The following is a 230,686-nucleotide window of genomic DNA, read 5'->3' as shown; positions in this document are numbered from 1 at the left end:
GGCTGGACCCGAGGTCCAGCGTGATCGACTGGGGCAGCGGCGCCGGCCGTACCCACTCGGTGTGCCAGATCGTGTCCGGGCTGCCGTCGACTGCCAGCGACGCGGGGTACTCGGCATTGGCACTGGTCGCCGTCGCCTTCATCAGCGCCTGCGCTACCAGCGACTCTGGTTGGTACACCACATGCAGTTCAGCCGCGGCCGCGAACCCGGCATGCCCGGCGGACGCGGTCAGTCGCACGTACCTGGCTTCGGTAACCGGCCACGTAGCGCGCTTGAGTGTTCGGTCGTCCGGCCACGTCCCGGTCGCCGCCGGCTGGAACGACGTACCGTCAAGGCTGGTCGCGACCGTGTACGCCGTCACCGTCCCGTTCTGAGTGTGATCGTTACGCGGTGCGTATACGAGCCCGCGTACGTCGTGGACCCGTTGCAGGTCCAGCGTCAGCGACTGCGGAAGGGGGGTCGCCGGCTGGAACTCGTTGTGCCACATCGTCCGGCAGTCCCCGTCGAGGGCGCGTGCGGCCCCGTTCTCGGCGTGGGCGCTGGTTGCCGAGGCGCGTACCAGCGCCTGGCGCACCAGCGGCTCTGAGGGCGCCGAGCCCGCCGGGAAGCTGATCCCGGAAAGGGTGAACTGATTCGCCGGGTCGGTCAATGAGGTACCGGTCTCCGGGTTGTATGTCCGCACCGAGAGGGTCGAGGCCCTCGGGTCGAACTCCAACACCCGCAGGTAGCCGTTCGGGTTCCGCTGAGACGGGTTCTGGTAGTCGGCCATGATCTCGTGAACCGTGTTGCCGTTCCGGCCCACCGACGATCTGCGGGCGACGCTGCGGTGCCCGGACAGGACCATCGCCACGTTCGGGTAGACGCCGGCGACCGCGTTCCAGACCTGCTGGCCGACCGCCGAGCGGGTCCCGTCGCCGAGAAGGTAGTCGTGGGTGACGATGATGACCTGGCGACCCGGGTTTGCGGCGACGAGCTGCGCCGCCCATGTCAATTCCGCGGCCACGGGCGCCCACTTCAGCGTTAGGACCATCCAGTCCGTGCCGCCGGCCGAGAACAGATGGTAGGTGTTGTCGTAGGTGCTGGGTGACTGCGAGCCGCCGAAGGACGGCATGCAGGCGAACTTCGCACGCGGGAACCTCAGGTTGAAGTTCGTCGCCGTGCGGTTGTTCGCGTCAACCCCGAACCCGTCCACATCGTGGTTCCCCACCGCCATCGCATACGGGACTTCCCCGTCGAGCAGGTTCATCGCGGTCTGGGCCTCGGTCCATTCGCCGATGTCGGCATGCCGGTCTACGACATCGCCGACGTGCAGCACGTACCGGATGTTGCGGGCGACCGCGTTGTCGGCCACCCATCCGGTCATCTTCGGGAGGAGTCCCTTGAACTGACGGACGGCGTTCTGGCTGTCGGCAAGCATCACGATGCCGAACTTTTCTCCCGCTGCGGCCGACACCCCCCTGGCCGACGGGGCCGGCAGGAACGGGCTCAGCAACGCGACCAGGGCGGTGCACAGCACTGCTTTCAAGGTGGCTTGCCGCAACAGAACCTCCGGGAACGACGAGGATTCAGGCAGCCTACGTAGACTGCGCACAAAATCCCTACATGCGTTTCCACGGTCCGGCGTCCACTGGCCTTCGGGCGTCCGGCCTCAGGACGCGGTTCAGGGGAATCTCGGGGTCACGTGCGTTCCGCCCGACGGGCCGGGCCCGGCATACTGGGCACCGATGCCTAGCGAAAGTGAGCCGTGGCCGCCGCGATAGACGGATACCTCGCCGAACTCGACCGTGCCCTGCGAGGGCCACGGCGGGTCAAGAGCGGTCTGCTCCGGGAGGCCCGGGACAGCCTGGTCGACGCGACCGAGGCGTACGCGGATCTCGGTCTGCCGCCCGAGACGGCCGCACGGCAGGCGATCGACGACTTCGGTGATGTCTCGCAGATCGCCCCCGGGTATCAGGCCGAGCTGGCGCTGGCCCAGGGTCGGCGGACGGCGCTGCTGGCCTTCGGCAGCCTCGTCGCGCAGCCGCCGATCTGGCACCTGGTCGCCTGGCAGGCGGCCGAACCGGACCCGCTGCCCGGGCTGGCCGGCGTCCTCGACCTGCTGGTGAGCTGGCTGGGAGCCCTGGCCGTGGCCGTCGCACTGCTCGGCGTCTGGGCCTTCGGCACCGGGGTACGCCGACTCGGCGTCAACCCCCGGCGCATCCGGCTGGCCGGGATCTTCGCCTTCACCATGGCGGCGGCCTTCAGCACGATCGGCCTGATGCTCGCGCTCGTGAGCCCGGTCACCGGCCCGGTGGCACTGGCCCGGTTGCCGATCGCGGTCGTCGTCCTGATGCTGCCGATGTTCCTGGTGGCGGTGAACGGGGCGCGCTGCCTCGCCACGGCGCGCGCGGCGACGACCTCCCACTGACCCAACACCCCGGCGGAGGAGTCCCGCTCGCAGCCGGCTGCCGCCCTGGTCGTCCACACCGGATGACCCCTACGGGTGTACCACCATCTCCCACCCCTTCGGCGCCTCGGGTCAAGCCGTCGCCGCTTATGTAGGTAGCCTACATGTAGATTCAGCACCTATCGAGAAGTGGGGCACCCGGCGACCAGCGGCCGGACCCGAGAACGCGAGGAGAGCTGACAATGCCGACCGAACCAACTCCTGCCGAGCGGCCCGACGGTGAGGTGCCGGACCGGACAGGCCGGGCCGGGCCGACCAGGGGCGGCTTCTTCGCCCGGCTGGCCGGCTGGGCATACCGGCGGCGCTGGGTCGCCCTGCTGACCTGGGTCGTCGTCCTGGTGGGCCTCGCCGTGGCCGCGCAGGCGGTCGGGACCGACTACCACAACGACCACTCCCTGCCCGGCACCGAGTCGCAGGCCGCCACCGACACGCTGCGCGAGCACGGCTCCCGGCAGACCGCCGGCAGCCTCCAGATCGTCCTGCACCACCCGGGCGGGATCGGCACCGCCGAGGCCCGGCAACAGGTCGAGCCGATGCTCGGCCAGGTGCGTCAGCTGGCCTCGGTGGCAGAGCTGACCAGCCCGTACGACGACCCGCACGCCGTCTCCACCGACGGCACCATCGGGTACGCGACGGTCACCCTGGACCGGCCCGGCGAGGAGGTGCCGGCCGAGGACGTACGGGCCGTCATCGAGACCGCCCGGGCGGCGGCCGGGGACGGGCTACGGGTGGAACTGGCCGGTGACCCGGTCCGGGCCGCCCAGGAGAGCGAGGGTGGCGCGGCGGAGGGCGCCGGCCTGCTGGCCGCCCTGGTCATCCTGGTGATCCTCTTCGGTTCCCTGCTCGCCGCCGCGCTGCCGATCGGGATCGCGATCTTCGCGGTGGGCAGCACGCTCAGCCTGGTCGCACTCGCCTCGCACGTGGCGACGGTCGCCGACTACACCGCCCCGCTGATGGCCCTGGTCGGGCTCGGCGTCGGCATCGACTACGCGCTGCTGGTCTTCTCCCGCTTCCGGTCGGAACTGCTGCACGGCGCCGATCGGGCCACCGCCACCCGGATCGCCCTGGACAGCGCCGGCCGTACGGTTTTCTTCGCCGCCTGCACGGTGGTGATCGCCCTGCTCGGCCTCGTCGTCCTCGGTCTCGGCTCGCTCCAGGGCGTGGCCGTGGCGGTGGCGCTGACGGTACTGGTCACGATGCTCGCCTCGCTGACCCTGCTCCCGGCGCTGCTGGCCATCGTCGGCGGCCGCGTCGAGCGCGCCATCCGCCGCCGCGCCCAGCGGGCGAAGCGGCCCGAGGGCGCGGGGTGGCGACGCTGGTCCGGGTTCGTGCAGCGGCGTCCCTGGCTGGCCCTGCTGCTGCCGACCGCGCTGCTGGTGCTGCTCGCGGTGCCGGCCCTGGACATGCGGCTGGGCTTCGCCGACGCCGGCAGCGACGCGCCGACCTCGACCAGTCGGCAGGCGTACGACCTGATCTCGACCGGGTTCGGCCCGGGGCAGAACGGTCCACTGGTGGTGGTCGTCGAGGGCGGCCAACCGGCCGCGACCGAGGTGGGCAGCGCACTGGCCGGCGCCGACGGGGTCGCCTCGGTGACGCCGCCGTTCCCGGCACCGGACGGGCAACTGCACACCCTGCTGCTCTTCCCCACCTCCGCCCCGCAGGACGCGGCCACGATGGACCTGGTGGAACGGCTCCGTACCGAGGTGTTGCCACCGGTGGAGCGGAACACCGGCGCACCGGTCTCGATCGGCGGCGGTACGGCGGCGGCGGTCGACTTCGCCGACGCGATCTCCGACCGGCTGCCGCTCTTCGTGGTCGTGGTGGTGGGCCTGTCGACCCTGCTGCTGGTGCTCGTCTTCCGTTCCCTGCTCATCCCGGTCAAGGCGGCGGTGCTCAACCTGCTCAGTGTGGCCACCGCGCTCGGCGTGATCACCTACGTCTTCCAGTACGGCAACCTGGGCGTCCAGCCCGGTCCCGTCGAGGCGTTCGTACCCGTCCTGATCTTCGCGATCGTCTTCGGGCTCTCGATGGACTACGAGGTCTTCCTGGTCTCCCGGATGCACGAGCACTGGGAGCGGCACCGCGACGCGCCGGGCGCGATCCGGGAGGGCCTGGCCACCACCGGGCGGGTGGTGACGGCCGCCGCCGCCATCATGATCGTGGTCTTCAGTGCCTTCCTCTTCGCCCCGGGCCGGATGCTGCAGCAGTTCGGGCTCGGCCTGGCGGTCGCGATCTTCGTGGACGGCTTCGTCATCCGCTGCCTGATCCTGCCCGCGGTGATGCGGCTGTTCGGCGCCCGCGCCTGGTGGCTGCCGTCCTGGTTGGACCGCTGGTTGCCCCGGGTCGCCCTCGAACGGCCCGCACCGGCCAGCCCGGTCGGCGCCGAAACCCCGAGGTCCACCCGGGTCTGATCGACACCGTCGTCCGGGCCGGACCGGCCCTGCACCCCCGGCCGGCCCGGACGACGCAGACCCGACGTGACCCGACGTGACATGACGAGCCGGGGCGGCGCGGGGCGGCGCGATTACGATCGGGCGCGTGCCAGAGCCGCTGACCGTTGCCGTCGCCCAGCCGCGCTGCCTGGCGTACGACGTGCTGGCGAACGCTCACGGCCACGCCGAGGCGGTCCGGTCGGCCCGGGCCCGGGTGGTGGTCTTTCCCGAGATGTCGCTGACCGGGTACGAGTTCGACGCCGCCCCGGTCGACGCCGACGACCCACGCCTCGGCCCGATCGTGGCGGCCTGCGCCGACACCGGCTCGCTGGCGCTGGTCGGCGCTCCGGTGCCCGGCCGAAGCGGACGACCGCACATCGGCGTCCTGGCTGTCGACGGCGGCGGCGCCCGGGTGGCGTACCGGAAGATGTGGCTGGGCGGAGCGGAGCCGGAGCACTTCGCCCCGGGCGACGCGCCGGCCGTGGTCGAGGTGGCCGGGTGGCGGCTCGGGCTCGCGGTCTGCAGGGACACCGGGGTACCCCGGCACGCGGCCGACACCGCCGCGCTCGGCATAGACGGGTACGTCGCGGGCGTGCTGGACTCGGCGGCGGACTGGGGTGTGCAGGACGAACGGGCCCGCCGGGTGGCCGCCGCGCACCGGGTCTGGGTGGCGATCGCCAGCTTCGCCGGCTCCACCGGTGGCGGCTACCCGGACGCCGCGGGACGGTCGAGGATCTGGGCTCAGGACGGCAGGGTGCTCGCCGAGGCGGGCCCCGAGCCGGGCGCGATGGCCCGGGCGACCCTTACCTGACCCGGCCGGTTGACCCTGACCCGGCGGGTTGACCCTGACCGGACCCCTTCACGTGACCCAGCGGTCCACCCTGACCCGGCCGTTCGCCCCGGCCGGCGGCGCGATTCGTCCCGGCTGACCGGTGCGGCTCACTCCGGGTCCGCCGGCGCCACCGGGTCCGCCAGGCCGCGCAGCACGATGTCGAGCCCCCCGTCGAACTCCTCGGCGGGTTCGATCCGCCGGGCGTACCGGGCGGTCTCGCCGAGGTGCGGGAACTCGTCGGGGGGCAGCCCGGCGATCACCCCGGTGCCGGGTCCGGCGAGCGCACCCAGGTGTTCGAGCTGGATCGCGCCGACGAGGTAACTGAGCAGGCCGCGCAGGGCGATCACCCGGCGCCCGCCGTCCAGGCCGGCCTCGGTCAGGATGCCCAGCACCGTCTCCGACCAGCGCAGCAGGCTCACCGAGGTGTGCCGGTGCGCGACGGTCAGCGGCACCACCGCCGGATGGGCGTCGACCGCCCGCCGAACCCGGTGCACCATGATCCGGATCCGGTCCCGCCAGTCGGCCTGGCCGGTCGGCGGGGTGGGGTCGACGGTGCCGAACACCAGCTCGACGACGAGCGCCTCCAGCTCGGCGCGGTCGGTCACGTACCGGTAGAGGCCCATGGTGCTCATCCGGAGCTGGGCCGCCACGGCTCGCATCGTCAGTCCGGCGAGACCGTCCCGATCGAGCACGGCCAGGGCGGCCGAGGCGAGCTGGTCGGGAGTGAGCGAGCGGGGACGCGGCATGGCACTTGACAGCGTACGACATACGCCTACGATTTTAGGAGTACGTTGTACGCCTACGAGGGGAGCGCCCGATGCCCACACCCCGGCCGGTCGGACCCGGCTCCGTCGTCCCCGTCCGCGAGCTCACCCCGGTCATCGGCGCGGCGCTTCCGGTCCCCGATCCCGACCGTCTGGTGCACCTGCAGTTCCGGCGGTTCGCCGGCTGTCCGGTCTGCAACCTGCACCTGCGCTCGATCGTCGTCCGGCACGGCGAGATCGACGCGGCCGGCGTGCGCGAGGTGGTCGTTTTCCACTCCCCCGCCGACGAGCTGCGGGAACACGTCGCGGAGCTTCCGTTCGCGGTGATCGCCGACCCGGACAAGCGGCTCTACGTGGAGTTCGGCGTCGAGTCGGCCCGCCGCGCCCTACTCGACCCGCGCGCCTGGCTGCCGATCCTCCGGGCCGTGCTGCGCAGCGTCTGGGCGATCGTCCGGCGCCGGGAACGCCCCCCGGCGACCGTGCCGCACGGCGGGCGGTTCGGGCTGCCGGCCGACTTCCTGATCGCCCCCGACGGCCGGGTGTTGGCCTCCCGACACGGCGAACACGTCTACGACCAGTGGAGCGTCGACGAACTCCTGGAGCTGGCAGCCCGGGCTCCCCGACCCGCACCCGGCACGCGGTGAGTGCTGATCCGCTGGCCTAACGGACCGGCGGATCAGCCGGACGGGTGGCGACGGGCCGCTTTCCGGCGCCCATGGCGGCGGGCGTAGCAGAGTCGAGCCCGGGGAGCCGTCCCCGGACGTCGCCTGCGACGCCCCTGCCGAAGGGAAGCGACACCATGGCCAAGACGTGGCTGATCACCGGAAGTTCCCGGGGCCTGGGCCGGGCGCTCAGCCAGGAGGTGCTGGACCGGGGCGACAACCTGCTCGCCACCGCCCGGCAGCCCGACCAGCTCGCCGACTTCGTCAGCCGGTACGGCGACCAGGTGCGGCCGTACGCCCTCGACGTCACCGACCCGGGCGCCGCACGGGCGGCGGTGCAGGCCGCGGTGGAGACCTTCGGCGGACTGGACGTGGTGGCCAACATCGCCGGCTACGCCAACAGCGCGCCGATCGAGGAGATGCCCGAGGAGGACTTCCGGGCGCAGGTCGAGACGAACCTGTTCGGCGTCGTCAACGTCACCCGGGCGGCCCTACCGGTGCTGCGGGCCCGTCGCGCGGGACACTTCCTCCAGTTCTCCTCGATCGGCGGCCGGGTCGGCGGCACGCCGGGGCTGGGCGCGTACCAGACCGCCAAGTTCGCCGTCGAGGGCTTCTCCGAGGTGCTGTACAACGAGGTGAAGCCATTCGGCATCCGGGTCACCATCATCGAGCCCGGCGCCTTCCGCACCGACTGGGGCGGCGCGTCGATGCGGATGGCCGAGGTGGGCGAGGACTACCAGCAGACCGTCGGGCGGCTGCACGCGCTGCGCCGCGACATGGACGGTCAGCAGGCCGGCGACCCGGAACGGGCCGCCCGGGTGATCGCCGACCTCGTGACGCTCGCCGTACCTCCGCTGCGGCTGCTGCTCGGCTCCGACGCGCTGCGGTTGGCCGAGGAGTCGGCGCGGTCCCGCTCCCAGGAGGCCACCGCCTGGGCGGATGTCAGCCGGAGCACCGACTACGACAGCGGCACCGAGTTCGCCAAGACGCCGGTCGCGGCGATGCTCGCGCCGCGCAGTCCCAACTGACGGCCGCGACCGACGGCCCCCACCGACACGCGGCTGACCACCGCGTCCGGCAACCGCAGTTCCACGACCGCGAGCGAGGACCGCGGAGGCGTCAGCCGGCCCGACCCGATCCGGCGTGGTCGGACCGGACCAGCGCCGCCGCCGCGTCGAGCCTGCCCTTCTCCTCCGCGCTCAGCGTGGGGTTGCTCCGGCGCATCGCCACCGCGGATTCGAGCAGCCGCACCGGATCGCCGGGCGCGAGGGCGATGAACGCGGTCAGCCCCACGCCGGCCAGGCTGCCCAACCCGAACATGTCACCGACCACCACCTCGGCGAGGATCAGCGCGCTCATCGCGACGTCCAGGTCGGGCTGGTCGTCCCGGGCGTTGCGCCAGTCGATGACGACCGGTCCCCGGCGGCCGAGCAGGATGTTCTCCGGGTGCAGGTCGAGATGCACGATCCGGGTGCCGGGCGCGCCACCCGGTCGGGCCGGTACGTCGCGCAGTCTCCGGTGCAGGTCGGCCAGGATCTCCGCCCCGGCCTGCGGGTCGAGGTCGCCACCGGCCATGGCCGCACTCAGGGTCGGGCCGTCGACCCGCTCCATCACCAGGTCGGCGCCGAGTGCGCGGTCTACCCGGGGTACCGGATATCCCCGCTCGGCCAGATAGCCCATGATCTCGGCCTCGCCGGTCGCGTCGTGACCGTCCCGGTAGCGGCGCAGCACCCGCCCCTCGTCGAGCGCGAAGACGTCCGCGTCCCGGCCCGTGCCGAGCAGCGCCTGCCCCACCGTGTGCGGCACCTGGTCAACCATGCGTGGACGATATCCGGCACGGTCCCGGGTCGGCGAGGACGGCGCGGGCGGCGACCCGACGGGGTCCTCGACGGTCAACCCGGGTGGCGGGGCCCACGCCGGCCGAGGCGGGCCAGGGCCAGCATCAGCAGCGCGACCGCGAACATCGCGGTACCGACCACGTTCACCTGGGGCGGGATGCCGCGCTGGCTGGTGCCCCAGACGTACATCGGAAAGGTGACCGTGGTGCCGGAGTTGAAGTTGGTGACCACGAAGTCGTCGAAGGAGAGCGAGAAGGCGAGCAGCGCGGCGGCCAGGATGCCGGGCAGCACCAGCGGCAGGGTGACCCGGCGGAACGCCTGCCACTCGCCGGCGTACAGGTCCATCGCCGCCTCCTCCAGGCTGCTGTCCATTCCGGACAGCCGAGCCCGGACGGTCACCACCACGAACGAGACGCAGAACATCACGTGCGCGATCGCCACGGTCCAGAAGCCCTGCGGTATCCCGGCGGCGACCAGCAGGGCGAGCAGTGAGGTGCCGAGCACCACCTCCGGGGTGGCGACCGGGGCCAGCACCAGTACGTTGACCGCGGTCCGCCCCCGGAACCGGTACCGGACCAGCGCGAACGCCATCAGCGTGCCGAGTACCGTGGAGACCGCCGTGGCCACGAACCCGATCTGTACGCTGCGCAGCACCGCCGCGCACATCCCGGGGCCGGCGCACGGGTCCCGCCAGTTGTCGAGGGTGAACTCGGCGAAGTCGTACGACAGCCGGCTGGACGGCCGGTTGAACGACAGCCCGGCCACCACGGCGACCGGCAGCAGCAGATAGCCGAGCACCAGTGCGGCGACGGCCAGCACCCAGTGGTCGGCGACGAACCGGCCGAACCTCCCGCCCACCGCTACCCCAGCTCCGCGCGCCCGGCCCGGCGCAGGTAGCCGACCACCAGCACCAGGATCGCCGCCATCAGCAGCACCGACAGGGCGGCGCCCTGCGGATAGTCCAGCCGGACCAGGAAGGCCGCGTCGATCACGTTGCCGATCATGTATTCGTTGGGGGTGCCGAGCAGTTCGGCGCTGATGAAGTCGCCGGCGGCCGGGATGAAGGTGAGCAGCGTGCCGGCCACCACCCCGGGCATCGACAGCGGCAGGGTGACCCGCCGGAACACCTGGGCCGGCCGGGCGAAGAGGTCGCCGGCCGCCTCCAGCAGCCGGCGATCGAGCCGCTGGAGGCTGGCGTAGAGCGGCAGCACCATGAATGGCAGGTAGCAGTAGGTCAGGCTGGTGACCACCGCGACCGGGGTGGCGAGCAGCCGGCCGTCCGGGGCGAGCAGGTGCGCCCCGCGCAGCAGACCGACCACGGCACCGCCGTCGGCGAGGATGGTCTTCCAGGCCAGGATCCGGACCAGGAAGCTGGTGAACATCGGGGCCACCACGCAGACCAGCAGCAGGTGCTGCCAGCGACCGGCGCGCAGCGCGATCACGTAGGCGAGTGGGTAGCCGAGCAGCAGCGCCAGCAGGGTAGCCAGGCCGGCGTACCCGAACGAGCGGCCGAGCTGTCCGCCGTACGCCGCCAGCGCATCCGGATAGTTGCGCCACGACCAGGTCATCGCGTACCCGGTGCTCAGTGAGCCGGCCGGGTCGTAGAGGCTGGTCGCCGCGAGCTGAACCGCCGGGGCGAGGAAGAAGAGCACCAGCCAGAGCAGCCCGGGCAGCACCAGGAGGTACGGCATCGCCCGGCCGCGCCGCCTCACTCGCGCCTCGCCGGTACCGATGCCGGTGCCGGTGACGTTGCCGCTGACGGTGCCGGTGCCGGTGACGGTGCCGGTGACGGTGCCGGTGACGGTGCCGGTGACGGACGGTCGGACGTGCCGGCGCCGGAGGCCGAGGTGCCGCCGTCGAGCAGGAAGGCGTGCCGGGGATGCCAGTGTGCGACCACCGGGGCACCGGTCGGGATCCGGCTCGACTCCCCGTCGGCGGCGGCGAAGACCGACAGCTCGACCCCGGCACCGGTCCGCACCGAGTAGTCGGTGCTGACCCCGAGGTAGCCGACGTCGCCGACGGTGCCGTCCAGCCACTGGTGCCCGGCCGGCACCTGCTCCGCCGTGCCGGCCAGGCGCACCTTCTCCGGCCGTACCCCGAGCAGCACCGCGCCGGAGTCGACCCTGGCCCGCGCCGACGGCACCGAGAAGCGCCGCCCGTACGCCTCGACCAGCAGGTCGTCACCGCTGCGCCCGCGTACGGTGCCGGCGAGCAGGTTGGACCGACCGAGGAAGGTGGCCACGAAGGCGGTGGCGGGGAACTCGTACAGCTCGGTCGGCGGGCCGAGTTGCTCGATCCGGCCGGCATCGCACACCGCCACCGTGTCGGCGAGGGTCATCGCCTCCTCCTGGTCGTGCGTGACGTGCACGAAGGTGCCGCCGAGTTCCGCCCGCAACCGCCTCAGCTCGCCCTGCATCCGGCGGCGCAACGACAGGTCGAGCGCACCGAGCGGCTCGTCCAGCAGCAGTACCCGGGGCCGGTTGACCAGGGCACGGGCCAGCGCCACCCGCTGCTGCTGCCCACCGGAGAGCTGGTGCGGCCGGTGCCGCTCGTACCCGTCCAGCTGCACCAGCGACAGCATCCGGCGCACCTGCCCGGCGACGTCCGGTACCCGCCGTCGCCGCAGTCCGAACGCGACATTGGCGAAGACGTCCAGGTGTGGGAAGAGGGCGTAACTCTGGAACACGGTGTTCACCGGCCGCCGGTACGGCCGCAGCCGGGTGATGTCCTCGTCGTCGAGCAGGATCCGGCCACCGGTCGGCTCGGTCAGCCCGGCCACCATCCGCAGCGTGGTGGTCTTGCCGCAGCCGGAGGGCCCGAGCAGGGCGAAGTACGAGCCGGCCGGCACGGTCAGGTCGAGCCGGTCCACCGCGGTCACGTCGCCGAACCGCTTGCTGAGCTCCACCAGCCGCAGCGCTCCGGACGGCTCCTCGGCGACCATCCGCGTCAACCCCCGATGACCTGCGCAAACTTCGACTCGTACTCGCGTTCCCGGGCCTCGTCCAGGGCCATGAAGACCCTCGACCGGGCAAGCAGCGCCGCATCCGGGAAGATCAGCGGGTTCGTCGCCAGCTCGGGATCGATCTTCTCCATCTCGGCCTGCGCGCCCTGCACCGGACAGATGTAGTTGACGTACGCGGCGAGCCGGGCCGCCACCGCCGGCTCGTAGTAGTAGTCCATCAGCGCCTCGGCGTTGGCCCGGTGGGTCGCCCGGTTCGGCACCAGCATGTTGTCGGAGTAGAGCATCACCCCGGAGTCCGGGGCGACGAACCGGATCCGGGCGTCGGAGGCGGCGAGCTGGATGACGTCGCCGGACCAGGCGACGCAGGCCGCGATGTCACCCCGGGCCAGTTCGGCGGCGTAGTCGTTGCCGGTGAACCGGCGGATCTGGCCGTCGCGTACCGCCCGGCGCAGCTTCTCCAGCGCCTCGTCGAACTGGGCCGGGGTGAAGTTGGCCGGGTCGTGCCCACCGGCGCAGAGCAGCAGCCCCATGGTGTCCCGCATCTCTGCCAGCGCGGTCACCCGGCCCTTCAGGTCCGGCCGGTTCAGCAGCTCGTCGACGGTACGCAGCTCGCCGGTGACCCGGCCGTTGTAGGCCAGCCCGGCCAGCCCGGACTGCCACGGGATGGCGAGCACGTTGTCGGGGTCGTAGGGGCGGTTCCGCAGCGAGGTCAGCAGGTTGCGGCCGATGTTCGGCAGCCGGGCGGCGTCGAGCCGCTGCACCCAGCCGAGGTTGATGACCCGGGCCGCCATCCAGTCGCTGAGTACGATGATGTCCCGGCCGATCGGCTCGCAGGCCGCGAGCTGGTTACGGATCTTGCCGAAGAACTCGTTGTTGTCGTTGATGTCCTCGGTGTACCTGACCTGGATGCCGGAGCGCCGCTCGAACGCCTCCAGGGTCGGCCGCCTCGTCTCGTCGCCCTCCGCCACGTCCAGATACTGTGGCCAGTTGGAGAAGACCAGCGTCTTCTCGGTGCCGGAGAGGTCCTCGCTGACGCAGCTCGACTCGGTCTGCCGGACGCCAGGAGTGCCGCAGCCGGCCAGCGTGGTCGACGCCAGCAGCGCCGCCGAGCCGGCCACGCCGCGCAGCACCGCCCGCCGGGGTAGCAGCCTCCGTCCGGCCAGCCCGGGCAGCGGGTGTGGTGGGCGCGGGCGGTCGGGCATGGGGCGGCTCCTCCGGTCGTGCCGACAGTGACGGGTGCGGTGGGTCGGCCCGCTGGCCGGAGGCGTCGCGGGAGATCCGATCAGGTGAAGATCCTGACATGCGACCGCACGGCCGCCCGCTCGGGATGCCGCTCGGCCGCTCACCGTCGGGCACGGCATCGCCCCCGCGCCGGCCGGGCACAGGGGCGTTTCCGGCGGCTCCGCGCCGCTCGGGGTCTTCGAATGCGGGTACGACGCGTCAGCCGCGCTTGGCCAGCCCGACGAACGCGCGCCACGCAGCCGGGCCGAGGCTCAGCCTGGCACCGTCGCGGTCCTTGCTGTCCCGCACCAGCACCCGGCCGGGCAGGTTGTCCGCCAACTCGAGTCGTCGTCGAGCCGGGCCAGCACGAACGGCCCGGCCAGTCCGGTGTGCCAGGGAACGTCCGCCGGGCGGCCTTTCGATAGGTCGGATCGGGGTGGCTCAAGATTCTTGACGAACTATGGCGTGGAGCTGACCACAGGTCGTCAAGAATCTTGGCGCGCCGGGACGTCGGGGGCGGGACGTCGGGGGCGGGTGGGGCGCCGGGACGTCGGGGGCGGGTGGGGCCGCGTGAGGTGGTGGCGGGGGGGCGGCCGGGGGGAATCCGGGGTCAGTAGCTGGGCGGGATGACCCGGAGGTGGCCGCGCCGTCCGGTCTGCTGGCCGGGCTGCTGATCACCCTCGATCTCGTCCGGGCGGGGTGGTGCCGGGCGAGCCGCCTCGCGTACCGCCTCGGCGAGCGCCACCAGATCGTCGGTGGTCGGCGGCGGCGGCTCGAACTCGCCCTCGTGCCGGACCACGTCCCAGCCGCGAGGTGCGGTCAGGCTCCGGGCGTGCGGCTCGCACAGGTCGTAGGTGTGCGGCTCGGCGAAGGCCGCCAGCGGGCCCACCACGGCCGTCGACTCGTTGTAGACATAGGTCAGCGTGGCTACGGCCTGTCGGGGGCAGCCGTTGCGGGAGCAACGCCGTGGTGACCTCACGGCGGCACGGTATCTCCCTTACCGGCTCCGCCACCACGCTTGGGCCTGCGACACGCCGGTAGTGGTGATCACATCCCGGACGGCCCCGTCCGACACGACCGAATCCCCGAGCCGATCTTGATCGGACCAGGTCTACCCTGTCGTCGTGGGCGGGCGTCCACGATGAGTGAAGCGGGGTGCGAATGACCAGTCCGGAGAACCGCCGGCCGGGATCCGGGCGCCGGTCGCGCCGGGACCGGCACGGGCGTGGGCTGCGCGGTCGGCTCGTTCCGGCCACCGTCCCGCTGGCCCGGACCAAGTCGGAGATCTTCGACGACCTGGTCCTGGACACCGTGGAGACCCTGGAGCGGCGATTCGCCAAGGAGCTGGCCGGTGTCGAGTTCGCGGTCGAGGACGTACCGCCGGACCTGAACGTCTACGACTCGGACGTACTCGAGGACGGCGAGGTGCCGCTGGCCCGGCTGCTGCCCGGGCGCCCCGGGCGGCAGGAGGTGCCGCCCCGGATCGTGCTCTACCGCCGTCCGCTGGAGTTCCGCGCGATCGACCGCGAGGATCTCGCCGACCTGGTACACGACGTGATCATCGAGCAGGTCGCGAACCTGCTCGGCGTCGACCCCGACGAGCTGGCCTGACCCGGGCGGCCCCCACCACCCGGGCTCGGCCGCTCAGGCGACGCGACGCTTCAACTTGCGCCGTTCGCGTTCCGACAACCCGCCCCAGATGCCGAACCGTTCGTCGTGCCCGAGTGCGTATTCCAGACACTCGGCCTTGACCTCACACCGGGAGCAGATCCGCTTCGCCTCGCGGGTCGAGCCGCCCTTTTCGGGAAAGAACGCCTCCGGATCGGTCTGTGAGCAGAGCGCCCGCTCTTGCCACTCCGGAGCATTCCCGAGCAGGTCGGCCACCTCGAGTCGGCCGTCCATCCAGTTGCCTCCTTATCGCGCACCGGCGCGGCAGCCGGCGCAACCCCCCACGCGGAAGGCGTGTTTGTCCGTCCGGTAGCGATTTGATGCGCTCCGTACGAACGACCCCACTGAAATTACACGTGTGTTATGCGTGCGTCGTCAAGCCGAACCTGCTAGGTGGAGTCACCCCTACCGCGTGCCCGGACGACCGTGAAGTCATCGGGTCTCGCAACACCTGCCCTATCGATTCAGACCCGGTGCGGGTAACGCCCGCACGGCGAGTTGCGTCGGATATCCGGCGTGGCGCGCCCGGCGCGCCCTGTCGAAGGCACCGGAGTGGACGGCCGGGCGGGGGGTCAGCCGGCGTACCCGTAGACGGTCGTCCGGGGCCGGGCCCGCCGGCCGGCGGCGGCCGCGATCCGCGTCAGCTGGGCCACGGTACGCGCCGAGCCGTGGTCGGAACCGGCCATCCGGGAGATCGTCTCCTCCATCAGCGTGCCGCCGAGATCGTTGCAGCCGCTCCGGAGCAGTTCGGCGCTGCCGGAGTCACCCAGCTTGACCCAGGAGCACTGGATGTTGCCGATCCGGCCGTGCAGCAGCAGCCGGGCCATCGCGTGCACCACGCGATTCTCCCGCCAGGTGGGACCGGGCCGGGCGATGCCGGCGAGGTAGATCGGCGCGTTGGTGTGCACGAACGGCAGCGCCACGAACTCGGTGAACCCGCCGGTCCGGTCCTGCAGCCCGGCCAGTACCCGGAAGTGGCCCAGCCACTGCCGGGGGTGGTCGACGTGGCCGTACATCATCGTGGAGCTGGATCGGATGCCCAGCTCGTGTGCGGTGCCGACCACCTCGACCCAGGTGGCGGCCGGCAGTTTGCCCTTGGTGAGCACCCAGCGCACCTCGTCGTCGAGGATCTCCGCGGCGGTGCCCGGGATGGTGTCCAGCCCCGCGTCGCGCAACTCGGTCAGCCACTCCCGCACCGACACCCCGGCCTTGGCCGCCCCGGTGACGATCTCCATCGGCGAGTACGCGTGCACGTGCATGCCCGGCACCCGGGCCTTGATCGCCCGCACCAGATCGGCGTAAGCGGTGACCGGCAGCTTCGGGTCGATGCCGCCCTGCATGCAGACCTCGGTGGCGCCGGCCGTCCACGCCTGCTCGGCCCGGTCGGCGACCTGATCCACCGAGAGCCGGTACGCGTCGGCGTCCCGCTCCCGCTGGGCGAACGCGCAGAACCGGCAGCCCACGTAGCAGACGTTGGAGAAGTTGATGTTGCGGTTCACCACGTACGTCACGTCGTCGCCGACGGCGTCCCGGCGTACGTCGTCGGCGATCCGGCACAGCTCGTCCAGGGCCGCCCCGTCGGCGGCGAACAGGGCCAGCGCCGCCGCCTCGTGTCGGGGCTCCAGCAGCGCGGCCGGATCGGCGGCGGCCAGCCGCAGCCCGGCCCGCAGTTCGGGATCGGCCGCCGTGGCCGCCTCGGCGGCGGACGCGGTGCGGCCAACGGGCGCGCCGGACGCGGGAGTCGGCACCCGGGCCTGCACCGCCGCCCAGTCGCCGTAGACGGAGTCGAAGTCGCCGCGCCGGTCGGCGCTCCGGCCGGTGGTGTCGATCGTGGAGTGCAGGTCGGTACGGCCGCCCGGTACGAAGGCGTCGTCCGGCTCCTGCCAGGCGCGGCCGACCGGCCGGGCCGACTCGACCGCCAGCCCGGTCGCCGGGTCGGCGAGCGCGGCGACGTGCGCGGCGAGCCGGGGATCAAGCCACGGGTCGGCCCGCCTCACGTACTCGGGGTAGACGGTCAACCGCTCCCGCAGGGTGAACCCGGCGGCGGCGGTACGCGCCGCCAGTTCGTCCAGGAGCGGCCAGGGGCGCTCCGGGTTGACATGGTCCGGGGTCACCGGCGACACACCGCCCCAGTCGTCGATGCCGGCCCGCAGCAGCAGGTCGTACTCCCCCTCGATCAGGTTCGGCGGCGCCTGGATCCGGGCGCCCGGCCCGAGCAGGATCCGGGCCACCGCCACGGTGGCGGCCAGCTCGTGCAGCTCGGCGTCGGGCATGCCGCGCATCGCGGTGTCCGGCTTGGCCCGGAAGTTCTGCACGATCACTTCCTGGATGTGACCGTACTCCCGGGCACTGCGCCGAATCGCGAAGAGCGAGTCCACCCGCTCGGCGGGTGTCTCGCCGATCCCGATCAGGATGCCGGTGGTGAACGGGACGGCGACCCGGCCGGCGTCGGCCAGCACCCGCAGCCGGACCGCCGGCTCCTTGTCCGGCGAACCGTAGTGTGGCCCGCCCGGGGAGGACCAGAGCCGGGTGGCGGTGGTCTCCAGCATCATCCCCATGCTCGGCGCCACCGGCTTGAGCCGTTGCAGCTCGGCCCAGGAGAGCACACCAGGGTTGAGGTGCGGTAGCAGGCCGGTCTCCTCCAGTACCGCGATCGCACAGGCCCGCAGGTAGTCCAGGGTCGAGTCGAAGCCCCGCTCGGTGAGCCACTGCCGGGCCTGCGGCCAGCGCTCCTCGGGCCGGTCGCCGAGGGTAAACAGGGCCTCCTTGCAGCCCTGCGCGGCCCCGGCCGCCGCGATCGCCAGCACCTCGTCCCGCTCCAGGTAGGCGGCGGGCAGCCGGTGCGGCACGGTGGCGAAGGTGCAGTAGTGGCAGCGGTCCCGGCAGAGCCGGGTCAGCGGGACGAAAACCTTCTTGGAGAAGGTGACGACGCCGGGCCGGCCGGCGTCGGCGAGTCCGGCGTCCCGGATCCGACCGGCGGTCGCGAGCAGTTCGTCGAGGTACTCGCCACGCGCGGCGAGCAGCGCGGTCGCCTCGTCCTGGTCGAGGGCCCGGCCGTCGCCCACCCGGCGCAGCGCCCGGCGCAGACTCGCGACCGTCGGTTGGTCAGTCCCATCAGCCACCCGTGCAGCCTAGGCGCAACGCCGGTGGGGCCGCGCCCGCCGGGACCCGCGCCGACGGCGGAACCGGCGTGGCAACTGTCACAGACCGCCGCCCACGGCGTCACCAGGCAACTCTGCTGCCGTCCCGGCCGGGGCCAGCGCGGCCGGGACGGCAACCGCCGCGGTCGGTCTCAGTGTGGCTGGGTCGGATCGTCGTCCCGGTCGGCCGGCGGTGGCTGGGCGCCCGCCGACGGCTGCTGACTGGCCGGGTTGATCCGCTGGGTACGGTCGGCGACCGCCGGCCGCTGCGGTATCACCTGGGTCCGCCCGCTCTCCTCCTCGTCCGGCTCCCCCGTGCTACCGGACGGGGTGTCGCCGACCGACGGGACCGCACCGACCGAGGGGGTGGACGACTCGGCGCGCGGCGCCGGCGGCACGGAGGTCGCGGGCGGGGCCGACGACTGCACGGGCGGGGCCGAGGACGGCGGGGCCGAGAACGGTGGCGTCGAGGACGGCGGGGCCGAGGACGGCGGGGCGGAGGACGGCACCGGCGGGGCGTACCCGGGCTGGTAGCCGGTCGGCTGGCCGTAGCCCGTCGACTGGCCGTAACCCGTCGGCTGGCCGTAGCCGGTCGGCTGGCCGTAGACGTGCGGCTCGGCCGGACCGGCCGGCGGGTACCCCTGGTAGGGAGCACCCGGCTGGCCGTGGCTGCCGGGCTGGCCGTACGTGCCGGGCTGGGGGTAACCGCCGGGCTGGCCGTACGGCTGGGGCTGGCCGTAGAGACCGGGCTGCGGCTTCGGCTTCGACACGTGGAAGAGCGCCCGCCACACCCGGAAGACCAGGAAGGCCGCCACCAGCAGGATCAGGTACGCGCCGACGAAGACCAGCGTCCGGGTGAACGCCTGCCGGAACTGGGTCTCGGCGAGCAGCCCGAAGATCCCGGCGAGCAGGGTGAGCCCACCGAACAGCACGGAGAAGGCGTACTCGACGAGTGCCACCAGGGTGATCGTCCGAGCCTGCCCGACCACCGGCTGGACGTGGGTGGCGAGCAGCACCGCGAGCACCGGCAGCGCCACCTGCTCCAGGCCCACGAACGCGTAGAAGGAACTCAGCGAGCGGTCGCCGAAGTCGGAGCCCTCCCAGCCGCCGAAGAACAGCTCGATCAGGCCACTGAACAGGAAGAAGGCGTTCGCCCCGAGGAGTACCAACGCGATCAGCTCGCGCAGCGGTTTGGTTACTGAACTGGCCTGCGGCGCGTCGCTCGGCGCGGGTCCGGGCTGGCTGGTCAACTCTCCCCCTCAGGCGGTGGCGAACTCGTCGCCTGAGCCTAGTCGGCCGGCCCGCTTACCGCCTGTCCCCGGTCGATGGGTGAGGATGGAAGCCATGCGCATCGTGGTGTTGACCGGGGGCATCGGCGGTGCCCGATTCCTCACCGGCGTCCGCGCGTACGCCCGTGAGATCGGCGCCGAGGTGACCGCGGTGGTCAACGTCGGCGACGACGTCGTCCTGCACGGCCTGAGGATCTGCCCCGACCTGGACAGCGTCATGTACACCCTCGGCGGCGGCGCGGACCGCGAACGGGGTTGGGGCCGGGCCGGCGAGACCTGGACCATCCGCGAGGAACTCGCCGCGTACGGCGCGGAGCCGACCTGGTTCGGCCTCGGTGACCGGGACGTGGCGACCCACCTGGTCCGGACCACCATGCTGAACGCCGGCTATCCCCTCTCGGCGGTCACCGAGGCGCTCTGCGCCCGCTGGCAGCCCGGGGTACGACTGCTGCCCGCCACCGACGACCGTCTGGAGACCCACGTGGTGGTGCGCGACCCGGACGGAGAGACCCCGGACGCCCAGCGGGCGATCCACTTCCAGGAGTGGTGGGTACGCCACCGTGGCGAGCTGCCCACCTCCCGGTTCGTCTTCGTCGGCGCGGAGGCGGCCAAGCCGGCGGTCGGGGTGCTCGACGCGCTGGCCGGAGCCGACGTGGTACTGCTCGCCCCGAGCAACCCGGTGGTGAGCATCGCACCGGTGCTCGCCGTACCCGAACTGCGGGACGCGTTGGTCGCCGGTTCCGCGCCGGTGGTCGGGGTGTCGCCGATCATCGGCGGCGCTCCGGTACGCGGGATGGCCGACCGCTGCCTGGCGGTGCTCGGGGTGCCCTGCACCGCGGCCGGGGTGGGTGGGCTCTACGGGGCCCGGTCGGCCGGTGGCATCCTGGATGCCTGGCTGGTGGACGAGACCGACGCCGGTACCGAGATCGAGGGGGTGACCGTGCGGGCGGCTCCGCTCTGGATGACCGACGAGGCGACGACCGCGACCATGGCCCGGACCGCCGTGGAGCTGGGATGAGACTTGAGGTGCTGCCGGTGCTCGGCATCGGCGACGTCACCGAGGGCGACGACCTGTCGGATCTGATCGCGACGGCCGCGCCCTGGCTACGCGACGGCGACGTGCTGGTGGTTACCAGCAAGATCGTTTCCAAGGCGGAGGGCCGGCTGGTCGACGTACCGGTCGACGGGCCGGAGCGGGAGGCGGCCCGTGCGGAGGTGCTGGCCGGCGAGACCGCCCGCCCGGTGGCCCGGCGTGGCACCACCCGGATCGTCCAGACCCATCATGGCTTCGTGATGGCCTCCGCCGGGATCGACGCCTCCAACGTGGACCGCTCCCGGCTGGTGCTGCTGCCGAAGGATCCGGACGCCTCCGCCCGGGCGCTGCGGGCCGCGATCCGCCAGCGGCACGGCGCCGACGTGGCGGTGATCATCTCGGACACCATGGGCCGGCCGTGGCGCAACGGCCTCACCGACGTCGCGCTCGGGGTCGCCGGGATGCCGGCGATCCGCGACCACCGGGGCGAGGTCGACCCGTACGGCAACAAGCTCAACATCACCCAGATGGCCGTGGTCGACGAGTTGGCCGGCGCGGGTGAGCTGGTCAAGGGGAAGTGTGACCAGGTGCCGGTCGCGGTGATCCGCGGCTATCTCGGCGCCGCCGACCCGGACGACGGGCTCGGCGCGGCGGCCCTGGTCCGGGACGCCGAGCACGACCTGTTCGCGCTCGGTACCGCCGAGGCGCGGGCCGACGGGCTGCGCGCCGCCGCCACCATGGCCGAGTCGACGGCCGACGGACCGGTCCCGGCCGTCGTCCCGGCCGTGGTCCGGGCCGTCGTGCCGGCGCCGTCAGACGGTGCCGACACCGGCCTGGACCGGACGGCAGTCGACCGGGCGGCAGTCGACCGGGCGCTGCGCGCGGTGGCCGGATCCGTCGCGTCCGGCACGGTCTGGACGCCGGTCACCGACGAACGGCGGCTACGCGACCGGCTCGGCGAGGCGGGCGCCGCCCACGACGGCAGCATCCTGCTCGACGGTACGCCACCCGGCCTTGACGGGCCGCCACCCGGCCCGGCCGGCGGCGATCCCGCGGTGCTGATCCGGTTCGGCGCCGACCTGCACCGGCTGCGGGCCGCGCTCGCCGCCGAGGGCCTCGGCTCCGCCGTACTGCCGGCGCCCGCCGGTGAGATCGGAGCGGCCCTGCTGGTCAGCGCCGCGTCGGGCGGCCCCGGGACCGGGCGCTGAGCACCCCGACCGGAGTCATCCGCGATACGGCCAGACCGGGCTCCATTCCTACCGGCAGCAAGGTCAGCCGGTCAGGATCGCCCGGCCCAGTGGGGTCAGGCTGTGCAGCACGGTGTTGCGGTCCCGGTGGCTCACCAGCAGTCCGGCGTTGCGCAACACCGTGGTGTGTTGGCTCGCGGCCGCCGCCGAGATGTTCAGCCGGCGGGCCACCTCGCCGGTCGAGCAGCCGTCACCGACCACCTCCAGTACCCGGGCCCGGGTCCTGCCGATCAGCGCGGCCAGCGCCGTTCGGCTCTCCTCCGCAGCGGTCGCCGGCACCGGCCCGGCGCCCTCGCCCGGTGCCGGCGTCAGCCCACCCAACCGGTCCACGGGATAGACCAGCACCGGCGGCAGCTCGGGGTCGAGCAGGGTCACCGGGACGCGGGCGCAGAAGAACGACGGCACCAACAGCAGACCACGCCCGTCGAGGTGCAGTTCCCGGTCGGCCGGATACTCCGGCACCTCCAGTACCCCCGCGTCCCAGCGCATCGCCGGGCGGAGGCTGGCCAGCAGCCCCTCGGTCCCGCCGTCGAGCAGGGCCCGGGCCCGCCGCGCCCGGTCCGCCTCCACGGCCGCCTGGATCCGCTCCCAGTACGGCTCGATCGCGGTCGCCTGGTAGAGCCGCATCGAGTCGGTAAGGTGCTCCAGCACCTCGATGTCACCCCGGGCCAGGGCGCTGGCCGTACTGGGCAGCGGCAGCGGGCTCTCCCCGGCCAGTACGGTCAGGTCGCGCTCCAGCGAGTCGACCGGAGTGGAGCGTACGGCGTCCAGCCCCGCCGCCAGGCCGTACGTGCTGTGGTAGGGGGTCAGGAAGTCGGGGAAGTAGCCGCGGGGCGGGTTGAGGGCGAGCAGCAGCCGCAACTGCCCCGGTACGGTGTCCCGGCGAAGCCTCGCGAAGACGCCCCGCCGCCAGCCCGCCATCATCGGAACCCGGCTCCGCCCCTGCAACAGGTGCAGGCTGAGGACCAACTCCCAGACCTGGTCGGCGGCCGGGGCGACCCGGGTCCGGGCGATGTCCTCGCCGGAGAAGAGGATTCGCAGCATGGCACGCACTCCCCGGATCGCCGGATGGGGTGGCCCGGCAACCAGTCGCACTCTACCGGGGGCCATCCATCAGCGTCTTTCAGCATGGGCTGAAATACCTCGACGGTCGGCGAAGCCGGCGGGCATGCTCACTAGGCCGATACCGGGGTCACCGGCGTCCTGGACGCCGGGTGGCCCCGCGGTACACCGGGGGCAGGAGAGGAACGCGGCACCCGGACGGTCGCCACGAGGGTTCGCGGACGGGCGTCCGCGGAGGGGTCCGTCCGGGCTGTCGCTTCCACGCCGCCCCTGTCGACGGACTCAGCCCTCCCGTCCCGACGCGATCAGCAGCGCGATCCGGTGGTCCTCGTCGGTCACGTAATAGTACGCACCGTCCAGTTCGGACAGCCCTTCCACGTTGTGCAGCGGAGCGAGGTCCGCCACCGGTTCACCGACCACCGTGGATCCGGCCGGATCGACCGGCCAGCGGAACCGCACGTGCCGGCTGGTCACGTCACCGCCGGTCGGGTGGTCGTCGAGCAGCACCGAGCGCTTACCCAACGCGTCGATCGAGCCGACCACCGCGTCGTACCCGCCGTCACCCCGGGCCGACAGCGCCCGGAAGCCGGTCAGCTCGCCTTGCCGGGTCACCCCGGTCAGGGCGTACGCCCCGACGACCCGGGGCCAGCTCCGCCGGTCGAACATCCCGGCCACCTCCGCCAGCTCCACGAAGATCGGCTCGCCCCGGCCGGTCACCGGGAACCGCAGCCCGAGCAGCACGGTGCCGACCGGGGTGAAGGCCGCCGCCTCCACGTTGACCGGCAGGTCGTCGTCGGTGAGCCGGTCGACCCAGCCTTTCGCCCGGGCGGTGCCGCGGGCCCGGGTCGCCGCGATGAAGAGGTGCCGCACCTGCTCCCCCGCCGGCAGTACGCCGATCCCGGCGGCCAGCAGCGCGTCGTTCACCGCCCGGTGCAGCCGGAACTGGTTGCGTACCACGTGCAGCCGGGGCAGCACAGTGGCGGCCTCGGCCTCCCGGAACCGGGCCACGAAGGCGCGACGGGGGCGCAACGGCCCCCGCTTGGAACCGAAGTGCGAGCCGAAGACGTAGATCCAGCCGTCGTGCCTGGCCAGCGCCTCGCCGTCCTCGGTGCGGCCGTTCTCGGCACCGGCGTCCATCGGCACGTGCGCGGTAAGCCAACCGCCGTCGTACCGCTCCAGCAGCAGGGCCAGGCAGTTTTCGACCGGCCCCTCGTCGAGTACGGTCCAGAACCCCCGCCGGGCGGCGTACGCGGCGAGCACCTCGGGCGCGCGTACCGGTAGCAGATCGCTCGCCTCGTTGCCGGCGACCGCCAGTTCGACGGTACGCGAAAGGCAGGTCATACCGATCATGGTACGAGCCTGGCACTAGGGTGGCGCTGTGCCTGATGCCCTCTACGCCGACACGTTGGCCCTGCTCACCCGCTGGCAGCCGCCCACCGCCGAGGCGGCCGACGCCCTGGACCGGACCCTGCGACTGCTCGACGAGGGCGGCCCGGCGGCGCTGACCCGGGCGTACCGGGCCGGCCACGTCACCGCCAGCGCCCTGGTGCTGGACGCCACCGGCAGCCGGGTGCTGCTCTGCCTGCACGGCCGGTTCCGCCGCTGGGTGCAGCTCGGCGGGCACTGCGAGCCGGTCGACCGGACACTGGCCGGGGCGGCGCTGCGGGAGGCGACCGAGGAGTCCGGCATCTCCGGACTCCGGCTCGACCCGACCCCGATCGACCTCGACATCCACCAGGTCTCCTGCCAGGGCGACTCGCTGCACCACGACGTACGCTTCGCCGCGGTCGCCCCGGCCGGCGCGGTCGAACGGGTCAGCGCCGAGTCGGTGGAACTCGGCTGGTTCGCGCCGGACGCGCTTCCCGAGCCGCTGGCCGGCGCCACCGCCCAACTGGTGGCACCGGCGCTCGCGGCCTACCGGCGGAGCCGTCCGCACCCGGTGCCCGGCGCCGCCGTGGAGGTCGCGCCGACCCGGTGAGCGCTACAGGTACGGGTGCGCCTCCTCCGCCTCCAGCGCGGCGACGATCTCCTTGACCTCCTGGGCCCTCGACCGGTCGCAGACGAAGAGCGCGTCCGGCATGTCGACCACCACGGTGTCCCGGACCCCGAGGGTCACCACCAGCCGGTCGGACTGGGTCACCACCACCGTGCGTTCGGTGTCCCGGAGCACGACCCGGCCGGCCGGGGGCGTGCCGTCGGGACCCTCCCGGAGCACCACGTTGCTGTCGTCGTCGCCGGTCAGCGCCTCGCCCAGGGTGTGGAAGTCGCCGACGTCGTTCCAGCGGAAGTCGGCCGGCACGGTGGCGACCAGGCCACGCTCCGCCGCCCCCTCCATCACGGCGAAGTCCACCGAGATCTTGGACAGCCCCGGCCAGACCCGGTCCAGCACCGCCGCCTCCTCCGGGGTGCCCCAGGCCGCGGCGATCTCGGTCAGCCCGGCGTGCAGCTCCGGCCGCTGCCGGGCCAGCTCGCCGAGGAAGACGTCGACCCGCCAGACGAACATCGAGGCGTTCCAGTAGAAGCGGCCGGACTCGACGTACTTGACCGCGAGGTCGTACTCCGGTTTCTCCTTGAACCGGACGACCTGCCGGGCCGGACCATCGCCGATCGGCTCGCCCGACTCCAGATATCCGTAGCCGGTCTCGGGGTGGGTCGGCGTGATGCCGACCGCGACCATCAGCCCGTCCTGCGCGGTCGCGATCGCGGCGCCGAGCACCTCCAGGAAGCGGGTCTGGTCGCCGACCACGTGGTCGGCGGAGAAGGCGCCCATCACCGCGTCCGGATCCCGACGCGCGATGATCGCCGCCGCCAGCCCGATCGCCGCGCACGAGTCCCGGCGGGAGGGTTCGACCAGGACGTTCTCCTCCGGTACGTCGGACAGTTGCCGGGCCACCGCGACCGCGTGGGCGGCACCGGTGACCACGTAGGTGTTCTCCGGGCCGGCGAGTGGGCGCACCCGGCGTACGGTCGCCTGGAGCAGCGACTCGTCCGAGCCGGTCAGCGGAAGGAGGAACTTGGGGCGGCCGGCACGCGAGAGTGGCCACAGACGGGTGCCACTGCCGCCGGCCGGAATCACGGCGTAGAACATCGCCACATCATGCCCGAGAGGTCCGGGGCGGGACGCACACACCGTCTGATAACACCCGAATTCCGCCCGAGACCACCACGTCACTCACCGTCACATCGCTGACCGTCACGGCGGATCCGGGCACGACGGCCGCGTCGACACCGCCCGCCGGCACACCACGGACCGTCATGTGCGGGCTCGGCCCCAGGCCGCCAGGTGCACCTCGGCGCTGGACTCCCAGGTGAACTCCTTGGCCCGGTCGAAGCCCGCCTTGGCCAGCGAGAGCCGCCGCGCCTCGTCGTCCAGCAGCGCGCCGAGGTCGGTCGCGATCTGCTGCGGATCCTCGCTGGTGTAGGCGACCGCGTCGCCGCCCACCTCCGGCAGCGACAGACGCGGGGTGGTGAGCACCGGAGCGGCGCAGGCCATCGCCTCCAGGATCGGCAGCCCGAAGCCCTCGCCGTACGACGGGTAGGCGGCGACCAGCGCACCGCCGAGGAAGCCCGGCAGGTCGGCGTAGCGCAGGTAGCCGGGGCGGAGCAGCCGCAGGTGCGCCGGCACGTCGGCGACGGCCTGGTCGATGTCGTCGTCGTGGCCCTGACCACCGGCGATCACCAGGGCGGGCGGCTCCGGCCGGTCCTTGACCGCCAGCACCCAGCCCCGGATCAGGTTCGGCACGTTCTTGCGCGGCTCCTTCGAGCCGAGGAACGCCACGTAGCTGTGCCCACCCAGGCCGAGCCGGGCACGCACCCGGGCCTTCTCCTCGTCGCTCGGCGCGTGGAACGCCGCCTGGTCGACCCCGTGGTAGGCCACGTCGATCCGGGTCGGATCGGCGTCCAGCAGCCGAATCAGCTCGTCCCGGGTCGCCTTGCTCGGCACGATCACCCGATCGGCCCGGCGCAGCGAGGTCTTTATCGCGCTGCGGAAGAAGGTTCGGCGCGACTTGTCGTAGTGCTCCGGCTCGGTGAAGAAGGTCGCGTCGTGCACGGTGACCGTCACCGGACAGCCGGCCCGGAGCGGACAGGTGTAGAACGGCGCGTGCAGCACGTGCGCGCCGACCTGCTGGGCCAGCAGCGGAAGGCCGGTCTGCTCCCACGCCAGCCGGGCGGGCCGGTGCGCCACCGCCGCCGGTGCCGGGATCACCTCGGCCGCCGGCAGCATCCGAGAGTATCGCTCGACGTCGGTGCGCAGTCCGACCACGGCGAGTTCCAGGTTCGGCCCGATCACCTTGCCCAGGGCGCCGAGCAGGCCGTCGACGTATCTGCCAACGCCGCCCCGGTCAGCGGGGACGCTGGTGGCGTCAATGAGCACGCGGGGCGGGCGACCGGCGGTCACTGGGCAACTCCTCGACTGAAATGTGATGTAGGGAACAACACTTCGCCAAGCCTACGCCGCGCCGCCCCCGGCGCGTCGACTGCGACCCGTCGGGCAACTGTCTTTCCGATGACTCAGACAACTACCCGACGGGCGACCCGGACGAGCTCACGACGAGACCGTCACCGTGGGTGCGAGCCCGACGGTCGGACCAGCACCGCGGCCCGGGCCGGAGCCCGCCGTGACCGGCCCGCCGGGTCGGTATCGTCGCGGGCGATGACCGAGAACATTTCCGGGCTGTTCGCCGCCGCCATCGCCGCCGACCCGACCCGACCGCTGCTGACCTGGTACGACGACGCGTCCGGGGACCGGACCGAACTTTCCGGGGCGACCCTGGCCAACTGGGTGGCGAAGACGGCCAACCTGCTGGTCGACTCGGCCGGGGTGGCTCCGGCCGATCCCGTCGGGGTGCTGCTGCCGCCACACTGGCAGACCGCCGCCGTGCTGCTCGGGTGCTGGTCGGTCGGGTCCGCCGTCGCCGGCGCCCGGCCCGGCGAGTCGGATCCGCGGCCGGTCGACGTGCTCTTCGCCGCCGTCGACCGGGTCGGCGAGGCGACGGCCTGGCCGGCGGGTGACCGGTACGTCCTCGCGCTCGCCCCGCTCGCCGCCCCGGTACGCGACCTGCCGACCAGCTGGGCCGACTACGTGCTGGAGGTACGCGGGCACGGCGACCACTTCACGCCGTACCCGGCGGCCGGACCGCAGGACCCGGTACTGGCTGACCTGGCGGCCCAGCGCGCCGCCGAGCTGGGGATCGGGGCCGGCGACCGGGTGCTGGTCGACGCGGCCCGGCACCCGGACCCGGTGGACTGGCTGCTCGCTCCGCTGGCCGCCGGGGCCAGTACGGTGCTCTGCGGAAACCTCGACCCGGACCGGCTGGCCGACCGGGCGACGGCGGAGAAGGTAACGGTTCGGTTGATGTAACCGACGTCACACCGTCCCGGGCCGGACGGTCCGCTGTCGGGCGAGCCGCTCGAAGGCGACCAGCGACTCCGGGTTGGCCAGCGCGCCGGTGGCGGCGGCCGAGTCCACCGCGGCGCCGGTGAGGATCTTCTTCACCGGTACCTCCAGCTTCTTCGCCGAGAGCGTCCTCGGCACCGCGCCGACCTGGTGGATCTCGTCCGGTACGTGCCGGGGTGAGAGCCCGGTGCGCAGCTCCCGGTTGATCCGGGCGATCAGCTCCGGGCCCAGCTCCGACCCCTCGGCGAGTACGACGAAGAGCAGCAGCTCGCCCGCCCCGCCCTCGTCGTCCTCCAGGTGCACCACCAGCGAGTCCGTCACCTCCGGCAGCCCCTCCACCACGGAATAGAACTCGGCGGTGCCCAGGCGTACGCCGCCCCGGTTGAGGGTGGCGTCGGAGCGGCCGGTGATCACACAACTGCCCCGCTCGGTCACGGTGATCCAGTCCCCGTGCCGCCACACCCCGGGATAGACGTCGAAGTACGCCTCCCGGTATCGGCGGCCGTCCGGGTCGTTCCAGAACCCGACCGGCATGCTCGGCATCGGTGCGGTGATCACCAACTCGCCGAGCTGGTCGAGCACCGGGGAACCGTCGGCCGAACGGGCCTCCACCCGGGCGCCGAGGCAGCGACAGGTGATCTCACCGGCGCGTACCGGCAGCAGTGGGACGCCGCCGACGAACCCGGTGCAGACGTCGGTGCCGCCGGAGATCGAGTCGAGCCGCAGGTCGGCGCCGACCTCGTCGTACACCCAGCGGAAGCCCTCGGCCGGCAGCGGCGCACCGGTCGAACCGACCCCGCGCACGGCGGAGAGGTCCGCCAGCCCGGCCGGGTGCAGCCCGGCCTTGCGACAGGCCAGCAGGAACGGCGCCGAGGTGCCGAAGTAGGTGGTGCCGGTCTCGGCGGCCAGCCGCCAGAGCGTGCCCAGGTCGGGCTCGGCCGGGCGGCCCGGCTCGGCCCGGACCGCCGGGTTGCCGTCGAAGAGCACGATCGCCGCCCCCACCGCCGGCCCTGAGACCAGGAAGTTCCACATCATCCAGCCGGTGGTGGTGAACCAGAAGAACCGGTCGCCGGGGCCGAGGTCGTGGTGCAGCGCCAGCATCTTCAGGTGTTCCAGCAGGATGCCGCCGTGCCCGTGCACGATCGGCTTCGGCAGCCCGGTGGTGCCGGAGGAGTAGAGCACGTAGAGCGGGTGGTCGAAGGGGACCGCCGTGAAGGTCAGCGGCTCGTCGGTCCCGGCCGCCAGATCCGCCCAGCTCAGCGCGGCGTCCGGCGGCGCGGCCTCCGGCTCCAGATAGGGCAGCACCACCGTGTGTACGACCGACGGCAGCTCGGCCCGGATCGTCGCCAACTCGGCGCGGCGGTCGACGGGCCGGTCGCCGTACCGGTAGCCGTCGACCGCCACCAGCACGGTCGGGGCGATCTGCCGCCAGCGGTCGAGCACGCTACGGGTGCCGAACTCCGGGGCGCAGGAGGAGAAGACGGCCCCGATGCTGGCGGTGGCGAGCATCAGCACGAACGTCTCGGGAATGTTGGGGGCGTACGCCGCCACCCGGTCGCCGGGGCCGATCCCCAGCCGGACCAGTCCGGCCCGGACCCGGCGTACCTGCTCGCGCAGTTCGGCGACGGTCAGCGTGACCGGGGCGCGGGTCTGGCTGTGCGCGATCACCGCCGGCTCGTCGTCGGCCATCCCGGGCATCCGGAGTACGTGCTCGGCGTAGTTGAGGGTGGCCCCGGGAAACCAGCGGGTGCCGGGCATGCCGACGTCGCGCAGCGTCGCGGTCGGCTCGGTGTACGCCCGGACCTCGAAATAGTCCCAGATCGAACGCCAGAAGCCGTCGAGGTCGGTGACCGACCAGCGCCACAGCGCGGCGTAGTCGTCGAAGTCCAGGCCCCGGTGCCGGCGCAGCCAGCGCAGGTAGTCGCCGATCCGGGACCGGTCGTCGCCGGGCGGTGGCGGCGTCCAGAGCACCTCGCCAACCATGGTCCTGCTCCTCCCTACGGCCCCGCACGCCGGTGTGCCGGGCCCGGTCGCCATACTGCCGTACCCCGACCCGCCATTCTCCGCCCGGAAGCCGGCACCGGTACGCGTGCCCGGCCCACATGTCCCGATCCCGGCTCATGTGGGCCCGCGCCGGGTGCGGCTGCCGGTGGGCCGCCCCCGCGTGCGGGTGTCGATGGACCGCCGGGTGCGGGTGCCGGATGGCTCAGCCGGCGACGGAGGGATCGGCGGCGCCCCGGTGCGCCTGGATCGCCTTGCGCTTGGCCAGCCGGTGCGCCCGGCGGATCTCCGCCTCGCGGAACCGGCGTTCGTCCTCGGGCGTCTCGGGCAACACCGGACGGACCGGGCGGGGGTTGCCGGCCACGTCCACCCCGACGAAGACCAGATAGGCGGTGGCCACCACGAGCGCGGCGTCGTCGGCGCTGTCCCAGCGCTCCGCGACCACCCGGACCCCCACCTCCATCGAGGTCTGCCCGGTCCAGTTGACCTGGGCGTGTGCGTGCACCAGGTCACCGACCCGGACCGGCTCGGCGAAGACGATCTCGTCGATCGCGGCGGTCACCGCCGTACCACCCGAGTGCCGGGCCGCCGACGCCCCGGCCACGTCGTCGACGAACTTCATCAGCACGCCGCCGTGCACCGTGCCGTAGAGGTTGACGTCGACCGCCGTCATGATCCGGCTCAGCGTCACCCGGGAGTACGAGGTCGGCTTGCCGGCCGGCGGCGACGAGGACTGCTCGGTCATGCGGCAACGGTACGGCGACCGGCCGTACCACCACCTCCGATGGTGACGCCGGTTACCCGGGTCACCCCGGTCACCTCACGGTGACAGTCAGCAAGATCGATGTCGGACGCGCCCGGGCAGGCTGCTCGACGGCCTCCGAGGCGGTACGGTGCGCGGATGCGACATCTCTGGAGCTTCCTCGCCGGAGTGGTGGCGGCGCCACTGACCTGGGCGATGATCGCGCTCGGTCAGGACGGGTCCGCCCGCACCGTCACCCGCTGGGTGGAAGTCGGTACCTTCAACACGGCCAACCTGATCCAGGGGGCCGTCTACCTCGGAGTCGCGGGCATCCTGCTCGGGCTGCTCGGCACGCTGCGGCTCTCCCCGGCCGGTCCACTCGCCGCCGGCCTGCTGCTGGTAGCCCCGTACGTCGGGCTGTTCGTCGACCCCTTCACCGTGCGGGACGCGGTGCCGGCGAGCTGGGAGGTCTTCAACGACCCGCTGCCGTTGGTGCAGGTGCTGGAGAACGGGACGACGTTCCTGATCGGAGTGCTGCTGCTGATGGCCACCTTCAGCATCCAGCGCTGGCGTCGCTGGCCCTGCCCGGCCGCCGCCGTCACTCCCGCGCCGACCTCATCCCATGTGGAGGAGCCGACCCCGACCGACTGGTCCCTGCTGAACAATCCGCCGGACAGCGACGTCAAGCCGCCGAACCTGGGTTACCCGGAGCCGGACACCGAACCGCTGCCGCCGCTGCCGCGTCGGGACGGCGGCTCGCCGTGGTCGGCACCGCCCCGGACCACGGCGAAGCGCGACGACGCGGCCGGCAGCCCGACAAGCTGACTGCGCCGGGGCGGGTCGTTCGGTCGACCCGCCCCGGCCCGACACGCGAGCCTGGGTTGCCCGGTGCGAGTACGGTGCCGTGAGGCAGGGGCTGGCTGAGGAGGTTGCGGTGCGACACCTTGGATCGCTGGTATTCGGGCTGCTCAGTGCGCCGGTCATCTGGGTGCTGTCCGGGGTCGGGTTGGTCCGGTTCAGCAGTGGAATGGCCCGGTTGGAGACCGGGGACACGATCCTCGGGTTCGTCGTGATCGCGGTCGTCGCCGGACTGCTCGCCGCGCTCTTGCTACCCCGGTGGTCCCCGATCGGCACGGCGGTCGCCGGCCTGTTCTTCATGATCATGGCGCTGTGGTCCCTGATCGACTACGGGTCGATGATCGACCTGCTGCCCCGATCCTTCCTCGGCGTCAGATACGCGCTCACCGCACCGGCCGGGGCCTTCGCCACGCTGATCGCCGTGCTGCTCGGCGCCACCGTCTTCGTGCCGCAGCGCTGGCGTTCGCCCCGCGTGGCGGCCCGCCTCCCCGGCGGCTCCAGCGGCCAGCCCGGCTTCCCGCCCTATCCAGCACCGCCCGGCCAGCAGTTCCCGTCGACCCCCGCGACGCCGCCCGGTGGGCAGTTCCCGCCGGGTCAGTTCCCGCCGGGTCAGTTCCCACCCGGTCCGCCCGGGTACCCGCCGAACTACGGTCCCTCGGTCACCCCGAGCTACGCCCAGTCCGCGCCGCCGAACCTCGGCCCCGCCGTCCCGCCGAACTACGGTCCCGCCGGGCCGACCCAGCAGACGCCCTCGGCACCGCCGGCGCCGCCCGTCTTCAGCCCGCTGACGCCGCCGGCCCCGGCACCCCGGTCCGGCCAGCCGGCCGGCGACGAGACCACCCAGTTCAGCGGGCGGTCGGACGAACCCACCCAGGTCAGCGCGGGCCCGGACGAGACCACACAGTTCACCGGCGGCCCGGACGACGACGATGCGGACGGGGTGACCCGCCGCCTCGGCAACCGCTGACGAAGCCGGCCGACGGATCAGCCGCCGATCTGGTGGTCGGCCGGGTCGGTCTGCAACAGCCAGTCCAGCGGCATCTTCGCCGCCACCTCGTACGCCCGATCCGGGCCGAGGACGTGCAGCGTGACCGTCTGCGCCGCGTCCCGCTCGACCATCCAGTACCGCCGGATTCCCGCCTGCGCGTACTCGCGGCGCTTCACGACCTCGTCCATAACCGCCGAACCGGGTGCCACGATCTCGATCACGAGAACCAGGTCGGCGAGGTTCAGCCAGACACTCCGTGACTGCGGCCGGGCCCAGACCGTAAGGTCCGGAATCCGGCCGCCGTCGCCGTCGGGACCGGGGATCCGGATGCCGGTGGCCTGTAGCACCTGCTCCGCCGGCCAGCCCGCCATGGCGAGCCAGACGAGGAGACGGCTAGCGATCGCGGCATGCTCGGAATCGGGCGGCGGCATGATCGACAGGGCTCCCTCGGGGCTCAGCTCATACCGATGGCCGTGCTGGTCAGCAGCGTTCATGGCCGCCAGGTCGTCGAGCGTGACGACGGCGGGCAGGGCCCTGCCGAACGCCTCCGCACTCACCCGGCCATCCTATCCGCAGGCCATCCACGCCGGTCAGCGTTGCGCGGCCCCGGCGTGCCCGCCGCCCGCGCCGGCACCCGCGGGTCAGTCCTTGAGGAGCTGCCGGGCCATCACGATCCGCTGGACCTGGTTGGTGCCCTCGTAGATCTGGGTGATCTTGGCGTCCCGCATCATCCGCTCGACCGGGTAGTCCCGGGTGTAGCCGTACCCGCCGAGCAGCTGCACCGCGTCAGTGGTGATCTCCATCGCGGCGTCCGAGGCGAAGCACTTCGCGGCGGCACCGAAGTAGGTCAGGTCGGCGTCGCCGCGCTCCGACTTCCCGGCCGCGGCGTAGGTCAACTGCCGGGCCGCCTCCAGCTTCATCCCCATGTCGGCGAGCATGAACTGGACGCCCTGGAACTCGGCGACCGCCTTGCCGAACTGCTTGCGCTCCCGCACGTACCCCTTGGCGTAGTCCAGCGCGCCCTGGGCGATCCCGAGCGCCTGGGCGGCGATGGTGACCCGGGTGTGGTCCAGGGTGCGCATCGCGGTGCCGAACCCGGTACCCGGTTCGCCGATCATGCGGTCCGCCGGGATCCGTACGTTGTCGAGGTAGACCTCGCGGGTCGGCGAACCCTTGATGCCGAGCTTCTTCTCCGGCGCCCCGAAGCTGACCCCGGGATCCGACTTCTCCACGACGAAGGCGGAGATGCCCCGCGAGCGGGCCGCCGGATCGGTCACCGCGAAGACGGTGTAGTACTCCGACACCCCTGCGTTGGTGATCCACCGCTTGACGCCGTTGAGCACGTAGTGGTCGCCGTCCCGGACCGCCCGGGTGGTCATCGAGGCGGCGTCGCTGCCCGCCTCCGGCTCGGAGAGGCAGTACGAGAACATCGCCTCGCCCCGGGCCACCGGCGGCAGGTAGCGCCGCTTCAGTGCCTCGGAGGCGGCCAGCAACAGCGGCATGGTGCCGAGCTTGTTCACGGCCGGGATCAACGAGGAGGCGGCACAGGCCCGGGCCACCTCCTCGATCACGATCGCGGTGGCCAGCGCGTCGGCACCGGCCCCGCCGTACTCCTCGGGGATGTGCGGGGCGTGGAAGTCGGCGGCCCGCAGCGCCTCGTACGACGCCTTCGGGAACTCGCCGGTCTCGTCCGCCTCGGCCGCGTTCGGCGCGACCTTGGCGTCGCAGACCTCCCGGACGGCTTCCCGGACCGCCTCGTGCTCCTCTGGCAGCAGGTATGCGTCGAACGACGGCTCACTGGTCACCGCGGCCCTCCCCGGCACTCGTCCCCGGCGGCCCCGCGCCCCGGATATCCGAACGATACCCGCCAGTAACCGGGCCCCGACAGCCCTCCCCGGCCGGTCGGCTCGACCAACAGCACCCGACCGGCCGGATCGGTGAAGAGCAGTCCCGCGCCCATCCGCCTGCGGCGCAGCGTCGCGGTCTAGTCGTCGTCCGGCGGTCCGGTCATCCCGGCAGGCCGATCGTCAGCGCGCGGCGACACCCCGGACGAAGGCCCGCCAGGCCGAGGACCCGAAGGTCAGCACCGGCCCCTGCCGATCCTTGCTGTCCCGCACCCCGACCACACCCGGCGCCAGCTCACCCGCGACCTCCACGCAGTCGCCGCCGTTGGAGTTCGAACGCGACGACTTCCGCCATTCGACATTGCTAGCGGTCATATCCGTTCACCAGCTTCGAGATCGCATCGTGGGTCAGGTTCCGGGGAAGTGCCACCGAGCGTACCCCGTCCCAGACCCGAGTCAGCGCGGCCACCTGCTCGGGATCGGTGATCACCCTGCCGGCCAACTGGTCCTCCATGAATCCCACGTCCGTGCCGTCTTCCAACGATGCCAGGGTGAATGGACCGCTCTGCCCGACATACAGTCCGGCGGCGAGCGGCACGACGTGCAGCGAGACCCGAGGGCGCGCCCCCAGGTCAAGCAGGTGTCGAAGTTGTTCCTTCATAATGCCCGGATCACCGCGCAGCAGTGCTGCCTCGTCCATCACGAAGGTCGTCAACGGTGGGCGGGGTCCATTTAGGATGGCGTCCTGCCGCTCAAACCTGACGGTCAGCAACTCCTCGGCCTTCTCCGCGTCGAGTAGGCCGGCCGCCAGCACCGCCCGGGCGTACGCCTCGGTTTGCAGCAGCCCAGGAATGTAGAGCGGTTCATATTTACGCAACGCCAGCGCTTCGCGTTCGTACTCATCAAACGAGCGGAACCAGTCCGGGGCGTAGCCCTTGCGGGCGTCCGACGCGAGCCTCTCGACAAGGTCACCCGTGCCGAAGAGTCCGTCCAGGCGCCGTGCGGTGTCCGGCTTGGGGATGCGGCGATCGGTTTCGAAGGCGGCGATCAACGATCCGGAGACCTTGATCGCACTGGCCGCCTGATCCTGCGTCAGACCCTTGGCCGATCGGAAGTGCCGCACTATCCGGGCCAGCGAGCTAGTCATGTCGGTTGCTCATTTCTACACGTCCTTACTTCGCTCGGTCGAATCCTTACTACTGAGAGTTACCCCTCCCGCATCTTTCCGGGCCGGGGCCGCACAGTCCAGGGTGGATTCAGCGGAACCGCTCGCAGCAGAAAGGCGCCGGGCGGAACTGCGCGGGAGGCGCCTGACGGCAATCGGTCGCTTCCCGCATCCATTCCCGAGGGAAGGAAAGATCAATGTCTCGCCGCCACCGATCAGGAGTACGGCATCGCCGTGCGTGGTACTTCCTGTGGTATTTCTGCGCCTGCGGACGCCGCTGGCCCGGCCCACGGTGCCAGCCCGGCTCGCGGTCCGCCGGCACCGGCGCCCCGCCGCCACATCCGGAGCCGAGTCGGTACCGGATGCCGCCGCCGGTGCCCGATCCGGTCCCCCACCCCGGTCGCGTCCGCCCGACGAACGGCCGCGCCCTCGGAAACGCGTCGAGTCGATCGATGACCAACCGCCGCACCGGGCAGTCGGTGCCGGGGCGGCCGGACCGCAGTCGTCGGAGCCAACGAGTATGACCGCCCCGGCGGGTGGCGACCCGATCTGGCGACCCCATGCCCGGTTCCGGGCGCACACGCCGACCCGTCCGGCGTTCCGGTGCCGCACCTGCGGCGCACCCTGGCCGTGCCAGTCGGCCCGGCTCGCGCTGCTGCTCGCGTACCGCGACAACCCGCTCGGGCTCTTCACCTACTTGGCCACTGCGCTGCACCGGGCGCGGCACGACCTGCCGAACCGGGATTCCGCCGAACTCGCCGTCCGCTTCCTCGGCTGGGTCCCGCGCACGCTGGAGGCTCGGGGCCGATGAGCAGGCATTTCCGACGGTCAAGATCTTCTGGGGATGATATTCGCCCAGCCGCACCAAACACGCCTACCAGCAGAAATCAGGGGAATAGCTCTGAGAAGGGGCAGCGTGGGCACCCGGGCGGCGGTGCACCGGACCGGCAGGCAGGCTGTGAAGATACCGACCGAAGGTGCACCGGGATGGGCAATCCGCGTAGGCTCAGCGCTTGTCGTCCCGGCGCGACGGCGACTCGCCGACCACGCATCCTCGACACCAGGTGAACAAGACCCACAATGTCCGACATCGGCGCTCTCCTCCGGCGCCGACCTCCCACCGCGACGCAATGAAGCGCCGCCACTGCGAGCGGAGAACACAGGCGTGACGATCCCGTACCCGAGCACCCAGCCCATGCCGGCGATTCCGGCGGTGACCCCGCCGTCCGGCGCCGCCCGTCCGCGTCTGACCTTCCTCGGCACCGGCTATCTGGGCGCGACGTACGCCATCTGTTTCGCCGAACTCGGCTACGAGGTGATCGGCTTCGACGTCGACGCCGAGAAGATCGCCAAGCTGGCCGGCGGCGAGGTGCCGTTCCACGAGCCCGGCCTGGACGAGCTGCTCAAGCGCAACCTGGCCGCCGGCCGGCTCCGGTTCTCGACCGACATCGCCGAGACCGCCGCCTTCGGCGACGTGCACTTCATCTGCGTCGGCACCCCGCAGCGGGCCGACGGCATGGGCGCCGACCTGTCGTACGTCGAGGCCGCCGTCACCGGGCTCTCCCAGCATCTGACCCGCAAGGCCCTGATCGTCGGCAAGTCCACCGTCCCGGTCGGCACCGCCGAGTGGATCGAGCAGCTCGTCGGCAAGCACGCCGAGGCCGACCTCGGGGTCGAGGTCGCCTGGAGCCCCGAGTTCCTCCAGGAGGGCTTCGCCGTCGAGGACGTGCTCCGGCCCAACCGGATCGTGGTCGGCGTCAAGAGCGAGTGGGCCAACGGCATGCTCTACTCCGCGCACAAGGGCGTCTTCGACCTGGCCGCCACCGAGGACCGGGAGGTTCCGCTGGTGGTGACCGACTTCGCCACCGCCGAACTGGTCAAGGTCGCCGCGAACGCCTTCCTGGCCACCAAGATCTCCTTCATCAACGCGATGGCCGAGGTCTGCGAGGTGGCCGGCGGCGACGTCACCCAGCTCGCCCGGGCGATCGGCTACGACCCCCGGATCGGCAACCGGTTCCTCCAGGCCGGTGTCGGCTTCGGCGGCGGCTGCCTGCCCAAGGACATCCGGGCGTTCCAGGCCCGGGCCCAGGAGCTGGGTGCCGGCGAGGCGCTGCGCTTCCTGCACGAGGTCGACCTGATCAACCTGCGCCGCCGCAGCCGGGTGATCCAGCTCGCCGCCGAGCTGCTCGACCGCCGGTACGGTCCGGCCGGGCCCGACCTCTCCGGCACCCGGATCGCGGTGCTCGGCGCCACCTTCAAACCGAACTCCGACGACGTCCGGGACGCCCCGTCGCTCGCCGTCGCCGCCGCACTGCACAAGGCCGGCGCCGACGTGCACGTCTACGACCCGGAGGGGATGGAGAACGCCCGCCGGGAGCGGCCCGACCTGACCTACGAGGCCAGCATGAACGACGCCGTGCGCGGGGCCGACCTGGTCTGCGTACTCACCGAGTGGGCCGACTTCCGCAACGCCGACCCGGTGGCGCTCGGCGAACTCGCCGGCGGACGGCGGGTCGTGGACGGTCGCAACTGCCTCGACTCCGGACTCTGGACCCAGGCCGGCTGGGAGTACCGGGGCATGGGCCGGCCGTAGCGCCTCCACACCACCGCCGCACCGTCGATAGCGCACCGACCGGACGGCGACAATCGTGAATTCGACGCCGACTTGCCGGCCGTGGACCCACCGAGGTCCGCGGCCGGCCTTTTAGGATCTCCTCAGCCGGGTCTCGCACGCGATCGGGGGCTGTTCAACGAAAGCCCCGCGCAGGCATGCTTCGGTGGAAGCCCGTGACGCGGCCCGCGCGCCGGCTGGAGGGGGTGCCGTGAGTACGACGTACCAGTGCTCCTCGTGCGGCCGGGAGATCGAGCCGGCGCCGCACTGCCCGCACTGCGGGACCGAACAGCTCCGGTGGGCCGACGACCTGGCCCGGATCGAGCGCTCGATCGCCGAGATGAAGATCCGCGAGGCGGCGATAGCCAAGGAGCAGAAGACGATCGCCTCGCAGATGCAGGCGGCGCTCTTCCAGCGGGACATCCTGTCGCACGCGGCGGACCAGCGTCGCAAGCAGAACACCAAGCCGCGCCGGGTGCTCCGGCGCAAGGCCGACCGGCGCCCACCGACCGCCGCGCCCGGCACCTCCCCGGGCGGACCACCACCCCGGGTACCCCGGCAGCCGAAGGGCGGCGGCACCGACCGGATGGCACCGCCTCCACCGCCGCCGCCCCCACCGCCCGACGCGGGGCCGACCTGGGACGACGGCGGGAAGGCCCGACCCGAGGCCTCCAGCCGGGAGGTGCAGAACATCCTGCTCGGACTCGGCGCCCTGCTGCTCGGCATCGCGGCGGTGGTCTTCGCCGCGGTCGCGCTCAGCTCGATGGACGACTTCAGCCGGGTGGCGATCCTGGTGCTGGCCACCGCGCTGATGCTGGCCGCACCGCCCCAGGTGGCCCGGCGCGGGCTCAGCGCCACCGCCGAGACCATCGCGGCGGTCGGACTGCTGCTGGTGCCGCTGACCGGGTACTCGCTCTGGACCGTCGACCGGTTCGGCGACAGCGGCCTGCCCGGATCCCTCTTCGCCGGGCTGACCTTCCTGGTCACCGCCGCCGTCGCGGCCGGCTACACCGTGGCGACCGGCCTGAACGCCCCCCGCTACGCCGCCGTACTCGCCGTGCAGCCGATCCTGCCGCTGCTCGCGTACGCCTGGGTCACCGGGCCGGCGGGCTGGGCCGTGGTGCTGGCGGCGGTGGCGATCGGGAACCTCTATCTCGGCCGGCTCTTCGGCGACGACGGGCGGCTGACCGGCTGGCCGGCCCGGTTCCGGTTCGGGCCCGAGCTGCCGGTGGACGCCCCGCCCGCCGCACCGAGGGGCCGCCCCGCCGGCCGGCCGGACCGGGTGGGCGGCGACCCGACAGATCCCGGCCGGGACCCTTCCGACGGGACCGGCCCGGAGCGGCCGGAGACCTTCCCCGAGGAGGCGGACGCGGTCGTCCAGGCCGATCCGGCCCTGGGCGGGTCGGCGAAGCGGGTCCGCACCCCGGGCGTACGGGCGTCGGCGGTCCACACCCCGTGGGTGCGGGAACTGGTCTGGACACTGCACGGCCTGGCCTTCGCCGTCGCCGTGGTCTGCGCGGTCCTCGCGCTGGTGAACGCCGACACCGTACCGGCCGCCGCCCGGGCCGGCCTGGCGCTGCTGCTCGCCGCCGGGGTCGGCATGGTCGGCGCGCTGACGCTGCGCCGGCCGCCCCTGCCGGATATCGCCGCCGGGATCCTCACCCTGGCCGTGATCGGTGCCGCCGGCCGGGTCGCCGCGGTGGCCCTGCCGGGGCGGGCACTGGTGGTGATCGCCGCCGTGATCGCGCTGACCGGACTCGGCGTACGCGCGGTCCCCGAGGCGGCCCGGCGCGGGCCGCAGCTGGCCTCCGCCGCCGCCCTGATCGTCATCGGCATCGTGGTGGCCGGCGGCGCTCTGCGGGCCGCCCTCGCCCCGATCCGGGCCGCCCTGCCGGTCTGGGAGGCCGACCTCGCCGGATACCCCGGAAAGCTCGCCGCCGAGGTCGGCGACACCTCCTGGCAGCTCGCCGTCACCGCGCTGCTGCTCACCATCGCCGCCGTGCTCTCCTCGCCGCCCGAGGTACGCCGCGAGTTCGCCGTGGTCGGCGCGGCGTTGACCGCACTCGCCACGCCCGCCTCGCTCGGGTTCGGCTGGGTCGCCGCCCCGTGGCCGCCGGTGCTGGTCGCCATCGGCATCGGACTGGTCGGGCTGACCGCCGAAACCCGACGGGCGGCGCTGACCCACGCCGTCGCCGCCGCCGTGGTCGGCCTCGCCGGGGCGGCCGCCTCGGTGGTCCGGCCCGGACTGACCGCCGCCGTCCTCTTCGCGCTCGCCGTCGGCGGGGCGCTGGTCGCACTCGCCCCGCTCGCCCGTACGGCACCGCTGGGCCGGTGGTCCGGCCTGCTCGGCGACTGGGCGGCCGGCGGGGCGGCATTCGCGTTCCCCGGTGCGGTGGCGGCCTTCGTCGCCTCGGCGGTACCCGTCGACCCCACCCCGACCGTCCTGTCGGTACGGGAGGCCAGCCAACCGGTGCTGGCCGCCAGCTTCCTGGCCGTCTGCGCGGTGCTCTGCTACGCGGCGGTCACCCAGGTGGCTCAGCGGCAGATCAGCGTGCCACTGGCCGTCGGCACCGGTCTCGGGGCGCTGGCGGTCACCGCGGCGGCCTTCGGCGCCCCCGGCGCCACCCTGCCGGACGCCCTGGTCGGCGGGCTGCTGCTGGTCAGCGCGATCCTGCTGGTGCTGGCCCCCTCGATCGACTCGGGCCGGCGGGCCGACCGACTGCTGGACGGCTCGGACATCGCCGCCGCGGCGGTCACCGCGGCCCTGGTGGGCACCCTCGCCCGGATCGCCGGCATCCTCACCGACGGCGCCGAACTCGCCGCCGCCGCCTTCCTCATCCTGGTGGTGGCCGCCGGGATCCGGGCGATGCCGGTCGAGTGGCGGCGCGGGCCGATCCTCGGGATCGCGCTGACCGGTGGCCTGGTCGCGCTGCTCGCCGGCTGGAGTGCGCTGAGCGGCGGCCTCCAGGTGCTGTCCACCCCCGGCCGGCTCTGGGCCGCCGACCTCGCGCAGTGGCACGTCAGCGAGACCGGCACCGGCGCTCAGGCCCCGGTCGCGCTGCTCCTGCTGGCCGGTGCCGCCGCGATCGCCCTGCCCCGGCCCTGGGCGTACGACGTCGCCGCGGCCTGCGTCGGACTCGCCACCATCGGCATCCCGGCGGCGTTCGGGCTGCCCTGGTGGTCCCCGATCGTGGTCGGCGGGGCCGTCGCCACCGTCTACGGGGTGAGTTCCGTCGTCGCCGCCGATCCCCGGGCCGGGCTGTCCCGGGCCACCGTCGCCGGGGCGGTCACCCTGCACGCGGTCGGGGCGAGCCTGGTCAGACCGTGGACCACTGCGGCCGCGCTCGGCATCGTCGCGCTGATCGGCGCGGTCGTCGCCACCCTCGCCCGGGTCGTCGGGACCCTCTCCGGACCGGCGGAGGAGGCCGAGTCCTGGTCGATGCCGCCGCAGACGGCCCAGATCGGCGGGCTCGCCACCGGTGGGGCGCTGTTCGCGCTCAGCGGCGCACTCGCCTCGCTCGCCGCCGCGCTGCGCTCACCCGCCGAGGTGGTGGTGCTGGCCACCCTCGCCGGGGCGAGCCTCGGGGTCGCGGTGGTCGGAGTGATCCGCCGGCAGGTACCGCAGTACCTGCCGTACGCCACGATGGGCATCGTCGGCGGGGCGACAGCGACCTCGGTGGCGGCGCTGCTCACCAACCTGCCCTGGGGCGTCTACGCCGCCGCGGCCGTCCTCCTCGGGGTGCTCGCCGAGCTGATCCGGGCGGTCACCCCGGCCCCGACTCCGCTCCGGGAACCGATCCGGCGCTGGTCGGTGATGCTCGGTGGCGCGCTCCGCCGGCTGCCCGAGCCGCCCCGGGGCGGTCGCTGGTCGGTCAGTCCCGCGGTCGGGGCGATGATCGCGGCCGCACTGCCGACCGCGCTGGCCGTGGCGGCGCTGGCTCCCGCCCTGGTGGTGGCGCTGGTCGAGCCGTACCAGACGCTCGGCCGGATCTGGAACGGTCCGCCGGTCGGGCTCACCGATCCGCAGCCCGATGCCGTGGACCCCGGCAACGTGCTGGCGGCCCTGCTGCTGACCATCGCCGCCGGGCTGGCCGCCACCGGGTTCAGCGGCGGCCGGCCGGCCCGGGCGGTGCCGGTGGTGCTGCCCGGTGCCGCGATCACTCTGCTGATCACCCCGATCTCGCTCGGCCTGGCCTGGCCGAACGGCACGCTGGCCGCGCTCGCGGTCTTCACCCTCGCGATGCTCGGCCTGGCCCTGACCCCGCCCCCGCCGGACGCCGAGGTCGCCCGCTCGCTGCGGCTGACCCGGATCCTGGTCTTCGGCATCGGACTCGCCGCCGGTGGGGCCGGACTGGCCGGCGCGCTCGCCACCCGGAACCTGACCCTGTTCACCCTGAGCGCGGCGGTGGGCGTCGGTGCCGTGGCCGCGCTGGGCGGCCGGACCCAGAACGCCCGCATCCTCGGCTGGCTCTTCGCCTCGGTGATGGCCCAGACCTTCGTCTTCACCGCGGGCCTGGTGCTCGGGCTCGATCCGGCCTGGTCCGCCTTCGGGGTACTCGCGGTGGGTGCGGTGCTGCTGCTGGTCGCGGCGATGCTACCCCGGCTGCGCCGCCCGGAGGCGATACGCGAGGCGACCACTGTGGAGTGGGCCGGGTACGCCGCCGCGCTCATCGCCGCCGCGCTCGCCTACGACTCGCCCCGGCACATCGCCGCGCTGCTCGCCGCCTGGGGCGCCGTACTCGGGATGGCCGCCGTTCGGCCGTACCGCCGTACCGTCGAGCGGCGCGTGCTCTTCTGGTCGGCCGTCGGCTGCGAGATCGTCGCCTGGTGGCTGCTGATGGCGCTCGCCGACGTCGCGCTGCCGGAGGCGTACACCCTGCCGTTCGCCGCCCTGGCCCTCCTGGTCGGCCTGCTGGAGCTGCGGCACCGCGCCGACCTGAGCAGCTGGCTCGCGTACGGGCCGGCGCTGGTCGCGGCGTTCCTGCCGACCCTGGTGATCGTGCTGTTCGACAACGACAGCGCTCTCCGGCAGGTGTTGCTGCTGCTCGGCGGGGTGGCGACGCTGATCTGGGGATCCAACCGGCGGCAGCAGGCTCCGGTGATCATCGGGGCGGTGGTCACCGCGCTGGCCGCGCTGCGCGCCCTGTTCGACTTCGGACCGTGGTTGGTGCTGATCCCGGTCGGTCTGTTGCTGCTGGCGTTCGGGGCCAACAACGAGAACCGGCGCCGCACCCAGGAGCGCCTCCGAGCGGTCCGCGGCATGCGCTGACCACCCGTGCGCGGGGTGCGACCCCCGTCGGCTATGCGCCGAGGCTGGCCCGCAGCGTGGCTTCCTTCTGGGCGACCAGCGCCGCCAGTTCGGCCTGGTACGCCAGCATCCGGTCCCGGAGTGCCCCGTCCGAGGCGGCCAGGATGCGTACGGCCAGCAGGCCGGCGTTGCGGCCGTTGCCGATCGACACCGTCGCCACCGGAACACCGGCCGGCATCTGGACGATGGAGAGCAGCGAGTCCAGCCCGTCGAGGTGCTTGAGCGGCACCGGCACCCCGACCACCGGCAGCGGGGTGGCCGAGGCCACCATGCCGGGCAGCGCGGCGGCCCCGCCCGCACCCGCGATGATGACCCGGATGCCCCGGCCGGCGGCGGCCTGGGCGTACTCGATCATTTTGACCGGGGTGCGGTGCGCCGACACGACCCCGACCTCGTAACCGACACCGAACTCGGCCAGCGCCTCGGCCGCCGCACCCATCACCGGCCAGTCCGAGTCGCTGCCCATGATCAAACCGACCGGCGGCGCCGACCCGGTCACGCCGCCGTCGGCGCCCCGCTCGCTCACTCGTGCCCCTCCCGTAGCCACCAGGCGGCCCGGACGGCCCGGGCGCGTACCTTCTCAAGATCGTCACCGAGCACCGTGACGTGCCCGATCTTGCGGCCGGGCCGGACCTGTTTGCCGTAGAGGTGCACCTTGGCGCCCGGATCCTCGGCGAAGAGGTGGTGCAGCCGCTCGTCAATCGAGATGCCGCCGTCCGGGCCGCCGAGCACGTTCGCCATCACCACCACCGGAGCGGTCAGCGCGGTGTCCCCCATCGGGTAGTCGAGCACCGCCCGAAGGTGCTGCTCGAACTGGGAGGTCCGGGAACCCTCGATCGTCCAGTGTCCGGAGTTGTGCGGCCGCATCGCCAACTCGTTGACGACCAGCGCCGGCTCGCCGTCCGGGCCGGTCACCTCGAACAGCTCGACCGCGAGCAGGCCGACCACGCCGAGCGCGGTGGCCAGGTCGATCGCGAGCTGCTGGGCCCGCAGCGCCACCTCCTCCGGCAACCGGGGCGCCGGCGCCAGCACCTGCACACAGATGCCGTCCCGCTGCACGGTCTCCACCACCGGGTACGCCGCCACCTGGCCGAACGGCGAGCGGGCGACCTGCACCGCCAGCTCCCGGCGCAGCGCGACCCGCTCCTCGGCGATCAGCTCGGTGCCGGCGGCCCGCAGCGTGCCGACCAGCTCGGCGGCCTCGGTCGGGTCGGCGACGACCCAGACGCCCCGACCGTCGTATCCGCCCCGGGACGCCTTGAGGATCACCGGCCAGCCCAGCTCGGCGCCGAAGTCGACCAGGTCGCCCGGCTCGGTGACCGGCCGCCAGCGCGGCACCGGGGCGTCCAGCTCGGTCAGCCGCTCTCGCATGACCCGCTTGTCCTGGGCGTGCAGCAGCGCGTCGGCGGGCGGGTAGACGGCCACCCCGGCCTCGGCGAGCGCCCGGACGTGCCCGGTCGGCACGTGCTCGTGGTCGAAGGTGACCACGTCACAGCCGTCGGCGAAGTCGCGCAGCGCGGCGAGGTCGGTGTGCTGGCCGTACCGGACGTCGGCGGCGACCAGCGCGGCTCCGTCCTCGGGAGTGTGCGCCAGCACGCGCAGCGACTGGCCGAGGGCGATCGCGGCCTGGTGGGTCATCCGGGCCAGTTGGCCGCCGCCCACCATGCCGACAACGGGCAGACCCGTGCGGGAATCCATAGCGGGCGCAAGCCTAACCGCCGCTGACGCCGAGCTGCGCCAGCAGGGCGTCCCCGGTGGTGACCGGGCGGTCGCAGACGAAGCCCCGGCAGACGTAGGCGGTCGGAACGCCGTCGATCATGGGTCGGTCGGCCAGCAGCGGTACGCCGGGACGGTCCGGCTCGCCGGCCACCACCACCGCGCCGGGCGGGGCGTGCCGGTGCGCCAGCGCCAGCAGCGGGTCGCCGGCCGGCTCGGCGGTGACCACCGCGATCTCGTACGGGCCGGAGAGCAGCGCCTCGCCGACCGTGGCCGCGTACCCGGTGAACCGGGCGTGCCGGCCGACGATCGGCGCGACGGTCTCCAGCGCGGCCACCGCCGCCTCCCGGTAGCGCACCTGCCCGCCCAGCGCCGAGTACGCCACCAGCGCCGCCGCCACCGCCGACAGTCCGGACGGGGTGGCGTTGTCGGTCGGGTCGGCCGGCCGGCTGACCAGCTGCTCGGCGTCGTCGGCGGTGTCGTAGAAGCCGCCCTGCCCGGTGCCGAACCGCTGCAGCGCGACGTCCAGCAGCAGCCCGGCCAGCTCCAGCCAGCGTCCCTCCCCGGTGAACTGGTGCACCGCGCAGAACGCCTCGGCGACGCAGCCGTAGTCCTCCAGCACCCCGGCCGGCTCGCCGACCCGACCGTCCCGGGAGACCCGGCGCAGCCGCCCGTCGACGATGTGCCGCTCCGCCAGCACCTCGGCGATCCGCACCGCCGCCGCCCCGGCGACCGGGTCGGCGGTGAGGGTGGCGTACTCGACCAGGGCGGTGACGGCGAGCCCGTTCCAGGCCGCCACGACCTTGTCGTCCCGGGCCGGCTGGGGCCGGCGGTCGCGTACCTCCCGGAGGGCGGTCCGGACCCGCTGCCAGTGTTCCTGGATCTTCGGCTCGGCGTCGTCGATGTCCCGGGCCAGCCGGAGCACCGAGGTGCCGTGCTCGAACGAGCCGGCCTCGGTGACCGCGAAGATGTCGGCGGCCCACCGGCCGTCCTCGTCGCCGAGCGCCTCGACGAGCTGCGCAGGGGTCCAGGCGTAGGTGGCACCCTCCACGCCCTCGGTGTCGGCGTCCAGCGCCGAGGCCAGCCCGCCGGCCGGGGTGTTCAGGTCGTCGAGCAGGAAGGCGACCGTCTCGGTGGCGATCCGGCCGGCGAGCGGGTCCCCGGTCAGCCGCCAGAGCTGGGTGTAGACCCGCAGCAGCAGCGCGTTGTCGTAGAGCATCTTCTCGAAGTGCGGCACCGTCCAGTGCCCGTCCACCGAATACCGGGCGAAGCCGCCGGCGAGCTGGTCGTAGATGCCACCCCGGGCCATCGCCTCGCAGGTGTGCCGGACGATCTCCAGATCGCGGGTCGCGCCGGTGCGCTGGTGGTGGCGGAGCAGGAAGAGCAGGTTCATCTGCGGCGGGAACTTGGGCGCGCCGCCGAAGCCGCCGTTGGTCTCGTCGTACTCCCGGGCGAGCTGCTCGGCGGCGGCGTCCAGCGTCTCGGCGGTGAGCGGGGCGCGCGGCCCGCCGACGGCCTGGGCGCCGGCCAGCGCCTCGACCACGGCCGCGCCCTGGCCGAGCACCGCCTCGCGCTGGTCGGTCCAGGCCTGTGTCACCGACTGGAGCAGCCGGACGAAGTTGGCCTTCGGGTAGTACGTACCGCAGAAGAAGGGGGTGCCGTCCGGGGTGGCGAAGACGGTCATCGGCCAGCCGCCCTGCCCGGTCATCGCCTGGGTGGCGGTCATGTAGACCGCGTCGACGTCCGGGCGCTCCTCCCGGTCCACCTTGATCGCGACGAAGTTGTCGTTCACCAGCTTGCCGACGGTCTCGTCCTCGAACGACTCGTGCGCCATCACGTGGCACCAGTGGCAGGCCGCGTAGCCGACCGAGATCAGCACCGGTACGTCCCGGCGGCGCGCCTCGGCGAACGCCTCGGCGGTCCACGGCCACCAGTCGACCGGGTTGTCCTTGTGCTGGAGTAGGTAGGGGCTGGTCGCGCCGGCCAGTCGATTCACCCGACGACCATATCCGCTGCGCCTGCACGGCGCTCGGCGTCCGGCACAGGCCGGCAAGCTCCTCCGGAGTCCCCATCGACGGCTGCGGTCCGCTGTTGGACGCCGGACGCCGCCGTCGACCGCCGTGGCCCGGCTAGGAGGCGCCGTCGGCGCGCAGCGGCAGGATTCGCGCCTGTGCGGAGTCGAGCAGCGACCGCAGTACCGCGACGATCTTGTCCGACGGCATCGGCCGGAAGAAGTGGTAGCCCTGGGCGGCCGTACAGCCCAGCTCGGCGAGGGCGGCCCGCTGGTCGGCGGTCTCCACCCCCTCGGCCACCACCCGCAGCCCCAACTCGCGGCCGAGGTCCACGGTGGTCCGGACGATCGCCGCCGCCTCCGGCGACTCCGCCATCTTCATCACGAACGACCGGTCGACCTTGAGTTCGTCCACCGAGATCCGGGTCAGGAAGGTCAGCGAGGAGAACCCGGTGCCGAAGTCGTCGACGGCCAACTGCACGCCCATCGCGCGCAGCGCGGAGAGCACCTCGTCGATGACCTCCAGCTCGCTCATCACCACCGTCTCGGTGATCTCCAACACGAGCCGGCGTGCCGGCACCTGGTGCCGGCGCAGCGACTCGGCCACCTCGGCCGGCAGCCGCGGGTCGAGCAGGCTGCGCGCCGACAGGTTGATCGAGATCGGTACGTCGAGACCGTGCCGGGCCCAGTCCGCGGCGACGCTGAGCGCCTTGTCCACGACATATCGGGTGAACGCGCCGAGCAGTTCGCTGCCCTCGATGGTCCGGACGAAGTCCGCCGGGGTGAGCCGGCCCCGCCTCGGGTGCCGCCACCGGATCAGCGCCTCCACCCCGGTCGGCCGTCCGGTGCAGAGGTCGACCGCCGGCTGGAGTGCGAGTTCGAGCTGGTCGTCGACGTCCAGCGCCTCCCGCAGCTCGGCCAGCAGGGCGAGCTTGTCGGTGCTGGCCGCGTCCCGGCCGCTGTCGTACGACGCGACGCTGCCGCCGCCCTGCTTCGCCTGGTACATCGCGATGTCGGCCCGACGCAGCAGCTCGGTCATGTCGGCCGTACCCGCGCCGGCCACCACCACCCCGACGGAGACCTCGACCGACATCCGTACCCCGGCAACCTCGATCGGGTTGGCGAGCAGTTCGACGATCTCGCGGGCCCGGCGCAGCACGTTCGGCATCGGCGACCGGTCGGTGGCCGGCTCGGCCAGTACCGCCGGGGACGGGATCAGCAGCGCGAACTCGTCCCCGCCGAGCCGGCCGAGCAGCTCACCGGGGCGGACCAGCGCGTCCAGCCGGTCCGCCGTCACCTGGAGCAGCTCGTCGCCGGCCGCGTGCCCGAGCGTGTCGTTGACCTCTTTGAAGTGGTTGATGTCCAGCAGCAGCAGGGCCACCGGATGGTCGTGGGCGAGCTGGTGCAGGGCGACGTCGCCCTTGCTGAGCAGCGCCGCCCGGTTGATCAGGTTGGTCAGCGCGTCGTGCACCGCCTCGTACGACGACTGGGCGGTCACCAACCGCAGCTGGCGGTGCGTCGCCGCGTCGTGCAGCGCCGCCGCCAGCGCGTCGCCGAAGGCCGACAGTGCGTCCTGCTCCCGCTGGCCGGGCGGGGCGGAGCGGGGCAACCGGACCCGCAGCTCACCGACCGGGCAGGCGCCGACCACCAGCGGTCGGACCAGTTCCTGCTCGGTCCGCCCGGTGACCGGCGGGCCCTGCCCGGTGCCGGCCCGACCGGCGGCCCTGCCGGCCGACAGGTCGCCGCCGACCTGGCTGGCCACCAGGTCCAGGCCAAACCGGCTGGCCAGCGGCAACCGGCCTTTCGCGTCGTTGGGCGGCCCCGACGGCCCGCCCGGTTCGCCGGGATGGGCCCGCTCGGCCGCGGTCAGGTCGCGGTGCCACACCGGCCGGCCCGGCTCGCCGCGGTAACGCCGCCAGCGGCCGTCGCCGCGCCGCACGTCCACCTCGACCCACTCGGCACCGAACAGGGCCAGCGGACCGGCCACCCCGGCCGTCGCGACACCGTGCTCGTCGAGCTGGTTGAGCGCGCCGGTGGCCTCGGCAAGGGCCCGCCAGGCGCGGCGTTCGTCGTCGGCCCGGAGCCGCTGACTGTACGTCTGCTGGAGCAGCCAGAGCACCGGCGGCAGGAAGAGCAGCCAGCGCGGGTCGTACCCGACCACCGCCACCACGGCCAGCCCGACGAAGACGTTGCCGACGAACATCAGCAGCTTGCCCTGGAGGGCGCGGAGCAGCGCCGGCCAGAGCCGTTCGCCGTGCCGCAGCGACAGGGTGAGCCCGACCAGGCCGGCGGCGGCCAGCAGATAGGCGAGCGCGCCGACGGCGAGGGCGGCGATCAGCGGCGGCGCCAGGTCGGTGACGAGGATCGTCCCCAGCACGCCCGGCACCGGCGTGCCGAGGGCTCCGGCGACGGCCAGCGTGACCGTGACGGCCCACGCGACGGAGAGGCCCAGTGCGGCGGCGGTGCGTACGACGTCCAGCGCGGAGCGCCGGTCCACGAAGATCGCCAGCAGCGTCCAACCCAGCACCGCACCGAGCAGGGCGGCGGCCGGCAGCCAGCCGGGCGGCACCAGGGAGAGCCCTATGATGAACGACGCCTCGCCCCAGGTGACGCTGACCCGACCCGACCCGACCCGGAGCCGCAGCCTGAAGAGCTGCGCGAGCGCCATCACACCGGTGGCGATGCCGAACCGGGCCAGCGCCGGCAGCGGGTCGTCGGTGGACAGGTCGGTGGGGATGAGCAGACCTGCCGCGGCGATGATCATCGCAACGGGCAGGGCGATGAAGGTGAGCACCCGCAGTCGACGGGGTGCCGACGCGATGCCGACCAGAGCGAGGATGCGCCCGGACCGACGGCCGGAGGTCACGGATCGCCGCCGTTCGTCGGCGACCGCCTGGCGACGTGGCCGTGCCACAACCGGCGCTGGGCGTCGGGTCTGGTTCTCATCGGCGCCCCCTCCCGCGCACGGTGCGGGGACTTTTGGTCCCCCGGCGGAAGGCTAAGCCAATCCGATTGAGCGCAACAGGGGGCGCCTGGCCGGATTAGCGTGAATCATGGCGCGGACTGACTGTTCCGGTCCTGCTGGGGGGCTTTGGGAGCGCTTCCACCAGATTCCTCGGCCGCCGAGGCGTCGGCGGACGTGCTCGCGGCGCCCGGCTCGTCCGCCGACGACTCGACCGCCGATGACTCGGCGGCCGGCGGCTCGTCGTCTCGTTGCTGAGGAAAGCGGTCGGGCAGCCGGCGCAACCGGGCGTTCATGTTGCGGATGAGCAGGACCGTGGCAATGGCGAGCACGGTGATCAGGAAAAGACCCATCGGTCCGGCCAGGCCGCCGGTCCGGGTGTCACCGAAGTTGTTCTCCGCGAGCACCTGCGCAGCGGTAAGCATGACTGGAAATCCTCCGATGTGGCGGCCTACCCCCTAACGGTACGCCTACCCGACTCACCGGACCTGCGCGGTCTCCCGTACCCCGGCGAAGAGATCCGACTCCGGCAGCGGGCTGTCGACCACCGAGCGGACCAGCTCGAAGTCCTCCGTCGGCCAGGCCTGCTGCTGCAGCTCCATCGGCACATGGAACCAGAAGCCGTCCGGGTCGACCTGGGTGGCGTGGGCGCGCAGCGCGTCGTCGCGGACCGGGAAGTAGTCGGCGCACTCGACCCGGGTGGTGATCCTCGGGCCCTTGTCCGGCCGGTCCTCCCAGCGCTCCAACCACTGCGCGTACGGCGACTCCGCGCCGTGGGCGAGCATCGCCTCGTGCAGCGCCATGATCTTGGCCTTCGAGAAACCGATGTCGTAGTAGAGCTTCAGCGGCTGCCACGGCTCGCCCAGCTCTGGAAAGCGCTCCGGGTCGCCGGCCGCGTCGAACGCCGCCACGCTGACCCGGTGGCACATGATGTGGTCGGGGTGCGGGTAGCCGCCCTCCTCGTCGTAGGTGGTGACGACGTGCGGGCGGAACTCGCGCATCAGCTTCACCAGCGGCGCCGCCGCGACCTCGACGTCCTGGAGCGCGAAGCAGCCCTCGGGCAGCGGAGGCAGTGGATCGCCCTCCGGCAGCCCCGAGTCGACGAAGCCGAGCCACGCCTGCTCGACGCCGAGGATCGCCCGGGCCGCGTCCATCTCGGCCCGGCGGATCTCGGCGATGTTGGCCCAGACGTCCGGCCGGTCCAGCTTCGGGTTGAGCACACTGCCCCGCTCGCCGCCCGTGCAGGTGACGACAAGGACCTGCACGCCTTCGGCGACGTATTTCGCCATGGTCGCCGCGCCCTTGCTCGACTCGTCGTCGGGATGGGCGTGCACGGCCATCAGACGTAGCTGTTCTGCCAACTCAGGTGCTCCCTCGTGATGCCCGGGCCGGGCTCGGCCCCCCGTTTCCCCCTCCAAGCGCCCACCCCTCCGCCGCCGCCGCGATCCGAGGACCGCCGGATCCGAGAACCGCTGGATCCGAGAACCGCTGGATCCGGTGGGTCGTGGACGACCTGCCAGACCCGGCCCGGTCGTCGACTGAGAGGATGGGCCTACCCATTCTTGCCGATGCCCCCGACAACCGTGCCAGGAGATGCCCGCCGGTGCCCGAGACGCCCGCCACACCCGTACCGAACGCCCCGGTGTTCCCACCCGGCCGGTACGGCCGCCGCCGCGCGCTCCGGCGCCGCCGGCCCTGGGTCTCGGCGCTGCTGGCGGTCGTCCTGCTGGCGGTGCTGGGCGCGGTCTCCTACCGCCTCTACCGGCAGTACGGGGACCCGAACTACGACGCCCAGGTGATCACCTACACCGAGATCACCGACAGTCAACTGATGCTCGAGTTCCGGGTTACCGTGCCGGAGGGCGGCTCGGCGACCTGCGTGCTCCGGGCCCGCTCCAGGGACGGTGCCGAGGTCGCCCGCGAGGAGGTACGGGTGACCGCCGAGCCCGGGCAGCGGCACCTGACCATTCGGCACCGACTGGCCACCACGGCCCGGCCGATCCTCGGCGAGGTACTCCGCTGCCGCCCGGCCGCCTGAACCTTTTCCAACCTCCCCTTGCGGTCCGCCGGACTGCAAGGTCGGACGCGGTGCATGAGCGCCGCGCGGTTCAGGTTGAAAAGGTTCACTGAGCATCCGGCCAGCAGGTACGCCGACAAATGACCTGGCGTCCGGTGCATAGCGCACTGGTAACTTGGTAATTCGTCCCTGTCCACGACTACCCGAGGAGATCGTCTGTGTCCAAGACCGACCGCGAGGCAGCCGCGTGGCTGTCGCAGGAGGCCTATGACCGGCTGCAGGCGGAGCTCAACGAGCTGATCGCCGGCCGTCCGGCGATCGCCGCGGAGATCAACGCCCGGCGTGAAGAGGGTGACCTCAGGGAGAACGGCGGTTATCACGCCGCCCGAGAGGAACAGGGCAAGCAGGAGGCCCGGATCCGACAACTGCAGGAACTGCTCCGTACCGCCCAGGTGGGCGAGGCGCCGGCCACGGACGTGGTGGCACCGGGCTGCGTCGTCACGATCCACTTCGACGACGACGCCGACGACACCGAGACCTTCCTGCTCGGTTCCCGGGAGATCGCCGCGACCACCGACCTGACCGTGTACAGCCCGGAGTCGGCGCTCGGCCAGTCCATCCTCGGCGCCCGGCCCGGCCAGACCGTCACCTACACGGCGCCCAGCGGCGCGGAGATCAAGGTGACCGTGGTCCGGTTCGAGGCGTACGGCGGCTGACCGGCGGAGCGACCGGCCAACCGCCGGTGGGAGCGACCGGCCACCCCTCGGAGGGAGCGACCGGCAAATCGACGTCCGACCCAGCCGGCTCAGCCCGGCTGGGCGACGTCGACCTGGTAACCGCAGCCGCGCAGCGCGCTGATCAGCCGGTCGGAATGCTCGGCGCCCCGGGTCTCCACCGAGAGCGCCACCTCGACCTCGCCGAGCCGCAGGTGCGGGTTCTGCCGCTGGTGCACCACGTCGACCACGTTGCCCCGGTGCTCGGCGATCAGGCCCAGCAGCGAGGCCAGTTGGCCGGGCCGGTCCGCGCAGCGCACGGTGATCCGCAGGAACCGACCCGCCGAGGCGAGCCCGTGCTCGATCACCCGCAGCATCAGCAGCGGGTCGATGTTGCCGCCGGAGAGCACCGCCACCACCGGCGGCTCCACGGCGGCGATCGCACCGGACATCAGCGCCGCCACCCCGGCCGCCCCGGCCGGCTCCACCACCTGCTTGCCCCGCTCCAGCAGCATCAGCAGGGCCCGGGAGATGTCCTCGTCCGAGACCGTCACGATTTCGTCCACCAGCTTGCTGACGTGGGCGAAGGTGACCTCACCGGGCCGGCCCACCGCGATGCCGTCGGCGATGGTGGCGAAGGCGGGCAGGCGTACCGGCTCGCCGGCCTTCAGCGAGGCGGGGAAGGCGGCGGCACCGGCGGCCTGCACCCCGATCACCCGGATATCCGGACGGAGCGCCTTGGCCGCCACCGCGATCCCGGAGACCAGTCCCCCGCCGCCGACCCCGGCGACGAGGGTCCGCACCTCCGGGCACTGCTCCAGGATCTCCAGCGCCACCGTGCCCTGCCCGGCGATCACGTCCCGGTGGTCGAACGGGTGGATGAAGATCGCTCCGGTGCGGTTCGCGAAGTCCTGCGCCGCGACGAGTGACTCGTCGACGGTGTTCCCGACGAACTCCACCCGGGCGCCGTACCTCTTGGTGGCCGCCACCTTCGGCAGCGGCGCGCCCACCGGCATGAAGACCGTCGCGGCGGCGCCGAGCAGCCCGGCGGCGAGCGCCACCCCCTGGGCGTGGTTGCCGGCGCTGGCCGCCACCACCCCCCGGTCGCGCTCCGCCGCCGAGAGCCGGGCGATCCGCACGTACGCGCCCCGGACCTTGTACGACCCGGCCCGCTGCACGTGCTCGCCCTTGAGCCAGACCGGTCCGCCCAGTGCTTCGGAAAGCGGTCGGGACGGCTCCAGCGGGGTGACCCGGGTGACCCCGGCGAGCAGTTTGCGGGCGGCGGTGACCTCGGCGAGTCCGACCAGCTCCGTCATGCCCCCGATCGTCGCATCCGGCCGGTGCGGCCCCAGCATCGGCAGCCCGGTCGTGCCGGAACTCACCCGGTCGCCCTGTCCCGCACCGCCCGGATCGCGACCCCCGCACCCGGTCGCGGGTGGTCGGACATGGGGTGCGGCGGGTCACCGACGCATTAACGCGACCGCGACCGGGAGACTACCCCGCCGGCTGTGCACCCGTGGTCGAGGTGGCACCCGGGCCCGATGACCGGCCCCTGGAGTAGAGGCGTACCTGGAAGGCGGTCCCGGCGGACACCACCTCGGCGTTGAACCGGGGAAGTTCCCGATTCGCGTAGACGTCGCGAGAGTAGTCCTGCGCGGTGAGCCAGGTGGACAGCATCGCCTTCTCCTCACCGCGCAGCGCGGGCGCGAGGCAGGAGTCCAGCACCGCCCGGATGAGTCGCTGGTCGACGGTGATGCGCTGCCCGGTGGTGATGCAGAACACGGTGGCCACCTCGGTACCGCCACGGGCCGTGCTCTTGATGACCCCGAACCGGATGTTGTAATTGGTCCCCGGCAGCACGGTCGTGGTGTCGTACCCCCTGGCGACAGCCTTCGGTGGCGTGTGCCACCACTTCGCCCAGCCTGCGGCGACGGCGTCGACCTTGGTCCCGGAGATGGGCGGCAGCGACGGGCTGGACCGGGGCGCGGCGGACCGAGACCCCTCGGGCGCGCTCGGACTTTCCACAGTCGATGCGCTCGGCCCGGTCGCGGGAATCTGCTCCGGCCCCTCCGCGACCGGATCCTTCCCCGGGGCACCGAACCACCAGGCGCTGCCGAGGGCGAGCGCGGCGGCCAGCACGAGCAACACGACGAGCAACGGTCCGCCGCCCCCCCATGATCGCCGTGGCCGTGCGTCCACTTCGGGCTCGATCTGACCAGTCATACATATCCCCCGTCGTCACAAGCCATGACCGCGTGGCCCTGCGGCGAGGCCCGGCAGCAGGGCCGAAACTAGCACTGGGTCACCAGGCGGTCAACATTGCGCTATGAATCGAAGCCTGCAAGAGTATCGATGTCCTATAGGCGCATTCACGCGGGGGAAACGTGATGGCATTCCGCACATCCCTGTCCCTGTCCATCACATCAGTCCTCGTCGGACTGTCGATCCTGGTTCCGGCTACGCCTGCCGCCGCAGCCTGCACCGGTGCGGGCTGCAACGGCAAGATGGCGGCCGCGGAGGGCTGCACGACCGGGGCCTACGCCATCGTGGGCTTCACACTCGCCGACGATGAGGTGTCGAGGCAGACGTCCGGCGACCTGTGGTACAGCCCGACCTGCCGGGCGATGTGGGGGGACTTCAACGCCCCCGAGGTGACCTCGGTGGTCTGGGGTCAGCTCTGGACACAGCCGGAGTACGGCGGCGTCAACCATCTGGCCGCCAGCAACCAGCTGTCACAGCCCGGAAACTGGACCACACCGATGGTCGATTGGCAGCAGTCGGTCAAGTTCTGCGGCACCCACAAAGGCACTGATCCTGACATGGACCTCCCTTCCCAGGGCTACAACGCCTGCACCGCATGGCGCTGACCCAACCTCTGCCATGGCCGATGAGATCGCGACGTGAGACTACGGGGGAATCGTGCGTTCACTGAAGAAAAGTTGGCGGCGCCGGATCGCGGTCGTGGCCGTCCTGTCGGCTGTCACGGCACATATCTCGGTGCCGCCGGCCGCTGCGGAGCCGGCCGCCACGAACCCGACTCAGCCGGGTGCGCAGGCCGGCTTCACCGCGCCGGAGCGGGCGCTGGGCAAGGCCTGGCGGAAGTCCACTGACGTCCTGGTCACCGGCGCCGGTGACACCGATGGCTACCACCTCTACGTGGCCCGGGAGTCCGATGCCTTCGGCTGGTCCACCCTCGCCACCCTGACATCGAGCTCGATCCTGGTCGGGCCGTGGACCGGCGCCGTCTGCGTCACCGGCTCCGGGCGCTACGCGGTCGCCGTCTTCGCGCCGAAGAAGGCCGCCAACGTACCGGCGCTCTCTCGCGCCGGGGCCTTGGCTGCCGTGGTGGAGATCGCCACCGGCAAGGCGAGCCATGTGGCGACCGGCGTCGAACTCGCCTACTTCAACCCTGCCTGTGGTCCCGGCGACCGGGCCCTGCTCACCCGGTCTCTCGGCGACGACTTCGCCCAGTCGACCGAACTGCTGACCGTCGACGCCGCCGCGGGCAGGGTGACCGCAACCCGCCAGGTCAAGGGGCAACTCACCACGCCCGCCCCCGCCCCAGACGGCGACTACGGCATCCTCGGTGGTCACCTGGTCCGAGTAGACGATCGCGGTCAGACGACCCGGCTGGCCAGACCGACGGGACAGCCCTTCGGTCTCCAGGCCACCGCGGGCAGTGGGATCGACATGGTCACAGTGCACGGTGAGCAGGCGCTCGCCCAGCGGTTCCACGACGGCAATCTGACCACCGTCGCGATCGGCCCTTGGGACAAGCTCCAGCTCTTCGGTCAGCGAGGTGGCCGCAACGTGCTGGTCGGGCAGGCGCAGATGCGCGGCACCGTGCCGGAACTCGGTGTCGTGCCTGCCGACCGCCAGGTGCGGGCGGTGTCCGAGGCGGGACATCTCGTCGCTGAGGAGGTCGTCACCCAGCAGAGCATGCGGTCGGTCGGCCAGCCGCTACAAGCGGCGAACCCGGCCGACGCGGGCGACGTGCGCATCGCCGTCCGGGCGACGGCCACCGGTACACGGGCCACCCGTACGCTCGACACGACCATCGCGCCCAAGCTCGACGTCGAGTTGAGTTCGGGCACGACCGCGCGGGCCGAAACGCTCGGGGTGAGCACCTCCGATGTCGAGACTCCTACCTGCGCCGTGCCACGCAACGATCCCAGAGTTCAGCCTCTGCAGCCCAGCCCGGACATGGTGGAATGGGCCGTCAACCAGGCGGTGCACGGCCGGCTCAACGTCACCCGCCCGGCGAACTACCTGAAGGCCGGCCTGCCGTCCTACCAGCCGCAGGGGCTGTTCGAGCGCGAGCACCTGCTCGGCAACGGGCGGGTTCCGGCCCAGGTCATGCTCGCCATCCTGGCCCAGGAGACCAACCTGTCCCAGGCGTCGTGGCACGTCGTGCCCGGTGACACCGGCAACCCGCTGATCGCCAGCTACTACGGGAACCAGGACAACCTCGACGTCATCGATTACAGCGAGGCCGACTGCGGGTACGGCATCGGCCAGGTGACCACCGGTATGCAGGTGGACAGCGGGGTCTACACCGACACGCAGCGTCGGGCGATCGCGGTGGACTACGCGGCCAATATCGCCGCTGGCCTGAACATCCTGATCGACAAGTGGAACCAGATGGCCCTCGAGCGTCCGGAACACCAGAGTTTCATGAACAACAACGACCCCACCTGGGTGGAGAACTGGTTCCTCGCGGCCTGGGCCTACAACAGCGGCTACTATCCGTGGGCGAACCGCAACAGCGAACTCCAGAAGGGGCGCTGGGGCGTCGGCTGGTTCAACAACCCGGCCAACCCACGGTACATCGCCAACCGGTCACCATTCCTGCGGGTGACGATGGCCGACGCGGAGCACCCCAACGACTGGGCGTACCCGGAACGGATCATGGGCTGGGCGGAGTCACCTCAGCTCAAGGGCTTCCCGGTGATGTCCCATGCATATGCGGAGCCGGAGTACAGCGCGAACTCGCCGCGTACCGGGCCGCACGGGCTGGAGCAGGTGCTGTCGATTCCGGACCGGTACGAGTTCTGTTCGGAGGTGAACAACTGTTCGGAGGCGAACAACGGCTGCCCAGCCGATTCGGAGCTGTGCTGGTGGCACGGGGTGGCGAACTCGGGCAACTGCCTGATGGAGGAGTGCGCCAGGGAAAAGCTGAGCTACGGTTCCGGTACGGCGGAGCCCGGGGTCAAGCGCATCTACGAGCGCAACTGCGAGACCTTCACCGGCAACAACGGCGGGAACCGCAATCCGAACAAGCGGGTGTCGGTCGTCTACTCGCTGAACGACACCCGGCAGTACAACCTCGGCTGTAGCGACGTGGGCCCCTCCGACGGCAAGTTCACGATCCGACGCGGTTCACCGGCCGGTGGCCCCACGGCGCCATTCGCCGATATCGACCTGCACCAGATCGGCGCCGGTTACAAGGGGCACATCTGGTACACGTACGTGAACCAGAGCAACCCGAAGCGTCGGATCGTCGGGTCGTGGACTCCGAATCTCGACCTGGCCCCGGGTGAGCGGCACCGGTACGACATCCTCGCGCACGTGCCCAGCCACGGCGCCGACTACGACGGCGCCGAGTACCTGATAACCAGGGGGGCGGTCCTCTCCCAGGCGACGTGCACGATCAACCTCGCCGAGGAGGCCGGCTGGGCGCTTGGGGGGGTTCCCAATCCCAATCCGGCCAACCTCGGTGAGGACAAGTGGGTCTACCTGGGCAATTACGAGCTGGGCCGTGGTGCACAGGTGCAGATCAACAACGTCGGCACTGAGATCGTCAACGGCTTCGACGCGGTCGCGTTCGACGCCATGGCGTTCGTTCCGATCGGCAACAACCCTGGTCACGCGTGCAAGGACGACTACTAGTAGCTACTCGTGGAGCGCTCGTAGCTCCCACTACGACATAACGATTCGTCCGGACACCGCTCCTGGGGTCCGGGCGAACCGGTCAGCCGGCCGGGGTCGCCGCCCGGGGCCAGTCCGGCGCGTGCCGCCGCCACGGGCCGGACATCTCGAACTGCCCGGCCACACCGAGCAGCAGCAGCTCCGAGCCAGGCGGGCCGACCAGTTGCACCCCGACCGGCAGCCCGTCCGGGCGCAGCCCGACCGGTACGACCAGCGATGGCAGCCCGGCGATGTTCCAGGGCGCGGCGTACGGGGCGTAGCGGATGCAGGTCAGCAGGTTGGACCGCCACGAGCGGGTGGCCCAGCCGACGGCCGGCGGCGGCACGCTGGCCAGGGCCGGGGTGAGCAGCAGGTCGACGGAGTGATCGCCGAAGAAGGCGACGCTGCGCTCCCGCCACCGGGTGCGGTCCTGCTCGCGTACCAGGCCGCGCCGCTGGGCCCAGCCGCCGAGCGCGGCGTGCCGGCGGCTGCGTCGTTGCAGGGTGCCCGGGTCCAGGCCGGCCGCCTCGACCTCGCCGGCCGCCGCCGCCAGCCAGGTGGCGATGCCGCGCAGCCCGAGCGAGGTGGGGTAGACCGGGTCGACCGAGACCGTGTCGTGTCCGGCCACCGCCAGCAGCTTGGCGGCGGCGCCCACCGCGTCCCGGTTGGGCTGGTCCGGGCGTACCCCGGCCACCGGTGAGCGGAGCGACACGGCGACCCGCAGCCGCTCCGGCGGTACCAGCTTGTCCGGGCGCCGCCCGGCGAGCACCGAGAAGCCCACCGCGGCGTCCGCCACGGTGGTGGCCAGGATGCCGTGCTCGGCGAGGCCGAACCAGTCGGTGGCACCGAGCTGGCACGGCACCACGCCCCGGCCCGGCTTGAGCCCGACCAGCCCGCAGCAGGCGGCCGGGATGCGGATCGAGCCGAGGCCGTCGTTGCCGTGCGCGATCGGCACCATCCCGGAGGCGACCGCCGCCGCCGCGCCGCCGGAGGAGCCGCCCGGGGTACGGTCGGGCGCCCACGGGTTGCGGGTCACCGCCGTCTCGTCGTCGGTGGTGCCGAAGAGTCCCAGCTCGGGCATCCGGGTCACCCCGACGATCACCGCACCGGCGCCGCGCAGCCGCCGGACCACCTCGTGGTCGGACTCGGCAACCGGGGTACGGGCGGCCGCCGACCCGTTCCAGGTCGGCAGCCCCGCGACGGCGGTGTTCTCCTTGACCGCCACCGGCACCCCGGCCAGCGGCAGGTTCGCCAGGTCGTCCTGCTCGTCGACCTTCTCCGCCTCGACGATCGCCTCGCCGGCCCGGATCACCCGGAACGCGGACAGGTCCCGGTCCGCCCGGTCGATGTGGTCGAGGTGATCCGCCACCACCTGGGTGGCGGAGGCGTCACCTCGGCGGACGGCCCGGGCGATCTGTTTCGCGGTCGCGCCCACCCAGTTCGGCGTGATGTCCTGCACGGCCAACTCCCCATCGGCTTGTCCGCACCGCTGTCCGGGCGGCCGGACGGCGGTCAGCCGAGCGCCTGCTCCAGGTCTGCGAGTAGGTCGTCGGCGGTCTCGATGCCGACAGACAGTCGCACGAGATCGGCGGGAACTTCAAGCGGCGAGCCGGCGGCACTTGCGTGTGTCATCCGACCCGGATGTTCGATCAGCGACTCGACCCCGCCCAGCGACTCGGCGAGCACGAAGAGTTTCGCCCGGTCACAGATCCGTACGGCATGCTCCTCGCCGCCGGCCGCCCGGAAGGAGATCATGCCGCCGAACCGGCGCATCTGCTTCGCCGCGATCTCGTGCCCGGGGTGTTCCGGCAGGCCCGGGTAGAGCACCTGGGCCACCGCCCGGTGCCCGCTCAGGTAGTCGGCGATCCGCTCGGCGTTGTCGCAGTGCCGGTCCATCCGTACCCCGAGGGTCTTGACCCCGCGCAGGGTCAGCCAGGCGTCGAAGGGCCCGTTCACCGCGCCCATCGCGTTCTGGTGGTAGCGCAGTTCCTCGCCGAGCGCGGCGCTGGCCGCGACGAGGGCGCCACCGACCACGTCGGAGTGCCCGCCGACGTACTTGGTCGTCGAGTGCACCACCACGTCGGCGCCGAGCGCGATCGGCTGTTGCAGGTAGGGCGAGGCGAACGTGTTGTCGACCACGAGCAGCGCGCCGACGTCGCCGGCCAGCCCGGCCAGCCCGGCGATGTCGGCGATCCCGAGCAGCGGGTTGGTGGGGGTCTCCACCCAGATCACCTTCGTCTGGCCGGGGCGGACCGCCGCCCGTACGGCGTCGACGTCGGAGATCCGGGCCGCCGTCCAGGTCAGCCCCCAGCGCTCGGCGACCCGGGCGAAGAGCCGGAACGTGCCGCCGTACGCGTCGTCCGGGATCACCACGTGGTCACCGGGGCGACAGACGGTGCGCAGCAGGGCGTCCTCGGCGGCCAGCCCGCTGGCGAAGGCCAGCCCGACCGGACCGCCCTCCAGCGCGGCCAGGCACTCCTGCAATGCGTCCCGGGTCGGGTTTCCCGACCTGCTGTACTCGTAGCCGAGTCGGGGCGCGCCGACGGCGTCCTGGGCGTAGGTGCTGGTCTGGTATATCGGCGGCACCACGGCACCGGTGCGGGGCTCCGGCTCCTGGCCGGCGTGGATGGCGAGTGTCTCGAAGCCGTGACTCATCTGCAGAAGGCTAGCCTGCCCTGGTGGCAGGGTGCGTGTTCTGCGGGATCGTGGCGGGTGCGGCGGCGTTCCGGGTGGCCGACCGCCCCGACGGGGTGGCCTTCCTCGACGTGCGGCCGGTCTTCAAGGGACACCTGCTGGTGGTGCCCCGGGCACACGTGGAGACGCTGGGCGAATTTCCGGAAGCCGCGCTGCCGGGCTACTTCCGGCTGGTCCAGCGGCTGGCGCTGGCCGTCGAGACCGGGCTCGGCGCGGGTGGGACGTTCGTGGCGATGAACAACCGGGTGTCGCAGTCCGTGCCGCACCTGCACACCCACGTCGTACCCCGGACCAAGGGCGACGGGCTGCGTGGCTTCTTCTGGCCCCGCACGAAGTACGCCTCGGACGAGGAGGCCGCCTGGTACGCCACCCGCATCACCGCCGCCCTCCCACCGACTGCCGGGGACCCCGGCACGGATCGGGGAAGCTGAGCGGGGTGGGGCGAAGCGGAGCGGGTAAGGATCCGGGTGGGTGCCTTGTTACACCCGGCAGAGGTACGAAAGGAGTCCCATCGTGTTCCTACGGCGTATCAATGCCGAGCTGCCCACCCCCGACCAGGCCCTGCCCGGCCGGCCGATCGCGATGCCGGTTTCCGACCGGCACGAGGTGCTCGGTACCCCACTGCGGGGGCCGTGGCCAGCAGGTGCCCAGGTCGCCGTCTTCGGGATGGGCTGTTTCTGGGGAGCCGAGCGGCTGTTCTGGACGCTGCCCGGGGTGATTTCCACCTCGGCGGGCTACGCGGGCGGTTACACCCAGAATCCGACGTACGAGGAGGTCTGCTCGGGCCGGACCGGGCACGCCGAGGTGGTCCAGGTGGTCTACGACCCCTCGAAGATCGACTACGCGGACCTGCTCAAGGTCTTCTGGGAGAACCACGACCCGACCCAGGGGATGCGGCAGGGCAACGACGTCGGCACGCAGTACCGGTCGACGATCTACACCACCACCGACGAGCAGTCGGCTGCCGCCCGCTCCTCCCGGGACGCGTTCGCGCCCATCGTGGCGGAGGCCGGGCGCGGCGAGATCACCACGGAGATCGCCGAGTTGGGCGACTACTACTACGCCGAGGACTACCACCAGCAGTACCTGGCGCCGACCAAGAACCCGAACGGCTACTGCAACCACGGCCCGAACGGGCTGACCTGCCCGGTCGGCGTGGCCAAGACTGCCTGACCCCGGCACAGCGCTGGCACGGGTCGGCAGATCCGTGCCAGCGCCAACAGCGCGGCGGACCAGGCGGCCAGTAGAACACCGTCCGCCAGGACCGAAGAACCGATCTCGTTCTGTACAGACTTCGCGCCAGTATGTGGCTATACTTCGAGCATGACTGTGCTTCCGTTCACTGAGGCCCGGAATCGCCTCTCCGAACTCATCGATGAGGTGACCAGGACACACGAGCGGATTGAGATCACTCGGCACGGCCACGCCGCCGCCGTGCTCATCTCCGCAGATGATCTGGCAGCCCTGGAGGAGAGCCTCGATGTGCTCTCCAGTCCGGAGGCCATGCGACAACTCGCGGATTCCCGGTCCGCCATTGAAGCGGGCGACGTGCTTGATGCCGATGAGCTTGCGGCGCTGCTGGCCAAGCGGTCGCGACGACCCCGGTGAGCCCACCCGCGTCCACCCGCTACGAACTGCGCATCACCGGTCCGGCGGCACGTGCCCTGGCCGGACGCATACCCGAGAAGATCGCCACCGCCATCTACGAGTTCGTCACCACCAGCCTCTGCGAGAAGCCGCATCGGGTGGGCAAGCAACCGCTCTTGCCACCGTACGCCGGAACATGGTCCGCTCGACGCGGCACCTACCGGGTGCTGTACGAGATCGACGAGGACAACCAGGTCGTGACGGTGACCGCCATCGAGCACCGAGCTGACGCGTACCGGTCGCGCTGATCAACCAAGCCCGACCTCCAGCGGCGCCACCCACGACCGGGACGTCAAGACTCCAGGTAGGCGGCGAGATTGGCCAGCGAGGAAGCGAGGCCCGAAGTTCACCTCCTGCACGACCCGCACGCCGGGGACGAGTTCGACGAACGTGGCTTCGACGATGTCGGAGTCCGCCGTCGCCTTGCCCGGTGCCGCCGAAGCGTCCGCGTAGGTCAGGATCATTCGATACGACCCGCCGGGTCGAGGCTCGAATCGCTCGAACCTGCCGCTCATTCCGTCAGGCGGCAGCCACACAGCAAGTACGTCCGGATCGACAAGGGCGTCGTAGACACGATCAGGCGGAGCGGCGATCACTCGGGTTGCTGTGTCTGTCCGTGACATTGCCGCACTCTACTGCCGAGACGCCATCGGCCAGCCGCGCCCGTCCGCCGCGGGCTGGCGACTGAGCGGGGACCAACGATCCCCGGTCGCCGGTGCAGGGAGGCGGCGGGTCGGGGGCTACTCGGCCACGTAGACGCCAGAGCCGGGTACGCCCACCACGGTGCCACGCGCCTTGAGCGCGTCCACGGCGCGGGCGACGGTCCGGCGGGCTGAGCCGTACTCCTCTGCCAGGGCGTCATACGTGGGCAGGCGCGAGCCCGGCGGGAACTCCCCGGCGGCGATGCGTCGGGTTAGGTCGCCCTCGATCTCTCGGGCCGTGTGCGGGATGGGCACGGGCGCCATGGTCCTGCCTACCCATTCGGACCCCACCCGCACCCATGGCACTACTTGCCTTACTGACACTATTGGCACTAATCTACGAAGGGCTCGGCGCGGCCGCAGATGCTTACGAGGACGGCGTCGGGACGAGCAACCATGGCGCGTCCCCGTCCTATTCCGCCGACGGGAGGCAGATGCTGTGAGACTGTTTCGCAGACCACGCCCGGTGCACCGCCGGGACTGGCGCCGGTTGTGGCGCTACTGTCGGTGCGGGTTCCGCTGGCGTTGCCCGGAGTCGTTCGAACTGGTGCCGCGCCCGTATCAACCGGCGCCCGTGCTGCCGGTCACCCGCGCAGAGTTTCTGGCGGCCGTTCGTGCTGGCAAGGATTCAGCAAAGATCGAGCGCGAGTCGAAGGCCGCGCCGCGCGATCCGGACGGTTGGCCTCCGCCAATGGCCCGCCACTCTCCGCGCAACGATCGGTTTACCGGCACCGTGCCCCGTCTCGCCAACGGCCGCGCCGGGAACCTCCCACCCGCACAGGCGCACCGGTCGCGGCACCCTACCCGGGTCTGAGCCGTGATCGGGCCACAGGAACGTTGGCACCGGCACGTCGCCCGACGACGTGCGGTGGCGGCACGCGCGCCCGGTGAGCACCAGCCCGATGCCGGGTATCAGTGCATGGCGTGCCGGCTGCCGTGGCCGTGCTCTGCAGCCCGCTTGTTGCTCGTGGCCGGATTCGGCCGGGACCGGATGGGCCTCGTGGTGTACCTCGGTGCTCACCTCGTGCGCGCGATGGATGCCCTGCCCGACCTGCACCCCTCCATGGTCAGCCGACAGGTTCTCACCTGGCTACCTCGGCGCCGCTACTAGACCGCCCATCACCCGGCAACCGTCCCGGACCGTCATGGTCCGGTTTGCGTGGCTCCAGAAAATGGCGACCGGAACTGAGCGCACTTGGAAGTTGCCGCCGGGCACGAGAACGCTCGGGCGAGCCGGCCCGGCGGTGTGGTCAAAAAGCCTTGCCGGTGCTGACTCGGCTGGATAGCGTGGCCGTACACGGGAAGGGAGGTGGTCCGAGCTTTGTATAGCGATAGGACTCGTGAGGTGGCTGTCCGCTAGCCGCTGTCCTTGACAGTTTCGGTGTCCGCCGCAGGCGGGCAGTTGCAAGTCGTCGAGACCGTGTGGCAGCGGTGCGGCGAATCCACGACAGCCACCCGACCCCCGGGGTGCCGGCCAAAGTCCAGCCGGCCTTCGCGTGACCACCGTCACGCGGAACCCCGGGGGTCGACCATTTCTCCGTCAACCGTTTCTCCCGTCGACCGGTGACCCGCCGTCGACCGGTACCCCCGGAGAGGCCACCGTGTCCGTACGTGAGCTGGCGGTGCTGGGCACGGCCAGCCAGGTGCCGACCCGGCACCGCAACCACAACGGGTACCTGCTGCGCTGGGACCGCGAGGTGATCCTCTTCGACCCCGGCGAGGGCACCCAGCGGCAGATGATGCTCGCCGGCATCCCGGCCGGTGACCTGACCCGGATCTGCGTCACACACTTCCACGGCGACCACTGCCTGGGCCTGCCCGGCGTGGTCCAGCGGCTCTCGCTGGACCGGGTACCCCGGCCGGTCGAGGCGCACTATCCGGGCGGCGACGCGCACTTCTTCGCCCGGCTGCGGCACGCCAGCTCGTTCTACGAGACCGCCGAGCTGCGCGAACTGCCGGTGCTGCGGGACGGTCAGACCTTCGAGACCTCCGCCGGCACCCTGCTCGCCCGCCGGCTGCGGCACCCGGTCGAGACGTACGGCTACCGGCTGGTCGAGCCGGACGAGCGCCGGATGCTGCCCGACCGGCTGGCCGCGTACGGCATCCGGGGGCCGGCGATCGGCGAACTGATCCGTACCGGCCACGTCGACATGCCGGGGCGGCGGGTGACACTCGCCGAGGTGAGCGTGCCGCGTCCCGGTCAGCGGTTCGGTTTCGTGATGGACACCGGGCTCTGCGACGGCGTCTTCGAGCTGGCCGACCGGGCCGACCTGCTGGTGATCGAGTCGACGTTCCTGACCGAGGACGCCGCGCTCGCCGCCGAGGTCGGGCACCTGACAGCGGCCCAGGCCGCGCGGGTGGCGGCCGAGTGCGGGGTACGCCGGCTCGTGCTGACCCACTTCTCCCAGCGGTACGGGCCGACGGCCCGGGCCGGGGTGCCGCCGGCTGCCGAGCGTTTCGCCGCCGAGGCGCGGGAGCACTTCGACGGTGACCTGGTGGTCGCCGAGGACCTGACCCGGGTGGCGGTGCCGCCCCGGGCACCGGTCAGCGCGACAGCGTCGCCGCCGGCTGCTTCGGCGCCCTGATCCGGCAGGAAACCTCGGGTAGCACCGGTAGGAAACGTCGGGTAGCCGCCAGGAAACGTGGGTAGCACCGGCACCGGACCACAAGCTCTGTCCCAGGTGACCGGATCGGTCACGTTATTACGATCAACCTCATGACCCTCACGCTGCGTCCGGCGGTAGCCGCCGACCTGATGGCGATCGGCGACCTCCAGCACAGATCGCGGGCGGTGGCCTACCGGAACATCGTCCCGGCGGAGGCGCTGGCCGTGGAGACCGGCGAGATGATGGGCCGGTACTGGCGGGAGCGCTGGGCGTACGAGCGGGACACCCACCTGATGACGGTGGCCGAGCGGGACGGCCGGCTGGTCGGCTTCACCTATCTCGGGCCGCACGATCCGGCCGAACCGGACTCGGCCGGCGCGGACGTCGGCGAGCTGTACGCGATCCACCTGGACCCGGCCGAGCAGGGTCGCGGGTCGGGCCGGGCCCTGATGGTCGACGCGCTGGCCAAGCTGCGCGCCCAGGGCTGGCGTCGCGCCGTGCTCTGGGTACTCGTCGACAACGCGCACGCCCGGCACTTCTACGCCCGGGGCGGCTGGCAGCCGGACGGCGCCGAGCGGCACGGCAGCATCGGCGCGGCGCTCACCCCGCAGATCCGCTACGCCCGCGCCCTGCCGTGAACAGAAGGGCCCCCTCTTGTCGCTTTTCGCAGATTTGGGGACCCTTCCTGACACCTCAGCGCGCGTGCGCTCCCAGGTGGGCCAGCAGGTCCTGCCGGGTGAGTACGCCCTTCGGCTTGCCGTCGACCAGCACCAGCGCGGCGTCGGACTTCTCCAGCAGCCCAACCGCCTCGCTCACCGGCTGTCCGCCGCCGATCATCGGCAGCGGCGGCCCCATGTGCCGCTCGATGGTGTCGTGCAGCTTCGCCTGGCCGGTGAAGAGCGCGTCGAGCAGGTCCCGTTCGGCGATCGAGCCGGCGACCTCGCCGGTCACCACCGGCGGCTCCGCCTTGAGCACCGGGAGCTGCGAGACGGCGTACTCGCGCATGTAGTCGACGGCGTCCCGGACCGTCTCGGTCGGGTGCACGTGCACCAGCTCGGGAATAGCGTTCGGCTTGCTGTTCAGCGCGTCGGCCACGGTCGGCTCGGTGGCGCTGGTGTCCATGAAGCCGTACCGGGCCATCCACTCGTCGTCGAAGATCTTGGAGAGGTAGCCCCGGCCGCCGTCCGGCAGCAGCACCACCACCACGTCGTCCGGGCCGGCCTGGCGGGCCACCTCCAGGGCGGCGGCCACCGCCATCCCGCAGGAGCCGCCGACCAGCAGTCCCTCCTCGCGGGCGAGGCGTCGGGTCAGCTCGAAGGAGGTCTTGTCGGAGATCTTCACGATCTCGTCGCAGATGCCCCGGTCGTACGTCTCCGGCCAGAAGTCCTCGCCGACCCCCTCGACCAGGTACGGCCGGCCGGTGCCGCCGGAGTAGACCGAGCCCTCCGGGTCGGCACCGATGATCCGTACCGCCCCGCCGGAGGCCTCCTTGAGGTAGCGGCCGGTGCCGGAGATGGTGCCGCCGGTGCCGACCCCGGCCACGAAGTGCGTGATCCGGCCGCCGGTCTGCTCCCACAGCTCCGGACCGGTTGTCTCGTAGTGCGAGCGCGGGTTCGCCGGGTTGGCGTACTGGTTGGGCTTCCACGCGCCCGGGATCTCCCGGGCCAGCCGGTCCGACACGTTGTAGTAGGAGCGGGGGTCCTCCGGGGCGACCGCCGTCGGGCAGACCACCACCTCGGCCCCGTACGCCCGGAGCACGTTCTGCTTGTCCTCGCTGACCTTGTCAGGGCAGACGAAGACGCACCGGTAGCCGCGCGTCTGGGCCACCAGGGCCAGCCCGACGCCGGTGTTTCCACTGGTCGGCTCGACGATGGTGCCGCCGGGCCGGAGCAACCCGGCCCGCTCGGCCTCCTCGACCATCCGCAGCGCGATGCGGTCCTTGACCGAACCGCCCGGGTTGAAGTACTCGACCTTGGCGAGCACGGTCGCCGAGATGCCGGCGGTCACCTGCCTGAGTCGGACCAGCGGGGTGTCACCGATCAGCTCGATGACGTTGTCGTAGTAGCGCACGACGTTGTGCCCTTCTCGGTGCTCGCCGGCCGAACGGCACTGGCCGGGCACAGGGTCGGTGCTGGTGGCGTGCGGTCGGGGCGAAGGATGGTGGGTTCTCCCGCCAGCGTACGTGCCGCCGCACCGGCCCGTGGGCGGGGATCCCGGCCCGGGCAGACGACGGGCCCTTCCGGGCGGGCCTTCAGTGCACCACCCGCCCGGGGATGACGGAGGCCCGCTGGGCTTCCCAGGCGAGGAAGCGCTCGGTCTCGGCGAGTACCGCACCGGCCAGCCAGGTCACCATGACCGCGTCGTCGGCCAGACCGAAGAGCAGCAGGGTGAGCTCCGGCAGCAGGTCGACCGGGGAGAGCACGTACGCGGTCGCGGCGGTCATCAGGGCGAGCCGCAGCCCGCCGTCGTACTCACCGCGGGCGGTGGCGGCGATCATGCGGGGCAGGGCGGCGATCCGCCGGCCCAGCGACGGTCCACCCCGGGAACCGGCGGTCAGTGCCCGGAACAGCGCCCTGAAGGCGGCGGTTCGGCGAAGTGTCTTGGTGGCCATGTCGGCACCCTCCTCTGGATTCATGATGCATCCGAACGCAACCGACCGCTCGTCGAGGAATGCCGGCCGGCCGAGAAATTCGGGCGGAGACGGAGATACGTCGAAAAATCGGCGATGAACCGGCGCTGGCCGGGTATCCCGGCCACCGCCGGTGCAGGCGGAACGCTGACAGCGCGGCGCCGGTGACCGGGTTAATCTCGAAGGTCGCGAGAGTACGGCGTGACAGGCGGGGGGCCTTGATGAGTCCGGCCGGATCGATACGGCGGCAGCGGTCGCGGCAGCGGAACCCGGTGTCGCGGTGGCAGCCGCGCGGATCGGCGTGGCGGCACCGAACGGTGTGGCAGCAGCCCGTGGTCTGGCCCGGGGAGTCCGCCGGGCGGGAGCGGCCGACCTGGTCGGTCGCCCGGCGGGTGGCGAAGGCGACGGCCCTGGGGGTGGGGCTGACCGCGCTCACCACCGCCGCCGGGTACGGGCTGCTGCTCGGGCAGGCCAGGCAGGCCCGTCGGGTGATCCCACTCGCCGAGGCCCCACCGCCGCGCGGCGACGGCGTCTACGGTGCCAAGTTCCCGGGCGAGCCGATCACGATGGTGGTCCTCGGTGACTCCTCCGCCGCCGGCTACGGGGTGCACCGGCCCCGGGAGACGCCCGGGGCGCTACTCGCCACCGGCACCTCCCGCCGGTTGCGCCGGCCGGTCCGGCTGTACCGGTTCGCCGTGGTCGGCTGCCTCTCCGCGGGGCTGCGCCCGCAGGTCGACGCGGCGCTGGAGCGCCAGCCGGACGTGGCGGTGATCCTGATCGGCGGCAACGACGTGACCAACCGCACCCCACCCGCGGTGGCGGTCCGCTATCTCGTCGAGGCGGTACGCGACCTGCGGGCGGCCGGCGCTCAGGTGGTGGTCGGCACCTGTCCCGACCTCGGCGCGATCCAGCCGATCAAGCCGCCGTTGCGCTGGCTGGCCCGGCGCTGGAGCCGGCAACTCGCCGCCGCGCAGACCGTGGCGGTGGTCGAGGCCGGTGGCCTGACGGTCTCCCTGGGCGACCTGCTCGGTCCCCGGTTCGCCGCCGAACCGACCCGGATGTTCGCCTGGGACCACTTCCATCCCTCCGCCGAGGGGTACGCGATCGCGGCGGCCGCCCTGCTGCCGACCGTACTGGCGGCGCTCGGTGCCGGTACCGAGCGTCGGCCGTCGCTCGTCGGCGACCAGGGCGTACGGTCGCTGCCGGCGGCGGCCCACGAGGCGGCCCGGCATGCCGGTACCGAGGTGCGGGGTGTCCGGGTCGGCGGTCGCGAGCACGGCCCGGGCGGGCGGTGGGCACAGCTGCGCCGTCGTGGGGCCTGGTTCGGCCACCCCCGGACGGGAGAGACTGGGGGCCCACCGGAGACACCGGCACCGCTGGACGAGGCGACGACCTCCACAGTAGAGGAACGGGCATGACGGGACTCGACGCGACGAGCGGCACGGCGACGTACGGGATGACGACCCGGATCGCCCGGGGGGCCGCGGTCACGCTGCTCGCCGGTGCGGTCGGCGGGATGGTGCTCCTGGCCGGTGAGGCGTTCGTGGCCCGCAACCGGCGGTACGCCCGTCCGGAGTTGGGCCTGGCGCTGCGCTCCACGGTCGGCCGGGCCGGCACGCCGCCGCTGCGCCTGGTCCTGATCGGCGACTCGGCCGCGCTGGGGGTGGGGGTGGACCGGGCCGAGGACACGGTCGGCGGCCAACTCGCCCGGCTGCTCTCGGAAGGGGCCGGGCAGGGCGGCGTCGGGCAGGGCGGCGTCGGTGAGCGCCAGGTCCGGCTCTCCAGCGTCGGTGTCTCCGGCTCCCGCTCCACCGACCTGGCGACCCAGGTGGCCCGGGCACTGCTCGGCGAGCGCCCGGACGTCGCGGTGATCCTGGTCGGCGCGAACGACGTGATGGGGTTGCGCCGGCCGGCCGAGGCGGCGGCGTACCTCGGCGCGGCGGTGCGCCGGCTGCGCGGCGCCGGGGTCCGGGTGGTGGTCGGCACCTGTCCCGATCTCGGCGCGGTCCGGGCCATCGCCCCGCCGCTGCGCCAGGTGGCCGGCTGGCTGGGCCGGCAGACCGCCCGGGCGCAGGCCGTCGCCGTGCTGGAGGCCGGCGGCACGGTGGTGGACCTCGCCGCCGAGACGGGTGCGGTGTTCCGGGCCGACGCCGGAACGCTCTGCCACGACGGTTACCACCCCTCGGCCGACGGCTACCGGGTCTGGGCGCACGCCCTGCTCCCCGCCGTGGCCCGGGCCGCCGCCGGGACCCGGCAGCGGTAGTCGCGCCCGCCGAGCGCGCTCCGGCGGCCGACAGTGGTCCGATCCGCCCGGGCCGGCGGTGGTCCGATCCGCCCGGGCCGGCGGTGCCGAACGGCTGCGGACCGCCGGTGAACTCAGGTGGCGACGGCGACCGCCTGCCGGATCGTCTCGGGCTGTTCGAGCGCTCGCAGCATGCAGTGCGCGACGTCGGCGCGCGGCACGGTGAGCCCGCCCCGCACGCTCCGCCCGTACGCGGTGCGGTAGACGCCGGTCAGCGGCTTGTCGGTGAGCCGGGGCGGCCGTACGACGGTCCAGTCCAGATCGCTGTTCCGAAGGAGTTCCTCCATCACCGCAAGGTCGGCGTAGGGCTTTCGAAGAACGGTCTTGAGGATCGGACTCAGCAGGTACCGCAGCAGGGGTGCCTCGCCCGGGTCCGGGGGCGGTTTCGGGCGACCCGGAGCGGCGATGGTGGAGAGCGGGGCGGCGCTCACCACGACGATCCGACGTACGCCCCGGGCCCGCATCGCGGTGACGATCTCCCCGGTGCCTTGGGAGGCGACCCCGCTCTCCGCCATCGACCGGGGGCCGAGGCCGGACAGCACGGCGTCCGCCCCGTCGACGGCGTCGGCCAGCGCGGCCGGATCGGGGTCGGTCAGGTCGGCCCGGACCAGCCGCGGCCCGGCGGGCTCGCCGACGAGACTCGCCGGACTCCGTACCACCGCTGTCACGTCGTGGCCGGCGGCGACGGCCTGCCGGAGCAGGTGTCGGCCGATTCCGCCGCTGGCCGCGAAGATCGTTAGTTTCATGTCGCTCCCGCTGTAAGTAAGTGTTCACTTACCAGTAGAGTAGTGAGTACTCGCCACCTGTCAAGCGAGTCGACCCACCACCTGCGAGCACCGACGGAACGAGGGCGATGACCAGCAGAGGCCGAGGCGAGGCGACCCGGGAGCGCATCCTGGCCGCCGCCTCCACGGTGATCCGGGAGCGCGGCCTGGCGCACACCACGACCAAGGAGATCGCCAGAGTCGCCGGCTACTCCGAGGCCACCCTCTACAAGCACTTCACCGGCAAGGAGGACCTCTTCCTCGCCGTACTGCGGATCCGACTCGCCCCGTTCATCGGGCTGATGGTCCAGTTGCCGGACCAGGCCGGCAGCGGCAGCGTTCCGGCCCGGCTGACCGAGCTCGGCCACGAGATGCTCCGGGTCTACGAGGAGTCGGCACAGCTCGCCATGGCACTCTTCGCCGAACCGGTGCTGCTCGACCGGCAGCGCGAACTGTTCCGGCAGACCGGCGCCGGCCCACAGCACGCGAACACCGTCCTCGCCGACTACCTCCGACGGGAGCGGGAGCGGGGCCGGATCGCGCCGACGGCGGACCCGGTCGCACTGGCCAATCTCTTCCTCGGGGCCTGCTTCTACCGGGCCTTCCTGGTCGCCTTCCTCGGCCCGGCCGGCGACCAGCTCCTCGACCACGATCCCGACCGGTTCGTCCGGGAACTGGTCGCGGCGATGCCGTACCCGGCCGCCGGTGCCTCCGGAGCCGCAGCGGGTTAACGTTGGTTCATGTCGACCGCGTCCCCCCGCGATGCCGTTATCGTCGCGACCGCCCGCTCCCCCATCGGCCGGGCCCACAAGGGTTCCCTGCGCGAGCTGCGCCCGGACGACCTGGCCGCGACCATCGTGCAGGCCGCCCTGAACAAGATCCCGCAGCTCGACCCGGCCCAGATCGACGATCTCTATCTCGGGTGCGGGCTGCCCGGCGGCGAGCAGGGCTTCAACCTGGCCCGGGTGGTGACCACGCTGCTCGGCCTGGACACGGTGCCCGGGGCCACCCTCACCCGGTACTGCGCCTCCTCGTTGCAGACCACCCGGATGGCGTTCCACGCCATCCGGGCCGGCGAGGGTGACGTCTTCGTCTCGGCCGGGGTGGAGTGCGTCTCCCGGTACGTCCGGGGCAACTCCGACGCCCTGCCGCCGGAGGCACAGGCGCTCGTCGGCGGCGGCTGGCAGAACCCGAGGTTCGACGCGGCCCGGGCCCGCTCCGCCGCCCGTGGCGAGGCCGGCGCACCGGTCTGGACCGACCCCCGGCTCGACGGTGGACTGCCGGACATCTACCTGGCGATGGGCCAGACCGCCGAGAACCTCGCCCAGGTGTACGACGTGACCCGGGCCGACATGGACGAGTTCGGCGTACGCAGCCAGAACCTCGCGGAGAAGGCCATCGCCGACGGCTTCTGGGCCCGGGAGATCACCCCGGTCACCCTGCCGTCCGGCGAGTGGGTCGACTCCGACGACGGACCCCGCCCGGGTGTGACCCTGGAGGGCGTGGCCGGCCTGAAGCCGGTCTTCCGCCCCGACGGCCGGATCACCGCCGGCAACTGCTGCCCGCTCAACGACGGCGCGGCGGCGGTGATCATCATGAGTGCGGAACGCGCCCGTGAACTGGAGATCACCCCGCTGGCCCGGATCGTCTCCACCGGGGTGACCGCGCTCTCTCCGGAGATCATGGGACTCGGTCCGGTCGAGGCGTCCCGGCAGGCGTTGCGACGTGCCGGGATGACCATCGACGACGTCGACCTGGTCGAGATCAACGAGGCGTTCGCCGCCCAGGTGATCCCGTCGTACCGACAGCTCGACATCCCGCTGGAGAAGCTCAACGTGATGGGCGGGGCGATCGCGGTCGGGCACCCGTTCGGGATGACCGGCGCCCGGATCACCGGAACGCTGCTCAACGCCCTGGACTGGCACGACCGGACCGTCGGGCTGGAGACCATGTGCGTCGGTGGCGGCCAGGGCATGGCGATGGTGCTGGAGCGGCTGAGCTGAGCCACCCGCCGGGCCCGGACTCGGCTACCGGTCCGGACTCGGCTACCGGCCCGGCAACGGCCCGGCAGGGCGGGGCGACGGCCGGCGCGGACCGGACGGCAGCCGGGGCAGGGCGACAGCCGGGGCAGGGCGACGGCCGGCGCGGGCAGGGCGGCAGCGGTCGACGATCAGAGCGCCCGTCGGGCGGTCGCCACCTCGTCGGCCGCGCCGGCCAGCACCGGCGCCGGCGGGCCCGCGGCCACCAGGTCCGCCACCACCACCCGGAGCTGGTCGGGCAGAGCCAGGTCGTTCTCCAACCGGGGTACCGGCCGCCGGGACTCCCCGGCCGCGTCTGCGGCCAGGTCGGCCAGGTGCTGGACGAGCCGGTGCACCAGGTCGGCCGGGATCGGCCCGCCGGACGGGCTCGGTGCCGCCCAGCGCGGCTGGGTCCAGTGCCCCACCTGGCGGACCAGCAGATCGAGCTGGTGGACCAGCGACTCGGCCGGGCTGGCGGGTTCGGCGGTGTTCACCTGCGATCACCTCCTTCCAGGGCCGGGCTCGGGGTGCGGTCCGGGCCACGGGTCCCCGGATCCCCGCCATGAGGCAGCGTTGACGCGGCGAGCTTACGGGTCGGCTCAGCGCCGTACGTAGCTGAGCAGCCGGAGGATCTGCCAGTAGAGGAAGACCAGGCCGACCAGGATCCCGAACGCGCAGAACCAGGCGTACCGGGCCGGCAGGCCGTCCCGGACTCCCCGCTCCACCAGGTCGAAGTCGAGGATGAAGGTGAGCGCGCCGACGGTGATGCATACCAGCGCGAAGACGTACGGCAACCAGCCGACCTCGCTGCCGGTGCTGTAGACCACCAGTGCCTCCCGGCCGGCGATCAGGTAGACGGCGAGGTTGACCAGGCTCAGCACCACCACCCCGATCAGCGCCCCGACCACCAGCCGGGCGAACCGGGGGGTGGCACGGAGCACGCCCAGCCCGTAGAGCACCGCCATCCCGGCGAAGACCCCGAAGGTGCCGACGACGGCCTGCACCACGATGCCGGGATAGACCGCCTCGAAGCCCCGGCTGGCGACGCCCAGCAGCACCCCCTGGAGCACCGCGTACCCGCCGACCAGGACCGGGTTGGTGACCCGACGGAACGAGATCACCAGGGCCAGTACCAGTCCGGCAAGCGCCGAGCCGAGCGCTGCCGGTGCGGCCCAGCCGTCGGTCACGTACGTCCAGGCGACCGCGCCGGTGGCGCCGGTGAGCAGCAGCAGACCGACGGTCCGCAGCACCACGTCGTCGACGGTCATCGGCCGGACGGCCGGGTCGGCGCCGAGGACCCGGTGTTCGACCCGGGCGGCGTCGTCCAGCCGGGTCAGTACCGGATTTCCACTTCGCACGCCCGATGCTAACAAAGCAGACATTTTCGTTCGCCGCGAACCGGCCCGGGTAACGACGGACGCCCGCCCCCGGAAGTCGGGAACGGGCGTCGCGAGATTGGCCGGCGCGCGGGCGCGCCGGTCAGGGACGAGGTCAGTCGTCGCCCTGGAAGTAGCTCAACAGCCGCAGGATCTCGATGTAGAGCCAGATCAGGCTGACCAGGATGCCGAAGGCGGCCGTCCAGGAGTAGCGGCGCGGCAGGCCCATCCGCACGCCCTCCTCGACCTCGTGGAAGCTGAGGATGAAGCTGAGCGAGGCGATCACGATGCAGATCAGGCTGAACCCGATGGCGATCGGGCCACCGTCGCGCAGCCCGGTGTTGACGCCGAAGAGCATCAGCACGAAGTTGATCAGCATGACCGCGAAGACGCCCATGATGGCCGCGATCACGCCCCGGACGAACTTCGGCGTCGCCCGGATGGCCTTGGCCTTGTAGAGCCCCGCCATCAGGAAGAAGACGCCGAAGGTGGCGATCACCGCCTGGAGGACGATGCCGTCGTAGCCGGCGATGGTCTCGAAGTACTTGCTGACCATGCCGACGAAGACGCCCTCGACGACGGCGTAGGTGACGACCAGCGCGGGATTGGCGATCCGGCTGAACGAGATCACCAGGCCGAGCACCAGCCCGACGACGGCGGCCCCGATCCAGGCCGCACCGATCGCCCTGTCCGGCACGAGCACCCAGGCCAGCGCGGCGGAGAGCCCGGTGATGCCGAGCAGAGTGACCGTCTTGACGACGACGTCATCGATGGACATCGGCGTCACGGCGGGTGGCGCGGCCGGGTAGCCCGCGTCCGTCGGGTAGGGCTGCCCGTAGCCGGGCTGTCCGTATGCGCCGGCCGGGGTGTAACCCGCGGCCCGCTCCCGCTCGGCCGCCTGACCGAGTCGGGCCAGCACCGGATTGGACGTCTTCACGTTGTCAAGCCTCCTGGAAAGGTCGGTGCACCATGCCCGTGCCCTGTCCAGGGTAATGGTCCCCGGCGACCTTGTGGAGATCCAGGTCACCCGGCCACCCGGTCGCGGGGGCGGTCGGTCGGCAGCACGGATGGTGCCCGGGGCGGGGGTCGAACCCGCACGCCTTGCGGCAGCCGCTTTTAAGGCGGCCGTGTCTGCCTTTCCACCACCCGGGCAGGCGTCGAACTTCCTCGGTCCTGGTGCCTGCCACGGTAGCGGGTGCAGCCCCGCCCGGCGCACCCCGTTCCGGGATCGGCACTAGAGTCAGGGCCGTGACTAGTACAGCCCGTGCGGCCCAGGACGCCGACCCCGGCCGGGCCACCCCCGGGTACGGGTCCGACCCGCCCCGGACCCGGGCCGCCCGGATGCGGGATGCACTCCGTCGCAGCTATCCGGATCTGGCCGTCAGTCTGTGCTTCGTGCTCGCGGCGGGCTGGCTCAGCTACGGACTCTGGCTGGACCCGGACACCCGGACCCTCGCACTCAACCCCGAGGACCAGATCCTCATCGAGTGGTTCATGGCCAACGACACCCGCATCCTGCTGGGCGATTTCACCCTGGTCAGCGACAGGCTCAACGCGCCGGATGGCTTCAACATGATGGCCAACGCCACCATGATCGTGCCGGGTCTGCTGCTGATGCCGGTCACCCTGCTGTTCGGTGCGGCCACCACGTTCGCGGTCCTCATCACCGGCAACCTGGCGGCCACCTCGATCGGCTGGTACTTCCTCTACACCCGCACGCTGCGGGCCCGCCGCGTCCCGGCGATCGTCGGCGCCGCGTTCTGCGGATTCGCCCCGGGGATGGTCTCCCAGTCCAACAGCCATCCGCACATGACGGCGCAGTGGCTCGTCCCGGCACTGGTCTGGTGCGTGGTGCGGATGGCCCAACTGGCCGATCCCGCTCGGCCGGAGGGTGCGGCACGGGACAACCGCCGGCTACTCGGCCTGGCGGTGCTGCTCGCCGCACTGGTCTGCACCCAGGTCTTCGTCGGCGAGGAGGTCCTGTTCCTGACCGCCGGGGCACTCGCGCTGACCACCGTCGGGTGGGCCGTCGCGGCACCCCGCCACGCATTGCCGGTACTCCCCCGTCTCGGCGGGGCTCTCCTGGTCAGCGCGGCTCTGTCGATCGTCGTGCTGGCGTACCCGCTCTGGGTGCAGTTCTACGGTCGGCAGAGCATCCCGAACGGCATCTTCAGCCCCGACTACTTCTCGGCCGACCTGGCCAGCTACCCGGCGATCTCTCCGCTCTCCCTGCTCGGCTCCTCCGAGGCGAGCCGGTTGAGCACCGGGCCGGCCGAATACAACACCTTCCTCGGGCTGCCCCTGCTGTTGGTCACCGTGGCGCTCGCCTGGTGGCTGCGGCGGCATCCGCTGGTCATCCCGATGATGTTCACCGGTCTGCTCTGCGCCTGGCTCTCCCTCGGCCCGCGGGTGGTGCTGGACGGCAGCCGTACGGGGATCTGGGCGCCGTACTCGCTGCTGCGGGACAAGCCGGTCATCGAGGGCGCGCTGCCGATGCGGTTCGCCCTGGTGCTGATACCGGTGATCGCCACCCTGCTGGTGCTGGCGCTGGACCGGGCCAGCACCGCCCCGCTCGGTGCGATCCGCATCGCCGTACCGGCGGCGGTGGCCGTCGCGCTGATCCCGACCGTGCCCGCGCCGCTGCCCACCGTCGACCGCGAGCCGGTGCCGACCTTCATCAGCGCCGGACACTGGCGCGACTGCGTACCACCCGACGGTGTGCTGGTGCCGGTGCCGCTGCCCACGCCGAAGGAGCCGGAGAAGATGCGCTGGGCCGCCGCCGCCAACGCGGAGTTCCGGTTGCCTGAGGGATTCTTCATCGCCCCGTACGCGGCCGGCGGGAAGGCGTCGATGGGCACGTTCAAACAGCCCACCTCGGCGCTGCTCAGCAAGGTCGCCGCATCCGGCCAGGTGCCCGCGGTCACCGAGGCCGAGCGCGCGCAGGCAGCCAGGGACGTGGCGTTCTGGGATGCGTCCTGCATCGTGCTGGCCCAGTCGGAGCCGAAGGCGTCAGCGCTGCACCAGACCCTTGAGATGCTCTACGGCCCGGCGACCTCTGCCGCCGACGTCTGGATCTGGCGGTTCTGACCTGGCCCACCGCTCTGACCCCGCCCACCGGCCGGCCCCCCGGACGGTGGGCGGCCGGTAAAGCACGAGCCGAGCCGTTCGACTACTCCGCCGGGGTCTCGGCGACGGCGAAGACGGACTGCCCGAACGGTACCCGGATCCGCCCCTCCACCCGGCGTAGCACCGGCACGCACCACCGGTCGTAGATCTTCAGCGGCAGGCCCTCCCGCGGCTCCCCGTTCAGCGCCTTGACCAGCAGCATCCAGCCGAGCAGCCCGATCGAGTTGACGTACGTCACCTTGACCGGCCGCAGCCCGGCCCGGCGCAGGGTCGCGGTCATGGTGGGAACCCGGTATCGCCGGAAGTGACCGATCTTCCGGTCGAAGTTGCTCATCGCCTGCTCGAAGGCCGGCACGATCAGGACGATGCGTCCGCCCGGCCGGACAAGCCGGGCGAAGTCACGCAGGGCCGCCACGTCGTCCTCGATGTGCTCCAGGACGTTGAGTGCGATGACGGCGGAGTGGTCCGCGCTCTCCCGGATCGGTACGGTGAGTTCCCGGACCCGCACCGTGGGATGTCCGTCGAACCGCTCCCGCAACCGCACCAGCCGCCCCGGGTCCGCCTCGGAGGCGGTCATCTTGCGGCCGTCGGCCGCCCAGATCGCGGCAGCCTCACCGAGGCCGGAACCGATCTCGAGGGGGTCGTCGCCGAGCCACGGCTCCGACAGCGCGAGAAGCCACCGGTTGTGGTTGACCGCGGACCGGAGGTCTTCGAGTACCGCCGACTGCAGGACCGTCGCCTCCGCCAGCGTCGCGGGTGCCCGCAGTTCGCCCGCGACGCTCACCTGACGGAACCGGCAGCGGGCCCGGTCACGACCACCGGGGCGATTGTTCCCTCCTGGAAGCTGACGAAGCGATTGGGCGGCACGGTCGACTCCTCGTCCTCACGCAGCAAGGAGGGACAGGATATCCACGTCCGGCGCATTCGACCACCCGAGGCCGGCCGGCCGCCGGTTACCGTCCCGGCCGACGGCCCGGACGTGGCCGGGCACAGCCTGACGTGCCGGGCTCAGACCCGGGGGTCGACCCTGGTCAAGCTGTCGCTCCGCGGCCGGACATCCCGGGCAGTCGCCGTGCTCGCCTCGACGAACTCCTCCCGGGGATCGTGCAACTGGCCCAGTGCGACCACCTCACGACGGAGGACGAAGGCCAGGGTCCAGTCCACGACCACCCGCACCTTGCGGTTCAGCGACGGGATCCGGCTCATGTGGTACGTCCGGTGCATGAACCAGGCCAGCAACCCCGTGAGCTTGATTCCGTAGACCTGGGCGACACCCTTGTGCAGGCCGAGACTTGCCACACTTCCGGCGTGCTTGTGCTTGTACTCGACCGGCTGCCGCCCCCGGATCACCGCCCGGATGTTGTCCGCCATCCGGACCGCCTGCCGCACCGCGTGCTGGGCACTCGGCGAGCAGTACGTTCCGGGCGGGCCGGTCAGGTCCGGCACCGCCGCGCAGTCACCGGCGCTCCACGCCCCGTCGACGACCCGGTCGCCGTCGACCACCTGGAGGGTGGGCAGGCAGGTGACCCGGCCCCGGTCGTCCCGGGGCAGGTCGGTCTGGGCCAACATCGGCGACGCCCTCACCCCGGCGGTCCAGACGATGGTGTCGGCCCGGAAGCTGTCCCCGTCGGAGAGCCGGACCAGACCGTCCACACAGGACTCCAGCCGGGTTTCCAGCCGGATGTCCATCTTCCGCTTCAGCAACTGCGCGACCGTGTACGCGCCCATGTCCCGGTCGACCTCGGGCAGCACCCGCAGGGTCGCCTCGACGAGTACCCAGCGCATGTCGTCGGGCTTCAGCTCCGGGTAGTACTTCATGGCGTCCCGGGCCATGTCCTCCATCTCGGCCAACGCCTCGATGCCGGCGTAGCCGCCGCCGACGAAGACGAAGGTCAGCGCGCAGCGCCGGACGTCCGGGTCGGTGGTGGCCGCCGCCACGTCCAACCGGTCCAGCACGTGGTTACGCAGGTAGATCGCCTCACCGATGGTCTTGAAACCGATGCCCTGCTCGGCCAGCCCGGGAATGGGCAGGGTACGGGAGACCGAGCCGGGCGCCACCACGATGTGGTCGTAGCCGATCTCCCTGGCCGGGCCGATGATCGGCTGCACCAGGGCGGTCTTCCGGTCGTGCTCGATCCGGGTGACGGTGCCGGAGACGACGGTGCAGCGACGCAGTTCGCGCCGGAGCGGCACCACGGCGTGTCGGGGGGAGATGTTGCCGGCCGCCGCCTCGGGCAGGAAGGGTTGGTACGTCATGTGGGGCTGAGGGTCGACGACGATGACCTCGGCCTCCCAGGACCGGAGCTTCTTCGACAGGCGCAGGGCCGCGTACAGGCCGACGTGACCGGCGCCCACCACAAGGATCCGCTGCGGATTCACGCCTCTATCCTTCCTCGGCCCGGCTCCGGATGCTGGCCAGATGCCCCTTCTGTGACTGACGACGCCAGGTGACCCCGGTTACCCCAGTTTGCGCCGCTCGTGCCGCCGGGGCTGGCCGAACGCCGGGAAACCGGCCGCCACCCACGGCGGACGCGCCGGGAAAACTGCCGCCACCCACGGCGGACGCGCCGGGAAAACTGCCGCTACCTCCGGCGGAACAGCCAGCCGAGCAGCGCGGCGGCACAGACGGCCAGGGCGAGCCCGCCGAGCAGCGCGACGACGAAACTCTGCTCGCCGAACCGGCCGTCCATCGCCAGCAGCGGCATCGAGAGCACCGCCGAGGCAAGCGCGACCCCGAGCGCCCTGGCCACCCAGCGGGCCAGCACCTCGGGGGCGACCACCGCGTCGTACGACAGCAGGGCGGCGAGCGCCGCGAGGGTGTGGGTGAGGTAGAGGAAGGTGGCCAGGGCGAGCAGCCGCCACAGCTCCACCCGCTGGTCGTACCAGCCGGTGGCCGCCACCCAGGCGCCGACCGCGGCCAGCAGCACCAGGGTGGGCCAGTTCCGCCGGGGCGCCACCGCGGGCGCCAGCGCCGCCACCGCCAGCAGGCCGAGCAGCCGGGGATCGGACGGCCGGGACGGGTACGCCAGCAGCAGCGTCAGCAGCGCGCAGCCGAAGACACCGACCCGGACCAGCAGCGGCACCAGGGTGATCCGGGCGATCGCGGCGTAGAGCTCCCTGATCCGGCTCACCACGGCGGCTCTCCGTTCGACATGCCGGCCCTCACCGCAGCGCCGGCCGGGGTGCGGAGGCGAGCCGGGCGACGTCCCGGAGCACCAGGTCGAGGCTGCCGGCACCGGCCCAGGTCACCACCGGCACCCCGTGCTCGCGGAGCTGCCCGATCGTGATGTCCCGATCCAACCGCCAGAGCCGGTGCGCCACCTCGGTCCACTGCCCCCGCTTCGGCGGCGCGGCCGCCTGCGGCAGGGTGTCCACCGCCACCACGAACCGGCCGGACCGGGCCAGCCGGGCCAGCATCGCCGCCGACCGGGGGTCCACCAGCGGGGTGAGCACCACCACCAGGGCGTTGGAGGAGAGCAGTTGCGGGCCGAAGACCTGGTCGTACGGCTCGTGCGGGGACTGTTCGACCCGGACGTCGAGCAACCACTCCAGCAGCGTCAGGTACTGCCGCCGGCCGGTCGCCGGACGGAGTCGACGGGCCGACGGGCCGTACTCCAGCAGCGAGACCCGGTCGCCACGGTGCAGGTAGTGCTCGGCGATCGCGGCGGCGGCCCGGACGCAGGTGTCCAGCACCGAGGCGCTGCCCCGGATCCCGCCGGACCGGCCGGCCTCGGCCAGCACGTCGAGCAGCAGCACCACCTCGGCGTCCCGGTCGGAGAGCATCGCCGCCACGTGCAGTTGCCGGGCCCGCAGCGAGACCCGCCAGTCGATCCGGCGCAGCCGGTCACCCGGCCCGAAGATGCGTACCCCGGCCAGCTCACCGCCCTCGCCCGGGCGCCGGGACCGGTGCCCGCCGACCAGGCCGGCGGCCCGGGGCATCGCCTCGTCCGCGTCGAACGGCTCGGTGACCGGATAGACCGGCACCGGGCGGGCCTCGCTGGGCACCGTCTGGCTGGCCAGCAGTCCGTCGCAGGCGATCGCCCGCACCGCCGCCGGCCCGAGCGAGTGCCGGCCCCAACGCAGCGTCGCGCCCCGCAGCTCCAGGTCGGCGACGGTGCCGGCCGGCACGGTGAAGCCGTAGGGGCGGTCGGTGGCGTCCCGCCGGCCGGGCCGGGGCGGGGCGTCGGAGGCGTCCTCGGAATCCTCCGGGCCGGCCCCGTCGGGCGCGAACCGGACCTCGTCGATCCGCAGCCAGGACGAGACCACGGTACGGACCAGCACCAGGTCGTAGCCGACGTCGTCGGGGTTGCCGACGCTGATCCCGCCGACCAGCGCGCCCCCCTCCACCAGGTTGGTGTCGTCGGCCTCGATCCCGATCTCCGGCGGCAGCACCGGGCGGCGGCGCAGCGCGTAGGCGGTGCCGAGCGCGAACGGTGCGGCCAACACCACCAAGTCGATCCGGCCGAGCAGCGCGCCGGCCACCAGGAAGAGCCCGGTGAGCAGCACCGCCCGGCCGAGTGCCCGGGTCGGGACCCAGTCCGCCGGGGCCTCCCCGGACGACGGCGCCGTGGCCGGGGCGGCCGCCCGCTGCCCGGGCACGGCGGGTCGCAGGGTCGGTCCGGAGGAACTCACGGCTAGCGCGCCCCGGCCGCGTAGCTGGGCAGCGCACCGCTGGCCGGTGCGGGCGTGGTTTCCAGCACCTCGTTGACCACGAATGACGGATCGACCCGGCGCAGCCACATCTCCGGCCGCAGTGTGATCCGGTGCGCCAGCACCGGCACCGCCACCGCCTTGACGTCCTCCGGGATCACGTAGTCGCGGCCGGCGAACGCGGCGATCGCCCGGGCCAGCAGCAGCAGCGCGAGCGAGCCGCGCGGCGAGGCGCCGACGAGTACCGAGGCGTGCTCCCGGGTCGCGGCGGTCAGCGAGACGATGTATCGGCCGATCGAGTCCTCCACCACCACGTTCTCCAGGGCCGCCTGCATCGCCCGGAGCACCTCGGCGTTCACCACCGGTTTCAGCTCCGCCTCCTCCTGGCGGCGGGCCATCCGGCGGCGGAGTACGTCCCACTCCTCCTCGTGGCCCGGATAGCCGAACGAGACCCGGAGCAGGAACCGGTCGAGCTGCGCCTCCGGCAGCGGATAGGTGCCCTCGTACTCGATCGGGTTGGCGGTGGCGATCACGTGGAACGGCGGGTCCAGCCGGTAGGTGACACCCTCCACCGAGACCTGCTTCTCCTGCATCGCCTCCAGCAGCGCCGCCTGGGTCTTCGGCGGCGTACGGTTGATCTCGTCCGCGAGCAGCAGGTTGGTGAAGACGGGCCCGGCCCGGAAGCTGAAGTCGGCGGTCCGCTGGTCGTACAGGAACGAACCGGTGACATCGGCGGGGAGCAGGTCGGGGGTGAACTGCAACCGCCGGAAGTCGAGCCCGAGCGCCTGGGCGAAGGAGCGGGCGGTCAGCGTCTTGCCGAGCCCCGGCAGGTCCTCCAGCAGTACGTGCCCGCCGGCCAGGATCCCGGCGAGCACCAGTTCCAGGGCGTCGCGCTTGCCCACCACCACCGTGCCGACCTGGTCCAGTACGGCCTGTGCCAGCCGACCGACGTCGAGGGTGCTGACCTGGTCCGCTTCTTTCATTGCTTCTCCAATTGGGCGACGATCGCCGCGAGGTCGCGCGGCGACGGGGTGCGCTTGGGAGGCGTGTCGAGAAAGTTCCACAGTGGCTCGCCGAGCAGCGCACGGGCCCGGTCCGGGTCGCTGGCCCGGGTGACGCCGTGCCGCTGCCGGAGCAGTTCGTCGACGAGTTCGCCCAGCACCGGCAGCACCGCCCGGGCGAACCGCTCCGGCTGCCCCTGCGACCAGGTGAGCTTGGCTTCCCAACGATGCACCGAGCTGCCCAGGGCGTCCCGGACGCTCCAGTCGTAGCTGCCGTCCTCCTCGCCCCGGTCGGCGGGGCGACGCAGCCGCACCGGGACCGGTGGTGGCGGGGCGAGGGCCCGGGCGAGCCGGCGCAGCAGCAGCACGGCGAGGAAGCCGGCGAAGACGGCGACGGCGGAGAGACCGACCCCGGCCATGCGCAGCCCGAGGACGACCGCCGCGGCAAGCCCGGCCGCGGCCAGTACGAGCCGCAGCCAGCCGCCTATGCCGGCGCGCGGGCGGGCGGTCGTCGGCCGCTGCTGCTCCTCCTCGTCCTGGAGCAGGTCGAAGATGCTGGTGCTGGAGCCGCTCACCGCTGCCCGCCCTCGGCCGTCGCCCGCTCGCCGTCCCCGCCCAGCCGGTCGCCTCCGGAGGTGAGTTCGGTACGCAGCCGGCGCAGCGCGGTCAGCGCCTGGGTCCGCATCCGCTCGTCGACGGTGTGCGTGGCGTACCGGGCCTCGCGGTAGACGTCGGCGAACGCGGCCAGCACGTCGGCGCTGACCGGCCGGCCGGCGCCGAGCAGCCGGGTCACCAGGTCGGTCGGGGTGTCCCCGGGCCGCCGTTGCACCCCGGCCACGGCGGCGGCCTGCTCCAGCCGTACCCAGCAGGCGATCACCGCCCGCCGCGGGTCGGCGTCGCTGTCGGAGAGGTCGACCAGGCCGGCGTCGAGCGCCGCGACCACCTCCTCCGCGGTCTGCTCGGCGCTGCGGAGCTTGCGGGCGCCGGGGCGGGCCAGCCCTCGGCGGCGGCGCAGCAGGTCCCGGGCCAGCGCCCAGACCAGCGCGGCCAGCACCGCCACCACCACGGCGCCGCAGAGCAGGGTGCCGAGATACGGCACCCAGTGCGGAAGGTAGTCGCCGGGCTGGCCGGGTGCGGCGCTGCGGGCCGGCTGCTCCGCGCCGGTGGGCGGGAGTGGCTGTTCGAACGTCGGCACGATGTCGGCCGGCGGTTGGACCCGGGTGAATCCGATCGACGAGTGCGCGGCGGCGAGCGCGGCCAGCGCCAGCAGCCCGGCGACCGCCGCCAGCGGCCACAGCGTCCGGAGCAGACCAGCGGTGAGGCCGGGCCGGGGCGGGTGCGGTGCCGGGCGGGCACGACCGGAGTGCCCGTCGGTCATCGCACCGCCTCCCTGAGCCGTCTAGCCGTCCTCGTCCAGCCCGGCCAGGCGCCGCGCCCGGGTGAACACCTCGTCCAGCATCGTCGGTGTGAGCCGCCCGGTAAAGGTGTTCTGCTGGCTGACGTGGTAACAGCCGAGCACCTGTGGAACGGCCTCGCCTCCGGACCAGTGTGCCCCATGCCCGAACGTCGGTCGCGGGGTGGGCGGTCGCACGCCGTACACCTGGCGGAGCACCGGCCACCACGCCGCCCAGGCGAACGCGCCGAGCGTGACCACGACGCGCAGGCTGGGTTTGATCAGGTCGAACTCCCGGTGCAGCCAGGGTGCGCAGGTGTCCCGCTCCGCCGGGGTGGGCTTGTTGTCCGGCGGCGCGCAGCGGACCGCGGCGGCGATCCGGGTGTGTCGCAGCGCGAGGCCGTCGTCGGCGGCGACGCTGGTCGGCTGGTTGGCCAGACCGGCCCGGTGCAGCGCGGCGAAGAGCACGTCGCCGGAGCGGTCACCGGTGAAGATCCGCCCGGTCCGGTTGCCGCCGTGCGCGGCGGGCGCCAGCCCGAGGATGGCGATCCGGGCGTCCGGGACGCCGAAGCCGGGGACCGGGCGACCCCAGTACTCCTGGTGCCGGAAGGCGGCCCGGCGGACGGCGGCGACCTCCTCCCGCCAGGCGACCAGCCGGGGACAGGCGAAGCAGTCGGCGACGGCGCCGTCCAGCTCGGCCAGGTCGCCCGCCCGAGGTGCGCGGGCGACCACGTCGCCGGGGGTACGCGACCGCAGGCTGGCCCGGTCGGGTCGGCGCGGTTCAGCCAAGTCGGGTCCGGAAGAGTTCGAGGGTACGGGCCCAGGCGCTGGACGCCGCCTGCTGGTCGAAGACCTCGGGCCGGTCGTCGTTGAAGAACGCGTGCCGGGTGCCGGGGTAGTCGTGGGCGGTGCATTCGCCACCGGCGGCCTCGATCGCCCGCCGGGCCGCCTTGACCCCGTCGGCGGCCGAGGTGCCGTCCTCCTCCGAGCAGTGGATCACGGCGGCCTTGCCGGTGTAGTTGGACCACTCCGGGCGCATCCGCTCCCAGGGCAGCACCGGGTAGAAGCCCACGGTCGCGACGATCCGGTCGGAGAGCGTCGCCGACCAGAGCGCGAGGCTGCCACCGGCGCAGAAGCCGACGGCACCGACCTTGTCCCCACCGGCCTCGGGCCGCTCTGCCAGGTAGTCGGCGGCGCCGGCGATGTCCCGGGCCGCCTGGTCCATGGCCAGCCCCATCAACAGCTTGCCGGCCTGGTCGGGCTCGGTGGTGGAGGCGCCGTGGTAGAGGTCGGGGGCGAGCGCCACGAAGCCGGCTTCGGCGAACCGGTCGGCGACGGATGTGATGTGCGGCACCAGTCCCCACCACTCCTGGATGACGATGACGGCCGGACCGGTCGCGCCGCCCGCCGGCAGCGCCAGGTAGCCCTCGCTGGTCCCCCCGTTACTCCGGTAACTCACCATCTCGCCCATCGGTGGCCCTCCTGTCGGTCAGTCATCGTTGGCTGGTCGCACAGTTTTACCCACCCAAAGTCCGGAGCTCCGGGTATTGCATTACGGGTGTTCGGGTAGCCTGCCACGCCCGGCACAGGGGACGGAAGCCAACAGCGACGTGGCGTACACCTCCTGTTGCACAGGTGTACGCCACGTCGTCGACCGCCTCCCGGGGGAGCGGGTTCGCGGCCTACTCGGTCTTCGCGGCCTAGTCGGTCTCCGCGGTCTAGTCGGTCGGAGTGGGCGTCGGCGACTGCCCGCCGCTCGGGGTGACCGACGGCGCGGCGCCGCCGGGGGTGGCCGACGGCTCCGCCGAAGCCGTCGGCTCTGCAGCCGTCGGCTCTGCAGCGGGCGGCTCCGGAGCGGGCGGCTCCGGAGCGGGCGAGGGGGTCGGTCCGAACCGGAACGGTGCACCCTGCGGGCAGTACGGGTACGGCTGCCGGATCGGGTCAACGTAGTCCGGGCCGGGCACGATCCGTTCCCGCGCCTCCGCACACCACGGGTGGCCCAGCCGGATCGGCTCACCGTTCTGGTCGAAGAGGCGTACCCCCTCCAGCAGCCGGCCCTGGCTGTCGTAGACGTAGACGTCCTGCACTCCGGAGTACTGGTCGGTGTAGACGTGCTCGTAGGGCATCGTGTTGCCGCCACTGCCGACCCGGCTGTCAAGCTCGGCGAAGCCGGCCAGACCGAAGAGGACCAGCAGGACCGCGCCCAGGTTGAGGACCAACCTCGGGCGCGGACCCATCCGGTCGGTACGCCGACCGAGCCAGACCGAGGCGGTGATGGTCGCGGCGAGCAGCAGCAGCGCGGCCAGGCTGCTGCCGCCGAGCCGGGGCAGCAGTCCGAACGAGGTTCCGGTCAGCAGCACGGTGATCAGCATCGCGGCGAGGTAGCCGCGCAGGATCCACCAGGCGGGGCGGAGCAGCCGGAGGAAGTCGCTGAGCCGGGCATAGCCGAGGACCGGGCCGAGCCGGGTGTCGGCGGCACGGATCCGCTCCCGGCCCCTGCGGACCGCCGCGCCGATCCGCTGGTCCAGGTTGGCGGCGCTGGCCGGCGGGCGGACCCCGGCGGCGGTACGCAGCTCCATCGCGTACGCCTCGGGCGGGCCGAGCCGCTCGTAGAGTGACCCCTCCGCCTCGGCGGCCACCTCGGTCAGGTGCTCGGGCAGGTCTTCGAGCAGCTCGTTGCGGACCGGCGGCGGCAGGTCGGCCAGCGCCTCGCGGACCTGCCCGACGTACCGGGCGATCTCCTGCTCGGTGCCGGTCATGCCGCCATCCCCTCGTCGTCGAGCAGCGTGTCCATCGTGGTGGCGAAGGAACGCCAGACCTTACCGGAGCGGCGGAGCTGGTCCCGCCCCGCCGGGTTGAGCGCGTAGTACTTGCGGTGCGGGCCCGATTCGCTGGGCACCACGTAGGTGGTGAGCAGGCCGGCCTGGAAGAGCCGGCGCAACGTGCCGTAGACCGAGGCGTCGCCGATCTCCTCGAGCCCTGCGGTGCGAAGCCGGCGCATGATGTCGTAGCCGTAGCCGTCCTCGTCCTTCAGCACGGCCAGGACCGCGAGATCCAGCACGCCTTTGAGCAACTGGGTCGTGTCCACGCGGCGATACTACTGTCCAATGCGCAGTACCGTCAACGCGGCAGTAGCGTGGCGGTGGCGCGGCCCGCCGGCGCGGGGCGACGCACCGGGCGCCAGGTGGCGACCAGGGCTGCGGCAAGCAGCAGTTCGGCGATGTCGCCGCCGTAGTACATGAGCTCCGCGCCGGTTCGCACCTCGGAGACGGGGGCGGCGATGTGGACCCAGTAGCCGCCGTAGATCAGTTGCGAGACGACGGCGTGCAGGGCGATTCCGCACCCCAGGTAGACCAGACGGGTACGGACGCCGGGCCGGGCGGGTGCGGGATCGGGCCCCGCGACGACATGGGCGAACAGGCAGCCGGCGAGCAGGAAGTGCAGATGCAGCAGCCGGTGCCCGGCCGGATGACTCGCCGTGGCGTTGTACAGCGGGGTGAAGTACAGCGGCACGAGACTGCCGGTGGAGAGCAGCCAGGCGATCGCCGGATGGCTCAACACCCGGGCCGGACGGCTGTGCAGGACGGCGGTCAGCCGCCTGCCGTGGCTCGCGGGCAGCGTACGCAGCAGCAGAGTGACCGGGGCACCGAGCACCAGGGCGAGCGGGGCGTACATGCCGACCAGCAGGTGCGCGACCATGTGACCACGGAAGTCGGTGTGCGCGAGCGAGGCGATCGGCGGCAGCAGCCCGGCCGCCAGCAGGAGCAGCCCGGCGCCGAAGCTGAGAGTGCGCCACCGGCTCCAGCCCCGTGCCGGGTTGCGCCGCCGTGCCCGGTGGGCCAGGTAGAGGTACAGGCCGGCACAGAGCAGCAGGGCGACGGCCGGCAGCACCACCCCGAGCGCACCGCTGCCCGCCCCATGCTCCGGCATGTGGTGGGTGTCATGGTCCATCAGGCGTTCCGGTCCGCCCGCCGGTCGCCGGGTACCGCGGGCTCGAAGGAACGTCCGCCGCGCTGGAGCAGCCATCCGCCGGCGACGAGCAGCGCGCCGAGGACGAGGAAGACGATGTCCCACCAGAGCTGGTCCGGGCCGGGATAGACGTGGTGGATGCCGAGGATGTGGTGGTCGAGGATGCCTTCGACGAGGTTGAACAGGCCCCAGCCGACCAGGATCCAGCCCCACAGGACGCGGGAGGTCCAGACCCGGCGGCGCTCACGCGTGACCCGGGAGTAGAGGATGGCCAGCCCGATCAGCACCGCCAGCCAGCACACGGCGTGGAAGATCCCGTCCCACACCGTGTTCATCTCCAGCCCGGGCACGGTCTTCGGGTCGTAGTACCGCACCCCGATGTTGTCGGTGTCGGTGCTGCTGAGCAGGTGGTGCCATTGCAGGATCTGGTGCAGCAGGATGCCGTCGACGAATCCGCCGAGCCCCACCCCGAGCACGATCCCCGGCAACCTGAGGCTGGCCGGCGCGGCACCGGCCCGTACGTCGTCCGCGGTGGTCGTCATCGATCCTCTCCTCCACTTTCCCCGCCCGGGTACCCGGACAAGGCGGAAGTAACCCTGTGGAAGACGCTGTTTCCCCCCGTTCAGGGGGTGCGCGGACGACGAAGCCCTCCCGCCGGTTCCGGCGGAAGGGCTTCGCGGTGCTCGGAGCGGTGCTCCGGGGTGCGGGTCAGTGCATGGCGACCGGGACGGGCATCTCGGCCTGCTCCGGCGAGGTGGGCTCGATCCGCTTGCGCGGCAGCAGCAGCGCCGGGATGACACAGAGGACGATCAACACCAGTGCGATGACGTACGTCTGGCCGAAGGCGTCGGCCAGCGACGCCTGCCCCTGGGCGAGCACCTCCGGCGGCACCGCCTCGCGCGGCACCTGCCCCTGGGTGACCGCGCTGTACGCGGTGGCCGCCTGGCTCTCCAGCACCCGGTTGGTGAGGATCACGGACATCACGGCGGTGCCGATCGACCCGGCGGTCTGCTGGACGATGTTCATCATCGTGGAGCCCCGGGCGACCTGCTGGTGGGTGAGGCTGGCCATCGCCGCCGACATCATCGGCATCATGGTCATGCCCATCCCCATGCCCATCACGAACAGACCCCCGAGGAGCAGCCAGTACGAGCTGTCGGCGGTGATCTGGGTGAACGGGGAGAGCCCGAGCGCGATCAGCACGATACCGCCGAGCACCAGCTTGCCCGGGCCGATCCGGTCGGTCAGCCGGCCGGCGATCGGCATGGTGAGCATCGCGCCGATGCCCTGCGGGGCCAGCAGCAGGCCGGCGTTGAGGGTGTCCTCGCCGCGTACCTGGAGGAAGTAGCTGGGCAGCAGCAGCATCGCACCCATGAACGCCACCGTGAACAGGGTCATCGTGACGACCGAGATGGTGAGGTTGCGGTTCTTGAACAGCCCGAGGTCGATCAGCGGGTGGTGCTTGCGCAGCGCGTGGAGGACGAACGCGAGGATCAGGACCAGGCCGATAATCGCCGGGACCAGCACCTTGGCGGCGGCCACGGTGCCGGCCTCCGGGATGGAGGAGACCCCGTAGAGGAACAGCGCGAGACCCGGCGAGAGCAGCAGCATGCCGAGGAAGTCGAACGACTCGGAGGGCTGCGGCTCGTCCTTGGGCAGCACCCGCAGCGCGAAGAGGAAGGCGACGATGCCGACCGGCACGTTGATCAGGAAGATCCAGTGCCAGGAGGCCGCGTCGATCAGCCAGCCGCCGAGGATCGGGCCGCCGATCGGACCGAGCAGCATCGGTACGCCGAGCACGGCCATCACCCGGCCGATCCGCTGCGGGCCGGCGGCCCGGGTCATGATCGTCATACCGAGCGGCATCAGCATGCCGCCGCCGAGACCCTGTAGAGCCCGGAAGAGGATCAGCGGCCCGATGTCCCAGGCCACGCTGCACAGTGCCGAACCACCGAGGAACAGCACCAGGGACATCAGGTAGAGGCGCTTGGTGCCGAACCGGTCGGCGGCCCAGCCGGTGATCGGGATCACGGTGGCCAGGGCCAGGGTGTACGCCGTCATCGTCCAGGCGACGGTGGCGTAGCTGGCGTCGAACTCGCGCTGGAAGGTGGGGAGCGCGACGCTGACGACGGTGACGTCGAGGATGGACATGATGGCGCCGAGCACCACCACCCCGGCGACCTTCAGGACGCCGGGATCGAGCTTGTCGCTCCCGGCGTCAGGTTGGACGGCCACGGACATGCGGCCAGCTCCTTTCCCCCGTAGACATAAAGTTCGGCCGACACTAACAGTTCGCCCACAGCGAAGTATTCTGGGGCCGGTACTTCCCTGATAGCCTCCGCTCACCGTGGAGGCGCGACCGCGTTGCGGCCGACCGGTGCTGCCGTCTCGTTGCTCTGGAGGAACCGATGGGTGCCCGGGACGATCTCATCGCCCAGATCATGGGCACGCAACGAGAAATGCAGCACCTGTTCGCCAACGACCCGGCGAACCCGCTGTTCACGCTGCATCTGACGTTGCCGCAGCTCAAGGCGCTGCTGGTGCTCTCGGCACACGGCAGCATCGCCGGCCAGGAACTCAGCACGGCGCTGGGCGTGAGTCTGGCCACCATGACCGGGATGGTGGACCGGCTGGTCGGGCAGGGCCTGGTCACCCGCCGCGAAGACCCGCACGACCGCCGGGTACGCCGAATCGCGCTGAGCGGGCAGGGCCGCGACCTGGTCGACCGGTTCGTCACGGCCGGTGCCGAGAAGATGCGCCGGGTCCTCGACCGGCTCACCGACGACGAGCTGCGCACCGTCGCACAGTGCGGCGAACTGTTGGTCAACGCCATCGCCAAGGACCCCGTCGGCAAGGACCCCGGGTCGCCCGGGGGCGGCTGCGTCGCGTTCCGGGTCGGTTAGGCATCACGGCCCTGCCAGGTCGTCACACAGACCTCGTTGCCCTCGACGTCGGCGAGGACCCAGAAAGCGGGAGCCGAGGCCGCGGAGACGAGCCGACCGCCGGCGGCCAGCGCGGCCTCGATCCGCCGGGCCGCCTCGTCGTGCGGGACGCAGACATCCAGGTGGATGCGATTGCGCTGCGGTCGCGGCTGATCCATCTGCTGGAACCAGACCGCCGGGCCCTGCCCGACCGGATCGACGACCGCATCCTCCGGGCCACCGGCACCGGCCTCGTCGGTGTAGCCCAGCACCGCTTTCCAGAACGGCCGCACCGCCGTGATGTCCAGCGCGTCGATCGCGATCTCCAGAAGCTGGACGGATCGCACCGCACCGCTGGCGATCCCGGGCTCCGTCCGCAGCCCGACCTCGCGAACGGCGGCGGAGACCCGACCCGCGAGGTCGACGTCGCGAGCGGTCACCGCCTCCCGGGCCCGCGACTGCAGACCGAGGACGACCCGCTCGGGCCGGATGTCAACGCGCAGGTGCCCGTCGGCGTCGCTGCCGCACACCGCGATCACCCGCGCGGCCACCTCGGCCGCCTGGGCCAGCGACCCGACCACGACCGACGTCTGCAACGTGCCCAGCAGGAACCGCCACCCCCGGTCACCGACCGCGTCCGAGGCCTGCTGTCGAGTCAAGATCCGGTCCATGCCCACATGCTCGCAGCCACCACCGACAATCCCGCACGGCACCGGCCGGGCGGTCACGTTCCGTACTCCTGTCGGAACTCCTGTCGGAAACGTTCGGTACTCCTACCGGAAACGGTCGGTACTCCTGCTGGGAAATGGTCTCACTGCCGGAGAATGGCCGCACCGTTCGACAGGCAATGCTCCGGCCTGATCCCGGGCGGGACCCGGCCGAGGTGGCGGCTCGAACAGCCGCCGGCCCCGAGTGGCCATCGGAGGTAACCGTCGGCAGTCCCGCGCCGCGAGATCCCCCACGGACGTCGGATCACCCTCGATACTGATCGGATGCCGCATCGCACGCCCGACATCGACGTACCGGATCTCACCGGCAGGCTCGCGGTGGTGACCGGGGCGAACAGTGGGATCGGGTTCGGCGTCACCCATCGGCTCGCCCGGGCCGGCGCCGAGGTGGTCCTCGCGGTACGCGACCAGGCCAAGGGCGACCGGGCCATCGCCGAGATCCGCACCGACGTGCCGGAGGCGACGCTGCGGCTACAGCATCTCGACCTGGCCTCGCTGGCCAGCGTGGCGGCGCTCGGCGCGGAGCTGACCGGGCAGGGGCGGCCGGTCGACATCCTGGTCAACAACGCCGGGATCATGGCGCCGCGCCGCCGGGCGCTCACCGAGGACGGGTACGAACTCCAGTTCGCCACCAACTATCTCGGACACTTCGCCCTGACCGGTCACCTGCTCCCGCTGCTGCGTGCCGCCGGTGCCGGCCGGGTGGTGTCGATCAGCAGCCTGATGAGCCGGATCGGGCGGTTCGACTTCGACAATCTCCAGGGTGAGCGCCACTACCAGCCGGTGCGCGCGTACGGGCTCTCCAAGCTCGCCATGCTGGTCTTCGCCCGGGAGCTCCAACGACGCACCGACGCCGCCGGGTGGGGCATCCTCAGCAACGCGGCGCATCCGGGCGCCACCATCACCAACCTTCAGGTGACCGGGCCGACCCACGGCGGGCGCTCGCTGCGGCTCAACCGGGTCCGGAACCGGCTGCTCTACCTGGCACCCCTGGTGTGGCAGGAGATCCCGGCCGGCGCCCTGCCCGCGGTCTATGCCGCGACCAGCCCGGCCGCCGAGGGTGCCGGATACTACGGCCCGGACGGCTTCGCGGAACTACGCGGCGGCCCCGCCCTCGCCAGGCTCCCCGCCAGCGCCCTGGACGACGCGGCTGCCGCCCACCTCTGGACGCTGTCGGAACAACTCACCGGCGTGCACTACCCCAACCCCTGATGACGGGCACTATTTCCGGGAAAGAGTGCCTTCCGACGGCTTGGAAACCACTCTTTCCCGGAAGTTGTGTCGACCTTGCGGTCAGCGGGTGGGACTGCGGCGGCGGAGCGCGGCGCGCAGCTCGGTGACGATGCCGTCGAAGTCGTCGCGCAGGCGCTGGGCGGTGACGTGCAGGACCAGCCAGTCGCTGCCGAGGAGGCGGTTGAGTCGCTGCCGGTCGCGGTGGAACTGTGCCGAGTCGTTGTGCCAGAGTCCGTCGTACTCGACCGCGACCCTGACGTCCGGCCAGGCCAGGTCGACCCGGGCCACGAACCCTCGCCGGTCCTGGACGACGTACTGGGTCTCCGGCCGGGGTACTCCGGCGAGAACCAGCCGGACCCGGAGCCGGGACTCCTGCGGGGACTCGCTACCGGGATCGACCAGGTCGACGACGCGGAGCATGAGTCGCCACCCTCGGTCGCCGGTGCGGCGCAGGGCATGGTCCCGCAGTTCCGGGGTGGTGACGATCCGGCGGGCGAGAAACTGGTCGACCAGCGCGACGGCCTCGACGAGATCGACCCAGCGTGCCAGGTCCCAGCAGGTGCGCTTCGGGGTCGTCACCGGAATCCCCTGTCTGGCGAGGACGTCGTCGGGCGCCAGGTCCACGGTGTGCACCCGGAGCCCGGCCATCGGACCGAACCGGATATTGGACGGCACCACCACCTCGACCGGCGTGTCCTGCTCGGTGAGGTTCGTGACGCCGTACAGCACGGCCATGGGCGACGGCCTGCGAGCCACGAAAGATGCGCCCGCGCAGCTGCGGCGGGCGTCGAGCCGCTCTGGACATCCCGACAGGCTGACCAATCCCACCCACCCCCGCGACCCCCACCCAACCCCCTGTGCACAACCCCCTCCCCTGTGGACAAGCGAAGAGCCCGCCCTACTTCTGGGAAAGAGTGGCCTCGCCAGCGGTGAAGGGCACTACTTCCGGGAAATAGCCTCGTTCCGAAGCGTTACAGGGTCTCCACGAGGGAGTATGCGATGCCGTCGAGGATGTCCCGCTCGCTGGCGATCACCGAGGTCATCCCGGCCCGCTCCATGATGATCCTGAGCACCAGGGCACCGGCCCCGATCACGTCGGCCCGGCCCGGGTGCATCACCGGGATGGTCAACCGCTCCGCCGACGACCGGGCCAGCAGGTCGGCGGTCACCTTCACCACGTCGTCGTACGGGACACGGGCGTGGTGGATCCGGTCGGGGCGGTACTCCGGCAGGCCCAGCGCGATCCCGGCGACCGTGGTCACCGAGCCGGCCAGCCCGATCAGGGTGGCCGCGGCCCGACCCGGCACCGCCGCCAGCGCCCGGTCCACCACCTCGGTGATATCCGCCTCGGCCGCCGCCAACTGCTCCGGCGTCGGCGGATCGTCGTGCAGGTGCCGCTCGGTCATCCGGACGCAGCCGATGTCCACCGACACCGCCGCGTCCACCGCTGCCGAACCGCCACCGGCCGGCCGCCCGCCGACGACGAACTCGGTCGAGCCGCCGCCGATGTCGACCACCAGGTACGGCCCCCGGACGTCGTCGCCGAGTCCGCGTACGGCGCCGGTGAAGGAGAGCCGGGCCTCCTCCTCGCCGGTCACCACCTCCGGCTCGACGCCGAGCGTGTCCACCACCATCGACCGGAACTCGCCCGCGTTGGAGGCGTCCCGGGAGGCGGAGGTGGCGCACATGCGGATCCGGGACACACCCAGTGACTCGATCCGGGTGGAGAACCGGACCAGCGCCTGCCGGGTCCGGTCCAGCGCCTCCGCCGACAGCCGGCCGGTCCGGTCGAGATCCTGGCCGAGCCGGACGATCTCCATCCGCCGGACCACCTCGGCCAGCTCGGCCTCCGGCCCGGCGGACGGGTCCGGCAGGTCGGCCACGAGCAGCCGGATCGAGTTCGTGCCGCAGTCGATCGCAGCCACCCGGTTCGTCACGATCTTCACCCTACGTCGTCCTTCACCCTACGTCGTCGCCAGTCGCGGCGACACGGCGTCCGCGCCGGAGTCGTCCACGCCTGATCGGAGTGGTCAGAGTCTGAGCAGCATCCGGCTGTTGCCGAGGGTGTTCGGCTTGACCCGTTCCAGGCCGAGGAACTCGGCGACACCCTCGTCGTAGGAGCGGAGCAACTGCTCGTAGACCACCTGCGGCACCGGCGCCCCGTCGATCTCGACGAAACCGAAGGCGGCGAAGAACCGGGTCTCGAAGGTGAGTACGAAGACCCGGGTGACGCCCAGTTCCCGGGCGGTGGTCAGCAGCTCCGCCACGATCCGCTGGCCGATCTTGCGCCCCCGGTGTTCCGGGTGCACCGCCACCGTCCGAATCTCGGCGAGGTCCTCCCACATCACGTGCAGGGCACCGCAGCCGATCACCCTTTCGTCCGCCGGATCGACCGCGACCCAGAACTCCTGGACATCCTCGTAGAGCGTGACGGTGGCCTTGCTGAGCAGCCGCCGCTCCGGGCTGTAGGTGTCGATCAGCTCCCGGATCCCGCGAATGTCGGCGGTCCGGGCCCGCCGGATGACCAGCTCGGCCGGGACCGGCGCCGCTTCGCCGCCGGTCATCCGGGCGGCTCCGCCGAGCGGGCCGAGGGCACCGGTTCGACGCACGGGCCGTCGGCCCACCACTGTTCGAGCAGCTCCAGCACCTCGTCGCCGAACGGGTTGACGCCGGGGCCGGCGGCCAGCGCGTGCCCGAGGTGCACGTGCAGGCACTTCACCCGGCCCGGCATGCCGCCGGCCGAGGTCCCGTCGATCTCCGGCACGGTGCCGATCGCCTCCCGCCGGGCCAGGTAGTCCCGGTGCGCCGCCAGATAGCGCTCGGCCAGCTCAGGGTCGGTGCCCAGCCGCTCCTGCATCTGACGCATCAGCCCGGCGGACTCCAGCCGGCTGCACCCGGCCACCGCCCGGGGACAGGTCAGGTAGAAGAGGGTGGGGAAGGGCGTGCCGTCGGCGAGCCGTGGGGTGGTCTCCACCACGTCGGGCTGGCCGCACGGGCAGCGGTGCGCGATCGCCCGGGTGCCGCGCGGCGTCCGGCCGAGCTGGGCGGCGACGGCTGCCAGGTCCGCCTCGGTGGCCGGCTCCCGCACGGGTGCCGGCACACCGGCCACCGCCGGCTCCGCGCCGGCACGACCGGCCACCGCCGGCTCCGCGCCGGCACGACCAGCCACCGCCGGCTCCGCGCCGGCACGACCGACCGCACCGGGTACGCCGGCCGGTGGGGAACCGCTCACCGGCCCGCCCTGTCCGGCTCGTTGGCGGCCTGGACGCTGGACCAGAGGGTGTCGTACCACGGCTCGGGGGCCCGTTCGGTCGTCTTCGGGTCGACTCCGGCGTCCCGGGCGGCCCCCCGGTGGTCGGTGAGCACCACCAGCGGCGCCTCTCCGGGCACCACCATGAAGAACCGCTCCCTCGCCTGGATCTTCACGTACTCCGGGTCGTCCCAGAGCGCCGCCTCCTCGGTCAGGTCACCGATGAGTTCCCGCTGCGCCTGCTGGGCCGCCTCGATCCGGGCGATGTCGGACTGCTGGTTGAGGTAGACCCGCACCGGATAGGTGTACGCGAGCGCCAGCGCCACCAGCACCCCGGCGAGGACGGTCGCCCGACCGGTGTAGCGCCGGGGGTGCTGGGCGTACGTCCGCTTCACGGCCCGGGCCGCGACGGTCCGGCGGGCCGCCGCGGGCCGGCTGCCCGAGCGGGAGCCGTCGGCGGCCCGGCCGGTGCCGGAGGACCGGGTCGAGGCGGATCGGCTGGCTCCGGAGGCCCTGGCCTGGCCCTGGCGTGGCTCGACTCGGGACCCCGGATCCCGACCCGAGCCACGGCTGGTCCTGGGCGTACCGGACCGGCCGGCACGATCCGGTCGTCGAGCCGGGCCCTGCCCGCTCGGCGTACGGCGTTGCGTCATCGCCGTCGCACCCCTCCCCCGAAGGCTGACCCGTCAGTTCGAACGGTAGCGCGGGAACGCGCCGGTGCCGGCGTACCGCGCCGCGTCGGCCAGCTCTTCCTCGATCCGGAGCAGCTGGTTGTACTTCGCGACCCGGTCGGAGCGGGCCGGCGCACCGGTCTTGATCTGGCCACAGCCGGTGGCCACCGCCAGGTCGGCGATGGTGGTGTCCTCGGTCTCACCGGAGCGGTGGCTCATCATGCACTTGAAGCCGGCCCGGTGCGCCATGTCGACCGCTTCGAAGGTCTCGGTCAGCGAACCGATCTGGTTCACCTTTACCAGTACGGCGTTCGCGGTCCGCTCCGCGATGCCCCGGGCGATCCGCTGCGGGTTGGTGACGAAGAGGTCGTCGCCGACGATCTGGATCCGGTCGCCGAGCGAGGCGGTCAGCCCGGCCCAGCCGGACCAGTCGTCCTCGGAGAGCGGGTCCTCGATGGAGACGATCGGGTACTCGTCGGCCAGCTTGTGGTAATAGGCGGTCATCTCGTCCGCCGTCTTGGTGCCGCCCTCGAAGGTGTAGACCCCGTCGGAGAAGAACTCGGTGGCGGCCACGTCGAGCGCGAAGACGATGTCGGTGCCGAGCCGGTAGCCGGCCTTCTCGACCGCCTCGGCGATCAGGTCGAGCGCGGTGGAGTTGGTCGGCAGGTCGGGGGCGAAGCCGCCCTCGTCGCCGAGGCCGGTGGCCAGGCCCTTCTTCTTCAGCACCGACTTGAGCGCGTGGTAGACCTCGGCGCCCGAGCGCAGCGCCTCGCGGAAGGAGGGCGCGCCGATCGGGGCGATCATGAACTCCTGGACGTCGACGTTGGAGTCGGCGTGCGCGCCACCGTTGAGGATGTTCATCATCGGCACCGGCAGCAGGTGCGCGTGCGGTCCGCCCAGGTAGCGGAAGAGGCTCAGCTCGGCGCTGTTCGCCGCCGCCTTCGCCACCGCCAGCGAGACGCCGAGGATGGCGTTGGCGCCCAGCTCGGACTTGTCGTCGGTGCCGTCGATGTCGAGCATCTTCTGGTCGATCAGCCGCTGCTCGCTGGCCTCGTAGCCGATGAGCTGGTCGACGATCCGGTCCTCGATGTTGGCGACGGCCTTCTCCACGCCCTTGCCGTTGTAGCGGTCGGAGTCGCCGTCGCGCAGCTCGATCGCCTCGAAGGCTCCGGTGGACGCGCCGGACGGCACCGCGGCGCGGGCGACCGTACCGTCGTCCAGCCCGACCTCGACCTCGACGGTCGGGTTGCCGCGCGAGTCGAGAATCTCCCGGGCGACGATTCCCTCGATGGTGGCCACTGTCCTGCTCCTCAAGAATTGAAGTCGATCCATCGATAGTCGATGGATCGACTATCGATGGCGGTCCGTCCCCGTCGCGGCGGTGCGGCGCAGGCTTCCGCAGGGAGCCTATCGGTCGGGCCCGGGGCGCCGGGCGCTGGCTCCGCCCCCGGCGCCGACCGCGAACCACTGCGACATTTGCGGATTTCCTTCACAGTACGTGGGAACCGGTTTGCGCGCGCTTGACCCGATCGTGAAGGCTGTGGGCCATGCCGGCTGTGTCGATCTCACTCCGGGTGCTCGCGGGGGCGATCATCTCCGTACTGGCGGTCTCCGGGTGCCAGGCCCTGGACGACGCCGGGCGGGTGATCGGGCGAGCTGACCTGGTCAACGACCTGGCCGCCCGGCTGGATCGGTCCACCGAGTTGACCTACTCGGCCGATTACCAGCTCACGGGCGGCCGGAGCGCCTCGATCTCGCAGTCGCAGGACCCGTTGCGCGCGGCGTACACCTATCCCGGCGGCAAGCTGACGGTCACCACCGACGCCACCACGGCCTGCGACACCAGCACGAAGAAGCCGACGTGCACCCTGACCGCGCCTCCACCGGCGAACGCCAAGCCGTCGATCACGATCTTCACGGACATGAACAAACGCGGTCTGGTCACCCCGCCGGTGGTGATCGGCCTGCTCACCGCCGCCGCGCTCGACCCGGACGCGACGATCCGGCAGTACGACACCACCGTCGCCGGCCGGCACGCCACCTGTGTGGAGGTGGGCCAGCTCAGCGACGCCCCGGCGACCGGCTTCGACGCGTGCATCACCGACGAGGGCGCGTTGGGCAGCTTCACCGGCACGGTCGACGACACCGATGTCGAGGTGGCGCTGAGCCGCTACCGCGAGGCGGTGGAGAGCAGCGCCTTCGACCTGCCCGCCGGTGCCGGGGTCGTCGACCGGCGCCCGGAGGCGGGCCAGTCGCCCACCTGACGAGGACTCCGGTCGAGGTCGGGCGAGGGCTCCGGTCGAGGTCGGGCGGGGGCTCCTGCGGAGAGTCGAGGTCGGGCGAGGGCTCCGGTGGAGGTCAGGCGAGGTCGTACTCGTCCAGGCCGAGCAGCGCGGGCAGGTGGCGCGGCGCCGGGGAGCCGTGCGCAAGCATCGCGTCGTGCCACTGCCGTACCGGCACCCCGGCCGGCCGGCGCGCGGCGACCCCGGCGACCTGGTGGTAGCCGACGAAATAGGTGGAGAGCTGGGTCGAGGTGAGCAGGGCACGGCGCCACTTGCCGGCCGCCTCGCCCTCCTCCTGGAAGCCCCGCCCGGTCATCAGCGCCAGCGCGTCGGACTCGGAGAGCTCCTCGCAGTGCGTCAACTGGTCCAGGATCGCGTTGATCGTCATCCGTAGCTGCATCTTGAGCTGCTGCAACCGCACCGCCAGGCCACCGAAGCCGCGCGCGACCATCGCCTCCTCGGCGTAGACCGCCCAGCCCTCGATGAACGTCCCCGAACGGCCGAGCGCCCTGGCGCGGCTGCTGCCCCGGTAGCGCCGGGCGTGCGCCAGCTGGAGGAAGTGCCCCGGCACCGCCTCGTGGGCGGTGAGGTTGCGGATCATGTGGTCGTTGTACTCCCGGAAGAACGACTCCACCCGGGCCGCCGACCAGTCCGACGGGGTCGGCGCGATGCAGTAGTACGTCGGCATCGTGGCGGACTCCAGCGGCCCGGGCGCGTCGCAGTAGGCGACCGCGACCCCCCGGTCGTGCTCCGGCATCTCCCTGATCACGCAGGGGTCGTCGACCAGCGACACCAGGTCGGTGTCGGCGACGAAGTCGCGCGCCTCCTGCAGGGTCGTCCGGGCCAGCGGCACCACCGAGGAGTTGTCCGGGCGCTCGTCGCCGAGCAGGGCCAGCGCCTGGCGTACCGTCTCGTCCGAGGCCGGGCCGCCGACCAGTTCGACCGCGGCCGCCCGGATCTGCTCGGTGACCCGCTCCAGGTTGGCCCAGGCCGAGTCGAGCACCTGCCGGGCACCGAGCTCGGTGTCCAGGGTGTGCCAGAGCCGGGCCTCCCAGAGCCGCCGCCCCAGCCGGGGGTCCCGGCCCGGCCCGGGGTCGTCGCGCAGCCCGGAGCGGAGCCGGTCCGCGAAGCCGGCCAGCTCGCGGGCTGCCGCCCGGGCGACCGGCTCGACCGTGCCGCGCAACCCGGGCACCTCGGCCAGCAGTGCCGGCACCTGGGCCCGGACCAGGGCCGCCGCGCCCTCGAACTGCCCGGCGGCGGTCTCGGCGTGGATCCGGGGCACGTCCCGGAGCACGGCCCGCGCCGTGGCCAGCGCGTCCGGTACGGCGGCCAGCCGCCCGGCCAGGCTGCCCAGCCGTACGTCGGCCGGGGCGAACGGGCGGGCGACCAGCGCGTACAGCAGCGGTCCGGGGTTGTGCACCAGGGGGTTCCACTCGTGCGACCGCACCTCGGTCAGCTCGAAGATCCCCCGGTCGACCAGTGCGGTGAGTACGGCGTGGTCGACCCGTTCCGGAACGTCCAGCTCTTCGGCGTCGACCTCGGAGAGCGCGTGCGCGGCGTCCCGCAGCATCGCCACCCGGCCGGCCACCGCGTCGGCGGAGCGGTCCGGCAACCGGTCGTCGAGACCGTGCACGCCGACCGAGAGGGCCAGTTCGGGATCGCTCGCCAGGAGCGCGTCGACGATCCGTTCGGCGAGCGGGACAAATGGTGGCATGGGGAAAACCTAGACGGCCGACGTTCCGCCCGTCGGCCGGCATATCGGCAGCCCGCTCCCGGAACCGGCGGCCCCGACCCTAATGGTCCTGTCACAACGCCTCGGTTTGGCCCTGCCTCATGGACCAATCACGCCGTAGCGTTGCTCCGGTGCAGGTCTCGAACCCCGTCGCGGTGCTGCTCTGCGTCGGCGGGATGGTGCTGGTCGGCAGCTCCGTCTCGCTCAGTCAACTGGTCCTCGACTATCCACACCTGACCGGCCAGGCCGCCCGGTACGGGCTGGCCGCCGCCGTACTGTTCGCCCTGGTCCACCGCTTTCCCGGACTGCTGGCCGGCGGCACGCCCCCGCCCGGCCGGCCGAACCGGCGGGAGCTGGTCGTGCTGACCACCCTCGCGCTGACCGGGATGGCCGGGTTCAACGCCTGCATCCTGGTCGCGCTGCCGCACGCCGACCCGGCCGTGGTGGGGACCTTCATCGGCGCCGCACCGCTCGGGCTCGCCCTGCTCGGCCCGCTCACCGCCGGCCGGCGACCGACGCTCCGGCTGGTCGGGGCGGCCGGGATCGTGGTCGCCGGTACCGCACTGGTCCAGGGCAGCGGCCGGGCCGACGCGGTCGGCATCCTCGCCTCGCTCGGTGCGTTCGGCGGCGAGATCGCGTTCTCGCTGCTCGCCGCCGCCGTACTCCCCCGACTCGGGCCGGTACGGGTCGCGGCGTACAGCTGCGCACTGGCCGTACCGCTGCTGCTGGCGGCGGCGATCCCGGCGGGTGAACTGGCCCGGTGGCGGGCGCCCACCGCGACCGAGACCGCGACGTTCGGCTATCTGGCGGCGATGATGACCGTGGTGGCCTTCCTCGCCTGGTTCACCGGGCTGCGCCAGCTCGGGGTGGACCGGGCCGGGGTGCTCGTCGGGCTGATGCCGGTCGCCACCCTGCTCACCGCCGCCGTCCAGGCCGGTCGACCGCCCGACCCGGGGCAGACCGTCGGGGTGCTGGTGGCAGGGGTCGGGATCGCCGTCGGCCTGGGCGCGGGCAGGTCCCGGCGGGACCGCGCTGCTCCGCGCGATCCCGAGCCTGCCGGTGGCCGGGATCGACCAATCAACACCTCATCGCACACCGGTTCGCGATGAACGCCCGCCGGTCGGTCCGGGCCGGGTCTCCCGGTCGCCGTCCCGCCGGTGCGCCGTGCCACGACCTCAGGACGGCGCGGCGGAGTCCCCCTCGGCGGCCCGGACCGTCGCCGCATAGTCCAGGGTCGCCCGGCGCAGCGCCGACTCCGCATCCAGGCCCGCCGCCCGGGCCCGGGCCACCGCGTGCAGCAGGCTCGCGCCCAGCCGGGCCGACTCGTCGGCCCCGGCCGTGGGCACCGGCAGCGGCACCTCCAGCCCGGCCCGGTCGACCCGGTGCAGCACCTTCGCCGCCAGTGCCAGCGCCGGCTGGGAGAGCGCGACGCCCTCCAGCACCGAGGCCCGGGGCTTCTCGGCCCGCTTGATCCGCTCCCAGTTCTCGATGATCTCGTCGATGTCGTCGACCTCGGCCCCGCCGAAGACGTGCGGGTTGCGTCGGACCATCTTCGCCACCAGGCCGCCGGCCACGTCGTCGATCGACCAGCACTCGTCCTCGGGCAGGTTCTCGGCGAGCCGGGCGTGCAGCACCACCTGCAACAGCACGTCCCCCAGCTCCTCGCGGAGCGCGACGAGATCGTTCGCTGCGATGGCGTCGTACGCCTCGTAGCTCTCCTCGAGCAGGTACTGCGCCAGCGAGGCGTGGGTCTGCGCCTGCTTCCACGGGTCACCGCCGGGCGAGACCAGCCGGTCCATCACCGCGACCACGTCGAGCAGCCGAGCACCGGGCGGATCCCAGGAGCCGTACATCAGCTCCAGCTCGGCGAGCCCGGGTTGGCGGGCCAGCCGCAGCCCCAGCTCCCGGGCCAGCTCCTCGTCACCGGCCGGGCCGGCCAACCAGACCGCCGTACCGTGCGAGGAGACCGTGGCCAGCAGGTCAGGCACGGGCGACCGGGTGACGGTCACCTCGGCACCGGCCGCGCGTACCGCCGCGCTCAACTCGCTCTCCGCGCCGGCCAGCACCGGGAAGCCGCGTACGACGTCCCAGGCGGGCGCGGTCAGCAGCCCGGCCGGTAGCCGGGGCGAGGTGACCAGCAGCACGATCCGACCAGCCGGGCCGGGCAGTGTGCCGGTCATCGGGCGGTGGGACTGGTCGACGGCAGGGTCATCGGGCACGGCCGGTGCTGCGGGCCGGGTGTCGCCGCGCCGCTCAGCGGGGATCGATCACGGTGTCGGAGCCGGCCTGGCCGATCGGCACGACCACCGCCGGGCTGCTGTCCGAGAAGGTCAGCACCGGGTACTCCAGCGGCCGGTAGCGCGGGTTGACCGTGACGTCGGTGCTCTCCAGCGCCTCGACCAGCGCGTTGCGCATGGTAAGTGCGCGGCGCAGCACGTCACCGTCGAGCTGTTGCCCGGCCTCGCCGTCCTTGGCGTCCGGCGGGATCACCCCGGCGACCCGGCCCCGGGCCACAACGTCCATCAGTTCCTCCTGGGTCGGCGCGACCGGCTGGGTCACCGGAATGCCGGCCCGGCAGGCGTCCACCTCGGAGAAGAGCCGCGCGTAGCGGGAATCCGCCGGCAGGCCGGTCACCCGGGCGATCTCCTCGATCGGGGCCTGCTCCGACGGCTTGAAGCCCTTGTCGGCGGCGAGCTTGAGGCAGACCTCCCGCATCACCAGGGTGGTGACCACCTCGCGCCGGGTCGGCGCCTTCGACTCGGGAGCGCCCGGCTCGGGCGTCGCGCCCGGCTGCCCGCTCGGTGACACCTTGCTCCGGGCATCGTCGAGCACCGAGGTCACCTCCTCCTCGGTGATCTGCTTGTCCCCGAGGTAGACGGCGACGCTGGAGTCGGACCGGCAGGCGGACAGCGCGGTGGTGCCGAGAACGGCAATGACCGCGATCGAAGCCAGACGACGGACACGCTGCATGCTCGACACTCTCTCACGCAGCCCCGCCGGCCGCGGCACGGGGTCGGAACCGCCCGCCCCGCTCACCTCGCCGACACCGCTGACACCGCCGGGGCCGCCGTCGCCGACGCCGGTTCGCCGAGCACGTCGCGGAGGAGTTGGGCGCACCAGTCCAGCAGGGCCTGGTCGCGCAGCGGCTCGCCGCCGATCCGCCGGGTCGTCGGCCGCGGCACGCTGACCTGGTCGGTCGCCGACTTGTAGACCGCGTCCGGGTGGTAGCGCTTGAGGCGGAGCTGTTTCGAGTCCGGCAGCGGCAGCGGGGAGAACCGCAGGTGCCGGCCCTGGGCCGAGACGTCGCTGAGCCCGTACGCCCGGGCCAGCAGCCGGAACCGGGCCACCGCCACCAGGTTCGCCACCTGCTCGGGCGGCTCGCCGTACCGGTCGGTCATCTCGGCGACCACCTCGGCCAGCCGATCGGCGTCCCGGGCCTCGGCGAGCTTGCGGTACATCTCCAGGCGCAGCCGCTCCACCCCGATGTAGTCGTGCGGCAGGTGCGCGTCGACCGGCAGGTCGATCTTGATGTCGCCCTCCTCCTCCGGCCGCTCGCCCTTGAACGCCTGTACCGCCTCGCCGACCATCCGGACGTAGAGGTCGAAGCCGACCCCCTCGATGTGCCCGGACTGCTCGCCGCCGAGCAGGTTGCCGGCGCCCCGGATCTCCAGGTCCTTCATCGCCACGTACATGCCGGCGCCCAGCTCGGTGTGCTGGGCGATGGTGGCCAGCCGCTCGTGCGCGTGCTCGGTCAGCGGCTTCTCCGGCGGGTAGAGGAAGTAGGCGTACGCCCGCTCCCGGCCCCGACCGACCCGGCCGCGGATCTGGTGCAACTGGGCCAGCCCCAACAGGTCGGCCCGCTCCACGATCAGCGTGTTGGCGTTCGGGATGTCGATGCCGGACTCGACGATCGTGGTGCAGACCAGGACGTCGTACTCCTTCTCCCAGAAGCCGACCATGACCTTCTCCAGGGCGTCCTCGCCCATCTGGCCGTGCGCGACCGCGACCCGGGCCTCCGGGACCAGCTCCCGGATCCGCCGGGCCGCCCGGTCGATCGACTCGACCCGGTTGTGCAGGTAGAAGACCTGGCCGTCGCGGAGCATCTCGCGGTGGATCGCCGCCGCGACCTGCTTGTCGTCGTACGCCCCGACGAAGGTCAGCACCGGGTGCCGCTCCTCCGGCGGGGTGGCGATTGTCGACATCTCCCGGATGCCGGTGATCGCCATCTCCAGGGTCCGCGGGATCGGCGTCGCCGACATGGTCAACACGTCCACGGCGGTACGCAGGGTCTTCAGGTGCTCCTTGTGCTCCACCCCGAACCGCTGCTCCTCGTCCACCACCACCATGCCGAGCGACTTGAACCGGGTCGCCGACTGGAGCAGCCGGTGGGTGCCGATCACGATGTCGGCGCTGCCGTCGGCGGCGGCGGCGAGGGTCGCCTCGGCCTCCTTCGGCGTCTGGAACCGGGACAGCTGCCTGATCGAGATCGGAAACTGCCCCATCCGCTCGGCGAAGGTGTTGTAGTGCTGCTGCGCCAGCAGCGTGGTCGGGACCAGTACGGCGACCTGCTTGCCGTCCTGCACCGCCTTGAACGCGGCCCGGACCGCGATCTCGGTCTTGCCGTACCCGACGTCGCCACAGATCAGCCGGTCCATCGGGGTCGGCTGCTCCATGTCCCGCTTCACCTCCTCGATCGCCCCGAGCTGGTCCGGCGTCTCGGTGTACGGGAAGGCGTCCTCCAGCTCCCGCTGCCACGGGGTGTCCGGGGCGAACGCGTGCCCCTTGGAGGCCTTGCGGGCGGCGTAGAGCTGGACCAGCTGGGCGGCGATCTCCCGTACCGCCTTGCGGGCCCGGGCCTTGGCCTTCTGCCACTCGGCGCCGCCCATCCGGTGCAGGGTCGGCTGCTCGCCTCCGACGTACCGGGAGAGCTGGTCGAGCTGGTCGGTCGGGACGAAGAGCCGGTCGCCGGGCTGGCCGCGCTTGGATGCCGCGTACTCGATGACCAGGTACTCCCGGTCGGCACCGTTGACGGTGCGCTGGACCAGCTCGACGTACCGGCCGATGCCGTGCTGCTCGTGCACGACGTGGTCGCCGGCCCGCAGCTCCAGCGGGTCGATGGTGTTTCGCCGCCGGCTCGGCATCTTGCGCATGTCCCGGGTCGACGAACCCCGGCCACCGGTGATGTCGTTGCCGGTGACCACCGCGAACCGGGCCTGCTCGTCCAGGAAGCCGTGGTTGAGCGCGCCGCAGGCCACGACCAGCTCCCCGGCACCGGGCGGGGTCGGCACGGTCTCGGTCAGCGCGGCGCCGAGCCCGGCGTCCCGGAGCACCTCGACGGCGCGCTGCGCCGGCCCGTGCCCCTCGAAGACCAGCGCCACCCCCCAGCCGTCGCCGACCCAGCGCAACAGGTCGTCGACCACCCGGGCCGTCTCGCCGTGGTAGAGCGGCACCGGCTGGGCGTGCAGCGCCAGCGACTCGCCGGTGTCCGGCACCACCGTCACCTCGGGCTCCGGCTCCACCGCCCACGGCTCGACCGTGGCGGCCGGGCCGGGTGCCGCCGCGCCGAACCCGAACGGGGACGCCGACCACCAGGGCTGGCCGAGGGCGGCGGCGGTGGCGCGTACCTCCGCCAGGGTCTTGAAGGCGGCGGCGCCGAGGTCGATCGGGGCCTGGCCACCGCTGGCCGCCGCGGCCCAGCTCGCCTCCAGGAACTCCGCCGAGGTACGCACCAGGTCGTGCGCCCGGGTCCGGATCCGCTCCGGGTCGCAGAGCAGTACGTGACTGCCGGCCGGCATGCAGTGCAGCAGCAGTTCGAGCGAGTCCGCGCCGATCAGGGCCGGGGCGAGCGACTCCATTCCCTCTACCGGGATCCCCTCGGCGAGCTTGTCCAGGATCTCGGCCAGCTCCGGATGCTCGACCGCCAGCTCGGCGGCGCGGTGCCGGACCGGCCCGGTGAGCAGCAGCTCCCGGCAGGGCGGCGCCCAGAGCGCCGGTACCGCCTGGATGGTCCGCTGGTCGGCGACGGCGAAGGTGCGGATCTCCTCCACCTCGTCGCCCCAGAACTCGACCCGGGACGGGTGCTCGTCGGTGGGCGGGAAGACGTCCAGGATGCCGCCCCGCACGGCGTACTCCCCGCGCTTGGTGACCAGGTCCACCCGGGCGTACGCGAGGTCGGTCAGGCGCCGGGCGGTCTCGGCCAACCCGGCCTCGGCACCGGCGGCCAGCCGGACCGGTTCCAGGTCGCCCAGCCCTTTGAGCTGTGGCTGCAACACCGAGCGGATCGGGGCGACGACCACCCGGACCGGCCCGGCGTGCTCGGCGAGGTCGGGGTGGGCCAGCCGGCGGAGCACGCCGAGCCGCCGGCCGACGGTGTCGGACCGGGGCGAGAGTCGCTCGTGCGGCAGGGTCTCCCAGGCCGGATAGACCACGACCCGCTCCGGCGGCAGCAGGCTGCCCAGCGCGGCGGCCAGGTCGTCGGCCTCCCGGGTGGTGGCGGTCACGGCGAGCACCGGCCGCCCGGCGCCGCCCGCCTCCGCGTCGGCGGCCACGGCGGCGACCAGGAACGGGCGCAGCGTGGGCGGGGCGGTGATGTCGAGCCCGTCGGCGTCGGGGCCACCGGTGCGGGCCAGCGAGCGGGCCCGGGCCAGCGCGGGATCGCGGAGCGCGGCGGTGAGCAGACCGGTGAGCACGCAGATCACAACCTTGCCTTTGGGCGCACTTGCATTCGGGCACGCGGAAAGTGCCCCGCGCCCGGTGCGGACGGGGGGTGTCGGGTCCAGCGTAGTCCCTACGACCGGACCTACCCCCGTTGCCGTTCGCCCTGGCCCCTTGGCCGGAACCGCCGTTCCGTGATCGACTGAAGGTCATGGTGGAGCAGTGGCGGGTCCGGTTCGACGCGGAGGTTCGGTTCGTCAACGGCGGTGGGCTGACCGTGCACGGCTTCCGGCTGGACATCCCGGGCACCGGGATCACCGACGAGGAGTTGGCCGCGCTCCTCGTCCGGCATCTCGGCCTGCTGATGGTCGGCGAGGTGCGGATCACCGGCAAGGAGCTGATCCGCGAGCCGCACAAGGGCGGGCGCGGGGTCGCCACCGCCGCCGAGCCCGGCCGGCGGTCCCGGCTGATCGAGCTGAGCCACGTGATCCGGGACGGCGTGGTCAGCTACCCCGGGCTGCCCGGGCCCCGGATCGTCGAGTGGCTGAGCCGGGAGGCGTCCCGGCAGCGGTACGCCGCCGGCACCGAGTTCCAGATCGGTGAGATCACGATGATCGGCAACACCGGGACGTACGTCGACGCGCCGTCGCACCGCTTCGCCGACGGGGCCGACCTGGCCGGCGTACCGCTGGATCGGCTCGCCGACCTGCCCGGTGTCGTGGTGCGGGTGCCACCCGGCGTCCGGGCGGTCGACCGGCTGCTGCTGGCCCCCTACGAGGTGGCCGGTCGGGCCGTGCTGCTGCACACCGGCTGGGACACCCGGTTCGGCTCGCCCGGCTACGGCGCCCCGGAGCATCCCCACCTGACCGGGGACGGGGCGTCCTGGCTGGTCGAGGGCGGTGCGGCGCTGGTCGGCATCGACTCGGTGAACATCGACGACACCTCCGCGGCCGCCGGCGGCGCCCGGCCGGCGCACACCGCCCTGCTCGCCGCCGGCATCCCGATCGTGGAACACCTGCGCGGGCTGGACTCGCTCCCCCCGGAGGGGTTCCGGTTCACCGCCGTGCCGCCACTGGTCGAGGGGATGGCCAGCTTCCCGGTTCGCGCGTACGCCCGGTTGGACGGCTGACGGTACGCCAGTTCACGCAAGGTACGCCTATTCACGTACATTGTACGGAAAGCGGTGTCCGGACCGTACCCGAGCGGAGGCGACGATGGCGGTGGAGCGCAGTGGCGGCGGGGATCCGGCCCGGACCCTGGCGCTGCTCTGGACCGCCCAGCCGTCGCCCGGAACGACCGGAACCACCGGCAGACCGACCCGGGGCCGCCCGCCCCGGCTGACCGTGCGGCAGATCCGGCAGGGCGCTATCGCGTTCGCCGACCGGGAGGGGCTGGCCACCATGTCGATGGCCCGGGTCGCCGAGGAACTGGGCGTCGGCACGATGTCCCTCTACACCTACGTCCCGGGCAAGGCCGAGCTGATCGACCTGATGGTCGACGGGGTGATGGCCGAACGCGACCTGCCCGGCCCGGACGACGTAGGCCCGGCGGGCTGGCGGGCCCGGATCGAGCTGTACGCGGAGCGGACCCGGGCGATGTACCAGCGCCACCCGTGGCTCCGGGAGGTCTCCACCGTCCGCCCGCCGCTCGGGCCGGGACTGCTCGCCCAGCAGGAGTACCTGCTGGCCGCCCTCGCCGACCTCGGCCTGCCGGCCCGGCAGGCGGTCGCCGCCGCGGACGCGATCGTCACCTTCGTCGACGCCGCCGCCCGGCAGCAGGCCGAGACCGACCAGCTGGAACGGGCCACCGGCCAGTCGACCGACGAGTGGTGGTCGGACCGGGACTCGTTCTGGGCGGAGCACTTCGACGTCGAGCGCTATCCGGCGATGAACCGCACCTGGGAGGCGGGCGGCTTCGTCGACACCCCCGACGCGATGGCCGACGCCTACCGGCTCGGGCTGCGCCTGCTCCTCGACGGCATCCAGCGCACCGACGCCTAACGGCGGGCAGGAGCGTGAGCAAACTAACGATCATGGGCGGCTTCGCCCGGGACTCGACATAACGTACGTTTTGTCGGCGCCGGTTAGGCTCTACCAGTACCCGTGGCCGGCAGCACGGCACAGGGCTCGTTAGCGTTCCGCGACCGGCCGCCGATAGCATCCACTGTGTCGGACAACGCTGTCCTCCGTACTCGATCAAGGAGCGCACGGTGACCGACCAGCATGATCACGACGGGCCCGACGCCGCGCTGCGGGCCGACATCCGCCGGCTCGGCAAGCTCCTCGGCCAGACCCTCGCCCGCCAGGAGGGCCCACCCCTGCTCGACCTGGTCGAGGAGGTCCGCGCGCTGGTCCGGCACGACGCGGAGGCGGCCGCCCAGCGGCTCGGCGCGATGGACGTGACCACCGGCACCAAGCTGGCCCGCGCCTTCTCCACCTACTTCCACCTGGCCAACATCACCGAACAGGTGCACCGCTCCCGCGACCTGCGCCGGCAGCGGGCCGCGCACGGCGGCTGGCTCGACCAGGCCGCCCGGCTGATCCGGGAGCGCGGCGTGCCTCCCGAGGAGATCGCCTCGGTGGCCCGCCGCCTCTCCGTCCGGCCGGTCTTCACCGCCCACCCGACCGAGGCCGCCCGCCGGTCGATCCTCTCCAAGCTGCGCGCCGTCGCCGACGAACTCGACGCCGAGGCCGCCGCCGCGATCCTCTACGGGGCCAGTGACGAGGGCCCGGCCAACCGGCGGCTGGCCGAACTGCTCGACCTGCTCTGGCAGACCGACGAGCTGCGACTCGACCGGCCGGACCCGACCGACGAGGCCCGCAACGCCATCTACTACCTGCGTGACCTCTACGCCGAGGCGGCGCCGCAGGTCCTCGACGACCTCGCCGACACGCTGCGCGGGCTGGGCGTGGAGACCGCGCCGACCGCCCGGCCGCTGACCTTCGGCACCTGGATCGGCGGCGACCGGGACGGCAACCCCTTCGTCACCCCGCAGGTCACCCGGGACGTGCTGCTGATCCAGTACGAGCACGGCATCCAGGCGACCGAGGCGGCGATGGAGGCACTGATCAACGAGATCTCGGTCTCCCGCCGGCTGCGCGGGGTCAGCCTCGACCTGAGCGCCAGCCTCGCCAAGGACCTGGACGCGCTCCCCGAGGTCGCCCCCCGGTTCCGCCGGGTCAACGCCGAGGAGCCCTACCGGCTCAAGGCCCGGTGTGTCCGGGCCAAGCTGGCCAACACCCGCCGCCGGCTCAACCAGGGCACCGCGCACGTGCCGGGGCGGGACTACCGGGGCTCCGCCGACCTCCTCGCCGACCTGGAGCTGATGCGCGCCTCGCTGGCCCGCAACTCCGGCCAGCTCACCGCGGTCGGCCGGCTCGCCTCGGCGATCCGCACCGTCGCCGCCTTCGGCCCGCACCTGGCGACGATGGACATCCGGGAGCACGCCGAGGCGCACCACGTGGTGGTCTCCCAGTTCTACACCCAGGTCGGCGAGGTGCCGGACTACGCGACGCTGAGCCGGAACGAGCGGACCAAACTGCTCGCCGAGGAGCTGGCCGGCCGCCGTCCTCTCTCCACCATGGACACCCCGCTGACCGAGTCGGCCCGGAAGACCTTCGACGTCTTCGGCGCCATCCGGGAGGTGCAGGAACGGTTCGGCGTCGAGGTGATCGAGTCGTACGTGATCTCGATGACGCTCGGCGTGGACGACGTACTCGCCGCCGTGGTGCTGGCCCGGGAGGCCGGGCTGGTCGACGTGCACACCGGCCGGGCCCGGATCGGCTTCGTGCCGCTGCTGGAGACCCCGGCCGAGCTGGACGCCGGGGGCGAACTCCTCGACGAGATGCTGTCGCTGCCGGCGTACCGGGCGATCGTGGCGGCCCGGGGCGACGTGCAGGAGGTGATGCTCGGCTACTCCGACTCCAACAAGGAGGCCGGGATCACCACCTCGCAGTGGTCCATCCACCGGGCCCAGCGCGCGCTGCGGGACGTGGCCGCCCGGCACAACGTACGGCTGCGGCTCTTCCACGGCCGGGGCGGTACGGTCGGCCGCGGCGGCGGACCCACCCACGAGGCGATCCTCGCCCAGCCGTACGGCACGCTGGACGGCGAGATCAAGGTGACCGAGCAGGGCGAGGTCATCTCCGACAAGTACACCCTGCCCTCGCTGGCCCGGGAGAACCTGGAGCTCACCCTGGCGGCGGTGTTGCAGAGCACCCTGCTGCACACCACCCCCCGGCAGCCCGCCGAGGCGCTGGACCGCTGGGACGCCACCATGGACGTGGTCTCCGGCGCGGCATACCGGCGCTACCGGTCGCTGGTGGAGAATCCGGACCTGCCGGCGTACTTCTGGGCCTCCACCCCGACCGAGCTGCTCGGCGCGCTCAACATCGGCTCCAGGCCGGCGAAGCGACCGAACACCGGTGCCGGGCTGGCCGGGCTGCGGGCCATCCCGTGGGTCTTCGGCTGGACCCAGACCCGGCAGATCGTCCCCGGCTGGTTCGGAGTCGGCTCGGGGCTGGCCGCCGCCCGCGAGGCCGGGATGTCCGACATCCTGGCCGAGATGCACCGGGCCTGGCACTTCTTCGGCACGTTCCTGTCGAACGTCGAGATGATGCTCTCCAAGACCGACCTGAACATCGCCCGCCGGTACGTCGAGACCCTGGTCCCGGAGCCGCTGCACCCGATCTTCCACATGATCGAGGCGGAGTACGAGCTGACCAAGCAGGAGGTGCTGGCCATCACCGCCTCCCCCGCGCTGCTGGAGAACTCCCCCGTGCTGCAACGCACCCTCGCCGTCCGGGACACCTACCTGGAGCCGCTGCACCACCTCCAGGTGGCGCTGCTGCGGCAGTACCGCGACTCCGGCGCCGCCGGTCGGGCCATGGCGACCGCGCCGGGCGGCCGGCGCGCCCCCGGCGACGGTACGGCGCTGGAGCGGGCCCTGCTCACCACCGTCAACGGGATCGCCGCCGGGATGCGCAACACCGGCTGAACCGGACGAGGTCTACTGTTTCCGGGAAAGAGTGCCTCCAGCCGACGCCGGAAGGCACTCTTTCCCGGAACTAGCCCGATCGCCGGACCGGTCAGGCCAGCCCGAAGTAACGGGCGATGCCCTGGGCATGTCCGACGGCGAGCGCCTGCCGGAACGCGGCCTGGCCGAGCAGGTTGGCGTCGGCGGCCCGGTCGATGAAGAGGTTCTCGGTGAGCACGGCCGACATCGCGGTCTCGCGCAGCACGTGGAAGTTGGCCGTCTTCTGGCCACGGTCGGTGACCGAGGCGACGCCGCGGGCGTTGCTCAACACCGCCGCGTGCACGTAGTCCTGGAGGCGCTGGGTCGCCGAACCGGCCGACGGATAGACGTAGCTCTCGAAGCCGGTGCCGCCACCGGCGTTGATGTGGATGCTCACGAAGATGTTGGCGCCCCAGGAGTTCGCGTCGCTGGTCCGCCAGGACAGGCTCCGGGTGATGTCCGAGGTGCGGGACATGCGGACCGAGACGGTCCAGTTGTTCTCCAGATAGGTGCGGGTGCGCAGCGCGATGTCGAGGGTCAGCGCCTTCTCCTGGAGGCCGTTTCCGACCGCGCCGGAGTCGGTGCCGCCGTGGCCGGGGTCGAGATAGATCTTGGGCGTCGCGGCCTGGGCCGGGCTGGCGAGCAGGGGCGCGGCGACCAGACCGGCAGCCGCGGCGAGCAGGACCCGCCTGCGTACGAGGGGTGCGTCGGGCATGGGTTCCTCCCAGGGGATGTGGACGGGTGGTGCCGTCCACGGGTGGATGTGACAGCCGAGACCGGGGGTGGCGTGACAGCTGGATCACGGATGAACTCGACGGTGCGGGCAGCGCGGTGAGCCGCACGCCCACGGTGAACGCCGCGCCCCCACACCGGCGGCGTTTGGCCGGTAATTTTCACCGCCTGCGGCGCTGGCGTAAATTTTCGACATGACGGCCGTCGATGTCAAGACCGAGCGGTCACGGGGGGAGCCGCTGTCCCGGTCGGGACAGCGGCTCCGGTGATGCGCGAGGGTCGGCCGTCATCGGCCGAGGATGGGCGGCGGGTCGCCGTCGGGCCGTGGCGCCGTCAGCTCGTCTCGCCGGCCACGCTGAACCTACCCAGGCGGCGGACCGCCAGCATCGTGAAGCCGACCGTGAAGAGCGCGCTCATCACGATCGCCACCGGCAGCGACACCGACCCGTCCAGCAGCGCCGTCGGCGCGATCCGGTCGGTCAGGGTCACCACGTAGTGCTGCACCGACAGCACCCGGGTACCGCTGACGATGCTGTTCAGCAGCCCCTCCCAGATCAGCACGTAGACCAGGCCGAGCAACACCGGGCGCCGGGTCAGCAGGCTCAGGGCCAGGAAGAACGCCGAGTACGCCAGCGCGCCGACCACGCTCGCGGCGGCCAGCCCGAGCCCGAAGCGTACGGAGTCGACCAGCACCCCGGCGACGTAGAGGGGTACGGCGACGGTCAGCGCGGTGACCCCGGTCGCCACGGCCAGCTTCGGCAGCACGACCTGCCAGCGGGGCAGCGGCTTGGTCAGGATGTGCAGCAGCGTCCCGTCGTCGATCTCGGAACCGAGCACCCCGGTACCGACGATCAGCGCGGTGACCGGCAACAGCACGCCCAGTCCCAGCCCGTACACGATCGGTTCGCCCCACTGGGTCGGGTCGACGCCGGCCGACCGGGCCAGTACGGCGAGCCCGACGAGCAGGACCGGCAGCGGGAAGAGCAGCAGGAACCGGCGACGGCCGAAGAGGCCACGGGCGGTGATCCAGGCAACGGTCGACATGGTCACTCCTTCGTTCGCGACTGCGGGGCTCGCAAAACCGGCTCACTCCTCGCACTCACGGCCACTCCTTCGTTCGCGACTGCGGGGCTCGCAAAACCGGCTCACTCCTCGCGCTCACGGCCACTCCTTCGTTCGCGACTGCGGGGCTCGCAAAACCGGCTCACTCCTCGCACTCACGGCCCTACGCCTCCACCAGGTAGGAGAACACGCTCTCCAGGGACTCGTCCGACGGCAGCAGCCGGCGGACCCGGATGCCGGAGGCCAGCGCGATCTTCGGCAGCGTCCGGGTGAAGCTGCCGTAGTCGCTGGCCCGGACGGTCAGCCCGTCCCGGGTCACGTCCACCCCGTTCACCGAGGGCTGGCCGATCAGCTCCACCGCCAGCCGCCGGTCGTCGCTGGACTGGACCGCGAAGACGTGCGGCCGGTTGGTCATCAGCCGGCGGATGGTCCGGAAGTCGCCGGAGGCGGCCAGCCGGCCCGAGACGATCACCTGGACCGTGCCGGAGACCTGCTCGACCTCCTCCAGGATGTGCGAGCTGAACAGGATCGTCCGGCCCTGCCCGCCGAGCGAGTGCAGCAGCTCCATCATGTGCAGCCGCTGCCTCGGGTCCATGCCGTTGAACGGCTCGTCCAGCAGCAGCACCTCCGGGTCGTGCACCAGGGCGGCGGCGACCCGGGCCCGCTGGCGCATGCCCTTGGAGTACGTGCCGATCCGGCGGTCCTGCGCGTCGGTCAGCTCGACGAGTTCGAGCGCCCGCCGGGCCGCCGCCTCCGGCTGGGCCAGCCGGTGCAGCCGGGCACTGGCCAGCGCGAACTCGTACGCGCTGAGAAAGTCGTAGACCGACTCGCGCTCGGTCACCAGGCCGAGCCGCCGGTAGACCGCCGGGTTGCCCCAGGTGGGTTCGCCGTCCAGCGTCACCGTGCCCTTCGAGGGGGCCAGGAACCCGGCCATCATGTGCAGCACGGTGGTCTTGCCGGCACCGTTCGGCCCGAGCAGCCCGGTCACGCCGGCGCCGAGGCGCATCGACACGTCGTTGACGGCCACCACGTTGCCGTACCAGCGGGAGACCCCGGCCAGTTCCACGTCACTCATTTTGCGGCGACCTTCCGGTAGCGGGCGAGCAGCAGCAGGGTTCCGGCGACGACCATGGCGACCCCGACCAGGCCGTACAGCGGGCCGTACGGGTCGACGTCGAAATCACTGCTCGCCTCGAACGCCCAGTCCCCGATCCCGCCGACCAGGGTGACCGGACTGGCCAGCCAGGCGAGCTGGGTCGCGGCCTCGTACGGCAGCACCGACAGCACCACGACCACCGGAGTGGTCAGCAGGAACGCCCCGACGATCGCCCCGGCCGCGACGGCCCGGCGCCGGACCAGGGAGGCGACCAGCAGCGCCAGCACGGAGTAGACGACCGCGTGCACGGCGACGTAGCCGAGCGCCGGCAGGAAGTCACCGAGCTCGTCCCAGACCGCCCCGATGCCGTCGACCATGAAGGCGGCGCCGGCGAACATCACCGTCAGCGGCACGCCGACCGTCAGGAACGTGGCCGAGATCAGCGCGGCCAGCTTGACCAGCGCGTAGTCCGAGCGGTGCAGCGGGCGGGCGAAGTAGAGCGGCAGCACCCCGCTGTGCAGGTCCCGGGAGACGAGTTCCGGCGCGACGATGGCGCAGAAGAAGATGATCAGCACGCTGAGCGCCTCGGGAAACTCGGCGTAATCCAGCGGCGCCTCGCCGATCTGGGCCCGGACCGCGATCAGCACCGCGGCGACCACCCCGACCACCCCGACGATCAGCCACGGGAAGATCTTCGCCTTGAAGGTGCGACCGAGCCCGAAGGCGGTACGCAGGCTGTGCAGGTAGAGCCCGCCGAGCAGGTGTCGCCGGCCGAGCCGGGGACCGTCGTACCGCTGGTATCCGATGTCGTGGATGACCCCGGCCGGGCGGTCGGTCTGCGGGACGTCGAGCGTGGTCATCGTGCGCCCTCCAGGGCCGTGCCGGCACCGGTCGACTCGGGAACCCGGGCCGGGTCGGTGGCGAAGAGTTCGACGACCCGGTGCCGCCGCTGGTCGAGCCGGTGCAGCGGCAGGTCCAGCTCGGCGACCGCGGTCAGGATCAGGTCGTACGTCTTGTCGAGTGCCGAGTCCCGCGCCTGCGCGCCGACCGGCACCGTCCCCGCGTCGAGCAGCGGTACGAGCAGCAGCCGGCCGTCGCGCCGGATCGGGAGGCCGGCGGCGGTGAGCCGGGCGGCCAGTTCGTCGCTGCCCTCGCTCACCTCGACCGAGAGCACCTCGGTCACCGCGGTCATGTCGGCCAGTTGTGCGGAGCGGAGCAGCCGGCCGCCCTCGATCGCGACGAGCGCGTCGCAGATCCGTTCGACCTCGCCGAGCAGGTGCGAGCAGACCAGGACCGAGATGCCGAACTCGGTGCCGATCCGCTCGATCAGGGTGAGCATGGCGTCGCGGCCGGCCGGGTCCAGCCCGTTGGTCGGCTCGTCGAGCAGCAGCAGGTCGGGGTCGTGCACCAGTGCCTGGGCCAGCTTGACCCGCTGTTTCATGCCGGTGGAGTAGCCGCCGACCTGGCGGTAGCGCTCCTCGTAGAGACCGACGTGCCGCAGCGTCTCGGAGGCCCGCTCCCGGGCGGTCGTCTTGGGCAGCCCGCTCATCCGTCCCATGTGCGTGACGAACTCCGCGGCCGACAGGTCCGGCGGCAGGCAGTCGTGCTCGGGCATGTAGCCGACCCGGGCCCGGACCTGGTGCCCGTCCGTCATCGGGTCGAGGCCGAGCACCCGGGCCTGTCCGCCGGTCGGCTCCAACAGGCCGAGCATGATCTTGATGAAGGTCGACTTGCCCGCACCGTTGGCTCCGACCAGACCGACGATGCCCGGCTCGACGGTGACCGTCAGGTCGGACAACGCGGTCACCCGATTGCCGTACGTCTTGGTCAGCGACTGGGTCGCGATCAGTGTCACGCTGCCAGCCTAGGGCCGGTGGCCCGACCGGGAGGTCCGGAAACCACCCTGGAACTACCCCGAATCGGCGAGCGTCGGAGCCGGGCCTCCCCTAGGGGCCGGGGTAGGACTTTCGGCACGACCCGGCGCCGGGTTGGGTAACCTCCTGAAAGCCGAAGACCGAACCCGGCGCTGCCGGACGCGTGGTGCTGTCGATCCGGGCGTCCAAACGGGAGTGGCGGTCTCGACCGATCGGCGGCCGGCTGCGAAACTGTGTGCCGGCTGGCCGGGTAGTTGGGGAGTGCGGATGAGCAACGGGTGGGTGCTGCCCGATGAGTTGCTGCGTGACGCTCCGGCGTACACGCCGCGCCCGTATGAGCTGGCCGACCTGGAGTTGCTGCTCTCCGGAGCGTACGCCCCGCTCGCCGGTTTCATGGGCCGGGCCGACCTCGGCTCGGTGGCCCGGCGCGGCCGGCTCGCCGACGGCTCCTCCTGGCCGGTTCCGGTGACCCTCCAGGTCCCGGCCGACCTGGTCAGCGGCATCGACCTGAACAATCCGGTCGAGCGCGGCCTGGTCCTCACCGACCCGGAGGGGGCACCGACCGCGCTGCTGGAGGTCACCGACCTCTGGCCGACCACCCAGGGCTGGTGCGGTGTCGGCGGCCCGGTGCGCCGGATCGGCGACGGCGGCCACGGCCCGTTCCAGCGGCTCCGCCGGTCTCCGGCCGAGGTCCGGGAGCTGCTGCCACCGGGCCGGGTGCTCGGGGTGATCGCCGACCGGCCGCTGCACCGGCCGCAACTCGCACAGATCGCCCACGCGGTACGGACGCTCGCCGCCCACCTGCTCATCCTGGTGCCGGTCGCCAACACCGGCCCGGACGGGCTGCCGCCGGAGGCGCTGGTCCGGAGCATATTCGGGGCCCGCGACCGGATGCCCCCGGCCACCATCGTCGCGGTACCGATCGCCCGGCGCGGCGACGACATCTGGGACGCGCTGCTCCGGGCCCGGGTGGCCCGGGCCTACGGGGTGACCCACGTCCTCTCCACCACCGAGATGCTCACCGGTGGCGGGCTGCGCATGCTGGTCCCCCGCGAGCTGGCCTACGACAACCGGGACGGCCAGTGGCGGTGGCGGGACGACATCCCGCCGCGTAACCGGCGACTGCCGCTGGGGCAGGAGGAGATCGAGGACCTGCTCGACCGTGGCTTCCCGCTGCCGGAGTGGCACACCCCGCCGGCGGTCGCCAAGGAGCTGACCCGGGCCCGGCCGCCCCGCCGGCACCGGGGACTGGTGGTCTTCCTCACCGGGCTCTCCGGCTCGGGCAAGTCGACCATCGCCCGGGGCCTGGCCGACGTGCTGCGGGAGAGCGGGGACCGCACGATCACCCTGCTCGACGGTGACGTGGTCCGCCGGGAACTCTCCGCCGGGTTGGGCTTCAGCCGGGCGGACCGCGACCTGAACGTACGCCGGATCGGCTGGGTCGCCGCCGAGGTCGCCCGGCACCGGGGCCTCGCCATCTGCTGCCCGATCGCCCCGTACGCCCGGGCGCGGGCGACCGCCCGGGAGATGGCCCGGGCCGCCGGGGCCGGTTTCGTACTGGTGCACGTCGCCACCCCGCTGGAGGTCTGCGAGCGGCGGGACCGCAAGGGCCTGTACGCGCGCGCCCGGGCCGGCCAGCTCACCGGGATGACCGGCATCGACGACCCGTACGAGGAGCCGACCGACGCCGAGCTGGTGCTCGACACCACCGACCTGACGGTGCAGGAGTGCGTGCACCTGCTCTTCGCGCACCTGACCGAGACCGGCTGGGTCGAGCCCCGCCTCCAACAACTGTAAGGAAGGGCCCCCTCTCATCGCATTCTGATCCAGAAGGGCCCCCTCCTGACACCTCACGCACACCCACGCGCGCTAGTGTTCGTATCTGTTGGATCACGTGCGAGCGCGTTGGAGGCGGTGTGGGCGGTCTGGTGCCGAACGTCGAGGGTCTGAGCTACGGCGGGGACTACAACCCGGAGCAGTGGCCCGAGGAGGTCTGGCCGCGGGACGTGGCGCTGATGCGGGAGGCCGGGGTCAACCTGGTCACCGTCGGCGTCTTCGCCTGGGCCTGGCTCGAACCGGCCCCCGAGCGGTACGACTTCGACCGGCTGGACCGGATCATGGACATGCTGCACGCCGGAGGGATCGGGGTCTGCCTGGCCACCGCCACCGCCTCCCCGCCGCCATGGTTCTCCCACACCCACCCGGAGACGCTGCCGGTGGACGCGGACGGGCGGCGGCTGACCTACGGCAGCCGGCAGGCGATCTGCGCCAGCTCACCGGTCTACCGCCGGGCCGCCCTGGCGCTGACCGAGCAACTCGCCCGACGCTACGCCACGCACCCGGCGCTGGCCGCCTGGCACGTGCACAACGAGTACGCCTGCCACAACGCGCACTGCTACTGCGACACCTCCGCCGATGCGTTCCGCGACTGGCTGCGGCAGCGGTACGGCGACCTCGACGCGCTGAACGCGGCCTGGGGTACGGCGTTCTGGTCGCAGACCTACACCGACTGGGCACAGGTGCAGCCGCCCCGGGCCACCCCGACCTCCTCGAACCCCGCACAGGTGCTGGACTTCCGGCGGTTCAGCTCCGACGAGCACCTGGCCTGCTTCACGGCCGAACGGGACGCACTGCACCGGCTCTCCCCCGGCGTACCGGTCACCACCAACCTGATGACGGCGAGCTGCGTCAACCTGGACTACTGGGCCTGGGGTCGGGAGCTGACCGGCCCGGACCGGCTGCTCTCCAACGATCACTACCTGCTCGGCGAGCACCCGCTGGAACCGCCGGCCCAGATCGCCTTCGCCGCCGACCTGAGCCGGTCGCTGGCCGGTGGCCCGTGGCTGCTGATGGAGCACTCCACCAGCGCGGTCAACTGGCAGCCGCGCAACCTGGCCAAGCCGGCCGGGCAGCTCGTCCGGGACGCGCTGGCACACGTCGCCCGGGGCTCGGAGGGTGCGCTCTTCTTCCAGTGGCGGGCCAGCCGGGCCGGTTCGGAGAAGTGGCACTCGGCGATGCTGCCGCACGCCGGCACCGACTCGAAGATCTGGCGCGAGGTGGTCCAGCTCGGCCGGCACCTGCGGGCGCTCGCCGAGATCGAGGGCTCCCGCACCGAGGCGGAGGTCGCGGTACTGCTGGACTACTCCTCCGTCTGGGCCCAGGAGGCGGCGAACCAGCCGAGTACCGACATGGTCGCCTTCGACGAAATCCGCCGCTGGCACAGCGCGCTCTGGCGGGCCGGGATCACCGCCGACCTGGCCGCGCCCGGCGCCGACCTGACCGGCTACAAACTGGTACTCGCGCCGGCGCTCTACCTGGTCGACGACGCCGCGATCGGCAACCTGACCGGGTACGTCCGCTCCGGCGGCACCCTGGTGGTCGGCCCGTACAGCGGGCTGGTGGACGAGTGCGACCGGGTCCGTCCCGCCCCGCTGCCGGGCGCCTTCGCCGAGCTGCTCGGCATCCGGGTCGAGGAGTTCTTCCCGCTCCCCGCCGGCGGCACGGTACGCCTCGACGACGGCACCTCGGCGGCGGTCTGGACCGAGGCGCTCGCCGCCCCCGACGCCGAGGTGCTGGTCAGGTACGACAACGGGCCGGTCCCCGGCGGTCCGGCGATCACCCGCCGGGCCGGCGCCGCGCACGCTGCGGACCCCTCGGCCGGGGAGGGCGGGGCGGCCTGGTATCTCGGTACCCGGTTGGAGCAGACCGCGCTGGGCCGGCTGCTGGCCCGGATCGCGGACGACGCCGGTGCCGCCGCGGCCGCGCCGGCGGTACCCGGGGTGGAGCAGATCCGGCGTCGGCATCCGGACGGCCGGTCGTACCTCTTCCTGCTCAACCGCTCCGACCGGCCGGCCGAGGTCGACGCGGCCGGTACCGACCTGCTGACCGGCGTCCGGTGGGCCGGGCCGACCCGGGTCGAGCCGTACGGCGTCGCGGTGCTGGCGCAGCGGCCGGAACCGGCCGGGACCGCGTGATGCTGGCCCAGCAGCGCCAGGCGGCCATCCTCGACCGGGTCCGCACGGCCGGCGGGGTCCGGGTCACCGAGCTGGCCGGCGAGTTCGGCGTCTCCGACATGACGATCCGGCGCGACCTGGAGGCGCTGGCCGAACGCGGCCTGCTGGCCAAGGTGCACGGCGGGGCGACCACCGCCCGGCCCGGTTCGACCGACGAGCCGGGCTTCGCGGCCAAGTCGGTGCGGCAGCGGGCCGAGAAGGCCGCCATCGCGGCCGAGGCCGCCCGGCTGGTCACCCCCGGGATGGCGGTCGCGCTCTCCGCGGGTACGACCACCGCCGAACTCGCCCGCCGGCTGGTCGGGGTGCCGGCGCTGACCGTGGTCACCAACTCGATCCCGGTCGCCGAGATCCTGTACCGGTCCGGCCGGCCGGACCAGACCGTGGTGCTCACCGGCGGGGAACGCACCCCGTCCGACGCGCTGGTCGGGCCGGTGGCGGTGGCCACCATCCGCTCGCTCCACCTGGACCTGGTCTTCCTCGGCGTGCACGGGATGAGCGAGCGGGCCGGGTTCAGCACCCCGAACCTGCTGGAGGCGGAGACCAACCGGGCGCTGCTGGCCGCGACGGACCGGCTGGTGGTGCTGGCCGACTCCACCAAGTGGGCCACGGTGGGGATCTCGTCCTTCGCCGAACTCGGCGAGGCGCACACCCTGGTCTGCGACACCGGCCTGCCCGAACCGGTCCGGGAGATCCTCCGGGCGCACGTGCCGGAACTACTGCTCTGCGAGGTGACGTCGTGAGGCGGATGGCGGTCAAACTGGCCGACGGGCGCGAGCTGATCTACTTCGACGAGCACCCGGACGCGGTCCGGGAGGGGCCGGACCGCCGCGACCTGCCGCTGCCGCCGCCGGCCTCGCAGCTCCGCTACGACCCGCTGGTCGACGAGTGGGTCGCGGTCGCCGCGCACCGGCAGGGCCGGATCTTCCTGCCGCCGAGCGACCAGTGCCCGCTGTGTCCGTCCACTCCGGAGCGGTCCAGCGAGATCCCGGCGTACGACTACGACGTGGTGGTCTTCGAGAACCGCTTCCCCTCCTTCAGCGACCGGCCCGGTGACCCGCCCGGCCAGCTCACCCCGTACACGGCGGTCCGGCCGGGGACGGGACGGTGCGAGGTGGTCTGCTTCACCGCCGACCACTCCGCGTCGTTCGCCACCCTGGCGCCGGCCCGGGTGCGTACCGTGCTGGAGGCGCTCGCCGACCGTACCGCCGCGCTGGCCGGACTGCCCGGGGTGGAGCAGGTCTTCTGCTTCGAGAACCGGGGGGTGGAGATCGGGGTGACCCTGCACCACCCGCACGGCCAGATCTACGCGTACCCGTTCCTGCCGCCACGCGGCCGGGCGATGCTGGCGGCCGCGCGGCGGCACGCGGAACGCACCGGCGGACGCAACCTCTACGCCGACGTACTCGCCGCCGAGCGGGACGCCGGGCAGCGGGTGGTACTGGCCAACGAGCACTGGACGGCGTACGTGCCGGCGGCGGCCCGCTGGCCGTTCGAGGTGCACGTCGCGCCGCACCGGCCGGTACCGGACATCCCGGCGCTGGACGACGCCGAGCGGGACGCCTTCGGCCCGCTCTACCTGGACCTGCTGCGCCGGTTCGACCGGCTCTTCGACCGGCCGCTGCCGTACATCGCGGCCTGGCACCAGGCGCCGGTACACGCCGACTCCGGTCTGGCGCACCTGCACCTGCAGGTGTTCAGCATCCGGCGGGCGGCCGACAAGCTGAAATACCTGGCCGGCTCGGAGTCGGCGATGGGGGTCTTCATCAACGACATCCCACCGGAGCGGGCCGCCCAACTCCTGCGCGACGCCGGATGAGGCCGGTATGTCCGACCCGAGTTTGTCGGTGCCGGGCCGTAGGCTCCCCGCCATGACCGACTCGCCCGAACCGGACCGGCTGCACGAGGCGATGGCCACCAGGGTCGCCAGGGCCAACCTGCCCGGCCTGGTCACCGTGCTGGCCCGGGGCGATAAGGTGCGGATCGACCCGATCGGCACGCTGTCGGTCGACGGCACCGCCCCGATGCGCCCCGACACCATCTTCCGAATCACCTCGATGACCAAGCCGGTGCTCGGGGTCGCCACCATGATGCTGGTCGAGGAGGGTCGGCTGAGGCTGGACGAGCCGGTCGACCGGCTGCTGCCCGAGCTGGCCGGGCGCGGCGTGCTGCGCCGGCTCGACGGCCCGCTCGACGACACCGTCCCGGCGGCACGCCCGAGCACCGTCGAGGACCTGCTGACCTTCCGGATGGGACACGGCCTGCTCTTCGAGCCGACCTTCCAGCCGGCTTACCCGGTCGTCACCGCCACCGACGAGCTGGGGCTGGCGATCGGGCCGCCCGATCCGCGCACCCCGCACGACCCGGACGAGTGGATCCGGCGCTTCGGCACCCTGCCGCTGATGCACTCCCCGGGCGAACGCTGGCAGTACGACACCGCCGCCGAGGTGCTGGGCGTGCTGGTCGCCCGGGCCGCCGGCCGGCCGTTGCCGGAGTTCCTCCGGGACCGGATCTTCGCGCCGTTGGGCATGGTCGACACCGGTTTCACCGTGCCCGCCGCGCACGCCGACCGGTTGGCCGCGTTCTGCGCGGCCGATCCGGAGACCGGCGCCCTGACCGAGCGGGACGTCTCCGGTCCGGGCGCCTGGACGGCACCGCCGACCTTCCCATCCGGCGCGAGCGGGCTGGTCTCGACCGGGCCGGACTACCTGGCCTTCGCTCGCCTGCTGCTACACAGGGGGGTGCACCAGGGCCGGCGACTGCTGTCGGAGAAGTCGGTCGAGCTGATCACCACCAACCACCTGACGCCGGAGCAGATCGCCACCGCCGGCCCGATACTCGACGGCTACGGCTGGGGCTACTGCGTCTCGGTCGCTGTCACCCCCGACGAGACGTCCCCGGCCCCCGGCAGCTACGGCTGGACCGGCGGCTACGGCACCGCCTGGTTCACCGACCCGCACCGGGACCTGATCGCGATCGTGTTGACCCAGACCGCCGACTTCCTCTTCGACGGCGGGCTGGCCGAATTCCGGAAACTGGCCTGACCGGGAGCATGGCGGGGCGGTCTACCGACCGAGATCCCGGGCCGCCGAGCCGGGTTCGTGGCTCGGCGGGGCAGCTGCCCTCGATGCCTAGTCGGCGGCGGGCAGGACGACGGTGACCACCAGGCCGCCGCCGGATCGGGGTTCGGCCTCCACCGTGCCGCCGTGTGCCCGGGCGATCGCCCGGACGATCGACAGTCCCAGCCCGGCCCCGGGCGGGTTGCCGGCGAGCCGATCGCCGCCGAGCCGCCGGAATGGCTCGAACAGGCTCGATATCTCGTACGGCGCCACCACCGGCCCGGTGTTCTCCACCCGTACCCGCGCGGTGCCGTCCGGGCCGGTACCGCTGTTGACCCGTACCCAGCCGTGCTCGGGGACGTTGTGCCGGACGCCGTTCTCGACCAGGTTCTGCACCAGCCGTTCGAGCAGCACCGAACTGCCGGTGGTGGGCGCCTCGGCCGCCTCGGTGTTCACGGTCACCGGACCGGGCGGCACCTGCGTGACGACGTGCTCCAGCACGTCCGCTAGGTCCACATAGGAGCGTTCGGCCACCTCGTGCTCCGATCGGGCCAGCAGCAGGAGCCCGTCGATCAGCCGTTCGTGCCGGGCGTTGACCGCCAGCAGCGTACTGCCGAGCTGGCGCAGCTCGGGCGAGGTCGAGCCGGGGACCATCACCTCCAGCAGGGTCCGGTTCAGCGTGAGCGGGGTACGCAGCTCGTGCGACGCGTTGCCGATGAACCGCCGCTGGCTGTCGAAGGCGTCGTCCAGCCGGGCCAGCATCAGGTCGAAGGTGTCGGCGAGTTCCCTGATCTCGTCCGGCGGACCGGTCAACGCGATCCGTTCGTGCAGGCCGCGGTCGGCGTCCGGCGCGCTGGCGATCCGCCGGGCCGTCTCGGTGACCCGGTGCAGCGGCTGGAGCAGCCGGCCGGCGATCAGCCAACCGAACGCGGTCGCGGCGGCACCGACCACGACCAGCGCGATCCCGCCCTGGGTGAGCAGCGCCTCCAGGGCGTCCTGTCGGGCCTGGCCGACCATCCGGGTTACCTGCTCCATCTCGTCCGACCACGGCAGCCCGACGTCGTCGCCGCGTACCGAGACGCCGTCGCCGTCGTACCCCGCCGGTGGTGGCGTCGTCTCCCCGGGCGCCGGCCCGACCCGGTTCACCGTGAAGGTGGAGTTCTCCGGCAGCCGCTGCGACATCAGGGCGTACGTCACGCCGAGCAGCAGCAGGCCGGCGAGGAGGAAAAGCCCGCCGTAGACCAGGGTGAGCCGGGCCCGGATGGTCAGCCTGGCCGGCGAGAGACGTCTCACGGGATCCGGTACCCCACCCCGGGCTCGGTGAGCACGATCGGCGGGTCGCCGAGCTTGCGACGCAGCTTGAGGATCGCCATCCGTACCGCGTGGGTGAACGGGTCGGCGTGCTCGTCCCAGGCCTTCTCCAGCAACCGCTCGGCGGAGACCGCGGCACCGTCGGCGCGGAGCAGCTCGGCGAGGACCGCGAACTCCTTACGGGAGAGCGGGACGTACCGGCCGTCCCGGTGGACCTCCCGGCGGTGCGGGTCGAGGCGTACCCCGGCCCGCTCCAGCACCGGCGGTGCGGCCGACCGGGACCGGCGCCCGAGTGCGGCCACCCGGGCGGCCAGTTCCCGGAACGCGAAGGGCTTCGGCAGGTAGTCGTCGGCGCCCAGGGCCAGCCCGCCGACCCGGTCGTCGACTCCGGCGGCGGCGGTCAGCATCAGTACCCGGACCGGGGACTCGTGCCGGACGATCGCCCGGCAGACCTCGTCGCCGTGCACCACCGGCAGGTCACGGTCGAGCACCACCACGTCGTAGTCGTGTACGCCGACCCGCTCCAGCGCGGCACCGCCGTCGTGCACGACGTCGACCGCGTGGGCGTCCCGGCGCAGCCCCTGGGCCACCGTGTCGGCGAGCAGCCGTTCGTCCTCCACCACCAGGATCCGCATCCGCCCATGGTGCACGGGGTCGGGTAACCCGGGTGTCAACGCATTCCGTGACGCCCGGGAAAGGTGCCTCCGGCTCTACTGGGCACGGCCGGCGACCGCCGGTCGGAACGGAGGTGGTACGACGATGCGCACCAGAACCGGTCTGCTGCTCGGTCTGCTGCTGCTGGTCGGCGTGGCCGGATGCGGCGGGACCGACCGGGACCCGGGGATCGCCACGGCCGGCGGTCCCACCGCCAGTGCCAGCGATGGCGGCGGTGGGAAGGAACCGGTGGACGAGGAGGACCGGGCTCGCCGGTTCGGCCAGTGCATGCGGGAGAACGGGATACCGGACTTCCCCGATCCGGAGGTCGAGGGCGGGGCGGTCCGGCTGCGGGCGCCGGAGGGCACCGACCGGGCGAAGATGGATGCCGCGCAGCGGAAGTGCCAGGAGTATCTGCCGAACGGGGGTGAGCCGCCGAAACTCGACCCGCAGGCGCAACAGCGGATCCGGGAGTACTCCCGGTGCATGCGGGAGAACGGCGTACCGAAGTTCCCGGACCCGGAGCCGGACGGCGGGATCCGGATCGAGGGCGGACCCGACCTCGATCCACAGTCGGAAACCTTCAGGTCCGCCGAACGGGCCTGTGCGGGGCACCGCCCGAAGCCGCCCGGCGGCGGCCCGGAGGAGGGCCCGCGGACCGACAGCCGGGACTGACCGCGGACCATCCGGGCCGGTGGGCCGGGTTCGGCGGGCCCGCTCCGGGCAACTCGACGATCCCGGCACCGCCGGCCCCGGACGGGTCGGACAATGACTGGTCATGGAGCAGCGCGTGCACTTCCTCACGGTGGCCACCCGGGACCTGGACCGGGCCCGGGACTTCTACGTCGACGGGCTGGGCTGGACGCCGACCCTGGACGTACCGGACGAGATCCTCTTTTTCCAGGTGGCCCCGGGGGTGGTGCTCGGGCTCTTCGAGGCGGAGGCGTTCGCCGCCGACCTCGGTGCCGGGACGCCGCTGCTGCCCGCACCGACCGGCTTCACCCTGTCGCACAACGTCGAGAGTCCGGCGGAGGTCGACCGGGTACTGGCCCGGGCGGCCGCCGCCGGGGCGACGGTGGTCAAGTCCGGGCAGCGCGCCGCCTTCGGCGGCTACCACGGTTACTTCTCGGACCCGAACGACCTGCTCTGGGAGGTCGCGCACAACCCGGGCTGGCAGGTGGCCGAGGACGGTCGGGTGACGCTGGCCCCGGTCGAGGAGTGACCGTGCGGTACTCGGTCGAGGAGTGACCGCGCGGAACTCGTTGGCGGACCGGAGATGAGGGCGCGGGGGGCCCGGGACAGGGCCCCCCGCAGGGAAGGGACGGCCGGCTGTGCGCAACAGCCGGGAAGACCGTTCCATCCGGTACGGGCCTCTCGCGGCGGCCGTGACCGGGCCGGTCTTCCTGGACGCGACTGGCATCACGTCCACCCTGTGCAACGACGTCACCCCCTGGGCGGTAACGGCGCAAAAGGGACGATCTTGGACGTTCGTCGCTTCACGCGCCGGCCCACGTGAGGTCAGGCGGCGAGCCTGCGGGCCAGGTTGCCGTCCAGGGCGGCCATGAACTCGTCGGTGGTCAGCCACGGGGCGTCCCGGGAGATGAGCAGCGCCAGGTCCTTGGTCATCTGGCCGCCCTCGACGGTCTGCACGCAGACCTGCTCCAGGGTCTCGGCGAACCGGGTCACCTCGGGGGTGCCGTCCAGCTTGCCCCGGTGCGCCAGCCCCCGGGTCCAGGCGAAGATCGACGCGATCGGGTTGGTCGAGGTCTTCTCGCCCTTCTGCCACTGCCGGTAGTGCCGGGTGACCGTGCCGTGCGCCGCCTCGGCCTCGACAGTACGGCCGTCCGGGGTCATCAGCACCGAGGTCATCAGGCCCAGCGAGCCGAAGCCCTGCGCCACGGTGTCGGACTGCACGTCACCGTCGTAGTTCTTACAGGCCCAGACGAAGCCACCCTCCCACTTCAGCGCGGCGGCGACCATGTCGTCGATCAGCCGGTGCTCGTAGGTGATGCCGGCGGCGGCGAACTCCGCGGCGAACTCGGCCTCGAAGACCTCGGCGAAGAGGTCCTTGAACCGGCCGTCGTACGCCTTGAGGATGGTGTTCTTGGTGGAGAGGTAGACCGGGTAGCCGCGGTCGAGCCCGTACCGGAAGGATGCGCGGGCGAAGTCCCGGATCGAGTCGTCGAAGTTGTACATCCCCATCGTGACGCCGCCACCCGGGAAGTTCGCCACCTCCATCTCGATCGGGGCGCCGCCGTCGGTCGGCGTGTAGGTGATGGTCACCGTGCCCGGGCCCGGCACCACGAAGTCGGTCGCCTTGTACTGGTCGCCGTGCGCGTGCCGGCCGATGATGATCGGCTTGGTCCAGCCCGGTACCAGCCGGGGGACGTTGGACATGATGATCGGCTCGCGGAAGACCACGCCGCCGAGGATGTTCCGGATCGTGCCGTTCGGCGAACGCCACATCTTCTTGAGGCCGAACTCCTCCACCCGGGCCTCGTCCGGGGTGATGGTGGCGCACTTGACGCCCACGCCGTGTTGCTTGATCGCGTTCGCCGCGTCGACCGTCACCTGGTCGTCGGTCTCGTCGCGGTACTGGATCGACAGGTCGTAATAGTGCAGGTCGACGTCGAGGTACGGCAGGATCAACTGATCGCGAATCTGCTTCCAGATGATCCGGGTCATCTCGTCGCCGTCGATTTCCACAACCGGGTTCGTAACCTTGATCTTCGCCATCGGCCGGCGCTCCTCTCCGGGTCATCTGCTCTAGCAGTACGAGCGTACTGGATGGCGTCGGGAGGCAATACACTGCCTGCCATGATCAGCTGTTCCGTAGGTCCGATCACCGTCATCGCGCTACCGGACGCCGAGGGGTTGTTCTTCCAACCCCGTACCGAGGCATTCCCGACCGCAACCGCCGCACACTGGCAACTTGCCGACGAACGCGACCCGGGCGCGGTGACCGCCGACGGGCAGTGGCAGCTGCCGTTCCGGTGCTTCGCGCTCCGCTTCGACGACGGTCCGGCGGCCGGCCGGGTGATCCTGGTCGACGCCGGCATCGGCCCCGCCGACGCCCCCGCCCGAAGGTGGGCACCGACCCCCGGGCGACTGCCGGCCGAACTCGCCGCCGCCGGCATCACGCCGGAGCAGGTCGACACGGTGGTACTCACCCACCTGCACACCGACCACATCGGCTGGGCGGTCACCGGCGCGGCCGGTACGCCGTACTTCGGCAACGCCCGCTACCTGCTGCAACGGGCCGAGATCGCGGCCGTTGGCCGGCACGACCCGGCCGGGATCACCGGCTACCTGCTCGACCCGCTCACCGCCACCGGCCAGCTGGACGCGCTCGACGGCGACCTCCGGCTCGCCCCTGAGGTACGGGTACTGGCCACCCCCGGGCACACCCCCGGGCACCAGTCGGTACTGGTCGAGTACGCCGACCAGACCCTGCTACTCACCGGCGACCTGCTGGTACACGCGTTGCAACTGGTCGCCCCCGAGCTGCCGTACGCGCACGAGGTCGATCCGGTCACCGCCCGGGGCTCGCGGGAGCGGCTGCTCACCGAGCTGGCCGCCCGGCCGGCCGCCACGCTCGGCACCCCGCACCTGAGTACGCCCTTCGTCCCGCTGTAGGACGGTAAGGAAGGGCCCCCGCACAGCGCCTTCTGCTGTAGCGGGGGCCCTTCCTCACCGACTCACATGTTGGCGACGTCGGCCTGCTTGGCCCGGACCGCCTCGGCAGCGGCCTTCAGACTGGCGATCTCGTCGGCGTCCAGCGGCGTCTCCACGACGCGGCGTACGCCCTCCCGGCCGATCTCCGCCTCCACACCCAGGTAGACCCCGGAGATGCCGAACTGCCCGTCGACCCAGGCACAGACCGGCAGGACCTCGCCGGAGTCGGTCGCCACGGCCCGGGCCATCCGGGCGGCGGCGGCCGACGGCGCGTAGTACGCCGAACCGGTCTTGAGCAGCGCGACCACCTCGGCCCCGCCGTTGCGGGTGCGTACCACCAGCTCCTCGATCTGCTCCGCCGGCATCACGTCGCGCAGCGGCTTGCCGTCGACGGTGCTGCGGGACGGCACCGGCACCATGGTGTCGCCGTGCGAGCCGAGGGTGAGAGTACGGACCGAGCCGATCTTGACGCCGAGCGCCTCGGCGACGAAGTTGGTGAACCGGGCGGTGTCGAGCATGCCGGCCTGGCCGAGTACCCGGTTGCGCGGGAACTGGGTGGCGATCTGGGCCAGCGCGGTCATCTCGTCCAGCGGGTTGGAGACGACGATGACGACGGCGTTCGGGGCGTACTTGGCAACGTTCTCGGCGACCTGGCGGACGATCCGGGCGTTGGTCTCCAGCAGGTCCATCCGGCTCATGCCCGGCTTGCGGGGCAGCCCGGCGGTGATCACGACGACGTCGGAGCCCTCGATCGCCTCGTAGCCCTCGCCGCCCTTCCCGGTCGTCACGCCGACGACCTTGGTCTCGAAGCCCTCGACCGGGCGCGACTGGTTGAGGTCCAGCGCGATGCCCTCGGGCTTGCCCTCGATGATGTCGGTGATCACCACCGTGTCGAAGACGTCGTACTCCGCCAGGCGCTGCGCGGTCGTCGAGCCGTAGAAGCCGGCACCGACTACGGTGACCTTTTTGCCCATGGTCGTCCCACTCCCTGATACCCGTCTGGTTATTTCCGGACGGTATCAGTCAGGAGTGTTCGGTTTTGGTCAGGGGCGGAATTGCCTGCCGTCGCTCACATCCGCGTCCGTCGGCGAGCGCCACCGCCGGAGGCCGCCCGGGCCGGCGCCCGTCAGCCCTGCTCGGTTGGCTCCAGCCCGGCCTCGGCCCGCTCCACCACATTGGTCAGCAACATCGCCCGGGTCATCGGGCCGACTCCGCCGGGCATCGGCACCACCTTGCCGGCCACCTCGGCGACCTCGGGCCCGACGTCGCCGGTGTAGCGGCCCTTGCCGTCCGCACCGAGCACCCGGGTGATGCCGACGTCGACCACCACCGCGCCCGGCCGGACCATGTCGGCGGTGAGCAGGCCCGGCACCCCGGCCGCCACGATCACGATGTCGGCGGCCCGGGTGTGCGCGGCCAGGTCGAGGGTGCCGGTGTGGCAGAGCGTCACGGTGGCGTTCTCGCTGCGCCGGGTCAGCAGCAGCCCGAGCGGCCGACCGACCGTGTTGCCCCGGCCGACCACCGCCACCTCGGCGCCGCGCAGCGGTACGTCGTGCCGACGGAGCAGCTCGACGATGCCGCGCGGGGTGCAGGGCAGCGGACCGGGGTAGCCGAGCACCAGCCGGCCCAGGTTGACCGGGTGCAGCCCGTCGGCGTCCTTGTCCGGGTCGATCATCTCCAACACCCGCTGGGTGTCCAGCTGGACCGGGAGCGGGAGCTGCACGATGTAGCCGTGGCAGGCCGGGTCGGCGTTCAGCTCGGCGATCGTGGCGTCGACCTGCTCCTGGGTGGCGTCGGCCGGCAGTTCGCGGCGGATCGAGGCGATGCCCACCTCGGCGCAGTCCCGGTGCTTGCCGTTGACGTACGCCTGGGAGCCGGGATCCTCGCCGACCAGCACCGTGCCCAGCCCGGGGACGACGCCCCGCTCGGCCAGCGCCTTGACCCGGTCGCGGAGTTCGTCCTTGATGCGTGCCGCGGTTGCTTTGCCGTCGAGAAGGGTGGCCGTCACAGGCAGATCGTCTCACGCGGTACGCCCGGCCGAGCCGGCACCCGGCCGGTCGGTACCGGGATCGGTCACTCGGCCAACATCCGGTCGGCCGCGTGGCCGGCACCAGATTCTTACTATAAGTAACCGTGTTGTTAGTCACGCTCAGTGAGATTTTGTGGAGTTGTCCACATTATGGAAGACCCCATCCGGGTGAATCCGGACGAACTCCTGAGTCGGACGCCCGCGACCGGATGCCGATCATCCGCCCGGTTTGCCCCCTCCTGCGCTGGCAAACCGAATTCATCCGACACCTGCCGTGGAGCTGCAATAGCAGCTCAGAGTGGACGTCCGCAAGTCCTCCCCCGGCCTTGTGTTACTGACCCGTAACCATCTAGTTTGGCCAGGCGTCCTGCCTCGACCTACCTTTGCCGAGCGTTGCACAGCGTTACCTCTGTGTGGTGGCGACTGCTCAGCGTAAGGAGACGAGGAGGCTCAATGCAGGTTCGTAGGCTCGCTGCCTGGACCGCCATCCCCCTTGCCGCGACCCTCGGCCTCGCGGCCTGTGGTGGGGGCGGGGACTCGGGGGAGAGCGACCCGAATGCGACGGTTTCGATCCAGATCGCGGAACCGCAGCACCTGATTCCCACCAACACCAACGAGTCGAGCGGTAACCAGGTGCTCTCGGCCCTGTTCACCCCGCTGGTCGGCTACGACGAGCAGAACAGGCCGTTCGAGGTCGCCGCGGAGTCCGTGGACTCGACCGACAACGTGACCTGGACGATCAAGCTGAAGGACGGCTACACCTTCCACAACGGCGAGAAGGTGACCTCCGACAGCTACATCAACGCCTGGAACTACGGCGCCTACGCGCCGAACGGCCAGGGCAACAGCTACTTCTTCGAGAAGATCGCCGGCTACGACGACCTCCAGTCGGTGGACCCGGACGGCGACGGCCCGCAGAAGGCGCCGGAGCCGAAGGCCACCACCATGAGCGGGCTGAAGAAGGTCGACGACCTCAGCTTCACGGTGACGCTGGCCAAGCCGTACGCCGAGTTCAAGACCGTGCTCGGCTACACCGCGTTCTACCCGCTGCCGGCGGCCGCCTTCTCGGCACCCGGAGTGATCAAGGACGACTTCGAGGACGCCCCGATCGGTAACGGCCCCTTCAAGATGAAGGGCACCTGGCAGCACGACGCCAAGGTCGAGGTCGAGCGCTACGACGCGTACCCGGGCGAGAAGCCGAAGATCGCCGGTGCCGAGTTCCGGATCTACCAGCAGCTCACCGCGGCGTACGCGGACGTGCTCTCGGACAACCTCGACGTGAACGTGACCGTCCCGACCGAGAGCCTGAGCACGGCGCCGACGGACCTGGGCGACCGGTTCCAGCAGAGCCCCGCCTCGGCCTTCCAGTTCGTGGCGTTCCCCACGTTCCAGGAGGAGTTCAGCAGGCCGGACGTGCGCAAGGCGATCTCCATGGCGATCGACCGGGACGAGATCAGCAAGTCGATCTTCAAGGAGTCGCAGATCTCGGCGCGCTCGTTCGTCTCCCCGGTGGTCTCCGGCTACCGCGACGACACCTGCGGCGAGGCCTGCGAGTTCAACCCGGCCAAGGCCAAGGAGCTCTACCAGGCCGCCGGTGGACCCGCCGAGCTGAAGATCACCTACAACGGTGACGGCGGGCACAAGGACTGGGTCGACGCCACCTGCAACCAGCTCAAGGCCAACCTGGGCGTCGACTGCGTCGGTACGGCCGAGCCGAAGTTCTCCGACCTGCTGACCAAGGTGGAGAAGAAGCAGCCGGTCGGCCTGATCCGGCTGGGCTGGCTGATGGACTACCCGTCGATGGAGAACTACCTCGGCCCGCTGTTCACCACCAACGGCTCGTCGAACTACTACGGGTACAGCAACCCCGACTTCGACCGCCTGGTGCAGGAGGGCACGGCCGCCGCGACCGCGGACGAGGCGGTCAAGAAGTACCAGCAGGCCGAAGAGATCCTGGCCGCCGAGATGCCGGTGATCCCGCTCCGGTTCGGCCAGAACGTCTACGCGCACTCGTCCCGGGTCAAGAACGTCGAGGTCGACCTCTTCCAGGTCGTCGACATGACCAAGATCGAGGTCGTCAGCTGAGCTGACCGACAGGCCGGTCCGGGCCACCCGGTAATCGGGTGGCCCGGACCGCTTCCCGCGTTCCGACCGCGCGGCGCTTCCCGCGCACCGGACCGCTTCCCGCGCACCGCGCCCCAGCCACCTCACCTCACGGAGAAGGCAAGGATGTTCCGCTACATCGTGCGTCGCCTGCTTCAGATGGTCCTGGCCTTCTTCGGGACCACTCTGATCGTGTACGCGCTGATGTTCGCCGGACAGGGTGATCCCATCCAGGCACTCGCCGGGGAGCGCCCGGTCAGCGAGGCGCAGCGGGCGTACCTGACCGAGAAGTTCCACCTCGACCAGACCGGGGTCGGCGGGTTCTTCTACCGCTACTTCGACTACGTCGGCAACCTGCTCCGCGGCGACCTCGGCGACTCGCTCACCGGCCGGAAGATCACCGACATGCTCGCCCAGGCCTGGCCGGTCACCGTGAAGCTCGCGGTCATCGGGCTGCTGGTGGCGATCCTGGTCGGGGTCACCGCCGGAGTCGTCGCCGGGCTCCGCCGGGGCGGCGTCTTCGACAACGCCACCCTGGCGCTGACCCTGCTGGTCCTTGGCATCCCCACCATCGTGCTGGCGCCGCTCGCCCAGTACTTCCTCGGCGTCAAGCTGCCGCTCTTCCCGCCGACCGCCGGCGCCGACCCCAGCTTCCACGCCCTGCTGCTTCCCGGCATCGTGCTCGGCTCCCTCTCGCTGGCCACCGCGCTGCGGCTGACCCGGACCTCGGTCGCCGAGAACCTCCGCTCCGACTACGTCCGGACCGCGAAGGCCAAGGGCCTGCCGACCCGCCGCATCGTCAGCGTGCACGTGCTGCGGAACTCGCTGATCCCAGTGATCACCTTCCTCGGCGTCGAACTCGGCAACCTGATGAGCGGCGCGATCATCACCGAGGGCGTCTTCAACATCCCGGGCGTCGGGTTCAACCTCTTCCGCGGCATCAGGACCGAGGACGGCCCCCTGGTGGTCGGCCTGGTCAGCGTGCTGGTCGTGGTCTATCTGGTGTCGAACCTCGTGGTGGACGTCCTCTACGCCGTCCTCGACCCCCGCATCCGGTACGAGTGAGGGACCTACAGGCATGAGTGAGTTGGAGACCGTCGCCGCGGCCGGGTCGTCCGGTGGCAGGGCCGGGTCGGGCGACGCTGCGGCCCGGCCGCGCAGCCTGGCCGGCGACGCCTGGCGCGACCTGCGCGGCAACCCGATCTTCTGGATCTCGCTGGTACTGGTCCTGCTGGTCACCACGATGGCGGCCTTCCCCGGCCTGTTCACCACGAACGACCCGCACGACTGCACGCTGGCCCGGCAGCACGCCGGCCCCGGCGGCGGCGCCCCCTTCGGGTACGACTTCCAGGGCTGCGACACCTACGCCCGCGCCGTCTACGGCGCCCGGGCGTCCCTGCTGGTCGGCGCGTTCTCGGCGCTGGTCACCGGGCTGATCGCGATCACCGTCGGCATGCTCGCCGGCTACTTCGGCCGATGGATCGACGCGGCACTGTCCCGGATCGTCGACGTGGTCCTCGGCGTACCGCTGCTGCTCGCCGCGATCGTGATGCTGAAGCGGATCAGCAGCGACAACCCGAACATCCGGATCATGGCAGTGATCTTCGTACTCGCGATCCTCGGCTGGACCACCGCCGCCCGGGTGATCCGGTCCTCGGTGATCAGCGCCAAGCAGCAGGACTACGTGGCGGCGGCCCGAATGCTCGGCGCCGGCAACGGCCGGACCATGTGGCGGCACATCCTGCCCAACTCGCTGGCCCCGGTGATCGTGGTGCTGACCATCGCGCTCGGCTCGTTCATCGCCGCCGAGGCGACCCTCTCGTTCCTCGGCATCGGCCTGCGGGCTCCGACCATCTCCTGGGGAATCGACATCGACGCCGGCCGGGCACACATGCGCGAGTCGGCGATCCCCCTGGTGGTGCCCTCGACCTTCCTGGCGCTGACCGTACTGGCCTTCATCATGCTCGGCGACGCGATCCGCGACGCCTTCGACCCCAAGCTGCGGTGATCACATGGCGGTGCATCCGAACGAACGCGACCCGCTGCCCGGCCGGCAGAACGCCGGTGCCGACGGCGGGCACCTGCTCGAGGTACGGAACCTGTTCGTCGAGTTCCACACCCGGGACGGCGTGGCCAAGGTGATCAACGGCGTCTCGTACCACCTGGACGCCGGGGAGGCCCTCGCGGTACTGGGCGAGTCGGGCTCCGGCAAGTCGGTGACCGCCCAGGCGATCATGGGCATCCTGGACATGCCCCCGGCGGTCATTCCGGCCGGCCAGATCCGCTACCGCGGTACCGACCTGCTGAAGCTCCCCGAGGAGGAGCGCCGGAAGGTACGCGGCAAGCAGATCTCGATGATCTTCCAGGACGCGCTCTCCGCGCTGAACCCGGTCTTCCCGGTCGGCTGGCAGATCGGCGAAGTACTGCGGCTGCGTGAGGGACTGTCCCGGGCCCAGGCCAAGCGCCGGGCGATCGAGCTGATGGAACTGGTCAAGATCCCGGCGGCCCGGCAGCGGGTCGGCGACTACCCACACCAGTTCTCCGGCGGTATGCGGCAGCGGGTCATGATCGCGATGTCGCTGGCGCTGGACCCGGCGGTACTGATCGCCGACGAACCCACCACCGCGCTGGACGTGACGGTGCAGGCCCAGATCATGGACCTGCTCGGCGAACTGCGCCGGGACCTGAACATGGCGATGATCCTGATCACCCACGACCTCGGGGTCGTCGCCGACGTGGCCGACCGGATCGCCGTGATGTACGCCGGCCGGATCGTCGAACACGCCGACGTGCACTCACTGTACGAGGCACCGGGGCACCCGTACACCAAGGGTCTGCTGGAGTCGATCCCCCGGCTCGACCTCAAGGGTCAGCGGCTGACCACCATCAGGGGCCTGCCGCCCAACCTGATGCGCATCCCCAGCGGATGCCCGTTCCACCCGCGCTGCCCGTACGCCCGGCAGGAGTGCGTCGACGTCGTGCCGGCCGTCCGGTCGCTCGGCGACGGCCGAACCAGCGCCTGCCACTTCGCCCAGGAGGTCCTCGATGGCCGACTCTGACCAGACGCGCCCACCGCTCGACCCCGGCGGCACCCGGCCGGCGACACCCGGCAAGCCGCGCGGCGAGACCGTGCTGCGGGTCGAGAACGTCGTCAAGCACTTCCCGATCACCCAGGGCATCGTGTTCAAGCGGCAGATCGGCGCCGTCAAGGCGGTCGACGGGGTCAGCTTCGACCTGAACCGGGGCGAGACCCTCGGCATCGTCGGCGAGTCCGGCTGCGGCAAGTCGACCCTGGCCAAGCTGCTGATGCGGCTGGAGACGCCGACCTCGGGCCGGGCCATCCTGGAGGGCCGGGACATGTTCAAGCTCTCCGGCGCCGAGCTGCGCCGGATGCGCCGCAACGTGCAGATGGTCATGCAGGATCCGTACACCTCGCTGAACCCGCGGATGACCGTCGGCGACCTCATCGGCGAACCCTTCGACATCCACCCGGACGCGGCACCGCGCGGCTCCCGCCGGCAGCGGGTGCAGGAGCTGCTGGACCTGGTCGGATTGAACCCGGAGCACATCAACCGGTATCCGCACCAGTTCTCGGGTGGGCAGCGGCAGCGGATCGGGATCGCCCGGGCACTCGCGCTCAAGCCGGAGATCATCGTCTGTGACGAGCCGGTGTCGGCGTTGGACGTGTCGATCCAGGCCCAGGTGATCAACCTGCTGGAAAGCCTCCAGGACGAGTTGGGGCTGTCGTACATCTTCATCGCGCACGACCTGTCGGTGGTGCGGCACATCGCCGACCGGGTCGCCGTGATGTACCTGGGCAAGATCGTAGAGATCGGCGTCGAGGACGAGATCTACGAGCGGCCGACCCACCCGTACACCCAGGCGCTGCTCTCGGCCGTGCCGGTACCGGACCCGAAGGCCCGGGCGCACCGCGAGGTCATCCGGCTCGACGGCGACGTACCGTCGCCGGCCAACCCGCCGTCGGGCTGCCGGTTCCGCACCCGGTGCTGGAAGGCGCAGGAGATCTGCGCCACCCAGGAGCCACAGCTCGTGCTCCGGGCCGTCGAGCCGCACCCGTCGGCCTGCCACTTCGCCGAACTCAGGCAGCACGTCGTCTCCTGAGCCGACCGGCCGCCGAACGCGAGGCCGGGCCGTGCGGACGGCGGGGACGGAGGGCCCGGGAACCTCACAGTGGTTTCCGGGCTCTCGCCTACATGGTGCGAAGACTGCTCGTGACGCTGGCCCTGCTGGTCTCGGCGACGCCGCTGCTCGGCTGCGCCGAGGATGGCCCGGATGCCATCGGACCGACCGCCGGGGCGTTGTCGTCCCCGACCGGCCCGGTGACCACGACCGGACCCGCCGCCGAGCCGGCCGCCAGCTGCGCGGCCGCCTCCCGATCGGCCGACGGTCTGCCCGAGGTGCAGGGCGTCGCGGACACCGGGAACTCCTTCTGGGGACTGCTCTTTCCACGCGGCGGTCCGAGTCTGCGCAGCGGCGTGGAAGAGAAGATCGTCTGGCGGATGACCGGCTCCGGCACCTTCAGCATCCGGGCCACCGGTCCGGGCGGGACCACCATCGAACCGGTCTGGGGACCGATCGGGCACGGCGGCAGCAGCTGGACCAGGCCTGGCGACGAGTGGGGCACCGGCTGGAACTTCCCGGTCGCCGGCTGCTGGACCGTACGGGCCAGCCGGTCCGGCGGCGCGACCGGCGTTCTCACCCTCAAAATCAGTTGACCGGCAGCCACACGTTAGTGGCGCGTGGCTGCCGGTCGCAGAGGACGAAGGCACCGCGAAACCAGATCGGTCGACGTACGTCTCCGGCCAGTTCGGCTATCGAATCGACGTCACGAAGCGCCGCCAGACGGTTGGGGTGAAAATCAGGATGGGGCCGGACGTGTCCTTGCTGTCGCGTACGCCGACGACGCCGGGCAGGTTGTCGACGACCTCGACGCACTGTCCACCCGATCCGTTGCTCCGGCTGCTCTTGCGCCACTGGGCGCCGGTCAGGTTAGTCATCGCTGCACTCCTTGGCGATCATCGCGATCAGGTCGGCTGACCGGGAGGGGTCGAGCGCCAACGCTTCGAGCGCTCTCCATGCCTTAGCGTACGCCGCCACCTCAGTCGGCCGGTCCAGATAGATCGCGCCGGTCAGCGACTCGCTGTAGATCGTGGTCGGCTCCGGGGTGCGCAGGCCGGTCGACGGAAAGTCGAGGATCACGAAGTTGCTGCCGGCGAGGGCCCAGTTCGGCTCGACGGTCAGTGGCACTACACGGATGGTCGCGGTCTCGCTGCTCGCCACCGAGTGTAGGTGCGCGAGTTGACCCGCCATTCCGGGTGCCCGGCGGCGCAGCACCACCTCATCGAGAATGATCTCCAACTGCGGCGCCGCGGGCTTCCTCCGGCGGAGGATATGTTGGCGTTCCATCCGAACCTCTACCCGACGCTCAACCTCCTGGCCGGGGAGGTCGGGGTGAGATCGCAGGAGATGCGTGGCGTACTCCCGGGTTTGGAGGAGTCCGGGGAAGGACGCCGGTTCCCAGTGGCGGAGGCGGGAAGCGGCTGCCTCCAGGCCGACGTACAGCTCGAACCAGGAGGGGATGGCGTCGCCGTACGCGTGCCACCAGCCCTTCGTCTTTGTCTGTGTGGCCAGGCCGATCAGTGCCTCGGTCATCTCGTCCGACACCCCGTAGACCTTGCACATGGCGAGGACGTCGGCCTTGCGGACGGCCGCACCGCCGGTCTCAATCCGGTACATGGTGGTCCGGGAGACTTCCAACTCATGGGCGGCGGCCTCCAGTCCGAGCCCTGCCTGTTCGCGGGCGATCCGCAGGTGACGTCCAAGCTGCCGGCGTGGCACCGAAGATCCGGTGTCGGTCATGTGGTCCCCCTGTTTCAAATCGGCACGGAAAATCATCCATGATGAAACAGTCGACCAGTCGTTATACGGAATAGCGGCCGGTCGATCCGCTTTTCCGACCTTAGACAGTTCTAATAGCTAATTCCAGTGGCGAAAGCAAGGAAAGGACGTCCTGTTCGGAACTATTGATCCGGCCTGCTACGGCCGCGACGGACATCGCCTCTGGTCGGCCTGCTGGTGCGGACGATGGCGCCGGTCGCGCCTCTGGCGAGGGCGGTCCACTCTGCTTTCCAGACGATTCCGCCACCCGGTCTGCCGCGATAGTCAGCGATTGCGAATATTCCTCAGGACTATCGGCTGCGCCTGGTCCCTGCCCGTTGCCGGGCAGGGACCGTGAGCCATGTCGGCGCTCAGCGAGGCGGTCAGTAAACCTTTCCAACCCTCCTTGCGGTCCGCCGGACCGCAAGGTCGGACGCGGTGCGTGAGCGCCACGCGGTTCAGGTTGGAGAGGTGGTTCAGGTTGAAGAGGTTCAGTGGAAGAAGTGCCGGGTCCCGGTGAGGTACATCGTGATCCCGGCCGCGCTCGCCGCTGCCACGACCTCCTCGTCGCGCAGCGAGCCGCCGGGCTGGACGACCGCCCGGACCCCGGCGTCGATCAGCACCTGGAGCCCGTCCGGGAACGGGAAGAACGCGTCCGAGGCGGCGACCGCGCCCCTGGCCCGCTCGGCACCGGCCCGGGAGACCGCCAGGTGCGCCGAGTCGACCCGGTTGACCTGCCCCATCCCGACCCCGACGGTCGCACCGTCCGCGGCGAGCAGGATGGCGTTGCTCTTCACCGCCCGGACGGCCCGCCAGGCGAAGGCGAGATCGGCCAGGGTCGACTCGTCGGCGGGCTCGCCGGTGACCAGCCGCCAACCGGCCGGATCGTCACCGGGCGCGTCCACCCGGTCGGCCATCTGCACCAACGCGCCGCCGCTGACCAGGCGCCACTCGGCCGGGTACGGCGCGAAGGCGGGTGCCCGGAGCAACCGGATGTTCTTCTTGCCGGAGAGCACGTCCACCGCACCCGGCTCGAAATCGGGTGCCACCAGCACCTCGGTGAAGACCTCGGCGACCTGCTGCGCCATCTCGACCGAGACCGGTCGGTTGACCGCGATCACCCCGCCGAACGCGGAGACCGGATCGCAGGCGTGCGCCCGGCGGTGCGCCTCGGCCACGTCGGCGCCGACCGCGATGCCGCACGGGTTGGCGTGCTTGATGACCGCCACCGCCGGCTGGTCGGTGAAGTCGTTCGCCGCCCGCCAGGCCGCGTCCGCGTCGACGTAGTTGTTGTACGACATCTCCTTGCCGTGCAACTGCTCCGCCTGGGCCAGCCCGGGCGGGGACGCCGGGTCGACGTAGAGCACCGCGGCCTGGTGCGGGTTCTCGCCGTACCGCAGCGGCGTGGGCGCGGTCAGCACCTGACCGGCGAAGGCCGGCCACTGCTGCTCCTCCGGCCCGGTCCGCACCGCGAACCAGTTCGCCACCGCCACGTCGTACTCGGCGATGTCGGCGAAGGCCCGGGCCGCGAGCTGCCGGCGCTGCCCTGCGCTGAAGCCGCCGTCGGCCAGGGCGGCGAGCACCGACGGGTACGCCGACACCGACGTCACCACCGCGACCGAGGCGTGGTTCTTCGCCGCCGCCCGGACCATCGCCGGCCCGCCGATGTCGATCTGCTCGACGCACTCGTCGAAGTCCGCGCCGGACGCCACGGTCTCGGTGAACGGGTAGAGATTCGACACCAGCAGGTCGAACGGGGCGATACCCAGCTCACCGAGCTGCGCCGCATGCCGCTGCGACCGCAGGTCGGCCAGGAGCCCGGCGTGCACCTTCGGGTGCAGCGTCTTGACCCGGCCGTCGAGCACCTCGGGGAAACCGGTCAGCGAGTCGACCGGAGTGACCGGGACCCCGGCCCCCTCGATGGTCGCCGCCGTGCTGCCGGTGGAGACGATCTCCACTCCGGCGCCGTGCAGCGCCCGGGCCAGCTCGACCAGCCCGGTCTTGTCGTAGACGCTGACCAGCGCGCGCCTGATCGGCCGCCGGCCGTCCGCGCCGGAACTCGTGTCGCTCACTCCGATCGTGACCTTCCTTCCAGTGATCGTCCAACCCTCCCGGAGCAACCGGCCGACCTGCGTGACGAGCTGCCGCCGCTCGGCCACCTTGATCCGCTCGGTGAGGGTCTCCTCGTCATCGTCGTCGAGCACCGGCACCGCCACCTGGGCGACGATCGGCCCGGTGTCGACACCGGCGTCGACGAAGAAGAGCGTGGCCCCGGCGAGTTTGACTCCGTAGCCGAGGGCGTCGCGCGGGCCGTGCATGCCGGGGAACGCGGGCAGCAGCGAGTTGTGCGTGTTGACGTACCGGTCGCCGAAGGCCGCCAGGAAGTGCGGACCGACCAGTTTGAGGAAGCCGGCCGAGACGACCAGGTCGGGCTCGTACCCGGCGACGTGCGCGGTGAGCGCCCGGTCCCAGTCCTCGCGCGTCGGGTACGCCTTCACCGGGTCGACGAAGGTCGGCACCCCGGCCGCGGCGGCCCGGTCGAGCCCGGCGATGCCGTCCCGGTCGGCGCCGACCGCGACCACCCGGGCGCCGTACGCCGGGTCGGCACCGGCGTCGAGCAGGGCCTGGAGATTGCTCCCGGAGCCGGAGACGAGGACGACGATGCGGGCTGCCGAGGCGGGCTCAGTCACCCCAGCACCCTACCGGGCAGGTCCGGCCGGCCTCCCGGCGGCGCGATCCGTGCACCTCACCCATCAGGTCGAGGAACCCGCCCGCCGGGTCGGGCCGGGAGAGCGGTGTCGATCACTATCGGCATGTCGGGCGGCGAGCGGGCCACCAAAGTGGCGCTGATTAGGTACGCTGCCGGACGCTCGGGGCAGTGACCTGGCCCCGGAAGATAGCCCCTCGCAATTTCATACGTGCGCTGAGTGCCGGCCCAAGGAGCCCAACACACATGCAACCCGGTTACCCCTCACACCCGCCGCAAGAGATCAACAACAACATGACGATGTCCATCGTCGCGATCTTCCTGTTCTGGCCGTTGGCCATCCCGGCCATCATGAACGCCTCCAAGGTGAACCCCCTGCTCCAGCAGGGGAACTACCCGGCGGCCCAGGCCGCCGCCGCCGAGTCCCGCAAGTGGTCGAAGCTCGCCCTGATCATCGGCATCTGCCTCTGGGTGGTCTCGCTGCTCTGCTGCGTCGTCAGCTTCATCATCAGCGCCAACTCGGCGTCGAGCATCTAGTCTGAGAGACCTGTCGAAGGAGTTCCGTCATGCAGCCCGGCAACCCAGGCCAGGACCCGTACGGACAGCAGCCGTCGGATCCGAACGCAGCCCAGCGCCAGGATCCGTACGCGCAGCCGCCGCAGCCCACCTCGGGCCAGCCGTACGGGCAACCGACCTCGGGTCAGCCGTACGGGCAACCGACCTCGGGTCAGCCGTACGGGCAGCCGCAGTACCAGGACGCACCGCAGCCGTACCAGGATCCGTACGGTCAGCAGCCGATGCCGGGCCAGCCCTACGGTGCGGCACCCGGTTACCAGACCCCGGGATATGGACCGGTCGGCGGGCAGAACAACACCCTCGGCCTGGTCGCGATGATCGTCGGCATCATCTCGATTCCGGCGGCGTGCTGTGCCGCGCTCGGCATCCTCGCCGGCATCGCCGGTGTCGTGCTCGGCATCCTCGGCCGGGGCAAGGTGAGCCGGGGCGAGGCCAGCAACGGTGGCCAGGCCCTGGCCGGTCTGATCTGCGGTGCCATCGGCCTGCTGCTGGGCGTGGTCAACCTGATCCTCGCGGTCGTGATGAACGCAAACGGTTTCACCTACATGCCGTAACGACCGGCCGGGCGGCCGTGCGGCCGCCCGGAGTCGGGACAACCGCGTTGGGGCGCTCCGGACTTCCCGGGGCGCCCCAAGCGCGTTCCGGCCAACGCCAGCCCGCCGGCCAGCCGCCAGTCCGCCGGCCAGCCGGCCAGCCTCCGACCCCGCCGGCCAGCCTCCGACCCCGCCGGGCAGCGCCAGCCCCGCCGGCCAGCCTCAAACCGCGCCGGCCAGCGTCAGGCCCGCCGGTCGGCGCGGGCCACGGCCCGGGTCGCGGCGGCGCCGATCAGGGTGCCGATCAGCACGACGAGGGTCGCCCCGGCGCCGACCTGCCAGTAGGCCGGCCCCACCTCGGCGAGCCGGCCGCCGCCGAGCGGGCCGCCGGAGAGCAGGGCCGCCACCCCGAGTACCACCCCGGCGACCGGGCCGCCGACCGCCGCCGCGCAGAGCAGTGCGGCCCAGCTGGGCGGTGCCGCGTTCCGCTCCGCGGCGGAGCGCATCCGGCGACGGGCGAGCAGCCAGCCGGCGGCCATGCCGGCCAGCACCGGAACGGCCAGCACGACGCCACCGACCCCGCCGAGCGGCCCCTGCGGCAGTCCGGCCAGCAGGGGTACGGCCGGCAGCGCTCCGATGGAGACCTCGGAGGTCCGGACCACCGTGTCGGTGCCGATCGCGAACCCGGGCCCAAGCAGGTAGCTGGCGGCCCAGACCGCGGCATTCGGCGCGTAGCCGAGGCTGACCAGGGTGATGCCCGCCTGGCCCAGCACGCCGGTGCGGTAGGCCCCGATCATGTCGCCGGCCTCGCCGCCTCCGGTGGCCACCGCCAGTCCGGCCACTCCGGCCCCGGCCCCCAGCAGCAGCAGGGCGGCGACGATCCCGGTACGCAGCCCGTCCCGGAGCATCAGCGGGGTACGCCGGGCCACCGCCACCAGTACGCCGCTGGCCCGGGCCGCCCCGAACAGCGCCGCGAGGATGCCGAAGCCGGCCAGCGTCACCGCGGCCCGTACGGGTTCGGCGGTCGGGCCGTCCCCGCCGAGCAGCAGCGCGGCCAGCCCGCCGAGTACGCCGTACCCGACGCCGACCGCCACCGCGACGGCGAGGGCTCGGCCCATCGTCGGCCGCTCCCGGACCCGGGCCGCCCGGCTGACGTGCACACCTGCCCGGTTCAGCCGCCAGGCCGCCAGCATGGCGATGGCGAGCGGCGGCAGGCCGAACGGCCCGGCATCGGTCTGTAGCGGTACCCCGTGCCCGAGCAGCCATCCGGCCAGGCCCAGCCGGGCGGCGTCGACGGTCTCACCGCTGCCCTCGGCGAACCGGGCCACCCCCAGCACCACGGCGACCGGCAGGTAGCCGAGCAGGGCGGCCCAGCCGGCGGCCACCGCCGCCGCGACCGCCAGCGGAGCCCGGCCGGGACGTACCGCCGCGCCCGGCCTCGGGCGGGGTACCCGGTGGTCTCTGGCCGGGGCGCTCCGGCGCCGCTCCCGGTCGCCCGCCGGCCCGGGGCGCCCGGCCGGTCGCGGGGCGGCTCCGGCGGTGGCCGCCGGCTCGACCGGTTCGGTCTCCGGCGGGTCCGGCCGGCGCGGCCGGTCGGGGACGGTGGGTGGTGGCATCAGCGCCTACTCTGGCACGGCAGTGGGTCGGCCCGGTTCACAACACAACGGTACGGATGGCCGAAGCCACCACGACATCCGCTCCGCCCTCGCGTCGGCGCCGCGACGCCCGCTCCACCCTCACCACACCTCGGCCGGCGCGACCGGGCCACGGACACCGGGCGCTCAACGGCAACCGGGGTGGCCGGCGCTCGCCGACCACCCCGGAAGCAGACGTGGACGGCTCAGTTGCCGGACATCAGCTCCCGCATCAGCCTCGCGGTCTCACTCGGCGTCTTGCCGACCTTGACCCCGACCGCCTCCAGCGCGGCCTTCTTCGCGTCGGCGGTGCCGGCCGAACCGGAGATGATGGCCCCGGCGTGTCCCATGGTCTTGCCGGGCGGCGCGGTGAAGCCGGCGATGTACCCGACCACCGGCTTGGTGACGTTCGCCTTGATGAACTCGGCCGCCCGCTCCTCGGCGTCGCCGCCGATCTCGCCGATCATCACGATGGCGTCGGTCTCCGGGTCGGCCTGGAACGCGGCGAGCGCGTCGATGTGGGTGGTGCCGATGATCGGGTCGCCGCCGATGCCGACGCAGGTGGAGAAGCCGATGTCGCGCAGCTCGTACATCATCTGGTACGTCAGGGTGCCGCTCTTGCTGACCAGTCCGATCCGGCCCGCTCCGGTGATGTCGGCCGGGATGATGCCTGCGTTGGAGGCACCCGGCGAGGCGATGCCGGGGCAGTTCGGCCCGACGATCCGGGTCCGCTCCCCCTGCGCCAGGTTGTACGCCCAGAACGCCGCGGTGTCGTGCACCGGTACGCCCTCGGTGATCACCACGGCGAGCGGGATGCCGGCGTCGATCGCCTCGACCACGGCGCCCCGGGTGAACTGCGGTGGCACGAAGATGACCGTGACGTCGGCGCCGGTGGCCGCCATCGCCTCGGCGACGTTCGCGAAGACCGGCAGCTCGATCCGGTCGTTGACACCCTCGAAGGCCACCTTCTGGCCGGCCTTGCGCGGGTTGACCCCACCCACCACGTTGGTGCCGGCGGCCAGCATCCGCCGGGTGTGCTTCATCCCCTCGGAGCCGGTCATCCCCTGCACGACGACCTTGGAACCCTTGGTCAGCCAGATTGCCATCTCAGACCCCCGCAGCCGCGAGCTCGGCGGCCCGCTGGGCCGCGCCGTCCATGGTGTCCACCCGCTGGACCAGCGGGTTCGCGGCGCCGTCGAGAATGGCCCGCCCGGCCTCCGCGTTGTTGCCGTCGAGGCGTACGACGAGGGGCTTCTCGACCGCCTCGCCGCGCTCGGCGAGCAGGGCCAGCGCCTGGATGATGCCGTTGGCGATCTCGTCGCAGGCGGTGATGCCGCCGAAGACGTTGACGAAGACGCTGCGCACCGACGGGTCGGAGAGTACGATCTCCAGCCCGTTCGCCATCACCGCCGCGCTCGCGCCACCGCCGATGTCGAGGAAGTTCGCCGGCTTGACGCCGTGCGGCTCGCCCGCGTACGCCACCACGTCGAGGGTGGACATCACCAGGCCGGCGCCGTTGCCGATGATGCCGACCTCGCCGTCCAGCTTGACGTAGTTGAGGTCCTTCTCCTTGGCCCGCTGCTCCAGCGGGTCCACCGCGGCCTGGTCGACCAGCGCCTCGTGGTCGGGGTGCCGGAAGCCGGCGTTCTCGTCGAGCGAGACCTTCGCGTCGAGGCAGAGCACCTTGCCGTCGACCGTCCGGGCCAGCGGGTTTACCTCGACCAGGGTGGCGTCCTCGGCCACGAAGGCCTGCCACAGGCGTACGGCGATCGGCACGATCTGCTCGGTCAGCTCGGTCGGAAAACCGGCGGCCTCGACGATCTCGCGCGCCCTGGCCTCGTCGACCCCGACGTTGGCGTCGATGGCGACCTTCGCGACCCGCTCCGGCGTCTCGGCGGCCACCTGCTCGATGTCCATCCCGCCGGCCACGCTGGCGATGCAGAGGAAGGTGCGGTTCGCGCGGTCGAGCAGGTAGGAGAAGTAGTACTCCTCGGCGATGTCGGCGGTCACAGTGATCATGACCTTGTTGACCGTGTGGCCCTTGATGTCCATGCCGAGGATGTCGGTGGAGCGGGCCACCGCCTCGTCCGGCCCCTCGGCGAGCTTGACGCCGCCTGCCTTGCCCCGGCCGCCGACCTTGACCTGAGCCTTGACGACCACCCGGCCGCCGAGGCGCTCGGCGATCGCGCGGGCCTCCTCCGGGGTCGTCGCGACGCCGCCGGCCAGCACGGGCAGCCCGTGCCGTTCGAACAGCTCACGCCCCTGGTATTCGTACAGGTCCACGATTGCGCGCCCCGTCCCGTCTCCGCGGCGCGCCGTCGCACCGCCGCCAGCGTGTGAATGAGTTTGAGCCTGCTGTAGGCACGAACAGGCCATCGGCCGCAGCCTAGCGAGGTGACCACGCCCGGCATTCACGTGGGTGCTCGATGTGCGATAACGCACAGCAAGGTGCCCGTGTGCGATAACGCGACAGCCAGGTGTCCCGTGTGCGATAACGCGACAGTAGAACGCCCGGGTGGGATAAGGCGGCAGCGGGGCGCCGGTTGGCCCGGCCCGACTGGTCGGGCGTGGCCGGGAAAAGATTCCCCGGTCGGCGTAACCCCGGGTAAGGGACCTCGTTGAGTCTGATGTCGGAGCGCTGGGGGGCGCGATGACGGAAGCGGCCGATGCCCTGTCGGTCGAGGGGTGGCGGCGGGGCATCGCGCATAGAGAGGCCGGACGTGTGAGGGGTGCGTCCGGCCTCTCCCCCATTTCCGGTGCGCCCGGGCTACGGTGCGACGAACGGTCCGGCGACGAGGGTGGGCGGACAGCCGGCGATCAGCCGACGACCGGTTGACCCACGTTGGTCCGGACCCACTCCACGATCGCGCCGGTGGTGGCGCCCGGGGTGAAGATCTTCGCCACCCCGAGCCGCTCCAGTTCGGGGATGTCCGCGTCCGGGATGATCCCGCCGCCGAAGACGACCAGGTCGGCCGCGTCCCGCTCGGCGAGCAGTTCCAGCACCCGGCGGAAGAGCGTCATGTGGGCCCCGGAGAGCACCGACAGGCCGATCGCGTCGGCGTCCTCCTGGATCGCCGTCTCGACGATCTGCTCGGGCGTCTGGTGCAGTCCGGTGTAGATGACCTCCATACCGGCATCTCGCAGGGCCCGGGCGACCACCTTCGCCCCCCGGTCGTGCCCATCCAGGCCAGGCTTGGCAACGACCACCCGGATCCGAGAACTCATCAGCGCAACACCTTTCCTGGACACCGGCCAGAGTTACCTTAACGAACGGTAACCCGGCGGACGGCTGCCCGGGAACTCACCCGGGCAACGAGCCGGGCGACAGGGTGGGTGACGGCCGACCGGGCGACAAGGTGGGTGACGGCCGACCGGGTGACGAGGTGGGGACGAGCCGGGTGACGAGCCCAGGCAGTCGCCCGGGCCATACCCCTAGGGGTCCGCCCGCGCAGGTTCCGCCACGAGTCGGATCGATGACACGTTGCTAGCCCGAAAGTTACTGAGCGCTACTAACGAGAGCGATCGCAAAAGGTTACGAGATATGGCATTCCATGACGCACAACCGCACAGTGCGCCGGCAATCTGGCGCTGCGACTTGTGGCGCGCCTAGGGGTTGGTTACCGTGGCCCACGGTTGTCATCAGGTCCATGACCGGGCGACAACGCGGTCAACCGGAGTTCATCCCGATGGTCGAACATCGGTCACGGTCGCAACACTGACCCGACAACGGAGGGTGTGCGTGCGCCAGCGCCTGTCGTCTGAGCCCGATCGCTATCGAGGGCGACGTCGCGTCCCCACACCCCCGCGCAGTCGCTACGCCGCCGTCGTCACCACCGCGTTCGTCGGAGCCGGCGTCGTCGCGCTCGGCGCGGGAGCACTGCCGGACGCCAAGGCGGTCAGCCCCTCCGCGCTGGCGGACCTGGAGAAGGCCGCCGCCACCAGCGAGGACCTGAGCGCGCGGGCCGCCGACGCCCAGCAGCCGCCCGCGTCCCGCAGCGACCAGGGGGACGGGCTCGCCTCCACCCTGGCCGCCGCCCCCGACGTCTGGCTGCTTCCGCTCGAAAACTACAGCTTCACCTCGCCCTACGGGATGAAGTGGAACAAGCTGCACGCCGGCATCGACCTGGCCGCCCCCGAGGGGACCCCGTTCAACGCGGTGCACGCGGGCACGGTGACCAAGGCCGGCTGGTTCGGCGGGTACGGCTACTGCGTGATCGTCCAGCACGCCGACGGCACCGAGTCCATCTACGGGCACTCGTCGAAGCTTCTGGTCAGCGAGGGGCAGGAGGTCAAGGCCGGCGATCAGCTCGGCCTGGTCGGCAACACCGGCCACGCCTACGGCTCGCACCTGCACCTCGAGCTTCATGTCAATGGCAAGCCGACCGACCCGATCCCCTACCTCCGGGACCGGAAAGTGGACATCCAACTCAAGGTGGACGACCCATATGCTGGCGTGGCCGCCTCCTGACCACGCGTAACGCCGCTTTGCCGCCCGATCGATGCCGGTCGGGCGGTTTTCTTTTCTCCGACGTACGACAAAGTTTCCTGCGCCACATCCACGGATGTGATCGACGGCACAGCCGAGTCGTGCGTGTCCGGCGCCATCCAGGTGGATTTCCGGCATAACGCCGCTGCAGGCGTCCGCCCGCCGTCGGTGTCGGCAACCCGCTGCCAGCCCGGCGGCACCACTCCGGCCACCATCTCCGGGTCCGTACCCCAGCCAGAAGGGATCCGTCGTGCCGGAGACCGAGCCGAACCAGCCCGAGACGACCGAGGACCGGGCCGCCGGGCCCGCCCCGAGCCGGCGTACCGGAGGCTCCGGCGTCGCCCGGCACCGGATCGCCGGCCGGAGCCGGTACCTCGTACCCGGGCTCGTCGCACTGCTCGGCCTCGCCGTGGCCGGCACGGTGACGGCGGTGGCCGTCGGCGGCGACCGCTCCACCGACCGGGTGTCGGTGGCCGCCGAGGAGTCGGCCCGGGCCGCCGCCGGGCAGCGTGCCGACCGGTCCGCCCGGGAACCGGTCGCCACCCCGACGACCTCCCCGACGCCGACCGCGACACCCACGCCGGGCGCCACCGCGACCACCCGACCGCCGACCGCGGCGCCGAACCGGAGCAGCACCTCCGCGAAGGCGGCCAGCCCGACCGCGAGCCGGAAGGCGGCCGCCTGGGTCCACCCGATGCCGGCCGCCGCCGTCACGTCCTGCTACGGGATGCGCTGGGGAACGATGCACGCCGGCATCGATCTGGCGATGCCGGCCGAGACCCCGATCCGGGCCGCCGGGGCCGGCACGGTGGTCGACGCCGGCTGGGCCTTCGCCGGGTACGGCATCTCGGTGGTCGTCGACCACGGCGACGGCTGGCTCACCCACTACGCCCACCAGAGTCGGACCGTGGTCAGCGTCGGGCAGCGGGTCAAGCCCGGCCAGGTGATCGGGTACGAGGGTTCCACCGGTGACTCCACCGGCCCACACCTGCACTTCGAGGTGCACGACGGGCTGTGGAACCAGGTCGACCCGGCACCGTGGATGCGGGCCCGCGGGGTGGATCTGGGCTGCTGAGCCGGCAGCCGGCGGCGCTCAGAGCTTGTCGAGCGGCGCGTGCCGGAGCACCAGCCAGAGCGTCTGGTCACCGAAGTCGATCTGTGCCCGGGCAGCGGAGCCGTGTCCCTCGACCGCCAGCACCCGGCCGAGACCGTAGCGCTGGTGGTTGACCCGGTCCCCGACCGCGACCTTGGGCGGCTGCTTCAACTCGCTCGCGGTGCTGAGCCGGCTGCCGTCGATGCCGAGCCGGGAGGCGAGCTGGGCCGCCTTCGGCGTACCCCCGGAGAAGCCGCCGCCCCGATAGGCGCCGGACCGTTCCTCGGCGCCGGACCTGCCGCCCACCCCGCCGCCGCTCCCGGACCAGGAGGTGTAGGCGGCCCCGGTGCGCTCCCAGCGGACCAGGTCGCCCGGCAACTCGTCGACGAACCGGGACGGCGGGTTGTAGGACGGCTGCCCCCAGGCCGACCGGGTCACCGCCCGGGACAGGTAGAGCCGCTTGCGGGCCCGGGTGATCCCGACGTACGCCAGCCGGCGCTCCTCCTCCAGCTCCCGGTTGTCGCCCAGCGCCCGCAGGTGCGGGAAGACGCCGTCCTCCAGCCCGGTCAGGAAGACCACCGGGAACTCCAGCCCCTTGGCGGTGTGCAGGGTCATCAGGGTCACCACGCCCTGGTGGTCGGGGTCGTCCGACGGCACCTGGTCGGCGTCGGCGACCAGCGCGACCTGCTCCAGGAAGCCGGCCAGGGTGGCACCGGTGCCGCCCTCGTCGGCCAGCGCCTCCACCCGTTCGGTGTACTCCCGGGCGACGCTGACCAGTTCCTGGAGGTTCTCCACCCGGCCGGCGTCCTGCGGGTCGAGGCTCTCCTCCAGCTCGCCGAGGTAGCCCGAGCGGGTCAGCACCGCCTCCAGCACCTCCTCCGGCAGGGCGGTGCCGGCCAGCTCCCGCAGCCCGTCGAGCAGGCTGACGAACTCGGCGATCGCGTTGGCCGACCGGGTGGAGATGCCGGGCGCCTCGGCGGCCCGGCGCAGCGCGGCGCCGAACGAGATCCGGTCCCGGGTGGCGAGTGCCTCCACACAGGCCTCGGCCCGGTCGCCGATGCCCCGCCGCGGGGTGTTGAGGATCCGCCGGATGCTCACCGTGTCGTCGTCGTTGACCACGGCGCGGAGGTAGGCCAGGGCGTCCCGGACCTCCTTGCGCTCGTAGAACCGGACCCCGCCGACCACCTTGTAGGGGAGCCCGACCCGGATGAAGACCTCTTCGAAGACCCGGGACTGCGCGTTGGTGCGGTAGAAGACCGCCACGTCGCCGGGGCGGGCCGCACCGGCGTCACAGAGCCGGTCGATCTCCCTGCCCACCCAGTCCGCCTCGGCGTGCTCGGTGTCGGCGACGTAACCGACGATCTGCTCCCCCGCCCCCTCCTCGCTCCACAGCCGCTTCGGCTTGCGGGAGCTGTTGCGCTCGATCACCGCGTTGGCGGCGTTGAGGATCGTCTGGGTGGAGCGGTAGTTCTGTTCGAGCAGGATGGTCCGGGCGTCGGTGAAGTCCCGCTCGAACTCGAGGATGTTCCGGATGGTGGCGCCGCGGAACGCGTAGATCGACTGGTCGGCGTCGCCGACGACGCAGAGCTCGGCCGGCTCGACCCCGGGTGTGCCGCCGACCAGCTCCTTGACCAGCGTGTACTGCGCGGCGTTGGTGTCCTGGTATTCGTCGACCAGGACGTGCCGGAACCGGCGGCGGTAGCTCTCCGCGACGTGCGGATGCGACTGGAGCAGGTGCACAGTCGTCATGATCAGATCGTCGAAGTCGAGCGCGTGCGCCTCGGTCAGCCGCCGCTGGTAGAGCGTGTACGCCTCGGCCAGCGCCCGCTCGTTCGGCCCCTTCGCCCGGGCGGCGAAGGTCTCCGGGTCGACCAGCTCGTTCTTCAGGTTCGAGACCTGCGTGGTCAGCCCTCGGGCCGGATAGCGCTTCGGGTCGAGGTCCAGTTCCCGGGTGACCAACTGCATCAGCCGGCGCGAGTCGTCGGCGTCGTAGATCGAGAACGTCGACTTCAGGCCGGCGTGCTCGTGCTCGGCCCGCAGGATGCGTACGCAGGCGGAGTGGAACGTCGACACCCACATCAGCCGGGCTCTCGGCCCGACCAGCGCGGCGACCCGGTCCTTCATCTCCCCGGCCGCCTTGTTGGTGAAGGTGATCGCGATGATCTGCCCCGGGTGCACGTCCCGGGCGGCGAGCAGGTAGGCGATCCGGTGGGTCAGCACCCGGGTCTTGCCCGAGCCGGCACCGGCGACGATCAGCAGCGGTGCCCCGGAGTGGGTCACCGCGTCCCGCTGTGGCCCGTTCAGCCCGGCCAGCAGGGCCTGCGGATCGGGACCGGACGGCCGGTGCCGGGGTGTGCCCTGGGACGGCGGGACGGAGGGCGGCGGGGGTTCGAAGAGAGCATGCATCGCCTGGCGAGTCTATGCCGGCGGGGAGACAACCTCTGCCTCCGCCGGGCACTACCCGCCTCGACCGGATTGTTCCCGAAGGTCACCTTCCCCGGCATCGCCGATCCGCTTGCCAAGACACCGGTGGCTGGGCATACTCAACCCGTGATCCATCGGGCGCAGGCCTACTTCTTTTACTACGGCTCCGGGAGTCCGGCAGCCGTGGGTCGCGCCTGAACATGACCTACGAAAGCCCCGGGCTCCTGAAGCCCGGGGCCTTTTCGCGTCGGGATGCAGGCACCGGGGACCTGGCTGGCAAGGAGGACCCCATGGCGGCAGAGGTGGCGGCAGAGGTGGCAGAGCTTCCCGCGAACGGCGCCGATCCCGAGACCGGGACGAGCGCGCCGGACGCCTCGCAACACATCCTCGGGCTGCGGGACCGGATCGACGAGATCGACCGTGAGCTGATCGCCCTCTGGCAGGAGCGCGCCGCGCTCTCCCAGCAGGTCGGCCGGACCCGGATGGCCTCCGGGGGCACCCGGCTCGTCCTCTCCCGGGAGCGGGAGATCCTGGACCGGTTCCGGGATGCGCTCGGCGCCGACGGGACCCAGCTCGCCCTGCTGCTGCTGCGGGCCGGCCGCGGCCCGCTCTGAGCCGTACTCCCCTGCCGGCCCGCTCCGCCGGCCGGTCGCGGCGGGGACGGCCACCTGCAGCCCGTCGTCGGTCAAGGCTGGCCTGGACAGACGCGAGCCCGGGACGCGGCCGCATGGATGGCGGCCCGCGCCCCGGGCACTGAGGAGGCGTTCTTCTAGCATCGGTGGCCGGCCGGGTCAGGCAAACCACCGCGTCTGACCGGTCTACTCGACCGCGTGCACCACGTTCCGCTCCTCGGCGAAATGGCACGCGCTCGGGTGCGCCGAATGCTCCCGCCGCACCAGCGGCGGCTCCTCGCTGGCGCAGATCTCCTGCGCCTTCCAGCACCGGGTGCGGAACCGGCAGCCCGACGGCGGGTCGGCCGGCGAGGGCACGTCGCCCTCCAGGACGATCTGGTCCCGTTGGCCACGCAGCGTCGGGTCCGGCACCGGTACCGCCGAGAGCAGCGCCTGGGTGTACGGGTGGGTCGGCCGCTCGTAGATCTCGTCCTCGACGCCGATCTCCACGATCTTGCCCAGGTACATCACGGCGACCCGGTCGGCGATGTGCCGCACCACCGACAGGTCGTGCGCGATGAAGATGTACGACAGCCCCAACTCGTCCTGGAGGCTTTCCAGCAGGTTGATCACCTGGGCCTGGATCGACACGTCCAACGCCGACACCGGCTCGTCACAGACGATGATCTCCGGCTTGAGCGCGAGTGCCCGGGCGATCCCGATCCGCTGCCGCTGCCCACCCGAGAACTGGTGCGGATACCGGTTGATGTGCTCCGGGTTCAACCCGACCAGATCCAGCAGCTCCCGAACCCGCTGCTTCCGCTCGGCGGCCGGGGCGACCTCCGGGTGGATGTCGAAGGGTTCGCCGATGATGTCGCCGACGGTCATCCGCGGGTTCAGCGAGGTGTACGGATCCTGCAACACCATCTGGATGTTGCGCCGGGCCCTCCGCAGCGCACCGCCGGTCAGCCGGGTCATGTCCTGGCCCCGGACGTTGATCGCACCGCTGGTCGGCTTCTCCAGGCCCACCAGCAGCTTCGCCAGGGTCGACTTGCCGCAGCCGGACTCGCCCACCACGCCGAGGGTCTCGCCCCGACGCAACTGCAGGTCGATCCCATCCACCGCGCGTACCGCACCGACCTTCTTCTGGAAGACGATGCCGCGGGTGATCGGGAAGTGCTTGATCAACCCTTGGGTCTCCAGCACGACCTCGTCACTTGACGGCTGGCTCATTGCCGATCACCTCCGTCCAGAAATGGCACCGCGCCGTCCGGACCGGATCCACCTGGTACTGCGGCGGGGGCGGGTCGGCCAGGCACGCGTCGCGGGCGTACCCGCACCGCGGGTGGAACGGGCAGCCGCCCGGAATCCGGGTCAGGTTGGGCGGCAGGCCCTTGATCACGTTGAGCTGCCGGCCCTTGAGGTCCAGCCGCGGAATCGACTCCAGCAGGGCCTTGGTGTACGGGTGCGCCGGCCGGGCGTAGATATCCAGCACCGGCGCCTCCTCGACCACCTTCCCGGCGTACATCACCGAGATTCGGTCGGCCACGTCGGCGACCACACCCATGTCGTGGGTGATCAGGATCAGCCCCATGTTCCGTTCCCGCCGCAACTCGGCGAGGAGGTTCATGATCTGGGCCTGCACCGTCACGTCCAGCGCGGTGGTCGGCTCGTCCGCGATCAGCACCTTCGGGTCGAGCGCCAGCGCCATCGCGATCATGACGCGCTGCCGCATGCCGCCGGAGAACTGGTGCGGATAGTCGTTGACCCGCTGCCGGGCGGCCGGGATCTTGACCAGGTCGAGCAGTTCGATCGACCGCTTCCGGGCATCCTGCCGGGACATTCCACGATGCACCCGGAACAGCTCGCCGAGCTGGAACCCGACCGAGAAGACCGGGTTCAGCGCGGAGAGCGCGTCCTGGAAGATCATCGCGATGTGGTTGGCCCGCACCTTGCGGCGCTGCTCCTCGGGAAGCTTGAGCAGGTCGACACCGCGGTAGCGGATCGCACCTCCGGTGATGAACCCGGGTGGCGAGTCCAGGATGCCCATGATCGCCTGGGCGGTCACCGACTTGCCGCAGCCGGACTCGCCCAGGATGGCCAGCGTCTCGCCGGGATCCAGGTGCAGGTCCACCCCGTTGATCGCGCGGGCGATCCCGACCTGGGTATGGAACTCGACCTGGAGCTTCTCGACCTCCAGCAGCCGGGCGGACGAGTCCAGCCCGGGTAGGACGTCGATCTCTGCCTTGATATCGGTCATGGGTCAGCTCACCGCAGCCTCGGGTCGAAGGCGTCGCGGATCGCGTCGCCGAGCATGATGAACGCCAGCACGGTCATCGCCAGGAAGATCGACGGCCAGACCAGTGGAGTGGCCGTCTCCCGGACGTACGGCGCCGCTGTCGAGATGTCGACCCCCCAGGAGATCTCGTTGCCCCGCAGACCGACGCCGAGGAAGGTCAGGGTGGCCTCGGTGGAGATGTTGATGCCGAGCAGGATGGTCAGCACCACCACGAACGGCGCCGCCGCGTTCGGCAGGATGTGCCGGAACATCAACCGGCCGGAGCCGGCACCGAGCATCCGGGCCGCCGCAACGTAGTCCTGGCTCTTGGCCGCGATGACCGACGATCGCATGATCCGGGCGCCGGTGGTCCAGGTCAGCACGCCGAGGGTGACGACCACCGCCCAGAAACCCGAGTTCTGCGGGTCCGAGGAGAGGCGCCGGGCCAGCACGATCGCCGCGAGCAGACTGGGGATGCCCAGCACGATGTCGATGCCCCGGGCCAGCAGGGCGTCGATCCAGCCGCCGAAGTAGCCGGCCGTCATGCCCACGAGCAGGCCGATCACTCCGGCGATGGCGGTCGCGAGGAGCCCGATCAACACCGAGTTGCGGGCGCCGTAGACCGTCCGGGCGTAGACGTCGCAGCCCTGGAAGTTGTAGCCGAAGATGGCCGAGCCGGTCGGGCCCTGGTGCTGCCGGGACAGCGCGCACGCCTCGGGGTTGGCCGAGGTGAACAGGCTCGGGAAAGCCGCCATCACGACGACCAGCACCACCAGCACGGCGGCGAACCAGAAGACCCAGTTGTGCCGCAGGTCATCCCAGGCGTCTCCGGTCAGACTGCGCGACTTCTCGGGGCCGCCGTCCGACGACACCGGCACACCGGCGGCGTCGGGTACCTCCGCCTGGGTGACGGATTCCACGTTACTCATCGGACGCCTCGCTTACTCGTGCCGTCGCCTCGCCGGCCCGGCGCCGCCCCGAGGACACCTTCACACCGAGCAGGTTGATTCGTTCGCTTCGCTCACTCGTACCGCCGCCTCGCTGCGCTCGGCGCCGGCCCGAGGAGACATACACACCGAGCAGGTTGATTCGTTCGCTTCGCTCACTCATAGCGGATCCTCGGGTCGAGTACCGCGTACAACAGATCGACGACCAGGTTGACCACCAGGAAGACGATCACCAGGATGCTGACGAAGCCGACCACCAGCGGGCCGTCCTCGGTCCGGATCCCGCGGAACAGGTTGAAACCGACGCCCGGGATGTTGAACACACCCTCGGTGACGATCGCTCCGGCCATCAGGTTGCCCAGGTCGACACCGATCAGCGTGATGACCGGGATCAGCGAGTTGCGCAAGACGTGTACGCCGATCACCCGGCGGTTCGCCAGTCCCTTGGCCCGGGCGGTACGGACGTAGTCCGAGCGGAGGTTCTCCGCCACCGCGGCACGGGTCACCCGGATCTGGGTGGCGATCACCAGAGCGCTCAGCACGAGCGCCGGCAGGAGGAGTTGATAGAACCCGGGTTCGCCGCCGGCTGTCGCCGGGAACCACTTCAACTGCACCCCGAAGACGAGCTGGGCCAGCGGGGCCAGCACCACGATCGGCAGCGAGAGCAGGACCAGCGTGATCATCAGCGTGCTGGTGTCGAAGATCCCGCCACGGCGGATCCCGGAGATGACACCGGCGGTGACGGCGACCAGGGCCGAGATGATGATCGCGTAGACCGCCAGCCGGATGGTGACCGGCCAGGCCTGCTGCATCATCTCGCTGATCGGCCGGTTGGTGAGCGAGATGCCGAAGTCCCCGGTCAGCAGGCCACGGATGTAGTGGCCATATTGGACGAGGAGCGGGTCGTCCAGATGGTACCTTTCGGTGAGCGCCTGCCGGACGTTCTCCGGCACCGGCCGCTCACCCACCAGAGCCTGGAGCGGGTCGTCCTGGTTGGCGAACATCAGCGCGTACACGATGAAGGTGGCCCCGAAGAACGTCAGGACCCCTTGCAGCACGCGCCGCACGAAGTAGCGGAACATATCTCAAGTCCTTAGAGACGAGCATCGGTGACTGCCTGCTGGGCAGCAGACCGTGATGCGCACGGTAGCGCGACCGCAGCCTCACCGGTCCCCGGTCACCGGGCCGGTGAGGCTGCGACGGACGGTCCGGTCCGACCCAGGCTGGGTGGGACCGGACCGTCCGGTCGCTGGAGCAGTCAGGTCAGCTCGTCGCCTCGATCTTGAGGAGCTCGACCTTCTGGAACTTGTCAAGTTCGACGTTCTTGACCCGCTCGGAGTGGCCGTAGACGTTCTGGCCGAACCGCAGCGGGATCACCGGCATGTCGCGGACGAGGATGTCCTCGGCCTGCTGCCAGAGCTTGATGGCCTCTTCCTCGGTCGGCGCGGCCGAACCCTGCTTGACCAGGTTGTCGAACTCCGGGTTGCTGTAACCGTAGTAGTTCGACGAGCCGTTGGTGCTGAACAGCGGGCCGAGGTAGTTCTCCATCAGCGGGTAGTCCATGATCCAGCCGAGCCGGATCAGGCCGACGTCTTCCTTCTTCTCGACCTTGGTGAGCAGGTCGGCGAACTTCGGCTCGCCGACGCCGACGCAGTCGACGCCCAGGTTGGCCTTGAGCTGGTTGCAGGTCGCGTCGACCCAGGCCTTGTGGCCACCGTCAGCGTTGTACGTGATCTTGATCTGCTTCGGGCCGCCCGCGGCCTCGTAGGCCGCCTTGGCCTTGGCCGGGTCGTAGGTGCAGGCCTCGCCGCAGCTGTTCTCGCGGTAGCCGGCCACCGCCGGGGAGACGAACGCCGCCGCCGGGCTCTGCGCGCCGCGGAAGATGTTGTCGGTGATCTCCTTGCGGTTGATCGCCATCGAGATCGCCTTGCGGACCTCGACCTTCGAGTACTGCGGGAGGAAGGTCGGGAAGCCGACGAACTGGAACACCGAGTTCGGGCCGGTCTTGAAGCGGTCACCGAGGTCGGCCGGGGCGGTGGCCAGGTTCTCGATCGGAATCTGGGTCACCACGTCCAGGGCGCCACCCATCAGGTCGGCGTACTGGGCGGTCTGCTCCTGGTAGATCTTGTAGGTGACCCCGCCGACCTTCGGCTTGTCGCCCGGGTAGGCGTCGTAGCGCTCGACCTCGATCTTCGAGTCGTGCTGCCAGGTGCCCTTCATCTTGAACGGACCGTTGCCGATCGGAGCCTGCTCGTACTCCTCCTTGAGCACGCCCTCCGAGGCGAACGCGGCGTTCGGCAGCGGGTAGAAGACGGTGTAGCCCATGACCGAGCGCCAGCCGGAGAAAGGCTCGCTCAGCGTGACCGTGAAGGTCTGGTCGTCGACCTTCTTCAGGCCGGACATGGTCTTCGCCGCCGGGTCCGGAGCCTTCTTCGGGCCGTCGCCGTCCGGGTCCTCGGACTGCAGGTCCTTGTAGCCCTCGATCCGCTCGAAGAAGTAGGAGCCGCCGTTGCCGTTCGGGCCGTAGGCGCCGTGGTTCCAGGCGTTGATGTAGCTGTCGGCGGTCACCTTCTCACCGTTGTGGAAGGTGTAGCCGTCCTTCAGCTTGACCGTCCAGACCTTGTTGTCGGTCGACTCGACCGACTCGGCGGCAACCAGGTACGGCTTGTTGTCGGCGTCGAAGTCCACCAGCGGGCTGAAGAGTGCTGCGAGCACCTCGGCACCGTTGGACTCGGTCGTGTTGGAGGGGATCAGGTGCTGGGGCTCGCCGATGCCGATCGAGACCACGGCGTCCGCCGCCGAACTCTCGTCATCGCCGCCACTACCGCAGCCTGCCGCCAACAACATTATGGCGGTCGCTCCGACCGCCATCTTTAACGGGAAATGCCCGCGCATGAGTGATGCCTCCTCAGGGCGCTCACGAGGGACTGTGAGGTGACTGACACTGTGACACTGAGCCGCCTAGCGCGGAAAGGTGCCGTTATCAACCCGTTAGTTGCCGGCAATGTTTCAGACATGCCCCAGACCGACGGGCACCCGCTCTGAACATGGGCCCTGAGCAGGCAAAACGTCACCGGGACGGGTTGCTTTGGCGACCGATCACACGGTTCGCTGTGACCTTTCCCGCCCACCGTAGGCGCTCTCCGATGTCAAGCGCATACCGACCGTGCTCATCCGTTTGGAGGATACGGAGTCGTGCGCCCGGGAACCCGACAGGCAGCAAGGTAGCGAAACCCATCGATGTATGGTACCTGGTCGTCATCCTTCGGACACCCACCGCTCGGGCGATGTCACACCGGCGGATCCGCCGATGCCCGGACCTCCGCCCGGGGTCCGGGCATCGGCGATCAGACCAGACGGCGGTCGGCAGCCCACCGGGACAGCTCGTAGCGGTTCGACATCTGGAGCTTGCGCAGCACGTTCGAGACGTGCGTCTCCACGGTCTTGATGGAGATGAAGAGCTCCTTGGCGATCTCCTTGTACGCGTAGCCCCGGGCCAGCAGCCGCAGCACCTCCCGCTCGCGGTTGGTGAGCTGGTCCAGCTCGGGATCGGCGACCGGCGCGTCCGGCCGGGAGGCGAAGGAGTCCAGCACGAACCCGGCCAGCCGGGGACTGAACACCGCGTCACCGTCGGCGACCCGACGGATCGCGGCGGTCAACTCGTCCGGCGAGATGGTCTTGGTGACGTATCCCCGGGCACCGGCCCGGATCAGCCCGATCACGTCCTCGGCGGCGTCGGAGACACTGAGCGCCAGGAACCGCACCTCCGGCCGGGTACGCCGGACCGCCTCCAGCACCGCCCGGCCACCTCCGTCCGGCATGTGCACGTCGAGCAGCACCACATCGGGCTCGGTGGCGGCGATCCGGCTGATCGCCTCGGCCACCGTGCTGGCCTCGCCGACCACCTCGACGTGCGTCCCCAGCTCGGCGCGAACGCCGGCCCGGAACATCGCGTGATCGTCGACGAGAAACACCCGCAGCGGCCGCGGCTCGGGCGTCGCCTCCCGCACCGGCTCCGTCGGCTCGACCATGATCTTTACCTGTCCTTCCCTGGTGCCGCGCCCTCCCGAGGAATCGGGAGGAAAAGTCTCACCTCGGTGCCGTCCCCCGGCGTACTGCGGATCTCCGCCCGCCCGCCGTGCCGCTTCATCCGCCCGATGATCGAGCCGCGTACGCCGTGCCGGTGTCCCTCAACGGTAGTCGGGTCGAACCCCGCGCCGCGATCGCGGACGAAGACGCTCACCTGCTCCGGCTCGACCTCGGCATAGAGCGAGACGGTCTGCACCTTGGCATGCCGGGCCGCGTTGACCAGCGCCTCCCGGGCGGCGGCCACCAGCGCGCCGACCCGTTCGTCGGTCTCCCTGTCGCCGACCACCACCGTCTCCACGGTGATCGCGAAGGTGTCCTCCACCTCGGCCGCGGCCTGCTCCAGCGCTGCGGCGAACCGCTCGGTCGGCGAGCCGGTCGGCTTGTAGAGCCAGCTCCGCAACGAGCGCTCCTGCCCCCGGGCGAGCCGCTGCACCGTCTTGACGTCTGCCGCGTTGCGCTGGATCAGGGCGAGGGTATGCAGCACCTGGTCGTGGATCATCGCGGCCAGCTCGGCCCGCTCCTGCTCGCGGATCCGCCCCTCCCGCTCGGCCCGCAACTGGTTGTAGGTCCGCCAGAGCACCGGTGCGGCCACCACGCCGACCCCGGCGAGCGCGACCAGGGCGAAGATCACCCCGTTGATCACCGCATCGAAGTTGCCCTGCGGGCGGTAGACCGCCACGACCCCGATCAGGCCGATCGCGACCAGTATCCCGCCACCGATGAACCGCAGCACGAAGGCCCGGCGGTCGCTCTCCGCCACCACCGCCCCGAGCCACGGCACCGGCAGCGACCGGTCCCACTGCCAGCGGCGCTCGGGCGCGGACTGGTGCCAGATCACCCCGGCGCCGACCGCGATGATCGAGACCAGCCAGCCCGCGGTCCCGGCCACCCCGTCGGACTTGAAGGCAAGCACCTCGATCAGGATCACGGCGAGCCCGATGGCCACGAACGGCAGCAGCTGGAAGACGTTGCGCCGGGGCGGGGTGCCACCTGGCAACGGCGGCACCACCGCCCAGAACGCCGCGTAGAGCAGCAGGCCGAGCCCGCTGAACCCGAGCAGCAGGAGGAACGCCACGCGTACCCACACCGCCCGGATGCCCAGGTGCAGGGCGATCCCGGCGGCCACGCCGGCGACCATCCGGTGGTCGCGGGCCCGGTAGAGGCGGGGTGGCTCGGTCGTGGCGCGGATCTTCGATCTCCTCGTCGTCTCGGGCGGTGGGGTGGGCGTGCGCTGAGCTGCCGCATCACGTCCCGTTCCACCGACGCTCCGATCGTCACACGCTGGCCGGCCCGACAGCCATGGGGACTCCCCGGACTTCGCCCGTGGGATATCTCAGGGTGGGCTCAGGGTTGTCGCCTGAGGCCGGCCGGACCGGCGACGGCGGAGGATCGAACCATGACCGACGAAGCCGCCGCCGCCCGCGGAACGCCCGGCCCGGCGGGCGGCCCCGACCCAGCGGACAACCCCGGCCCGAGCCAGGGGACGCTGGGCACGCCAGACCCCGGCGCCGCCGGCCCGGAGCGGGCCGCGCCACAGGACGCACCGCCACCGGGTACCGGCTGGCCAACGCCACCCGGCGCGCCACCGCCACCCGGAGCCGGCGCGCCACCGCCACCCGGAGCCGGCGCGCCACCGCCACCCGGAGCCGGCGCGCCACCGCCGCCCGGAGCGCCGCCACCGGGAGCCGGCGGGCCGCCGCCGGAGTTCGGGTTCGCCTACCGGTACGGACTCGTCCGGCCGACCGAGGGACGCTACCTGGCCGGGGTCTGCGCCGCCCTCGGCCGGGCCACGAACAGCGACCCGATCCTCTGGCGGGTACTCCTCGCCGTGCTCGGATTCTTCGGTGGGATCGGCCTTCTGGTATACCTCGCGGCCTGGCTGATCATCCCCTCCGAGGGGGACACCGCCTCGCCGGTGGAGTCGATGCTCGGCCGGGGCCGGTCGAGCATGTCCCCGGTCACCGTGCTGGTGCTCGGCATCGTCGCGGCGGTGATGTTCGGCTTCATCGTGACCGACACCTACCGGGCCGTCCTGCTCGGCGCGGCCGTGCTGATCGGCGGCGCGCTGCTGCTCAACCGGGACCGGAACCGGAACCAGCCGTACTGGCAGCCGGATGCCGGGCCGCCGCCACCGGGGCAGCCGTACCCCGGACCGGGCCAGCAGCACCCCGGACCGGGCCAGCAGCACCCCGGACCGGGCCAGCAGTACCCGGGACCGGGCCAGCAGTACCCCGGACCGGGCCAGCAGTACCCCGGACCGGGCCAGCAGTACCCCGGACCGGGCCAGCAGTACCCCGGACCGGGCCAGCAGTACCCCGGACCGGGCCAGCAGTACCCGGGACCTGGTCAGGCGGTTCCTCCGCCGGCTGCGCCCGGACACCCGGGGTGGTACCCGCCACAGCCGACCGCCGCACCGGGCCACCTGGGCGGACCCGCGACGGCCCCCTCGGCCCCACCGCCGGCCCCCGCCTGGCCGGCCAGTTCCCCATCGGTGGCCGTACCGACCGGGCATCACCCCGCCGCCGTACCCCCGGTGCCTCCCCTACCACCGGGCGGCTACCGGGCACCGTTCGCGCCACACGGTCCGTACGCCACCCGGCCGGCACCGGTTCCGCCACCGCCGCCGCCGACCAAGACGAAGCCCCCGAAACGGCCTCGTGAACGGTCCGCGCTGGGTCCCGCCACCTTCTCGCTGATCTTCGTGGCGATCGGCCTGGTCGCGATCCTGGACCTGACCAACGCGATCCCGGTGCAGCCCTCCACCTACTTCGCCGCCGTGCTGGTGACCATCGCCCTCGGGCTGCTGGTCGGGGCCTGGTTCGGCCGGGCCCGCTGGCTGATCGCCCTCGGGCTGGTCGCCGCCTGCGCGCTCGGCATCTCCACGGTCGCCGAGTCCTACACCCGACTACGCGGTGAGGAGAACGTGTTCTGGACGCCGGCCAGCTACGACGTGATGGCCGACCGCTACGAGACCCGGCTGGGCAACGCCACGCTCGACCTGACCCGGATCGACTTCATCGACCGGGACGCCCGGGTGAGCGTCGACGTCAGCCTCGGCGAGGTGAGGGTGATCCTGCCACCCACCGTCGACCTGACCGTCCGACTGGACGTCAACGCGGGCGACGCCCTGATCATGGACCGCAGGTACAGCAACTTCGACGGCAGTCAACGGGTGGTGACCGACCTCGGCGAGGACGGTCCCGGTGGCGGCAAGCTGCTGCTCGACCTGACGGTCAACGCCGCCAGCGCGGAGGTGACTCGTTAACGCTTCGTCACGGCAGCCGGAAGGTGTACCGCACCGTCTCGTCCACGTCCGCAAGCACCCCAGCCGCACCCGACAGTTCCGCCGACACGGAGGAGTCGACGCCATGCCGACAGCAACCACCGCGCCCGACCGCCGTTCCCTCCCCGTGGCTGATGCCAGGGGCCTTCCGGGCGGCTTCCGATGAAGGCGCACCGGACCGACGGGGTGTCACTGACGTTCGCCCTGATCTTCCTAGGCATCACCGCCTGGTGGTTGTTCGCGCAGCTCACGCGCCTCACGCTGCCGGCGATCGGCTGGCTGGTGGCCGCGGGTCTGATCGGGGTCGGCGCGCTGGGCCTGATCGGTGCGCTCCGGGCCAACCGGTCCGGGCGGCAGCCGGCGGCGGTGCCGGACGCGGCCGGTCCCGGATCCCCGGCCGCACCGACCGGCACCTCGACCGCCGATACCGGATCGGCCGACGCGTCCCTCGGTTCGCTCTTCGAGCAGAACCCGGCCGGGTCGCCCCACGGGCACCCGACCGAGCTGTTCGACCACGACACCACCGAGTCGTTCCACCGGGACACCGAGTCGTTCGACCGCGACACCACCGAACCGATCGACCGGGACGCCAGCGGGCACAGCACGGAACCGATCGACCGGGACGCCAGCGGGCACAGCACGGAACCGATCGACCGGGACGCCGCCGAACCGTTGTACGGGGACACGACCGAGCGAATCGACGGGGGCGCTGCCGGGCCGGCCCACCCACCACCGCAGTCGTCGGCCGGGGAGGCCACCGCGACGGACCGGCGCGACGAGCGGCCGGCGTGACGTCACAAGCCACCGGCGCGATCAGTGCGACTCGGTCAGGCGGTGCCTAAACTGGCCGGCGGAGGTTGGCGCCTCTGCCGGCCGGTCCGCACCGGCCGCCGGAACCGCCCCACCTCGTAGCCCGCGCCGCTATCGGCCGCCGCCCGTCCTTACCTCGCGAGGAGCCCGCCCGAGATGACCCAGTCCCCCGCCGTACGCGCCACCGGTCCAGGCCGTCCGGTCCGCGTCGGCGAGCGCGCCGCCCGCGTCCTCACCACCGAGATGTCCCGGCACCACGGTCCCAAGACCACCCTGCTGGTCGGGGTCAGCACCGACTCGTCCGTACTCGCCGCAGCGGTCGACGCGCTGCTGCCCGGCGACGTACTCACCGTGGTGCCGGTGGACACACTCGCCGCCGATCAGCTCCGGGAGCACGTTCCGGCCCTCGGTCGGTGGATCGCCCAACGCGTACGGGTCGCGGACTCGCTGGCCGAGGCGGACGCGGCGGACGTGGTGATCGCCGCGGAACCGCTGACCGGCAGCGCCGAGGAGACCCGGACGACGCTGGACGGGCTCGCCAAGTACCTGACCGACGGTGGCGTACTCAGCGTGCTGGTCCCCGCGCTGCCGGGCCGGGCGGCGGGCGCGGTCGGCGAACTGGAACGGCAGAGCGCGCTCTTCGGCGTCGGTGCCGACCTCGTCCTGGTCAACCAGCCCCCGCTCCGCGTGCACCGCCTCCGGTTCACCCCGGCCGACGTCTCGGTGGCGGCCCGGTTGGCGCCGGCCCATCGTACGTCGAGCATTCGGCTGACCCGCGGGCTGCACATCGACTCGAACGGAGTGGCGGCGGCCGGCATCGCGCTGGGGATCGCCGCGCTCACCCGGGTCACCCGGCCCAAGTCCCGGCTCTGGCTGGTGCCGGCGCTGGCCGCCGGCCCGGTGGCCGCGTTCTTCCGCGACCCGGAGCGGGACATTCCGGACGACGAGTCCGCGGTGGTCGCCGCCGCCGACGGTCAGGTGCTCTCGGTGCAGCGGCTCCGGGACGAGCGCTTCGGCGACGGGGAGTTCCTCCGGATCGCCGTCTTCCTCTCCGTGTTGGACGTGCACGTCAACCGCTCACCGGTGGCCGGCAAGGTGGTCGACTACTTCGTCGCGGACGGTGGCTTCGCGGCCGCGATGAAACCGGACGCCGAGCACAACGTGGCCGCGTACACGGTGCTGGACACCGACCACGGCACGGTGGTGGTGGCCCAGCGGACCGGGCTGATCGCCCGGCGGATCGTGCAGCGGGCGCCGATCGGGGCGCTGCTGGCCCGGGGCGAGCGGTTCGGTCTGATCCGGTTCGGTTCGCGTACCGACGTCTACCTGCCCGCCGACGCGGCCGAGCCGGTGGTCGGTCCGGGCGAACGGGTCATCGGCGGATCATCCGTGATCGCCCGCTGGCGCTGACCGGACCTGTGGCTTCCGTCCGCCGCCGGGCCGGACCTGTGGCTTCCGTCCGCCGCCGGGCCGGACCTGTGGCTTCCGTCCGCCGCCGGGCCGGACCTGTGGCTTCCGTCCGCCGCCGGGCTCGCCGGCGGCGGACTCTCGCTCACCGCAGCCGCTCGGGCGGCGACGTTCTCCGGGCGCGGCTCTCCAACGGCGGCGGGATGGTAGCGGTGGGCCGGGTCAGGCCGTGCGGCGCTGACGCCACCAGAGCAACGGCCCGCTGACCAGGTAACCGACCACCAGAATCGCGAAGGTGAGCCGGATGTCGATCAGGGCACCGATCACCGGGGCCAGCCAGAGCCACGGCGGCAGCTTGATCAGGCGGGCGAGCTTGGCGTACGGGAAGCTGGAGACCATCGCGAAGGCGAGCAGGCCCACGCCGGCCACCTGCACCTCGCCGGAGACCGGCAGCCCGATCAGCACCGCCAGGGCGAGCACCGCCGCGGCCATCGTGGTCGGCACCCCGCAGAAGAACCGCCCGTCCTTCGGCGAGACGTTGAACCGGGCGAGCCGGATCGCCGCGCAGGCCGCGACAAGCGCGCAGGCCACCCCGGCGGCGGCGGTCGAGACCGAACCCACCAGGGAGGCGTAGACCACCACCGGGGCGGCCAGGCCGAACGAGCACATGTCGGCCAGCGAGTCCATCTGGGCACCGAACGGGCTGGCCACGCCCATCTTGCGAGCCAGCGCCCCGTCGAGGCCGTCGAACGCCACGCAGGCGATCAGGCAGTACGCCGCGACCCGCACATCGCCCTGCATCGCCTGGAAGATGGCGAGCAGCCCGAGCGTCAGGCTGGCCAGGGTGCAGGCGTTGACCACGGCGAACTTGATCCGGCGGGCCATGCTCCGCTCGCCGGGCAGCAGCGGGATCGCCATCGCCGGGCCGGGGGCGTCGACCGGGTCGGCGGGACCGACGACCGGACTCACCGGGACGGAGGCCTCGATCTCGGCGGCGGTCAGCCGACCGACACCGTACGGGTCGAGTGGGACGGAGTCCTCGGGGAAGCGGCGGTCGGCCCGGATGAGTGTGCTGGCGCCGGCGGCGTCCAGCTCGTGCTCCCGGCGTCCCACCCGGACCAGCAACACCTGCCGGGCGAACGTGCCGCTGCGGCGCAGCGGCCCCGCCCAGCGACGCCCTGCCGGGCGCGGGCTGTCCGACGTACGACGCCGACGCCAAGGGGCTCTCGGCACGATTCCTCCATCACCGGGTTACTGGTCCGCCACCGTGGCGGCACCCGCCCAAGCGCCATCGGGCGCCGGGACTCCTTGGCCGGCAACCAATTGCGGCCTACACCATCGCACAGACGACAGGGATTGGCGATAGCTGTATGAGGGATCTTTCTCCCAAACCACCCGAGGTGCTCAGACCTCTCATCCGGGAAGCTATCCCCGGATGTGGCCCGGTTTCGGGCCTGTCCGCAACTCTAGCCGAACCAGTCACGGACATCGTTTCACGAGGGGTTCTCGCGTTCTGCGTCCCGGCTCGATCCTCCCCTACAGCCGGGACAACGCCGCGTCGACCACCTCGGTACGCGGCAGCTCCGCCAGCTCCGCCCGAGAGAACCAGCCGGCCGTCTCGGTCGAGCCACCCGCCGCCTCGGTCACCTTCGCCTCGGTGGGCGCGTCGACCTCGACCCGGTAGATCACCCGGACCCCGTGCCAGTCCAGCGGCCGGCCCTCGGGGCCGAACTCGGCGGTGTTGTGCCGGTGCGACACGTGCAGCAGGCCCGTCACCCGGCCGAGCTGTCCGGTCTCCTCGACCAGCTCCCGCAGCAGCGCGCTGACCGGCTGCTCGCCATGGTCGGTACCTCCGCCGGGCAGATGCCACCGGCCGGCTCCGGGGAACCCGGTCGCGATCCGGGTCAGCAGGATCCGGCCGGCGGGATCGGTGGCCAGCCCGTACGCCGCGAAACGCTGATACCGGTCGACCGCTGCCGGACGCATCGCCCCCTCCGTCGGCGCCGACCCACCGGTCACGGGGCCGTCCGTCACGGGCACGTCGGTCACGGGTACGTCCGTCACGGGGACGGTGCTCTCCGGCAGCGGCTCTGCCGGGCGGCCGAGCAGTTCGGCGGTGAACGGCATCAGGGTCAGCCCGGCCAGCTCCGCCGGGGTGACCCAGGCGACCTCGTCGGTGCTCCCGCGCGCCTCGGCGCAGAGCGTGCCGCCGGTCGGTACGACGTCGTAGACGATCCGGTCGGTGTGCTCGGCCACCGGCCCTTCGACGCCGGCCAGCCGGACGACGTCGGCGAGCACCAGCCGTACCCCGGTCACCTCGACGGTCAGTCCGGTCTCCTCGACGAACTCACGGCACACCGCCGCCGTCGGATGCTCCCCATGCTCGACGCCGCCGCCGGGCAGTTGCCAGACGCCGGGAAAGCGTGCGGTCGCGGACCCGCGGGCGAGCAGCACCCGCTCGCCGTCCCGACACAGCCCGTACGCCCCGATCCGCCGCCATCTCCGCACTGCCGCCACCTTCCCGCACGCCGCACCGATCATGCCGGTCGGGGCGACCGCCGGCACGGGCGGGTCGGGAACCGGCGGCGGTCAGCCGAGCCGGGCCGCGTGGACGGCCTCGGCGGTCACCTCGGTGAGCCGGTCCACCGGCAGCGCCTCCAACTCCTCGCGGCCGAACCAGCGGGCCTCGGAGGTGGAGCCGCCGACGTCACCCACGGTGGGCGGGGCGGGCGAGTCGACGACCACCCGGTAGAAGGCGCGAACACCGTGCCAGTCGATCGGATAGCCCTCGGGGCCGAGCGAGGCGGCGTCCCGGTGGCTCGCCACCCCGATCAGCTCGACCAGCCGGCCGCGCTGTCCGGTCTCCTCGACCAGTTCCCGGATCAGTGCCGCGCCCGGCTGCTCCCCGTAGTCGGTTCCGCCGCCGGGCAGATGCCAGCAGCCCGCCCCCGGATAACCGTCGGCAACCCGGGTCAGCAGCACCCGGCCGTCCGGATCGGTGGCGACCGCGTACGCGGCGAAGCGCTGCGCCCGGTGCAGCCCGTCCGGCCCGGGTACGGCGTGGAAGGACGGGAACTCCGGCGCCTCCTCCGGCCGCAGGTCGACGGGCCCGCCGGGCAGGCCCAGGGCGCGTGCGGTGAACGGCCGCAGCAGCAGCTTCTCCGCCTCTTCCAGGGTGTGCCAGCGGGCGAGGTCGGTGGGCTGACCGACCCGGTCGCAGAGCGTGCCACCGCGCACGGAGACCTGGTAGAGCAGGCGGTCGGTGTGGATCGTCACACCGCGGTGCGGCAGCGATCTCATGTCGGCGAGGACGTCCCGCAGGCCGACGACGGAGACGGAGAGCCCGGTCTCGGCGGCGGTCTCGCGCACCACCGTGTGGTTCGGGTCCTCCCCGTGGTCGACGGCACCGCCGGGCAGCGACCAGACACCGGGCGTTCCGGACCGGGAGGAGGCCCGGACCAGGAGCACCCGGTCGGTTGAATCGGTGCAAATCGCGTACGCAGCGATCTTGCGGATCGGTTCCAGCGCGGGGGTCACAGGGCCGAATTCTCCCTTGACGGCCCGACCCGGCCACAAAAAGAGTCGGATTCCTGACAGTTCACCGGGCATCGGGCTGCTGGGCCGGCCGTGATGAGCGCCGGTGGCACCGGTCAGGGAAGCGTCAGGGTCGCTATCCGGGCGGTCACCGAGGACGCGGCGGCCGTCTCGGCGGACCGTGGAGACATGACGCAGATACCACTCAACCAACCTCCGTACAAGCAGCTCCGTCGACCGACCACGGACCGCATGATCGCCGGTGTGGCCAGCGGCCTCGGTCGCTACTTCAACGTCGACCCCACCCTGGTCCGGGTGGTCTTCGCCGCGGTGGCGGTTTTCACCGGCGGGCTCGGCCTGCTGGCGTACCCGGTGCTCTGGTTCCTGATGCCCGAGGAGCCGGCCAACGCGCCCGCCTGGCCGCACCCGCCCGGCACCGGCCCGGTCTGGCCACCGACCTGGCCGGGCGGCCCGCGGACCGATCAGCCCGCCCCGCCGACCACGCCGGGCACGCCGCCGACCTCGTCGGCGGCCCCAACGGCCCCGCCAACCGCTCCGCCGACCCCGCCGACGGCTCCGCCCGCTCCTGACGGAGAGGCTGGCGCCGAGGGGCCGACCGAGGCGTTCGGCGAGAGCGCGTCAAACCCGCGCCATCCCGGGTGAGCCGCGGTCACTCCCACTCGATGGTGCCCGGCGGCTTGCTCGTCACGTCGAGCACCACCCGGTTGACCTCGGCGACCTCGTTGGTGATCCGGGTGGAGATCCGGGCGACGACGTCGTACGGCAGGCGGGACCAGTCCGCCGTCATGGCGTCGGAGCTCGACACCGGCCGGAGTACCACCGGGTGCCCGTAACTGCGTCCGTCACCCTGCACCCCGACGCTGCGTACGTCGGCGAGCAGCACCACCGGGAACTGCCACACATCCCGGTCGAGACCGGCGGCGGTGAGTTCCTCCCGGGCGATCAGGTCCGCCGCCCGGAGCAGGTCGAGCCGCTGCCGGTCCACCGCCCCGATGATCCGGATCGCCAGCCCCGGGCCGGGGAACGGGTGCCGCCAGACCATCGCCTCGGGCAGCCCCAGCGCCACGCCGAGCTGGCGTACCTCGTCCTTGAAGAGCGTCCGCAACGGCTCGACCAGCGAGAACCTCAGGTCCTCCGGCAGACCGCCGACGTTGTGGTGCGACTTGATGTTGGCGGTACCGGAGCCGCCACCGGACTCCACCACGTCGGGATAGAGGGTGCCCTGCACCAGGAACTCGACGTCGCCGCCGGCCGCCACCTCCCGGGCCGCCGCCTCGAAGACCCGGATGAACTCCCGGCCGATGATCTTGCGCTTCTGCTCCGGGTCGGTGACCCCGGCGAGCGCGCCGAGGAACCGGTCGGCCGCGTCGACCACCTTCAGCCGGATCCCGGTCGCCGCCACATAGTCCTTCTCGACCTGCTCGGCCTCGCCGGCCCTGAGCAGGCCGTGGTCGACGAAGACGCAGGTGAGCTGGTCGCCGACGGCCCGGTGCACCAGCGCGGCGGCCACCGCCGAGTCGACCCCGCCGGAGAGGCCGCAGATGACCTCCCTGTCGCCGACCCGGGCGCGGATCTCGGCGACCTGCTCCGAGATGATGTTCTCCGGGGTCCAGGTCGGCTCGATCCCCGCCACCTCGTAGAGGAAGCGTTCCAGCATCCGCTGGCCATGCTCGGTGTGCCCCACCTCGGGGTGGAACTGGGTGCCGACCCGGCGGCCGGCAAGATCCTCGAAGGCCGCCACCGGTGCCCCGGGTGACTCGGCGGTCACGGTGAACCCGTCCGGCGCCTCCGTCACGCAGTCACCGTGGCTCATCCAGACCGACAGCTCGGCCGGAAGATCCCGGAGCAGGGCGGTCGCGTCGGACCGGGCCCGCAGGGTGGTGCCGCCGTACTCCCGGCCGCCGGTGCGGGCCACCGTGCCGCCGAGGGCCCGGGCCATCGCCTGGAAGCCGTAACAGATGCCGAAGACCGGCACCCCGGCGTCGAAGAGCTTCGGGTCGACCTGCGGGGCGCCGGGCGCGTAGACACTGGCCGGGCCGCCGGAGAGGATGATCGCCGCCGGATCCCTGGCCAGGATCTCGGCCACCGGCGTCGAGTGCGGGACGATCTCGGAGTAGACCCGGGCCTCCCGGACACGGCGGGCGATGAGCTGGGCGTACTGGGCTCCGAAGTCCACCACCAGGACCGGGCGCGGCGTGTTCATGTGTACGAAGCCTACTCAGCGCGGCCGCCGTCCCGGAAACCGCCGCACGGGGTGGCTCACCAGCGGAGTGCGGCCGGGGCGTCCGCCGGGACCGCGGGGTGGCGCGGCGGGACGGGCGGGATCCGGGCGTACGCCGTGCCGAGCCGGGGCCGGGGGTCCGGATCCCCCTGGTTGGGCCAGAACGAGATCGCCCGCTCCGCCTGGGCGGCGATGGTCAGCGACGGGTTCACCCCGAGGTTTGCCGATACCGCCGCCCCGTCCACCACGTGCAGTCCCGGGTGCCCGAAGACCCGGTGGTACGGGTCGACCACCCCGTCGGCGGCGGTGGCCCCGATCACCGCCCCGCCGAGCAGGTGCGCGGTGACCGGCATGTCGAACGGTTCGGTCACCGACCCGCCCGGAACGCCGCCGATCCGCTCGGCGAGCAGCCGGGCGGCCCGGTTGCCGGCCGGGATCCAGGTGGGGTTCGCGGCCCCGTGGCCGGGCACGGTGACCAGCCGGCCACGGCGGTAGTGCACGGTCAGCGAGTTGTCCAGTGACTGCATCACCAGCGCGATGACGGTACGCCGGGACCAGTCCCGGACCGAGAGCAGTGGCAGGTAGGTCCGGGGCCGTCGGGCCAGGGTGCCGAGCCAGCGCCGGACGCGGTGCGGGCCGCCGTCGACCAGGGCCGACTGGAGCAGCCCCATCAGGTTGGCACCGTGGCCGTACCGGACCGGCTCGACGTGGGTCTGCGGGTCGGGGTGGAACGAGCTGGTGATCGCCACGCCGTCGGTGAAGTCGACGCCGTCGCGCCGGGCGGCCCGCAACGGCACCGTGGCGCCGAGGATCGCCTCCGAGTTCGTCCTGGTCAGCGCGCCGAGCCGGGACGAGAGGTGCGGCAGCACGCCGGCGGCGCGCATCCGGTGCAGCAGGCGCTGGGTCTGCAGCGCGCCGGCCGCGAAGACCACCTGACCGGCCCGGATCCGTCGACGGTGCCGGACGGGCCAGGCTCCGGTGCGTACCGTCTCGATCTCGTAGCCGGCGCCCGACGGTGCCGGCCGGACCGCGGTCACCGTGGTCAGCGGGCGGACCTGCGCGCCGAGCCGCTCGGCCAACCAGAGGTAGTTCTTGACCAGGCTGTTCTTGGCACCGTGCCGGCAGCCGGTCATGCAGGCCCCGCAGTGCAGGCAGCCGGTCCGTTCCGGCCCGATCCCGCCGAAGTAGGGATCGGCCGCCCGCTGTCCCGGCCGCCCCAGGTAGACCCCGACGGGGGTGGCGGTGAAGGTGTGCCCGACCCCCATCCGGTCGGCCACCGCCCGCATCGCCCGGTCCGCCGAGGTCTCCCTCGGGTACGTCGTCACGCCGAGCATCCGCTTCGCCTGGTCGTAGTGGGGGGCGAGTTCGGCCCGCCAGTCGGTGATCGAAATCCACTGTGGATCCGTGTAGAACGCGGGCAGCGGCTCGTAGAGCGTGTTGGCGTAGACCAGCGAGCCGCCGCCGACGCCGGCACCGGAGAGGACCAGCACCTTCGCCGGCGCGGTGCCGCCACCCCGTGCCCCGGTGAACCGCCGGCCGGCGGAACGGAGCAGGGTGATCCGCTGGATGCCGTAGCAGCGCAGCGCGGGGGCCCAGAGGAAGCTGCGGACCCGCCAGGAGGTCTCCGGCAACTCGTGGTCGGCGAACCGCCGTCCCGCCTCCAGGACGGCGACCGAGTAGCCCTTCTCGACCAGCCGCAGCGCGGCCACACTGCCGCCGAAGCCCGACCCGATGACGACGACGTCGACATCGGCGACGGCATCGGCGTTGACATCGGCGTCGGCGTCGGCGGCATCGGCGACGGCGTTGACATCGGCGACGGCGTCAGGGGGTGGATCTGCGCTGTCGGTGGGATCAGCCCCGGCGGTTCGCCCCATGTCGGCCATCATTACCGACCGGTAGCTACCGCGCCAGGCCGCAACTGCGCCAAGATTCCTGCTGCCGCGCTTTCGGCGGTGCAACGTCGGCGGGCCGACGATGCGTCTATTGGAGTACGGCCGGTCCTGGCAGACCGCATGGCCGAGGGGAAGTGGACGCGTGGCAGACAACGGGGAGAACGCCACCGGCGTACCCGCGAACGGCGCCGGGCCGGCGGCCGGAAGCGGCCGGAAGCGGCGGCGCCGGAGGGTCTGGCTCGCCGCGACCGTCGCGGTCGCGGTGCTGCTGGCCGGTACGGCATACGCGGCCAGCCGCTTCTGGGGCGGCTCCGCTCCGGCGCAGACGGCCCGGCCCGGTACGCCGGCACCGACCACCCCGACCCCGTCGCCCACCCCGAGCCCGACCCCGGAGCCCGGTGCCGACATCAAGGGGCCGCTCAACCTGCTGCTGGTCGGCGTCGACACCCGGATCAGCAAACCGGGCTGGGAGCCGCACGCCGACGCGGTGCTGATCCTGCACGTCACGAAGGACCTCGATCGGGCCTACCTGTTCGCGCTCCCCCGCGACCTGGTCGTCCAGATCCCCCGCTTTCCCAAGGCGAACTTCCCCGGCGAACGCACCAAACTGACCCACGCGATGAGCTACGGCAGCCGGGTACCCGGCAGGAACAAGCGCCCGGACACGGCGCAGGGCTTCCAACTGCTCTCCGCGACGGTGAGCGCGTACACCGGGATCAAGCGGTTCGACGCGGGCGCGGTCCTCACCTTCGGCGGCTTCGACGAACTGGTCGACGCCCTCGGCGGGGTGGAGCTCTACATCGACCAGCGGGTGGTCTCCCGGCACCGGGAACCGGACGGTACGCACCGTGCGCTCCGCGGTGGTGGTTACGTCGGGCCGCAGATGGTCTACGAGAAGGGTCGCCGGACACTGACCGGCTGGCAGGCGCTGGACTACGCCCGGCAGCGCTACACGGCCGGTGGCGCCTACACCCGGCAACGACACCAGCAGCAACTCATCAAGGCGATGCTGGTGAAGATCCTCAGCCAGGACCTGGCCCGGGACGCCGACCGGGTACGCCAGGTGGTCCGCTCGCTCGGCGACGCGCTGACCTTCACCAGCGGCAGCGGCTCGGACATCGTCGACTTCGGATACGCGCTCAGCCGGCTCCGCCCCGAAACGATGACCCTGGTGGCGCTCCCCGGCAGCGGCGTCGGCCGGGGCAGCGGCTACCGGGGCGAACAGCTCACCCCGGTCAGCCGGAAGTTCATCGCCGAGCTGCGGGCCGGCCGGGCCGACGCGTACCTGGCGGCCAATCCGAAACTGGTGGTGCGGAACTGACCGCGTCGTCGTCGCCTTGACCGCCCTACCGCCGCCCAATAGCCTGCCCTCGATGATCCCGAGGCACCCGGCCCCGGGTCGTCGAACAACGGGGAGGACGGCATGCGATTCGGTAAACGACTGGCAACTCTGGTCGTGATGGTTCTAGGTTTTGCGATCCTGCCTGCTAATGCGGCTCAAGCTGCCTATTACAACACGTACACCACCATAGCCAGCACGCCCAACACGAGCTGCTGCACCGGCGTACAGGGCTTCGTCGCCGGATCCACCTACCTCTACTCCATCAAGAACCGCACCAATCACGACGACACCTCCGTCATCTACCGCGTGCACAAGACCACCGGTGCGCGGGTGCTGATGACGAACGGCACGAACAACACGTCGACCAACCCGTGGCTCGGGCACGGGAACGACATGACGATCGTCGACATCGACGGGCAGCACCACATGTTCGTCGTCACCATGAAGGCGACCGGCGCGCAGCTCGTACGGCTCCGTTACCAGGGCACCACCTACTACCACGCCGGGTCGTACCAGCTACGTCTCAACGGGGCAGTGGCGACGCCGTCCGGGGTCCACCGGGTCTCGGTCACCAGCACCACCATCACGTTCATGTTCAAGAGTGGCCGGACGATCTACAACGGCAGTCTCCCGCTGCGCGCCTCCTCCGGGACCATAGAGCTGACCAACGCGTTCAAGCTGCAGGTCGACGGCGCCCTCGTCAACGGCGCGACGGTGCCGGACCTGGGAACCTTCACCAACCAGGGATTCTTCTACGACGCGCCCAAGAAGGTCCTCTACTATCCGCTGACCAAGGAGAACCGCAGCATCGTGCTCGTCTACCGGAACGTCTCGCCGACGACGACGGGAACGGCGCCCGCAGCCACCGACCTCTCCTTCCGGATCACGTCCTCGGCATACACGCTGTTCGAGATCGAAGGCGTGGGAATCAGCGACGGCAAGCTGTACTTCAACACGAACCGGGCGAACTCCAGCGGTGCCCACGACGGAGTCCACGTGTTCAACGGCTACGTCGCGGCCTGAGCACAGGGGACGGTGGGGACTCGCTGTGTTCGGCGATTGAGTCACGGCGAGTCCCACGCCACCATTGCCGCGTACCTCAGCGCATGGTGCGTCAGGGCAGGGGTGGCGCGGTGGTGCCGGAGAGCCAGGCGTCGAAGAGCGGACGCAACTGCCTCCCGGCGACCCGCTCGGCATGCGCCACCAACTCGTCGGTGGTCGCGTTGCCGTCCCGCTTCTCCGCCGCCCAGCTCCTCAGGATCCGGAAGAACGACTCGTCGCCGACCGTCCGCCGCAGCGCGTGCACGGCCAGCGCGCCGCGCTGGTAGACCGCCCGGCTGAAGATCTCCGAAGGGCCCGGGTCCAGCGCCGGCTCCGCCCAGTCGGTGCGGGCGTACTCCTGCTCGAACCTGGCCTGCGCGCTCGGCCCGCCGTCGTGTTCGGTCCAGAGCCACTCGGCGTAGCTGGCGAAGCCCTCGTTGAGCCAGAGGTCGCTCCAGCGCTCGATCGAGACGCTGTCGCCGAACCACTGGTGCGCCAGCTCGTGCACCACCACCTCCAGGTTCGGGCCCTCGGTGAAGAACGCCGGGCCGTACACCGGGCGGGACTGGGTCTCCAGCGCGTACCCGATCCGGCTGTCGGCGAGCGCGATCCCGCCGTACGCGTCGAACGGGTACGGGCCGAACCTGGTGGCCAGAAAGTCGGCGATCTCGCCGGTACGGGCCAGCGACCGCTCCGCCGGCCCGCCAGCGGGCAGGTCCGCCGCGATCGCGGTGACCAGCGGCTTGCCGGCGTGCGTGCCGGTGCTGACCCGGTAACTCCCGATCACCAGCGTGACCAGATAGCTGGCCATCGGGGCCAGCTCCGCCCAGCGCCAGGTGGTCCAGCCGGCGTCGGTGCTGCTGCCGCCCGGAACCCCGTTGCTCAACGCCGCCAACCCCTCCGGCACGGTCGCCTCGACCTGGTACGTCGCCTTGTCCAGCGGATGGTCGTTGACCGGGAACCAGGTGCTCGCCGACTCCGGCTGGCCGAGCGCGATCGCACCGTCCGAGGTGTGCAGCAGCCCACCGCTACCCAGCTCGGCGTTGGTGATCGGGACCGGCTTGCCGGAGTAGCGCACCCGTACGCCGAACCGGTCACCTCGGCCGAGGCCGGTGACGGGGGTGATCACCAGCTCGTTTCCGGTCCGGGCGTGCGCGGCGTCGGTGCCGTCGACCTGGACCGACGAGACGGTCAGCCCGGCCAGGTCGAGGTTGAACCGGGACAGATCCTGGGTCGCGGTCGCCTCGATGCTGGCGTCACCGGTCAGCTCGTCGGTCGCCGGGTCGTACCTGACCTGGAGGCGGTAGCTGGCGACGTCGTAGCCGCCGTTGCCGTAGGTCGGGAAGTAAGGGTCACCGATCCCGGGCGCCCCGGGTCGGAAGCCCTCGGGCGCCGACTCGTCCCGGCGACCGGTGCAGCCGCCGGCCGAGAGCGCCACCAGCAGCGCCACCAGCACGCCGGCCAGCGCCGACCGCCCCGACCTGACCACCACGTCTGGAGGATAGCGGCGATGGTCACCGGTCGAGGACAAGCCCGACCTTCTGGAACTCCTTCAGGTCCCGGTAACCGCACTTGGCCATCGCCCGGCGCAGCCCGCCGAACAGGTTCAGTTGGCCCAACGGGTCGTCGGACGGTCCGTAGAGCAGCTTCTCCATCGAGCCGAGCGGCTCGTCGGCCACCCCGTACGCGCCGCGCGGCAGCTTCGGGTGGCTGGCCGCCGGATGCCACCAGGCACCGCCGGCCGGCGCCTCGGCGCAGAGCGAGAGCGGCTCGCCGAGCATCACCGCGTCGGCGCCGCAGCCGAGCGCCTTGGCGATGTCGCCGGAGGTCTGCAGGTCGCCGTCGGCGATCAGGTGCACGTACCGGCCACCGGTCTCGTCGAGGTAGTCCCGCCGGGCCGCCGCCGCGTCGGCGATCGCGGTGGCCATCGGCACCCGGATGCCGAGCACCGACTCGGTGGTCGACCACTCGTCACCGCCGAGCCCGACGATCACCCCGGCCGCACCGGTCCGCATCAGGTGCAGCGCCGTCTTGTAGTCGGTGCAGCCACCGGCGACGACCGGCAGGTCGAGGTCGGCGATGAACTCCTTGAGGTTCAGCGGCTCGTCGGTGGTGGAGACGTGCTCGGCCGAGACGATGGTGCCCTGGATGACCAGGATGTCGACCCCGGCGTCCAGGATCACCGGGGCCAGCGCCAGGGTGTGCTGCGGGGAGACCCGGACGGCGACCGTGCCGCCACCCTCGCGCATCTGCCGGACCCGTTCGGCGATCAGTTCGGGCCGGATCGGCTCGGCGTACACCTCCTGGAGCCGGCGGGTCGCCCCGGAGCCCTCCTCCAGCCGGGACAGCTCCTCCAGCACCTTGGTCGGGTCCTCGTACCGGGTCCACAGGCCCTCGACGTTCAGCACCCCGAGCCCGCCGAGCCGGCCCAGGGCGACCGCCGACTCGGGGCTCATCGTCGCGTCCGACGGGCGCCCGACGCAGGGAATCCCGAACTGGTACGCGTCGAGCTGCCAGGCGGTCGAGACGTCGTCCACGTCCCGGGTACGCCGGCTCGGCACGATCGCGATGTCGTCCAGGTGGTAGCCGCGCTGTGCGGTCTTGCCCAGCCCGATCTCGACCACGTCACGCATGGGTCACTCCAGGTTAGAAGGGGGTGGTGGCGGGGAGGCCGCGACCGTCAGCGGGTGTGGTAGTTCGGTGCCTCGACCGTCATCTGGATGTCGTGCGGGTGGCTCTCCTTCAGACCGGCGGCGGTGATCCGGATGAGCTGCCCCCGGCGGTGCAGCTCGGGAATGGTCTCCGCGCCGACGTAGCCCATCGCCAGCCGCAGCCCGCCGACGAGCTGGTGCGCGACCCGGGCCAGCGGGCCGCGGTAGGGCACCTGGCCCTCGACCCCCTCCGGCACCAGCTTCTCCTCGCTGGCCACGTCGTCCTGGAAGTAGCGGTCCTTGGAGTACGACCGGGCCTGCCCGCGCGACTGCATCGCGCCCAGCGACCCCATCCCCCGGTAGGCCTTGAACTGCTTGCCGTTGATGAACATCAGCTCGCCCGGGCTCTCCTCGGAGCCGGCCAGCAGGCTGCCGAGCATCACGGTGTCGCCGCCGGCCACCAGCGCCTTGGCGATGTCGCCCGAGTACTGGATGCCGCCGTCGGCGATCACCGGCACCCCGGCCGGGCGGGCGGCCCGGGCCGCCTCCATGATCGCGGTGATCTGCGGTACGCCCACCCCGGCGACTATCCTGGTGGTGCAGATGGCGCCTGGCCCGACCCCGACCTTGACCGCGTCGGCACCCGCCTCGACCAGCGCCTTCGCCCCCGCGTAGGTCGCCACGTTGCCGCCGATCACGTCGGCGGCGGTGTCCTTCTTGAGCCGGCCGACCATGTCGAGCACGGCTCGCTGGTGCCCGTGCGCGGTGTCCACGATGAGTACGTCCACCCCGGCCTCGACCAGCGCCCGGGCCCGCTTGTAGGCGTCCTCGCCGACCCCCACCGCGGCGGCGACCCGGAGCCGGCCGGCGTCGTCCTTGGTGGCGAGCGGGTACTGCTCGCTCTTGGCGAAGTCCTTGACGGTGATCAGGCCGCGCAGCCGCCCGTCCGGGTCGACGATCGGCAGCTTCTCGACCTTGTGCCGGCGCAGCAGGTCGAGCGCCTCCTCCTTGGTGACCCCGACCTGCCCGGTGATCAGCGGCATCGGGGTCATGATCTGGCGGACCGGGGTGTCGCCGTCGGTGACGAACCGCATGTCCCGGTTGGTCACGATGCCGACCAGGGTGCCCTGGGCGTCGGTCACCGGTACGCCGGAGATCCGGTAACGCCCGCAGAGCGCGTCGACGTCCCGCAGGGTGTCGTCCGGGCCGCAGGTGACCGGGTTGGTGACCATGCCCGCCTCGGAGCGCTTCACCAGGTCGACCTGGAGCGCCTGGTCCTCGATCGAGAGGTTGCGGTGCAGTACGCCGATGCCGCCCTGCCGGGCCATCGCGATCGCCATCCGCGCCTCGGTCACCGTGTCCATCGGGCTGGAGACCAGCGGGATGGCGAGGTTGACGTTGCGGCTGAGCCGGGTCAGGGTGTTCACCCGACTCGGGATGATCTCCGACTCGCCCGGTTGCAGCAGCACGTCGTCGAAGGTCAGCCCGAGCGGCACCACCCGGGCCGAACCGGCCGGCAGTTCGGGCAGGTGCCCGGCGAGCTGGTCGGCGTCGGTGGCCAGCGGAAGGTCGTTGGTGGGCCGGTTCTCCACGATGTGTCCCCTGCTGCTGTTGTGACGGTCGATAACGATCACCGCCGACGCGGCTGCGGCCATCGCCCACGCGACTGCGGCCATCGCCGACGAGGGTCGGTCGGCGCTGAGCTGGTCGGACAGGTTGCCCGGCGGCAGGGCGGTGTCCGGGGTTCGCCCCGGGTACGGCGCGATGGTTCATCGTACCCATCCGGCGGGGCGGGCGTCGCGGGCGCGGGTACAGCGGCGGTACAGGCCACAAGGGGTGACCACGCCGGGCGGTGTTGGGACTACGGTGGAGGGGTGCACGAGGAGCCGATCGACCCGTTCAACGGTGACCCCGCCGATCCCTCCGCCGGCCTTGACGACCCGGGCGAGGAGGCCGAACTCGACCCGCTCAGCGAGGTCGAGCGACAGGACGTGCTGGAGGACCTCGCCGACCTGGAGATCTACCAGGCGCTGCTGGGTCCGGTCGGGGTGCGCGGCCTCGTGATCGAGTGCGAGGACTGCCGGGAACCGCACTATTTCGACTGGGACCTGCTCCGGGGCAACCTGCGGCACCTGCTCAGCTCCGGCCGGCCCCGGGTGCACGAGCCGGCCTACGACCCCGACCCGGACCACTACGTCACCTGGGAATACGCCCGTGGCTACGCGGACGGGGTGCACGACACCCTGACCGAGACCGCCGAGGAGAGCGAGGGCGAGGCCGAGACCCCGCGCTGATCCCGCCGGGCCGACCGCCCAACGACCCGACCGCCCGGCCGGTCTGCCGAACAGGCACTCTCCGGCCGCCGGGCCGGCGCGGAACCCGTCAGGCCACCAGGCCGGCGCGGAACCCGGCCGCCACCGCGTGCGCCCGGTCCCGGGCTCCGAGCTTGCGGAACAACCGGCGGGCGTGGGTCTTCACCGTGTCCTCGGAGACGAAGAGCTCCCGGCCGATCTCCGCGTTGCTCTTCCCGTCCGCCATTCCGACCAGCACCTGCATCTCGCGCTCGGTCAGCACCGGGCGGCGGGGCGGGACCGGGCGTGCCGCACCGCCGGAGCCCTCGGCGCCGGCCGGCTCCTGCCCCGACGCGCCGGGCCCGCCCGGGCCGGCCTTCTCCGCCGGGTACCCCGGACCGGCGCCGGGCGCCGTCGCCGGGTCGGTGGGCGCGTTCGGGTCGTCCGCACGCTGGGCCGGTACCACCGCCGGTCCGGTCGGCTGCTCGCCGGTCGTCTCACCCGCACCGGTACGCGGCTGCGGGTCGTCCCGCCGGCGTACCGTCGACTCGTCCCCCGGCGGGCGCCCCGCGCCCGGTCCGTCCGCGCCCGGTCCCTCCCGGCCGGGTCCGGTCGGCGCCCGCACCGCGCTGCCCAGCCGCTGGCCGGCCGCCGGCTGGCCGGCACCGTCACCGGGCCGGCCCGCACCGGCCGGGCCACCCGCCTGGCCACCGCCGGCCAGCGCGCCGCCGGCCAGCGCGGCACCGCCCCGACCGGACCGGCCGCCGAGCAGCAGGATCGCCTTCGCCACCACGCTCACCAGGTCGTGGTCGCTGCCCTGGATCAGCCCGCGGGCGCCGGCCGCGATCGTCGCCGCGGCGACCCCCGGATCCTCGGCGCCGAGCAGCAGGATCGCCGCTCCGGGCGACCGGGCCAGTACCCGCCGGGTGAAGCCGACGCTGTCCGGGCGGGTGAGCGCGGTGTCCGCGAGCACCACGTCCGCCGGCCGCTCGGCGAGCCGGAGCATGGCCTCGGGGTCGGACACCGCGGTACGGACCGCGGCGGCCAAACCGAGCCGGGCCGCCGCTGCCGCGACGTTCTGGGCCGCGAGCGGGGTCCGGACGCAGACAAGAACGGTGCGCACGGTGCTCTCCTCTCCGCAACGAGGAGACCACGCCAGTGAGTGATCATGATGAGTTTCCACGGATGAACCACAAACTTTTTGGACGATTCGCCCCGGGGAACGGCTTCGGGGCCAGAAGTGCGCGATCAAGTACGTGTGAGTCGTCCACGCCCGGGGTACCGGGACCCGTGGTCGGATCGGTGCGCCTGCGCGGCCCGCCGCCCGGATTCCGACCCGAGCAGGTCATCGCGGTGCCGCGCGGAGGGAGGGTGCTGATGTCGAACGTACGCAGACTGCCTGGACCCATCGTCGATCTGTGGGAGTGGCAGCGGCTTGGCGCCTGCCGGGGCCGAGACAGCGCCCAGTTCTTCCACCCGGATGGTGAGCGGGGTTCGTCCCGCAACCGCCGCGAGGCCAACGCGAAGGCGGTCTGCGGTGCCTGCCCGGTACGTGCCGAATGCGCCGCCCACGCCCTCGCCGTACGCGAGCCGTACGGGGTGTGGGGCGGCTTCAGCGAGTCCGAGCGGCTCCGGCTGCTCGCCGTCGGCTGGGAGGACCTGGCCGACCGCCGACAGAGCCGGGTGGACATCGCCCGGCTGGAGGCCCGACTCGGCCGGCCGTTCCGGTCGACGGTGCCGGCGCAGCGCTCCGCCTGACCCGGCCGGTACTCAGGTCACCGTGACCGTGATGGTGTGCCAGCCGGTGGCGCCGTCGGGGTCGACCGGACGCGATTCGCCGGTCTGTACCGCCCCGGTGGCGTCGGTCGCACGTACTCGGAGGGTGTGCTCGCCGGGGGTGGCGAGCCAGCGCCAGGACCACTGCGTCCAGGTGTCGGTGGAGACCGTCGCGGCCAGCGTCGCCGGCTGCCAGTCGCCGTCGTCGACGCGTACCTCCACCTGCCGGATCCCGACGTGCTGTGCCCAGGCCACCCCGGCGACGGTGACCGGGCCGGTCGACAACGTCCGGCGCCGGCGTGGGGTGTCGATCCGCGACTGGGTCTTGATCGGCCCCTGCGCCGACCAGCCCCGGGGCACCCAGTACGCGTCGAAGTCGGCGAAACTGGTCAACTCCAGTTCCACCAGCCACTTGCAGGCCGAGACGTAGCCGTACAGGCCGGGCACCACCACCCGGACCGGGAAGCCGTGCTCGATCGGCAGCGGTTCGCCGTTCATCCCGACGGCCAGCATCGCGTCCCGGCCGTCGGTGAGCAGCCCGGTCGGGCTGCCGCAGGTCCAGCCATCGGCCGAGCGCCCCACCACCTGGTCCGCCCCGGGCAGCGGTCCGGCCTCGGCGAGCAGCGGCCCGAGCGGCACGCCGAGCCAGCGGGCGTTGCCGATCAGGTCGCCACCGACCTCGTTGGAGACGCAGGCCAGGGTGATGTGCCGTTCGATCATCGGCCGGGCGAGCAGGTCGGCGTAGCGCAGCGTGATCGGGTTGCGGACCCGGCCGTGGATCCGCAACCGCCACTGCGCCGGGTCCACCCGGGGCACCACCAGTGCGGTGTCGATCCGGTAGAAGTCCCGGTTCGGCGTCACGTACGACGAGAGCCCCGGCACCCGCAGGTCGGCGTCCGCCGGTACCGGCACCGCCGGGCTGGTCGGCGCCGGCAGCTCGATCGCCGCGCGGGCGGCCGAGACACCCCGCCGGGTCGACAGCCAGCGCCCGCCGAAGCCGCCCACCGCCGCCGCGCCGACGGCGAGCCCGACACCGGTCAGGAACCGCCGCCGGGCGTTCTCGTCCGGGTACGCCGACACGGACGGCGGCAGCGGAGTCCCCTCCGTTCCGCCCGCCGGGCCGGCCGGTGGCCCCGGATCAGCACGGCCGCCCAGGGCAGGCGGGGTCGCCGCGACCGGCCCTGTCCGGTCCGCTGCCGGCGTGGCGGCGGTCAGGGTCCGGCCGGGCGGGCCGGCGACGAAGAGCCGGAGCACGCCGGCCGCCAGTACGGCGCCGAGCAGCGACGGCAGTGCGGCGACCGGGCCGGCACCGGGGCGGGTCAGCGCCGCCAGTACGCCGACCGCGCCGAAGAGGGCGATCCCGGCGTACCCGAGGGGCAGCGAGCGGACCGCGACCAGCCCGACCAGGGCGGCGAACCCGGCCAGCAGTACGGCGGTGCCGACCAGGAGAGCGATCTTGTCGTAGACGTAGAAGACGTCGACGGCGAACTGTTTGAGCGGTGCGGGCGCCAGGTCCACCAGTACGCCGCCGACCGCGACCAGCGGTGCCGAGCGCGCGCCGGTGAGCACCGCCACGACCTCGGCCGCACCGAGCGCGACGGCCGCGGCCGCCAACCCGGCCAGCGCACCGAACCGGCGCGGCAGGTGGCCAGGACCGACCCCGACCATCGCCGCCCCGGCACCGCCCGGATCCGGGAACATCCTCATCCGACCAGTGTCGCGGGCCGTACCCGGGTGCGGGAAGGGTGGGTCAGGGGATTCGCCGGTGGTGTGACCGGCGGGTCCGGTACCCCAGAAACGAAGATCCGCGTGAGCGGGGGCCGGACGCGGAAGACTTCTCCACGCCGGACCGCTCACGCGGATCCCGGTGTCACGACCGGGCGGTGCGGATCAGCGCGATCCGGGCCCGGAGCCGGTTCAGAAGCCCGGACCGTGCTGGTGGCCGTGCCCGTGACCGTGGCCGTGCCCGCCGGCGGCGGCCGGCTCGGCCTTCTCCGGCTTCTCCACGACCAGGCTCTCGGTGGTCAGCAGCAGCCCGGCGATCGACGCCGCGTTGGTGACCGCGTTGCGGGTCACCTTCACCGGGTCGATGATGCCGGCCTTGGCCAGGTCCTTGTACTCGCCTGCGGCGGCGTCGAGGCCGTTGCCCCAACCCTGCTCGGCGACCTTCTGCACCACCACGTAGCCGTCGTGGCCGGCGTTCTGGGCGATCCACCGCAGCGGCTCGACCAGCGCCTTGCGGACGATCGAGACGCCCACCTTCTCGTCACCGGTCAGGCCGAGGTCGCCGTCGAGTGCCGAGACGATCTGCACCAGTGCGGCGCCGCCGCCCGGCACGGTGCCCTCCTCGACCGCAGCCTTGGTCGCGGCGATGGCGTCCTCGATGCGGTGCTTGCGCTCCTTCATCTCGACCTCGGTCGCCGCACCAGCCTTGATCACCGCGATGCCGCCGGAGAGCTTGGCCAGCCGCTCCTGGAGCTTCTCGCGGTCCCAGTCGGAGTCGGACGCCTCGATCTCCTTGCGGATCTGCGTGATCCGCTCGGCGACGTCGTTGTCCCGGCCCCGGCCGTCGATCACGGTGGTGTTCTCCTTGTCGACCACCACCCGACGGGCGGTGCCGAGCACCTCCAGGCCGACCGAGTCGAGCTTGTAGCCCAGCTCGGGGGCGACCACCTCGCCGCCGGTGAGGATCGCCATGTCCTGGAGCATCGCCTTGCGCCGGTCACCGAAGCCGGGCGCCTTCACGGCGCAGACCTTGACGGTCTTGCGGATCGCGTTGACGACCAGGGTGGAGAGCGCCTGCCCCTCCACGTCCTCGGCGATGATCAGCAGCGGCTTCGCGGTCTGGAGAACCTTCTCCAGCAGCGGCAGCAGCTCCTCGATCGAGGAGATCTTCTGGGTGGTGATCAGGATGTACGGCTCGTCGAGCACCGCCTCCTGCGACTCGGTGTCGGTGACGAAGTTCGGCGAGATGAAGCCCTTGTCGAACTGGAGGCCCTCGGTGACCTCCAGCTCGGTGGCCAGGGTCGAGCCCTCCTCGACGGTGATCACACCGTCCCGGCCGACCTTCTCCATCGCCTCGGCGATCAGGTCGCCGATGGTGGCGTCCTGGGCCGAGATCGTCGCCACGTTGGCGACCGACTCCCGGCTGGCCACCTCGACGGCCTTCTCCAGCAGGGCCGCGGAGACCTTCTCGGCCGCCGCGTCGATGCCCCGCTTGAGCGCGGCCGGTCCGGCCCCGGCCGCCACGTTGCGCAGGCCCTCCCGGACCATGGCCTGGGCCAGCACGGTGGCGGTGGTGGTCCCGTCGCCAGCGATGTCGTTGGTCTTGGTCGCCACCTCCTTGACCAGCTGCGCGCCGAGGTTCTCGTACGGGTTGGTGAGCTCGATCTCCTTGGCGATGGTCACGCCGTCGTTGGTGATCGTCGGGGCACCGAACTTCTTGTCCAGGACGACGTTGCGCCCGCGTGGGCCGAGAGTGACCTTGACCGTGTCCGCGAGCGTGTTGACACCGTGCTCCAGCAGGTGCCGGGCGTCATCCGAGAAGCTCAGAATCTTCGCCATTGTGTTAACAGGGTCCCTTCACGAGCGCTGCCCCGGCCCGGCAGGGCCGGTCCGGGGCAGCGTCACTGGATCAGTCAGATCACTTCTCGATGACGGCGAGGACGTCGCGGGCGGAGAGCACCAGGTACTCCTCGCCGGCGTACTTGACCTCGGTGCCGCCGTACTTCGAGTAGATGACCGTGTCGCCGACCTTCACGTCAACCGGGATCCGGTTGCCGTCGTCGTCGAAACGGCCGGGGCCGACAGCGAGGACGGTGCCCTCCTGCGGCTTCTCCTTTGCGGTGTCGGGAATCACGATGCCCGACGCCGTGGTCGTCTCAGCCTCGTTCGCCTGGACCAGGATCCGGTCCTCGAGCGGCTTGATCGCAACCTTGGTCGCGGTAGTCACGGGCATACCCTCCTGGGGTACTGGTTTCTATGCCGGCCGGCGAGCCGACCAGCGTCAATCTGCCACATGCCACCGGGCGGGTCCGTCGTCGCGGGTGCCGGTCCGCCTGGCGTTCAGCCCCCGGACAGCGGCCCGGAAGCTGGCACCCTCGGTTTGAGAGTGCTAACGGCAGGTTATGCCGACGGCTAGCACTCCGTCAAGGAGAGTGCCAACCCGACACGCCCGCCGGAGGCCCGGCCGGCACAATGCTCCGGTGGACTCCGAGCAGCTCGCCGCGCTGCGTACCCCGGACGGGGGAACCGCGCTGGCCACCGCCGCCGAACTGGCCGACGGCGACCCGCTGGCCGCGGCGGCCGCGCTGCGCCGCGCCGGGGTGCCCGCCGGGCTGGCCGCCGCCGCGCTGACCCAGACCGAGCTGCGGCGCCGGGCGGCCGCCAAGTTCGGCCCGGATGCGGCCCGGATGTTCTTCACCCGGGCCGGGTTGGAGCAGGCCACCCGGGCCGGGGTCGCGGCCCGCCGGGCCGCCCGGCTGCGCACCGCCGGGGTGCGCACCCTTGTCGACCTCGGCTGCGGCCTCGGCGCCGACGCGCTCGCCGCCGCCCGGGCCGGCATCCGGGTGTACGGCGTGGAGGCCGATCCGGTCACCGCGGCGATGGCCGCCGCCAATGCCGAGGCGGCCGGGGTGGCCGACCGGTTCACCGTGACCGTCGGTGACGCGACCCGGTTCGACCTCACCGCGCTCGACGACCCGGTCGACGCGGTCTTCTGCGACCCGGCCCGGCGCAGCACCGGCACCGGCCGGCGGATCTTCGACCCGGCGGCCTACTCCCCGCCCTGGAACTTCCTGCTCGGTTTGACCGACCGGGTCCCCCGGACGGTCTTCAAGGTCGCGCCCGGGATCGCGCACCGGCTGCTGCCGACGGGTGCCGAGGGCGAGTGGGTAAGCGTCGACGGCGACCTGGTCGAGGCGACGGTCTGGTCCGGTCCGCTCGCCACCGCGCCGCGCCGGGCCACCCTGCTGGCCGGGGCGGTGGTGCACGAGCTGACCGGCGACGGAACCCGCCGGGCCCCGGTCGGACCGGTCCGGCGCTACCTCTACGACCCGGACCCGGCGGTGGTCCGCGCGCACCTGGTCGCCGAGTTCGCCGGTACGGTCGACGGCACCCTCGCCGACCCCGAGATCGCGTACGTCTACGCCGACGCCGCCCGGCCCACCCCGTACGCCCGGTGCCTGGAGGTGCTCGAGTCGCTGCCGTTCTCGCTGAAGCGGCTGCGGGCCCGGCTGCGGGACCTCGACGTCGGGCGGGCGGAGATCCTGAAGCGGGGTTCGGCGCTGGACCCGGAGCGGCTCCGCCGCGACCTGCGGCTGGCCGGCGGCGAGCCGATCAGTCTGGTGCTGACCCGGATCGCCAGCGCCCCGACGGTGCTGCTCTGCCGTCCGGTGCCGGCTCCGGAGCCTCGACGGGCCGTCGAGGGCTGCGACTCGAACTCGCCCCGGCGGACCTGATCCGGCTCACCCGCGCCACCACCGCGCCGGTCGCCGCGCCCCGATCCCGGCCGGGCCGGGACCGGGGCGGTCGGCACGGGTGGTCCGGAGAGGATCATTTCCGGCGTATCGCCGCTGTCCGATCCCGGGATGTCCCGCACGTTGCTGAATTGTTACCCGGAACAACAAACTCGTGACCTCGGTGACCTTGCCCTGAAGAGTCTTCGCGCAATACGTTGCCGGACACAACAAAAGTAATGCGGGCGGTCGCCACAGCCCATCAGAGACTCCGGCGGAGCGCGACCCGGCGGAGCCGCTGGCGAGGCAGCCCAACGGGGGGAGGCCACCGGGCAACACCGCGACCCGCTCGGCGCACCACCGCTGGAACCGAGACACCACACCCACCCCGAAAGGACCCGTGCAATGCGCAGAGGGATCCTCACCATCGCTGCCGTGGGCCTGCTGACCACGGGCGGCCTCGCCGCCTGCGGTGACGAGTCCGGCGGCGACGGTGGCGCCGACGCAAAGCCGAAGATCGGCGTCATCCTTCCGGACAGCGCCTCGTCGGTCCGCTGGGAGACCGCGGACCGCAAGTACCTGGAGGAGGCGTTCAAGGCCGCCGGCGTCGACTACATCATCCAGAACGCCCAGGGCGACAAGGCGCAGTTCCAGACCTTCGCCGACCAGATGATCACCCAGGGCGTCAACGTCCTGATGATCGTCAACCTGGACTCCGGCACCGGCAAGGCGGTGCTGGACAAGGCCAAGAGCCAGGGCGTACTCACCATCGACTACGACCGGCTGACCCTTGGCGGCTCGGCCGAGTACTACGTCAGCTTCGACAACGAGGCCGTCGGCAAGCTCCAGGGCGAGGGCCTGGTCAAGTGCCTGACCGACAAGGGTGTCAAGAAGCCGGTCATCGCCGAGCTGAACGGCTCGGAGACCGACAACAACGCCACCCTGTTCAAGAACGGCTACGACAGCGTGCTCCAGCCCAAGTACGACGCCGGCGAGTACGTCAAGGGCCCGGACCAGTGGGTGCCCGCCTGGGACAACACCCAGGCCGGCACCATCTTCGAGCAGATGATGACGCAGCAGAACGGCAAGATCGACGGCGTACTGGCCGCGAACGACGGGCTGGGCAACGCGGTCATCTCCGTGCTGAAGCGGAACAAGCTCAACGGCAAGGTCCCGGTGACCGGCCAGGACGCCACCGTGCAGGGCCTGCAGAACATCCTCGCCGGTGACCAGTGCATGACCGTCTACAAGGCGGTCAAGCAGGAGGCCGACGCCGCCGCCGAACTGGCGATCGCGCTGGCCAAGGGCGAGAAGAAGTCCGCGCCCACCACGGTGCGGGATCCGGAGGGCAACCGGGACGTCCCGGCGGTACTGCTGGAGCCGAAGGCCATCTACAAGGACAACGTCAAGGACGTCGTCGCCGACGGCTACGTCACCAAGGAAGAGCTCTGCAAGGACGCCTTCGCCGCCGCCTGCGCCGAGGCCGGCGTCAGCTGACCGAGACCACGGTATCGGGCTCGACCGGCCCGCCGAGGACGCCGCCCGGTACGGAACCATCCGTACCGGGCGGCGTCCTCGCCGCCCGACAGAACTGGACCGGACCCGTGATCGGAAACCCCGCGATCGGCACCCGCCTCCGGACACCCGTGTAAAGGAGACCAACCAGTGTCCGCGACACCCCTGCTGGAGCTGCGCGGGATCGACAAGAGTTTCGGTCCCGTCCAGGTCCTCCGCAACGTCGACCTGTCGGTCAACCCCGGCGAGGTGACCGCGCTCGTCGGCGACAACGGCGCCGGCAAGTCCACCCTCGTCAAATGCGTCGCCGGGATCCACTCGGCCGACGGCGGCGAGATTTTCTTCGAGGGCCGACCGGTGCAGATCCACAACCCCCGGGACGCCGCCACGCTCGGCATCGAGGTCGTCTACCAGGACCTCGCGCTCTGCGACAACCTCGACATCGTGCAGAACATGTTCCTCGGCCGGGAGAAGCGCAGCGGCCTCGTCCTGGACGAGCCCACGATGGAGCAGATGGCCGCCGAGACCCTGGCCGGGCTCTCCGTCCGGACCGTGAAATCGCTGCGGCAGCACGTCTCCAGCCTCTCCGGCGGGCAGCGGCAGACCGTGGCGATCGCCAAGGCGGTGCTCTGGAACAGCCGGATCGTCATCCTCGACGAGCCGACCGCCGCGCTGGGCGTGGCGCAGACCGCCCAGGTGCTCGAACTGGTCCGCCGGCTGGCCGACAACGGTCTCGCCGTCGTACTCATCTCGCACAACATGAACGACGTCTTCGCCGTCTCCGACCAGATCGCCATGCTCTACCTCGGTCAGATGGTGGCGCAGTTGCGGACCAGCGACGTCACGCACGCCCAGGTCGTCGAACTGATCACCGCCGGGCGCAGCGGCGGCCTCGGGCTGACCGGCGAGAACGGCAACGGCAGGCTCGACACCCCAGCCAGCACCGAGACGACGAGGGCAGGAGTCGACAAATGAGCGCCGCCCCTCCCACCACCCTTGTGTCACCGGTCGAGGCACCGGCCGCTCCGGTGCCCACGGTCGGCAGCCACTTCCGGGACTACCTGGCCCGGGTCCGCGGCGGCGATATGGGCGCGCTGCCGGCCGTACTCGGCGTGATCGTGCTCTGCGCCGTCTTCACCGCACTGCGCCCGAACTTCATGACCGAGGGGAACTTCGCCAACCTCTTCACCCAGGGCGCGGCGGTGACGCTGATCGCGATGGGGCTGGTCTTCGTCCTGCTGCTCGGCGAGATCGACCTCTCCGCCGGCTTCGCCAGCGGGGTCTGCGCCGCGGTACTCGCCCAGCTCGTCACCCTGCAGGGTTTTCCCTGGTACGTCGCGGTCGCCGCCGCGCTCGTCACCGGCGTGGTGATCGGGCTGGTACTCGGCTTCCTGGTGGCCAAGGTCGGCATCCCGTCCTTCGTGGTCACCCTCGCCGCGTTCCTCGCCTTCCAGGGCATCGTGCTGCTGCTGATCAAGGGCGGCACCAACGTCTCGGTCCGGGACGGTGTGCTGGTGGCGATCGCCAACCGGAACATGCCGCCGTGGCTCGGCTGGGCGCTGGCCCTGCTCGGCGTCGCCGGCTACGCCGTCGTGCAACTGCTGCGGCACCGCAACCGCAGCGCGCGCGGGCTGGTCACCGAGCCGCTCGCCGTGGTGCTGATCCGGATCGGCTCACTGGCGGCGATCGCCGGCGTCGCCGTGTACCTGCTGAACCTGGAGCGCAGCCACAACGCGCTCGTCTCGCTCAAGGGCGTACCGATCGTGGTGCCGATCATCGTCATCCTGCTGGTCGTGCTGACCTTCGTACTGCAACGCACCGCGTACGGCCGGCACGTCTACGCGGTCGGCGGCAACCGGGAGGCGGCGCGGCGGGCCGGCATCAACGTGGACCGGATCCGCATTTCGGTCTTCGTGATCTGCTCCGCGATGGCGGCGGTCGGCGGCATCGTGGCGGCCAGCCGGGCCACCTCGGTCGACGCCAACACCGGGGGCAGTAAGGTCCTGCTCTACGCGGTCGGCGCGGCGGTGATCGGCGGCACCAGCCTCTTCGGTGGCAAGGGCCGGATCGTCGACGCGGTACTCGGCGGCGCCGTGATCGCGGTCATCGACAACGGGATGGGGCTGCTCGGCCGCAGTTCCGGCTTCACCTTCGTGGTGACCGGACTGGTGCTGCTGCTCGCGGCCAGTGTGGACGCGCTCTCCCGACGTCGGGCCGGAGCGACTGGTAACCGATAAGGGGCACGATGCGCGCGGGGCCGAGCCAGGAGGAGATTCGCCGGCAGAATCTCGGCGCGCTGCTGCGGTACGTGCACATCCACGGCGCCACCTCCCGGGCGGAGCTGACCACCTCGCTCGGGTTGAACCGGAGCACCATCGGCGCACTCACCGCCGAACTGGCCGCCGCCGGGCTGATCACCGAACGGGCGCCCCGGGAGACCGGGCGGGCCGGACGGCCGTCCCTGGTCGTCCGGCCCGAGTCGGGGCGGGTCTTCGCGTACGCGTACAGCATCGAGGTGGACCGGCTGCGGGCCGCCCGGATCGGGCTCGGCGGGGTGGTGCTGGACCGCAGGCAGGCCGAGCGGCCCGCCGGGCTGCCTGCGGTGGAGAGCGTGCCGCTGCTGGCCGGCTTCGTCAAGGAGATGCACCAGGCGGTACCGGACGGCTCGGTCTACGTCGGCAGCGGGGTGGTGGTCTGCGGCCGGTTGCGCCGTCCGGACGACGCGCTGCGGGGCCGGCCGGAGAGCGCCGGCTGGGTCGGCGGTGACGAACTGGACAACCGACTGGCCGAAGCGCTCGGTGCACTGCTGCCGCAGGAGCGCCCGGTGCTGGTCAGCAACGCCGCCGACGCCAGTGCGGTCGCCGAGCACGCCCGGGGCGCCGCCCGAGGCTTCGACGACGTCATCTACCTGCACCGGGATGTCGGCGTCGACGCCGGGATCATCGTCGGCGGGCGCCGGCTGACCGGGCAGGGCGGCTACGCCGGGGAGGTCGGCCACATGGTGGTCAACCCCGGGGGCAGCCGGTGCGACTGCGGGTCGTACGGCTGCTGGGAGACCGAGATCGGCGAGTACGCCCTGCTGCTCGCGGCCGGCCGGGGCGACACCGCGGGCCGGGAGGCGGCCCTGCGGGTGGTCGACGCGGCCGCCCGGGGTGACGCGAGCGCCCAGGCGGCGGTCCGGCAGGTCGGCGACTGGCTCGGGTTCGGGGTGGCGAACCTGGTCAACATCTTCAACCCCGGGGTGGTCATCTTCGGCGGCACCCTCCGGGACGTCTACCTCGCGGCGGCGGCCCGGGTACGCAGCCGGCTCAACTCCCTGGCCCTGTCCAGCGCGCGCGAGCAGGTGCGGCTGCGTACCCCGCAGCTCGGCGAGGACGCGGCGCTGGTCGGCGCCGCCGAACTGGCCTTCGAGCACCTGCTCGCCGACCCGCTCGAGGTGTGAGGAAGGGGCCCCGCATCTCGCTTTCTGTTGTCGCGGGGGCCCTTCCTCACTCCTCCGGGCGGAATAGGCTGTCCGGCGTGGATGGGCAACTGCGCGCCTCCGACTCCGATCGGCAACGAGTGGTCGCCGACCTGCAACGGCACACCGAGCAGGGCCGGTTGAGCCTGGATGAGTTTTCCGAGCGGGTCGGCGCGGTCTACACCGCGCGTACCCTCGGGGAACTGGCCGTCGTCACCCGGGACCTGCCGGCGGCGCCGGCCACCCCCGAGCCGGCCGAGGGCGGCGGCACCGGCAGCCGGCGGGAGCTGCTGATCGTCTTCACCGTCGCCGTCACCACCCTGCTGCTGCTGGTGGCCTTCATGGCGGTCACCCGCTGAGCGGCTCTCCCCCGGGCCGGTGTTTCCCGCCGGCTACCCCCGCCGCGTCGCGTTCCGGCATGGTCGACCTGGTCGGCAGGGCCGCCGGCCCGGTCGCGCTGATGGCCCGCGTGGCGGGGGCGAGATCGAGGTCAGAATCGGGGTCGGGGTCGGGGTCGAGATTGGAGTCGGGGTCGGGACCGGTCGGCGAGGTCGGTGGGTGGTCCAGCTCGCGCCAGACCGGCATCACGAACGGCAGCAGCGTCACCAGCAGGTACCCTGCCGCGAACACCAGGCAGGCGACGGGCAGCCGCAGCTCCTGCACGGCAAGCCCGCCCAGCAGTCCGCCGAGCGGAATGCCGGCCCAGGCCGCCGCGTGGGTGAGCCCGAGCACCCTGGCCCGGAGCCGCTCCGGAATCCGCTCGAAACTTACCGCGCCCAGGATCGGGTTGACCGCGGCCACGGAGAGTCCAGCGGCGAACGAAACCAGGTAGATCACCCAGAGCCGGTCTAGTACGGCGAGCGCGACGAACCGGGGCGCCCCGGCGAGGAGGAACCCGACCGCGAAGACGGTGAACCGCGGCACCCGGTGCGCCACGACAGTGAATACCGCGTTGCCCAGCACCGCGCCCAGCGCGAAGCTCGCAGTGAGCAGGCCGAGCGCCGTCGGAGACCGGACCACCTCGGTGGCCCAGACCGGGGTGAGCACCGAGGTGTACGCCGCGTCCGCCAGGTTGGTGACCAGCAGCATCAGCAGGATGCCGTGCACGAGTCGATCGTGGCGCAGATAGCGCAGACCGGACCGGAGCGCGTCCAGATAGCGCTCCCGGACCGGTCCGGCGGCATCCCCGGGCGGGATGCCGGCGGCAGCAGCCGAGGCAGACTCCACCGCCCGGAGTCGTCCCGGCACGGTGAGGGCGACCAGGAGCGCGCCGACCACGAAGGTCCCCGCGTCCAGCAGCAGCACGAGCGGGGCGTCGAGCACGGCGATCAGCAGCCCGGCCAGGGGCGCGCCGAGCAGTGTCGCGAGCCGGCTGAGCCCGTCGTGCAGGCTGGTCGCCCGGGTCATCGGGGTGCCCGCCACCGTCACGGTCTCCGGGAAGACCACCCGCTTGGCGGTGTCGCCCAGCCCACGCAGCAGCCCGGCCACCGCGACCAGACCGATGAGCGTGCCGAACGGAAGCATGCCGGCCAGGTGCAGCAGCGGGATGCTGCCCACCGTCGCCGCGCTGCCCAGGTCGGCGACGATGCTGGTCCGACGGGCGCCAACCCGGTCGATCAGCGGCCCGCCGAGCGCGCAGGCCAGCACGTACGGCAGCATCTCGGCGAACGCCACGACGCCGGTCCGGGCGGCGCTGCCGGTGACCACCAGGGTGAACCAGGGCAGCGCCACCATGCTCATCCGGCTGCCGACCAGGGAGACTCCCTCGGCTACCAGCAGACCGACCAGCGGTCGACGGCTGCCGGCCATCAGTCCCCCTCCGCCGCTGGCCGGTCGTCGCGCCCCGCAGGACCCTCCCGCCCCGGACGGTCCTCCCGCCCCGCAGGATCCTGCGGGGCCGCCCGGTCGCCGCGCCGGACGAAGGGCAGCAACTGTGCCTGAACCACGAACGACTCGGCGTCGTCCGGTGCGGGCACGCCGGGCTCGTCATGGCGGTACCGACCGAGCAGCTCGGTCAGCGCGTCGGAGAACTCCCGCGCCTCGGTCGCGGTCAGCCTGAGCCGCCAGTTGCTCAGCGTGGACGCGCCCCTCCACTCCTCCGGCAGGTTGGGCAGCTCGTTCAACCACCGGTCGACCCGCTCGGCGTAGAGCGCGGCGACGGAGCGCAGGTACGTCTCCACGTCCGCCTGGGCGTCCCGACCGACCTCGCTGTCGAGGCGGGTGTTCCGGTGTGCGGCCCGCCACCACCGCTCCCGCCCGACACCGCGCCCCGGCTCCTCGACCACGAAGCCGTACTGGGCGAGTTGCCGCAGGTGGTAGCTGGTGGCGCCGGTGGACTGGTCGAGCCGCTCGGCGAGCAGGGTGGCGGTGGCGGGGCCGTGTTCGCGCAGCGTGTTGAGCATCCGGACCCGCAAGGGGTGGGCGAGGCCGCGCAGCGACGTCGGATCGAGCCGAACTTCATCCCTCGACATGTTGGCAAAGATATCCTTGCAAAGATCTCTTTGCAAGAACCCGTCGGCACCTCCGGCGGATCATCGCTCGGGCGCGACGCGGTCAGGACCGGGAGTCACCGTGCCAGGAACGCCAGAGTGCGGCGTACGAGCCGCCGGCGGCGACCAGTTCGGCGTGCGCGCCCAGCTCGGTGATCCGGCCATCCTCCACCACCGCCACCCGGTCCGCGTCGTACGCGGAATGCAGCCGGTGGGCGATCGCGATCACCGTACGGCCGCGCAGCACGGCGGCGAGCGAGCGCTCCAGGTGCCGGGCCGCCCGGGGATCGAGCAGCGAGGTCGCCTCGTCGAGTACCAGGGTGTGCGGGTCGGCGAGGACCAACCGGGCGAGGGCGAGCTGCTGGGCTTGTGCCGGGGAAAGCGGATGGCCGCCTGAGCCGACCTCGGTGTCCAGCCCGGCGGGAAGCTGCTCCGCCCAGTCCAGCGCGTCGACGGCGTCGAGCGCCGCGCGTACCCGCTCGTCGGTCGCATCCGGCCGGACCAGGGTGACGTTGTCGCGCAACGTACCGAGGAAGACGTGGTGTTCCTGGGTGACCAGCGCGACCTCGGCGCGCAGGTCGGTCAGCGGCAGGTCGGCGAGCGGGACGCCGCCCACGGTGACCGAGCCGCTCCCCGGCCGGTGGATCCCGGCGAGTAGCCGGCCGAGGGTCGACTTACCCGCCCCGGAGGGGCCCACCATGGCCAGCCGCTCGCCCGGGACCGGGGCGAGGCTGACGCCGTGCAGCACGTCCCGCCCCGGCTGATAGGCGTACCGCACGTCGTCCGCGACCAGCCGCCGGTCCGCCGGTCCGTCCTGCCGCCGGTCCGCCACGGTCCCCTCGTCGGCCGGGTCGGCTCCCGGACCCTCGGCGGCTCCTGGACGCTCGACGGCTCGTGGCCCCTCGGCGGCTCCCGGACGCTCGCCCTCGCCGGGACGCCCGGCCACCCCGAGCAGCCGGGCCAGTGACGCGCCGCCGACTTGTACCTCGTCCAGCCAGGAAAGCAGCCGGTCGACCGGGTCCATCAACTGCTGCGCGTAGAGGGTGGCGGCGGTGACCTCGCCGAGCGTCACCCAGCCCTCGATGTAGAACCAGCCCCCGCAGAGCAGGGTCGCCACGACCGGCAGCAGGTAGCCGGTCTCGGCCAGTGGAAAGAACACGGTACGCAGGTAGAGGGTGTACCGCTCGGCCGCGTACGACCGGCTGATGTCGGCGTCGGTGCGGGCCCGCCGCCGGGCCTGCTGCCGGAGCGCCTCGGTGGTCCGCGCACCCTCCACCGTCTCGCTGATCCCGTCGGTGATGTCGGAGTATGCGGCGTTCTCCGCGAGGTAGCCGGGCGTGCCCCGGCGCAGGTACCAGCGGGTGGCCGGCACCAGCACCGGCACCGCGACCAGGGCGGGCAGGATCAGCAGCGGATCGGTCAGCAGCACCGCGCCGATCACCGCGAAGACCGTCACGACCGCGACCAGCGACTCCGGCACGGCGAACCGGACCGACCGGGAAAGCGCGGCGACGTCCCGGCTGCTCCGGGTCAGCAGGTCACCGGTACCGGCTCGCTCCACCGTGGCCAGTGGGATGGCCAGGATCCGGTCGACGAACTCCTCCCGCAGGTCGGCGAGGACCCGCTCACCGAGCCGGGCCGAGGCGAAGTAGGCGAACCGGACCAGTACCGCCTGCGCCACCACGAACCCGGCGATCGTCAGCGCCACCCGGTCCACCGTCACCGTGCTGGTGCCCTCGGAGATCGCCTCGACCAGGTTGCCGAGGAGTCGCGGCGCGGCCAGCCCGGTGATCGCGGCCAGCACGTGCAGCCCGATCGCGCCGGCCAGTGCGCGGGGATGCCGGCGGACCAGGCTGCGGGCGTACCGTCGCACCTGCGCCGCGTCGGCGACCGGCAGCGCGTTGCGCTCGCTCATCTCACTCCCCCTCGGCCCGGCTGACCAGCGCGGCATAACGCGGCTCGATGTCCAGCAGCTCGCGGTGCCCGCCCTCGGCCACCGCCTTGCCGTCGGAGACGAGGACCACGTGGTCGGCCCGGTCCAACACCAGAGGGCTGGTGGTGCAGACCAGGGTGGTCCGGCCGCGCCGGGCCGGGCCGAGCCGGTCGGCCGTGCGCGCCTCGGTGTGCGCGTCCACCGCGCTGGTCGGCTCGACCAGGATCAGGACCTCCGGGTCGGCGACCAGGGCGCGGGCCAGCCGCAACCGCTGCTGCTGGCCGCCGGAGAACTCCCGGCCCCGCTCGGCGACCCGGCCGGCGAGCCCGCCCGGCAGCGCCGCCACGATGTCGGTGGCGCCGGCCGCGTCCAATGCCGCCGCGATGGTCGCGTCGTCGGCCCCGCCCGGCGGTTCCAGCTCCGCGCGGAGCGGCCCGGAGAAGAGCCGCGCGTCGTTGTCGACGAGCAGGATCCGGCGCCGGACCGTGTCCAGCGCCAGCTTCCGCAGGGGTACGCCGTGCAGCGTCGCCTCGCTGTCGACGTACCGGCCGAGCCGGTCGGCGATGGCGACCGCGTCCTCCGGCGCGGTGGCGGCGAGCGCGGTCACCCGGCCGGGCCGGACCGTCACCCCGGACTCGACGTCGACGAGTTCACCAGGTCGGTCGGGAAGTTCGACGGGGTGCTCGGGATCGGTGATCTCCGGCCGCAGGTCAAGCATCGACACGACCCGACGGGCCGAGACGTGCCCCCGGGTGATCCGGTCGATCACCTCGGTCAGCATCCGCAGCGGGCCGATCAGGAAGACGGTGTAGCCGTAGAAGGAGACGAGTTGCCCGACGCTGATCTCGCCACGGAGGGCGAACCGGGCGCCGAGCCAGGTCACCAGCACCAGGAAGATGCCGGGCATCAGGACCTGGGTCGCCTCCAACAGCGCCTCGACCCGGGCGACCCGTACGCCGCCCTGGCGCAACGCCTGCGACTCGGCCCGGTAGCGCGCCGAGAAGACCGGCTCACCGCCCATGCCGCGCAGCACCCGCAGCCCGGCGACGATGTCGCTGGCCCTGGTGGTCAGGGTAGCCTGCTGGTCCCGGTACGCCTCCTGGCGCCGGTGCAGCGGCCGGATCAGCACCGCGACGACCGCCATCAGCACCGGTACCCCGAGCACCACCACCAGGCCGAGCGGGACCGAGGTGGCGAGCAGGATCGCGGTGATGGTGAGCACCGCGAAGAGCGAGCCGGTGCCCCGGGACAGGATGTCGAGCGCCCCGCCGATCTGGTTGATGTCGGCGGTGCCGATGCTGACCACCTCACCGGTGGCGAGCCTCCGGGGCAGGGTCGCGCCGAGCCGGTTGACGTGGTCGACGGTGATCTGGACGGTGCGGTACGCCCCGGCCAGCCAGTTGTAGGTGGCGTACCGGTGCCGGACGATCCCGACGACCGACTGCACGATGCCGAGGGAGAGCAGCGCCAGCCCCCAGCGCAGCAGCGCGTCGCCGTCCCGGGCGATGAGACCGGCGTCGATCGCCCTGCCCAGGACGGCCGGGATCAGCGCCTGGCCGACGAAAGAGACCACAGCCAGCGTCATGCCCCCGGCGATCGTCGGCCAGATGCGCGCGGCGAGCCAGAGGAGGAATCTGGTCGCCGAGCGTTGATCGGCCCGGCCGGGATCGGGGACGGGTAGCGGGCGCACCGCAGAACGGTATGGAACCGATCGCCACGATCGCCACGGGTTTTCCGCAGGTCACCCCGATGGGGAGCCGCTGGGCGCGGTGAGTTCGGTCTCCGCGTACGCCCGGATGCCCGCGACGTCCCACCGCAGCACGCTGTCACCCACGCAGAGGGAGACGGTACGGCTGTCCGGGCTGAAGGCGAGGTCCGCCGCCTTCTCGCCCAGCCGCACACTCCAGGCCACCGAGCCGATCTGCCGGCGGGCGGTCACGTCCCACAGTCGAACGGTCCAGTCGCTGCCGCTGGTGGCCAACGTGCCGTCCGGCGCGAAGGCGACCTGCACGACGTTGGCGTGGTGCCCATCGAGCACGGCGACCTGTTGGCGGGTGCTGACGTTCCACAGTCGTACCGTGCCGTCCACTCCGCCGGTCGCCAGGGTCCGGCCGTCCGGGCTGAACGCCATCGCCACCCCCGGATCGGCGGCCGGCACCATGTCGGACGGGAACGCACTGGCCCGGCTCAGCTTCAGCCGTTTCCGGGTGGCCACGTCCCAGAACAGAATGTTTCCCGCACCGCCGTCGGTGACCAGTAGGCGCCCGTCCGGGCTGAACGCCACGTTCCGGATCGCCGCCGGATTGTCGGTGTGCACCTGGCCGAGCTGACGCCAGCCGGAAACACTCCAGAGCCGCACGTACTCGTGCGGTCCGGCGCAGGCCACCAACCGGTCGTTCTTCGGGCTGAATGCCAGGCAGGACGCCCACCACTTGTCGCTGATCCGGCGGATCCGCCGCCCGCTCGCCACATCCCAGACCTGGACGTAGCCGAAGACGCCCGAGTCGTACGTCGCCAGCATCCGACCGTCCGGACTGAACGCCGCCGTCTCGAAGTCCTCCCGGTGGACCGGCTGCCCCGCGCCGGGCGCCCGGCGGGTCTCCTTGCCCACCGTCAGCTGCTTCCCCACCGGTTGCAGGTCGGGGAAGGTGAAGAACCTGATGGTGTACGTGTCGATCGCAGCGAGGCGCTTGCCGTCCGGGCTCAGCACCAGGGTGTGCGCCTGGGTACCCGCCGGCAGCCTCAGCACCGTCGCCTGCGGTGGCGCCACCGGCGTCGGCGTGGGCGTCGGCGGCCCAGCGCTCGTCGTCGGGGTGCCGGGCCCACCGGCCGTCCCCCGATTCGACGGCACGATGTTCCAGACCGCGTAGCCGACCAGCGCGAGCACCACGACCACACCGATCGCGAGGCTGAGCCACCGTTGCCACCCGACCCCCGGTCGCGCCGTCCAGGCAGGCGGCGGCAGGCCCGGCGGCGCACCGGTGCCCCGGGATGTCACTCCGGCCGGCGGAGCCACGGCCACGGCTTCCAGCGGCAGCGCCGCGACCGGCTCCAGCGGCAGCGCGGCGATGGGCTCCGGCCGGGCAGGCATCGGCGCGGGTGCGGGTTCCGCCGGTGCCTCCGGCACGGACACGTGCTCCGCCCCAGCTCCCGGAGCGAGTTCGTCCCCCCGAGCGGGCCCGCCTCCCGGACCGGCCGCTGCCCTCGGAGCGGACAGGGCCCTCGGACCGGACTCGGCCTCCGGAGCCGGCAGGACCTTGGTAGCGGACAGGGCCTTCGGAGCGGGAGCCGGCCCCGCAGGTGATTCGACCCGCGCCGTGAGCGGTGCGTGCACGCTGCCACTGGCCACCACCAGCTCCGGCTGGTCCACCAGCACCGGCGGAATCCCGAGCCGCCGATGCACCAGCGTGCCGACCAGCGGCATCCGGCTCGCCCCGCCGACCAGGAAGAGTCCGGCCAGCGAGGCTGCGGGCACACCCGCACTGGCCAGCACCTCGGCCGCCACCGACACCGTCCGCTCCAGAATCGGCTCGGCGAGCCGGTCGAGCTGCTCCCGCCCGAGCACGGCCTCGTCGTCGACGATCGGCACGTGCAACAGTGCGGTAGGGGCCCGGGAGAGCAGTTCCTTACCTACCCGTACGTCGTCCCAGAAACCGCGCGAGGCGCGCCGGTCGGCGGCACTGGTCGGCTGGAGCAGCCGTGACCAGGCCGCCTCGTCCCGGAGCCGGTAGACCTCGCCGAGGGCGGCCACCAGGGCCGCGTCGATGTCCAGCCCGCCGACGTCGCTCAACCCGCCGGTCGCGAGCACCTCGAAACCGTCGGAGTCGCGCCGGACCACGGTGGCGTCGAAGGTGCCGGCGCCCAGGTCGTACACCATGGCGGTGGAGCCGACCGGTAGCTCGCGGCCGGCGACGGTGAGGAAGTAGCTGGCCGCCGCGACAGGCTCGGTGACCAGGGCGGGCTCGGCGAAGACTGTCGACGCGGCGGCGAGCAGGGTCTGCCGGCGGACCGGTCCCCAGGAGACCGGATGGGTCAGCACCGCCCGGCGGACCCGTTCCCCCGCGACCTGGTCCGCCTCGACCGCGACCCGACGCAGTACGGCAGCGATCATCTCGGCTACCGGTACGGCCCGTTCGCCGAGCAGCACCGTGCCGTGGTCGACGCACCGCTTTGGCGCCGGCTCGAACCGCTCCGGCTGGGTTCGCGCCGAGTGCAACGCGTCCCGGCCGGTCAGCAGGCGGCCGTCGGCATCCGCGAAGACGGCCGACGGCAACAGCGGCGAGCCGTCGAACAACAGCGAGCGGCTCTGCGCTCCGGGACCGGCGAGAACGGCAGCGGTGCTCGACGTGCCGAAATCAACGCCGACCCGTACTTTGTCGACCACCACGCCGACACTCTATGCGGCCCGCGCCAGCCCGACCACGCTGAGGAACGGCAGCGGGTGCCGCCGTCGGCAGCTTCAGTCCAACGACCAGATGCCGGAGTAGTCGATCGGGGGCCACCCCCACGAGTCGCCGCGCTTGACCATCCCGGTGTTGTCGCTGAGCGCCTGGCGAATCGTGACCATCGACTTGTCGATCCGCTCGCTGTACTCGCGCAGCGCCATGACAGCTGCGACGAGCAGCCCGAGCACGACGGCAGCGGTACCGATGGCGTCAACCGGTGCGGCCGGCGCACCAATCAGGCTGTCAAGCAGTCCGATCGCCGCTATCAACCCGACCACGAACGTCAGGAGTGCGGCCACCAGGGCGAGCCAGAAGGCGAGGATGCCATGACCCAGGTCCGTCAGCACGGCTTGGATCTTCTCCGCCACGGGCTTGATCGTCGCGATTGCCCTTGCCTGCGCGTCCGCCGATGCCGCGTACGCCGATGCCGCCGACCCCGTCCAATCGCCGTGAACCTTCATGCCGTAGGCCGATATCGTCTGACTCAGCTCGCTCACCGGCGCGCCGACGTTGGCGTTCCAGTATTCGCCAACACGGAAGAGCGCCCACGGGAACCCCGGCTCGGCCAGATGCATCTGCATCTCGTCGAAAATTCGATCCTTGAGCTCCAGGAAGTCGCTCCAAGCCCGTTTGATCGCTCCCGCTCCTACCCCGAGCGGCAGGCGGCCCAGAACTTCGTTCAATCGGTCACCCAGTTCGACGGTAAGGTGTTGAACCCGTTCCATGTGCTGATTTACCTCGCCGAGCAGCCGCTCGGCGTCCCGCTCCCACCAATCTGCCCCGACCGCAGTCATCGGGCCTCCCACACACGCTCGACCCGCGCAGCGGCCCCCTCGTCGGCCCGACCATAGTTTTCCGCTATGAACCGGAGCGTCGATTCCATGTCCGCCATCACCCCAGCCCCTTCCCGCAGAATCCTCGTCAGGAAACCCTGCAACTCGGCGTATCGGGCCCCAATGCCCGCCTCGTTCGGCAGGCGACCGAAGTGAAATCCGGTCAGGTCGAGGGATTCGGCGTGTCCCGCCGCCGTCGCCATGACCACTGCTCCTTCCCTCCATCTCGCGGCATCTCGTTCGAGAACCTCGCGCGCCAGCGTGAGTTCTGCCTCGTCTGGATGCTGTTCCATGCACCTCACACCCCTCCGTCGGTTAGCTACCGAGGCCCAGCCGGCGTAACAGCGCGGCCGGATTGGCGGCGAGTTCCCTCACCTCCGCCACGGCGGGCAATGCCGCGAACGTGGACCCAGTCTGGAGATCCAGCTGTCGGTAGGATTCGAAGCAGGCCAACTCGACCTCGTCGGCGATGGCCCGGCCGGTCGGCTGCTGATGCAACCACCGCCGGCTGATTTCCACGGCCGTCACCTGGCCACCCGTCAGCCACACGGCGACCCGATCACCCTCGCGCCGCCCGCTGACCGGTTGCCTGACAGCCTCCGCTGCGCGGTGGCGGTAGTCATCCAGTTCGGACGCCGCGACCCGCAGAAGCTCGAGCATCCGGATCAACTCTTCGCCCCGGTCGCTGCCCTCCGTCGGCCGCTCGGTTTCGCCGCCCCAGGGTCGGACGTCGGTCTGTCGGCGATCGGTCAGTGGCCGATCGGGCGACGCCTCGGCGTCTGCTCGCTCGGCTACCCGCGCCGACCATGCCGCTACTCGATCGTTGGCCGCCTGAGTCGTCGCCTCCAGGATCGCCGCCTCCAACCGATCCGGGCCGAGATCGCGCCACCAGGACCGGTCGACCTCCATATGGGACACGCGCCCCTCGTCATTGAGGTGAGCGCGGACAGCGCCGGTCCGATCGGTGCCGGTACCCGTGACGCCGTCGATGTCCAGCCGCCAACCGATCAGCTCGGCCTGCTGGCGCAACCCGTCGAATCCATACTCGCTGTGCAAAGTCCCCCACACCTTCCGTTCGGACCAAGGGGTCAGCCCGTGCCGGCACCCGCCGCCGATCTACGTAGCCAGGTGACGGTCTCCACAGCGCCTGGACAACGTGCCACGGACAGCGCGCTGGCCAGCGCCAAGAGCTGATCCCGTGGTAACTGGATGGCATCCGGGTTAGCGAGTCGAAGATGCACGGTCCTGCCCTCGGAGATGACTACGAGCACAGCCGCCATTGGTGCGGGTCCGATCACACCGGTACGGCGAACCGGACCGATGAGCGGCCTGTCGGTCACACGCACCGCCACGGAGGTGGCGCGGGAAAGCTCGACCGTCCGATCCCGGATGACTCGTACCGTAAGCCTGCTTCCCTCCAACCAGGCGTCGGTGCGTATCACCCTCGTGACCCGTAGCGCGGTATAGGCGACGACCGCCCCGGCAGCCAGTGTGGCCAGCGCGATCGGCAGCAGACCCCACCGCTCGGGGCCATCCGGATCGCCAGGAGCCAGGATGGCTATCCACACAAGGCCGAATAGGGCGCCGGCACACATCGCCGCGCCGGCGGCCAAGCCGCCGAGCAACACCATGAACACGACGCGGATCGCTCGGCTGCCGTGGAATCCTACTGACAGCCGATATCGATGCACCCCGCTCAGCACCCGGTCATGATGGCAGATCAGGGCGACACTGTGGGTAGTCGGTGTTACGACAGTAGGTTAGCGATCCACCTGGGTGAAGTCCCAGACGTGTGGAGTGCGGGCAAGCATCCGGGCCGGCGGGTCGGGCAGCGAGACCGGGCTGGCCCGCCACTTCGAGATGACCACCAGCCGGTTGTCCGTGGAGGAGAAGACCTCACTGGAGATGTGCAGCGGGTTGTGCTCCAGCTCCGGCAGTGCGGTGTCGCAGACCCAGGAAAGCAGGTCGGCGAAGCCGGCCGGCTCGGCGCGTACCTCCCACATTCGTACGATCACGTCGGCCATCACGCTCCCCACCGCCCTCGACGCCGCCGGAACACTACACGCTGACGATCGTGAGCGGCATGGCGGAATCCGCGGGCAGGTCCAGTCGGCTCGGCGCCACCCCCGCGGCGACCAGGTGCGAGCCGAGCGCCGCGACCATCGCGCCGTTGTCGGTGCAGAGCCTGGGCCGGGGTACCCGGACCCGGATGCCGTGTTTCGCCGCCCGCTCCTCGGCCAGCGCCCGCAGCCGGGAGTTCGCCGCCACGCCTCCGCCGAGCACCAGTGTCTCGACGCCCCGGTCCCGGCAGGCCGCGATCGCCTTGCCGGTCAGTACGTCGCAGACCGCCTCCTGGAACGAGGCGGCCACATCCGGCACCGGCACCGGCTCACCGGCCCGCTGCTTCGCCTCCACCCAGCGGGCCACCGCCGTCTTGAGCCCGGAGAACGAGAAGTCGAACCGGTGCGCGGCGAGATCCTTCGGCGCGGTCAGCCCGCGCGGGAAGGCGATCGCGTCCGGGGTGCCGGAGCGTGCCTCCCGGTCGATCGGCGGACCGCCCGGGAACGGCAGCCCGAGCAGCCGGGCCACCTTGTCGAACGCCTCCCCGGCGGCGTCGTCGATGGTGGCGCCGAGTGGGGTGACCCCGGCGGCCAGGTCGTCCACCAGCAGCAGCGAGGAGTGTCCACCGGAGACCAGCAGTGCGATCGCCGGCTCGGGCAGCGGGCCGTGTTCGAGGGTGTCCACCGCGACGTGCGCGGCCAGGTGGTTGACCCCGTACACCGGCTTCTCGGCGGCCAGCGCGTAGCCCTTGGCGGCGGCCACCCCGACCAGCAGCGCGCCGGCCAGGCCGGGGCCGGCGGTGACCGCGATCGCGTCGATGTCGGCCAGGGTCACGCCAGCGTCGTCCAGCGCGCGGCGCATCGTCGGCACGATCGCCTCAAGGTGCGCCCGGCTGGCCACCTCCGGCACCACCCCACCGAACCGGGCATGCTCGTCCACACTGGACGCCAGCGCGTCGGCGAGTAGCGTGTGTCCGCGTACGACACCGACGCCGGTCTCGTCGCAGGACGTCTCGATCCCGAGGATGAGTGGTTCGTCAGCCATTGTCCGCCCGCTCCAGCTCGACCTGCATCACCAGCGCGTCGGTGTTGCTCGGTTGGTAGTAGCCGCGCCGCACGCCCACCGGCTCGAAGCCGTACGCCGCGTAGAGCCGCTGGGCCGGAGCGTTGTCCACCGCCACCTCCAGCAGTACCCGGCGTACGCCGCGCCGGGTGGCCTCGGCCAGCAGCTCGACCAGCAGCATCCGGCCGATGCCGGTCCGCTGGGCGTCCCGCCGCACGGCCACGTTCTGCACCCACGCCTCGTCCGGCGGGACGACGGCGAGCCCGGCGTACCCGATCAGCGCGTCGGTGGCGTCCAGCGCCGCGAGATAGTAGTGCCGGTTCGCCAGTTCGTTCCAGAACATCGCCGCCGACCACTGCTCGACGCCGAACAGCTCCGCCTCGATCGGCAGCGCCTCGGAGATGTGCCACCAGCGGAACGGGCCCAGCCTGACCGTGTGCGCCATGCCCTCGTCGACCACCGCCCGCACTGAACCCTTTTCCACCTCCCCGTGCGGTCCGGCCGAACGCAGGTTCGGAGGCGGTGCCTGAGCGCCACGCGGTTCAGGTTGAAAAGGGTTCACTGGAGGACCGGCTTGCGCCCTGCCGCCGCCACCGCGTCCGGCCGGCGCAAATAGAGCGGGGTGAGCTGGTCACCGGGGGCGCCGGCCCGGACCCGCTCGGCCGCCAGCTCCGCCAGGGCGTACGGCGGAGGGTAGAGCGGCCCGGCTCCCGGTGGCAGCCCGAGGATGTCGGCGTACCGGCGGGCCCCCTCGCCGACCGCGACCCGGACACCCAGCTCCCTGGCCCGCTCGGCGACGGCGGCCGGGGTGTCGACCTCCGGCCCGGCCAGCCGTTGGCCGGCCAGGTCGTAGACCGCCCAGTAGATCTCCCGGCGCCGGGCGTCGGTGGCCACCAGCACCGGCCCCGACTCCGCAGCCGCCGCCCCGGACCGCGGGTGGGTCGCGGCGTGTCCGATGGCGTCGAGCGAGGGTACGCCGTAGGTGGGGATGCCCAGCGCCTGCCCCATGCTCGCCGCGGTGACCAGGCCGACCCGCAGCCCGGTGAACGGCCCGGGTCCGACCCCGGCAACCACGGCTGCCAGGTCGGCCGGGCGGGCACCGGCCTCGGCGAGCAGCTCGGAGACCTGCGGCGCGAGCAGTTCGCCGTGGGCCCGGGCGTCGACGACGCTGCGCTCGCCGCGCGGCGCGACCGCGTCGGCGGTGATCTCCGCCAGCGCGGCGGTCACCGCCGGGGTCGAGGAGTCCAGCACGAGTACGAGCACATAGGCACCCTAACCGGACGGTCCCCCGGCGCTGGGCGCGCCCCGGGGCGATGGCGGCGGTGAGCCTCGGTGCGCTGAGAGCACCACCCGTCAGCGGACCGACAGGTCCCAGTCGACGGTGGGCCGGCCGGCGTCCGCGAGCGCCTTGTTGCAGGCGCTGAAGGGGCGACTGCCGAGGAACCCACGCGGGTTCATCGGGCTCGGGTGGCCGGCCTCCAGCACCACGTGCGCCGGATTGGTGACCAACGCGGCCTTCTTGCGCGCGTATCCGCCCCAGAGCAGGAAGACGATCCGCTCCGGGCGGGCGTCGAGGGCCTTGATGGTGGCGTCGGTGAACGCTTCCCAACCCTTGTTGCCGTGCGAGCCCGGGGCCGCCTGCCGGACGGTCAGCACCGCGTTGAGCAGCAGCACGCCCTGGCTCGCCCAGCGGGTCAGGTTGCCGCTGCGCGACACCGGCACCCCGAGGTCGTCGGCGAGCTCCTTGAAGACGTTGCGCAGCGACGGCGGCACCGAGACACCGTCCCGGACGCTGAAGCTGAGCCCGTGCGCCTGCCCCGCCTTGTGGTACGGGTCCTGACCGAGGATCAGCACCCGGCAGTCCTCGGGCGCGCAGAGCCGGTAGGCGGCGAAGAGGTCCGCCAGGGGCGGGAAGACGGTCTGGGTCGCGTATTCGCCGGCGACGAACTCGCTCAACGCGGCGGTCTGGGCCGCGTCGAGGTGCGGGTCCAGCGCCACCCGCCAGGCCGGAGGCAGCAGGGCTGGAAGATCCAGGGTCATCGGTAACCTTTCGAGCGCCGCGAACGTTTCCCGCACTCTAGAAGTCCGGTACGACAGCCGGAAACCTCAGCGCAGCCCGGCGAGCCTGTCGGCCCAGTCCCCGCCGACCGGCACCAGCTCGATCCGCCGGGTGTCGTCGTCCCGCCGGTCGATGAGCACCCGCAGATGCGTGTCGGCGAGGTGCTCGACCATGCCCTCCCCCCACTCGACCACGGTGACCGCGTCGTCCACCGAGGCGTCCAGGTCGAGATCGTCGATCTCGGCCCGGGGGTCGACCGCACTGCCCAGCCGGTACGCGTCCGCGTGTACCAGCGTCACCCGGCCACCTCGGGCCGGATCGGGCCGGTGCACCCGGGCGATGACGAACGTCGGCGAGGTGATCTCGCCGCGTACCCCCAGCCCGGCGGCGATCCCCTGCACCAGGGCGGTCTTGCCGGCGCCCAGCGGGCCGGTGAGCACCAGCAGGTCCCCGGTGCGGAGCAGCCCGCCGAGCCGCCGCCCGAACTCGTGGGTGTCCGCCACCGTCGGCAGCTCGTGGACCAGTTCGGCACCGTGCAACGCGTCTCTCATCCGGACAGCTCAGTCCCTTCCTCGGCCGGGCAGCCGGTCGAGGAAGTCCAGCAGTGCCGTGTTGACCTCGTCGGCGTGTTCCAGCATCACCACGTGCCCGCTGTCGGGCACCTTGACGTACTCGGCGTCCGGCAGCCATCCGACGATCTCCTCGGAGTGGGTGACCGGAGTGATCATGTCGCGCTCACCCACGATGACGAGCGTCGGCGTGTTCCGCAGCGCGGCCAGCACCGGATAGCGGGCATGGGTGTAGATGGTGCGCAGGTAGCGGGCCACCGTCTCGGTCGAGGTCCGCGAGTTCATCCTCTCCACATAGGAGACCAGCGCCGGGCTCGGGGTCGGGGTGCCGAAGCCGTACCGGCGGGTGAGCAGCCAGGCCAGGTTTGCCGAGGCGCGCCGGGCCCGGTCGATCATGCTGCCGGTCAGCCGGGTGGCGTTGTCGACCACCGGCAGCAGTGGTGCGCCGGCCCGGGCCACGATCGTCGGAAGGCCGAACTTCGTCTCCGCCACCAGCCCACCCGAGGTGGCCATCAGCACCGTGCCGATCACCCGCTCGGCGAACAGCTCCGGATAGCGCTCCGCGAACGCCATGACGGTCATGCCGCCCATCGAGTGCCCGATCAGCACCAGCGGCCCGGTCGGCGCCGTCCGGTCGATCACCGACCGGAGCGTCTCGCCGAGCGACTGAAGCTGGTACTCGCCGGACTTCAGCCGGCCGGACCGGCCGTGCCCCGGCTGGTCGTAGAAGACCATCCGGTCCTCGCCCAGCTCGGTGAGGATCTTGCGCTGGAAGTGGAAGGTCCCCATGTCCAGGCAGAAGCCGTGCACGAAGACCAGGGTCGGCCGCCCCGGACCGGCCGGCGGCCCGACCAGTTCCACATGGATGTCGGTGCCGTCGGGGGTGGAGACGGTGCAGGACTCGTCGTAGGGCAGCGCCCCGAACGGCTCCGCCGCGTACCGGTCGCCGGGTGCGGTCTTGGAACGGCGTACCACGGCCCGCTCGGCGGCCACCCCGGCGGCGATGCCGGCCGCCGCGACCCCGGCCGCCGCGCCGATGAGGCCGGCCACCCGGAGAATTCCGGTCCGGTTCTGGGTACGCCCGGACGGCTGCCGCTGCACCGGCAGCCGGGACACTCGCAACCCCGGCTCACTCCTCGCACTCACGACGCGCTCCGAGTTCGTGACTGCGGGGCTCGCAACCCCGGCTCACTCCTCGCACTCACGACGCGCTCCGAGTTCGTGACTGCGGGGCTCGCAACCCCGGCTCACTCCTCGCACTCACGACGCGCCCCGAGTTCGTGACTGCGGGGCTCGCAACCCCGGCTCACTCCTCGCACTCACGACGCGCCCCGAGTTCGTGACTGCGGGGCTCGCAACCCCGGCTCACTCCTCGCACTCACGACGCGCTCCGAGTTCGTGACTGCGGGGCTCGCAACCCCGGCTCACTCCTCGCACTCACGACGCGCTCCGTCGTAGATCCGGGGTACCCGGACCCCGCCGAACCGGGTGACGATCTCGTAGTTGATGGTGCCGACCGCCTCGGCCCAGTCGTCGGCGGTCGGTCCGCCGTCCGCGCCGCTGCCGAAGAGCGTCGCCACGTCGCCCGGGGCGACCGGGTCGTCGCCGCAGTCCAGCACGATCTGGTCCATGCAGACCCGACCGGCGATCCGCCGCCGGGCACCGGCGAGCTGGACCGGGCCGACGTTCGAGGCGTGCCGGGGCACCCCGTCGGCGTAACCCAGCGGCACGACGGCCAGGGTCGTCTCCCGCTCGGTCCGGTAGGTGTGCCCGTAGGAGATCCCGGTGCCGGCCGGTACCCGCTTGGTGAGCGTCACCCGGGCCCGGGCGGTCATCGCCGGCCGCAGCCCGAACCGCTCGCCCGGCACCGGCGACAGCCCGTACATGGCGATGCCGGGGCGGACCAGGTCGAAATGGGTGTCGGGCCGGGTCAGCGTGCCCGCCGAGTTGGCCAGGTGCCGGTAGCGGGGGCGCAGCCCGGCCCGCTCGGCCAGGGCCAGTCCCTCGGCGAAGACCGCGAGTTGCCGGTCGGTGGTGGCGTTCGTGGGCACGTCGGCGCAGACCAGGTGGCTCCAGACCCCGACCACCTCGATCAGCCCGTCGGCCTGGGCCTTCGCCGCCGCGTCGAGCAGCTCGGGCCAGTCGTCGACGGTCGCGCCGCCCCGGGACAGGCCAGTGTCGATCTTGAGATGGGCCCGGGCCGGTCGGCCGGCCTGCTCGGCGGCGGCGGCCAGCTCGGCGAGCTGGCCGAGACTGGCGGCGGCCAGGTCGATCCCGGCGGTAACCCCCTCGTGCAGCGCCAGCCCGGGCGCCAGCAGCCAGGCCAGCACCGGCGCGGTGATCCCGGCCCGGCGCAGCGTCAACGCCTCGTCCAGGGTGCAGACGCCCAACCAGTCCGCTCCGGCGTCGAGCGCCGCCCCGGCGACCGGCAGCATGCCGTGGCCGTACCCGTCGCCCTTGACCACGGCCATCAGCTCGGCGCCCGTCCCGGACCGCAGTCGGGCGACGTTGTCGCGGATCGCGTCAAGATCGACACGTACCTCGGCCTGCCACATATGTTCAGCCTACTGAACAGTAGATCGAATGTGCCCCGGGTGGCGTGACCAGGACAGTCCGGCGGTCACCGGGGCAGCCTGGCGATCACCGGGCGCAGCGCGGCGACCACGTCGGCGGCGATCACCGGGCCGCGCCGGGCCGCCTCCTGGCCGGCCAGACCGTGCAGGTAAGCGGCGGCGGTCGCCGCCCGCTCCGCCGGCAGGCCGGCGGCGAGCAGCGAGCCGAGCAACCCGGCGAGTACGTCCCCGGTGCCGCCGGTGGCCAGCGCCGGGGTACCGGTCGGGTTGGCGAAGGCCCGTCCGTCCGGGGTGGCGATCACCGTCCGGTCGCCCTTGAGGAGTACCACCGCGTTCATCCAGGTGGCCAGTTGCAGCGCGGCCCCCACCCGGTCGCCACCGGGCGGCTCACCGCAGAGCCGGGCGTACTCGCGGTCGTGCGGGGTGACCACGATCGGCGCGTCCCGGTCCCGCAGCCGCTCCGCCATCGAGCCGTCCACCAGCAGGGTGAGCGCGTCCGCGTCCAGCACCACCGGCACCGGGGCGGCGAGTACGCAGCGCAGCTCGGTGGCGGCGGTGGCGTCGGTGCCGAGCCCGGAGCCGCAGACCCAGGACTGCACCCGGCCGGCGTCGTTGACCCGTTCGGCGGCGACCACCGACGGATAGCGGCGCAGCACCTCGGCACGGGCGCCACCGGCGTACCGGATCATGCCGGTCGGTCCGGCGACCGCGCCACCGACCGAGAGCACCGCCGCACCCGGGTACGTCGCCGAACCCGTGGCCAGCCCCACCACGCCCCGGCTGTACTTCTCCTCCTCGGGACCGAGCCGGGGCCACCAGTCGCACACGTCCGACCACTCGGTGACCCGTACCGCCGCGGTACCCCGCAGCCACGGGCCGAGCCCGATGTCGACCAGCTCGACCTGCCCGGCCCGGGGTGCGGCCGCCCCGACCACCAGGGCGGGCTTCAGGCAGCCGAAGGTGACCGTCAGGTCGGCGGTCACCGTGCTGGGCAGGCCGACGGAGCGCGGCACGTCGCCGGTGTCCACCTCGACCCCGCTCGGCACGTCCACCGCCACCACCGGCGGCCGGTCCCCGGAGCGGCCGGTCAGGCCGGGCAGTCCGGCCACCAGCCGGGCCGCCGGCTCGCGCAGCCCGCCCGAGCCACCGATCCCGACGATCCCGTCCAGCACCAGGTCGGCGCGGTCCGGCAGCCCGTCCACCACCCGCCCGCCGGCCGCCCGGAACGCGGCGAGGCCGCCCTGGTGCACCCGCCCGGAGGCCAGCAGCACCGCACTCACCGCCGCGCCCCGACCGGCGAGCCGGGCACCCGCGAAGAGGGTGTCGCCACCGTTGTCGCCGGAGCCGACGAGCAGCAGCACCCGGGCACCGTAGACCCCGCCGCCGCGCTCGGCGAGCAGCCGGGAGCAGTGCCCGGCCAGCCCGCCGGCGGCGCGTCGCATCAGGGTGCCGGCCGGCAGCGTGTCCATCAGGGCCCGCTCGGCGGCGCGCACGTCCGCCACACGCCACGCCGCCCTCATCGCTGCGCCGCCCTCGTCACGCTGCCGCCCTCATCGCTGCGCCGCCCTCGTCACGCTGCCGTCCGCATCACGCGCCGCCTTCGCTGCCTGGTCCTCATCGCTCCGCCACCACCATCGCCGAGGCGATCCCACCGTCGTGCGACAGCGACAGGTGCCAGCGCTGTACCCCGCGTTCGGTGGCGGCGGCGGCGACGGTGCCGGCGACCGTCAGCCACGGCCGCCCGTCCGGGTCGGCGACCACCTCGCAGTCGTGCCAGTGCAGCCCGGCCGGGGCGCCCAGCGCCTTGGCCACCGCCTCCTTCGCGGCGAACCGGGCGGCGAGCGACTCGGCCGAACGCGGATTACCCGACACGGTGACCCGTTCCGCCTCCGTGAAGAGCCGGTCGGCCAGCAGCGGGGTGCGGGCGAGCGCCCGGGCGAACCGATCCACCAGCACGACGTCGATGCCGACCGCGACGATCACCGCCTCACCCTACCGGCGGGCACCGCACCGCACACTCCACCGTGGCCGGCCCACTCCACCGTTGCCGGCTCACTCCACGGTTACCGACTTGGCCAGGTTGCGCGGCTGGTCGACGTCGTGCCCCCGGGCAGCGGCGATCTCGCAGGCGAGCACCTGCAACGGCACCGTGGTCACCAGCGGGGCCAGCAGGGTCGGGGTACGCGGTACGTAGATCAAGTGGTCCGCGTACGGCGCAACCGCCTCGTCGCCCTGCTCGGCGATCACGATCGTGCGGGCGCCCCGGGCCCGGATCTCCTGGATGTTGGAGACGATCTTGTCGTGCAGCATGCCCCGACCGGCCGGGGACGGCACGATGCAGACCACCGGGGTGCCCTGGTCGATCAGCGAGATCGGGCCGTGCTTCAACTCGCCCGCCGCGAACCCCTCGGCGTGCATGTAGGCGAGTTCCTTGAGCTTGAGCGCACCCTCCAGGGCGACCGGGAAGCCCACGTGCCGGCCGATGAAGAGCACCGTCGGCGCGGTCTTGAGCTCGCGGGCGAGTTCCCGTACCGGTTCGATGCCGGCGAGCAGTTCGCGGAGCTTCTCCGGCATCTCCTGGAGCTGGTCCACCACCGCGGCCACCTCGTCGGCGTACTTGATGCCGCGCACCTGGGCCAGGTGCAAACCGATCAGGTAGCAGGCCACCACCTGGGTGAGGAACGCCTTGGTGGAGGCGACCGCGACCTCTGGACCACCGTGCGTGTAGAGCACGGCGTCGGACTCGCGGGGGATGGTGGAGCCGTTGGTGTTGCAGATCGCCAGCACCCGGGCCTTCTGCTCCTTGGCGTGCCGCAACGCCATCAGGGTGTCCATGGTCTCGCCGGACTGGGAGATCGCCACGACCAGGGTGGACCGGTCGAGGACCGGGTCGCGGTAGCGGAACTCGCTGGCCAGCTCGACCTCGCAGGGGATCCGGGTCCAGTGCTCGATGGCGTACTTCGCCACCATGCCGGCGTGGTAGGAGGTGCCGCAGGCGACGATGAAGATCTTGTCGGCGTCCCGCAGGTCCTGGTCGGAGAGGCGGACCTCGTCCAGCACGATCTCGCCGGTCTCCTTGAGCCGGCCGAGCAGGGTGTCCGCGATCGCCTGCGGCTGCTCGGCGATCTCCTTCAGCATGAAGTAGTCGTAGCCGCCCTTCTCGGCGGCGGAGGCGTCCCAGTCGATGTGGAAGTCCTTGCCGGTGGCCGGCGCACCGGTGAAGTCGGTGATCTCGATGGCCTCCGAGGTGATGAGTACGACCTGGTCCTGACCCAGTTCGACCGCGTCCCGGGTGTGCTCGATGAACGCCGAGACGTCGCTGGCCAGGTAGTTCTCCCCGACCCCGCGCCCGACCACCAGCGGTGAGTTGCGTCGGGCCCCGACCACCGCGCCGGGGATCGCGGCGTCCACCGCGAGCAGCGTGAACGCCCCCTCCAGCCGCTGGCAGACCTGCCGCATCGCGGTGGCCAGCAGCGCCGGCCCGTCGGGCTCGCCTGCGGCGCGCAGCCGGGCGAGCTCACCGGCGAGCAAATGCGCGGCGCACTCGGTGTCGGTGTCGCTGGTGAACTCGACGCCGTCGGCCTCCAGTTCGGCGCGGAGCTTGGCGAAGTTCTCGATGATGCCGTTGTGGATCACGGCCACCCGGCCGTCGGCGGCCCGGTGCGGGTGGGCGTTGCGGTCGGTGGGCCCACCGTGGGTGGCCCACCGGGTGTGCCCGATTCCGGTGGTCCCGGCGCCGATGCCGAATGCGGCACCGTCGTCGGTCGCCGGCCGCTCGGCGAGCGCCTTCTCCAGGTTGGCCAGCTTGCCGGCCCTCTTCTCGGTCAGCAGCTCGCCGTCGGAGACGACCGCCACGCCGGCCGAGTCGTAGCCGCGGTACTCCAGCCGCCGCAACCCGTCCAGCACGATGCTCAGCGCCGGCCTGGCGCCGGCGTAACCCACGATTCCGCACATGGCCCGCAGCCTAACCTAAGTTCGCTCATCTAGCCTGCTCGAAAGGTGCCTGTTCGATCACCGAATCTGCTCGGTATCCTGGCCCGCCCGGAGAACCGGGCGAGCACCCGTTCTGCCAGCCCGCCCGCCCTTCACCGGTACATCGCGGCCAGCGAGGACGAGGTACCGTGACTGGCGCATTCGTTGCCATCTCCTCCGGCGCCTCCCCTGCCCGCCGCCCCCCTGCTGTCCGCCATATCTGGAGTCAGACCCGATGACCGACTCGCCGCCTCCGCCCAACCCGTACGACCCCTCCGCCGAGCACGAGCCGCCGACAACGAAGTTCGGCCCGCCACAGCAGCCCCGCCCGGACAACCCGGCCGAGGAGGAGGACGACGCCCCGACGACCAGGTACGCCCCGCCGCAGCCCCCCGGCTACGGCCAGCCGCCCCAGCCGGGCACCTACGGGCAGCCCCCGGCCCAACCGGGCGGGTACGGCCAGCCGCCGGCCCAACCGGGCGGGTACGGCCAGCCGCCGGCCCAACCCGGCACGTACGGCCAGCCGCCGCAGGCCAACCCGTACGGGCAGCCGGCCTGGGGGCAGCCGCCGCAGGCGGCCGGGTACGGCCAACCCCAGCAGCAGCCGAATCCGTACGCCCAGCCGCAGCAGCCCAACCCGGGCCAGCCGCCGGCCCCGGCCTACGGTGCCGGCCCGGCGTACCCGCCGCAGTCCGGCCCACCAGCCACGCCATACCCCACCAGCGGGGCGCCGAACCAGCAGGACGCCGGTTACGGCGTCTACCCGCCGCAGTCCAGCCCTCCCGGGACCGACCCCTACGCGGCGGCCAGCGCCGGCGGCTACCCCGGATACGGCCAGCCGGGGCAACCCGGACAGCCGGGACAGCCCGGACAGCCCGGGTACCCCGGCGGACCGTTCCCGCCGGCACCGCCGAAGAAGAGCAACAAGACCATGATCATCGTGATCGTGGGCGTGGTGGTGGTCGTACTGCTGGCCTGCGTCGGCCTCTGCCTCGGCCCGCTGTCGTTCATGGACCGGTTGCGGGACTCGGTCGAGACGAGCCTCGACGCCACCCCGGGCCCGTCCACCGGGGACGGGCAGGACGGGGGCGACCGGGGCAGCAGCGGCCAGACGGTGGTCTACGAGGTGACCGGAGAGGGCCGGGTCGCACTCTCCTACATCGACGGTGCCGGCAAGCAGGTGCACTCCTCCTCGGTCGAACTGCCGTGGCGGAAGGAGGTCAAAATCCCCGAAAACAAGCTGAAGACGGTGGTGGCGATCCGCACCGGCGGTGGCTCCGGCGACATCTCCTGCAAGATCACAGTCGATGGCGAGGTCACCGTGGACAAGGCCTCCAGCGGCAACTACGCGACCGTCACCTGCTCGGACTTCGGGATCTGACCCGATGGCGTACGCCCCTCTAGGGTGACGGGGTGACGACAACGGACTCCGATCCCCTGGTCCGCCGGATGCGCCCGTTCGGCACCACCATCTTCGCGGAGATGTCGGCGCTGGCGGTGCGTACCGGCGCGGTCAACCTGGGGCAGGGCTTTCCGGACACGGATGGGCCACCCGAGATGCTCGCGGCGGCGGTGGCGGCGCTGCACGGCGGGCAGAACCAGTACCCACCCGGTCCGGGCGTCCCGGCGCTGCGCGCCGCCGTCGCCGCACACCAGCGCCGGTTCTGGGGCCTGGACTACGATCCGGACGGGCAGGTGCTGATCACCGCCGGGGCGACCGAGGCGATCGCGGCGGCGATCCTCGGACTCTGCGAGCCCGGCGACGAGGTGGTCTGCTTCGAGCCCTACTACGACTCGTACGCCGCCTCGATCGCGCTGGCCGGCGCGGTCCGGCGGCCGGTCACGCTCCGCCCGGTCGAGGACGGCCGGTACGCCTTCGACCCGGCGCAACTGCGTGCCGCCTTCGGGCCACGGACCCGGCTGGTGCTGCTCAACTCTCCGCACAACCCGACCGGCAAGGTCTTCGACGCCGAGGAGCTGGCGCTGATCGCGCGGTTGTGCCAGGAGTTCGGCACCCTCGCGGTCACCGACGAGGTGTACGAGCACCTGGTCTTCACCGACGCCGGTACGCCGCACATCCCGCTGGCCACCCTGCCGGGCATGTGGGAGCGGACCCTGCGGATCTCCTCGGCGGGCAAGACGTTCTCCTGCACCGGCTGGAAGATCGGCTGGGCCAGTGGGCCGGCCCCACTCGTCGCGGCGACGACGCGGGTCAAGCAGTTCCTCACCTTCGCGGGCGGCGCGCCGCTGCAACCGGCGGTCGCGGTGGCGCTGGCCCTGCCGGACGGCTACTACCACGATTACCGGGCCGACCTCCAGGCCCGGCGGGACCAGCTCTCCGCCGGTCTGGTCGAGGCCGGGTTCGAGGTGCTGGTCCCGGACGGGACCTATTTCGTCACCGCCGACATCACCGCGCTGGGCGGGCGGGACGGGGTGGAGTTCTGCCGTTCGCTGCCGGAGCGCTGCGGGGTGGTCGCCGTGCCGACCCAGGTCTTCTACGACCAGGTCGAGGCGGGACGACGGCTGGTCCGGTTCGCCTTCTGCAAGCGCCCCGAGGTCCTGGCCGAGGCCGCGACCCGGCTGCGCACCCTGCGCAGCGCCACCGGCTGACGACCCGGGGCAGGCACGCCGCACCGCGCTGCCGGCCGACGCGCGTCGCCGGGCCGGTCAGGCACCCTCGGCGAGATCCTTCGGCGCCGGTCCCGAACGGTCGCGCGCCGAATCGGCCAGCCCCGGACGGTCGCGCGCCGGGTCGGCCGCTACCGGCGGGGTCGGTGTCGCCCGGCCGGCCGGGACACGTATCCGGGCACCGTCCAGCAGGGCCGTCTCGGCGTCGTCGAGGAAGGCCAGGTCGGCCTCGACGTGCCGGCTCGCCGCGGAGAGCAGCAGGCCGACCACGACGTCGGTCGCCTCCCGGCGCAGCGTGCCGAGGTTGCGCAGCTCGCGTAACAGGTAGCCGCGCTGGTTGGCGAGGACGGTCCGCACCACCTCCGCCGAGCCGGATCGGGCGGCGGCGGTCACCTTGAGGAAGAAGTCGTCCCGGAACCCGCCGCTGCGCGGGCTCGGCTCGGCCAGCCAGCGGGACAGTTCGACCCGACCGGCCGGGGTGACCTCGTAGACCACCCGGTCCGGCTTGACCGGCTGCGCCTGCCGTTCGGCCCGGACCAGTCCGTCCCGGGCGAGCCGGTCGAGGATCTGGTAGAGGTGCCCGATGTTCAGCTTTCCCCACTGTGGACCGACCGCCGACTCGAAGGCACCCTTCAGCTCGTAGCCGTAGCTCGGGCCGTCGGCGAGCAGCGCGAGTACCGCGTGCTGGATGGCCATGCCTGTTCCACCTTCCGGCCGGACCCGCGGCCTCTTGCATTGTCACAATGTATGCCGCAGAGTGTTCCTGCGGAAGACAAGGAGGCGGCCGGTGCTCCGATTCGTCTGGCGGCAGCTGCGGGTCCGGCTCGGACGGTCACTCGCCCTGTTGGCCGGTGTGCTCGTCGCGACCACCGGATTCGTCGTACTGACCGGCACCACCACCACCTCCCAACTGCGCCTGAGCGACCAGGTGCAACGTGAAACCCGCGCCGCGTACGACATTCTCGTCCGGCCGAACGGCACCCAGACCGACCTGGAGGCCCAGCGGGGTGTCGTCCGCCCCAACTACCTCTCCGGGCTCTTCGGCGGCATCAGCATTGACCAGTACGAGCGGGTGCGCACGGTCGACGGCGTCGACGTCGCGGCTCCGGTGGCGATGCTCGGCTACTCCCTCCACGAGATGTGGGCCGACCTCGACCTCACCGACGCGGTGGACCGGTCCGCCGAACGGCAGGTGATCCAGGCTGACCTCACCTTCCTGGCCGAACGCGGCCTGTCCCGTACGGCGGCGAAGCCGCGCTACGTCTACCTGACCCGGAACCCCCTCGCCTACCCGGTCATGCGCGACGGCGAGTTCCCGAAGCTGACCCCGTACACCGACGGCCGGGCATACCCGATGGACGTCTGCGAGAGCGGGTGGATCGTCCCCCGGGAGATCTTCCCGGACGGGCACACCGAACCGATCTGCAACGTGAGCCCGGAGCCGACGCTGTCCCGCGTCACCCCGGAGACCGAATACGCCGAAGTCCTGGTCGCCCGGCTGCTGCCCGACGGCCGGTTCGAGAACTCGCCGCACGCTCCCACCGGCAGTCAGGGCGGCCCGGCCACGGTCAGCGACCGCCTGGTGCTGCCGGTGCGGTGGTTCGCTCCTTTCCTGCTCGCCGCCGTCGACCCACCGGCCGAGGACCGGCTGGTGGGCCTGGCCGGCGCGATGCTGGCGGGCCGACCGCTGAGCTCGGACGACACGACGGTCCAGGACCGGCGCTTCGGTCCGGAGTTCCTGAACGTCCCGGTGGTGGCCAGCAGCCGTCCCTACCTCGACGGCACCGTCAGGGCCAACCTCACCCGGCTGCGGCCGGACCCGATCGCCGGCCTCCAGCAGGCCCCACTCCTCAACGCGCTGGCCGGTGCCGAGGGCGAGCCGGCCGGTACCGCGACCGCCGACCCGACCGGCGGCTACCAGGACCAGATCCGGACCGCGATCCGGGAGAAGACCGCACCCGGCTGGCTCTCCCCGGTCGTCCAGGCCGGTCCGATCGGGTACGAGCCGCTGCCCGACGGCAGCCTGCGCCCCAGGGTCACCGAACCGGACCCGGCGGTGTACCGAGGCTCCGAGGTCGGCACGTACCCGGCGCCCTGGCTCGGCGGGGACGTCGCGTTCCGGCCGCTGCGCCAGCTTGGCCAGCCGGACCAGCAGTCCCGTCCCGGAATGGGCTGGCAGCCGGTCGGCATGTTCGACCCGGAGCGGTTGACCGCGTTCAGCGCGCTCTCCGAGGTCCCGCTGGAGACCTACGCCCCGCCGTCGGCCGTCGGGGCCGACCCACGCAGCCGGGACGCACTCGGCGACCGGCCGCTGCTGCCGGGCGGCAACCCCAGCGGCTACTTGTCCAGCCCACCACTGCTGCTGACCAGCCTCGCCGCGGTACCGAAACTGCTCGACGGCGGTACCGATCCGCAGCGGGTCGCCCCGATCAGCGCGATCCGGGTCCGGGTCGCCGGGGTCTCCGGCTACACCGAGGAGGCCGAGCGGCGGGTCCGGCTGGTCGCCGAGCGGATCGCCGCCCGTACCGGACTGGATGTCGACGTCACCTTCGGGTCGTCGCCGGCGCCGCAGACCGTCGAGCTGCCCGCCGGCTCGTTCGGCCGGCCCCCACTCACCCTGACCGAGGGCTGGTCCTCCATCGGCGTGGCATCGGTGGTCGTCCAGGCGGTGGACCGGAAGAGCGTCGTACTGTTCCTGCTCGTCCTCGCCGTCTGCGCCCTCTTCCTGGCCAACGCCGTCTCCGCCGCCGTCCGGGACCGCCGGACCGAGCTGGCGGTGCTCGCCTGCCTCGGCTGGCCGGCCCGGCGGATCGGGGCGGCGATCCTCGGCGAGGTGGCACTGATCGGCCTCGTCGCCGGGCTGCTGGCGCTGCTCCTCGCCGCCCCACTCGGCGCGGTGCTCGGCGTCGACGTCGGCTGGCGGCGGGCCGCGCTCGCCGTACCGGTGGCGCTGCTGGTCGCGGCCGTCGCCGGCGCCGGGCCGGCACTGCGGGCCGCCCGCTCCCACCCGGCCGCCGCGCTCCGGCCGGCCGTCCCGATGGTCCGCCGAACCCGTCGGGTACGCGGGGTGCTGGGCCTCGCCTGGCTCAACCTGACCCGGGTGCCGGGCCGGGCCCTACTCGGCGCCGGAGCGCTCGGCATCGGGGTGGCCGCATCCACCGTGCTCGCCGCGGTCAACCACGCCTTCCGGGACACCGTGCTGGGCAGCCTGCTCGGGGACACCGTCTCGGCGACCGTCCGCACCGCGGACACGGTCGCCGCCGTCGCCACCGTGCTACTCGGCGCGGCGGCCGTCGCCGACGTGCTGTACCTGAACATCCGCGATCGGGCGGCCGAGCTGGCCGCACTGCGCGCCACCGGCTGGTCCGAGTCCGCGCTGACCCGGCTCGCGGCGTACGAGGGAGGCGGGATCGGCCTGCTCGGCGCGGTGGCCGGTACGGCGGTCGGGCTGGCCGGCTCCGCCGCGTTGATCGGCGGGCTCTCCACCGGAGTCGTCCTCACCGGGGTCGGCACCGCCGCCGCCGGAGCGCTGGTCGCCTGCCTGGCGGCGCTCGTCCCGGCGGCCCTGCTACGCCGGCGTCCCGCCGGTCACCTGCTAGCCGAGGAGTAGCCATGCCGGACACCGGGGTCCCGGTCATCATCACCGCGCTGACCAAGCGGTTCTCCGGCGGAGAACTCCCGATCGTCGCGGTGGACGAGCTGTCGCTCGACGTGGCCGCCGGCTCGGTGCTGGCACTGACCGGGCCGAGCGGCTCCGGAAAGTCCACCCTGCTGCACCTGGTCGGGGCGATCGAGGCGGCCGACTCCGGCTCGATCGTCGTCGGCGAGCAGGAGATCACCCGGCTGGGTCGCCGCGCCCTGGCCGGGTACCGCCGAAGTGTGGGATTCGTGTTCCAGCGCTACCATCTGCTGCCCGCCCTGACCGCGCTGGACAACGTGCTCGCGCCGGTGCTGCCGTACCGGGTCGGCTACGACCGGACGGCCCGGGCCCGGGAACTGCTCGACGCGGTCGGGCTCGGCGGCCGGGAGCGGGCGCTGCCGGCGCAGCTCTCCGGCGGCCAGCAGCAGCGGGTCGCGGTGGCCCGGGCGCTGATCGGCGGGCCGACGCTGCTGCTGGCGGACGAGCCGACCGGCAACCTCGACTCGGCCACCGGCGGGGAGATCCTCGACCTGCTGCTCCGGTTGCGCGACGAGCGGGGCGTCACGATCCTGCTGGCCACCCACGAACCGCACATCGCCGCCCGGTGCGACCGGCTGGTCCGGCTCCGGGACGGCCGGGTCACCGAGGACCTGGACCTCATTGGCGGCGACGGCCCGGACGACACCCTGGCCCGGGTCAGCCAGCTCCGGCTCTAGAACCTCCGGCTCCAGGGCCTCCGTTACGCCGGCACCGGGCTGGCGGTACGCACCTCGGCGGCGATCCGCTCCGCGATGTCCCGGGCCAGCTCCAGGGTGGGCGCCTCGACCATCACCCGGACCAGCGGCTCGGTGCCGGAGGGGCGGAGCAGGACCCGGCCGGTCTCGCCCAGCTCGGCCTCGGCCCGCTGCACCGCGCCGAGTACGCCCGGCGCGCCGGCTCCCACGGTCCGGTCCGCGACCGGCACGTTGATCAGCACCTGCGGCAGCTTGGTCACCACCGAGGCCAGCTCGGCGAGGGTACGGCCGGTCGCCGCCATCCGGGACATCAGGTGCAGCCCGGTGAGGACCCCGTCGCCGGTGGTCGCGTACGCCGGCAACACCAGGTGCCCGCTCTGCTCGCCGCCGAGGGCCAGCCCGGAGGCGCGCAGCTCCTCCAGCACGTACCGGTCGCCGACTTTGGTCTCGACCAGCCGGATGCCGGCGGCGGACATGGCGAGCCGGAGCCCGAGATTGCTCATCACGGTCGCGACCAGGGTGTCCTGGCTCAGCGTCCCGGCCTCCCGCATGGCCAGCGCCAGGATCCCCATGATCTGGTCGCCGTCCACCTCGCTGCCGTCGGCGGCGATCGCCAGGCACCGGTCGGCGTCGCCGTCGTGCGCGATCCCGAGGTCGGCACCGTGCTCTGCGACGGCGGCCCGCAGGTCGTCGAGGTGCTGCGAGCCGCAGCCGTCGTTGATGTTGAGCCCGTCCGGCTCGGCGTGGATCGCGATCACCTCGGCACCGGCCTCCCGGTACGCCACCGGGGCGACCTCCGAGGCGGCGCCGTTGGCGCAGTCGACGACGACCTTCAGCCCGTCGAGCCGGTGCGGGATCGTGCCCACCAGATGCTGTACGTAGTGCTCGGCACCGTCGAGCAGGTCGTGTACCCGGCCGACGCCGGCGCCGGTCGGCCGCTGCCAGCCGGCGGTGCCGTTCGCCTCGACGGCGGCCTCGATCCTCAGCTCGACGTCGTCGGGGAGCTTGTGCCCGCCGGCCGCGAAGAGCTTGATCCCGTTGTCCGGCATCGGGTTGTGCGAGGCCGAGAGCATCACCCCGAAGGATGCCTTCGCCTCGCCCACCAGGAACGCCACCCCCGGCGTGGGCAGCACACCGACCCGGACCACGTTGGCTCCGGCGCTGGTCAGTCCGGCCACCACCGCAGCCTCCAGCATCTCGCCGCTGGCCCGGGTGTCCCGGCCCACCACGGCGAGTGGCGGATGGCTCCGGTCGGCCTCCGCGAGGGTGTGTGCGGCCGCCACCGCGACCGCGAGTGACAACTCGGGGGTGAGGTCGGCGTTCGCGCGTCCGCGTACGCCGTCGGTGCCGAACAGTCGCCCCATGCGCGGAACCTCCGGGAAGCGCACCAGTGGAAGACGAAACGGCCGGACACCGCCGTCGCGGAAGGGGGCGGGGTCCGGCCGTACGTCAGACGTACAAGGTGTTGCCGCTGATCAGCGCTTGGAGTACTGGGGCGCCTTGCGCGCCTTCTTGAGGCCGTACTTCTTGCTTTCCTTCTCCCGGGCATCCCGGGTGAGGAAGCCGGCCTTCTTCAGCGCGGGGCGGTCGTCGGGGTCGTTGGCGATCAGCGCCCGCGCGATGGCCAGCCGCAGCCCGCCGGCCTGGCCGGTGGTGCCGCCGCCCCGCAGGTTGGCGATGACGTCGAACGCCTCGGCCTTCTCGGCGGTGACCAGCGGCTCCTTGATGAGCTGCTGGTGCACCTTGCTCGGGAAGTACGCCTCCAGCTCACGACCGTTGCAAGTGATCTTGCCGCTGCCGGGGACGATCCGGACCCGGACGATCGCCTCCTTGCGGCGGCCCACGGTCTGGATCGGCCGGTCGCCACGAGGAGCCCGGGCCACCGGGGCGGGCACCGGGGCTTCGGTGGTCGCGATGGTGTCGGTCATGCTGTTTCCTTCGCCCGCGCTCACTGCGCGATCTGCTTGATCTCGAACGGCACCGGCTGCTGCGCGGCGTGCGGGTGCTCGGCACCGGCGTAGACCTTCAGCTTCTTGATCAGCTTACGGCCGAGCTTGTTGTGCGGGAGCATGCCCTTGACGGCCAGCTCGATCGCCCGGTCGGGACGCTTGGTCAGCAGCTCGTCGTAGCCGACCTGCTTCAGACCGCCCGGGTAGCCGGAGTGCCGGTAGGCGACCTTGGTGTGCCGCTTGTTGCCGGTCAGCGCCACCTTGCCCGCGTTCACGACGACGACGAAGTCACCGGTATCGACGTGCGGCGCGAACGTCGGCTTGTGCTTGCCCCGCAGCAGCGTGGCAACGTGGGAGGCCAGACGGCCCAGCACGACGTCTGACGCGTCGATGACGTGCCACTGACGCTCGATCTCACCCGGCTTCGGGCTGTACGTACGCACAGGTCTACCTTGTCTCGTCGTCGGTCTGGGGTCGCGCACCGGTCGCCAGGCACGCGCAAACGACCAAGCGTACCCGGGAAAGGCACGCCCGCGGATGTCACGTGAAAACTTGGGTGTCACACAACAGCAGGCAACGATACCCGGTCGCCCACACCCCGGTCAAAACGGGTGCAGGGAAGGGCCCCCGGCTACAACAGAAAACGATATACGGGGGCCTTCCCTGCACGCAGGTCATACGCCGGGGAGGCGGCGGGGGGACGGACGGAGATAGACCGCCCAGGTCAGCCCGAGGCAGAGGGCGTACCAGGCGATGAAGGCGAGGTAGGCGGCGTCGGCCGAGGAGTACGCCAGGAACGACTGCCGGAAGGCGATGTTGACCAGTACGCCCCCGAACGCGCCGACCGCCCCGGCGATCCCGATCAGGGCGCCGGAAAGCCGCCACGCCCGGCGCTGCGCGGTGTCCGGGTCCAGCTCGCCGGTGGCCACCGACCGGGCCGCCCGGGCCCGGAAGATCGCCGGGATCATCTTGTACGTCGATCCGTTGCCCAGCCCGGAGAGCACGAAGAGCCCGACGAACCCGATCAGGTAGAGGGTCAGCGAGCGCTCCCGGGAGGCGTGGTAGACCAGTCCGGCGCCGGCCGCCATCGCGGCGAAGGTCGCCAGGGTCACCCGGGCGCCGCCGTACCGGTCGGCCAGGTACCCGCCGACCGGCCGGACCAGCGAGCCGACCAGCGGCCCGAGGAAGGTCAGGTACGCCGCGTCGAGCGGGGTGCCGAACCGGTCCCCGAACTGCACCAGCAGCACCTGCCCGAAGGCGAAGCCGAAGCCGATGAACGACCCGAAGGTGCCGATGTAGAGCGCGGACATCACCCAGGTGTGCGGGTCCCGGGCAGCCTCCCGGAGCGCCCCCCGCTCGTTGCGAATCCCGGTGATGTTGTCCAGGTAGCGGGCCGAGGCCAGCGCGGCGAGCACGATCAGCGGGAGGTAGACCGCCGGCACCAGGCGCGGGTACGCGGCACCCGCCGTGGCCAGCACCGCCAGCCCGACGAGCTGGACGGCGGCCACCCCGATGTTTCCGCCACCCGCGTTCAGGCCCAGCGCCCAGCCCTTGAGTCGCTGCGGGTAGAAGAGGTTGATGTTCGCCATCGACGAGGCGAAGTTGCCGCCGCCGACCCCGGCCAGGCAGGCCAGCACCATCAACGTGCCGTACGACACCCCGGGCTCGATCAGGATCGCCATCGGCAGCGCCGGCACCAGCAGCAGCAGCGCGCTGACGATCGTCCAGTTCCGCCCGCCGAACCGGGCCACCGCCAGGGTGTACGGCAGCCGCAGCGTCGCGCCCAGCGCCGCCGGTACGGCGGTCAGCAGGAACTTCCCGGCCGGGTCGATCCCGTACTGCGGGCCGAGGAAGAGGACCAGGACGGACCAGAGGCTCCACACCGAGAAGCCGACGTGCTCGGCGGCAACCGAGACGATCAGGTTGCGCCGGGCGATCGGGGCTCCGGTCGTACGCCAGAACTCGGGGTCCTCCGGACGCCAGTCGTCTAGCCGGTGCCGGCGGGCGGGCACGGGCGCGGTGGTGGCGTCCGGTGCCGGAAGGATGCCGGCGCGTGCCGGGGCGGAGGCCGTGCTGTCGGTACCCGGGTCGGCCGTCGGGCCGGTCGCGGCGGCAGTACTCGTCATGCCGGCCGAACGTAGGAGCACCGGGTTTCCCGGCGGTTCGGACGTGAAGTCGTGGCGGCAACGGTCGGCGCACGGCGGGCCGCGGCGGACGGTGAGATCTGCCGCCCCGCCCCCCGTGGGCGCTCAGATGCTCTGCGGTATCGCGTTGCCCGTCACAGCTCGCGCCGGCCGCCGAAGACGGCGAACCGCCACGACTTGTAGAAGCAGTCCACCCCGACGAAACCGGCCTCGACCAGCCATCGGCACTGGTCCGGCATCGGCGCCGGGCGGTCGTGCAGCATCCGCTCCCGGGCCGCGGCGATCTCCGCCTCAGTGGCACCGAGCGCGGTGACCTGGGCCAGCCACACCTGGTCGTACCGGGAGTCCAGGTCGGGGGTGCTGCCGGCCACCTGTTCGGCGTTCACGAAGACCCCGCCGGGGACGAGTACCTGCCGGACCCGGCGGTAGAGGTCCCGCTTGTCGGCGTCCGACAGGTGGTGGATGGCGAGCGCGGAGACCACCGCGTCGTACGGGCCACCCGGCAGCGGCGTGGTCAGATCGGCGACCACCGTCTCGTGCGGTACCCCGCGCCGGGTCAGGTGCCCCTCGGCGACCGCGAGCATCGCCGGGGCACCGTCGAGCAGTGTGCTCCGCACCCCGGGTACGGCGGCGCCGAGCAGGATCGAGAAGAGCCCCGTCCCGGCGCCGAGGTCGAGTGCGGCCGGTACCCGGCCGGACGCCAGCGCCCGGCGCAGCGGCGGAGCGGCCACCTCGACCGCGGTGCCGTAGAAGTCGTCGAAGCATGGCACGAGCCGGCGTCGGGACTCGTCGTACGACCCGGCCACCGCGTCGAAGAGCGACACCACGGCCATCTGGAGTGCCTCCTGAGGTGTGGAACGGCCTTGCACATCATAGATCCACTCCTCCGGAGCCGACCCGTTGCGCGGGGTCCGTGTGAACGGCTCTTGACAGGCCCGAAACAACCGGGACCCGACCGTGAAACCGGGTGCCGGCACGCTTGGCGGACATGACAGACGGTGCCCGCACTGCGACGCATTCGGAGGATGTGTCCCAAGACGTGGTCACGCACTGCCCATACTGCGCCCTCCAGTGCGGGATGACCCTGCGCCGCACCGGCGACCGGGTGGAGGTGCTGCCCCGGCAGTTCCCCACCAACCGTGGTGGGCTCTGCCAGAAGGGTTGGACCGCCGCCGAACTCCTCGACCATCCCGACCGGCTGACCACCCCGCTGCTGCGGGACCGGCCCGGCGGGCCGCTGCACCCGGCGAGTTGGCCGGAGGCACTGGACCGGGTGGTGGCCGGGATCCGCCGGATCCAGTCCGGGTACGGCCGGGACGCGGTGGCCGTCTTCGGCGGCGGTGGACTGACCAACGAGAAGGCGTACGCCCTCGGCAAGTTCGCCCGGGTCGCGCTCGGCACCCGGAACATCGACTACAACGGCCGGTTCTGCATGTCCTCGGCCGCCGCCGCCGGGACGCGGGCCTTCGGCATCGACCGGGGACTGCCGTTCCCGCTGGCCGACCTCGGTACCGCCGACACCCTGCTGCTGGTCGGCGCGAACGTCGCCGAGACGATGCCGCCGCTGGTCCGGTACCTGGTCGAGCAGCGCCAGCGCGGCGGCACCCTGATCGTGGTCGACCCCCGGGCCACCGCGACCGCCCGGCAGGCCACCCTGCACCTGCAACCGACCCCCGGCACCGACCTCGCGGTGGCGAACGCGTTGCTGCACATCGCCCTGGCCGAAGGGCTGGTCGACAAGGACTACGTGGCCGACCGGACCACCGGGTTCGACCGGGTGCGCCGGGTGGCCGCCGGGTACTGGCCGGCCCGG

General features: G+C 72.2%; 200 protein-coding genes, 1 tRNA gene and 3 pseudogenes (2 of these 204 cut by a window edge). 75 read left to right on the top strand and 129 right to left on the bottom strand.

Annotated elements, in window-relative coordinates; genetic code table 11:
* Positions 1-1,516, bottom strand: the 5' portion of a protein-coding gene (locus EV371_RS12380; RefSeq protein ID WP_130462171.1) for a discoidin domain-containing protein. The gene continues 272 nt to the left of window position 1, outside the view; only the first 1,516 of its 1,788 coding nucleotides appear in the window; its start codon is at positions 1,514-1,516; its stop codon lies off the left edge, out of view.
* Positions 1,517-1,744: 228 nt separating this feature from the next.
* Here EV371_RS12380 and EV371_RS33780 point away from each other — a divergent pair, with 228 nt between their 5' ends.
* From EV371_RS33780 to EV371_RS12365, 3 genes are all read left to right on the top strand, one after another.
* Positions 1,745-2,407 (top strand): permease prefix domain 1-containing protein, encoded by a 663-nt coding sequence (locus EV371_RS33780; protein ID WP_207230465.1) that lies wholly within the window; start codon positions 1,745-1,747, stop codon positions 2,405-2,407.
* Between the two features lie 221 nt (positions 2,408-2,628).
* Positions 2,629-4,857, top strand: coding sequence for an MMPL family transporter (locus EV371_RS12370; RefSeq protein ID WP_130462170.1), 2,229 nt, complete (start codon positions 2,629-2,631; stop codon positions 4,855-4,857).
* Between the two features lie 127 nt (positions 4,858-4,984).
* Positions 4,985-5,689, top strand: a complete 705-nt coding sequence (locus EV371_RS12365; protein WP_130462169.1) for a carbon-nitrogen hydrolase family protein — start codon at positions 4,985-4,987, stop codon at positions 5,687-5,689.
* Between the two features lie 128 nt (positions 5,690-5,817).
* Here EV371_RS12365 and EV371_RS12360 read toward each other — a convergent pair whose 3' ends face one another.
* Positions 5,818-6,456 (bottom strand): TetR/AcrR family transcriptional regulator C-terminal domain-containing protein, encoded by a 639-nt coding sequence (locus tag EV371_RS12360; protein ID WP_130462168.1) that lies wholly within the window; start codon positions 6,454-6,456, stop codon positions 5,818-5,820.
* A gap of 71 nt (positions 6,457-6,527) precedes the next feature.
* Here EV371_RS12360 and EV371_RS12355 point away from each other — a divergent pair, with 71 nt between their 5' ends.
* Entirely contained in the window at positions 6,528-7,118 is a 591-nt protein-coding gene (locus EV371_RS12355) for an AhpC/TSA family protein (protein ID WP_130462167.1), read from the top strand.
* Between the two features lie 155 nt (positions 7,119-7,273).
* Positions 7,274-8,164, top strand: coding sequence for an oxidoreductase (locus tag EV371_RS12350; RefSeq protein ID WP_130462166.1), 891 nt, complete (start codon positions 7,274-7,276; stop codon positions 8,162-8,164).
* 91 nt (positions 8,165-8,255) lie between these two features.
* On the opposite strand, the gene EV371_RS12345 is transcribed toward EV371_RS12350, so the two are convergent.
* The 7 genes and pseudogenes from EV371_RS12345 to EV371_RS12315 form a co-directional block, all read right to left on the bottom strand.
* Positions 8,256-8,954, bottom strand: a complete 699-nt coding sequence (locus EV371_RS12345; RefSeq protein ID WP_130462165.1) for a phosphotransferase — start codon at positions 8,952-8,954, stop codon at positions 8,256-8,258.
* 74 nt (positions 8,955-9,028) lie between these two features.
* Positions 9,029-9,832: an ABC transporter permease gene (locus tag EV371_RS12340; protein ID WP_486484582.1), complete on the bottom strand. Its 804-nt coding sequence runs from the start codon at positions 9,830-9,832 to the stop codon at positions 9,029-9,031.
* Positions 9,833-9,834: 2 nt separating this feature from the next.
* On the bottom strand, positions 9,835-10,686 hold the full coding sequence (locus EV371_RS12335; protein WP_349338085.1) for an ABC transporter permease: 852 nt from the start codon (positions 10,684-10,686) through the stop codon (positions 9,835-9,837).
* A complete protein-coding gene (locus tag EV371_RS12330) occupies positions 10,683-11,915 on the bottom strand; it encodes an ATP-binding cassette domain-containing protein (protein ID WP_207230464.1) in 1,233 nt (410 codons plus the stop codon). The genes EV371_RS12335 and EV371_RS12330 overlap by 4 nt, the downstream gene beginning before the upstream one ends.
* Positions 11,916-11,920: 5 nt before the next feature.
* Entirely contained in the window at positions 11,921-13,138 is a 1,218-nt protein-coding gene (locus tag EV371_RS12325) for a polyamine ABC transporter substrate-binding protein (protein ID WP_130462164.1), read from the bottom strand.
* A 238-nt stretch (positions 13,139-13,376) separates the two neighbouring features.
* Positions 13,377-13,502, bottom strand: a pseudogene (locus EV371_RS12320) (DUF397 domain-containing protein); the annotation flags it as partial.
* A gap of 265 nt (positions 13,503-13,767) precedes the next feature.
* Positions 13,768-14,136, bottom strand: a complete 369-nt coding sequence (locus tag EV371_RS12315; RefSeq protein ID WP_130462162.1) for a DUF3499 domain-containing protein — start codon at positions 14,134-14,136, stop codon at positions 13,768-13,770.
* Between the two features lie 182 nt (positions 14,137-14,318).
* Between EV371_RS12315 and EV371_RS12310 the strand changes: the two genes are divergently transcribed.
* Entirely contained in the window at positions 14,319-14,768 is a 450-nt protein-coding gene (locus EV371_RS12310; RefSeq protein ID WP_130462161.1) for a metallopeptidase family protein, read from the top strand.
* A 33-nt stretch (positions 14,769-14,801) separates the two neighbouring features.
* On the opposite strand, the gene EV371_RS12305 is transcribed toward EV371_RS12310, so the two are convergent.
* From EV371_RS12305 to EV371_RS12295, 3 genes are all read right to left on the bottom strand, one after another.
* On the bottom strand, positions 14,802-15,059 hold the full coding sequence (locus EV371_RS12305; protein ID WP_101367926.1) for a WhiB family transcriptional regulator: 258 nt from the start codon (positions 15,057-15,059) through the stop codon (positions 14,802-14,804).
* Between the two features lie 338 nt (positions 15,060-15,397).
* Positions 15,398-17,947 (bottom strand): bifunctional FO biosynthesis protein CofGH, encoded by a 2,550-nt coding sequence (locus tag EV371_RS12300; RefSeq protein ID WP_130462160.1) that lies wholly within the window; start codon positions 17,945-17,947, stop codon positions 15,398-15,400.
* Between the two features lie 170 nt (positions 17,948-18,117).
* Complete coding sequence (locus EV371_RS12295) at positions 18,118-19,215, bottom strand: hypothetical protein (RefSeq protein ID WP_130462159.1); 1,098 nt, start codon at positions 19,213-19,215, stop codon at positions 18,118-18,120.
* A 94-nt stretch (positions 19,216-19,309) separates the two neighbouring features.
* On the opposite strand from EV371_RS12295, the gene cofD reads away from it, so the two are divergent.
* Positions 19,310-20,272 carry a 2-phospho-L-lactate transferase gene (cofD, locus tag EV371_RS12290; RefSeq protein ID WP_130462158.1) on the top strand — a complete coding sequence of 321 codons (963 nt, stop codon included), beginning with the start codon at positions 19,310-19,312 and terminating at the stop codon, positions 20,270-20,272.
* On the top strand, positions 20,269-21,495 hold the full coding sequence (locus tag EV371_RS12285; protein ID WP_130462157.1) for a coenzyme F420-0:L-glutamate ligase: 1,227 nt from the start codon (positions 20,269-20,271) through the stop codon (positions 21,493-21,495). The genes cofD and EV371_RS12285 overlap by 4 nt, the downstream gene beginning before the upstream one ends.
* A gap of 63 nt (positions 21,496-21,558) precedes the next feature.
* On the opposite strand, the gene EV371_RS12280 is transcribed toward EV371_RS12285, so the two are convergent.
* Together EV371_RS12280 and EV371_RS12275 are read right to left on the bottom strand one after the other, a co-directional pair.
* Entirely contained in the window at positions 21,559-22,578 is a 1,020-nt protein-coding gene (locus EV371_RS12280) for a helix-turn-helix domain-containing protein (RefSeq protein ID WP_130462156.1), read from the bottom strand.
* A gap of 300 nt (positions 22,579-22,878) precedes the next feature.
* Positions 22,879-23,937 carry a glycoside hydrolase family 183 protein gene (locus EV371_RS12275; RefSeq protein WP_130462155.1) on the bottom strand — a complete coding sequence of 353 codons (1,059 nt, stop codon included), beginning with the start codon at positions 23,935-23,937 and terminating at the stop codon, positions 22,879-22,881.
* Between the two features lie 37 nt (positions 23,938-23,974).
* Between EV371_RS12275 and EV371_RS12270 the strand changes: the two genes are divergently transcribed.
* Positions 23,975-24,574, top strand: coding sequence for an NUDIX domain-containing protein (locus EV371_RS12270; RefSeq protein ID WP_130462154.1), 600 nt, complete (start codon positions 23,975-23,977; stop codon positions 24,572-24,574).
* A 3-nt stretch (positions 24,575-24,577) separates the two neighbouring features.
* Here the strand turns inward: EV371_RS12270 and EV371_RS12265 are convergent, their stop codons facing one another.
* Entirely contained in the window at positions 24,578-25,684 is a 1,107-nt protein-coding gene (locus EV371_RS12265) for a sugar phosphate nucleotidyltransferase (protein WP_130462153.1), read from the bottom strand.
* A 165-nt stretch (positions 25,685-25,849) separates the two neighbouring features.
* Positions 25,850-26,995 (bottom strand): glycosyltransferase, encoded by a 1,146-nt coding sequence (locus EV371_RS12260; RefSeq protein ID WP_130462152.1) that lies wholly within the window; start codon positions 26,993-26,995, stop codon positions 25,850-25,852.
* Positions 26,996-27,250: 255 nt separating this feature from the next.
* On the opposite strand from EV371_RS12260, the gene EV371_RS12255 reads away from it, so the two are divergent.
* On the top strand, positions 27,251-27,958 hold the full coding sequence (locus tag EV371_RS12255) for a TIGR03089 family protein (RefSeq protein ID WP_130462151.1): 708 nt from the start codon (positions 27,251-27,253) through the stop codon (positions 27,956-27,958).
* A 6-nt stretch (positions 27,959-27,964) separates the two neighbouring features.
* On the opposite strand, the gene EV371_RS12250 is transcribed toward EV371_RS12255, so the two are convergent.
* Both EV371_RS12250 and EV371_RS12245 read right to left on the bottom strand, forming a co-directional pair.
* Positions 27,965-29,977, bottom strand: a complete 2,013-nt coding sequence (locus EV371_RS12250; RefSeq protein WP_130462150.1) for an acetoacetate--CoA ligase — start codon at positions 29,975-29,977, stop codon at positions 27,965-27,967.
* Between the two features lie 223 nt (positions 29,978-30,200).
* Positions 30,201-30,740, bottom strand: a complete 540-nt coding sequence (locus tag EV371_RS12245; protein WP_130462149.1) for a hotdog domain-containing protein — start codon at positions 30,738-30,740, stop codon at positions 30,201-30,203.
* Between the two features lie 156 nt (positions 30,741-30,896).
* Between EV371_RS12245 and EV371_RS12240 the strand changes: the two genes are divergently transcribed.
* On the top strand, positions 30,897-31,562 hold the full coding sequence (locus tag EV371_RS12240) for a hypothetical protein (protein WP_130462148.1): 666 nt from the start codon (positions 30,897-30,899) through the stop codon (positions 31,560-31,562).
* A gap of 109 nt (positions 31,563-31,671) precedes the next feature.
* Positions 31,672-32,562 carry a hypothetical protein gene (locus EV371_RS12235; RefSeq protein ID WP_130462147.1) on the top strand — a complete coding sequence of 297 codons (891 nt, stop codon included), beginning with the start codon at positions 31,672-31,674 and terminating at the stop codon, positions 32,560-32,562.
* Positions 32,563-32,579: 17 nt separating this feature from the next.
* Here the strand turns inward: EV371_RS12235 and EV371_RS12230 are convergent, their stop codons facing one another.
* The 4 genes from EV371_RS12230 to EV371_RS12210 form a co-directional block, all read right to left on the bottom strand.
* Positions 32,580-33,140, bottom strand: a complete 561-nt coding sequence (locus tag EV371_RS12230; RefSeq protein WP_130462146.1) for a Uma2 family endonuclease — start codon at positions 33,138-33,140, stop codon at positions 32,580-32,582.
* Positions 33,141-33,224: 84 nt separating this feature from the next.
* The gene (locus tag EV371_RS12225) at positions 33,225-34,388 is read right to left on the bottom strand and encodes an acyl-CoA dehydrogenase family protein (protein WP_130462145.1); all 1,164 of its coding nucleotides are present in this window, start codon (positions 34,386-34,388) and stop codon (positions 33,225-33,227) included.
* A gap of 222 nt (positions 34,389-34,610) precedes the next feature.
* A complete protein-coding gene (locus EV371_RS12215; protein ID WP_130462144.1) occupies positions 34,611-34,802 on the bottom strand; it encodes a DUF397 domain-containing protein in 192 nt (63 codons plus the stop codon).
* On the bottom strand, positions 34,792-35,574 hold the full coding sequence (locus tag EV371_RS12210) for a Scr1 family TA system antitoxin-like transcriptional regulator (RefSeq protein WP_130462143.1): 783 nt from the start codon (positions 35,572-35,574) through the stop codon (positions 34,792-34,794). Before EV371_RS12210 ends, EV371_RS12215 begins: the two co-directional genes overlap by 11 nt.
* 538 nt (positions 35,575-36,112) lie before the next feature.
* Between EV371_RS12210 and EV371_RS12205 the strand changes: the two genes are divergently transcribed.
* From EV371_RS12205 to EV371_RS12195, 3 genes are all read left to right on the top strand, one after another.
* Positions 36,113-36,403 carry a flavin reductase gene (locus EV371_RS12205; RefSeq protein ID WP_207230463.1) on the top strand — a complete coding sequence of 97 codons (291 nt, stop codon included), beginning with the start codon at positions 36,113-36,115 and terminating at the stop codon, positions 36,401-36,403.
* Between the two features lie 354 nt (positions 36,404-36,757).
* Positions 36,758-38,185 carry a nucleotide sugar dehydrogenase gene (locus EV371_RS12200; protein ID WP_130462142.1) on the top strand — a complete coding sequence of 476 codons (1,428 nt, stop codon included), beginning with the start codon at positions 36,758-36,760 and terminating at the stop codon, positions 38,183-38,185.
* A gap of 229 nt (positions 38,186-38,414) precedes the next feature.
* On the top strand, positions 38,415-43,472 hold the full coding sequence (locus EV371_RS12195; RefSeq protein ID WP_130462141.1) for an FmdB family zinc ribbon protein: 5,058 nt from the start codon (positions 38,415-38,417) through the stop codon (positions 43,470-43,472).
* A gap of 31 nt (positions 43,473-43,503) precedes the next feature.
* On the opposite strand, the gene purE is transcribed toward EV371_RS12195, so the two are convergent.
* The 6 genes from purE to mca all read right to left on the bottom strand — a co-directional run bounded on the left by purE (position 43,504) and on the right by mca (position 51,561).
* A complete protein-coding gene (purE, locus tag EV371_RS12190; RefSeq protein ID WP_130465849.1) occupies positions 43,504-43,977 on the bottom strand; it encodes a 5-(carboxyamino)imidazole ribonucleotide mutase in 474 nt (157 codons plus the stop codon).
* 56 nt (positions 43,978-44,033) lie between these two features.
* Positions 44,034-45,209 (bottom strand): 5-(carboxyamino)imidazole ribonucleotide synthase, encoded by a 1,176-nt coding sequence (locus EV371_RS12185; RefSeq protein WP_130462140.1) that lies wholly within the window; start codon positions 45,207-45,209, stop codon positions 44,034-44,036.
* A gap of 13 nt (positions 45,210-45,222) precedes the next feature.
* Positions 45,223-47,223, bottom strand: a complete 2,001-nt coding sequence (locus EV371_RS12180) for a DUF255 domain-containing protein (RefSeq protein ID WP_130462139.1) — start codon at positions 47,221-47,223, stop codon at positions 45,223-45,225.
* Positions 47,224-47,356: 133 nt separating this feature from the next.
* Entirely contained in the window at positions 47,357-50,104 is a 2,748-nt protein-coding gene (locus EV371_RS34260) for an EAL domain-containing protein (protein ID WP_486484581.1), read from the bottom strand.
* Between the two features lie 185 nt (positions 50,105-50,289).
* A complete protein-coding gene (locus tag EV371_RS12170) occupies positions 50,290-50,625 on the bottom strand; it encodes a hypothetical protein (protein WP_130462138.1) in 336 nt (111 codons plus the stop codon).
* A 54-nt stretch (positions 50,626-50,679) separates the two neighbouring features.
* Positions 50,680-51,561: a mycothiol conjugate amidase Mca gene (gene mca, locus EV371_RS12165; RefSeq protein WP_130462137.1), complete on the bottom strand. Its 882-nt coding sequence runs from the start codon at positions 51,559-51,561 to the stop codon at positions 50,680-50,682.
* Positions 51,562-51,803: 242 nt separating this feature from the next.
* Here mca and EV371_RS12160 point away from each other — a divergent pair, with 242 nt between their 5' ends.
* Together EV371_RS12160 and greA are read left to right on the top strand one after the other, a co-directional pair.
* On the top strand, positions 51,804-52,238 hold the full coding sequence (locus EV371_RS12160; RefSeq protein ID WP_349338068.1) for a DUF4307 domain-containing protein: 435 nt from the start codon (positions 51,804-51,806) through the stop codon (positions 52,236-52,238).
* A 197-nt stretch (positions 52,239-52,435) separates the two neighbouring features.
* A complete protein-coding gene (greA, locus tag EV371_RS12155) occupies positions 52,436-52,933 on the top strand; it encodes a transcription elongation factor GreA (protein WP_130462135.1) in 498 nt (165 codons plus the stop codon).
* A gap of 89 nt (positions 52,934-53,022) precedes the next feature.
* Here greA and ilvA read toward each other — a convergent pair whose 3' ends face one another.
* Positions 53,023-54,246, bottom strand: coding sequence for a threonine ammonia-lyase (gene ilvA, locus EV371_RS12150; RefSeq protein WP_130465848.1), 1,224 nt, complete (start codon positions 54,244-54,246; stop codon positions 53,023-53,025).
* Positions 54,247-54,424: 178 nt separating this feature from the next.
* Positions 54,425-55,078 carry a hypothetical protein gene (locus EV371_RS12145; RefSeq protein WP_130462134.1) on the bottom strand — a complete coding sequence of 218 codons (654 nt, stop codon included), beginning with the start codon at positions 55,076-55,078 and terminating at the stop codon, positions 54,425-54,427.
* 236 nt (positions 55,079-55,314) lie between these two features.
* Between EV371_RS12145 and EV371_RS12140 the strand changes: the two genes are divergently transcribed.
* Both EV371_RS12140 and EV371_RS12135 read left to right on the top strand, forming a co-directional pair.
* Positions 55,315-55,797 carry a hypothetical protein gene (locus EV371_RS12140; protein ID WP_130462133.1) on the top strand — a complete coding sequence of 161 codons (483 nt, stop codon included), beginning with the start codon at positions 55,315-55,317 and terminating at the stop codon, positions 55,795-55,797.
* Positions 55,798-55,849: 52 nt separating this feature from the next.
* Entirely contained in the window at positions 55,850-58,819 is a 2,970-nt protein-coding gene (locus EV371_RS12135) for a hypothetical protein (protein WP_486484580.1), read from the top strand.
* 82 nt (positions 58,820-58,901) lie between these two features.
* Here EV371_RS12135 and EV371_RS12130 read toward each other — a convergent pair whose 3' ends face one another.
* Both EV371_RS12130 and EV371_RS12125 read right to left on the bottom strand, forming a co-directional pair.
* Positions 58,902-60,302 (bottom strand): amidase family protein, encoded by a 1,401-nt coding sequence (locus EV371_RS12130; protein WP_130462132.1) that lies wholly within the window; start codon positions 60,300-60,302, stop codon positions 58,902-58,904.
* 47 nt (positions 60,303-60,349) lie between these two features.
* Positions 60,350-61,492, bottom strand: a complete 1,143-nt coding sequence (locus EV371_RS12125; protein WP_130462131.1) for a cystathionine gamma-synthase — start codon at positions 61,490-61,492, stop codon at positions 60,350-60,352.
* A gap of 23 nt (positions 61,493-61,515) precedes the next feature.
* Between EV371_RS12125 and EV371_RS12120 the strand changes: the two genes are divergently transcribed.
* The 4 genes from EV371_RS12120 to EV371_RS12105 all read left to right on the top strand — a co-directional run bounded on the left by EV371_RS12120 (position 61,516) and on the right by EV371_RS12105 (position 63,426).
* Entirely contained in the window at positions 61,516-61,962 is a 447-nt protein-coding gene (locus tag EV371_RS12120) for an HIT family protein (RefSeq protein WP_130462130.1), read from the top strand.
* Positions 61,963-62,044: 82 nt separating this feature from the next.
* Complete coding sequence (msrA, locus tag EV371_RS12115) at positions 62,045-62,704, top strand: peptide-methionine (S)-S-oxide reductase MsrA (protein ID WP_130462129.1); 660 nt, start codon at positions 62,045-62,047, stop codon at positions 62,702-62,704.
* Positions 62,705-62,854: 150 nt separating this feature from the next.
* Positions 62,855-63,139, top strand: coding sequence for a type II toxin-antitoxin system prevent-host-death family antitoxin (locus EV371_RS12110; protein ID WP_130462128.1), 285 nt, complete (start codon positions 62,855-62,857; stop codon positions 63,137-63,139).
* On the top strand, positions 63,136-63,426 hold the full coding sequence (locus tag EV371_RS12105) for a type II toxin-antitoxin system RelE family toxin (protein ID WP_207230462.1): 291 nt from the start codon (positions 63,136-63,138) through the stop codon (positions 63,424-63,426). Before EV371_RS12110 ends, EV371_RS12105 begins: the two co-directional genes overlap by 4 nt.
* Here the strand turns inward: EV371_RS12105 and EV371_RS12100 are convergent, their stop codons facing one another.
* Together EV371_RS12100 and EV371_RS12095 are read right to left on the bottom strand one after the other, a co-directional pair.
* A complete protein-coding gene (locus EV371_RS12100) occupies positions 63,427-63,801 on the bottom strand; it encodes an SRPBCC domain-containing protein (RefSeq protein ID WP_130462127.1) in 375 nt (124 codons plus the stop codon).
* A gap of 117 nt (positions 63,802-63,918) precedes the next feature.
* A complete protein-coding gene (locus tag EV371_RS12095; protein ID WP_130462126.1) occupies positions 63,919-64,143 on the bottom strand; it encodes a GntR family transcriptional regulator in 225 nt (74 codons plus the stop codon).
* A 1,337-nt stretch (positions 64,144-65,480) separates the two neighbouring features.
* Between EV371_RS12095 and EV371_RS12090 the strand changes: the two genes are divergently transcribed.
* On the top strand, positions 65,481-66,464 hold the full coding sequence (locus EV371_RS12090) for a ribonuclease Z (RefSeq protein WP_130462125.1): 984 nt from the start codon (positions 65,481-65,483) through the stop codon (positions 66,462-66,464).
* 131 nt (positions 66,465-66,595) lie between these two features.
* Complete coding sequence (locus EV371_RS12085) at positions 66,596-67,123, top strand: GNAT family N-acetyltransferase (protein WP_130462124.1); 528 nt, start codon at positions 66,596-66,598, stop codon at positions 67,121-67,123.
* 55 nt (positions 67,124-67,178) lie between these two features.
* Here the strand turns inward: EV371_RS12085 and EV371_RS12080 are convergent, their stop codons facing one another.
* On the bottom strand, positions 67,179-68,555 hold the full coding sequence (locus EV371_RS12080; protein ID WP_130462123.1) for a cystathionine beta-synthase: 1,377 nt from the start codon (positions 68,553-68,555) through the stop codon (positions 67,179-67,181).
* 181 nt (positions 68,556-68,736) lie between these two features.
* Positions 68,737-69,096 (bottom strand): DUF1232 domain-containing protein, encoded by a 360-nt coding sequence (locus EV371_RS12075; protein ID WP_130465845.1) that lies wholly within the window; start codon positions 69,094-69,096, stop codon positions 68,737-68,739.
* Between the two features lie 350 nt (positions 69,097-69,446).
* Between EV371_RS12075 and EV371_RS12070 the strand changes: the two genes are divergently transcribed.
* Positions 69,447-70,532 carry an SGNH/GDSL hydrolase family protein gene (locus tag EV371_RS12070; RefSeq protein ID WP_486484935.1) on the top strand — a complete coding sequence of 362 codons (1,086 nt, stop codon included), beginning with the start codon at positions 69,447-69,449 and terminating at the stop codon, positions 70,530-70,532.
* A 38-nt stretch (positions 70,533-70,570) separates the two neighbouring features.
* The gene (locus EV371_RS12065; RefSeq protein ID WP_130465843.1) at positions 70,571-71,377 is read left to right on the top strand and encodes an SGNH/GDSL hydrolase family protein; all 807 of its coding nucleotides are present in this window, start codon (positions 70,571-70,573) and stop codon (positions 71,375-71,377) included.
* 113 nt (positions 71,378-71,490) lie between these two features.
* Here EV371_RS12065 and EV371_RS12060 read toward each other — a convergent pair whose 3' ends face one another.
* Positions 71,491-72,162: an NAD(P)H-binding protein gene (locus tag EV371_RS12060; protein ID WP_130462122.1), complete on the bottom strand. Its 672-nt coding sequence runs from the start codon at positions 72,160-72,162 to the stop codon at positions 71,491-71,493.
* Positions 72,163-72,269: 107 nt separating this feature from the next.
* On the opposite strand from EV371_RS12060, the gene EV371_RS12055 reads away from it, so the two are divergent.
* Complete coding sequence (locus EV371_RS12055) at positions 72,270-72,911, top strand: TetR family transcriptional regulator (RefSeq protein ID WP_130462121.1); 642 nt, start codon at positions 72,270-72,272, stop codon at positions 72,909-72,911.
* Positions 72,912-72,920: 9 nt separating this feature from the next.
* Entirely contained in the window at positions 72,921-74,183 is a 1,263-nt protein-coding gene (locus tag EV371_RS12050; protein WP_130462120.1) for an acetyl-CoA C-acetyltransferase, read from the top strand.
* Positions 74,184-74,350: 167 nt separating this feature from the next.
* Here EV371_RS12050 and EV371_RS12045 read toward each other — a convergent pair whose 3' ends face one another.
* From EV371_RS12045 to EV371_RS12030, 4 genes are all read right to left on the bottom strand, one after another.
* Positions 74,351-74,692: a hypothetical protein gene (locus EV371_RS12045; protein ID WP_486484579.1), complete on the bottom strand. Its 342-nt coding sequence runs from the start codon at positions 74,690-74,692 to the stop codon at positions 74,351-74,353.
* 105 nt (positions 74,693-74,797) lie between these two features.
* Entirely contained in the window at positions 74,798-75,556 is a 759-nt protein-coding gene (locus tag EV371_RS12040; protein WP_130462119.1) for a Bax inhibitor-1/YccA family protein, read from the bottom strand.
* Positions 75,557-75,689: 133 nt separating this feature from the next.
* Complete coding sequence (locus EV371_RS12035; RefSeq protein WP_130462118.1) at positions 75,690-76,511, bottom strand: Bax inhibitor-1/YccA family membrane protein; 822 nt, start codon at positions 76,509-76,511, stop codon at positions 75,690-75,692.
* Positions 76,512-76,642: 131 nt separating this feature from the next.
* Positions 76,643-76,726: transfer RNA gene (locus EV371_RS12030), tRNA-Leu, on the bottom strand.
* 96 nt (positions 76,727-76,822) lie between these two features.
* Here EV371_RS12030 and EV371_RS12025 point away from each other — a divergent pair.
* Positions 76,823-78,661 (top strand): hypothetical protein, encoded by a 1,839-nt coding sequence (locus EV371_RS12025; RefSeq protein ID WP_130462117.1) that lies wholly within the window; start codon positions 76,823-76,825, stop codon positions 78,659-78,661.
* An 82-nt stretch (positions 78,662-78,743) separates the two neighbouring features.
* Here EV371_RS12025 and EV371_RS12020 read toward each other — a convergent pair whose 3' ends face one another.
* The 14 genes from EV371_RS12020 to EV371_RS11955 all read right to left on the bottom strand — a co-directional run bounded on the left by EV371_RS12020 (position 78,744) and on the right by EV371_RS11955 (position 91,954).
* Positions 78,744-79,448, bottom strand: a complete 705-nt coding sequence (locus tag EV371_RS12020) for a methyltransferase (RefSeq protein WP_130465841.1) — start codon at positions 79,446-79,448, stop codon at positions 78,744-78,746.
* A gap of 260 nt (positions 79,449-79,708) precedes the next feature.
* Positions 79,709-81,079: an NAD(P)/FAD-dependent oxidoreductase gene (locus EV371_RS12015; RefSeq protein WP_130462116.1), complete on the bottom strand. Its 1,371-nt coding sequence runs from the start codon at positions 81,077-81,079 to the stop codon at positions 79,709-79,711.
* 203 nt (positions 81,080-81,282) lie between these two features.
* On the bottom strand, positions 81,283-81,831 hold the full coding sequence (locus EV371_RS12010) for a hypothetical protein (protein ID WP_486484578.1): 549 nt from the start codon (positions 81,829-81,831) through the stop codon (positions 81,283-81,285).
* Between the two features lie 31 nt (positions 81,832-81,862).
* Positions 81,863-83,299 (bottom strand): DUF58 domain-containing protein, encoded by a 1,437-nt coding sequence (locus EV371_RS12005; RefSeq protein ID WP_130465840.1) that lies wholly within the window; start codon positions 83,297-83,299, stop codon positions 81,863-81,865.
* 35 nt (positions 83,300-83,334) lie between these two features.
* Positions 83,335-84,333 (bottom strand): AAA family ATPase, encoded by a 999-nt coding sequence (locus EV371_RS12000; RefSeq protein WP_130462114.1) that lies wholly within the window; start codon positions 84,331-84,333, stop codon positions 83,335-83,337.
* Positions 84,330-84,926 carry a hypothetical protein gene (locus EV371_RS11995; RefSeq protein WP_130462113.1) on the bottom strand — a complete coding sequence of 199 codons (597 nt, stop codon included), beginning with the start codon at positions 84,924-84,926 and terminating at the stop codon, positions 84,330-84,332. Before EV371_RS11995 ends, EV371_RS12000 begins: the two co-directional genes overlap by 4 nt.
* Positions 84,923-85,729 (bottom strand): DUF4129 domain-containing protein, encoded by an 807-nt coding sequence (locus EV371_RS11990; RefSeq protein ID WP_130462112.1) that lies wholly within the window; start codon positions 85,727-85,729, stop codon positions 84,923-84,925. The genes EV371_RS11995 and EV371_RS11990 overlap by 4 nt, the downstream gene beginning before the upstream one ends.
* 21 nt (positions 85,730-85,750) lie before the next feature.
* Positions 85,751-86,476: a uracil-DNA glycosylase family protein gene (locus tag EV371_RS11985; protein WP_130465839.1), complete on the bottom strand. Its 726-nt coding sequence runs from the start codon at positions 86,474-86,476 to the stop codon at positions 85,751-85,753.
* Between the two features lie 49 nt (positions 86,477-86,525).
* Positions 86,526-87,215 (bottom strand): dienelactone hydrolase family protein, encoded by a 690-nt coding sequence (locus EV371_RS11980; protein ID WP_130462111.1) that lies wholly within the window; start codon positions 87,213-87,215, stop codon positions 86,526-86,528.
* 247 nt (positions 87,216-87,462) lie between these two features.
* Complete coding sequence (locus tag EV371_RS11975; protein ID WP_130462110.1) at positions 87,463-88,503, bottom strand: DUF1700 domain-containing protein; 1,041 nt, start codon at positions 88,501-88,503, stop codon at positions 87,463-87,465.
* The gene (locus tag EV371_RS11970; protein WP_130462109.1) at positions 88,500-88,832 is read right to left on the bottom strand and encodes a helix-turn-helix transcriptional regulator; all 333 of its coding nucleotides are present in this window, start codon (positions 88,830-88,832) and stop codon (positions 88,500-88,502) included. Before EV371_RS11970 ends, EV371_RS11975 begins: the two co-directional genes overlap by 4 nt.
* A 32-nt stretch (positions 88,833-88,864) precedes the next feature.
* A complete protein-coding gene (locus EV371_RS11965) occupies positions 88,865-89,695 on the bottom strand; it encodes a cytochrome c oxidase assembly protein (protein WP_130462108.1) in 831 nt (276 codons plus the stop codon).
* Positions 89,695-90,255 (bottom strand): DUF2243 domain-containing protein, encoded by a 561-nt coding sequence (locus EV371_RS11960; protein ID WP_130462107.1) that lies wholly within the window; start codon positions 90,253-90,255, stop codon positions 89,695-89,697. The genes EV371_RS11965 and EV371_RS11960 overlap by 1 nt, the downstream gene beginning before the upstream one ends.
* A 166-nt stretch (positions 90,256-90,421) precedes the next feature.
* Positions 90,422-91,954, bottom strand: a complete 1,533-nt coding sequence (locus tag EV371_RS11955; protein WP_130462106.1) for a DHA2 family efflux MFS transporter permease subunit — start codon at positions 91,952-91,954, stop codon at positions 90,422-90,424.
* Between the two features lie 167 nt (positions 91,955-92,121).
* Here EV371_RS11955 and EV371_RS11950 point away from each other — a divergent pair, with 167 nt between their 5' ends.
* The gene (locus EV371_RS11950; protein WP_130462105.1) at positions 92,122-92,616 is read left to right on the top strand and encodes a MarR family transcriptional regulator; all 495 of its coding nucleotides are present in this window, start codon (positions 92,122-92,124) and stop codon (positions 92,614-92,616) included.
* Here EV371_RS11950 and EV371_RS11945 read toward each other — a convergent pair.
* Entirely contained in the window at positions 92,613-93,305 is a 693-nt protein-coding gene (locus tag EV371_RS11945; RefSeq protein WP_130462104.1) for a VOC family protein, read from the bottom strand. The two genes, EV371_RS11950 and EV371_RS11945, sit on opposite strands and share 4 nt — an antisense overlap.
* A gap of 321 nt (positions 93,306-93,626) precedes the next feature.
* Between EV371_RS11945 and EV371_RS11940 the strand changes: the two genes are divergently transcribed.
* Positions 93,627-94,574 (top strand): SDR family oxidoreductase, encoded by a 948-nt coding sequence (locus EV371_RS11940; protein WP_130462103.1) that lies wholly within the window; start codon positions 93,627-93,629, stop codon positions 94,572-94,574.
* An 81-nt stretch (positions 94,575-94,655) separates the two neighbouring features.
* On the opposite strand, the gene EV371_RS11935 is transcribed toward EV371_RS11940, so the two are convergent.
* The 6 genes from EV371_RS11935 to eno all read right to left on the bottom strand — a co-directional run bounded on the left by EV371_RS11935 (position 94,656) and on the right by eno (position 99,815).
* Positions 94,656-95,330 (bottom strand): PDDEXK family nuclease, encoded by a 675-nt coding sequence (locus tag EV371_RS11935; protein ID WP_130462102.1) that lies wholly within the window; start codon positions 95,328-95,330, stop codon positions 94,656-94,658.
* A 236-nt stretch (positions 95,331-95,566) separates the two neighbouring features.
* Entirely contained in the window at positions 95,567-96,520 is a 954-nt protein-coding gene (locus EV371_RS11930) for a Ppx/GppA phosphatase family protein (protein WP_130465838.1), read from the bottom strand.
* Positions 96,521-96,625: 105 nt separating this feature from the next.
* Positions 96,626-97,159 (bottom strand): amino-acid N-acetyltransferase, encoded by a 534-nt coding sequence (locus EV371_RS11925; protein ID WP_130462101.1) that lies wholly within the window; start codon positions 97,157-97,159, stop codon positions 96,626-96,628.
* Entirely contained in the window at positions 97,156-97,734 is a 579-nt protein-coding gene (locus EV371_RS11920; protein WP_130465837.1) for a DUF501 domain-containing protein, read from the bottom strand. Before EV371_RS11920 ends, EV371_RS11925 begins: the two co-directional genes overlap by 4 nt.
* An 89-nt stretch (positions 97,735-97,823) precedes the next feature.
* Positions 97,824-98,498, bottom strand: a complete 675-nt coding sequence (locus tag EV371_RS11915; RefSeq protein ID WP_130462100.1) for a septum formation initiator family protein — start codon at positions 98,496-98,498, stop codon at positions 97,824-97,826.
* A 33-nt stretch (positions 98,499-98,531) separates the two neighbouring features.
* Positions 98,532-99,815: a phosphopyruvate hydratase gene (eno, locus tag EV371_RS11910; RefSeq protein WP_130462099.1), complete on the bottom strand. Its 1,284-nt coding sequence runs from the start codon at positions 99,813-99,815 to the stop codon at positions 98,532-98,534.
* A 248-nt stretch (positions 99,816-100,063) separates the two neighbouring features.
* On the opposite strand from eno, the gene EV371_RS11905 reads away from it, so the two are divergent.
* Positions 100,064-100,780, top strand: a complete 717-nt coding sequence (locus EV371_RS11905; protein WP_130462098.1) for a hypothetical protein — start codon at positions 100,064-100,066, stop codon at positions 100,778-100,780.
* 94 nt (positions 100,781-100,874) lie between these two features.
* Here EV371_RS11905 and EV371_RS11900 read toward each other — a convergent pair whose 3' ends face one another.
* Positions 100,875-102,512 carry a DUF885 family protein gene (locus EV371_RS11900; protein ID WP_130462097.1) on the bottom strand — a complete coding sequence of 546 codons (1,638 nt, stop codon included), beginning with the start codon at positions 102,510-102,512 and terminating at the stop codon, positions 100,875-100,877.
* Positions 102,513-102,661: 149 nt separating this feature from the next.
* Between EV371_RS11900 and EV371_RS11895 the strand changes: the two genes are divergently transcribed.
* A complete protein-coding gene (locus tag EV371_RS11895) occupies positions 102,662-103,639 on the top strand; it encodes a DMT family transporter (protein WP_165436667.1) in 978 nt (325 codons plus the stop codon).
* A gap of 66 nt (positions 103,640-103,705) precedes the next feature.
* Here EV371_RS11895 and EV371_RS11890 read toward each other — a convergent pair whose 3' ends face one another.
* From EV371_RS11890 to mfd, 3 genes are all read right to left on the bottom strand, one after another.
* Entirely contained in the window at positions 103,706-104,710 is a 1,005-nt protein-coding gene (locus EV371_RS11890; RefSeq protein WP_130462095.1) for a nucleoside triphosphate pyrophosphohydrolase, read from the bottom strand.
* A gap of 73 nt (positions 104,711-104,783) precedes the next feature.
* Positions 104,784-105,500, bottom strand: coding sequence for a hypothetical protein (locus EV371_RS11885; protein WP_130462094.1), 717 nt, complete (start codon positions 105,498-105,500; stop codon positions 104,784-104,786).
* A gap of 62 nt (positions 105,501-105,562) precedes the next feature.
* Positions 105,563-109,219 carry a transcription-repair coupling factor gene (gene mfd, locus EV371_RS11880; protein WP_130462093.1) on the bottom strand — a complete coding sequence of 1,219 codons (3,657 nt, stop codon included), beginning with the start codon at positions 109,217-109,219 and terminating at the stop codon, positions 105,563-105,565.
* A 176-nt stretch (positions 109,220-109,395) separates the two neighbouring features.
* On the opposite strand from mfd, the gene EV371_RS11875 reads away from it, so the two are divergent.
* The 3 genes from EV371_RS11875 to ppc all read left to right on the top strand — a co-directional run bounded on the left by EV371_RS11875 (position 109,396) and on the right by ppc (position 114,180).
* Positions 109,396-110,313 carry a cyclase family protein gene (locus tag EV371_RS11875; protein WP_130462092.1) on the top strand — a complete coding sequence of 306 codons (918 nt, stop codon included), beginning with the start codon at positions 109,396-109,398 and terminating at the stop codon, positions 110,311-110,313.
* Positions 110,314-110,398: 85 nt separating this feature from the next.
* On the top strand, positions 110,399-111,184 hold the full coding sequence (locus EV371_RS11870) for a TetR/AcrR family transcriptional regulator C-terminal domain-containing protein (protein WP_130462091.1): 786 nt from the start codon (positions 110,399-110,401) through the stop codon (positions 111,182-111,184).
* Positions 111,185-111,393: 209 nt separating this feature from the next.
* Complete coding sequence (ppc, locus tag EV371_RS11865; RefSeq protein WP_130462090.1) at positions 111,394-114,180, top strand: phosphoenolpyruvate carboxylase; 2,787 nt, start codon at positions 111,394-111,396, stop codon at positions 114,178-114,180.
* Positions 114,181-114,271: 91 nt separating this feature from the next.
* Here ppc and EV371_RS11860 read toward each other — a convergent pair whose 3' ends face one another.
* The 5 genes from EV371_RS11860 to EV371_RS11840 all read right to left on the bottom strand — a co-directional run bounded on the left by EV371_RS11860 (position 114,272) and on the right by EV371_RS11840 (position 118,943).
* Entirely contained in the window at positions 114,272-114,913 is a 642-nt protein-coding gene (locus EV371_RS11860) for an N-acetylmuramoyl-L-alanine amidase (RefSeq protein ID WP_130462089.1), read from the bottom strand.
* A 350-nt stretch (positions 114,914-115,263) separates the two neighbouring features.
* Positions 115,264-115,974, bottom strand: a complete 711-nt coding sequence (locus EV371_RS11855; protein ID WP_130462088.1) for an ABC transporter permease — start codon at positions 115,972-115,974, stop codon at positions 115,264-115,266.
* 181 nt (positions 115,975-116,155) lie between these two features.
* Entirely contained in the window at positions 116,156-117,067 is a 912-nt protein-coding gene (locus EV371_RS11850; RefSeq protein ID WP_130462087.1) for an ABC transporter ATP-binding protein, read from the bottom strand.
* Positions 117,064-117,948 carry an ABC transporter permease gene (locus EV371_RS11845; protein ID WP_130462086.1) on the bottom strand — a complete coding sequence of 295 codons (885 nt, stop codon included), beginning with the start codon at positions 117,946-117,948 and terminating at the stop codon, positions 117,064-117,066. The genes EV371_RS11850 and EV371_RS11845 overlap by 4 nt, the downstream gene beginning before the upstream one ends.
* On the bottom strand, positions 117,945-118,943 hold the full coding sequence (locus EV371_RS11840; protein WP_130462085.1) for an ATP-binding cassette domain-containing protein: 999 nt from the start codon (positions 118,941-118,943) through the stop codon (positions 117,945-117,947). Before EV371_RS11840 ends, EV371_RS11845 begins: the two co-directional genes overlap by 4 nt.
* Positions 118,944-119,229: 286 nt before the next feature.
* On the opposite strand from EV371_RS11840, the gene cysC reads away from it, so the two are divergent.
* From cysC to EV371_RS11815, 5 genes are all read left to right on the top strand, one after another.
* Complete coding sequence (cysC, locus tag EV371_RS11835; RefSeq protein WP_130462084.1) at positions 119,230-120,759, top strand: adenylyl-sulfate kinase; 1,530 nt, start codon at positions 119,230-119,232, stop codon at positions 120,757-120,759.
* A 119-nt stretch (positions 120,760-120,878) separates the two neighbouring features.
* Positions 120,879-122,936, top strand: coding sequence for a beta-galactosidase (locus tag EV371_RS11830; RefSeq protein ID WP_349338996.1), 2,058 nt, complete (start codon positions 120,879-120,881; stop codon positions 122,934-122,936).
* Positions 122,936-123,715, top strand: coding sequence for a DeoR family transcriptional regulator (locus EV371_RS11825; RefSeq protein WP_130462083.1), 780 nt, complete (start codon positions 122,936-122,938; stop codon positions 123,713-123,715). Before EV371_RS11830 ends, EV371_RS11825 begins: the two co-directional genes overlap by 1 nt.
* Before the next feature lie 5 nt (positions 123,716-123,720).
* Complete coding sequence (gene galT, locus EV371_RS11820) at positions 123,721-124,791, top strand: galactose-1-phosphate uridylyltransferase (RefSeq protein WP_486484934.1); 1,071 nt, start codon at positions 123,721-123,723, stop codon at positions 124,789-124,791.
* A gap of 52 nt (positions 124,792-124,843) precedes the next feature.
* The gene (locus EV371_RS11815) at positions 124,844-126,016 is read left to right on the top strand and encodes a serine hydrolase domain-containing protein (protein ID WP_130462081.1); all 1,173 of its coding nucleotides are present in this window, start codon (positions 124,844-124,846) and stop codon (positions 126,014-126,016) included.
* 87 nt (positions 126,017-126,103) lie between these two features.
* Here EV371_RS11815 and EV371_RS11810 read toward each other — a convergent pair whose 3' ends face one another.
* Both EV371_RS11810 and EV371_RS11805 read right to left on the bottom strand, forming a co-directional pair.
* Positions 126,104-127,324 carry a sensor histidine kinase gene (locus tag EV371_RS11810; protein WP_130462080.1) on the bottom strand — a complete coding sequence of 407 codons (1,221 nt, stop codon included), beginning with the start codon at positions 127,322-127,324 and terminating at the stop codon, positions 126,104-126,106.
* Positions 127,321-127,977, bottom strand: a complete 657-nt coding sequence (locus EV371_RS11805) for a response regulator (RefSeq protein WP_130462079.1) — start codon at positions 127,975-127,977, stop codon at positions 127,321-127,323. Before EV371_RS11805 ends, EV371_RS11810 begins: the two co-directional genes overlap by 4 nt.
* A gap of 124 nt (positions 127,978-128,101) precedes the next feature.
* On the opposite strand from EV371_RS11805, the gene EV371_RS11800 reads away from it, so the two are divergent.
* Positions 128,102-128,671, top strand: coding sequence for a hypothetical protein (locus EV371_RS11800; protein WP_130462078.1), 570 nt, complete (start codon positions 128,102-128,104; stop codon positions 128,669-128,671).
* Between the two features lie 103 nt (positions 128,672-128,774).
* A complete protein-coding gene (locus EV371_RS11795) occupies positions 128,775-129,218 on the top strand; it encodes a VOC family protein (RefSeq protein WP_130462077.1) in 444 nt (147 codons plus the stop codon).
* Between the two features lie 296 nt (positions 129,219-129,514).
* On the opposite strand, the gene EV371_RS11790 is transcribed toward EV371_RS11795, so the two are convergent.
* Entirely contained in the window at positions 129,515-130,732 is a 1,218-nt protein-coding gene (locus EV371_RS11790) for an NADP-dependent isocitrate dehydrogenase (protein WP_130462076.1), read from the bottom strand.
* An 81-nt stretch (positions 130,733-130,813) separates the two neighbouring features.
* Between EV371_RS11790 and EV371_RS11785 the strand changes: the two genes are divergently transcribed.
* On the top strand, positions 130,814-131,632 hold the full coding sequence (locus EV371_RS11785) for an MBL fold metallo-hydrolase (protein ID WP_130462075.1): 819 nt from the start codon (positions 130,814-130,816) through the stop codon (positions 131,630-131,632).
* 62 nt (positions 131,633-131,694) lie between these two features.
* Here the strand turns inward: EV371_RS11785 and EV371_RS11780 are convergent, their stop codons facing one another.
* Both EV371_RS11780 and EV371_RS11775 read right to left on the bottom strand, forming a co-directional pair.
* Positions 131,695-132,645, bottom strand: a complete 951-nt coding sequence (locus EV371_RS11780; RefSeq protein ID WP_130462074.1) for a malate dehydrogenase — start codon at positions 132,643-132,645, stop codon at positions 131,695-131,697.
* A gap of 152 nt (positions 132,646-132,797) precedes the next feature.
* The gene (locus EV371_RS11775) at positions 132,798-133,679 is read right to left on the bottom strand and encodes a bifunctional methylenetetrahydrofolate dehydrogenase/methenyltetrahydrofolate cyclohydrolase (RefSeq protein WP_130462073.1); all 882 of its coding nucleotides are present in this window, start codon (positions 133,677-133,679) and stop codon (positions 132,798-132,800) included.
* A gap of 474 nt (positions 133,680-134,153) precedes the next feature.
* Between EV371_RS11775 and EV371_RS11770 the strand changes: the two genes are divergently transcribed.
* The 6 genes from EV371_RS11770 (at position 134,154) to EV371_RS11745 (ending at position 140,539) form a co-directional block, all read left to right on the top strand.
* Positions 134,154-135,785, top strand: a complete 1,632-nt coding sequence (locus EV371_RS11770) for an ABC transporter substrate-binding protein (RefSeq protein WP_130462072.1) — start codon at positions 134,154-134,156, stop codon at positions 135,783-135,785.
* Positions 135,786-135,929: 144 nt separating this feature from the next.
* Positions 135,930-136,868, top strand: coding sequence for an ABC transporter permease subunit (locus EV371_RS11765; RefSeq protein WP_130462071.1), 939 nt, complete (start codon positions 135,930-135,932; stop codon positions 136,866-136,868).
* Positions 136,869-136,881: 13 nt separating this feature from the next.
* Positions 136,882-137,811, top strand: coding sequence for an ABC transporter permease subunit (locus EV371_RS11760; RefSeq protein ID WP_130462070.1), 930 nt, complete (start codon positions 136,882-136,884; stop codon positions 137,809-137,811).
* Between the two features lie 4 nt (positions 137,812-137,815).
* A complete protein-coding gene (locus EV371_RS11755; RefSeq protein WP_130462069.1) occupies positions 137,816-138,862 on the top strand; it encodes an oligopeptide/dipeptide ABC transporter ATP-binding protein in 1,047 nt (348 codons plus the stop codon).
* On the top strand, positions 138,849-139,925 hold the full coding sequence (locus tag EV371_RS11750) for a dipeptide ABC transporter ATP-binding protein (protein WP_130462068.1): 1,077 nt from the start codon (positions 138,849-138,851) through the stop codon (positions 139,923-139,925). The genes EV371_RS11755 and EV371_RS11750 overlap by 14 nt, the downstream gene beginning before the upstream one ends.
* A gap of 92 nt (positions 139,926-140,017) precedes the next feature.
* Positions 140,018-140,539: a hypothetical protein gene (locus EV371_RS11745; protein WP_130462067.1), complete on the top strand. Its 522-nt coding sequence runs from the start codon at positions 140,018-140,020 to the stop codon at positions 140,537-140,539.
* A gap of 96 nt (positions 140,540-140,635) precedes the next feature.
* Here the strand turns inward: EV371_RS11745 and EV371_RS11740 are convergent, their stop codons facing one another.
* From EV371_RS11740 to purH, 3 genes are all read right to left on the bottom strand, one after another.
* Entirely contained in the window at positions 140,636-140,821 is a 186-nt protein-coding gene (locus EV371_RS11740) for a DUF397 domain-containing protein (RefSeq protein WP_130462066.1), read from the bottom strand.
* Positions 140,814-141,683, bottom strand: a complete 870-nt coding sequence (locus tag EV371_RS11735; protein ID WP_130462065.1) for a Scr1 family TA system antitoxin-like transcriptional regulator — start codon at positions 141,681-141,683, stop codon at positions 140,814-140,816. Before EV371_RS11735 ends, EV371_RS11740 begins: the two co-directional genes overlap by 8 nt.
* Before the next feature lie 509 nt (positions 141,684-142,192).
* The gene (purH, locus tag EV371_RS11730; protein ID WP_130462064.1) at positions 142,193-144,391 is read right to left on the bottom strand and encodes a bifunctional phosphoribosylaminoimidazolecarboxamide formyltransferase/IMP cyclohydrolase; all 2,199 of its coding nucleotides are present in this window, start codon (positions 144,389-144,391) and stop codon (positions 142,193-142,195) included.
* Between the two features lie 263 nt (positions 144,392-144,654).
* Here purH and EV371_RS11725 point away from each other — a divergent pair, with 263 nt between their 5' ends.
* Together EV371_RS11725 and EV371_RS11720 are read left to right on the top strand one after the other, a co-directional pair.
* Entirely contained in the window at positions 144,655-144,945 is a 291-nt protein-coding gene (locus EV371_RS11725; RefSeq protein ID WP_130462063.1) for a CD225/dispanin family protein, read from the top strand.
* Positions 144,946-144,974: 29 nt separating this feature from the next.
* A complete protein-coding gene (locus EV371_RS11720; RefSeq protein WP_130462062.1) occupies positions 144,975-145,538 on the top strand; it encodes a hypothetical protein in 564 nt (187 codons plus the stop codon).
* Between the two features lie 221 nt (positions 145,539-145,759).
* Here EV371_RS11720 and EV371_RS11715 read toward each other — a convergent pair whose 3' ends face one another.
* The 4 genes from EV371_RS11715 to icmB all read right to left on the bottom strand — a co-directional run bounded on the left by EV371_RS11715 (position 145,760) and on the right by icmB (position 150,376).
* Complete coding sequence (locus tag EV371_RS11715) at positions 145,760-147,133, bottom strand: cell division protein PerM (RefSeq protein ID WP_486484577.1); 1,374 nt, start codon at positions 147,131-147,133, stop codon at positions 145,760-145,762.
* Positions 147,134-147,357: 224 nt separating this feature from the next.
* Positions 147,358-148,257, bottom strand: a complete 900-nt coding sequence (gene sucD / locus EV371_RS11710; protein ID WP_130462061.1) for a succinate--CoA ligase subunit alpha — start codon at positions 148,255-148,257, stop codon at positions 147,358-147,360.
* Position 148,258: 1 nt separating this feature from the next.
* Positions 148,259-149,434 (bottom strand): ADP-forming succinate--CoA ligase subunit beta, encoded by a 1,176-nt coding sequence (gene sucC, locus EV371_RS11705; protein WP_130462060.1) that lies wholly within the window; start codon positions 149,432-149,434, stop codon positions 148,259-148,261.
* Between the two features lie 534 nt (positions 149,435-149,968).
* Positions 149,969-150,376, bottom strand: a complete 408-nt coding sequence (icmB, locus tag EV371_RS11700; RefSeq protein WP_130462059.1) for a coenzyme B12-dependent isobutyryl CoA mutase small subunit — start codon at positions 150,374-150,376, stop codon at positions 149,969-149,971.
* 514 nt (positions 150,377-150,890) lie between these two features.
* On the opposite strand from icmB, the gene EV371_RS11695 reads away from it, so the two are divergent.
* Positions 150,891-151,619 carry a peptidoglycan DD-metalloendopeptidase family protein gene (locus tag EV371_RS11695; protein WP_130462058.1) on the top strand — a complete coding sequence of 243 codons (729 nt, stop codon included), beginning with the start codon at positions 150,891-150,893 and terminating at the stop codon, positions 151,617-151,619.
* A gap of 370 nt (positions 151,620-151,989) precedes the next feature.
* A complete protein-coding gene (locus EV371_RS11690) occupies positions 151,990-152,712 on the top strand; it encodes a M23 family metallopeptidase (protein ID WP_486484933.1) in 723 nt (240 codons plus the stop codon).
* Positions 152,713-152,730: 18 nt separating this feature from the next.
* Here the strand turns inward: EV371_RS11690 and pcrA are convergent, their stop codons facing one another.
* Entirely contained in the window at positions 152,731-155,136 is a 2,406-nt protein-coding gene (pcrA, locus tag EV371_RS11685; protein ID WP_130462056.1) for a DNA helicase PcrA, read from the bottom strand.
* A 308-nt stretch (positions 155,137-155,444) separates the two neighbouring features.
* Between pcrA and EV371_RS11680 the strand changes: the two genes are divergently transcribed.
* Positions 155,445-155,768 (top strand): chorismate mutase, encoded by a 324-nt coding sequence (locus tag EV371_RS11680; RefSeq protein WP_130462055.1) that lies wholly within the window; start codon positions 155,445-155,447, stop codon positions 155,766-155,768.
* Positions 155,769-155,972: 204 nt separating this feature from the next.
* On the opposite strand, the gene EV371_RS11675 is transcribed toward EV371_RS11680, so the two are convergent.
* The 7 genes from EV371_RS11675 to EV371_RS11645 form a co-directional block, all read right to left on the bottom strand.
* Complete coding sequence (locus EV371_RS11675) at positions 155,973-156,998, bottom strand: dipeptide ABC transporter ATP-binding protein (protein WP_130462054.1); 1,026 nt, start codon at positions 156,996-156,998, stop codon at positions 155,973-155,975.
* On the bottom strand, positions 156,979-158,025 hold the full coding sequence (locus tag EV371_RS11670; protein WP_130462053.1) for an oligopeptide/dipeptide ABC transporter ATP-binding protein: 1,047 nt from the start codon (positions 158,023-158,025) through the stop codon (positions 156,979-156,981). The genes EV371_RS11675 and EV371_RS11670 overlap by 20 nt, the downstream gene beginning before the upstream one ends.
* A gap of 8 nt (positions 158,026-158,033) precedes the next feature.
* Complete coding sequence (locus EV371_RS11665; protein WP_130462052.1) at positions 158,034-158,972, bottom strand: ABC transporter permease subunit; 939 nt, start codon at positions 158,970-158,972, stop codon at positions 158,034-158,036.
* A 173-nt stretch (positions 158,973-159,145) separates the two neighbouring features.
* A complete protein-coding gene (locus tag EV371_RS11660) occupies positions 159,146-160,072 on the bottom strand; it encodes an ABC transporter permease subunit (RefSeq protein ID WP_130462051.1) in 927 nt (308 codons plus the stop codon).
* 181 nt (positions 160,073-160,253) lie between these two features.
* Complete coding sequence (locus tag EV371_RS11655; RefSeq protein ID WP_486484576.1) at positions 160,254-161,885, bottom strand: ABC transporter substrate-binding protein; 1,632 nt, start codon at positions 161,883-161,885, stop codon at positions 160,254-160,256.
* 452 nt (positions 161,886-162,337) lie between these two features.
* Positions 162,338-163,021 carry a response regulator gene (locus EV371_RS11650; protein WP_130462049.1) on the bottom strand — a complete coding sequence of 228 codons (684 nt, stop codon included), beginning with the start codon at positions 163,019-163,021 and terminating at the stop codon, positions 162,338-162,340.
* Between the two features lie 5 nt (positions 163,022-163,026).
* A complete protein-coding gene (locus EV371_RS11645; RefSeq protein WP_349339010.1) occupies positions 163,027-164,268 on the bottom strand; it encodes a PspC domain-containing protein in 1,242 nt (413 codons plus the stop codon).
* Between the two features lie 207 nt (positions 164,269-164,475).
* Here EV371_RS11645 and EV371_RS11640 point away from each other — a divergent pair, with 207 nt between their 5' ends.
* The 3 genes and pseudogenes from EV371_RS11640 to EV371_RS11630 all read left to right on the top strand — a co-directional run bounded on the left by EV371_RS11640 (position 164,476) and on the right by EV371_RS11630 (position 168,582).
* Positions 164,476-166,344 (top strand): PspC domain-containing protein, encoded by a 1,869-nt coding sequence (locus EV371_RS11640; RefSeq protein ID WP_130462047.1) that lies wholly within the window; start codon positions 164,476-164,478, stop codon positions 166,342-166,344.
* Positions 166,345-166,524: 180 nt separating this feature from the next.
* Positions 166,525-166,773 (top strand): annotated as a pseudogene (locus EV371_RS11635) (hypothetical protein); the annotation flags it as partial.
* Positions 166,774-167,328: 555 nt separating this feature from the next.
* A complete protein-coding gene (locus EV371_RS11630; protein ID WP_130462046.1) occupies positions 167,329-168,582 on the top strand; it encodes a phosphatidylserine decarboxylase in 1,254 nt (417 codons plus the stop codon).
* A gap of 219 nt (positions 168,583-168,801) precedes the next feature.
* Here the strand turns inward: EV371_RS11630 and EV371_RS11625 are convergent, their stop codons facing one another.
* From EV371_RS11625 to EV371_RS11615, 3 genes are all read right to left on the bottom strand, one after another.
* On the bottom strand, positions 168,802-169,737 hold the full coding sequence (locus EV371_RS11625; RefSeq protein WP_130465835.1) for a CDP-alcohol phosphatidyltransferase family protein: 936 nt from the start codon (positions 169,735-169,737) through the stop codon (positions 168,802-168,804).
* Between the two features lie 378 nt (positions 169,738-170,115).
* Positions 170,116-171,087, bottom strand: a complete 972-nt coding sequence (locus tag EV371_RS11620; RefSeq protein WP_130462045.1) for an NUDIX domain-containing protein — start codon at positions 171,085-171,087, stop codon at positions 170,116-170,118.
* Between the two features lie 81 nt (positions 171,088-171,168).
* Positions 171,169-172,116, bottom strand: coding sequence for an NUDIX domain-containing protein (locus EV371_RS11615; RefSeq protein WP_130462044.1), 948 nt, complete (start codon positions 172,114-172,116; stop codon positions 171,169-171,171).
* 186 nt (positions 172,117-172,302) lie between these two features.
* Here EV371_RS11615 and EV371_RS11610 point away from each other — a divergent pair.
* Positions 172,303-172,611 (top strand): annotated as a pseudogene (locus EV371_RS11610) (PspC domain-containing protein); the annotation flags it as partial.
* A gap of 172 nt (positions 172,612-172,783) precedes the next feature.
* On the opposite strand, the gene guaA reads toward EV371_RS11610, so the two are convergent.
* Positions 172,784-174,337, bottom strand: coding sequence for a glutamine-hydrolyzing GMP synthase (guaA, locus tag EV371_RS11605; protein WP_130462042.1), 1,554 nt, complete (start codon positions 174,335-174,337; stop codon positions 172,784-172,786).
* 56 nt (positions 174,338-174,393) lie between these two features.
* Complete coding sequence (locus EV371_RS11600; RefSeq protein WP_130462041.1) at positions 174,394-176,232, bottom strand: FAD-dependent oxidoreductase; 1,839 nt, start codon at positions 176,230-176,232, stop codon at positions 174,394-174,396.
* Between the two features lie 160 nt (positions 176,233-176,392).
* On the opposite strand from EV371_RS11600, the gene EV371_RS11595 reads away from it, so the two are divergent.
* The gene (locus EV371_RS11595; protein ID WP_486484575.1) at positions 176,393-177,571 is read left to right on the top strand and encodes an LCP family protein; all 1,179 of its coding nucleotides are present in this window, start codon (positions 176,393-176,395) and stop codon (positions 177,569-177,571) included.
* A 138-nt stretch (positions 177,572-177,709) separates the two neighbouring features.
* Positions 177,710-178,615, top strand: coding sequence for a hypothetical protein (locus EV371_RS11590; RefSeq protein WP_486484574.1), 906 nt, complete (start codon positions 177,710-177,712; stop codon positions 178,613-178,615).
* Positions 178,616-178,706: 91 nt separating this feature from the next.
* On the opposite strand, the gene EV371_RS11585 is transcribed toward EV371_RS11590, so the two are convergent.
* From EV371_RS11585 to guaB, 3 genes are read right to left on the bottom strand one after another with little or no spacing between them, the layout of a single operon-like run.
* Positions 178,707-180,122 carry a M1 family metallopeptidase gene (locus tag EV371_RS11585; RefSeq protein ID WP_486484932.1) on the bottom strand — a complete coding sequence of 472 codons (1,416 nt, stop codon included), beginning with the start codon at positions 180,120-180,122 and terminating at the stop codon, positions 178,707-178,709.
* Positions 180,123-180,147: 25 nt separating this feature from the next.
* Complete coding sequence (locus tag EV371_RS11580; RefSeq protein ID WP_130462039.1) at positions 180,148-181,266, bottom strand: GuaB3 family IMP dehydrogenase-related protein; 1,119 nt, start codon at positions 181,264-181,266, stop codon at positions 180,148-180,150.
* A gap of 47 nt (positions 181,267-181,313) precedes the next feature.
* Positions 181,314-182,876: an IMP dehydrogenase gene (gene guaB / locus EV371_RS11575; RefSeq protein ID WP_486484931.1), complete on the bottom strand. Its 1,563-nt coding sequence runs from the start codon at positions 182,874-182,876 to the stop codon at positions 181,314-181,316.
* 282 nt (positions 182,877-183,158) lie between these two features.
* Here guaB and EV371_RS11570 point away from each other — a divergent pair, with 282 nt between their 5' ends.
* Entirely contained in the window at positions 183,159-183,578 is a 420-nt protein-coding gene (locus tag EV371_RS11570) for a DUF5319 family protein (protein WP_130462038.1), read from the top strand.
* An 88-nt stretch (positions 183,579-183,666) separates the two neighbouring features.
* Here the strand turns inward: EV371_RS11570 and EV371_RS11565 are convergent, their stop codons facing one another.
* Positions 183,667-184,698 (bottom strand): helix-turn-helix domain-containing protein, encoded by a 1,032-nt coding sequence (locus EV371_RS11565; RefSeq protein WP_130462037.1) that lies wholly within the window; start codon positions 184,696-184,698, stop codon positions 183,667-183,669.
* Positions 184,699-184,952: 254 nt separating this feature from the next.
* Between EV371_RS11565 and EV371_RS11560 the strand changes: the two genes are divergently transcribed.
* Positions 184,953-185,333, top strand: coding sequence for a WhiB family transcriptional regulator (locus EV371_RS11560; protein ID WP_130462036.1), 381 nt, complete (start codon positions 184,953-184,955; stop codon positions 185,331-185,333).
* Positions 185,334-185,345: 12 nt separating this feature from the next.
* Here the strand turns inward: EV371_RS11560 and EV371_RS11555 are convergent, their stop codons facing one another.
* The 3 genes from EV371_RS11555 to groES form a co-directional block, all read right to left on the bottom strand.
* Positions 185,346-187,019, bottom strand: a complete 1,674-nt coding sequence (locus EV371_RS11555) for a molybdopterin-dependent oxidoreductase (RefSeq protein WP_130465831.1) — start codon at positions 187,017-187,019, stop codon at positions 185,346-185,348.
* Positions 187,020-187,268: 249 nt separating this feature from the next.
* Complete coding sequence (gene groL, locus EV371_RS11550; RefSeq protein ID WP_130462035.1) at positions 187,269-188,915, bottom strand: chaperonin GroEL; 1,647 nt, start codon at positions 188,913-188,915, stop codon at positions 187,269-187,271.
* Positions 188,916-188,994: 79 nt separating this feature from the next.
* Entirely contained in the window at positions 188,995-189,309 is a 315-nt protein-coding gene (gene groES, locus EV371_RS11545; protein WP_199187625.1) for a co-chaperone GroES, read from the bottom strand.
* Positions 189,310-189,556: 247 nt separating this feature from the next.
* Between groES and EV371_RS11540 the strand changes: the two genes are divergently transcribed.
* From EV371_RS11540 to EV371_RS11515, 6 genes are all read left to right on the top strand, one after another.
* Positions 189,557-190,810: a THUMP-like domain-containing protein gene (locus EV371_RS11540; RefSeq protein ID WP_130462034.1), complete on the top strand. Its 1,254-nt coding sequence runs from the start codon at positions 189,557-189,559 to the stop codon at positions 190,808-190,810.
* A 402-nt stretch (positions 190,811-191,212) separates the two neighbouring features.
* Positions 191,213-192,304: a substrate-binding domain-containing protein gene (locus EV371_RS11535; protein WP_130462033.1), complete on the top strand. Its 1,092-nt coding sequence runs from the start codon at positions 191,213-191,215 to the stop codon at positions 192,302-192,304.
* Between the two features lie 168 nt (positions 192,305-192,472).
* Entirely contained in the window at positions 192,473-193,297 is an 825-nt protein-coding gene (locus EV371_RS11530; protein ID WP_130462032.1) for an ATP-binding cassette domain-containing protein, read from the top strand.
* Positions 193,294-194,559, top strand: coding sequence for an ABC transporter permease subunit (locus EV371_RS11525; protein ID WP_130462031.1), 1,266 nt, complete (start codon positions 193,294-193,296; stop codon positions 194,557-194,559). The genes EV371_RS11530 and EV371_RS11525 overlap by 4 nt, the downstream gene beginning before the upstream one ends.
* Before the next feature lie 8 nt (positions 194,560-194,567).
* A complete protein-coding gene (locus tag EV371_RS11520; RefSeq protein ID WP_130462030.1) occupies positions 194,568-195,764 on the top strand; it encodes an ROK family protein in 1,197 nt (398 codons plus the stop codon).
* Between the two features lie 77 nt (positions 195,765-195,841).
* A complete protein-coding gene (locus EV371_RS11515; protein ID WP_130462029.1) occupies positions 195,842-196,141 on the top strand; it encodes a DUF1707 domain-containing protein in 300 nt (99 codons plus the stop codon).
* Here the strand turns inward: EV371_RS11515 and EV371_RS11510 are convergent.
* From EV371_RS11510 to glmS, 20 genes are all read right to left on the bottom strand, one after another.
* Positions 196,131-197,591: an MFS transporter gene (locus tag EV371_RS11510; protein WP_130462028.1), complete on the bottom strand. Its 1,461-nt coding sequence runs from the start codon at positions 197,589-197,591 to the stop codon at positions 196,131-196,133. The two genes, EV371_RS11515 and EV371_RS11510, sit on opposite strands and share 11 nt — an antisense overlap.
* Positions 197,591-198,253, bottom strand: coding sequence for a helix-turn-helix domain-containing protein (locus tag EV371_RS11505; RefSeq protein WP_130462027.1), 663 nt, complete (start codon positions 198,251-198,253; stop codon positions 197,591-197,593). Before EV371_RS11505 ends, EV371_RS11510 begins: the two co-directional genes overlap by 1 nt.
* A gap of 82 nt (positions 198,254-198,335) precedes the next feature.
* Positions 198,336-200,186 (bottom strand): ABC transporter ATP-binding protein, encoded by a 1,851-nt coding sequence (locus EV371_RS11500; RefSeq protein WP_130462026.1) that lies wholly within the window; start codon positions 200,184-200,186, stop codon positions 198,336-198,338.
* A gap of 1 nt (position 200,187) precedes the next feature.
* Positions 200,188-201,894: an ABC transporter ATP-binding protein gene (locus EV371_RS11495; protein WP_207230460.1), complete on the bottom strand. Its 1,707-nt coding sequence runs from the start codon at positions 201,892-201,894 to the stop codon at positions 200,188-200,190.
* 51 nt (positions 201,895-201,945) lie between these two features.
* Positions 201,946-204,591, bottom strand: coding sequence for an Hsp70 family protein (locus EV371_RS11490; RefSeq protein ID WP_130462025.1), 2,646 nt, complete (start codon positions 204,589-204,591; stop codon positions 201,946-201,948).
* A gap of 72 nt (positions 204,592-204,663) precedes the next feature.
* On the bottom strand, positions 204,664-205,443 hold the full coding sequence (locus tag EV371_RS11485; RefSeq protein ID WP_130462024.1) for a hypothetical protein: 780 nt from the start codon (positions 205,441-205,443) through the stop codon (positions 204,664-204,666).
* Positions 205,440-205,775 carry a hypothetical protein gene (locus EV371_RS11480; protein WP_130462023.1) on the bottom strand — a complete coding sequence of 112 codons (336 nt, stop codon included), beginning with the start codon at positions 205,773-205,775 and terminating at the stop codon, positions 205,440-205,442. Before EV371_RS11480 ends, EV371_RS11485 begins: the two co-directional genes overlap by 4 nt.
* A gap of 22 nt (positions 205,776-205,797) precedes the next feature.
* Positions 205,798-206,538: a hypothetical protein gene (locus tag EV371_RS11475; protein ID WP_130462022.1), complete on the bottom strand. Its 741-nt coding sequence runs from the start codon at positions 206,536-206,538 to the stop codon at positions 205,798-205,800.
* Between the two features lie 32 nt (positions 206,539-206,570).
* On the bottom strand, positions 206,571-207,185 hold the full coding sequence (locus tag EV371_RS11470) for a hypothetical protein (RefSeq protein ID WP_130462021.1): 615 nt from the start codon (positions 207,183-207,185) through the stop codon (positions 206,571-206,573).
* Between the two features lie 57 nt (positions 207,186-207,242).
* On the bottom strand, positions 207,243-207,497 hold the full coding sequence (locus EV371_RS11465) for a hypothetical protein (RefSeq protein WP_130465829.1): 255 nt from the start codon (positions 207,495-207,497) through the stop codon (positions 207,243-207,245).
* A 43-nt stretch (positions 207,498-207,540) separates the two neighbouring features.
* Positions 207,541-208,587: a tRNA (adenosine(37)-N6)-threonylcarbamoyltransferase complex transferase subunit TsaD gene (tsaD, locus tag EV371_RS11460; RefSeq protein ID WP_130462020.1), complete on the bottom strand. Its 1,047-nt coding sequence runs from the start codon at positions 208,585-208,587 to the stop codon at positions 207,541-207,543.
* Positions 208,580-209,050 (bottom strand): ribosomal protein S18-alanine N-acetyltransferase, encoded by a 471-nt coding sequence (gene rimI / locus EV371_RS11455; RefSeq protein ID WP_130465828.1) that lies wholly within the window; start codon positions 209,048-209,050, stop codon positions 208,580-208,582. The genes tsaD and rimI overlap by 8 nt, the downstream gene beginning before the upstream one ends.
* 113 nt (positions 209,051-209,163) lie before the next feature.
* Positions 209,164-209,868 (bottom strand): tRNA (adenosine(37)-N6)-threonylcarbamoyltransferase complex dimerization subunit type 1 TsaB, encoded by a 705-nt coding sequence (gene tsaB / locus EV371_RS11450; RefSeq protein WP_130462019.1) that lies wholly within the window; start codon positions 209,866-209,868, stop codon positions 209,164-209,166.
* Between the two features lie 90 nt (positions 209,869-209,958).
* A complete protein-coding gene (locus EV371_RS11445) occupies positions 209,959-210,645 on the bottom strand; it encodes a uracil-DNA glycosylase (protein ID WP_130462018.1) in 687 nt (228 codons plus the stop codon).
* Between the two features lie 66 nt (positions 210,646-210,711).
* On the bottom strand, positions 210,712-211,215 hold the full coding sequence (gene tsaE, locus EV371_RS11440; RefSeq protein ID WP_130462017.1) for a tRNA (adenosine(37)-N6)-threonylcarbamoyltransferase complex ATPase subunit type 1 TsaE: 504 nt from the start codon (positions 211,213-211,215) through the stop codon (positions 210,712-210,714).
* A gap of 9 nt (positions 211,216-211,224) precedes the next feature.
* The gene (locus tag EV371_RS11435) at positions 211,225-212,292 is read right to left on the bottom strand and encodes an alpha/beta fold hydrolase (protein ID WP_486484930.1); all 1,068 of its coding nucleotides are present in this window, start codon (positions 212,290-212,292) and stop codon (positions 211,225-211,227) included.
* Between the two features lie 365 nt (positions 212,293-212,657).
* Entirely contained in the window at positions 212,658-213,788 is a 1,131-nt protein-coding gene (alr, locus tag EV371_RS11430) for an alanine racemase (protein WP_130462016.1), read from the bottom strand.
* Positions 213,789-213,853: 65 nt separating this feature from the next.
* The gene (locus EV371_RS11420; protein ID WP_130462015.1) at positions 213,854-215,326 is read right to left on the bottom strand and encodes an NAD(P)H-hydrate dehydratase; all 1,473 of its coding nucleotides are present in this window, start codon (positions 215,324-215,326) and stop codon (positions 213,854-213,856) included.
* 94 nt (positions 215,327-215,420) lie between these two features.
* On the bottom strand, positions 215,421-215,789 hold the full coding sequence (locus tag EV371_RS11415) for a holo-ACP synthase (RefSeq protein ID WP_130462014.1): 369 nt from the start codon (positions 215,787-215,789) through the stop codon (positions 215,421-215,423).
* A 69-nt stretch (positions 215,790-215,858) separates the two neighbouring features.
* The gene (gene glmS / locus EV371_RS11410) at positions 215,859-217,760 is read right to left on the bottom strand and encodes a glutamine--fructose-6-phosphate transaminase (isomerizing) (RefSeq protein WP_130462013.1); all 1,902 of its coding nucleotides are present in this window, start codon (positions 217,758-217,760) and stop codon (positions 215,859-215,861) included.
* Between the two features lie 253 nt (positions 217,761-218,013).
* Here glmS and EV371_RS11405 point away from each other — a divergent pair, with 253 nt between their 5' ends.
* Positions 218,014-219,159, top strand: a complete 1,146-nt coding sequence (locus EV371_RS11405; protein ID WP_130462012.1) for an MmpS family transport accessory protein — start codon at positions 218,014-218,016, stop codon at positions 219,157-219,159.
* Positions 219,160-219,191: 32 nt separating this feature from the next.
* Positions 219,192-220,388 (top strand): pyridoxal phosphate-dependent aminotransferase, encoded by a 1,197-nt coding sequence (locus EV371_RS11400; protein ID WP_130462011.1) that lies wholly within the window; start codon positions 219,192-219,194, stop codon positions 220,386-220,388.
* Positions 220,389-220,445: 57 nt separating this feature from the next.
* Here the strand turns inward: EV371_RS11400 and EV371_RS11395 are convergent, their stop codons facing one another.
* The gene (locus EV371_RS11395; RefSeq protein ID WP_130462010.1) at positions 220,446-221,102 is read right to left on the bottom strand and encodes a PadR family transcriptional regulator; all 657 of its coding nucleotides are present in this window, start codon (positions 221,100-221,102) and stop codon (positions 220,446-220,448) included.
* Between the two features lie 91 nt (positions 221,103-221,193).
* On the opposite strand from EV371_RS11395, the gene EV371_RS11390 reads away from it, so the two are divergent.
* Both EV371_RS11390 and EV371_RS11385 read left to right on the top strand, forming a co-directional pair.
* Positions 221,194-224,016, top strand: a complete 2,823-nt coding sequence (locus EV371_RS11390; protein WP_130462009.1) for an FtsX-like permease family protein — start codon at positions 221,194-221,196, stop codon at positions 224,014-224,016.
* An 80-nt stretch (positions 224,017-224,096) separates the two neighbouring features.
* Positions 224,097-224,762 carry an ABC transporter ATP-binding protein gene (locus EV371_RS11385; RefSeq protein WP_486484929.1) on the top strand — a complete coding sequence of 222 codons (666 nt, stop codon included), beginning with the start codon at positions 224,097-224,099 and terminating at the stop codon, positions 224,760-224,762.
* 23 nt (positions 224,763-224,785) lie between these two features.
* Here EV371_RS11385 and glmM read toward each other — a convergent pair whose 3' ends face one another.
* From glmM to EV371_RS11360, 5 genes are all read right to left on the bottom strand, one after another.
* Positions 224,786-226,144: a phosphoglucosamine mutase gene (glmM, locus tag EV371_RS11380; protein ID WP_130462007.1), complete on the bottom strand. Its 1,359-nt coding sequence runs from the start codon at positions 226,142-226,144 to the stop codon at positions 224,786-224,788.
* 111 nt (positions 226,145-226,255) lie between these two features.
* Positions 226,256-226,708 (bottom strand): 30S ribosomal protein S9, encoded by a 453-nt coding sequence (gene rpsI / locus EV371_RS11375; protein ID WP_130462006.1) that lies wholly within the window; start codon positions 226,706-226,708, stop codon positions 226,256-226,258.
* 20 nt (positions 226,709-226,728) lie between these two features.
* On the bottom strand, positions 226,729-227,172 hold the full coding sequence (gene rplM / locus EV371_RS11370; protein WP_130462005.1) for a 50S ribosomal protein L13: 444 nt from the start codon (positions 227,170-227,172) through the stop codon (positions 226,729-226,731).
* Between the two features lie 231 nt (positions 227,173-227,403).
* Positions 227,404-228,855 (bottom strand): MFS transporter, encoded by a 1,452-nt coding sequence (locus EV371_RS11365; protein WP_130462004.1) that lies wholly within the window; start codon positions 228,853-228,855, stop codon positions 227,404-227,406.
* 152 nt (positions 228,856-229,007) lie between these two features.
* Positions 229,008-229,706 (bottom strand): methyltransferase domain-containing protein, encoded by a 699-nt coding sequence (locus EV371_RS11360; RefSeq protein ID WP_130462003.1) that lies wholly within the window; start codon positions 229,704-229,706, stop codon positions 229,008-229,010.
* A 155-nt stretch (positions 229,707-229,861) separates the two neighbouring features.
* Here EV371_RS11360 and EV371_RS11355 point away from each other — a divergent pair, with 155 nt between their 5' ends.
* A protein-coding gene (locus tag EV371_RS11355) for a molybdopterin oxidoreductase family protein (RefSeq protein WP_130462002.1) crosses the window boundary here: on the top strand, positions 229,862-230,686 show its beginning. The gene runs 1,338 nt beyond the window's last position; 825 of the gene's 2,163 nt are visible here — the first part of the coding sequence; its start codon is at positions 229,862-229,864; its stop codon lies beyond the right edge, outside the window.

The sequence above is a fragment of the Plantactinospora sp. CNZ321 genome (assembly GCF_004217235.1).
This window is presented reverse-complemented; position numbering and strand designations above follow the sequence as displayed.

What these genes read in the sequence shown, in the direction of transcription:
- EV371_RS12370 (WP_130462170.1), top strand. Translation starts at nt 2,629, where the DNA reads ATGCCGACCGAACCAACTCCTGCCGAGCGGCCCGACGGTGAGGTGCCG.
- EV371_RS12360 (WP_130462168.1), bottom strand. Translation starts at nt 6,456, where the DNA reads ATGCCGCGTCCCCGCTCGCTCACTCCCGACCAGCTCGCCTCGGCCGCC.
- EV371_RS12355 (WP_130462167.1), top strand. Translation starts at nt 6,528, where the DNA reads ATGCCCACACCCCGGCCGGTCGGACCCGGCTCCGTCGTCCCCGTCCGC.
- EV371_RS12350 (WP_130462166.1), top strand. Translation starts at nt 7,274, where the DNA reads ATGGCCAAGACGTGGCTGATCACCGGAAGTTCCCGGGGCCTGGGCCGG.
- EV371_RS12345 (WP_130462165.1), bottom strand. Translation starts at nt 8,954, where the DNA reads ATGGTTGACCAGGTGCCGCACACGGTGGGGCAGGCGCTGCTCGGCACG.
- EV371_RS12330 (WP_207230464.1), bottom strand. Translation starts at nt 11,915, where the DNA reads ATGGTCGCCGAGGAGCCGTCCGGAGCGCTGCGGCTGGTGGAGCTCAGC.
- EV371_RS12325 (WP_130462164.1), bottom strand. Translation starts at nt 13,138, where the DNA reads ATGCCCGACCGCCCGCGCCCACCACACCCGCTGCCCGGGCTGGCCGGA.
- EV371_RS12310 (WP_130462161.1), top strand. Translation starts at nt 14,319, where the DNA reads ATGACCAGTCCGGAGAACCGCCGGCCGGGATCCGGGCGCCGGTCGCGC.
- EV371_RS12305 (WP_101367926.1), bottom strand. Translation starts at nt 15,059, where the DNA reads ATGGACGGCCGACTCGAGGTGGCCGACCTGCTCGGGAATGCTCCGGAG.
- cofD (WP_130462158.1), top strand. Translation starts at nt 19,310, where the DNA reads ATGCGCATCGTGGTGTTGACCGGGGGCATCGGCGGTGCCCGATTCCTC.
- EV371_RS12285 (WP_130462157.1), top strand. Translation starts at nt 20,269, where the DNA reads ATGAGACTTGAGGTGCTGCCGGTGCTCGGCATCGGCGACGTCACCGAG.
- EV371_RS12280 (WP_130462156.1), bottom strand. Translation starts at nt 22,578, where the DNA reads ATGCTGCGAATCCTCTTCTCCGGCGAGGACATCGCCCGGACCCGGGTC.
- EV371_RS12275 (WP_130462155.1), bottom strand. Translation starts at nt 23,937, where the DNA reads ATGACCTGCCTTTCGCGTACCGTCGAACTGGCGGTCGCCGGCAACGAG.
- EV371_RS12265 (WP_130462153.1), bottom strand. Translation starts at nt 25,684, where the DNA reads ATGTTCTACGCCGTGATTCCGGCCGGCGGCAGTGGCACCCGTCTGTGG.
- EV371_RS12255 (WP_130462151.1), top strand. Translation starts at nt 27,251, where the DNA reads ATGACCGAGAACATTTCCGGGCTGTTCGCCGCCGCCATCGCCGCCGAC.
- EV371_RS12250 (WP_130462150.1), bottom strand. Translation starts at nt 29,977, where the DNA reads ATGGTTGGCGAGGTGCTCTGGACGCCGCCACCGCCCGGCGACGACCGG.
- EV371_RS12245 (WP_130462149.1), bottom strand. Translation starts at nt 30,740, where the DNA reads ATGACCGAGCAGTCCTCGTCGCCGCCGGCCGGCAAGCCGACCTCGTAC.
- EV371_RS12240 (WP_130462148.1), top strand. Translation starts at nt 30,897, where the DNA reads ATGCGACATCTCTGGAGCTTCCTCGCCGGAGTGGTGGCGGCGCCACTG.
- EV371_RS12215 (WP_130462144.1), bottom strand. Translation starts at nt 34,802, where the DNA reads ATGACCGCTAGCAATGTCGAATGGCGGAAGTCGTCGCGTTCGAACTCC.
- EV371_RS12210 (WP_130462143.1), bottom strand. Translation starts at nt 35,574, where the DNA reads ATGACTAGCTCGCTGGCCCGGATAGTGCGGCACTTCCGATCGGCCAAG.
- EV371_RS12205 (WP_207230463.1), top strand. Translation starts at nt 36,113, where the DNA reads ATGACCGCCCCGGCGGGTGGCGACCCGATCTGGCGACCCCATGCCCGG.
- purE (WP_130465849.1), bottom strand. Translation starts at nt 43,977, where the DNA reads ATGGGCAGCGACTCGGACTGGCCGGTGATGGGTGCGGCGGCCGAGGCG.
- EV371_RS12185 (WP_130462140.1), bottom strand. Translation starts at nt 45,209, where the DNA reads ATGGATTCCCGCACGGGTCTGCCCGTTGTCGGCATGGTGGGCGGCGGC.
- EV371_RS12170 (WP_130462138.1), bottom strand. Translation starts at nt 50,625, where the DNA reads ATGCTTACCGCTGCGCAGGTGCTCGCGGAGAACAACTTCGGTGACACC.
- ilvA (WP_130465848.1), bottom strand. Translation starts at nt 54,246, where the DNA reads ATGACGGAGCTGGTCGGACTCGCCGAGGTCACCGCCGCCCGCAAACTG.
- EV371_RS12125 (WP_130462131.1), bottom strand. Translation starts at nt 61,492, where the DNA reads ATGAGTCACGGCTTCGAGACACTCGCCATCCACGCCGGCCAGGAGCCG.
- EV371_RS12110 (WP_130462128.1), top strand. Translation starts at nt 62,855, where the DNA reads ATGACTGTGCTTCCGTTCACTGAGGCCCGGAATCGCCTCTCCGAACTC.
- EV371_RS12100 (WP_130462127.1), bottom strand. Translation starts at nt 63,801, where the DNA reads ATGTCACGGACAGACACAGCAACCCGAGTGATCGCCGCTCCGCCTGAT.
- EV371_RS12095 (WP_130462126.1), bottom strand. Translation starts at nt 64,143, where the DNA reads ATGGCGCCCGTGCCCATCCCGCACACGGCCCGAGAGATCGAGGGCGAC.
- EV371_RS12085 (WP_130462124.1), top strand. Translation starts at nt 66,596, where the DNA reads ATGACCCTCACGCTGCGTCCGGCGGTAGCCGCCGACCTGATGGCGATC.
- EV371_RS12075 (WP_130465845.1), bottom strand. Translation starts at nt 69,096, where the DNA reads ATGGCCACCAAGACACTTCGCCGAACCGCCGCCTTCAGGGCGCTGTTC.
- EV371_RS12065 (WP_130465843.1), top strand. Translation starts at nt 70,571, where the DNA reads ATGACGACCCGGATCGCCCGGGGGGCCGCGGTCACGCTGCTCGCCGGT.
- EV371_RS12060 (WP_130462122.1), bottom strand. Translation starts at nt 72,162, where the DNA reads ATGAAACTAACGATCTTCGCGGCCAGCGGCGGAATCGGCCGACACCTG.
- EV371_RS12055 (WP_130462121.1), top strand. Translation starts at nt 72,270, where the DNA reads ATGACCAGCAGAGGCCGAGGCGAGGCGACCCGGGAGCGCATCCTGGCC.
- EV371_RS12050 (WP_130462120.1), top strand. Translation starts at nt 72,921, where the DNA reads ATGTCGACCGCGTCCCCCCGCGATGCCGTTATCGTCGCGACCGCCCGC.
- EV371_RS12000 (WP_130462114.1), bottom strand. Translation starts at nt 84,333, where the DNA reads ATGAAAGAAGCGGACCAGGTCAGCACCCTCGACGTCGGTCGGCTGGCA.
- EV371_RS11990 (WP_130462112.1), bottom strand. Translation starts at nt 85,729, where the DNA reads ATGACCGACGGGCACTCCGGTCGTGCCCGCCCGGCACCGCACCCGCCC.
- EV371_RS11980 (WP_130462111.1), bottom strand. Translation starts at nt 87,215, where the DNA reads ATGGGCGAGATGGTGAGTTACCGGAGTAACGGGGGGACCAGCGAGGGC.
- EV371_RS11975 (WP_130462110.1), bottom strand. Translation starts at nt 88,503, where the DNA reads ATGACCGGCACCGAGCAGGAGATCGCCCGGTACGTCGGGCAGGTCCGC.
- EV371_RS11965 (WP_130462108.1), bottom strand. Translation starts at nt 89,695, where the DNA reads ATGGACCATGACACCCACCACATGCCGGAGCATGGGGCGGGCAGCGGT.
- EV371_RS11960 (WP_130462107.1), bottom strand. Translation starts at nt 90,255, where the DNA reads ATGACGACCACCGCGGACGACGTACGGGCCGGTGCCGCGCCGGCCAGC.
- EV371_RS11955 (WP_130462106.1), bottom strand. Translation starts at nt 91,954, where the DNA reads ATGTCCGTGGCCGTCCAACCTGACGCCGGGAGCGACAAGCTCGATCCC.
- EV371_RS11950 (WP_130462105.1), top strand. Translation starts at nt 92,122, where the DNA reads ATGGGTGCCCGGGACGATCTCATCGCCCAGATCATGGGCACGCAACGA.
- EV371_RS11945 (WP_130462104.1), bottom strand. Translation starts at nt 93,305, where the DNA reads ATGGACCGGATCTTGACTCGACAGCAGGCCTCGGACGCGGTCGGTGAC.
- EV371_RS11940 (WP_130462103.1), top strand. Translation starts at nt 93,627, where the DNA reads ATGCCGCATCGCACGCCCGACATCGACGTACCGGATCTCACCGGCAGG.
- EV371_RS11935 (WP_130462102.1), bottom strand. Translation starts at nt 95,330, where the DNA reads ATGGCCGTGCTGTACGGCGTCACGAACCTCACCGAGCAGGACACGCCG.
- EV371_RS11925 (WP_130462101.1), bottom strand. Translation starts at nt 97,159, where the DNA reads ATGACCGGCGGCGAAGCGGCGCCGGTCCCGGCCGAGCTGGTCATCCGG.
- EV371_RS11915 (WP_130462100.1), bottom strand. Translation starts at nt 98,498, where the DNA reads ATGACGCAACGCCGTACGCCGAGCGGGCAGGGCCCGGCTCGACGACCG.
- EV371_RS11905 (WP_130462098.1), top strand. Translation starts at nt 100,064, where the DNA reads ATGCCGGCTGTGTCGATCTCACTCCGGGTGCTCGCGGGGGCGATCATC.
- EV371_RS11900 (WP_130462097.1), bottom strand. Translation starts at nt 102,512, where the DNA reads ATGCCACCATTTGTCCCGCTCGCCGAACGGATCGTCGACGCGCTCCTG.
- EV371_RS11890 (WP_130462095.1), bottom strand. Translation starts at nt 104,710, where the DNA reads ATGACCGGCACACTGCCCGGCCCGGCTGGTCGGATCGTGCTGCTGGTC.
- EV371_RS11885 (WP_130462094.1), bottom strand. Translation starts at nt 105,500, where the DNA reads ATGCAGCGTGTCCGTCGTCTGGCTTCGATCGCGGTCATTGCCGTTCTC.
- EV371_RS11875 (WP_130462092.1), top strand. Translation starts at nt 109,396, where the DNA reads ATGGTGGAGCAGTGGCGGGTCCGGTTCGACGCGGAGGTTCGGTTCGTC.
- EV371_RS11870 (WP_130462091.1), top strand. Translation starts at nt 110,399, where the DNA reads ATGGCGGTGGAGCGCAGTGGCGGCGGGGATCCGGCCCGGACCCTGGCG.
- EV371_RS11860 (WP_130462089.1), bottom strand. Translation starts at nt 114,913, where the DNA reads ATGCCCGACGCACCCCTCGTACGCAGGCGGGTCCTGCTCGCCGCGGCT.
- EV371_RS11855 (WP_130462088.1), bottom strand. Translation starts at nt 115,974, where the DNA reads ATGTCGACCGTTGCCTGGATCACCGCCCGTGGCCTCTTCGGCCGTCGC.
- EV371_RS11850 (WP_130462087.1), bottom strand. Translation starts at nt 117,067, where the DNA reads ATGAGTGACGTGGAACTGGCCGGGGTCTCCCGCTGGTACGGCAACGTG.
- EV371_RS11845 (WP_130462086.1), bottom strand. Translation starts at nt 117,948, where the DNA reads ATGACCACGCTCGACGTCCCGCAGACCGACCGCCCGGCCGGGGTCATC.
- cysC (WP_130462084.1), top strand. Translation starts at nt 119,230, where the DNA reads ATGAGCAACGGGTGGGTGCTGCCCGATGAGTTGCTGCGTGACGCTCCG.
- EV371_RS11825 (WP_130462083.1), top strand. Translation starts at nt 122,936, where the DNA reads ATGCTGGCCCAGCAGCGCCAGGCGGCCATCCTCGACCGGGTCCGCACG.
- galT (WP_486484934.1), top strand. Translation starts at nt 123,721, where the DNA reads ATGGCGGTCAAACTGGCCGACGGGCGCGAGCTGATCTACTTCGACGAG.
- EV371_RS11815 (WP_130462081.1), top strand. Translation starts at nt 124,844, where the DNA reads ATGACCGACTCGCCCGAACCGGACCGGCTGCACGAGGCGATGGCCACC.
- EV371_RS11805 (WP_130462079.1), bottom strand. Translation starts at nt 127,977, where the DNA reads ATGCGGATCCTGGTGGTGGAGGACGAACGGCTGCTCGCCGACACGGTG.
- EV371_RS11800 (WP_130462078.1), top strand. Translation starts at nt 128,102, where the DNA reads ATGCGCACCAGAACCGGTCTGCTGCTCGGTCTGCTGCTGCTGGTCGGC.
- EV371_RS11795 (WP_130462077.1), top strand. Translation starts at nt 128,775, where the DNA reads ATGGAGCAGCGCGTGCACTTCCTCACGGTGGCCACCCGGGACCTGGAC.
- EV371_RS11790 (WP_130462076.1), bottom strand. Translation starts at nt 130,732, where the DNA reads ATGGCGAAGATCAAGGTTACGAACCCGGTTGTGGAAATCGACGGCGAC.
- EV371_RS11785 (WP_130462075.1), top strand. Translation starts at nt 130,814, where the DNA reads ATGATCAGCTGTTCCGTAGGTCCGATCACCGTCATCGCGCTACCGGAC.
- EV371_RS11780 (WP_130462074.1), bottom strand. Translation starts at nt 132,645, where the DNA reads ATGGGCAAAAAGGTCACCGTAGTCGGTGCCGGCTTCTACGGCTCGACG.
- EV371_RS11770 (WP_130462072.1), top strand. Translation starts at nt 134,154, where the DNA reads ATGCAGGTTCGTAGGCTCGCTGCCTGGACCGCCATCCCCCTTGCCGCG.
- EV371_RS11765 (WP_130462071.1), top strand. Translation starts at nt 135,930, where the DNA reads ATGTTCCGCTACATCGTGCGTCGCCTGCTTCAGATGGTCCTGGCCTTC.
- EV371_RS11760 (WP_130462070.1), top strand. Translation starts at nt 136,882, where the DNA reads ATGAGTGAGTTGGAGACCGTCGCCGCGGCCGGGTCGTCCGGTGGCAGG.
- EV371_RS11755 (WP_130462069.1), top strand. Translation starts at nt 137,816, where the DNA reads ATGGCGGTGCATCCGAACGAACGCGACCCGCTGCCCGGCCGGCAGAAC.
- EV371_RS11750 (WP_130462068.1), top strand. Translation starts at nt 138,849, where the DNA reads ATGGCCGACTCTGACCAGACGCGCCCACCGCTCGACCCCGGCGGCACC.
- EV371_RS11745 (WP_130462067.1), top strand. Translation starts at nt 140,018, where the DNA reads ATGGTGCGAAGACTGCTCGTGACGCTGGCCCTGCTGGTCTCGGCGACG.
- EV371_RS11740 (WP_130462066.1), bottom strand. Translation starts at nt 140,821, where the DNA reads ATGACTAACCTGACCGGCGCCCAGTGGCGCAAGAGCAGCCGGAGCAAC.
- EV371_RS11735 (WP_130462065.1), bottom strand. Translation starts at nt 141,683, where the DNA reads ATGACCGACACCGGATCTTCGGTGCCACGCCGGCAGCTTGGACGTCAC.
- EV371_RS11725 (WP_130462063.1), top strand. Translation starts at nt 144,655, where the DNA reads ATGCAACCCGGTTACCCCTCACACCCGCCGCAAGAGATCAACAACAAC.
- EV371_RS11720 (WP_130462062.1), top strand. Translation starts at nt 144,975, where the DNA reads ATGCAGCCCGGCAACCCAGGCCAGGACCCGTACGGACAGCAGCCGTCG.
- EV371_RS11715 (WP_486484577.1), bottom strand. Translation starts at nt 147,133, where the DNA reads ATGCCACCACCCACCGTCCCCGACCGGCCGCGCCGGCCGGACCCGCCG.
- sucD (WP_130462061.1), bottom strand. Translation starts at nt 148,257, where the DNA reads ATGGCAATCTGGCTGACCAAGGGTTCCAAGGTCGTCGTGCAGGGGATG.
- icmB (WP_130462059.1), bottom strand. Translation starts at nt 150,376, where the DNA reads ATGAGTTCTCGGATCCGGGTGGTCGTTGCCAAGCCTGGCCTGGATGGG.
- pcrA (WP_130462056.1), bottom strand. Translation starts at nt 155,136, where the DNA reads ATGCATGCTCTCTTCGAACCCCCGCCGCCCTCCGTCCCGCCGTCCCAG.
- EV371_RS11680 (WP_130462055.1), top strand. Translation starts at nt 155,445, where the DNA reads ATGGCGGCAGAGGTGGCGGCAGAGGTGGCAGAGCTTCCCGCGAACGGC.
- EV371_RS11675 (WP_130462054.1), bottom strand. Translation starts at nt 156,998, where the DNA reads ATGAGCCAGCCGTCAAGTGACGAGGTCGTGCTGGAGACCCAAGGGTTG.
- EV371_RS11670 (WP_130462053.1), bottom strand. Translation starts at nt 158,025, where the DNA reads ATGACCGATATCAAGGCAGAGATCGACGTCCTACCCGGGCTGGACTCG.
- EV371_RS11665 (WP_130462052.1), bottom strand. Translation starts at nt 158,972, where the DNA reads ATGAGTAACGTGGAATCCGTCACCCAGGCGGAGGTACCCGACGCCGCC.
- EV371_RS11660 (WP_130462051.1), bottom strand. Translation starts at nt 160,072, where the DNA reads ATGTTCCGCTACTTCGTGCGGCGCGTGCTGCAAGGGGTCCTGACGTTC.
- EV371_RS11655 (WP_486484576.1), bottom strand. Translation starts at nt 161,885, where the DNA reads ATGCGCGGGCATTTCCCGTTAAAGATGGCGGTCGGAGCGACCGCCATA.
- EV371_RS11650 (WP_130462049.1), bottom strand. Translation starts at nt 163,021, where the DNA reads ATGGTCGAGCCGACGGAGCCGGTGCGGGAGGCGACGCCCGAGCCGCGG.
- EV371_RS11640 (WP_130462047.1), top strand. Translation starts at nt 164,476, where the DNA reads ATGACCGACGAAGCCGCCGCCGCCCGCGGAACGCCCGGCCCGGCGGGC.
- EV371_RS11630 (WP_130462046.1), top strand. Translation starts at nt 167,329, where the DNA reads ATGACCCAGTCCCCCGCCGTACGCGCCACCGGTCCAGGCCGTCCGGTC.
- guaA (WP_130462042.1), bottom strand. Translation starts at nt 174,337, where the DNA reads ATGAACACGCCGCGCCCGGTCCTGGTGGTGGACTTCGGAGCCCAGTAC.
- EV371_RS11600 (WP_130462041.1), bottom strand. Translation starts at nt 176,232, where the DNA reads ATGGGGCGAACCGCCGGGGCTGATCCCACCGACAGCGCAGATCCACCC.
- EV371_RS11590 (WP_486484574.1), top strand. Translation starts at nt 177,710, where the DNA reads ATGGTTCTAGGTTTTGCGATCCTGCCTGCTAATGCGGCTCAAGCTGCC.
- EV371_RS11580 (WP_130462039.1), bottom strand. Translation starts at nt 181,266, where the DNA reads ATGCGTGACGTGGTCGAGATCGGGCTGGGCAAGACCGCACAGCGCGGC.
- EV371_RS11560 (WP_130462036.1), top strand. Translation starts at nt 184,953, where the DNA reads ATGTCGAACGTACGCAGACTGCCTGGACCCATCGTCGATCTGTGGGAG.
- EV371_RS11555 (WP_130465831.1), bottom strand. Translation starts at nt 187,019, where the DNA reads ATGGTCGGGGTCGGTCCTGGCCACCTGCCGCGCCGGTTCGGTGCGCTG.
- groL (WP_130462035.1), bottom strand. Translation starts at nt 188,915, where the DNA reads ATGGCGAAGATTCTGAGCTTCTCGGATGACGCCCGGCACCTGCTGGAG.
- groES (WP_199187625.1), bottom strand. Translation starts at nt 189,309, where the DNA reads ATGCCCGTGACTACCGCGACCAAGGTTGCGATCAAGCCGCTCGAGGAC.
- EV371_RS11535 (WP_130462033.1), top strand. Translation starts at nt 191,213, where the DNA reads ATGCGCAGAGGGATCCTCACCATCGCTGCCGTGGGCCTGCTGACCACG.
- EV371_RS11525 (WP_130462031.1), top strand. Translation starts at nt 193,294, where the DNA reads ATGAGCGCCGCCCCTCCCACCACCCTTGTGTCACCGGTCGAGGCACCG.
- EV371_RS11520 (WP_130462030.1), top strand. Translation starts at nt 194,568, where the DNA reads ATGCGCGCGGGGCCGAGCCAGGAGGAGATTCGCCGGCAGAATCTCGGC.
- EV371_RS11510 (WP_130462028.1), bottom strand. Translation starts at nt 197,591, where the DNA reads ATGGCCGGCAGCCGTCGACCGCTGGTCGGTCTGCTGGTAGCCGAGGGA.
- EV371_RS11505 (WP_130462027.1), bottom strand. Translation starts at nt 198,253, where the DNA reads ATGTCGAGGGATGAAGTTCGGCTCGATCCGACGTCGCTGCGCGGCCTC.
- EV371_RS11500 (WP_130462026.1), bottom strand. Translation starts at nt 200,186, where the DNA reads ATGAGCGAGCGCAACGCGCTGCCGGTCGCCGACGCGGCGCAGGTGCGA.
- EV371_RS11485 (WP_130462024.1), bottom strand. Translation starts at nt 205,443, where the DNA reads ATGACTGCGGTCGGGGCAGATTGGTGGGAGCGGGACGCCGAGCGGCTG.
- EV371_RS11480 (WP_130462023.1), bottom strand. Translation starts at nt 205,775, where the DNA reads ATGGAACAGCATCCAGACGAGGCAGAACTCACGCTGGCGCGCGAGGTT.
- tsaD (WP_130462020.1), bottom strand. Translation starts at nt 208,587, where the DNA reads ATGGCTGACGAACCACTCATCCTCGGGATCGAGACGTCCTGCGACGAG.
- rimI (WP_130465828.1), bottom strand. Translation starts at nt 209,050, where the DNA reads ATGGCGCACACGGTCAGGCTGGGCCCGTTCCGCTGGTGGCACATCTCC.
- EV371_RS11445 (WP_130462018.1), bottom strand. Translation starts at nt 210,645, where the DNA reads ATGACCCTGGATCTTCCAGCCCTGCTGCCTCCGGCCTGGCGGGTGGCG.
- tsaE (WP_130462017.1), bottom strand. Translation starts at nt 211,215, where the DNA reads ATGAGAGACGCGTTGCACGGTGCCGAACTGGTCCACGAGCTGCCGACG.
- alr (WP_130462016.1), bottom strand. Translation starts at nt 213,788, where the DNA reads ATGTGGCAGGCCGAGGTACGTGTCGATCTTGACGCGATCCGCGACAAC.
- EV371_RS11420 (WP_130462015.1), bottom strand. Translation starts at nt 215,326, where the DNA reads ATGAGGGCGGCGTGGCGTGTGGCGGACGTGCGCGCCGCCGAGCGGGCC.
- glmS (WP_130462013.1), bottom strand. Translation starts at nt 217,760, where the DNA reads ATGTGCGGAATCGTGGGTTACGCCGGCGCCAGGCCGGCGCTGAGCATC.
- EV371_RS11405 (WP_130462012.1), top strand. Translation starts at nt 218,014, where the DNA reads ATGACCGACTCGCCGCCTCCGCCCAACCCGTACGACCCCTCCGCCGAG.
- EV371_RS11395 (WP_130462010.1), bottom strand. Translation starts at nt 221,102, where the DNA reads ATGGCCATCCAGCACGCGGTACTCGCGCTGCTCGCCGACGGCCCGAGC.
- glmM (WP_130462007.1), bottom strand. Translation starts at nt 226,144, where the DNA reads ATGGGGCGACTGTTCGGCACCGACGGCGTACGCGGACGCGCGAACGCC.
- rpsI (WP_130462006.1), bottom strand. Translation starts at nt 226,708, where the DNA reads ATGACCGACACCATCGCGACCACCGAAGCCCCGGTGCCCGCCCCGGTG.
- EV371_RS11365 (WP_130462004.1), bottom strand. Translation starts at nt 228,855, where the DNA reads ATGACGAGTACTGCCGCCGCGACCGGCCCGACGGCCGACCCGGGTACC.
- EV371_RS11360 (WP_130462003.1), bottom strand. Translation starts at nt 229,706, where the DNA reads ATGGCCGTGGTGTCGCTCTTCGACGCGGTGGCCGGGTCGTACGACGAG.